This is a genomic window from Pedobacter sp. R-06 (assembly GCF_049913135.1).
Classification (GTDB): domain Bacteria; phylum Bacteroidota; class Bacteroidia; order Sphingobacteriales; family Sphingobacteriaceae; genus Pedobacter.
Genome location: NZ_CP183977.1, coordinates 4,671,189 through 4,901,874, shown reverse-complemented (window position 1 = coordinate 4,901,874; position 230,686 = coordinate 4,671,189). Strand labels below are relative to the sequence as shown.

Annotated in this window: 222 protein-coding genes and 3 tRNA genes (2 of these 225 only partly in view); 135 read left to right on the top strand and 90 right to left on the bottom strand. The window is 38.0% G+C overall.

Annotated elements, in window-relative coordinates; translation table 11 throughout:
- From ACN9MR_RS19760 to ACN9MR_RS19750, 3 genes are all read right to left on the bottom strand, one after another.
- On the bottom strand, positions 1 to 39 hold the 5' end (the start) of the coding sequence (locus tag ACN9MR_RS19760) for a cryptochrome/photolyase family protein (RefSeq protein WP_426326262.1). It extends 1,263 nt beyond the left edge of the window; the window shows 39 of its 1,302 coding nt (coding positions 1-39); it begins with the start codon at positions 37 to 39; its stop codon lies off the left edge, out of view.
- 165 nt (positions 40 to 204) lie between these two features.
- The gene (locus tag ACN9MR_RS19755; protein ID WP_426326261.1) at positions 205 to 1,107 is read right to left on the bottom strand and encodes a TIGR01777 family oxidoreductase; all 903 of its coding nucleotides are present in this window, start codon (positions 1,105 to 1,107) and stop codon (positions 205 to 207) included.
- 62 nt (positions 1,108 to 1,169) lie between these two features.
- Positions 1,170 to 2,780 carry a DUF4139 domain-containing protein gene (locus tag ACN9MR_RS19750; RefSeq protein WP_426326260.1) on the bottom strand — a complete coding sequence of 537 codons (1,611 nt, stop codon included), beginning with the start codon at positions 2,778 to 2,780 and terminating at the stop codon, positions 1,170 to 1,172.
- Positions 2,781 to 2,956: 176 nt separating this feature from the next.
- Here ACN9MR_RS19750 and ACN9MR_RS19745 point away from each other — a divergent pair, with 176 nt between their 5' ends.
- The 4 genes from ACN9MR_RS19745 (at position 2,957) to ACN9MR_RS19730 (ending at position 9,005) form a co-directional block, all read left to right on the top strand.
- Complete coding sequence (locus tag ACN9MR_RS19745; protein ID WP_426326259.1) at positions 2,957 to 4,231, top strand: DASH family cryptochrome; 1,275 nt, start codon at positions 2,957 to 2,959, stop codon at positions 4,229 to 4,231.
- A gap of 188 nt (positions 4,232 to 4,419) precedes the next feature.
- Positions 4,420 to 7,215, top strand: a complete 2,796-nt coding sequence (locus tag ACN9MR_RS19740) for a 2-oxoglutarate dehydrogenase E1 component (RefSeq protein WP_426326258.1) — start codon at positions 4,420 to 4,422, stop codon at positions 7,213 to 7,215.
- Between the two features lie 103 nt (positions 7,216 to 7,318).
- Positions 7,319 to 8,539, top strand: coding sequence for a 2-oxoglutarate dehydrogenase complex dihydrolipoyllysine-residue succinyltransferase (gene odhB / locus ACN9MR_RS19735; RefSeq protein ID WP_426326257.1), 1,221 nt, complete (start codon positions 7,319 to 7,321; stop codon positions 8,537 to 8,539).
- A 106-nt stretch (positions 8,540 to 8,645) separates the two neighbouring features.
- Positions 8,646 to 9,005 (top strand): DUF2809 domain-containing protein, encoded by a 360-nt coding sequence (locus tag ACN9MR_RS19730; protein WP_426326256.1) that lies wholly within the window; start codon positions 8,646 to 8,648, stop codon positions 9,003 to 9,005.
- Positions 9,006 to 9,018: 13 nt separating this feature from the next.
- Here ACN9MR_RS19730 and ACN9MR_RS19725 read toward each other — a convergent pair whose 3' ends face one another.
- From ACN9MR_RS19725 to ileS, 5 genes are all read right to left on the bottom strand, one after another.
- Positions 9,019 to 9,699 carry a 3-keto-disaccharide hydrolase gene (locus tag ACN9MR_RS19725; protein ID WP_426326255.1) on the bottom strand — a complete coding sequence of 227 codons (681 nt, stop codon included), beginning with the start codon at positions 9,697 to 9,699 and terminating at the stop codon, positions 9,019 to 9,021.
- A 196-nt stretch (positions 9,700 to 9,895) separates the two neighbouring features.
- Positions 9,896 to 10,414, bottom strand: coding sequence for a DUF4269 domain-containing protein (locus ACN9MR_RS19720; protein ID WP_426326254.1), 519 nt, complete (start codon positions 10,412 to 10,414; stop codon positions 9,896 to 9,898).
- Between the two features lie 409 nt (positions 10,415 to 10,823).
- The gene (locus ACN9MR_RS19715) at positions 10,824 to 11,426 is read right to left on the bottom strand and encodes a lipoprotein signal peptidase (RefSeq protein ID WP_426326253.1); all 603 of its coding nucleotides are present in this window, start codon (positions 11,424 to 11,426) and stop codon (positions 10,824 to 10,826) included.
- Positions 11,426 to 11,809, bottom strand: coding sequence for a TraR/DksA family transcriptional regulator (locus ACN9MR_RS19710; protein WP_025144123.1), 384 nt, complete (start codon positions 11,807 to 11,809; stop codon positions 11,426 to 11,428). Before ACN9MR_RS19710 ends, ACN9MR_RS19715 begins: the two co-directional genes overlap by 1 nt.
- A gap of 30 nt (positions 11,810 to 11,839) precedes the next feature.
- Positions 11,840 to 15,241, bottom strand: a complete 3,402-nt coding sequence (gene ileS, locus ACN9MR_RS19705) for an isoleucine--tRNA ligase (RefSeq protein WP_426326252.1) — start codon at positions 15,239 to 15,241, stop codon at positions 11,840 to 11,842.
- Between the two features lie 84 nt (positions 15,242 to 15,325).
- Between ileS and ACN9MR_RS19700 the strand changes: the two genes are divergently transcribed.
- The 8 genes from ACN9MR_RS19700 to ACN9MR_RS19665 all read left to right on the top strand — a co-directional run bounded on the left by ACN9MR_RS19700 (position 15,326) and on the right by ACN9MR_RS19665 (position 22,316).
- Complete coding sequence (locus ACN9MR_RS19700; protein WP_131031924.1) at positions 15,326 to 15,514, top strand: hypothetical protein; 189 nt, start codon at positions 15,326 to 15,328, stop codon at positions 15,512 to 15,514.
- Entirely contained in the window at positions 15,511 to 15,783 is a 273-nt protein-coding gene (locus ACN9MR_RS19695; protein ID WP_426326251.1) for an isoleucyl-tRNA synthetase, read from the top strand. The genes ACN9MR_RS19700 and ACN9MR_RS19695 overlap by 4 nt, the downstream gene beginning before the upstream one ends.
- A gap of 388 nt (positions 15,784 to 16,171) precedes the next feature.
- Positions 16,172 to 16,837 (top strand): DUF6134 family protein, encoded by a 666-nt coding sequence (locus ACN9MR_RS19690; protein ID WP_426326250.1) that lies wholly within the window; start codon positions 16,172 to 16,174, stop codon positions 16,835 to 16,837.
- Position 16,838: 1 nt separating this feature from the next.
- Positions 16,839 to 17,843, top strand: a complete 1,005-nt coding sequence (locus ACN9MR_RS19685) for an SDR family NAD(P)-dependent oxidoreductase (protein WP_426326249.1) — start codon at positions 16,839 to 16,841, stop codon at positions 17,841 to 17,843.
- Between the two features lie 248 nt (positions 17,844 to 18,091).
- Positions 18,092 to 18,883: an SDR family NAD(P)-dependent oxidoreductase gene (locus tag ACN9MR_RS19680; protein WP_426326248.1), complete on the top strand. Its 792-nt coding sequence runs from the start codon at positions 18,092 to 18,094 to the stop codon at positions 18,881 to 18,883.
- A gap of 48 nt (positions 18,884 to 18,931) precedes the next feature.
- Positions 18,932 to 19,498, top strand: coding sequence for an RNA polymerase sigma-70 factor (locus ACN9MR_RS19675; RefSeq protein WP_426326247.1), 567 nt, complete (start codon positions 18,932 to 18,934; stop codon positions 19,496 to 19,498).
- A 4-nt stretch (positions 19,499 to 19,502) separates the two neighbouring features.
- Positions 19,503 to 20,453 carry a FecR family protein gene (locus tag ACN9MR_RS19670; protein ID WP_426326246.1) on the top strand — a complete coding sequence of 317 codons (951 nt, stop codon included), beginning with the start codon at positions 19,503 to 19,505 and terminating at the stop codon, positions 20,451 to 20,453.
- 6 nt (positions 20,454 to 20,459) lie between these two features.
- Positions 20,460 to 22,316: an STN and carboxypeptidase regulatory-like domain-containing protein gene (locus ACN9MR_RS19665; protein WP_426326245.1), complete on the top strand. Its 1,857-nt coding sequence runs from the start codon at positions 20,460 to 20,462 to the stop codon at positions 22,314 to 22,316.
- Between the two features lie 31 nt (positions 22,317 to 22,347).
- Here the strand turns inward: ACN9MR_RS19665 and ACN9MR_RS19660 are convergent, their stop codons facing one another.
- Both ACN9MR_RS19660 and ACN9MR_RS19655 read right to left on the bottom strand, forming a co-directional pair.
- On the bottom strand, positions 22,348 to 22,944 hold the full coding sequence (locus tag ACN9MR_RS19660; RefSeq protein WP_426326244.1) for a transposase: 597 nt from the start codon (positions 22,942 to 22,944) through the stop codon (positions 22,348 to 22,350).
- 92 nt (positions 22,945 to 23,036) lie between these two features.
- Complete coding sequence (locus ACN9MR_RS19655; protein ID WP_426326243.1) at positions 23,037 to 25,388, bottom strand: efflux RND transporter permease subunit; 2,352 nt, start codon at positions 25,386 to 25,388, stop codon at positions 23,037 to 23,039.
- A gap of 121 nt (positions 25,389 to 25,509) precedes the next feature.
- Between ACN9MR_RS19655 and recO the strand changes: the two genes are divergently transcribed.
- The 7 genes from recO (at position 25,510) to ACN9MR_RS19620 (ending at position 28,444) form a co-directional block, all read left to right on the top strand.
- A complete protein-coding gene (recO, locus tag ACN9MR_RS19650) occupies positions 25,510 to 26,235 on the top strand; it encodes a DNA repair protein RecO (protein ID WP_426326242.1) in 726 nt (241 codons plus the stop codon).
- Positions 26,236 to 26,330: 95 nt separating this feature from the next.
- Positions 26,331 to 26,408 (top strand) — tRNA-Val (locus ACN9MR_RS19645).
- A 149-nt stretch (positions 26,409 to 26,557) separates the two neighbouring features.
- Positions 26,558 to 26,632, top strand: a tRNA-Val gene (locus ACN9MR_RS19640).
- Between the two features lie 96 nt (positions 26,633 to 26,728).
- Positions 26,729 to 26,980, top strand: a complete 252-nt coding sequence (locus ACN9MR_RS19635; protein ID WP_426326241.1) for a GIY-YIG nuclease family protein — start codon at positions 26,729 to 26,731, stop codon at positions 26,978 to 26,980.
- Positions 26,981 to 27,127: 147 nt separating this feature from the next.
- Positions 27,128 to 27,379, top strand: a complete 252-nt coding sequence (locus ACN9MR_RS19630; RefSeq protein WP_426326241.1) for a GIY-YIG nuclease family protein — start codon at positions 27,128 to 27,130, stop codon at positions 27,377 to 27,379.
- Between the two features lie 166 nt (positions 27,380 to 27,545).
- Complete coding sequence (locus tag ACN9MR_RS19625; protein ID WP_426326240.1) at positions 27,546 to 27,797, top strand: GIY-YIG nuclease family protein; 252 nt, start codon at positions 27,546 to 27,548, stop codon at positions 27,795 to 27,797.
- 395 nt (positions 27,798 to 28,192) lie between these two features.
- A complete protein-coding gene (locus ACN9MR_RS19620) occupies positions 28,193 to 28,444 on the top strand; it encodes a GIY-YIG nuclease family protein (RefSeq protein WP_426326239.1) in 252 nt (83 codons plus the stop codon).
- A gap of 273 nt (positions 28,445 to 28,717) precedes the next feature.
- Here ACN9MR_RS19620 and ACN9MR_RS19615 read toward each other — a convergent pair whose 3' ends face one another.
- A complete protein-coding gene (locus ACN9MR_RS19615) occupies positions 28,718 to 29,137 on the bottom strand; it encodes a VOC family protein (protein ID WP_426326238.1) in 420 nt (139 codons plus the stop codon).
- A 223-nt stretch (positions 29,138 to 29,360) separates the two neighbouring features.
- Here ACN9MR_RS19615 and ACN9MR_RS19610 point away from each other — a divergent pair, with 223 nt between their 5' ends.
- From ACN9MR_RS19610 to ACN9MR_RS19600, 3 genes are all read left to right on the top strand, one after another.
- Complete coding sequence (locus ACN9MR_RS19610; protein ID WP_426326237.1) at positions 29,361 to 30,272, top strand: UbiA family prenyltransferase; 912 nt, start codon at positions 29,361 to 29,363, stop codon at positions 30,270 to 30,272.
- Between the two features lie 79 nt (positions 30,273 to 30,351).
- Positions 30,352 to 30,978: a class I SAM-dependent methyltransferase gene (locus ACN9MR_RS19605; RefSeq protein ID WP_426326236.1), complete on the top strand. Its 627-nt coding sequence runs from the start codon at positions 30,352 to 30,354 to the stop codon at positions 30,976 to 30,978.
- A 74-nt stretch (positions 30,979 to 31,052) separates the two neighbouring features.
- The gene (locus ACN9MR_RS19600; protein ID WP_426326235.1) at positions 31,053 to 31,949 is read left to right on the top strand and encodes an NAD(P)/FAD-dependent oxidoreductase; all 897 of its coding nucleotides are present in this window, start codon (positions 31,053 to 31,055) and stop codon (positions 31,947 to 31,949) included.
- A 15-nt stretch (positions 31,950 to 31,964) separates the two neighbouring features.
- Here ACN9MR_RS19600 and ACN9MR_RS19595 read toward each other — a convergent pair whose 3' ends face one another.
- Entirely contained in the window at positions 31,965 to 32,129 is a 165-nt protein-coding gene (locus ACN9MR_RS19595) for a hypothetical protein (RefSeq protein ID WP_426326234.1), read from the bottom strand.
- Between the two features lie 204 nt (positions 32,130 to 32,333).
- On the bottom strand, positions 32,334 to 33,785 hold the full coding sequence (locus tag ACN9MR_RS19590; protein WP_426326233.1) for an amino acid permease: 1,452 nt from the start codon (positions 33,783 to 33,785) through the stop codon (positions 32,334 to 32,336).
- Between the two features lie 615 nt (positions 33,786 to 34,400).
- On the opposite strand from ACN9MR_RS19590, the gene ACN9MR_RS19585 reads away from it, so the two are divergent.
- From ACN9MR_RS19585 to ACN9MR_RS19565, 5 genes are all read left to right on the top strand, one after another.
- A complete protein-coding gene (locus ACN9MR_RS19585; RefSeq protein ID WP_029275299.1) occupies positions 34,401 to 34,736 on the top strand; it encodes a PadR family transcriptional regulator in 336 nt (111 codons plus the stop codon).
- A gap of 14 nt (positions 34,737 to 34,750) precedes the next feature.
- Complete coding sequence (locus tag ACN9MR_RS19580) at positions 34,751 to 36,490, top strand: PspC domain-containing protein (RefSeq protein ID WP_426326232.1); 1,740 nt, start codon at positions 34,751 to 34,753, stop codon at positions 36,488 to 36,490.
- A 113-nt stretch (positions 36,491 to 36,603) separates the two neighbouring features.
- Complete coding sequence (locus ACN9MR_RS19575) at positions 36,604 to 39,057, top strand: TonB-dependent receptor domain-containing protein (protein ID WP_426326231.1); 2,454 nt, start codon at positions 36,604 to 36,606, stop codon at positions 39,055 to 39,057.
- 129 nt (positions 39,058 to 39,186) lie between these two features.
- Positions 39,187 to 41,634 carry a TonB-dependent receptor domain-containing protein gene (locus ACN9MR_RS19570; RefSeq protein ID WP_426326230.1) on the top strand — a complete coding sequence of 816 codons (2,448 nt, stop codon included), beginning with the start codon at positions 39,187 to 39,189 and terminating at the stop codon, positions 41,632 to 41,634.
- Between the two features lie 229 nt (positions 41,635 to 41,863).
- Positions 41,864 to 42,226 carry a hypothetical protein gene (locus tag ACN9MR_RS19565; RefSeq protein ID WP_426326229.1) on the top strand — a complete coding sequence of 121 codons (363 nt, stop codon included), beginning with the start codon at positions 41,864 to 41,866 and terminating at the stop codon, positions 42,224 to 42,226.
- Positions 42,227 to 42,402: 176 nt separating this feature from the next.
- Here ACN9MR_RS19565 and ACN9MR_RS19560 read toward each other — a convergent pair whose 3' ends face one another.
- From ACN9MR_RS19560 to ACN9MR_RS19520, 9 genes are all read right to left on the bottom strand, one after another.
- The gene (locus ACN9MR_RS19560) at positions 42,403 to 42,579 is read right to left on the bottom strand and encodes a DUF2625 family protein (protein ID WP_426330236.1); all 177 of its coding nucleotides are present in this window, start codon (positions 42,577 to 42,579) and stop codon (positions 42,403 to 42,405) included.
- A gap of 165 nt (positions 42,580 to 42,744) precedes the next feature.
- Complete coding sequence (locus tag ACN9MR_RS19555; protein ID WP_426326228.1) at positions 42,745 to 43,140, bottom strand: hypothetical protein; 396 nt, start codon at positions 43,138 to 43,140, stop codon at positions 42,745 to 42,747.
- Positions 43,141 to 43,151: 11 nt separating this feature from the next.
- On the bottom strand, positions 43,152 to 43,718 hold the full coding sequence (locus ACN9MR_RS19550; RefSeq protein ID WP_426326227.1) for a hypothetical protein: 567 nt from the start codon (positions 43,716 to 43,718) through the stop codon (positions 43,152 to 43,154).
- Positions 43,719 to 43,740: 22 nt separating this feature from the next.
- Positions 43,741 to 44,484 (bottom strand): DUF2625 domain-containing protein, encoded by a 744-nt coding sequence (locus tag ACN9MR_RS19545; protein ID WP_426326226.1) that lies wholly within the window; start codon positions 44,482 to 44,484, stop codon positions 43,741 to 43,743.
- Entirely contained in the window at positions 44,405 to 45,046 is a 642-nt protein-coding gene (locus ACN9MR_RS19540; protein WP_426326225.1) for a hypothetical protein, read from the bottom strand. The genes ACN9MR_RS19545 and ACN9MR_RS19540 overlap by 80 nt, the downstream gene beginning before the upstream one ends.
- Positions 45,047 to 45,058: 12 nt before the next feature.
- On the bottom strand, positions 45,059 to 45,445 hold the full coding sequence (locus ACN9MR_RS19535; RefSeq protein ID WP_426326224.1) for a hypothetical protein: 387 nt from the start codon (positions 45,443 to 45,445) through the stop codon (positions 45,059 to 45,061).
- Between the two features lie 76 nt (positions 45,446 to 45,521).
- Positions 45,522 to 46,496: a hypothetical protein gene (locus tag ACN9MR_RS19530; protein WP_426326223.1), complete on the bottom strand. Its 975-nt coding sequence runs from the start codon at positions 46,494 to 46,496 to the stop codon at positions 45,522 to 45,524.
- 80 nt (positions 46,497 to 46,576) lie between these two features.
- Positions 46,577 to 47,149: a hypothetical protein gene (locus ACN9MR_RS19525; protein ID WP_426326222.1), complete on the bottom strand. Its 573-nt coding sequence runs from the start codon at positions 47,147 to 47,149 to the stop codon at positions 46,577 to 46,579.
- A 46-nt stretch (positions 47,150 to 47,195) separates the two neighbouring features.
- Positions 47,196 to 47,969, bottom strand: a complete 774-nt coding sequence (locus ACN9MR_RS19520) for a hypothetical protein (protein WP_426326221.1) — start codon at positions 47,967 to 47,969, stop codon at positions 47,196 to 47,198.
- A gap of 506 nt (positions 47,970 to 48,475) precedes the next feature.
- Between ACN9MR_RS19520 and ACN9MR_RS19515 the strand changes: the two genes are divergently transcribed.
- Entirely contained in the window at positions 48,476 to 49,054 is a 579-nt protein-coding gene (locus ACN9MR_RS19515) for a dihydrofolate reductase family protein (protein ID WP_426326220.1), read from the top strand.
- 397 nt (positions 49,055 to 49,451) lie between these two features.
- Here ACN9MR_RS19515 and ACN9MR_RS19510 read toward each other — a convergent pair whose 3' ends face one another.
- From ACN9MR_RS19510 to ACN9MR_RS19485, 6 genes are all read right to left on the bottom strand, one after another.
- Positions 49,452 to 50,099: a DUF4279 domain-containing protein gene (locus tag ACN9MR_RS19510; RefSeq protein ID WP_426326219.1), complete on the bottom strand. Its 648-nt coding sequence runs from the start codon at positions 50,097 to 50,099 to the stop codon at positions 49,452 to 49,454.
- A 139-nt stretch (positions 50,100 to 50,238) separates the two neighbouring features.
- On the bottom strand, positions 50,239 to 51,318 hold the full coding sequence (locus tag ACN9MR_RS19505; protein ID WP_426326218.1) for an FISUMP domain-containing protein: 1,080 nt from the start codon (positions 51,316 to 51,318) through the stop codon (positions 50,239 to 50,241).
- Between the two features lie 322 nt (positions 51,319 to 51,640).
- Positions 51,641 to 52,684, bottom strand: a complete 1,044-nt coding sequence (locus tag ACN9MR_RS19500; RefSeq protein ID WP_426326217.1) for an SMI1/KNR4 family protein — start codon at positions 52,682 to 52,684, stop codon at positions 51,641 to 51,643.
- Positions 52,685 to 52,754: 70 nt separating this feature from the next.
- A complete protein-coding gene (locus ACN9MR_RS19495; RefSeq protein WP_426326216.1) occupies positions 52,755 to 53,303 on the bottom strand; it encodes a DUF2199 domain-containing protein in 549 nt (182 codons plus the stop codon).
- Between the two features lie 514 nt (positions 53,304 to 53,817).
- Positions 53,818 to 54,585 (bottom strand): DUF2310 family Zn-ribbon-containing protein, encoded by a 768-nt coding sequence (locus ACN9MR_RS19490; RefSeq protein WP_426326214.1) that lies wholly within the window; start codon positions 54,583 to 54,585, stop codon positions 53,818 to 53,820.
- Positions 54,586 to 54,649: 64 nt separating this feature from the next.
- A complete protein-coding gene (locus ACN9MR_RS19485) occupies positions 54,650 to 55,093 on the bottom strand; it encodes a DUF3805 domain-containing protein (RefSeq protein WP_426326212.1) in 444 nt (147 codons plus the stop codon).
- Between the two features lie 142 nt (positions 55,094 to 55,235).
- Between ACN9MR_RS19485 and ACN9MR_RS19480 the strand changes: the two genes are divergently transcribed.
- Positions 55,236 to 55,308 (top strand) — tRNA-Lys (locus ACN9MR_RS19480).
- Between the two features lie 53 nt (positions 55,309 to 55,361).
- Here the strand turns inward: ACN9MR_RS19480 and ACN9MR_RS19475 are convergent.
- From ACN9MR_RS19475 to ACN9MR_RS19465, 3 genes are all read right to left on the bottom strand, one after another.
- On the bottom strand, positions 55,362 to 55,823 hold the full coding sequence (locus ACN9MR_RS19475; protein ID WP_426326210.1) for a MarR family winged helix-turn-helix transcriptional regulator: 462 nt from the start codon (positions 55,821 to 55,823) through the stop codon (positions 55,362 to 55,364).
- 18 nt (positions 55,824 to 55,841) lie between these two features.
- On the bottom strand, positions 55,842 to 56,342 hold the full coding sequence (locus ACN9MR_RS19470; RefSeq protein WP_426326208.1) for a GNAT family N-acetyltransferase: 501 nt from the start codon (positions 56,340 to 56,342) through the stop codon (positions 55,842 to 55,844).
- 204 nt (positions 56,343 to 56,546) lie between these two features.
- A complete protein-coding gene (locus ACN9MR_RS19465; protein WP_426326206.1) occupies positions 56,547 to 56,738 on the bottom strand; it encodes a hypothetical protein in 192 nt (63 codons plus the stop codon).
- Positions 56,739 to 57,245: 507 nt separating this feature from the next.
- On the opposite strand from ACN9MR_RS19465, the gene ACN9MR_RS19460 reads away from it, so the two are divergent.
- The 11 genes from ACN9MR_RS19460 to ACN9MR_RS19410 all read left to right on the top strand — a co-directional run bounded on the left by ACN9MR_RS19460 (position 57,246) and on the right by ACN9MR_RS19410 (position 77,923).
- Positions 57,246 to 59,327 (top strand): FUSC family membrane protein, encoded by a 2,082-nt coding sequence (locus tag ACN9MR_RS19460; protein ID WP_426326204.1) that lies wholly within the window; start codon positions 57,246 to 57,248, stop codon positions 59,325 to 59,327.
- A 539-nt stretch (positions 59,328 to 59,866) separates the two neighbouring features.
- Positions 59,867 to 60,526, top strand: a complete 660-nt coding sequence (locus ACN9MR_RS19455; protein ID WP_426326202.1) for a GDSL-type esterase/lipase family protein — start codon at positions 59,867 to 59,869, stop codon at positions 60,524 to 60,526.
- Positions 60,527 to 61,328: 802 nt separating this feature from the next.
- A complete protein-coding gene (locus ACN9MR_RS19450) occupies positions 61,329 to 64,247 on the top strand; it encodes a ligand-binding sensor domain-containing protein (protein WP_426326200.1) in 2,919 nt (972 codons plus the stop codon).
- A gap of 259 nt (positions 64,248 to 64,506) precedes the next feature.
- The gene (locus tag ACN9MR_RS19445; RefSeq protein ID WP_426326198.1) at positions 64,507 to 67,650 is read left to right on the top strand and encodes a SusC/RagA family TonB-linked outer membrane protein; all 3,144 of its coding nucleotides are present in this window, start codon (positions 64,507 to 64,509) and stop codon (positions 67,648 to 67,650) included.
- Positions 67,651 to 67,661: 11 nt separating this feature from the next.
- Positions 67,662 to 69,188, top strand: a complete 1,527-nt coding sequence (locus ACN9MR_RS19440) for a RagB/SusD family nutrient uptake outer membrane protein (RefSeq protein WP_426326196.1) — start codon at positions 67,662 to 67,664, stop codon at positions 69,186 to 69,188.
- 89 nt (positions 69,189 to 69,277) lie between these two features.
- Entirely contained in the window at positions 69,278 to 70,681 is a 1,404-nt protein-coding gene (locus ACN9MR_RS19435; protein ID WP_426326194.1) for a glycoside hydrolase family 30 protein, read from the top strand.
- A gap of 24 nt (positions 70,682 to 70,705) precedes the next feature.
- Positions 70,706 to 72,457, top strand: coding sequence for a cellulase family glycosylhydrolase (locus ACN9MR_RS19430; protein WP_426326192.1), 1,752 nt, complete (start codon positions 70,706 to 70,708; stop codon positions 72,455 to 72,457).
- Between the two features lie 14 nt (positions 72,458 to 72,471).
- Positions 72,472 to 73,671, top strand: coding sequence for a cytochrome c3 family protein (locus ACN9MR_RS19425; protein ID WP_426326190.1), 1,200 nt, complete (start codon positions 72,472 to 72,474; stop codon positions 73,669 to 73,671).
- A 96-nt stretch (positions 73,672 to 73,767) separates the two neighbouring features.
- Complete coding sequence (locus ACN9MR_RS19420; RefSeq protein ID WP_426326188.1) at positions 73,768 to 76,092, top strand: TonB-dependent receptor; 2,325 nt, start codon at positions 73,768 to 73,770, stop codon at positions 76,090 to 76,092.
- A gap of 4 nt (positions 76,093 to 76,096) precedes the next feature.
- Positions 76,097 to 76,906: a DUF4249 domain-containing protein gene (locus ACN9MR_RS19415; protein WP_426326186.1), complete on the top strand. Its 810-nt coding sequence runs from the start codon at positions 76,097 to 76,099 to the stop codon at positions 76,904 to 76,906.
- Positions 76,907 to 76,966: 60 nt separating this feature from the next.
- The gene (locus ACN9MR_RS19410; protein ID WP_426326184.1) at positions 76,967 to 77,923 is read left to right on the top strand and encodes a 2-hydroxyacid dehydrogenase; all 957 of its coding nucleotides are present in this window, start codon (positions 76,967 to 76,969) and stop codon (positions 77,921 to 77,923) included.
- A 136-nt stretch (positions 77,924 to 78,059) separates the two neighbouring features.
- Here ACN9MR_RS19410 and ACN9MR_RS19405 read toward each other — a convergent pair whose 3' ends face one another.
- From ACN9MR_RS19405 to mutL, 6 genes are all read right to left on the bottom strand, one after another.
- Positions 78,060 to 80,786, bottom strand: coding sequence for a carboxypeptidase regulatory-like domain-containing protein (locus ACN9MR_RS19405; protein ID WP_426326182.1), 2,727 nt, complete (start codon positions 80,784 to 80,786; stop codon positions 78,060 to 78,062).
- A 354-nt stretch (positions 80,787 to 81,140) separates the two neighbouring features.
- Positions 81,141 to 81,773, bottom strand: a complete 633-nt coding sequence (locus ACN9MR_RS19400) for a nitroreductase family protein (RefSeq protein ID WP_426326180.1) — start codon at positions 81,771 to 81,773, stop codon at positions 81,141 to 81,143.
- Positions 81,774 to 82,342: 569 nt separating this feature from the next.
- Positions 82,343 to 83,455, bottom strand: a complete 1,113-nt coding sequence (locus tag ACN9MR_RS19395) for an endonuclease/exonuclease/phosphatase family protein (protein WP_426326178.1) — start codon at positions 83,453 to 83,455, stop codon at positions 82,343 to 82,345.
- Complete coding sequence (locus tag ACN9MR_RS19390; protein ID WP_426326176.1) at positions 83,455 to 84,309, bottom strand: rhomboid family intramembrane serine protease; 855 nt, start codon at positions 84,307 to 84,309, stop codon at positions 83,455 to 83,457. The genes ACN9MR_RS19395 and ACN9MR_RS19390 overlap by 1 nt, the downstream gene beginning before the upstream one ends.
- A complete protein-coding gene (locus ACN9MR_RS19385) occupies positions 84,302 to 85,021 on the bottom strand; it encodes a rhomboid family intramembrane serine protease (RefSeq protein WP_426326174.1) in 720 nt (239 codons plus the stop codon). The genes ACN9MR_RS19390 and ACN9MR_RS19385 overlap by 8 nt, the downstream gene beginning before the upstream one ends.
- Positions 85,022 to 85,203: 182 nt before the next feature.
- Positions 85,204 to 87,042 carry a DNA mismatch repair endonuclease MutL gene (gene mutL, locus ACN9MR_RS19380; RefSeq protein WP_426326172.1) on the bottom strand — a complete coding sequence of 613 codons (1,839 nt, stop codon included), beginning with the start codon at positions 87,040 to 87,042 and terminating at the stop codon, positions 85,204 to 85,206.
- Positions 87,043 to 87,533: 491 nt separating this feature from the next.
- Between mutL and ACN9MR_RS19375 the strand changes: the two genes are divergently transcribed.
- From ACN9MR_RS19375 to ACN9MR_RS19365, 3 genes are read left to right on the top strand one after another with little or no spacing between them, the layout of a single operon-like run.
- Positions 87,534 to 89,168, top strand: coding sequence for an amidohydrolase (locus ACN9MR_RS19375; protein WP_426326170.1), 1,635 nt, complete (start codon positions 87,534 to 87,536; stop codon positions 89,166 to 89,168).
- Positions 89,155 to 90,972, top strand: coding sequence for a serine hydrolase domain-containing protein (locus ACN9MR_RS19370; protein ID WP_426326168.1), 1,818 nt, complete (start codon positions 89,155 to 89,157; stop codon positions 90,970 to 90,972). Before ACN9MR_RS19375 ends, ACN9MR_RS19370 begins: the two co-directional genes overlap by 14 nt.
- A gap of 19 nt (positions 90,973 to 90,991) precedes the next feature.
- Positions 90,992 to 91,513, top strand: a complete 522-nt coding sequence (locus tag ACN9MR_RS19365; RefSeq protein ID WP_426326166.1) for a hypothetical protein — start codon at positions 90,992 to 90,994, stop codon at positions 91,511 to 91,513.
- Positions 91,514 to 91,570: 57 nt separating this feature from the next.
- Here the strand turns inward: ACN9MR_RS19365 and ACN9MR_RS19360 are convergent, their stop codons facing one another.
- A complete protein-coding gene (locus ACN9MR_RS19360; protein WP_426326164.1) occupies positions 91,571 to 92,413 on the bottom strand; it encodes a DUF6929 family protein in 843 nt (280 codons plus the stop codon).
- A gap of 108 nt (positions 92,414 to 92,521) precedes the next feature.
- Positions 92,522 to 93,484 (bottom strand): isopenicillin N synthase family dioxygenase, encoded by a 963-nt coding sequence (locus ACN9MR_RS19355; RefSeq protein ID WP_029279960.1) that lies wholly within the window; start codon positions 93,482 to 93,484, stop codon positions 92,522 to 92,524.
- A gap of 271 nt (positions 93,485 to 93,755) precedes the next feature.
- Here ACN9MR_RS19355 and msrA point away from each other — a divergent pair, with 271 nt between their 5' ends.
- Both msrA and ACN9MR_RS19345 read left to right on the top strand, forming a co-directional pair.
- Complete coding sequence (gene msrA, locus ACN9MR_RS19350) at positions 93,756 to 94,355, top strand: peptide-methionine (S)-S-oxide reductase MsrA (protein WP_426326162.1); 600 nt, start codon at positions 93,756 to 93,758, stop codon at positions 94,353 to 94,355.
- A gap of 195 nt (positions 94,356 to 94,550) precedes the next feature.
- Positions 94,551 to 94,901, top strand: a complete 351-nt coding sequence (locus ACN9MR_RS19345; RefSeq protein WP_426326160.1) for a VOC family protein — start codon at positions 94,551 to 94,553, stop codon at positions 94,899 to 94,901.
- A gap of 202 nt (positions 94,902 to 95,103) precedes the next feature.
- Here the strand turns inward: ACN9MR_RS19345 and ACN9MR_RS19340 are convergent, their stop codons facing one another.
- A complete protein-coding gene (locus tag ACN9MR_RS19340) occupies positions 95,104 to 96,405 on the bottom strand; it encodes a hypothetical protein (RefSeq protein WP_426326158.1) in 1,302 nt (433 codons plus the stop codon).
- 385 nt (positions 96,406 to 96,790) lie between these two features.
- On the opposite strand from ACN9MR_RS19340, the gene ACN9MR_RS19335 reads away from it, so the two are divergent.
- The gene (locus ACN9MR_RS19335; RefSeq protein ID WP_426326156.1) at positions 96,791 to 98,308 is read left to right on the top strand and encodes a malate:quinone oxidoreductase; all 1,518 of its coding nucleotides are present in this window, start codon (positions 96,791 to 96,793) and stop codon (positions 98,306 to 98,308) included.
- A 282-nt stretch (positions 98,309 to 98,590) separates the two neighbouring features.
- Here the strand turns inward: ACN9MR_RS19335 and ytxJ are convergent, their stop codons facing one another.
- The 3 genes from ytxJ to ribH all read right to left on the bottom strand — a co-directional run bounded on the left by ytxJ (position 98,591) and on the right by ribH (position 99,740).
- Complete coding sequence (gene ytxJ / locus ACN9MR_RS19330) at positions 98,591 to 98,923, bottom strand: bacillithiol system redox-active protein YtxJ (RefSeq protein ID WP_230149473.1); 333 nt, start codon at positions 98,921 to 98,923, stop codon at positions 98,591 to 98,593.
- Between the two features lie 89 nt (positions 98,924 to 99,012).
- Positions 99,013 to 99,141 carry a hypothetical protein gene (locus ACN9MR_RS19325; protein WP_256449930.1) on the bottom strand — a complete coding sequence of 43 codons (129 nt, stop codon included), beginning with the start codon at positions 99,139 to 99,141 and terminating at the stop codon, positions 99,013 to 99,015.
- Between the two features lie 107 nt (positions 99,142 to 99,248).
- On the bottom strand, positions 99,249 to 99,740 hold the full coding sequence (gene ribH, locus ACN9MR_RS19320) for a 6,7-dimethyl-8-ribityllumazine synthase (protein ID WP_426326153.1): 492 nt from the start codon (positions 99,738 to 99,740) through the stop codon (positions 99,249 to 99,251).
- Between the two features lie 164 nt (positions 99,741 to 99,904).
- Here ribH and ACN9MR_RS19315 point away from each other — a divergent pair, with 164 nt between their 5' ends.
- Complete coding sequence (locus ACN9MR_RS19315; RefSeq protein WP_426326151.1) at positions 99,905 to 106,297, top strand: alpha-2-macroglobulin family protein; 6,393 nt, start codon at positions 99,905 to 99,907, stop codon at positions 106,295 to 106,297.
- Between the two features lie 152 nt (positions 106,298 to 106,449).
- On the opposite strand, the gene ACN9MR_RS19310 is transcribed toward ACN9MR_RS19315, so the two are convergent.
- Together ACN9MR_RS19310 and ACN9MR_RS19305 are read right to left on the bottom strand one after the other, a co-directional pair.
- A complete protein-coding gene (locus ACN9MR_RS19310) occupies positions 106,450 to 107,181 on the bottom strand; it encodes a LytR/AlgR family response regulator transcription factor (RefSeq protein ID WP_426326149.1) in 732 nt (243 codons plus the stop codon).
- A 220-nt stretch (positions 107,182 to 107,401) separates the two neighbouring features.
- Positions 107,402 to 108,940 (bottom strand): sensor histidine kinase, encoded by a 1,539-nt coding sequence (locus ACN9MR_RS19305; RefSeq protein ID WP_426326147.1) that lies wholly within the window; start codon positions 108,938 to 108,940, stop codon positions 107,402 to 107,404.
- A 538-nt stretch (positions 108,941 to 109,478) separates the two neighbouring features.
- Between ACN9MR_RS19305 and ACN9MR_RS19300 the strand changes: the two genes are divergently transcribed.
- From ACN9MR_RS19300 to ACN9MR_RS19255, 10 genes are all read left to right on the top strand, one after another.
- Positions 109,479 to 109,826 (top strand): Spx/MgsR family RNA polymerase-binding regulatory protein, encoded by a 348-nt coding sequence (locus ACN9MR_RS19300; protein ID WP_426326145.1) that lies wholly within the window; start codon positions 109,479 to 109,481, stop codon positions 109,824 to 109,826.
- Positions 109,827 to 109,894: 68 nt separating this feature from the next.
- Positions 109,895 to 110,635 (top strand): carboxypeptidase-like regulatory domain-containing protein, encoded by a 741-nt coding sequence (locus ACN9MR_RS19295; protein WP_426326143.1) that lies wholly within the window; start codon positions 109,895 to 109,897, stop codon positions 110,633 to 110,635.
- A 259-nt stretch (positions 110,636 to 110,894) separates the two neighbouring features.
- Positions 110,895 to 112,880: a M1 family metallopeptidase gene (locus ACN9MR_RS19290; protein WP_426326141.1), complete on the top strand. Its 1,986-nt coding sequence runs from the start codon at positions 110,895 to 110,897 to the stop codon at positions 112,878 to 112,880.
- Between the two features lie 121 nt (positions 112,881 to 113,001).
- A complete protein-coding gene (locus tag ACN9MR_RS19285) occupies positions 113,002 to 113,409 on the top strand; it encodes a RidA family protein (protein WP_426326139.1) in 408 nt (135 codons plus the stop codon).
- 15 nt (positions 113,410 to 113,424) lie between these two features.
- The gene (locus tag ACN9MR_RS19280) at positions 113,425 to 114,033 is read left to right on the top strand and encodes a class I SAM-dependent methyltransferase (RefSeq protein ID WP_426326137.1); all 609 of its coding nucleotides are present in this window, start codon (positions 113,425 to 113,427) and stop codon (positions 114,031 to 114,033) included.
- A 23-nt stretch (positions 114,034 to 114,056) separates the two neighbouring features.
- Positions 114,057 to 114,278: a VF530 family DNA-binding protein gene (locus ACN9MR_RS19275; RefSeq protein WP_230144600.1), complete on the top strand. Its 222-nt coding sequence runs from the start codon at positions 114,057 to 114,059 to the stop codon at positions 114,276 to 114,278.
- Positions 114,279 to 114,447: 169 nt separating this feature from the next.
- Complete coding sequence (locus ACN9MR_RS19270) at positions 114,448 to 114,846, top strand: hypothetical protein (protein ID WP_426326135.1); 399 nt, start codon at positions 114,448 to 114,450, stop codon at positions 114,844 to 114,846.
- Between the two features lie 78 nt (positions 114,847 to 114,924).
- Positions 114,925 to 115,095: a hypothetical protein gene (locus tag ACN9MR_RS19265; RefSeq protein ID WP_426326133.1), complete on the top strand. Its 171-nt coding sequence runs from the start codon at positions 114,925 to 114,927 to the stop codon at positions 115,093 to 115,095.
- 246 nt (positions 115,096 to 115,341) lie between these two features.
- Positions 115,342 to 118,158, top strand: coding sequence for an outer membrane beta-barrel protein (locus ACN9MR_RS19260; RefSeq protein WP_426326131.1), 2,817 nt, complete (start codon positions 115,342 to 115,344; stop codon positions 118,156 to 118,158).
- A gap of 142 nt (positions 118,159 to 118,300) precedes the next feature.
- Positions 118,301 to 118,759: a hypothetical protein gene (locus tag ACN9MR_RS19255; RefSeq protein WP_426326129.1), complete on the top strand. Its 459-nt coding sequence runs from the start codon at positions 118,301 to 118,303 to the stop codon at positions 118,757 to 118,759.
- A gap of 22 nt (positions 118,760 to 118,781) precedes the next feature.
- Here the strand turns inward: ACN9MR_RS19255 and ACN9MR_RS19250 are convergent, their stop codons facing one another.
- Positions 118,782 to 119,336: a rhodanese-like domain-containing protein gene (locus ACN9MR_RS19250; protein ID WP_426326127.1), complete on the bottom strand. Its 555-nt coding sequence runs from the start codon at positions 119,334 to 119,336 to the stop codon at positions 118,782 to 118,784.
- A 143-nt stretch (positions 119,337 to 119,479) separates the two neighbouring features.
- Between ACN9MR_RS19250 and ACN9MR_RS19245 the strand changes: the two genes are divergently transcribed.
- The 8 genes from ACN9MR_RS19245 to ACN9MR_RS19210 all read left to right on the top strand — a co-directional run bounded on the left by ACN9MR_RS19245 (position 119,480) and on the right by ACN9MR_RS19210 (position 124,806).
- Complete coding sequence (locus tag ACN9MR_RS19245) at positions 119,480 to 119,791, top strand: type II toxin-antitoxin system HigB family toxin (protein ID WP_307526102.1); 312 nt, start codon at positions 119,480 to 119,482, stop codon at positions 119,789 to 119,791.
- Complete coding sequence (locus ACN9MR_RS19240; RefSeq protein WP_426326125.1) at positions 119,775 to 120,134, top strand: helix-turn-helix domain-containing protein; 360 nt, start codon at positions 119,775 to 119,777, stop codon at positions 120,132 to 120,134. The genes ACN9MR_RS19245 and ACN9MR_RS19240 overlap by 17 nt, the downstream gene beginning before the upstream one ends.
- A 340-nt stretch (positions 120,135 to 120,474) precedes the next feature.
- Entirely contained in the window at positions 120,475 to 120,888 is a 414-nt protein-coding gene (rpsL, locus tag ACN9MR_RS19235; protein WP_029278631.1) for a 30S ribosomal protein S12, read from the top strand.
- A 17-nt stretch (positions 120,889 to 120,905) separates the two neighbouring features.
- The gene (gene rpsG, locus ACN9MR_RS19230) at positions 120,906 to 121,373 is read left to right on the top strand and encodes a 30S ribosomal protein S7 (protein ID WP_029278632.1); all 468 of its coding nucleotides are present in this window, start codon (positions 120,906 to 120,908) and stop codon (positions 121,371 to 121,373) included.
- Positions 121,374 to 121,502: 129 nt separating this feature from the next.
- Positions 121,503 to 123,617, top strand: a complete 2,115-nt coding sequence (gene fusA / locus ACN9MR_RS19225; RefSeq protein ID WP_426326122.1) for an elongation factor G — start codon at positions 121,503 to 121,505, stop codon at positions 123,615 to 123,617.
- Positions 123,618 to 123,753: 136 nt separating this feature from the next.
- The gene (rpsJ, locus tag ACN9MR_RS19220; RefSeq protein ID WP_008244591.1) at positions 123,754 to 124,059 is read left to right on the top strand and encodes a 30S ribosomal protein S10; all 306 of its coding nucleotides are present in this window, start codon (positions 123,754 to 123,756) and stop codon (positions 124,057 to 124,059) included.
- Between the two features lie 51 nt (positions 124,060 to 124,110).
- Complete coding sequence (locus ACN9MR_RS19215) at positions 124,111 to 124,404, top strand: hypothetical protein (protein ID WP_426326119.1); 294 nt, start codon at positions 124,111 to 124,113, stop codon at positions 124,402 to 124,404.
- A gap of 126 nt (positions 124,405 to 124,530) precedes the next feature.
- Entirely contained in the window at positions 124,531 to 124,806 is a 276-nt protein-coding gene (locus tag ACN9MR_RS19210) for a hypothetical protein (RefSeq protein ID WP_426326117.1), read from the top strand.
- 271 nt (positions 124,807 to 125,077) lie between these two features.
- On the opposite strand, the gene ACN9MR_RS19205 is transcribed toward ACN9MR_RS19210, so the two are convergent.
- Both ACN9MR_RS19205 and ACN9MR_RS19200 read right to left on the bottom strand, forming a co-directional pair.
- On the bottom strand, positions 125,078 to 125,272 hold the full coding sequence (locus ACN9MR_RS19205; protein ID WP_426326115.1) for a YtxH domain-containing protein: 195 nt from the start codon (positions 125,270 to 125,272) through the stop codon (positions 125,078 to 125,080).
- Positions 125,273 to 125,282: 10 nt separating this feature from the next.
- Complete coding sequence (locus ACN9MR_RS19200) at positions 125,283 to 125,645, bottom strand: hypothetical protein (RefSeq protein ID WP_426326113.1); 363 nt, start codon at positions 125,643 to 125,645, stop codon at positions 125,283 to 125,285.
- A gap of 143 nt (positions 125,646 to 125,788) precedes the next feature.
- Here ACN9MR_RS19200 and ACN9MR_RS19195 point away from each other — a divergent pair, with 143 nt between their 5' ends.
- The 4 genes from ACN9MR_RS19195 (at position 125,789) to ACN9MR_RS19180 (ending at position 131,143) form a co-directional block, all read left to right on the top strand.
- The gene (locus ACN9MR_RS19195) at positions 125,789 to 127,132 is read left to right on the top strand and encodes a deoxyguanosinetriphosphate triphosphohydrolase (protein ID WP_426326111.1); all 1,344 of its coding nucleotides are present in this window, start codon (positions 125,789 to 125,791) and stop codon (positions 127,130 to 127,132) included.
- Positions 127,133 to 127,411: 279 nt separating this feature from the next.
- Positions 127,412 to 129,742, top strand: a complete 2,331-nt coding sequence (locus tag ACN9MR_RS19190) for a hypothetical protein (protein WP_426326109.1) — start codon at positions 127,412 to 127,414, stop codon at positions 129,740 to 129,742.
- Positions 129,743 to 129,747: 5 nt separating this feature from the next.
- Entirely contained in the window at positions 129,748 to 130,251 is a 504-nt protein-coding gene (locus ACN9MR_RS19185) for a gliding motility-associated C-terminal domain-containing protein (RefSeq protein ID WP_426326107.1), read from the top strand.
- Entirely contained in the window at positions 130,142 to 131,143 is a 1,002-nt protein-coding gene (locus tag ACN9MR_RS19180; protein WP_426326105.1) for a PorP/SprF family type IX secretion system membrane protein, read from the top strand. The genes ACN9MR_RS19185 and ACN9MR_RS19180 overlap by 110 nt, the downstream gene beginning before the upstream one ends.
- Before the next feature lie 708 nt (positions 131,144 to 131,851).
- Here ACN9MR_RS19180 and ACN9MR_RS19175 read toward each other — a convergent pair.
- Complete coding sequence (locus ACN9MR_RS19175; protein ID WP_426326103.1) at positions 131,852 to 132,463, bottom strand: hypothetical protein; 612 nt, start codon at positions 132,461 to 132,463, stop codon at positions 131,852 to 131,854.
- Positions 132,464 to 132,635: 172 nt separating this feature from the next.
- On the opposite strand from ACN9MR_RS19175, the gene ACN9MR_RS19170 reads away from it, so the two are divergent.
- From ACN9MR_RS19170 to ACN9MR_RS19005, 34 genes are all read left to right on the top strand, one after another.
- Positions 132,636 to 133,892, top strand: coding sequence for a prephenate dehydrogenase/arogenate dehydrogenase family protein (locus tag ACN9MR_RS19170; RefSeq protein ID WP_426326101.1), 1,257 nt, complete (start codon positions 132,636 to 132,638; stop codon positions 133,890 to 133,892).
- Between the two features lie 9 nt (positions 133,893 to 133,901).
- Positions 133,902 to 134,495: a hypothetical protein gene (locus ACN9MR_RS19165; protein WP_426326099.1), complete on the top strand. Its 594-nt coding sequence runs from the start codon at positions 133,902 to 133,904 to the stop codon at positions 134,493 to 134,495.
- Between the two features lie 193 nt (positions 134,496 to 134,688).
- Positions 134,689 to 135,522: a sulfite exporter TauE/SafE family protein gene (locus tag ACN9MR_RS19160; protein WP_184463975.1), complete on the top strand. Its 834-nt coding sequence runs from the start codon at positions 134,689 to 134,691 to the stop codon at positions 135,520 to 135,522.
- Positions 135,522 to 135,917, top strand: a complete 396-nt coding sequence (locus ACN9MR_RS19155; RefSeq protein ID WP_426326096.1) for a DUF1634 domain-containing protein — start codon at positions 135,522 to 135,524, stop codon at positions 135,915 to 135,917. The genes ACN9MR_RS19160 and ACN9MR_RS19155 overlap by 1 nt, the downstream gene beginning before the upstream one ends.
- 172 nt (positions 135,918 to 136,089) lie before the next feature.
- Positions 136,090 to 136,707, top strand: coding sequence for a 50S ribosomal protein L3 (gene rplC / locus ACN9MR_RS19150; protein ID WP_057932251.1), 618 nt, complete (start codon positions 136,090 to 136,092; stop codon positions 136,705 to 136,707).
- A 4-nt stretch (positions 136,708 to 136,711) separates the two neighbouring features.
- The gene (rplD, locus tag ACN9MR_RS19145) at positions 136,712 to 137,341 is read left to right on the top strand and encodes a 50S ribosomal protein L4 (protein ID WP_426326094.1); all 630 of its coding nucleotides are present in this window, start codon (positions 136,712 to 136,714) and stop codon (positions 137,339 to 137,341) included.
- 1 nt (position 137,342) lies between these two features.
- Positions 137,343 to 137,633 carry a 50S ribosomal protein L23 gene (gene rplW, locus ACN9MR_RS19140; protein ID WP_029278648.1) on the top strand — a complete coding sequence of 97 codons (291 nt, stop codon included), beginning with the start codon at positions 137,343 to 137,345 and terminating at the stop codon, positions 137,631 to 137,633.
- Positions 137,634 to 137,653: 20 nt separating this feature from the next.
- On the top strand, positions 137,654 to 138,478 hold the full coding sequence (gene rplB, locus ACN9MR_RS19135; protein WP_057932151.1) for a 50S ribosomal protein L2: 825 nt from the start codon (positions 137,654 to 137,656) through the stop codon (positions 138,476 to 138,478).
- On the top strand, positions 138,478 to 138,744 hold the full coding sequence (gene rpsS, locus ACN9MR_RS19130) for a 30S ribosomal protein S19 (RefSeq protein WP_010599906.1): 267 nt from the start codon (positions 138,478 to 138,480) through the stop codon (positions 138,742 to 138,744). Before rplB ends, rpsS begins: the two co-directional genes overlap by 1 nt.
- 7 nt (positions 138,745 to 138,751) lie before the next feature.
- On the top strand, positions 138,752 to 139,114 hold the full coding sequence (gene rplV / locus ACN9MR_RS19125) for a 50S ribosomal protein L22 (RefSeq protein ID WP_029278650.1): 363 nt from the start codon (positions 138,752 to 138,754) through the stop codon (positions 139,112 to 139,114).
- Between the two features lie 9 nt (positions 139,115 to 139,123).
- The gene (rpsC, locus tag ACN9MR_RS19120; protein ID WP_086547741.1) at positions 139,124 to 139,969 is read left to right on the top strand and encodes a 30S ribosomal protein S3; all 846 of its coding nucleotides are present in this window, start codon (positions 139,124 to 139,126) and stop codon (positions 139,967 to 139,969) included.
- A 40-nt stretch (positions 139,970 to 140,009) separates the two neighbouring features.
- Positions 140,010 to 140,432 carry a 50S ribosomal protein L16 gene (rplP, locus tag ACN9MR_RS19115; protein ID WP_010599903.1) on the top strand — a complete coding sequence of 141 codons (423 nt, stop codon included), beginning with the start codon at positions 140,010 to 140,012 and terminating at the stop codon, positions 140,430 to 140,432.
- 73 nt (positions 140,433 to 140,505) lie between these two features.
- Positions 140,506 to 140,718, top strand: a complete 213-nt coding sequence (gene rpmC, locus ACN9MR_RS19110) for a 50S ribosomal protein L29 (RefSeq protein WP_025145217.1) — start codon at positions 140,506 to 140,508, stop codon at positions 140,716 to 140,718.
- Positions 140,719 to 140,731: 13 nt separating this feature from the next.
- Positions 140,732 to 140,986, top strand: a complete 255-nt coding sequence (rpsQ, locus tag ACN9MR_RS19105; RefSeq protein ID WP_196100856.1) for a 30S ribosomal protein S17 — start codon at positions 140,732 to 140,734, stop codon at positions 140,984 to 140,986.
- A 1-nt stretch (position 140,987) separates the two neighbouring features.
- Entirely contained in the window at positions 140,988 to 141,356 is a 369-nt protein-coding gene (rplN, locus tag ACN9MR_RS19100; RefSeq protein WP_010599900.1) for a 50S ribosomal protein L14, read from the top strand.
- A 1-nt stretch (position 141,357) separates the two neighbouring features.
- On the top strand, positions 141,358 to 141,699 hold the full coding sequence (gene rplX / locus ACN9MR_RS19095) for a 50S ribosomal protein L24 (protein WP_167297002.1): 342 nt from the start codon (positions 141,358 to 141,360) through the stop codon (positions 141,697 to 141,699).
- Entirely contained in the window at positions 141,696 to 142,262 is a 567-nt protein-coding gene (gene rplE / locus ACN9MR_RS19090; RefSeq protein WP_086547740.1) for a 50S ribosomal protein L5, read from the top strand. Before rplX ends, rplE begins: the two co-directional genes overlap by 4 nt.
- Positions 142,262 to 142,531, top strand: a complete 270-nt coding sequence (gene rpsN, locus ACN9MR_RS19085; protein WP_025145214.1) for a 30S ribosomal protein S14 — start codon at positions 142,262 to 142,264, stop codon at positions 142,529 to 142,531. Before rplE ends, rpsN begins: the two co-directional genes overlap by 1 nt.
- A 177-nt stretch (positions 142,532 to 142,708) precedes the next feature.
- Positions 142,709 to 143,107 (top strand): 30S ribosomal protein S8, encoded by a 399-nt coding sequence (rpsH, locus tag ACN9MR_RS19080; RefSeq protein WP_010599896.1) that lies wholly within the window; start codon positions 142,709 to 142,711, stop codon positions 143,105 to 143,107.
- Positions 143,108 to 143,125: 18 nt separating this feature from the next.
- Positions 143,126 to 143,683, top strand: a complete 558-nt coding sequence (rplF, locus tag ACN9MR_RS19075) for a 50S ribosomal protein L6 (RefSeq protein ID WP_057932149.1) — start codon at positions 143,126 to 143,128, stop codon at positions 143,681 to 143,683.
- Between the two features lie 5 nt (positions 143,684 to 143,688).
- A complete protein-coding gene (gene rplR, locus ACN9MR_RS19070) occupies positions 143,689 to 144,042 on the top strand; it encodes a 50S ribosomal protein L18 (protein ID WP_029278655.1) in 354 nt (117 codons plus the stop codon).
- 17 nt (positions 144,043 to 144,059) lie between these two features.
- Positions 144,060 to 144,578 (top strand): 30S ribosomal protein S5, encoded by a 519-nt coding sequence (gene rpsE, locus ACN9MR_RS19065; protein WP_010599893.1) that lies wholly within the window; start codon positions 144,060 to 144,062, stop codon positions 144,576 to 144,578.
- Between the two features lie 4 nt (positions 144,579 to 144,582).
- The gene (gene rpmD / locus ACN9MR_RS19060; RefSeq protein WP_010599892.1) at positions 144,583 to 144,762 is read left to right on the top strand and encodes a 50S ribosomal protein L30; all 180 of its coding nucleotides are present in this window, start codon (positions 144,583 to 144,585) and stop codon (positions 144,760 to 144,762) included.
- A 105-nt stretch (positions 144,763 to 144,867) separates the two neighbouring features.
- Complete coding sequence (gene rplO, locus ACN9MR_RS19055) at positions 144,868 to 145,314, top strand: 50S ribosomal protein L15 (RefSeq protein WP_025145210.1); 447 nt, start codon at positions 144,868 to 144,870, stop codon at positions 145,312 to 145,314.
- 7 nt (positions 145,315 to 145,321) lie between these two features.
- A complete protein-coding gene (secY, locus tag ACN9MR_RS19050) occupies positions 145,322 to 146,662 on the top strand; it encodes a preprotein translocase subunit SecY (protein ID WP_029278656.1) in 1,341 nt (446 codons plus the stop codon).
- A gap of 8 nt (positions 146,663 to 146,670) precedes the next feature.
- A complete protein-coding gene (gene map / locus ACN9MR_RS19045; protein WP_426326084.1) occupies positions 146,671 to 147,456 on the top strand; it encodes a type I methionyl aminopeptidase in 786 nt (261 codons plus the stop codon).
- A 71-nt stretch (positions 147,457 to 147,527) separates the two neighbouring features.
- Complete coding sequence (gene infA, locus ACN9MR_RS19040; protein WP_010599888.1) at positions 147,528 to 147,746, top strand: translation initiation factor IF-1; 219 nt, start codon at positions 147,528 to 147,530, stop codon at positions 147,744 to 147,746.
- A gap of 1 nt (position 147,747) precedes the next feature.
- On the top strand, positions 147,748 to 147,864 hold the full coding sequence (gene rpmJ / locus ACN9MR_RS19035; RefSeq protein WP_010599887.1) for a 50S ribosomal protein L36: 117 nt from the start codon (positions 147,748 to 147,750) through the stop codon (positions 147,862 to 147,864).
- A 68-nt stretch (positions 147,865 to 147,932) separates the two neighbouring features.
- Positions 147,933 to 148,310: a 30S ribosomal protein S13 gene (gene rpsM, locus ACN9MR_RS19030; protein ID WP_010599886.1), complete on the top strand. Its 378-nt coding sequence runs from the start codon at positions 147,933 to 147,935 to the stop codon at positions 148,308 to 148,310.
- Between the two features lie 152 nt (positions 148,311 to 148,462).
- On the top strand, positions 148,463 to 148,852 hold the full coding sequence (gene rpsK, locus ACN9MR_RS19025; RefSeq protein WP_010599885.1) for a 30S ribosomal protein S11: 390 nt from the start codon (positions 148,463 to 148,465) through the stop codon (positions 148,850 to 148,852).
- Between the two features lie 61 nt (positions 148,853 to 148,913).
- On the top strand, positions 148,914 to 149,522 hold the full coding sequence (gene rpsD / locus ACN9MR_RS19020) for a 30S ribosomal protein S4 (RefSeq protein ID WP_029282720.1): 609 nt from the start codon (positions 148,914 to 148,916) through the stop codon (positions 149,520 to 149,522).
- Between the two features lie 85 nt (positions 149,523 to 149,607).
- Positions 149,608 to 150,600 (top strand): DNA-directed RNA polymerase subunit alpha, encoded by a 993-nt coding sequence (locus ACN9MR_RS19015; protein ID WP_025145205.1) that lies wholly within the window; start codon positions 149,608 to 149,610, stop codon positions 150,598 to 150,600.
- 111 nt (positions 150,601 to 150,711) lie between these two features.
- Entirely contained in the window at positions 150,712 to 151,236 is a 525-nt protein-coding gene (gene rplQ / locus ACN9MR_RS19010; RefSeq protein WP_029278659.1) for a 50S ribosomal protein L17, read from the top strand.
- A 318-nt stretch (positions 151,237 to 151,554) separates the two neighbouring features.
- Positions 151,555 to 154,524: a glycoside hydrolase domain-containing protein gene (locus ACN9MR_RS19005; protein ID WP_426326078.1), complete on the top strand. Its 2,970-nt coding sequence runs from the start codon at positions 151,555 to 151,557 to the stop codon at positions 154,522 to 154,524.
- Between the two features lie 182 nt (positions 154,525 to 154,706).
- On the opposite strand, the gene ACN9MR_RS19000 is transcribed toward ACN9MR_RS19005, so the two are convergent.
- Together ACN9MR_RS19000 and ACN9MR_RS18995 are read right to left on the bottom strand one after the other, a co-directional pair.
- Positions 154,707 to 155,339, bottom strand: a complete 633-nt coding sequence (locus tag ACN9MR_RS19000; RefSeq protein ID WP_426326076.1) for a gluconate 2-dehydrogenase subunit 3 family protein — start codon at positions 155,337 to 155,339, stop codon at positions 154,707 to 154,709.
- A gap of 11 nt (positions 155,340 to 155,350) precedes the next feature.
- The gene (locus ACN9MR_RS18995) at positions 155,351 to 157,087 is read right to left on the bottom strand and encodes a GMC family oxidoreductase (RefSeq protein WP_426326074.1); all 1,737 of its coding nucleotides are present in this window, start codon (positions 157,085 to 157,087) and stop codon (positions 155,351 to 155,353) included.
- 245 nt (positions 157,088 to 157,332) lie between these two features.
- Between ACN9MR_RS18995 and ACN9MR_RS18990 the strand changes: the two genes are divergently transcribed.
- Entirely contained in the window at positions 157,333 to 158,520 is a 1,188-nt protein-coding gene (locus tag ACN9MR_RS18990) for a class I SAM-dependent methyltransferase (RefSeq protein ID WP_426326072.1), read from the top strand.
- Between the two features lie 24 nt (positions 158,521 to 158,544).
- Positions 158,545 to 159,276 carry a hypothetical protein gene (locus tag ACN9MR_RS18985; RefSeq protein WP_426326070.1) on the top strand — a complete coding sequence of 244 codons (732 nt, stop codon included), beginning with the start codon at positions 158,545 to 158,547 and terminating at the stop codon, positions 159,274 to 159,276.
- Here the strand turns inward: ACN9MR_RS18985 and ACN9MR_RS18980 are convergent.
- Both ACN9MR_RS18980 and ACN9MR_RS18975 read right to left on the bottom strand, forming a co-directional pair.
- On the bottom strand, positions 159,273 to 159,848 hold the full coding sequence (locus ACN9MR_RS18980; protein ID WP_426326068.1) for a murein L,D-transpeptidase catalytic domain-containing protein: 576 nt from the start codon (positions 159,846 to 159,848) through the stop codon (positions 159,273 to 159,275). The two genes, ACN9MR_RS18985 and ACN9MR_RS18980, sit on opposite strands and share 4 nt — an antisense overlap.
- A gap of 65 nt (positions 159,849 to 159,913) precedes the next feature.
- A complete protein-coding gene (locus tag ACN9MR_RS18975; RefSeq protein WP_426326066.1) occupies positions 159,914 to 160,273 on the bottom strand; it encodes a DUF1304 domain-containing protein in 360 nt (119 codons plus the stop codon).
- 410 nt (positions 160,274 to 160,683) lie between these two features.
- On the opposite strand from ACN9MR_RS18975, the gene dnaK reads away from it, so the two are divergent.
- Positions 160,684 to 162,594 (top strand): molecular chaperone DnaK, encoded by a 1,911-nt coding sequence (dnaK, locus tag ACN9MR_RS18970; RefSeq protein ID WP_426326064.1) that lies wholly within the window; start codon positions 160,684 to 160,686, stop codon positions 162,592 to 162,594.
- A 387-nt stretch (positions 162,595 to 162,981) separates the two neighbouring features.
- Here dnaK and ACN9MR_RS18965 read toward each other — a convergent pair whose 3' ends face one another.
- The 10 genes from ACN9MR_RS18965 to ACN9MR_RS18920 form a co-directional block, all read right to left on the bottom strand.
- Positions 162,982 to 163,272, bottom strand: coding sequence for a hypothetical protein (locus ACN9MR_RS18965; RefSeq protein ID WP_426326062.1), 291 nt, complete (start codon positions 163,270 to 163,272; stop codon positions 162,982 to 162,984).
- A gap of 47 nt (positions 163,273 to 163,319) precedes the next feature.
- Positions 163,320 to 164,012: a TMEM175 family protein gene (locus ACN9MR_RS18960; protein WP_426326060.1), complete on the bottom strand. Its 693-nt coding sequence runs from the start codon at positions 164,010 to 164,012 to the stop codon at positions 163,320 to 163,322.
- Positions 164,013 to 164,017: 5 nt separating this feature from the next.
- Positions 164,018 to 165,094: a phosphotransferase enzyme family protein gene (locus ACN9MR_RS18955; RefSeq protein WP_426326058.1), complete on the bottom strand. Its 1,077-nt coding sequence runs from the start codon at positions 165,092 to 165,094 to the stop codon at positions 164,018 to 164,020.
- On the bottom strand, positions 165,085 to 165,984 hold the full coding sequence (locus tag ACN9MR_RS18950; protein WP_426326056.1) for a nucleotidyltransferase family protein: 900 nt from the start codon (positions 165,982 to 165,984) through the stop codon (positions 165,085 to 165,087). Before ACN9MR_RS18950 ends, ACN9MR_RS18955 begins: the two co-directional genes overlap by 10 nt.
- A gap of 125 nt (positions 165,985 to 166,109) precedes the next feature.
- Positions 166,110 to 166,772 (bottom strand): hypothetical protein, encoded by a 663-nt coding sequence (locus tag ACN9MR_RS18945; protein WP_426326054.1) that lies wholly within the window; start codon positions 166,770 to 166,772, stop codon positions 166,110 to 166,112.
- 11 nt (positions 166,773 to 166,783) lie between these two features.
- Positions 166,784 to 168,358 (bottom strand): helicase HerA-like domain-containing protein, encoded by a 1,575-nt coding sequence (locus ACN9MR_RS18940; protein ID WP_426326052.1) that lies wholly within the window; start codon positions 168,356 to 168,358, stop codon positions 166,784 to 166,786.
- A gap of 94 nt (positions 168,359 to 168,452) precedes the next feature.
- Positions 168,453 to 168,758, bottom strand: coding sequence for a chaperone modulator CbpM (locus ACN9MR_RS18935; protein ID WP_426326050.1), 306 nt, complete (start codon positions 168,756 to 168,758; stop codon positions 168,453 to 168,455).
- Between the two features lie 5 nt (positions 168,759 to 168,763).
- Positions 168,764 to 169,660, bottom strand: a complete 897-nt coding sequence (locus ACN9MR_RS18930) for a DnaJ C-terminal domain-containing protein (RefSeq protein WP_426326048.1) — start codon at positions 169,658 to 169,660, stop codon at positions 168,764 to 168,766.
- Between the two features lie 309 nt (positions 169,661 to 169,969).
- Positions 169,970 to 172,387: an alpha/beta hydrolase family protein gene (locus tag ACN9MR_RS18925; protein ID WP_426326046.1), complete on the bottom strand. Its 2,418-nt coding sequence runs from the start codon at positions 172,385 to 172,387 to the stop codon at positions 169,970 to 169,972.
- Positions 172,388 to 172,642: 255 nt separating this feature from the next.
- Positions 172,643 to 173,059, bottom strand: a complete 417-nt coding sequence (locus ACN9MR_RS18920) for a DUF1801 domain-containing protein (protein ID WP_426326044.1) — start codon at positions 173,057 to 173,059, stop codon at positions 172,643 to 172,645.
- Between the two features lie 274 nt (positions 173,060 to 173,333).
- On the opposite strand from ACN9MR_RS18920, the gene ACN9MR_RS18915 reads away from it, so the two are divergent.
- The 6 genes from ACN9MR_RS18915 (at position 173,334) to xth (ending at position 178,399) form a co-directional block, all read left to right on the top strand.
- Complete coding sequence (locus ACN9MR_RS18915) at positions 173,334 to 173,759, top strand: helix-turn-helix domain-containing protein (protein ID WP_426326042.1); 426 nt, start codon at positions 173,334 to 173,336, stop codon at positions 173,757 to 173,759.
- A gap of 692 nt (positions 173,760 to 174,451) precedes the next feature.
- On the top strand, positions 174,452 to 175,528 hold the full coding sequence (locus ACN9MR_RS18910; RefSeq protein WP_426326040.1) for a PAS domain-containing sensor histidine kinase: 1,077 nt from the start codon (positions 174,452 to 174,454) through the stop codon (positions 175,526 to 175,528).
- Between the two features lie 40 nt (positions 175,529 to 175,568).
- Complete coding sequence (locus ACN9MR_RS18905) at positions 175,569 to 176,219, top strand: response regulator (protein ID WP_426326038.1); 651 nt, start codon at positions 175,569 to 175,571, stop codon at positions 176,217 to 176,219.
- Between the two features lie 126 nt (positions 176,220 to 176,345).
- Positions 176,346 to 176,864 carry an RNA polymerase sigma factor gene (locus ACN9MR_RS18900; RefSeq protein WP_057932132.1) on the top strand — a complete coding sequence of 173 codons (519 nt, stop codon included), beginning with the start codon at positions 176,346 to 176,348 and terminating at the stop codon, positions 176,862 to 176,864.
- Between the two features lie 78 nt (positions 176,865 to 176,942).
- A complete protein-coding gene (locus ACN9MR_RS18895; RefSeq protein ID WP_426326035.1) occupies positions 176,943 to 177,311 on the top strand; it encodes a response regulator in 369 nt (122 codons plus the stop codon).
- A gap of 311 nt (positions 177,312 to 177,622) precedes the next feature.
- Positions 177,623 to 178,399 (top strand): exodeoxyribonuclease III, encoded by a 777-nt coding sequence (xth, locus tag ACN9MR_RS18890; RefSeq protein WP_426326033.1) that lies wholly within the window; start codon positions 177,623 to 177,625, stop codon positions 178,397 to 178,399.
- Positions 178,400 to 178,404: 5 nt separating this feature from the next.
- On the opposite strand, the gene ACN9MR_RS18885 is transcribed toward xth, so the two are convergent.
- The 7 genes from ACN9MR_RS18885 to ACN9MR_RS18855 all read right to left on the bottom strand — a co-directional run bounded on the left by ACN9MR_RS18885 (position 178,405) and on the right by ACN9MR_RS18855 (position 184,274).
- The gene (locus ACN9MR_RS18885; protein WP_426326031.1) at positions 178,405 to 178,812 is read right to left on the bottom strand and encodes a PAS domain-containing protein; all 408 of its coding nucleotides are present in this window, start codon (positions 178,810 to 178,812) and stop codon (positions 178,405 to 178,407) included.
- Positions 178,813 to 179,003: 191 nt separating this feature from the next.
- Positions 179,004 to 179,270, bottom strand: a complete 267-nt coding sequence (locus tag ACN9MR_RS18880) for a hypothetical protein (protein ID WP_029275483.1) — start codon at positions 179,268 to 179,270, stop codon at positions 179,004 to 179,006.
- Positions 179,270 to 180,385 (bottom strand): M42 family metallopeptidase, encoded by a 1,116-nt coding sequence (locus ACN9MR_RS18875; RefSeq protein WP_057932128.1) that lies wholly within the window; start codon positions 180,383 to 180,385, stop codon positions 179,270 to 179,272. Before ACN9MR_RS18875 ends, ACN9MR_RS18880 begins: the two co-directional genes overlap by 1 nt.
- 56 nt (positions 180,386 to 180,441) lie before the next feature.
- Positions 180,442 to 180,855: a GNAT family N-acetyltransferase gene (locus ACN9MR_RS18870; RefSeq protein ID WP_426326029.1), complete on the bottom strand. Its 414-nt coding sequence runs from the start codon at positions 180,853 to 180,855 to the stop codon at positions 180,442 to 180,444.
- A 2-nt stretch (positions 180,856 to 180,857) separates the two neighbouring features.
- Positions 180,858 to 181,451, bottom strand: coding sequence for a hypothetical protein (locus tag ACN9MR_RS18865; RefSeq protein WP_426326027.1), 594 nt, complete (start codon positions 181,449 to 181,451; stop codon positions 180,858 to 180,860).
- A 7-nt stretch (positions 181,452 to 181,458) separates the two neighbouring features.
- Entirely contained in the window at positions 181,459 to 182,643 is a 1,185-nt protein-coding gene (locus tag ACN9MR_RS18860) for an MFS transporter (RefSeq protein ID WP_426326025.1), read from the bottom strand.
- An 89-nt stretch (positions 182,644 to 182,732) separates the two neighbouring features.
- Positions 182,733 to 184,274, bottom strand: coding sequence for an acyl-CoA carboxylase subunit beta (locus tag ACN9MR_RS18855; RefSeq protein ID WP_426326023.1), 1,542 nt, complete (start codon positions 184,272 to 184,274; stop codon positions 182,733 to 182,735).
- A 740-nt stretch (positions 184,275 to 185,014) separates the two neighbouring features.
- Between ACN9MR_RS18855 and ACN9MR_RS18850 the strand changes: the two genes are divergently transcribed.
- From ACN9MR_RS18850 to can, 3 genes are all read left to right on the top strand, one after another.
- Positions 185,015 to 185,359, top strand: a complete 345-nt coding sequence (locus ACN9MR_RS18850) for a hypothetical protein (RefSeq protein WP_167296971.1) — start codon at positions 185,015 to 185,017, stop codon at positions 185,357 to 185,359.
- A 149-nt stretch (positions 185,360 to 185,508) separates the two neighbouring features.
- Positions 185,509 to 187,116: a SulP family inorganic anion transporter gene (locus ACN9MR_RS18845; protein WP_426326020.1), complete on the top strand. Its 1,608-nt coding sequence runs from the start codon at positions 185,509 to 185,511 to the stop codon at positions 187,114 to 187,116.
- A gap of 2 nt (positions 187,117 to 187,118) precedes the next feature.
- The gene (can, locus tag ACN9MR_RS18840; protein WP_426326018.1) at positions 187,119 to 187,775 is read left to right on the top strand and encodes a carbonate dehydratase; all 657 of its coding nucleotides are present in this window, start codon (positions 187,119 to 187,121) and stop codon (positions 187,773 to 187,775) included.
- 65 nt (positions 187,776 to 187,840) lie between these two features.
- Here the strand turns inward: can and ACN9MR_RS18835 are convergent, their stop codons facing one another.
- The 7 genes from ACN9MR_RS18835 to ACN9MR_RS18805 all read right to left on the bottom strand — a co-directional run bounded on the left by ACN9MR_RS18835 (position 187,841) and on the right by ACN9MR_RS18805 (position 195,317).
- Positions 187,841 to 188,101, bottom strand: coding sequence for a hypothetical protein (locus tag ACN9MR_RS18835; RefSeq protein WP_426326016.1), 261 nt, complete (start codon positions 188,099 to 188,101; stop codon positions 187,841 to 187,843).
- A gap of 106 nt (positions 188,102 to 188,207) precedes the next feature.
- The gene (locus tag ACN9MR_RS18830) at positions 188,208 to 189,716 is read right to left on the bottom strand and encodes a sulfatase family protein (RefSeq protein ID WP_426326014.1); all 1,509 of its coding nucleotides are present in this window, start codon (positions 189,714 to 189,716) and stop codon (positions 188,208 to 188,210) included.
- Between the two features lie 200 nt (positions 189,717 to 189,916).
- Positions 189,917 to 191,551, bottom strand: a complete 1,635-nt coding sequence (gene pruA, locus ACN9MR_RS18825) for an L-glutamate gamma-semialdehyde dehydrogenase (protein ID WP_426326012.1) — start codon at positions 191,549 to 191,551, stop codon at positions 189,917 to 189,919.
- Between the two features lie 231 nt (positions 191,552 to 191,782).
- Complete coding sequence (locus tag ACN9MR_RS18820) at positions 191,783 to 192,508, bottom strand: LytR/AlgR family response regulator transcription factor (protein WP_426326010.1); 726 nt, start codon at positions 192,506 to 192,508, stop codon at positions 191,783 to 191,785.
- Positions 192,508 to 193,632, bottom strand: a complete 1,125-nt coding sequence (locus tag ACN9MR_RS18815) for a sensor histidine kinase (protein WP_426326008.1) — start codon at positions 193,630 to 193,632, stop codon at positions 192,508 to 192,510. Before ACN9MR_RS18815 ends, ACN9MR_RS18820 begins: the two co-directional genes overlap by 1 nt.
- A gap of 2 nt (positions 193,633 to 193,634) precedes the next feature.
- Positions 193,635 to 195,056: a S41 family peptidase gene (locus ACN9MR_RS18810; RefSeq protein WP_426326006.1), complete on the bottom strand. Its 1,422-nt coding sequence runs from the start codon at positions 195,054 to 195,056 to the stop codon at positions 193,635 to 193,637.
- A gap of 78 nt (positions 195,057 to 195,134) precedes the next feature.
- Entirely contained in the window at positions 195,135 to 195,317 is a 183-nt protein-coding gene (locus ACN9MR_RS18805; RefSeq protein WP_426326004.1) for a hypothetical protein, read from the bottom strand.
- A gap of 678 nt (positions 195,318 to 195,995) precedes the next feature.
- Between ACN9MR_RS18805 and ACN9MR_RS18800 the strand changes: the two genes are divergently transcribed.
- From ACN9MR_RS18800 to ACN9MR_RS18770, 7 genes are all read left to right on the top strand, one after another.
- Complete coding sequence (locus ACN9MR_RS18800; RefSeq protein WP_426325985.1) at positions 195,996 to 196,166, top strand: class IIb bacteriocin, lactobin A/cerein 7B family; 171 nt, start codon at positions 195,996 to 195,998, stop codon at positions 196,164 to 196,166.
- A gap of 11 nt (positions 196,167 to 196,177) precedes the next feature.
- A complete protein-coding gene (locus ACN9MR_RS18795; protein ID WP_426325983.1) occupies positions 196,178 to 196,327 on the top strand; it encodes a hypothetical protein in 150 nt (49 codons plus the stop codon).
- A gap of 692 nt (positions 196,328 to 197,019) precedes the next feature.
- Complete coding sequence (locus ACN9MR_RS18790; protein ID WP_426325981.1) at positions 197,020 to 198,180, top strand: HlyD family secretion protein; 1,161 nt, start codon at positions 197,020 to 197,022, stop codon at positions 198,178 to 198,180.
- A 106-nt stretch (positions 198,181 to 198,286) separates the two neighbouring features.
- Positions 198,287 to 200,488 carry a peptidase domain-containing ABC transporter gene (locus ACN9MR_RS18785; RefSeq protein WP_426325979.1) on the top strand — a complete coding sequence of 734 codons (2,202 nt, stop codon included), beginning with the start codon at positions 198,287 to 198,289 and terminating at the stop codon, positions 200,486 to 200,488.
- Positions 200,489 to 200,949: 461 nt separating this feature from the next.
- Entirely contained in the window at positions 200,950 to 201,090 is a 141-nt protein-coding gene (locus ACN9MR_RS18780) for a hypothetical protein (protein WP_426325977.1), read from the top strand.
- A gap of 59 nt (positions 201,091 to 201,149) precedes the next feature.
- On the top strand, positions 201,150 to 201,332 hold the full coding sequence (locus ACN9MR_RS18775; protein ID WP_426325975.1) for a hypothetical protein: 183 nt from the start codon (positions 201,150 to 201,152) through the stop codon (positions 201,330 to 201,332).
- Between the two features lie 59 nt (positions 201,333 to 201,391).
- A complete protein-coding gene (locus ACN9MR_RS18770) occupies positions 201,392 to 202,483 on the top strand; it encodes a hypothetical protein (protein WP_426325973.1) in 1,092 nt (363 codons plus the stop codon).
- 40 nt (positions 202,484 to 202,523) lie between these two features.
- On the opposite strand, the gene ACN9MR_RS18765 is transcribed toward ACN9MR_RS18770, so the two are convergent.
- The 8 genes from ACN9MR_RS18765 to ACN9MR_RS18730 form a co-directional block, all read right to left on the bottom strand.
- On the bottom strand, positions 202,524 to 202,988 hold the full coding sequence (locus ACN9MR_RS18765) for a 4'-phosphopantetheinyl transferase family protein (RefSeq protein WP_426325971.1): 465 nt from the start codon (positions 202,986 to 202,988) through the stop codon (positions 202,524 to 202,526).
- Positions 202,978 to 203,238 carry an acyl carrier protein gene (locus ACN9MR_RS18760; protein ID WP_426325969.1) on the bottom strand — a complete coding sequence of 87 codons (261 nt, stop codon included), beginning with the start codon at positions 203,236 to 203,238 and terminating at the stop codon, positions 202,978 to 202,980. The genes ACN9MR_RS18765 and ACN9MR_RS18760 overlap by 11 nt, the downstream gene beginning before the upstream one ends.
- On the bottom strand, positions 203,231 to 204,508 hold the full coding sequence (locus ACN9MR_RS18755) for a beta-ketoacyl-[acyl-carrier-protein] synthase family protein (protein ID WP_426325967.1): 1,278 nt from the start codon (positions 204,506 to 204,508) through the stop codon (positions 203,231 to 203,233). The genes ACN9MR_RS18760 and ACN9MR_RS18755 overlap by 8 nt, the downstream gene beginning before the upstream one ends.
- On the bottom strand, positions 204,501 to 204,941 hold the full coding sequence (locus tag ACN9MR_RS18750) for a 3-hydroxyacyl-ACP dehydratase FabZ family protein (protein ID WP_426325965.1): 441 nt from the start codon (positions 204,939 to 204,941) through the stop codon (positions 204,501 to 204,503). The genes ACN9MR_RS18755 and ACN9MR_RS18750 overlap by 8 nt, the downstream gene beginning before the upstream one ends.
- Positions 204,942 to 204,966: 25 nt before the next feature.
- The gene (locus ACN9MR_RS18745) at positions 204,967 to 206,019 is read right to left on the bottom strand and encodes a type III polyketide synthase (RefSeq protein ID WP_426325963.1); all 1,053 of its coding nucleotides are present in this window, start codon (positions 206,017 to 206,019) and stop codon (positions 204,967 to 204,969) included.
- Positions 206,016 to 206,729 carry a methyltransferase domain-containing protein gene (locus ACN9MR_RS18740; RefSeq protein WP_426325961.1) on the bottom strand — a complete coding sequence of 238 codons (714 nt, stop codon included), beginning with the start codon at positions 206,727 to 206,729 and terminating at the stop codon, positions 206,016 to 206,018. Before ACN9MR_RS18740 ends, ACN9MR_RS18745 begins: the two co-directional genes overlap by 4 nt.
- The gene (locus tag ACN9MR_RS18735; RefSeq protein WP_426325959.1) at positions 206,730 to 207,860 is read right to left on the bottom strand and encodes an NAD(P)/FAD-dependent oxidoreductase; all 1,131 of its coding nucleotides are present in this window, start codon (positions 207,858 to 207,860) and stop codon (positions 206,730 to 206,732) included.
- Positions 207,861 to 208,399: 539 nt separating this feature from the next.
- Positions 208,400 to 209,539 carry a sterol desaturase family protein gene (locus tag ACN9MR_RS18730; RefSeq protein WP_426325957.1) on the bottom strand — a complete coding sequence of 380 codons (1,140 nt, stop codon included), beginning with the start codon at positions 209,537 to 209,539 and terminating at the stop codon, positions 208,400 to 208,402.
- 345 nt (positions 209,540 to 209,884) lie between these two features.
- Between ACN9MR_RS18730 and lpxK the strand changes: the two genes are divergently transcribed.
- From lpxK to ACN9MR_RS18715, 3 genes are read left to right on the top strand one after another with little or no spacing between them, the layout of a single operon-like run.
- Positions 209,885 to 210,946, top strand: a complete 1,062-nt coding sequence (gene lpxK / locus ACN9MR_RS18725; RefSeq protein ID WP_426325955.1) for a tetraacyldisaccharide 4'-kinase — start codon at positions 209,885 to 209,887, stop codon at positions 210,944 to 210,946.
- Positions 210,918 to 211,733 carry a purine-nucleoside phosphorylase gene (locus tag ACN9MR_RS18720; protein WP_426325953.1) on the top strand — a complete coding sequence of 272 codons (816 nt, stop codon included), beginning with the start codon at positions 210,918 to 210,920 and terminating at the stop codon, positions 211,731 to 211,733. The genes lpxK and ACN9MR_RS18720 overlap by 29 nt, the downstream gene beginning before the upstream one ends.
- A gap of 1 nt (position 211,734) precedes the next feature.
- On the top strand, positions 211,735 to 213,741 hold the full coding sequence (locus tag ACN9MR_RS18715; RefSeq protein ID WP_426325951.1) for a putative porin: 2,007 nt from the start codon (positions 211,735 to 211,737) through the stop codon (positions 213,739 to 213,741).
- A gap of 67 nt (positions 213,742 to 213,808) precedes the next feature.
- Here ACN9MR_RS18715 and ACN9MR_RS18710 read toward each other — a convergent pair whose 3' ends face one another.
- On the bottom strand, positions 213,809 to 214,549 hold the full coding sequence (locus tag ACN9MR_RS18710; RefSeq protein WP_426325949.1) for an outer membrane beta-barrel protein: 741 nt from the start codon (positions 214,547 to 214,549) through the stop codon (positions 213,809 to 213,811).
- Positions 214,550 to 214,834: 285 nt separating this feature from the next.
- Positions 214,835 to 216,016: an asparagine synthetase B gene (locus ACN9MR_RS18705; protein WP_426330235.1), complete on the bottom strand. Its 1,182-nt coding sequence runs from the start codon at positions 216,014 to 216,016 to the stop codon at positions 214,835 to 214,837.
- Between the two features lie 233 nt (positions 216,017 to 216,249).
- Between ACN9MR_RS18705 and ACN9MR_RS18700 the strand changes: the two genes are divergently transcribed.
- Together ACN9MR_RS18700 and ACN9MR_RS18695 are read left to right on the top strand one after the other, a co-directional pair.
- Positions 216,250 to 216,711: a peptidylprolyl isomerase gene (locus tag ACN9MR_RS18700; protein ID WP_086547682.1), complete on the top strand. Its 462-nt coding sequence runs from the start codon at positions 216,250 to 216,252 to the stop codon at positions 216,709 to 216,711.
- A 146-nt stretch (positions 216,712 to 216,857) separates the two neighbouring features.
- Entirely contained in the window at positions 216,858 to 217,400 is a 543-nt protein-coding gene (locus ACN9MR_RS18695) for a DUF5606 domain-containing protein (protein ID WP_057932097.1), read from the top strand.
- 60 nt (positions 217,401 to 217,460) lie between these two features.
- Here ACN9MR_RS18695 and ACN9MR_RS18690 read toward each other — a convergent pair whose 3' ends face one another.
- Together ACN9MR_RS18690 and rlmH are read right to left on the bottom strand one after the other, a co-directional pair.
- Positions 217,461 to 217,589 carry a hypothetical protein gene (locus ACN9MR_RS18690; RefSeq protein ID WP_256449212.1) on the bottom strand — a complete coding sequence of 43 codons (129 nt, stop codon included), beginning with the start codon at positions 217,587 to 217,589 and terminating at the stop codon, positions 217,461 to 217,463.
- 64 nt (positions 217,590 to 217,653) lie between these two features.
- On the bottom strand, positions 217,654 to 218,127 hold the full coding sequence (rlmH, locus tag ACN9MR_RS18685) for a 23S rRNA (pseudouridine(1915)-N(3))-methyltransferase RlmH (protein WP_426325946.1): 474 nt from the start codon (positions 218,125 to 218,127) through the stop codon (positions 217,654 to 217,656).
- A gap of 112 nt (positions 218,128 to 218,239) precedes the next feature.
- Here rlmH and ACN9MR_RS18680 point away from each other — a divergent pair, with 112 nt between their 5' ends.
- On the top strand, positions 218,240 to 220,054 hold the full coding sequence (locus ACN9MR_RS18680) for a MutS-related protein (RefSeq protein ID WP_426325944.1): 1,815 nt from the start codon (positions 218,240 to 218,242) through the stop codon (positions 220,052 to 220,054).
- A 176-nt stretch (positions 220,055 to 220,230) separates the two neighbouring features.
- Entirely contained in the window at positions 220,231 to 221,109 is an 879-nt protein-coding gene (locus ACN9MR_RS18675; protein WP_426325942.1) for a hypothetical protein, read from the top strand.
- 50 nt (positions 221,110 to 221,159) lie between these two features.
- On the opposite strand, the gene ACN9MR_RS18670 is transcribed toward ACN9MR_RS18675, so the two are convergent.
- Entirely contained in the window at positions 221,160 to 222,044 is an 885-nt protein-coding gene (locus ACN9MR_RS18670; RefSeq protein ID WP_426325939.1) for an AraC family transcriptional regulator, read from the bottom strand.
- 218 nt (positions 222,045 to 222,262) lie between these two features.
- On the opposite strand from ACN9MR_RS18670, the gene ACN9MR_RS18665 reads away from it, so the two are divergent.
- The 6 genes from ACN9MR_RS18665 to ACN9MR_RS18640 form a co-directional block, all read left to right on the top strand.
- Positions 222,263 to 225,001, top strand: coding sequence for a DUF1553 domain-containing protein (locus ACN9MR_RS18665; RefSeq protein WP_426325937.1), 2,739 nt, complete (start codon positions 222,263 to 222,265; stop codon positions 224,999 to 225,001).
- An 11-nt stretch (positions 225,002 to 225,012) separates the two neighbouring features.
- A complete protein-coding gene (locus ACN9MR_RS18660; RefSeq protein WP_426325935.1) occupies positions 225,013 to 226,524 on the top strand; it encodes a DUF1501 domain-containing protein in 1,512 nt (503 codons plus the stop codon).
- Between the two features lie 122 nt (positions 226,525 to 226,646).
- Positions 226,647 to 227,579 (top strand): sugar phosphate isomerase/epimerase family protein, encoded by a 933-nt coding sequence (locus ACN9MR_RS18655; RefSeq protein WP_426325933.1) that lies wholly within the window; start codon positions 226,647 to 226,649, stop codon positions 227,577 to 227,579.
- A 1-nt stretch (position 227,580) separates the two neighbouring features.
- Positions 227,581 to 228,975, top strand: coding sequence for a c-type cytochrome domain-containing protein (locus ACN9MR_RS18650; RefSeq protein WP_426325931.1), 1,395 nt, complete (start codon positions 227,581 to 227,583; stop codon positions 228,973 to 228,975).
- A gap of 108 nt (positions 228,976 to 229,083) precedes the next feature.
- Positions 229,084 to 230,421 (top strand): GH1 family beta-glucosidase, encoded by a 1,338-nt coding sequence (locus tag ACN9MR_RS18645; RefSeq protein WP_426325929.1) that lies wholly within the window; start codon positions 229,084 to 229,086, stop codon positions 230,419 to 230,421.
- 53 nt (positions 230,422 to 230,474) lie between these two features.
- Positions 230,475 to 230,686, top strand: partial view of a DUF2007 domain-containing protein gene (locus tag ACN9MR_RS18640; protein ID WP_426325927.1) — the 5' end (the start) only. It continues 223 nt past the right edge of the window; only the first 212 of its 435 coding nucleotides appear in the window; the start codon lies at positions 230,475 to 230,477; its stop codon lies off the right edge, out of view.

The window sequence follows — 230,686 nt, the reverse complement described above, 5'->3', positions numbered from 1 at the left end:
TAAATCGCGACGGAACCAAAAGATGGATATTGGAGTCATTTAGGTGAATTATTATTAATTAATTTTTACGTCATGCTGAACTTGTTTTACAAGTAGGTATAGCGTTTTCAATTGCCTTGTAGCTACTACATGGTCAGCATCTTTTAGTACAGGTATAATGATATACAAAGATCCTGAAATAAATTCAGGATGACGATATTTAACCTACTTATAAAGGTCTTTCAAAGCATCCTCCAAATGGGTGAATTTAAATTTAAATCCTGCATCCAGAATTTTTTGTGCCGAGGTATTGTTGCTCATTAAAACGGCTTCTACCCGTTCTCCCAATAATAGCGATAGTACTTTTTTAGAGACTTTAAATGGCCAAACAGGGCGGTGCAGCTGTTTGGCAATCGCTTTGGTTAATGCTTTATTGGTGACCGGAAAAGGCGCACAGGCATTATAACAATCCTCCATTTTAAGATTTTCGATGGCTTCGACGTACATTTCTACCATATCATCAATGTGCAGCCAGGGAGTCCATTGTTTGCCAGTGCCTAATGCTGCTCCGGCAAATAACTTTACAGGTTTATCGAGTTGTGGTAAGGCGCCGCCATGATTACTTAAAACGATTCCGGTGCGGAGTTTTACAATTCTGAGGCTTAGCTTTTTGCCTTGATCTACGGCATCTTCCCAAAGTTTACAGCATTCTGCTAAAAATCCGTAACCGTTCGGGCTTTCTTCTGTTAAAATTTCATCACCACAATCGCCATAAAAACCAACAGCCGAAGCAGAAATAAACGATTTTAGTCGGTTGTCGGGTTTCGATTTAATTGTTTTAAAGAGTAATTCTGTCGATTTTACACGGCTATCGATGATCTGTTTTTTGCGTTCATCGGTCCATTTTTTATCCGCCACGGGTTCTCCCGCTAAATGGATAATGGCATCTACATCATTCAAACAATCAGCATCAACAGTCCCTTTGTAAACATCCCACACAAAATTATTCGGATCGTTATCTCTCTTTCGCGAAAGTGTATTCACCTCATAACCCTTGCTTAGCAAATGTTTTTTTAGCTCAGTACCAACAAGTCCCGTAGCCCCGGTAATCAGAATCTTCTTTGCCATCTTTTTAAAACACTAAAGATACAAAAGGGTTTTTCTAAAGTCTAAAGTCTAAAGACTAAAGACTAAAGACCTGCAATAATTTTATTTTTAGGAGCTTTAACCGAGTAACTTAATTTGATAGTCCTGGTCTCGTTAGGGGCAATTTTTAATTGCCAGGAGAGCATTCCGTTTTCTTTATTTACCTCTGCGCCACTGTTCTCTAACAATTCGGTTTCGATGTCGCTCTCTGTCGATAGCGGATATTGGTCCTTAAGTGATAGGTCTATCGTTTCTTTTTTAGTGTTTCTAATTTTGATCAGATAAGTAAAAACTTGTTTTTTATTCGACCCAATAAATTTTGTGCTGCTAAAATCCTGTTGCTTCTCTTTTGTGATAATAATCTTTTTATCTTTTCCCATGCTTAAACTAAGGGTATCTAAAATGTTCGCTGGGTTGATATATGATTTTCCGGTATAGGTACCTTCGAAAATAATATTGGCATTTCCGGCCTGGAGATTCAATTTTTCCCAGTCGGTTACATCAGCCAGTAAATAAGCATCGGTACTTAGTTTTGGAGCAGCATAATATCTGTATTTGGCAGGTACTGCATATTCTTTAAATGCAACGGTGTGAGGCCTGTTGTCGCTGTTCACATCATAGGGGATATCAATATCAAATGTTACACCCAATTGGGTTTCGTTAACAGTCGTATAATCGTTTACGGTAGAAACTGCACCGGTAAAATTTTTCTTTTTTTCAGCGCCATAACCCACAACCACAACTTCACTTAGTTCGCTTTTGTCGGCAATTGGCGACGCCATTCCTCTGATCCGTAGTTGTTGTTGATAGGTGGATACAAACCATGGGTTTAAATTTGGTGCAGTAATGTTATAACTTGGGTTACCGATAGATAAAGAAAGTTTAACTTTTTTCCAATCGAGACCTGTGCTCTGTGTAATGGCTGCCTTGTACACTATGTCTAACGGATTTGAGGTGCTCATCGCTTTTATATCATAACTTGCCAGCCAATTTGCATTTGGTGTAACATATGAAACATTATAACTGGCATCTATATTTTCTTTGGCCATTAACTGTAAAACCAATTGCCCCAGCTGCTGGTTAGGATTGTTCCTTAATTCGGAGATCTGCTGTTGAAATGCGTTTAGTTTTTGGTTTTGTTTATCCTCAATCAATGTGAGTGCTGATATGGCATTCCTAACCGCTGCATTTTTTGTGCGGTAGTATTCTGCTAATTTGATCAGTTCTGCCACATTTGTTCCATTAGCTGTCCCGCCCGATTTTCTGTTCTCATCGAGTAATAGCAAAGTTTGCTCTTCAATGGTTTTTGCATTTTTTGTTTTAATTAATTCGTTGCTTACTATTTTAACACTATCGTTCAGTTTTTTAATTTCAGGATTGGCGGCATCGGTATTCAGAAAATCTTTATTAAATTGAACAGATAAAATGGTAACTCCCGGTGAAACACTAACCTGTATCGAATTTTCATTTACCCGTCCGGAAATATTGTTGACTACAATTTCTGATGTTCCTGATGGAAGGTTTATCTTTCCTTTATGCAAAAGTTGTGCTCCGTTGTTATAAACAGTTACACTTTCAAGTATAGCTTTACTTTTTAGCTGTTGCTGCGCAAATACGCTTATTGGAAATAACAGGCTGATGAGTATTCGTTTCATAGTTTTTTATTAAGGTGTGTTGAAGATCAATATTTGATTGAAAGATGTATTAATACTTCATTTTCCATAAAAGCGTTTTTTTTGTTACCTATTTGTAAAGAATTATTTAGGGGTTTGATGAAGAAGAAAAATAAGATAAATTTGTAAAAGCGTTCTTACACCCTTTTCGATAAAAGATGTCCAAAAAAATTTTAGTCTGGTTTAGAAATGATCTTCGATTGCATGACAATGAAATGCTGGTCGAGGCAATTGCTAAATCTGATTCGATTTTGCCTGTTTACATTCTCGATCGCCGTTCTTTTGGCGAAACAAAATACGGTACGTTAAAAACAGGTAATATTAGAGCACAGTTTATTTTAGAAAGTGTTTTAGGATTACGCAATTCTTTAAAACAGATTGGCGGTAACTTGCTTATCGCCGAAGGCAACCCCGAAGATATTATTCCTCAACTTGTTCAGGAATATGAGATTACCGAAGTTTACCATCACCGTGAAGTAGCACGCGAAGAAACGCATATTTCAACTTTGGTAGAAAATGCACTTTGGAAATTACGCATCAATCTTAAACATTTTATCGGCCATACCTTATACAATAAGGAAGACCTGCCTTTTCCCATTAAGGATATTCCCGATGCTTTTAACCAGTTTAAAAAGAAAATTGAACGCGATTCGATTATCAAACCTTGCTTTGCAGCACCCGACCGGATTAATGTAGCCGAAGTGATTGATTGGGGTACCTTACCATCATTAGAAGACCTTAATCTTTTGCCACAACAAAAAGACCAGCGTTCTGATTTTGAATTTGCTGGTGGCGAGGCCGAAGGTTTGGCCCATCTCCAAAAAGTGATTGTGGCTATGCAGCAGGCTGCAACAACCAAGAATTTAATTCTGGCTTCAAAACTATCGGCATGGCTGGCCATGGGCAGTTTATCACCACGAAAAGTATACTGGGAAATTAAAAAAATGGAAGGTGTACCCAATACCAAAGCCATGTTCAACCATATTTTATTAGGACTGCTTTGGAGAGATTATTTCCGCTTCATGTTTAAAAAATATGGCAATACTTTTTTTAGCCCGGATGGGTTTGGCAGCCAGGGGTTGATTGATATTGTGAATGAGCAGGATAATTTTAGTAAATGGAAGAATGCGCAAACAGGTTTTGCTGTGGTAGATGCGGTGATGACAGAGTTAAATCAGACTGGCTTCATCTCAAATATCGCCAGACAAACCGCTGCCTTATATCTGATCAATAACTTAGAAGTAAGCTGGGTTTTTGGCGCAGCATATTTTGAAGAAAAGCTGATTGATTATAACCCTGCAAGTAACTGGGGCAATTGGGCCAATGTAGCTGGTGTAGGAAACGATCAGAAATCAAAAAGTGTTTTCGATCTTGATAAAAATATCAAAAACCTCGATCCGAAAGGAAACTACTCCCTAACTTGGGCATCATAGTTGTAAGGGTTGAATGATTGCGTTTTGAATGATTGAATTTGAAGATTTCCCGATAAGTTAAAGTCATATTTTTGTGATTCTCTCACTCAATAATTTTCTCATTCAATAATTCTCATTTTAATCGAGATTTTTGCCGTTTATATAAGGTAAAATTCTAATTTTGTAGTGCTTATAGTAAATAGTTAATAATGGATAAATTATCTTATCTTAATGGCGCAAACGCCGAATATATAGAGTCTTTATATCAATCCTATCAACAAGATCCTGAGTCTGTTGAATTTGGTTGGCAGAAATTTTTCGAAGGTTTCGATTTTGGAAGAGGTTCGGAAGCTCCTGCAGTAACAGCAGAAACTCCTGAACAATTTTTAAAAGAGGTTAATGTTTTAAACCTGATTGATGGTTATCGTAGCCGCGGTCACTTATTTACGCACACCAATCCGGTTCGCGAAAGACGTAAACACTTACCAACATTAGACCTTGCAAATTTTGGCTTATCGGATGCCGATTTAGAAACCGTTTTCAACTCTGGTGTTGAGATTGGTATCGGTGCGGCGAAATTGAAAGACATTGTAGCCTTTTTAAAACAAACATACGCAGGTTCTATCGGAGCCGAATTTAAGTTTTTACGTACACCAGAAGTGTTGAACTGGATTCAACAAAAAATGGAAAGTGCACGTAATACCCCTAACTTCTCAATCGATGAGAAAAAACGCATTCTCCGGAAATTAAACGAAGCAGTAAGTTTCGAAAATTTCCTAGGCACAAAATTCTTGGGGCAAAAACGTTTCTCGTTAGAAGGCGCAGAGGCTTTAATCCCTGCTTTAGATTCGGTAATCGAAAAAGGTGCTGAATTAGGTATTGAAGAATTTGTAATTGGTATGGCGCACCGCGGTCGTTTAAACGTGCTGGCCAATATCATGCAAAAAACATATAAAGATATTTTTGCTGAGTTCGAAGGTAAAAGCTACAATCCAGATACACCATTTGGTGGCGACGTAAAATACCACTTAGGTTATTCTACGGATGTTGCTACCGTTTCGGGTAAAAGTGTTCACTTAAGTTTATGTCCTAACCCATCGCACTTAGAAACAGTTGATGGTGTGGTAGAAGGAATGAGCCGCTCGAAAATCGATTTCAAATATGGTGGCGATAATAGCCGCTTAGCACCAATTTTGATTCATGGTGATGCATCAGTTGCCGGACAGGGTATTGTTTACGAAGTAATTCAGATGGCAGGCCTTGAAGGTTATAAAACTGGTGGAACCATTCACCTGGTAATTAATAACCAGATTGGTTTTACCACCAATTATAAAGATGCACGTACCAGTACTTATTGTACCGATATTGCTAAAGTAACTTTATCTCCGGTTTTTCACGTAAATGGTGATGATCCTGAGGCTTTGGTTTATGCAATTAACCTGGCAATGGAATACCGTCAGAAATATAAAAACGATGTTTTTATTGATATCCTTTGCTACCGTCGTTTCGGCCACAACGAGTCTGACGAGCCTAAATTCACGCAACCATTATTATACAAAACAATCGAAAAACACCCTAATCCAAGGGAAATCTATATCGATCAGTTAACCAAAGAGGGTAAGTTAGAGGCTGGTTTGGCAAAAGAAATGGAAAAAGATTTCCGTGGTATTTTGCAGGAACGCTTAAACGAAGCTAAAGAATTTGTTGCAGGTAATGCCGAAGTTAAATTTGGTGGTGCATGGGCAGATTTGCGTATGGCTACACCTAAAGATTTCGAATCTTCTCCTGTTACTGCTGTTAAAAAATCTACTTTATTGGAAATTGGTAAGCGTATTACTGCTTTGCCGTCTAATAAAAAGTTTTTCAAAAAAATCGAAAAACTATTTGCTGAACGTGGCAAAATGGTTAACGAAACCAATGTTTTCGACTGGGCAATGGGCGAGCAGCTGGCTTATGGTACTTTGTTATCAGAAGGTAAACGTGTTCGTTTAAGCGGCCAGGATGTAGAAAGAGGCACATTCTCTCACCGTCATGCGGTATTAACCCTTGAGGATAGTGAGGAAGAATATGTACCGTTGGCAAACATTTCTGATCAACAGGCTGCTTTCGATATTTACAATTCACACTTATCAGAATACGGCGTTTTAGGTTTCGAGTATGGTTACGCCATGGCAAACCCGAATGCTTTAACCATTTGGGAAGCACAATTTGGCGATTTCTTTAACGGGGCACAAATTGTTGTCGATCAATATATTGCAAGTGCCGAAACCAAATGGCAACGCGAAAATGGTTTGGTAATGTTATTGCCTCACGGTTACGAAGGTCAGGGACCGGAGCACTCATCAGCACGTATTGAGCGTTTTATGGAGCTTTGTGCCGACTATAACATGCAGGTAACTAACTGTACTACTCCGGCAAACTTCTTCCACGTTTTACGCCGTCAGTTTAAGCGCGATTTCCGTAAACCTTTGGTGGTATTTACACCTAAGAGTTTATTGCGCCACCCTGCTTGTGTTTCTAAATTAGAAGAATTTACCGAAGGTGGTTTTAAAGAAGTAATAGACGATGTAAATGTTAAAGTTGCAGATGTAACACGTATTGTTTTCTGTAGCGGTAAAATTTACTACGAGTTAATGGAGAAACAACAGGCTGATAAATTGAAACATGTAGCCCTGGTTCGTGTAGAGCAGCTGTATCCAACTCCGGTTGATCAGATGGAAGCCATCCAGAAGAAATATAAAAATGCTAAAGAAGTTTTCTGGGTACAAGAAGAGCCAGAGAACATGGGCGCATGGCCATATTTGTTCCGTAGGTTGTACAAAACAGCTTTAAAAGGTATTGATGTAATTTCGAGAAGAGAAAGCAGCAGTACTGCAACAGGTTTTGCAAAACAACATGCTAATCAACAGGCTTATATTTTAGCAAAAGCGTTAGAGATTTCGGTAACGGATGATGTAAAGGATATCGCCAAAAAAGCAACAAAAAAATTAGTTCAGATAGATTAAATGAGGTTTAAGGCGTAAGGTTTGAGGTATAAGGTTAAGCAGCCTGAACATTTCAACTTTACAACATTGAACCTTTAACAATAGAAAACATAACATTACAAAAATGAGTTTAGAGATAAAAGTTCCACCTGTTGGTGAGTCGATAACCGAAGTTGTTTTATCACGTTGGATAAAAAACGATGGCGATGTTGTTGAAATGGATGAAGTTATTGCCGAATTAGAATCGGATAAAGCAACATTCGAATTAACCGCAGAACAAGCTGGAACTTTAAAAACCATAGCAGCCGAAGGCGATACTTTAGCCATTGGTGCAGTAGTTTGTAAAATTGAAGATGGTGGTGCAGCTGCTAGTCCTAAGTCAGAAGTCGAAAGTCCTAAGTCTGATGCACAAGCTCCAGTTGCAGTAGCTGAGTCTCCAAAGACTCAAGACTCTTACGCAACAGGAACTCCTTCTCCTGCGGCTGGTAAAATTCTGGCAGAGAAAGGAATCGAAGCCAGCGCTGTAAAAGGTACTGGTGTTGACGGCCGCATTACTAAAGATGATGCGGTTAAAGCTGAAGCTGGTAAAAAACCAGAGGCAGCAAAAACAAGTGCTCCTGTTGTAACTGCTGCTCCTGCAAGTAGCCGTAACGAGCGTCGTGAGAAAATGTCTCCACTACGTAGAACAGTTGCAAAACGTTTAGTTGCTGTTAAAAATGAAACCGCAATGTTGACTACTTTTAACGAGGTCAACATGAAGCCGATTATGGATTTACGCGGAAAATATAAAGATCAGTTTAAAGAAAAATTTGGCGTTGGTTTAGGCTTCATGAGCTTTTTCACTAAAGCCGTTACCGAAGCATTAAAAGATTTCCCTGCAGTTAATGGCCGTATTGAAGGCGAAGAATTGGTTTACAATGATTTTGCTGATATTTCGATTGCAGTTTCTGCACCAAAAGGTTTAGTGGTTCCGGTAATCCGTAATGCAGAAAGCATGACTTTAGCGCAGATTGAAAAATCAGTTTTAGAATTGGCTTTAAAAGCACGTGATAGCAAATTAACCATCGAAGAAATGACTGGTGGAACATTCACCATCACTAACGGTGGTGTATTTGGTTCAATGATGTCGACTCCGATTATCAATGCGCCACAATCGGCTATTTTAGGTATGCACAACATCGTTGAGCGTCCGGTAGCTGAAAAAGGTGAAGTGGTAATCCGTCCGATGATGTACGTTGCTTTATCTTACGATCACAGAATTATCGATGGACGTGAGTCGGTTGGTTTCCTGGTTCGTGTGAAACAATTGTTGGAAGATCCGGCTAGATTGTTATTAGGCATCTAACCTCTACATCCCCTAAAGGGGACTTAAATAGAAAGTCAAGATAAAGAAGTCAAGTTTTAATGGCCAATGTGCTATAAAAACTTGACTTCTCTTTTATACCCGAAAAATGAAATTAACGTTCAACTCAAAATTCCTCTTTATTTTCCTGGCGATATTCTTAACTGAAATCTTAATTGCAAAATATCTTAATGACGCATTTATCCGCCCTTTTGGCGGAGATGTATTGGTTGTTATCCTGGTTTACGCATTCTTTAGGATTTTCCTTAAAACCAATAATAGACAGTTAGCTTTAGGCATCTTAATTTTTTCCTTCGTAATTGAGTTCCTTCAAAAGGCAAATTATGTTACCTGGTTTGGTTGGGAAAACAACAAATTAATGAGCACTATATTGGGAACTTCTTTTAGTGTTTATGACCTGCTCGCTTATTTTGTAGGCTATCTGATCTGTTTATTGTTTAAGGATTGAGTTAAGCATTTTCTTATTTAGACAACGCTTTAATTGGTTTTAAATCCAATTGTTTAAATTCTACTTCACTACCTTCTGCTTGTAAAGCAATTTGCCCGCTACTTGCTGTGCAATTTGTACCATAGTTTACCAGTGTACCGTTTACCCAAACTTTAACTTCGTTATTCAAACATTGAATAATCATGGTATTCCATTCGCCAAGAGGTTTTTCACTGTCATCTGTTAGGTTTTTAATCCGGCGGAGTTTATTCCCATTTACACCCCAGTTTTCTTGAGGACCGCGTCTGGCAACCATGTCCGGTACTGTAATATCTTCTTCGATGCACCAAAAATCGCCAGCATCTTTATGTTGCATCTGCACTTCAAGCGATTTTGGAAACATACCATACAGTGCCCTTGGTGTTGATGTGTGAACTAAAACACCGCAATTACCTGGTTTACCTGCAAAGCGGTATTGTACTGTTAACTGGTAATTTTTATAAATTTTATCTGTTATTAAATGTCCACCTGGCGTACCTAAACTTACCAACATACCATTGCGTACAATAAATGGATTAATGGTATCAGGCTTTTTGTCCATTGCAGGTACATCTACATGCCAACCGTTTAGGTTTTTTCCATTAAAAAGGCTTTTTTGAGCAAATGCTGAACTGCTAATAATAACTAGTAGTAAAAAGGCATAGTAAAGTTTCATGATATATTTGGTTTTTGTATACCAAATATATTTTAAAAAATTGGAATACTGTAGTGATGGTTGTCATCCTGAATGAAATGAAGGATCTTTCTTAAAGGGGAACTATAGATCTCTCCTCCGAAGGAGTTCCTTTGGAACATTTCGCGGTGCTTCAGTCGAGATGACGACTTTTTCTATTAATGTCCTTCGCGTTGTTCTATGATTGCAATTTCAATAATTCTTGATAAGCATCTCCTTCAAGTTTTAATAATTTTGCGAAGGCAGGTTCAGTTTTATAACCTTGTTTTTTGAGATCAATGATGTCCTGCCTAAATTTTTTGCCCTTGGCTAAGAGTAATTTGTGTTCAATGAGCATGTGCCGATAAGCATTTTGTTGTGTGGTAGGCGTATTTTGGCCGAATATTTCTATTTCGAAACCATCGGTGATAAAATTCACTTTAATGGTGTCGAATTTAGGGCTTTCATGAGTGGTGAAGTCTTTTTCAGATCCAAACAACGCATTTAATTTGTCGATAAATTCATTTTTATCCGAAACTTCACAGATAATATCCAGATCGCTGTTTTCCATATCGATATTGATTGGAATGGTGCCCACAAGTATTGGACGGTAGGGGCTAAGCTTTTCTAAAACCCGATTAGCTGTTAACACCTGATAAGCCTTCTTCTGCCTTTCATTACCAAACTGTAAATAAGATATATCAAGGAAGTTGATCATTGTTTTGTTTTTATACTTAACGTGAAAGATCCTGAAATAAATTCAGGAAGACGAGCAGGCACTTTGATTTTTTTCTTTCTTGCAGCATTCAAAGTTACTAAACCCGATAGAATGAATGCCAATGCGTTTTGGTACTGCCCTGATTTTTTTGATGAAACGCAGTTAAACACGGGATTTCATTGGCAGTAAGGATAGCGGGAACAGACTTAAATGTTTGCTTCCGTACCTGCTTTCCAAAACCTTATTACTGTTGGCATTTGTGAGTCCTGTAATAAAGATTGCTTCGTCGGCTGAAAAGCCTCCTCGCAATGACGATTCTATAAAAAAGCCCACCTCAATTAAGAAATGGGCTTTGTATATTTCAAACGCTTAAGATGCTGAAACAAGTTCAGCATGATGATTCGGTTATTTAATCTTCTACAATTTCACTATTGATACTCACATCATCCTTTACATCTTCTTTAAAGTAGTTTTTCTGGAAGATGAGGATCAGTATCACACCAACTGAAATGGCAGCGTCAGCAAGGTTAAAAACAGGTCTGAAGAAAACAAACTCTTCGCCTCCCCAAATTGGTACCCAGCTGGGGAAGTGGCCTTCTGCAATCGGGAAGTAGAACATATCTACCACGCGCCCGTGAAACCAGCTTTCATAGCCATAAATCTTTCCGTAAAATACAGAATCAATAATGTTTCCTAGTGCACCAGAAAAAATCAATGCAACATTTAGAATTAAACCGCGGTGATATTTATGCTTAATGAGATAATGTAAGCCATAACCAATTCCTGCAACTGCTGCAATACGGAAAAGTGATAAGGCTAATTTGCCAAATTCACCACCAAACTCCATCCCAAAGGCCATCCCATTATTTTCGGTAAAATGGATGATAAACCATTTGCCAATAATATGGAACTCCTGACCGAGGTACATGTGCGTTTTAACCCAGGTTTTCACCAGCTGATCGGCCAGTAAAACTAAAAAGATAACAATTAAAGGTTTTGTATAGCCTTTCATTAACTCTGCTTTAATTTAGCTTCCATGCTTAAAGTTGCATGAGGAACAGCGCGTAAACGTTCTTTTTGGATTAATTTTCCGGTTTCGCGGCAAATACCATAAGTTTTGTTCTCGATACGTACCAATGCATTCTCAAGGTTGTCTATAAATTTTTTCTGACGTGCAGCCAATTGATTGATCTGCTCTTTTTCCATTGTTGCAGAACCGTCTTCTAATGTTTTGTAAGCACCTGAAGTATCTTCTGTTCCGTTTGCGTTTGGATTACTCAAAGAAGTGGTTAAAGAGTTTAATTCCTCTTTCGCCATGCGTAATTTATCTTGAATTAATTCTTTAAATTCTTGTAATTCACTGTCTGAGTAGCGTGTTTTGTTGCTGTTTTCCATGTCCTTTTTCTAATTTTCTAATATATGGATTTATATTTTAGTTACTGAAATGCTTAACTCAACATCGTCGATAACGATTTTGTTTGCATTATTTACAGTATCTGTTAATTCAAATTCATCGGCCAATATTTCCGCGCAAATGTAATCCTTGTTTTTGGCAACTGCGCTGGCTACCAAGTTATCATTTTGTAACGAAACTTTAATCCTATCGGTTACTTCAAAGTTTAATTCTTTTCGCAAGTTCTGGATACGGTTAACCAATTCGCGCGAAATACCTTCTTGTTTCAGTTCTTCTGAGATGGTAACATCCAAAGCAACAGTTAAACTGCCCAGGTTGGTTACCTGCCATCCCGGAATATCTTCCGCAAAAACTTCTACATCATCATTTAAATTGATGGTAAATTCTTCACCATTATTGCCAACCGCGATTATGAAGCCATCATTTTCTAAACGTTGGATATCATCCTGATTTGAATTTTCTAAAGCCTCTTTAACCAGGCTCATATCTTTTCCAACTTTTTTACCCAACGATTTAAAGTTTGGTTTCAGCTTTTTCTTAACAATACCATGTGTATCGGTAATGAATTCGATATGTTTTACATTCGTTTCAGAAAGGATATAATCGGCAACCTTTGATATTTTTTGTTCGAAATCGCCACTTAAAGATGGGATTAAGATTTTCTCAAGTGGTTGACGCACATTAATGCCCGATTTTTTACGCAGCGATAAAACCATCGATGAAATATCCTGGGCATAAACCATACGCTCATTCAAATCGGTATCAATCAAACTTTGATCAGCCTCTTTCCATAAGGTTAAGTGGACAGATTGTTCCGCATGGGCATCAGTTACAGTTAAGTTTCTGTATAACCAATCGGCAAAGAAAGGCGCAACCGGACTCATCAGCTGTGCCAAGGTTTCTAAACAGGTATATAATGTTTCGTAAGCTGCACGTTTATCATCGGTCATTTCGCCTTTCCAGAAACGGCGGCGACTTAACCTGATGTACCAGTTACTCAAATGTTCATCAACAAAAGCCTGGATTGCGCGGGTGGCTTTCGTTGGTTCGTAAGTGTTGTAACTTTCATCAACTTCGTTGATTAAGGTTTGCAATAACGATAAAATCCAACGGTCTAATTCCGTTCTGTCTTCAACTTTGCTCAGGTTGTTTTTATCAATCTCGAATTTATCGATATTGGCATACAGGGCAAAGAAAGCATAGGTATTGTAAAGCGTACCGAAGAATTTACGGCGTACTTCAGCAATTCCATCAATGTCGAATTTTAGGTTATCCCAAGGGTTTGCATTAGAAATCATGTACCAACGCGTCGCATCAGCACCATACTCGTTAATGGTTTGGAAGGGATCAGCAGCATTGCCTAAACGTTTAGACATTTTTTGTCCATTTTTGTCTAGTACCAGTCCATTCGAAACTACATTTTTGTACGCTACTTTATCAAAAACTAATGTAGAGATAGCATGTAAAGTATAAAACCAGCCACGGGTTTGGTCTACGCCTTCGGCAATAAAATCTGCAGGGAAATCTTCATTTCCATCAATTGTTTCTTTATTCTCAAAAGGGTAGTGCCACTGTGCATAAGGCATAGCACCAGAGTCAAACCAAACATCAATTAAGTCACTTTCGCGGCTCATTGGTTTGCCTGATGGAGATACCAAAATAATCTTATCGACCACATTTTTATGTAAGTCTATCAAATCATAGTTCTCTTCAGACATGTTTCCGATTTTGAATCCCTTAAAAGGATTTTCTTTTTGGAACCCAGCTGTAATAGATTTTTCAATGGCATTATAAAGTTCTTCAACAGAACCAATTAACACTTCTTCTTTTTTATCTTCAGTTCTCCAGATTGGCAAAGGAATTCCCCAATATCTCGAACGTGATAAATTCCAATCGTTAGCATTTTTTAGCCAGTTTCCAAACCGCCCCTCGCCAGTCGATTTTGGTTTCCAGTTAATGGTTTCATTAAGGTCGAACATCCTGTCTTTAACATCCGTAACTTTAATAAACCATGAATCTAGGGGATAATATAAAAGTGGCTCATCAGTTCTCCAGCTGTGTGGGTAACTGTGAACATATTTTTCCACCTTAAAAGCTTTGTTTTCTTCTTTTAATAAAATAGCAATTTCTACATCAACCGATTTTTCAGGTGCTTCGCCAGCATTGTAATATTCGTTCTTTACATATTTGCCAGCAAAAGGGCCAACATGTTGGGTAAATTTACCCTGTAAATCTACTAATGGAACGGGGGTATCATTCTCGTCTAATACCAACATTGGTGGTACTTCCGGAATGGCTTCTTTAGCTACTTTAGCATCATCTGCGCCAAAAGTAGGGGCGGTATGAACAATACCGGTACCATCTTCAGTAGTTACGAAATCTCCGGAAATTACTCTAAATGCATTTTCAGGATTTTGGTATGGCAGTGCGTAAGTTAATAATTGTTCATATCTAATTCCAACCAATTCACTTCCTTTGCATTCGGCAAGTATTTGATAGGGGATTTTTTTATCGCCAGCTTTAAAATTTGTAAAATCTTCAACTTCATTGCTTTCAAAGAAAATTTTACTAAACTGCTTGCCAACCAGGTTTTTTGCCAAAATTACATTTGTTGGCAAAAATGTATATTGGTTGAACGTTTTGATTAAAACGTAGTCGATTTTTGGTCCAACCGTTAAAGCAGTGTTTGATGGTAAAGTCCATGGAGTAGTAGTCCAGGCCATCAGGTAAATATCTCCAAATGCTTGTAAAAACGGAGGTAACGTACTCGCTATCGCCTTAAATTGAGCAACAATCGTTGTGTCTGTAACATCCCGGTAAGCGCCAGGCTGATTTACCTCGTGCGAACTCAATCCTGTCCCGGCTTTTGGAGAGTAAGGTTGGATGGTATAACCTTTATAGATTAATCCTTTATCGTAAATCTGCTTCAAAAGCCACCACACCGATTCCATGTATTTCGACTTATAGGTAATGTATGGATCATCCATATCTACCCAATAGCCCATTTTTTCAGTCAGGTCGTTCCACACATCAGTGTAGCGCATTACTGTTTTTTTACAAGCTTCGTTATAGTCTTCAATAGAAATAGTTTTACCAATATCCTCTTTGGTAATCCCTAATTCCTTTTCAGTTCCAAGCTCAACAGGTAAACCATGGGTATCCCAGCCAGCTTTTCTTTTAACCTGATAACCTTTAATTGTTTTATAGCGGCAAAAAATATCCTTAATTGCACGCGCCATTACATGGTGAATCCCCGGCATGCCATTGGCAGACGGTGGTCCTTCGTAAAAAGTAAACGGATTAGATTTAGGACGGGAAGAAATACTTTTTTCAAAGATATTTTCCTTTTTCCAAAAATCCAGTATTTCTTGCCCTATTTTGGCAAGTTCCAATTGTTTAAATTCGCTATACATCAATCAAGTACCTCAAAAAATTAAAGGTTGCAAAGTTAACAGAATTGACTGAATTTTGGTAGTTTTGATGTAAATACTTTTAATGTGAAATTATTTAATATCGGGCTTACATTGATGATTGTTGCCGTAATTGCCTTGCCAATTGTTGCGGTAATAAACCCTTCAGACCGGGATTTTGTACTTTATGCTTTTTATTTCTGCGGCTTGCTCGAACTAATTGGGCTTATTTTTGTTTTAATCCATATTGTAACACTTAAAAGAAAGAATCCATGATTAAGCTCTTAAAATTGCAGAAAGCCGTTTTCATCCTCATAGCTGGCTTACTTTCTTTTATCGCCTATAAAATTTTGGATGCAAATGGGGTAAAAGGAAGTATCTATTTACAGATGCTGGCTGGCGTGCTGGTTATTATTGGGGCACTATGGCTGTTATATCCCATTTTATTTGCCAAAAAGGATAATGATGGTAATGCCGAAATCATTACCGATCCAACGGTCGAAGTTCCGGTAGATGAAGAAGATAAAAAGCCTGCATCCGAATAAATCTGCTTAAATCGTCTTAATCAGCGAGATTATTTCTCCATGAGCTGACAGTGTTCCCTAATGTTTTATATGGTTTTAAAAAGGTTTTGGAAAGCAAGGCCTGTATTCCATTTTAATGTCGGTCCTGCTGTACGCTTGTCCCGATGAAACCTGTGAAACAAGCAAGCACACAATAAAACAATAAGAAAAAGTGCTTAAATCGGGATCGCTGCCATCAGGTTTAGGGAACTTGGGTCTGAGTAAGAAATTTAGAATTCATATGCTTAGCCTTGGGTTTAAACCCAAGGCCAGAAATTACGTATGAACCATCTTAAATAAAAAAATAAATCTTCGTAGGGGTAAATCTGTTGTGAGTTGTATTAGCTCTAAATTAACAAATAGAGATAAAATGATTCCTGCATTAATTATTTGGCTCTGCAAGAAATATCTTGCTCCAAAAACCTACAAAACATACTCCTCCAAAAGCCCAATCAATCCAAAAAGTGTTGCTTCGGTACTCTTTTTAATCTGTTCATTTTCATCGGCTTTTGCACAGCAGAGTAAATTTAATATCAAGCGCAATGGCGAAGTAATCGGCCAGATGTATTTCCAGCAGAAAGACGATGGCGATAATGTTTATCTAAAAATAACTTCGAAAGTACAAACCCGTTTCGTTTTCAAAATTGATGTGGAAACAGAAGATGTAGCGCATTTTAAAAATGGCAAGCTCCTTAACTCAAATGTAAATCGGGTAGTAAACGGCAATGCAAAAGAGGCTAAGAAAACAAGTTGGGTAAATAATGTTTATCAACTTAAAACAGGCAATAAAACCAGTACAATAAATCAGCCCATTAGTTATAATATGATGCTCTTGTATACCAAGGAGCCTGTTAATATCCCTGAAATTTACTCTGATAACTTTCAGTGTTTTATTCCCATTCAGAAAAACGGGGCACATCAGTACCGGATCAATCTTCCCGATGGGAATTATAACGATTACCATTTCGAAAACGGAATATGTAAACTGGTAGTTGTAAATCACTCCTTGTACACCATTAGAATGGAAAGGGTTTAATATGGAAACAGTTGCAAATAAATACCTGAGGGTTTTGGTTACGGGGGCATCAGGCTTTATCGGCCGGAAGTTAAGCTTTACCCTTGCAGAAATGGGCTACGATGTAGTGGCACTTTGCAGGAATGTTAACCATCCCTTTCTTATTCAGCACCGAAATATCCAGTTTGTAAAAGGCGATGTTTTGGATCCTGAAAGTTTAGAAAACGCAATGAAAGATTGTTATCAGGTTTACCATACAGCAGCTATGGCCAAAATGTGGTGCCGGAATGAGCAAGATTTTTATGATGTGAATGTAATCGGGACTAGAAATGTGCTCAGCTGTGCATTAAAATTGGGTGTAGAAAAAGTTGTACATACCTCAACTTGCGGGGTGTGGGGACCAACATTAAATCTGCCGGTTTCAGAAAACGATCCAAGGGCAGTCGGCTTCCCGATTAACTATGAACGCACAAAATACCTCGCTGAATTAGAGGTGAAAGAATTTGTAAAAAAGGGATTGGAAGTGGTAATTGTAAACCCATCAAGGGTATATGGCGATGGACCGATTACGGATAGTAATACGGTGAGTAAAATGGCTACAGGTTATATAAAAGGTACATGGCATTTTATTCCGGGCGATGGAAAAGCAATTGCCAACTATGCTTTTGTAGATGATGTAGTGGATGGACATATTGCAGCCATGCAGAATGGCAGGAATGGCGAACGGTATATTCTGGGTGGTGTTGATGTTTCTTTTAACGGATTTTTCGGCACTTTAAGGCAGATCACAGGTAAAAATAGAAGCTTGTATAAAATCCCGGTAGGTATTATTAAAGCTTACAGTCTACTTGAATCTTTAAAATCGAAGCTTTTTAACCTCACCCCATTTTTTCTGCCAGAGTTTGCTGACAGGTTAAAATGTAATCAGCAATATTCGAGCAATAAAGCCATTGCCGAACTAAATTATCGGATAACGCCTTTTGCAATAGGCTTAAGTAAAACCATTAATCACTTTCAAAGCAATTAGGTCATTAGCTAAGATTATCGCCCTTGTTACAAATGAGGTTAACTAAAGATGTGCCAGAATATAAAATTTTCATCCTGAGCTTGTTGAAGGACTAGCTTACTTAAATGTCTCGTTAATCATTTCGACAAGCTCAATGTGACAAAATCTGATGGAATTTAGTGTTATACAGCTTCTATGTAATTAAAAATTAGATAAATCGACATTATCATGGGCCACGTTACGAAGGAGGATGATATAAACAATATAAAATGAAACAATTAACAGTATTGATTACAGGCGCAAGCGAGGGCCTGGGCAAATCTTTCGCTATCGAATCGGCCAAACGCGGTTTAGGTTTGGTATTGGTTTCGTTACCTCACAGTGGACTGGAACACTTAGCAAATTACCTGCGCGTAAACTTTAACAGTAAGGTATTCTGTATCGAAATAGATTTGACCAACAATACCTCCGCAAGCGAAATTTTTCAAAAATTAAAGGCGAATAAGATCGAGGTGAATGTTTTGATCAATAATGCTGGTTTAGGGAACTGGAGTTGGTTTGAAGATAAAAATGTCGATTTTTACAGAACACAGATCGACCTCAACATTACCAATACGGTTTTGCTTACGCGGTTATTTTTAAACCATATCGATAAAAGCGAGGCAAGCTATATTTTAAATGTTGGCAGTTTGGGCGGACATTTTATCGTTCCGAAAAAACAGGTTTATGGCGCAACCAAATCTTTTATCGGTTATTTTACCCGTTGTTTGCAGCTCGAATTGAGCGGTACAAATGTGCATATTAGTTTACTCAGTCCTGGTGGCATTAATACGAAACCCGAACTGTTGGTGATGAACAATGAATTAAAGGGTTTTGCAAAAGCGACGATTTTAGAGGCCGATTACGTTGCCAAAACAGCAATGGATGGTATGCTGAAAGGGAAAAAAGAAATTATACCGGGTTTTGCAAACCGCTTTTTGGTGGTGTTGGATAAAATTATACCGGGCTTTTTAAAAGAAATTATAATTAGGCGTAAATTGAAATCAATTTTAACAACATAGATTAAACTAAAACCTGTAAGGTTTTAAAAACCTTGCACGTTTAGCTTTATGGAAAGTAACGACACCAATCTTATCGGATTAATTAAAAGCGGTAATAAACAGGCTTTCGACGAAGTGTTTTTAAAGCATTTCAAAAGCCTGCATGCCTATGCTTTTACCATAATTAAAGAAAAAGATGATGCCGAAGAAATTGTTCAGAATGTGTTTGTGCGCATCTGGACGAAAAGAGAGCAACTTAAAACGGATGGGTTTTTAAAATCATTTCTTTATCGTTCGGTGCATAACGAAAGTCTAAATTATTTGAAACATCAAAAAGTGAGATCGAATTTTAACGTTCATTATGCCGATGCTGTGAAAAACGATACTGGAAACTTAAATACAGAAATCATGGCAACAGAACTGGAAAAGAATATCCATTCGGCAATAAATGAGCTGCCCGAAAAATGCAGAAATGTATTTCAGTTGAGCAGGTTCGACCAGATGAAATATCAGGAAATTGCCGATGCACTAAATATTTCTATCAAAACGGTAGAAAACCAGATGGGGAAGGCCTTAAAGATTTTGCGCCTTAAGGTAGTAGATTTTCTGATCCTCATTTTTATTTTATTGAAATAAGCTTATGGATAAAAACTATACACATATTAACGACGATTTACTTGCAAAATACTTGCTTGGGGAAGCCACTGCGCCTGAAAGTGAGCAGGTTGAAGCGTGGGCAAAATCAAACCCCAATCACCTCAAACAATTAGAAGATTTTAGAACGATATTGGAGAAAAGTAAACTGCAGATTGATCCCCAGATTGATGAGCATCAGGCTTTAGGTCGGTTAAATGCCCGTTTAGAAACCGAAAAAAAAACGATCAACTATACATTCATTTTACGATGGGTGGCTGTGGTATTTATATTCTTTAGTGCCGGCTTATTTTTCTACAATAATTTAATCGGAAATAAAATAAATGTAAATAGTGGCGAAAATACTTTAACGCAGGCATTGCCTGATGGTTCCACTGCAATCCTGAATAAACAATCTGAACTCTCTTTTGTAGGTGGATTTTTTAATAAAACCCGCAATGTTAAACTAAAGGGCGAAGCTTTTTTTAAAGTCAGCGCTAATAAGTCGAAACCGTTTATCATTAGTGTTAATGATGTTCAGGTAACTGTTGTAGGCACCGCATTTAATGTGAAAAGCAATGGGGCAGCTGTTGTGGTAATTGTAGAAAGTGGAATCGTTAAGGTAAACAACCGAAATGATAGTGTGCGTTTAACCGCAGGAGAGAAAGTAGAAGTAAGTCAAAATCAGCAGCATTTATCTAAAGGAGAAAATCAGGGTAAATTATATAATTACTATTATTCGAATGAATTGCTTTGTGATGGAACGCCGCTTATCGAATTAGTTGCCGTACTTAATCAAAAATTTAAATCCAATATTGTTATTGAAAATCCTGCATTAAAGATGCTTCCAATTAGCACAACTTTTAAAAATGAATCGCTTAAAGAAATCCTGACAGTAATAGCTGAAACTTTTAAAATACGGGTTGAATATGGGCAGGACAAGATTAAACTTAAATAAGAACCAATGCGTACGCTCAAAATTACTGTTCTTTTTCTCTTTATTTTCTGTTGCTTGGTGCGGGCTCAATCGAATTTGTCCAGAAATATTTCTCTCAATATCGAACGACAAAAATTGAGTGCTGTATTGGCGATGATAGAAGAGAAAGGTGGCTTCAGGTTTTCTTATAACAGCAATATATTGCCGGTTGACAGTTTGATCAGTATCCACGAAAACAACTTAAATATTGCCGAAACGCTGGATAAAATATTAAATCATAGGTTTGAATACCGCCAATCGGGTAATTTTGTGATAATCAGGTATGCACCGCTCGAGCTGGTTTTGTTAGTTAACGAATCGCTTGGTAACCCCGAACTTTATACCATTACAGGCCAGGTTGTAGATAAACAGACCAATAAACCAATCCAGGATGCCAGTATTTACGAACGAAACCTGTTGGTTTCCGAAATATCGGATGGGAACGGTTATTTTTCGATGCGGTTAAAAAACATTACACAACCTATATCGCTAACGGTAAGTAAAGAAAATTATAAGTCTACCGTTACCCATTTTCTGGCTGAAGTGAACATTACCAATAGAAAAGAAAATCCAGAAGAAAGGTTCATCAGTGGAAATTTGGGCGATGTAGAAAATACCTGGCTCGGTAATGCTTTGGTTACCGCACAACAAAAAATACAGTCGATCAATATCGGCGGTTTTATTTCAAAGGCTCCCTTTCAATTTTCGCTTATCCCGGGTTTAAACTCTCATGGTTCGTTGAGCGGACAGGTGGTGAACAAGTTTTCGCTTAATGTTATAGGGGCTTATAGCGCAGGAGTAGATGGGGGTGAAATTGGTTTTGTTTTTAATATTAACAAAAGTAATGTACAGTATTTTCAGTTTGGAGGAGCATTTAATTTAGTTGGTGGAAACGTTAAGGGCGTTCAAGTTGCAGGTTTATTTAACGATGTAAAGGGCGGTGCCGAAGCGCTACAAGTTGCAACTGGATTTAACCGTATTGGCAAAAACTTTAGTGGGGTTCAAGTTGGTGGCATTGGCAACTCGATTAAAAATAATTTTAATGGTGCACAGTTTTCTGTTGGTATTAATGTAATAGGCGATACTTTAAAAGGCATTCAGGTTGGCGCTTTTAACCTGGTTAACAAAGAAACAAAAGGTGTACAAATAGGAGTGGGCGGGAACATTGTAAACGGTAGAACCAGTGGAATACAAATAGGTGGCATTGCCAACATCGCTAAAGAAAGTAGTGGGATAAATCTGGCCGTGCTTACCAATTTTACCTCACTAACTGCTAGTGGATTGCAAATTGGCGCAATTAATTATGCCAAAAACTTAAAAGGCGCCCAAGTTGGGATATTAAATGTTTCAAATGAAAATGATGGCTATTCAATCGGGCTCATCAATGTTGCTTTAAAAGGTTATCATAAATTTAGTTTCAGCACCAATGAAAGCACTAATTTTAATGTAGCTTATAAAGGTGGCAGCAAACATTTATACAATATGTTAATGTTTGGCACGAACAAAAAATCAGCTGAAAAAATATATACCGGCGGTCTGGGTTTTGGTAAGGAAATGAAATTGTTTAAAAGCATTTCTTTAAACCCTGAAATAAGTTCTCAATATGTATATCAAGGCACTTGGGATTACCTCAATCTGTTGAATAAATTTGAGCTGCCGATAAACATCCGGTTAAATAAATGGCTGGCCATACAAGGCGGCCCATCGGTTAATATTTATTACACTAAACAAAACACCAGGATCGGTGAATTTGGTTTATTGCAGGAAAAACATCAAGATTTCTCTTTTAACAATTCGAGGTATACCGGTTGGTTGGGGTGGAATGTAGGGTTGGTTGTTTTGTAGATACTAAAAGACCTATAAGGTTTTTAAAACCTTATAGGTCTAAATCTATGAACCCCTCTTTTTGATGAAAGGCTATAAACTCTTCAATTCCCCCGAACCAATCAAAAACAGCATTTCGTTCAAGTTTTGAATTTTTATTGATCGAAATTATTGAGTTGTAAGAAGAATAATCCCAATCCGATGCTGATTTGCAAAAGCCATGATGCACTGGGTTTTGGTGTATGTAATTAATTAACCTAGAGAAATAAAATTCATCCTTGATTTCTTTTCTTCGAGTGAAGTCTAAAAATAAAGCACCTTTTCTATTATGTTGTTTGTTGAATGCTTTGGCATAACTATTTAGAAAATTGCTGAGTTGTTGCATAATAAATTTATGGAAATCAAATTCATCATCATCATTTTTTGATAGCAGTCTGATTGCCTTTTCATCCCTCACCTGTATCAATACATGAAAATGATTAGGCATTAAACAATAACTAAATGTTTTAGCGATAGGGGATATGTATTTTTCATATCTGCTTAAGAAAAAAATAAAATTATCATGCTTTCTAAAAAGATTCTCATCTCCTACAGCGTGATTATAGATATGGTAAAAATTGTCGGGATGAAATTTGTCGAAATATTTCATGGCAATTTTTTTATAAATATAAGAATCCTATAATGTTTTTAAAACCTTATAGGATTTAAAATCTAAACTGCCAACTGAAAACTCTCAGCTGATTAATGATCAAACTCACCAATATTTTTCGCCGATTCCTCATCAGATACCAGTTTCCTTACTTTCTTTTTATCTAGCCATAATACCAGGGCTGGTAATAAAGTTAAATTGAAAATTAAAGCTACCAATAGGGTTATGGATAGGAGCAGGCCCAATACTACCGTTCCTCCGAAGGTAGATGCCGTAAAAATTCCAAAGCCGAAGAATAAAATTAAAGCGATATGCGTCATGCTCACGCCTGTTTCTGTAATGGTATCGGTAATCACTTTTGGTACGCTGAAATTGGTCAGGTTTAATTCCTGCTGATAACGGGTTAAGAAATAAATGGTCTGATCGGAAGCTAAACCAAAGGCGATGGTAAAAATTAATATGGTTGAAGGTTTTAAAGAAATTCCAAAATAACCCATAATCCCTGCGGTAATAATTAAAGGAACAATGTTTGGTAGTAAGGAGATAAACATAATGCCCAAACTTTTAAATTGTGCCAACCTTAAGAGAGAGATCAATACGATAGCGAGGGCAATACTTTCAACCAGATGCTTTAACATATAATCTGTCCCTTTAGAAAAGATAATGCTCGATCCCGTAAGTTCTACATCAAATTTAGATGGAGGCAAGATACTATCGATACGCGGTTTTAATTCGGCCATAATGGCGTCTAAACGTTTTGAGCCAACATCAGCCATTTGAAAACTGATCCTTGTACTTTGATTACCCTTGCTGATAAAGTTGGTTAACAAACTTGCATTTCCTTTACCGCCATTGGCGATGTAGGCTAAAATAAAATTCTTTTCCAGATTGTCGGGCAAACGGAAAAAAGTAGAATCGTTATTGTAAAATGCTTGAGTAGCATATTTTAGGCCCATATTTACCGAAATAGAACGCGAAAACTCCGGATAGGAAGAAATCATCTTTTCCAGTTTTTCCATTCTTTTCAGATTGGTTAAATTGAAAACCCCGTTCTTTTTCTTCGTATCTACACTTACTTCTAAGGGTAAAATACCTTCGAAATTTTTCTCAAAGAATTTTAAATCCGTTAAAATCTTCGAGTTTTTAGGCAGGTCATCAACTACATAACCATTAACATTGATTTTCATCACACCAATAAAGGCAATGATGGATATGATAATCGTTCCGATATAAATCAGCCCACTTTTGTGCTGCACCAGCGTATCGGTTTTAACTAATAATTTATGCAAAAATCCTTCTTCAATGTGGTTTTGTGCTTTAAGTTTCGGTGCTGGCAAATAACTGAAGATAATCGGGATTAGACATAAACACATTAACCAGGTAATCATTACGTTTATTGAGGCTACACTGCCAAATTGCATCAATAACTCACTTCCTGTAAAATACAATACACCAAATCCAATGGCTGCGGTAATGTTCGCAATTAGCGTGGTAATGGCAATTCTTTCTATGGTTACGCTTAAGGCACGTTGTTTATCGCCGTCTTTTCTAAGTTCATTCTGGTATTTATTCAACAATAAAATACTGTTTGGAATACCGATAATTACAATAAGCGGTGGAATCAGCCCTGTTAAAATAGTCAGTTCGAAACCAAATAGTACCAATGTGCCGATACTCCAGATCACACCCATCACAACTACTAAAATAGGGAAGAATACGGCATAAAATTTCTTGAAGAAAAACAATAAGATTAGCGCAGAAACTAAAATAGATAAGCCCAAAAACAATACGAATTCGTTACTTACCAATTTACTTACCGCGGTACGGATATAAGGTAAACCCGAAATATGCACCTGTATCTTTGTTGTGGTCTGGAAAGCTTTGGCTTTTGCTTCAATTTCTTTTAAAATAGGGTTACGTTCAGCAGTATTTAAGATTTTGGTATCAAAAGTGATGGCCATTAAGGTGGCATTCTGACGGTTGTAAACCAGGCCTTCGAAAAAAGGATTGCTATAAATGGTGTTTTTGATCGAATCCATCTCAGCGTCAGTTTTAACCAAACCACCAGGTAGCGGCTTTAAAACAAATTTTTGGTTTACAGTATCTTTTTCCAGTTGAAAAATTCTGCCTGATGATAAAACCTGTTTAATGCCTTTTAACTTCTGAATGTCGTTAGAAAGCTGGACCCATTGGTTGTAAACTTCTTTTTTAAAAATATCAGGCGATTGTATTCCCACTACCATAACACTTCCATCCTCGCCAAAGGTCTTTTTAAAAGCGTTGTATTTTAAAAATGCGCTATCGGTAACAGGCAGGATTTTACTTCCTGTGTAGGAGAGTTTTACATTTTTGGCCTGATAAGCCATGAAAATTGTGCCCAATAAAAAAAATACGATGATTGCGATACGGTTCTGAAGAATGAATCTCGATAGCTTAACCCACATGTGCAGCTTAGTTTAATAATAATATTAACGGCAAAACTAATCTTATTTGTAAAACGTGATTACTTTTTGCGCAATTAAATTTGCACAAATAACATACTTTTGAAAAAATTGTTTTAATCGGATGTTGCACAAAGTTAGGGGCATTGTTTTAAAGACCACCAATTACAGCGAAAGCAGTGTAGTAGTGCAGGTGCTTACCGATAAATTCGGCATGCAGTCTTATCTCATTAATGGTGTTAAAAAACCAAAAGCGAAGATTAAGATGAACATGCTGCAATCGCTCCATTTATTGGATATGGTGGTTTATCATAAAGCAAATACCAATATTCAAAGGGTATCTGAAGTTCGGCAAACACCTGTTTTTAAAAGCATCCCTTACGATATGATTAAAACCAGTATCGTTATTTTTTTAAATGAGGTGCTTTATAAAAGTATCAGGCAACAATCAGCCGATGAGAGTTTATTCGATTACATTTTTAATTCGATCGCCTGGTTTGATGAAATTGAAGAGATCAATCCCAATTTTCATTTGTCGTTTTTATTAAAACTTACCCGTTTTCTGGGTTTCTCGCCTAATGAGAAAAGGAGAAACGATCAGATTTATTTCGATCTGCAGGAGGGTGAGTTTACTTCCAGATTGCCAATCCACTCCAATTATCTCCTATTAGAAGATGCTATCGGGTTTATTTTACTTTTTAATACACCACTCGAAAAAATTTCTGAAATAAAAATGAGCAATACACAGCGACGATTTTTGTTAGATAAGATATTGGTTTTCTATACCTTACATACCGCGTCGTTCGGAGTGGTACAATCGCACAAAATCCTCGAAACTTTGTTAAGTTGAAAAAAAAGAAAAAAAGATTTGCAGAACAGTTTTATAGCGCTATATTTGCATTCCCAAACGGAGGATGGGACATTAAGTTTGACAAAATTATAAAAGGGAAATTAGCTCAGCTGGTTCAGAGCACCTCGTTTACACCGAGGGGGTCGGGGGTTCGAACCCCTCATTTCCCACCAAGCCTTTCAGTACAACTGGAAGGCTTTTTTATAAAACTTTGAAATACACCCAAATGGGAAATTAGCTCAGCTGGTTCAGAGCATCCCGACATTGTCAGTCGGGAGGGTCGGATCTAAAAGGCCGAGATAATTTTAAAACATTACCAACAGGGAAATTAGCTCAGCTGGTTCAGAGCACCTCGTTTACACCGAGGGGGTCGGGGGTTCGAACCCCTCATTTCCCACAACTAAAGGTCTTCAATATTATTGAAGACCTTTTTTAATTCACATTCCCATCCTAAAAACAGTTGACATCCCGAAATAAATGATAATTATTAAAGATGTTTTATACTTATATTCTTTTCTCCAAAATCCGCGATAAATATTACATCGGTTCTACTGTTAACCTAACGGAGCGGTTAAAGAAACACAATACGAATCATTCGGGGTTTACCGGGCATACCGGTGATTGGCATATTGTCTGGTTCGAGATTTTCGATAGCTTAAGAGATGCAAGAATTAAGGAAAACCAGATTAAAAAATGGAAAAGCAGGGTTATGATAGAAAAATTGATTGCATCAACTGGTTTATAGCACCTCCTTTATACCTAGGGTCGTCCCGATTCGGATCGGGATCATTTCCCACAACTAAAGGTCTTCAATATTATTGAAGACCTTTTTTAATTCACATTCCCATCCTAAAAACAGTTGACATCCCGAAATAAATGATAATTATTAAAGATGTTTTATACTTATATTCTTTTCTCCAAAATCCGCGATAAATATTACATCGGTTCTACTGTTAACCTAACGGAGCGGTTAAAGAAACACAATACGAATCATTCGGGGTTTACCGGGCATACCGGTGATTGGCATATTGTCTGGTTCGAGATTTTCGATAGCTTAAGAGATGCAAGAATTAAGGAAAACCAGATTAAAAAATGGAAAAGCAGGGTTATGATAGAAAAATTGATTGCATCAACTGGTTTATAGCACCTCCTTTATACCTAGGGTCGTCCCGATTCGGATCGGGATCATTTCCCACAACTAAAGGTCTTCGATAATATTGAAGACCTTTTTTTAATTCATATAGAAATCACTTTCCTATTAAGATTTCTAAAAGCAATAGACATCCCAAATAATTAAACAGTTGTTAAAGATGTTTTACACCTATATTCTATATTCCAAAACGCGCGATAAATATTATATCGGTTCTACTGTTAACCTAACGGAACGGCTAAAGAAGCACAATACAAATCATTCAGGTTTTACCGGGCATACCGGTGATTGGCATATTGTCTGGTTCGGGATTTTTGATAATTTAAGAGATGCAAGAATTAAGGAAAACCAGATTAAAAAATGGAAAAGCAGGGTTATGATAGAAAAATTGATTGCATCAACTGGTTTATAGCACCTCCTTTATACCTAGGGTCGTCCCGATTCGGATCGGGATCATTTCCCACCAAGCCTTTCAGTATAACTGGAAGGCTTTTTTATAAAACTTTGAAATACGCCCAAATGGGAAATTAGCTCAGCTGGTTCAGAGCATCCCGACATTATCAGTCGGGAGGGGCGGATCGAAAAGGCCAAGATAATTTTAAAACATTACCAACAGGGAAATTAGCTCAGCTGGTTCAGAGCACCTCCTTTATACCTAGGGTCGTCCCGATTCGGATCGGGATCATTTCCCACAACTAAAGGTCTTCGATAATATTGAAGACCTTTTTTTAATTCATATAGAAATCACTTTCCTATTAAAATTTCTAAAAGCAATAGACATCCCAAATAATTAAACAGTTGTTAAAGATGTTTTACACCTATATTCTATATTCCAAAACGCGCGATAAATATTATATCGGTTCTACTGTTAACCTAACGGAACGGCTAAAGAAGCACAATACAAATCATTCAGGTTTTACCGGGCATACTGGTGATTGGTTTATTGTCTGGTTCGGGATTTTTGATAATTTAAGAGATGCAAGAATTAAGGAAAACCAGATTAAAAAATGGAAAAGCAGGGTTATGATAGAAAAATTGATTGCATCTACTGATTTATAGCACCTCCTTTATATCTAGTGGGTCGTCCCGATTCGGATCGGGATCATTTCCCACAACTAAAGGTCTTCAATATTATTGAAGACCTTTTTTAATTCACCTAGAAATCACCATCCTGTTAAGATTTCTAAAAACAGTAAACATCTCGAAAGGCGTGATAATATCGATCTTCATGCTGTAAAGACCCTGAAATGAATTCAGGGTGACGCACGGATAGGTCTATATTATAAAGAGATCCTTCGTTGTACCTAGGATGACAAAGTGTAGCAAAGAATCCTACTTCGGCTCCCACAACTCAATCTTATTGCCTTCTCCATCCATAATATGGATAAATTTCCCATAATCGTAAGTTGCAATCTCATCGAGTATGGTTACGCCGTTTTCTTTGAGTTTCTCAACAAGACCTTCAAGATGTTGTACACGATAGTTAATCATGAAATCTTTTTTGGATGGCGAAAAATATTCATCCCCTTTTTTGAATGGACTCCATTGAAGTGATTCGATCTCATCAGGATTATTGAGGTTTCTGGTTTCGAAACTCGAGGTACCCCAGGCACTCATTTCAAATCCTAAATTTTTAGCATACCAGTCTTTTGTTTCCTGCGGATTATCGGAAAAAAAGAAAATGCCGCCAATTCCGGTCACCTTTGGAGTGTTGTCTGCAGGTGAAGTTGAGTTGTCTTTTTGTTCTTCCATATTATTTTTTTCTAGTTAGTTGGTTTTAAGTAATGTTATAGTCAATATCGTTATTGTTGGTCTTTCTTATTTGTTTCAAGATAACGGAAAATCACTTCTCCCCAAGTATATTTTTCTCCACAGAATCGGTTGATCTTAAGTTTAAATGGGATATAATTTATATTTTATTTATTTACCATATTCGATTATATATCCGAAATTGCCAGCTGAAAAATTACGGCAAATGTTCGGTAAAGTTATCAGGTTCATTTTCTTTGGAAACTACTTTGTAGGCATTTTAGCTGTTGCCCTAACGCTCGAAGCCACCTTCCAGTTAAGGCTGCCCCTTAATTCATTAAATTACTACCTGTTGCTGTTTCTGGCACCAACCATCTATTATACTTACGCTTACAATAAGGTTTCTACCAAACCATCTGTAACCAATCCGCGCAACCAGTGGTATTTCAAGCATAAAATATTTATCAACAGGAGTCAGGCTGTGCTTTTTATTATTTGTATGCTGTTGGCCATAAACCTGCTTTACCAAAACTTTCAGCATATTATGGGCCTGCCGATCAGTTATTGGGTAGCAATATTCATTATCATCATTGCAGGAGGATTATACTATGGTTTACTGCCCAGATCTTTCCTCAAATTTAATCTGCGCAATACAGGCTGGCTAAAAGCTTTTGTAATTGGTTTTGTGTGGGCCTGCTGTGCCAATGTGCTGCCGCTGATTATGCTTAAAATTGAAACCGGGGTTGGCTATCACGATTCTGTATTGTGGACCTGGCTATTTATTAAAAACTGGATGTTCTGCACCGTAAACGCAATCATTTTTGATATTAAAGATTACCCAACCGATGCCAATAAACATTTAAGAACATTTGTAGTACGTTATGGGCTGCGCAGGACAATTTTCAATATCCTGATTCCATTGTTGATTATAGGGTTAATTTCTTTAGGCATATTTGCCGGTTACAAAGGTTTTGGATGGCCCCAGGTTTTATTTAACGTGTTGCCATTCATTCTCACCATTTACGTGGCCTATTCCATGCACCGAAGAAAAAACATTCTCTATTATTTAATGGTAATTGATGGACTGATCTTATTTAAGGCGATATGCGGAATAATCGGAATGCAGTTTGTGCGATAGGGGTTAATTGTTTAAATCGGTTAACTGGTTAATCGGTGGTATGTCAATTAACCAATTTCAACAATTAAACAGTTAACCAATGAATAACAACTATGATAAAATAGCCGGTCATTACGATACTTTAAGTCGTTTGGTGTTTTTTAAATCGCAGGTGAATGCGCAGATCAATCAGCTTTCATATATTCAGGAGGGTAACAGTATATTAATTGTAGGCGGAGGAACCGGATGGATCTTAGAAGAACTCGCGAAGATTTATTCGGGTAGATTAAAGGTCGTTTATGTAGAAATATCTGCTAAAATGATTGCGCTTTCTCAAAAACGAAATTATAAAAATAACCACGTTGAATTCGTAAACATTGGTATTGAGGATTTTAAAACTGATGTAGTATTTGATGTAATTTTAACCCCTTTTCTGTTTGATAATTTTGCTGAGCAACGCGCTGCAAAGGTGTTTGGACAGTTAAATGAGTATTTAAAGAAAGATGGATTATGGCTCCTTGTCGATTTTTCGCTCAATAAAACCAATGGAAACTGGTGGAAGTGGTTGTTGCTCCGGTCGATGTATGGCTTTTTTAGATCATTGGGTATTGTAGAAGCGCATCAGCTTATCGATGTGAATCCTTACTTTTTCAAAGCCAATTATCTGGTTGTTGAAGAAAAGCTATATTATGGGAGCTTTATTAAGGCAACAATATTCCGAAAATAAAAATGACATTTATTTAATGCAATTGTGTTGCGTTTGTTAATTCCTTTCAGATCTTTGTATCAAAAGATTTAGATATGGATTTTGATGTAATTATAATAGGAGGAAGTTATGCTGGTTTATCTGCCGCATTAACTTTGGGTAGGGCGACCAGAAATGTTTTGGTAATCGACGCTGGTAAGCCATGCAACAGGCAAACCCCACATTCGCATAATTTTTTAACGCACGATGGCGATAAGCCTGCAGCTATTGCTAAAGCTGCCAAGGCAGAAGTGCTGAAATATCCAACAGTCAGGTTTTTGGAAGGGAATGCTGTTTCGGCCAAACGAATAGATGGAGGTTTTAATGTTGGCGTAGAAAACGGCGAAAATTTTACTGCACGGAAAATATTATTGGCCACAGGTTTAAAAGATGTGCTGCCTGATATTAAAGGTTTGGCTGAGTGCTGGGCTATTTCTGCTATACATTGTCCTTATTGCCATGGTTACGAGGTGAAGAATGAAAAAATAGGACTTTTAATGAATGGCGAGCATGCATTTGAGATGGCCAAAACCCTGAATCACTGGAATAAAGATCTAACGATTTTAACCAATGGTAAATCGCAGCTAAGCGCCGGGCAGATAGAAAGACTCAAATCCAAATCAATCAACATTATAGAAGATGAAATTGTTGAACTACTGCACAATAATGGTTATCTCGAAGATGTTCTTTTTAAAAATGGTAAAAAAATAGCCTTAAAGGCGATATACGTTAAATCGGATGTTGAACAACATTGCAATTTCAATGAGCAACTTGGTTATGAATTAACAGATTTAAAAACAATAAAGGTTGATGAACAGCAGCAAAGCACTGCCAAAAGCGTTTATGCCGCAGGAGATTGTGCAACCTTGTTCAGGGCGCTATCTATCATTACAGCTGCAGGAACAATGGCTGCAGTGGTGATGAATAAGGAAATGATTTCTGAAGATTTTTGATCAACCATCGGAAATTTAAAATAAGATTGCGCCAACAATTGTTGCAATAAATATTGCTGCTATTACGATTCTATCGGCAGTAATCCATTGCGCTCTTGTAAGTGGTGTAATAGTTTTTTTTTCGCTTTCTGCTTTGTGCCTGAAAAGCCTGAAAGCTGATGTGTCTAATTTAATAAGCATAGGAATGAATTTAATAGGGTTAATTTTCTTAAGACAAATCCCAAGCCAAAAGCCTAAAAAAATGTTCAATTGTTAATAACTTCTGCTTTTTTGTTATTCGACTGATATTTATTCTTTTTTTAATACAATTGGGTGATAAATAGCCGCTTAAGCTGTATAGAAAATCAAACAGCTTAAGCGTATTATGCATAGTAATGCGCTTAGCTATTGTTCTTCCTTGTTTTGCTGTGCTTTCAATTTACTATTCTTTTTACCGTACCAGAAGTAAATGGCTAAGCCAATAATTAACCACACTGCTAACCTCAGCCAGGTTTCCCAAGGTAGGAATACCATCATGGCAATACAGGTTAAAATGCCTAAAATAGGGATTAAGGGTACAAAAGGGACTTTAAATGGGCGTTTAGCTTCGGGATTTGTCTTTCTTAAGATCAAGATGCCAACACAAACCATCAAAAAGGCCAACAAGGTGCCAATGCTTGTCATTTCGCCGACCACATTCATGGGGACAAATGCCGCAAAAAGTCCAATAAATACACAAAGTATAATGTTCGATTTGTATGGCGTTTTAAATTTAGTATGTACATCAGAAAACATCTTTGGCAATAAGCCATCCTTACTAATGGAGTAGAACATTCGCGATTGCGCCATTAAATCAATTAAGATTACCGAAGTATAGCCTATCAAAATAGCCAGAATAATAGCCTGACTTAGCCATGCATAAGGTGTTTTTTCAATGGCAATGGCTACCGGGGCACCACTGTTGGCAAATTCTTTATAATTGGCCAGGCCAGTCATCACATGCCCGAACAAGCCAAAAAGAACCGTACAAACCACTAGTGATCCGATGATGCCGATTGGTAAATCTCTCGCTGGATTCTTTGTTTCCTGTGCCGAAGCGGCAACAGCATCGAAACCGATAAATACAAAAAAGACTAAGCCCGCTCCACGTAAAACACCACTCCAGCCAAACTGGCCAAATGTTCCGGTATTTTCGGGGATGTACGGATGGTAATTGGCGGGATCGATATATTGCCAGCCCAGGGCAATAAAAACCAATACCACACCAACTTTAAGAAATACAATAATTCCATTTACAATGGCTGATCCTTTGGTACCACGGATCAATATGGCTGTCATTAATACCACCACCAATGCTGCAGGGATATTAATAATGCCATTAACAGTAGAGCCATCGGCAAGTTTAGCTGTTTCGAAAGGAGATAATGTTAACTGAGGGGGGAGATAAATATGCAAGCTGGCCAAAAACTTGGTTAAATACTGCGACCAGCTAATGGCAACGGTAGCACAACCAACAGAATATTCCAATACCAGATCCCAGCCTATAATCCAGGCGAAGAGTTCGCCCATGGTAGCGTAAGAATAGGTATAGGCACTGCCTGCTACTGGAATCATGGATGCAAACTCAGCATAACATAAAGCTGCAAAACCACAGCCCAATGCCGCGATAACAAAAGATAGGGTAACTGCCGGGCCAGAATGATTGGCTGCGGCCAAACCTGTAATCGAAAATAAACCTGCACCAAGCGTTAAGCCTACGCCAATTAAAATAAGGTTAATGGGACCTAAGGTTCTTTTGAGTGTTCCTTCGCCGCTTTCGTTTGCTTCAGCAACAATGCTGGCAATAGATTTTTTCATGAAAATAAGTTAAAACGCTGCAAAATTATCAAAATATATTAAATCTATCGTATTTGTATGCTTAATTTCTGTAAACCTCAAAATTAGATATGTACCGTTTAACTTTAGAGGCCACAAAGCCTTTTTTGAAAATGTACGTGCTGTTTTTCATAGGTACTGTAGTCCCGCCATCGCTTGTAGTCCTCGTTACGCTTTGCTTCACTGTGGGCTACCCGCTCTGTCAGGTTTATTTACAATAGACTGTTCTGGCATTATCCCAAAACCATAAATAGTAGCACTACGCCGCTCCAGCTAAACCTGATAGAACCAAATAGCTCCCGATTTCAAGGCAGGCCAACTTACGAAGTTTAACAGGCACGGGCAGCGCAAACTTCGTAAGTTTAGCACAGGCCCAATCGGGACTATAGGTGATAGCAGGACTGCATAAACCGAAGCATTACAGGACCTTGCTTTTCTAAAAAGTATTGAAAATTTTCATCTTTTACAGAATTAATTCCAAAACACAAAATTTTATTTAAAATTATTAATCTGATAATCAGATATTTATGAATTTACTTTGATTTATTTTAGTACTATGTATTGCATGGTAGTATATAAAACATATATCTTTGTATTATGATAGCAGAAAATACGCAAACACAAATGCGGAAGGGAATTCTGGAGTACTGTGTTTTATCAATCATCTCACGGGGCGAAATATATGCTTCGGATATTATTGCCGAATTAAGGACGGCAAAGCTATTGGTGGTTGAGGGTACATTATATCCATTATTAACTAGGCTTAAAAACAACGGTTTGTTAAGCTACAACTGGGTAGAATCTACCTCAGGCCCACCGCGTAAATATTATACCTTAACCGAAGATGGCCGGGGTATTTTATCACAACTAGATCAAACCTGGCAGGAGCTGGCTTATGCTGTAGGTATTTCACAAAAAGGAGCCAATTCATAAATATTAAAAAGGAAATGGAAAAGACCATCATCATAAACATAGGGAACACGATTATTCATATTGAAGAAAGTGCTTACGAACTCTTAAAGGCCTACCTGAACGAAGTAAAACAATATTTTGCCAACCATGCAGATGACCTTGAAATTGTAACGGATATCGAAAACCGGATTGCCGAGCTGTTAACCGAGCAATTGGAAGAGCAGAAAAAACAAGTAGTAGATTCGGCGAATGTAAATTCGGTGATTGCGCAAATGGGCAAGGTGCAGGATTTTGATACGGTAGAGGAAGGCGAAGAAGCGCCGGTAATCAATAACAACTATCAATACCAGTACACGGAGAAAAAACTGTACCGCGATATGGACGACCGCGTAGTAGCAGGTGTTTGTGCGGGTATTGCACATTATGTAAATGCAGATCCCAAATGGATCAGGCTTGCAACATTGCTGATCAGTTTTGCCGGTGGATTCGGAATACTGGTATATGCCATACTCTGGATTATTATGCCGAAAGCAAAATCCCGGATCGAACGCATGGAGATGAAAGGTGAGCCTGCAAACCTTCAGGGTTTCCAAAAGAACCTTGATGAAGAATTACAAGCGGTTAAAGAACGTTTAGGCGAAGTAAACAAACATGCCCAACCGATATTTGCCCGTTTGGGGAATTTTATCGGAGAATTTTTCGAATGGCTGGGCCGCTTTATTTCGGGCACCGGAAAGGTGATTTTTAAGATCATTGCGGGTTTTATCGTTGTTTTTGGCGTACTCTTTTTAATTACTTTAATTATTGGTACGGCCGCTTTTCAGGGATTTTGGGATGCCAGTATTTACGAATATTTTCCCTTCTCTATTATTAATGAAGGCAATAGGGGAGCAATTTTATTTGGTGTATTTATTGTTTGCTTTGTACCTATTTTAGCCCTGGTGTTATTCTCGATCAGGGTAGCTTTTAACAAACAGGCCATTAACAAAACACTTTCTTTTGCCCTGTTAATTATCTGGCTGGCAGGTGTAGCCATAACAGGTTATCAGGCAGCTAAAATATCATCAGAATTTAAGCAACATGCAGAGTTAACACAACCAACCGACCTGAAAGCTTATCCGGTATATACCATCAATATCGATAAAAGTAAATATTTCAGTAAAGAAGATAGCGTGGCTTACCACATTGATGCGAATAATCGCCACCAGATTGTAGTTGATGATTTTGAAGACGGACCTTTTGTTTCACCGAACCATATCCGCATTGATATTAACAAAAGTGAAACCGGTGTCACCCGTTTAACACAAAAATACGAATCGCAGGGTAAAACTTTTCAAAGTGCCTTGCAAAATGCGCAGAACATTAGCTACAATTATATAGTGAAAGATTCTGAACTGATTTTTAGTCCGCGGTTTCAATTGAGAAAGGGGACCATTTGGAGAAACCAGGAAGTAAGGTTAAACCTTGAAATTCCGGTGGGTACAAAATTAATTTTAAAGCAGGATGCTTACCGCTATGTTAATAATTACTGGACCTGGGAATGTAACGACAGCGAAAATGATCATAACGATTCTAGCATATGGATTATGACGGATGATGGTTTGAAATGTGTTGCGAAATTAAAAGAAGAGGCGTTAAAAAAGGAAAAGTTAGAGCAGGAGCTACGTGATTTAGACCGTTTGCACCAAGATAAACCTAATGATACCCTTTACCAGGATTCCATATCAAACCGGATTAAGGAAGTTAAAGAAGAGTTGGGTATAGCGCCTGAATAATAGTTCCGTCATTTCGAGCGGAGTGCAGCGCAGCCGAGAAGTCTATTCGAGCAGATCTCTCCATTCCGTTTCACTTCAGTCGAGATGACGATCATACCTACAAGAAAAAGACCATGAAAACATTATTTACGCTAGTTGCATGCTTTATGGCATGTGGGGCTTCTTTTGCCCAAAAATTAAATAAACTGACAGGGAAAATTGTTGATGAAAAGACTGTTCCGGTGTCGTTTGCGATTGTTAGGGTGCTGCATTATCCTGATACGATCGTGGTTAAAAGCGTATCGACCAATATCGAAGGTGAGTTCGCAATCGATCAGTTGAAAAGCGGTGAATATATGTTGTCTATCTCTATAGTGGGTTTTAAAAGTAAAAAGACTGACCGTTTTTCGCTTAACGAAGACATGAAATTACCTGTCATCACGATCGAAAGTTTAAGCAAACAATTAAAAGAAGTGAGTGTTCAGGGCAAGAAACCTTTTATTGAACATCAGATCGATAAAATGGTACTGAATGTAGAGAACAGCATTATTGCAACAGGCGGTACGGCACTCGAAATTTTAGAGAAAGCACCAGGCGTACAGTTAGACAGGCAAAATGACCAGATTTTATTGAACAATAAATCGGGTGTAATGGTGATGATTGATGGGAAAAACAACTTTTTATCGAGTGCCGATTTAACGGTTTATTTAAATGGTTTAAGCAGTAGCCAGATTGCTACCATCGAAATTATTACTAACCCATCGGCTAAGTATGATGCTGCCGGTAACGCGGGCATCATCAACATCAAACTAAAAAAGAATAAGGCATTTGGTACCAACGGAAATGTTTCGTCAACCTATCGCAATGCAATAAGGGCTAACTTACCCACCAATATTTACGGATCGGAACTTAACTTCAACTTAAATCACCGTGTAGAAAAGTGGAATTTTTTCACCAATGCAAATGCTTCAAAAAATAATAATTTTTCGAATCTATTTTTAGAGCGGAGTACCAATGCCAATGGTTTACAGAGCAACTTTAACCAGAATTTTCAGAAAATATATACAGGATCGCGGTTGGCCGCAAAACTAGGTGCAGATTATTACGCAGGTGAAAAAACAACCCTTGGTATTATGCTCGATGGCAGTACAAGTACACGTAAATTGGATAATTTCTCTCAAACGTTTATAAACGAAATTAAGGATGGGGTTACCGGCAATAATTCGTTAATCCAATATTCTGATGCGAATACCCCAAACAAAAATTATAGTGTAAATTTTAACATCAGACATGATTTTAAAAAGGAGGGCGCAAGTTTAAACTTTGATGCCGATTATTCTGGCTTTGATTATTCGGGACTGGAAAATTTTAACACCAATTTTTACGATGATAAAGGTGCTGTTTATAATAATACAGTGATTAAAAATAATAGTAAAACAGTTATCGATATTTATGCCGCAAAAACGGATTTTACCTGGCCGATATCAAAAACTACAAAGATAGAAACCGGTCTGAAAACGGCTTATGTTAAAACCAATAACGATTTTCTGTCATCAGCATTGATCAATAATGAATGGCAGAATATTGTAGGACAAAGCAATAACTTTATTTACAAAGAAAACGTAAACGCAGCTTATGCAAATTTATCGAAAGATTGGGGTAGGTGGCAAGTTCAGGCTGGTTTACGGGCAGAGTACACCCAATCTACCGGAACATCGGTAACCAATAATACATCGGTAAAGCAACATTATTTATCATTATTTCCAACGGTTTTTATTAACCAGAAAATTTCTGAAAGTAGTAATCTACGTTACACCTATGGCAGGCGGATAGACCGGCCAAATTACCAGCAGTTAAATCCGTTTAATTTTTATATGGATCCTTATACCATAGCACAGGGAAACCCATATTTAAAACCCCAGTTTACCAATAATTTTGAAGTGAGTTACAATTATAAAAGCGGATTATTTTTTTCATTGAGTTATGCTAAAACAAAAGATTTAATTTTAGATAGTAAAACCGCACAAAACGATAGCACCAGAATAGTTACTGTAGGGCAAGGGAATATTGGCAGTGGAGAATACTACTCTGCCGGCTTATCGGTTCCGGTAAACATTGCCAAATGGTGGAATCTGCAAAACAATTTTAGGGTTTCTTATAATAAATTTAATGACGATAATTTAGAAGGCGCACCCTTTGCTTTAAGTAAAGTATTCTACAATTTTAATACCGTAAATTCGATTATTTTGGGCGATAACTGGGCACTAGAAACCAATTTCTGGTTAAACTCACCAAGGGTTAGAGGCTTAGAACGGACTACTATTTATCAGTATGCTTTAAATATAGGTGTACAGAAAAGTTTCCTGAACAAAGCTTTAAAACTTAAGTTAAATGTTGATGATATTTTTCAGACCAACTACTGGAAAGGAACACTCGATTATCAAAATGTGAATTTAAGGGTGCAGAATAATTACATAAGCAGAAGAGTATCTTTCAATATCAGTTATAGTTTTGGTAACCAAAATCTAAAATCAAACCAGGACCGGAAAACCGCAGCAGATGATATTAAGGGAAGAGCTGGGGGATAGTTTTTTAGTCTAAAACATCAGTCTAGAGTCCAGGGGCTAAGCTTGGCGACCAAAGTTCCGGAAAGACTGTGCCTCGCAATAACAGATTTGTCTCAGCATTAAAAATAAAACGCCTAAAAAGAAGAAACCATGAAAACATTATTTACGCTAGTTGCATGCTTAATAGCATGTGGGGCTTCTTTTGCCCAAAAATTAAATAAACTTACAGGGAAAATTGTTGATGAAAAGACTGTTCCGGTGTCGTTTGCGATTGTTAGGGTGCTGCATTATCCTGATACGACCGTGGTTAAAAGCGTATCGACCAATATCGAAGGAGCGTTTGCAATCGATCAGTTGAAAAGCGGTGAATATGTATTGTCGATCTCTATAGTTGGTTTTAAAAGTAAAAAGACCAGTCACTTTTCGCTTAACGAAGACATGAAATTACCTGCCATTACGATAGAAAGTTTAAGCAAACAATTAAAAGAAGTAAGCGTTCAGGGCAGAAAACCATTTATTGAACACCAGATTGATAAAACGGTATTGAATGTAGAGAATAGCATCACTGCAACCGGTAGCACCGCTTTAGAGGTTTTAGAAAAAGCCCCGGGTGTGCAGATCGACCGCCAGAATGATCAGATTAAACTAAACAATAAAAACGGTGTAACGGTAATGATCGATGGAAAATCGAACTTCCTTTCTGGTGCGGATATTACCACTTTGTTGAGCAATATGAGCAGCGATCAGATTGCTACGATCGAACTGATCACCAATCCATCTGCTAAATATGATGCTGCCGGAAATGCCGGGATTATCAACATTAAACTTAAACGCAATAAAGCTTATGGCACCAATGGTACAGTTTCCATTAATACGGGGCAGGGCATTATGCCCGATTCGCCCAGCGATTTATTCCGTGCGGGGGTAAACCTAAACTTAAATCACAGACAGGGCAAATGGAACATTTTTGGAAATGGTGCCGTGGCACGTAAGGCTCAGTTTAACAATACGTTTTTAACCCGTAGCACTTTGTCGGAGGGATTGGCCAGTTCGCTAACGCAAAATTTCGACCGTAAAAATAAAGGTGTCGGTTTTCAGGGAAAATTAGGTGCAGATTATTATGCTTCTGAGAAAACAGTTTTCGGGGTGATGTTAGATGCCAATACGGTAAATACCAAACTGACGAATTTTAGTAATACCAATATCAATGCGGTGCAAAATGGGGCTTCTAATCTTAGTTATATTTTACAGGATGCCAACTCGAGCTCTCCTGTGGGTAATTTAACAGCCAACTTCAATATCAAACATGATTTTGATAAAAAGGGGAAAAGTATCACTTTCGATATGGATTACTCGGGTTTCAGCAATAAAAAAGATGAAAATTTTCTGGCCAATTATTTAAACAGCAGCGGTAGCCCGACCAACCAAACTACTTTACGGAATAATACAGATGCAGAGATTAATGTGTATGCCGCCAGAACGGATTTTACCTTACCGATTTCGAAAACCATGAAATTGGAAACAGGTTTAAAAAGCAGTTATGTAGTAACCAATAATGATTTTATTTCTGAGCAGCTGGTATCGGGTGTATGGCAAAATGATCTGGGTAAATCGAACAATTTTGTGTACAAAGAAAATATCAATGCCATTTATGGCAGTTTCTCTAAAGAATGGAAAGTATGGCAGATTCAGCTGGGCTTAAGGGCAGAGCACACGCATTCTAATGGTACTTCTGTAACCGACCGGAAAGAAGTAGTCCGGAACTACCTATCGGTTTTTCCAACGGTTTTTGTTAATCAGAAAATCAGTGAAAACCACAACATCCGTTACTCTTACGGCAGAAGGGTAGACCGTCCGAATTACCAGCAATTGAATCCTTTTGTGTTCTATATGGACCCCTTGGCGGTCGATCAGGGAAATCCTTATCTGAAACCTCAGTTTACCGATAATTATCAGATCAGCTACAGTTATAAACAGGCTTCTTTATCCCTGAGTTATTCGAATACACGGGATATGATTACGCAGATCAGTAAACAGGACGATGCCACACGTGTAATTAGTGTAATCCGTCAGAATTTAGGCCGCTTCCAGAATTACTCCGCAGATTTATATATTCCCGTCAAAGTTGCCAAATGGTGGAATATTCAAAATAATGTTAGTGTTTATTATAGCAAATTTAATGACGGGAATATTGAAGGTGCTGCATATAGTGCGGGTAAGGCTGCGGTAAATATTTTTACTTCCAATTCCTTTACCCTGTCTCAAAATTTTAGTATCGAAATTAGTGCATGGCTGAACTCCCCGCGGGTTTCGGGCGTAGAGCAAACCACCATTTATCAGGGTGCTTTAAACGCCGGAATCCAGAAAACTTTAATGGATAAAAAACTTAAATTACGTTTAAACATGGATGATATTTTACTTACCAACCATTGGGAAGGAAAACTGGTTTATCAGAACATTAACATGAACGTAGTGAACCATTACACCAGCCGAAGGGCAAACTTCAGCATCAGTTATAGCTTCGGAAACCAGAATGTAAAATCGGCGCGGTCCAGGAATACCGCTACCGATGATATTAAGGGAAGAGCAGGGGGGTAGGCTGGAGTCTTCAGTCGTGAGTCCGGAGTCTAAGTTTGGAGTTTCGAATTTGGAGTCGGAGGTCCGGGGTTGGAGGTCGACAGTCTGGGTGAAAAAACAGTCCATCTCCCTTTGAAGGGGGCAGGAGATGAAATTTGGGTTTGGAGTCGGAAAGCCCGGCGCGAATCCAGTCCCCCTTTGAAGGGGGCAGGGGGATGAAAAAACAGTTAATCAATTAACCAATAAAAACATGAAAAATATCATATACAGTATCGCGATTTTAGTTACCACTTTAGGTTATGGATGCCATAATAGTGGGGGTAGTTTGTCGGTAAGCACAATGGATAACAATACCGACTTTAAATTTGAAGCAAAATACGCCGAAGATAAAACGGGTAAACTGGAAAAATACCTGGATAGTGCCTTGAACAATGAACTTCCATTAGATCAGAATATCGATCTGTTTGTGAACCTAAATGGCAGCGATAAGTTTAACCTTAAAGCCAAAAAAGGCTGGTTAGTGATCGACTTTGATAAACGGAACAGCTCATTGGCAGGTTATATGAAAGTGAAAAAACTTACCGAAGGCATTAAGCAAAAGTTAATGGAATAATCGTGTTTTAACCGCAAAGATCACAGAGAGAAGGCGCAGAGGGCGCAAAGTCATGCGGCCTTCGACTATGTGTTCTGACTGACAATTGATAAGGGAATATCTGCGTATATCTGTGTAATTTGCGGGCGACCCTTTTCGTAATTGTTTCCCGCAGATTTAAGGTGATGGGCGCAGAATCAAAAGTTTTCTTTATTAAGTCCTAGCTGTTTACATGTACCTATATTTAAGTTGTACTGTTCTTCAACCGGCACCGCTTTTCGAGAACTCTTGTTGATATTACTGCCTTCTTTTGACCAAAGGGTTGGATGAAAACTAAAGACTTTATCCGCATCTAGTTTTGAAACCTTCCCCATCAAGCAGTTCAAAATCAAGTTTTTCGGTTTCTATTGAAATATTCTTATCGCTAATATCTAAATCTGCACAAGTATTTGATCCAATAACGATCCGAAAGATTTGATGAAAGTATCGATATATTGTGTGCTTCTATAAAATTTTTTATTTGCAAGTTGCTCATCATACTATTTCGGTTCATTAAAATTCAATAGTTTCATTCCCAGTCCGCTAAACTTTATGTATATACTTACTGATGAGTTAATGAAGCTTAAAATATATACATCTGATTTGTCGTCTCTTTCTAATTGTACCTCATCAGGGTCAAATTCGAATGTCCTATTATCTTCGTTCATGAAATCGATCTGATAGTTAGTTACATGCGTTAAAATTAATTCGTAAAAATGCTCGTTTACTTCATGTTCTTTTTCTGTTGGTTTTAATAACATTACTTTTAATTCAACCTTACTCTCCATCCCTTCCTCTTTAATGGATGTATCGATTGTAGCATAATATTGAATTGTTTCAATTGAAACCAGATTTAACAAAAATGTAGGGTTTAAAATTGATTCAATTTCTGCCATTGTTTCGATGTTTATGGTGATTGTTTTATTTTATTTAGATTAATATCAAAATACCTTGCAAATTGTGTGTCAGGAATACCGTTTTCATTAAAATAAAGAATAACCTTGTTTCCAACAATAGTGAGTGTATCAGGTATCATCTTGTTGCTGAAATGTTTATCAAGAAAAATGATCCTGTTGCCAGCTATCTTATAATTGCCTTTAAATGTTTCACCACTGGCTATATTCGAAGAGACCATTTCGAATTTATGGTCTGCTCTTAAAGTTAAATAAATTGCAGATTGGTCGTCCATTAGTTTTGCTTCAAGTATTTTTTCGCTTTTAAAAAAATCGGAACTGGCAATCCCAGAAATAACGATTATTGTTATGACAGCTATACCGACCCATACACCCAACTTATTCTTGCTGGTAACAGACAAAATGAAATAAGATAGAAAAGCGATAATGAAAAAACCCAATACGGGTATGGCGAAAAACCAAAGTTTTTCCCATAACCAATCGAAAAGGAAATATGAGGACAAAAAAAGAGGGCCAAAAATAAATATTAATAAAGGATGATCTCTTTTTTCGTTTTTCATTTTAGGTTCTTCACGGAGTGGTTTATTTATCAAGCCCTAGCTGTTTACGTGTATCTATATTTGAATTGTACTGTTCTTCAATTGATATCACCTTCTTTGTGTTTTTGTTTATGTTTTTGCCTTCTTTTGACCAAAGGGTTGGATGAAAACTAAAGACTTTATCTCCATCTAGTTTTGAAACCTCATCTCTCCAGTTTGTCCACCTTTTGCCTTTGTAAAATTTGTTTAAATCGTTGTTGAAACAAAACTGTAAGAAATCCGAATAGGTAAGATCAAGTGGCTCGTAAGTTAAATTATCTGGAGAAAAATAGTATATTTTTCCCAGGTCTTTACCGAGACCACCACCATTTAAAAGGTAAAAACCGCCAATTGCATCATCTGCAACTAGTAAGAAGGGCGATGCTTCCCCAAATTTCTCTATTGATTTTCCTTTGTTCCAATCAGGTAGTGTACGGTTTAGTTTTGGATTGCCCGAACCAAGAATTCTGATCCAGCCATCATCAACCAAAATTCCACCAGTCATATAAATTACCGATCCCATTGGCGAACGTGTGGTTACCTGTGTTTTAAACAAGGCATCTTTTGCTTTTGAACTATCAGCTGTTAAAATTTCGACTTTGTTTTTTGCAGATTCAATCCAATCTTTTACAATAGGCCAGCCTGGATTGGTGGTATTAATGAGTTCGTTAACTGGTCGCATTTTGGTCTGTGCTGTAGCGGCTAAAGTAGTTAGGGCAACTATGGCAATTAGTAAGTGTTTGATCATAATTTATATTTAAACCTCTTTTAGTCATTTCTTTCAACCAAACAGCTATCCAATAAATACCCATTTGTCCTCTGTTATCCATGGTTCCTCTGGGTAACTGTTTTTTTGGATAAGCTAAAACGGTAGTATCAACTTCTTTAACAAATTTTGTTAGTGCACTAAGGTTATTTTTCGAAAAAGGAAGTATAGCGAAATCCCAACTCGAATAATAGGATAACATCCATTTAAATTCTTCATCGATTTTATTGCTTAGGAGATATTCGTTTAAAATTGTATACGATTCCAAAATGATTGAATTGTCTAGATCTTGAACACCAGTGTAATAACTTGGTTCAATTATACCGTACCAATTCAAAAACAAGAGGCGTTTCAGGATTTCAAGTTTTGTTTCCTCGTTTTCTGTATTGAAAAATAGATCAAAATAGTTGTTGTGAATGTTTCTATACTGATCGTAGATACCATGCACTTGCTCTTCCATTTGATCTATAGTTCCTTTTAAAGAATCTGTATAGTTGTATAGCTCCAATTCTTGAATGGACAGGCTATCGATTGTTATCTCCATGATTTTGGCTATTTAACTATCGGTATTTTTCAAAACATGCTGCAAATAACTTTGGAAATTGCTGTACCCATTTTTTTCAGGATGTTCAAGGTCTAGCATTTGTTCATTTCCCATATCAAATATTTGCCAGTTGTAGATTTTAGCAATTCTTATTAACTCAAAAAGTGCGGCTTCACCATAAAGACTAAATACTTTATTGCTTACATGTTCGGTATCAACAAAATAATCTATAGCGTATCCTTCACCTTTTATTTCCCTATGATTTTCGCTAGCAGTAATGTTGGTAAAATGCTTTTCTAGAATTATGTTAAAATCTATTGCTACAAGTAACTCTTCGTCTACTTCTTCAACAGCATTTATTTTTTGCTTGGAGCTAAATATTACAATGTCCCAACTCATAGTGAATATTAGTGAAAAATGTTAAGGTCTGTATTAAGTTCATGATTTTTATTTATCATTTCGTGTATTCCAATTTTTATTGCCCAATAATTTCAATACAATCTCCGTTCGTTATTGCCAATTGTTTTGTCTGCTGGTTAAAAGCCACTTGCGGAAGCTCTTTAAGGTGATGAATGATTGATGAATTTTGTAATCCGCTTGGCAAACTCTCTTCTTGATCTACTATTTCGCCTGTTACCAGATTTATAATTTTCGGAAAACCATATATATCCCAGGCATACTGATCATTAATGGCAAAAAGATTTCCAAATTCAATATTCATTCTAACTGGTTTAGAAATTTGGTTTAAGGTGATATCCCAAATGGCAATGTGTTTTGGCGGTAGATTTTCTATTAGTTCATCATTAATTGCTTCCTCATCAGAAGAACCCAATAGTATTTTGTGATCATCAATAAAACTTGCACTAGCGATTTCTACGGCAACGTTTGGATAAATTTCAGACTCATCAAGCAGCTTGGGATTACGAATACATTCTTGAATGTCGAATACCTTAATTGCATCCCAGGGATGCCAGAGCCAGCCTTTACTCATCAAATATCTGCCATTGGGGCTTATTTCGAGCCGGGAATGAAAAAAATCACCAGGATTTCGCCCCTCATTATTGGTAATGATTTGTCCGGTTTCAACCTCTTCAAAATCAAGCCTGCAATATTCGGATGGACAATGAATTAAAAACGTTTTACCGTTAAAGGTTACGAAAGCCGCAGGGTATTCATAAACATCTGCGTAATAAGAAGAACGATTTATTTCTCTTAAAAGCGCTCCGTTTTTAAGTAAGCGTCCCTTTGTACCAAGTTTTTGAAAAATAAATGCATATTGTCCGTCGGCAGATGTAATGGCACTATCGCCAAAATCAAAACTATTTTCGCCCAATTGATCTGTTTTTCCATCAAGCGTATACTGCTTGCCCGCAGAAGCCCAGTCTATAATTGTACTGTTAAGCCAACAGATAGTTTTTAAATAATTAGTTGGTATAGTTTGTCGTTTCATTATGACCTTTGTTCATGTGCTGGGTAATGTGTAAATATACCAAACTCCTTATCTCTCAAATTGATTTGAATTAACCAAAGTTATTTCAGCTTAATTATCCCATTCTCCTTTAGCATCGTATTCTTTTCGCTCCAGCTGTATGTCCGCTTAAATTTTAGTTGCTTAATGTTCAGGGTATCGGTTAAGACAAGGTTTTTGGCCGAAGATTTAAACAGATCGTATTGAAGCGGTGGCTCTGCCCACTCTAATGTATATTGATAGGCATCTATAATTTTGTTGTTCTGGTCTGTTTTGATAATCAGGATGTCGTGAAAATCTTTGATTGTTGCTGCTTCACCTCCATTGTAGGCTTTGCCCTTAAAGGTTGCCAGAAACTGATAATAATTAAATGCTCCGCTAATAGGTTCGAAAACAGGCATCAGATTTTTGACGTTGATGGTGTCTTTAATATGCCCATCAATAGCATCCAATTTCGAATAATTAAAATCGCCATTTTTTGCCTGCTTTTTAAGTACATAAACCGGAGTCGCTGTTAATCCTGTTGCAGTTTCTACCTTGGTATTTTCGAAAATTACCTGTACCGGTTTAGATTGACTGTAGGATAACACTGCAGTAAGATTAAAAATGATGAGGAGCTTTAGAAATGATTTCAATTCTGTTTAATTGTTATAATCTACACTAAATACAGCTTGTTTAATTTTAGAATTGAACCGGTAATTCGAAATCAACAGTTTTTACGCCATTTTCAATTTCCCGTCCCTTTAGGCTCATGTAAGTTTTTCCATTTTTTTTAAGCCTGCCGATTGTGAGTTTGTATTGCCTCATCTTTAAATTGCTGAGATCTTTCATCGCATTAATATCTAAGTCTCTTGGTTCTTCTAAAATCCAGCTATAACCCATCCACTTGCTTTTTAGCGCATTTTTATCGCTTGTTATATTTAGCTTATCGGCAAAAGGAATTTTGATCTGCCCAAATGATACCATATTATTTTTAAGGTCAATAGTCAACGAGTCTAGTTTTGAAAGCTTGTTCTGAGATTTAAAAGAAATTATATCATTTTTGATTTGAACAGCGATGTTTTCGGTACCTGTTGAAACCATTTCTATATTGTCCATAAAACCCAGGAGTTCCGTATATTCTTCTTTTGTTAAACCCAATTTAACATGATAAGGCATTTTTTCACCAGGGGGTACGGCTTTCATATAATCTACAAACCATTCATAATTTTGTGTTATTGAGGATTGAAGCTTTTTTGTCAACTCCATTTGTCTTGGGTTTTGCTGCACGCCATCTATGATATCTGCCTGAACTGTTCCTATTGGCAACAGACTGATAAGATCTTTTTTTATATCACCTGTTAGTTTTTGATCGGAAATGCTTGTTTGTGCTTGCATGCAACCGCTAAAAAACACCATAAATAAGATGAGGTAAGATGTGTGGTGTTTATAAGGGTTCGGTTTAAAAGTGAGCATAATGGTTGATTTAGATGTCACAAGATAGGAATTTAGTAGATTTTTTAGGCAATCATATAATATATAAGAACATGCAAATTATAACAATCGCTATTCAACCTCTCCCAAAAGCTACAAGCCCTCCTTCATAAACCCGACAGCAGCGAAATCCTTTTTGTTGCCTTTTCAATAGATTCAGGATAACAGTAACAAAAAGATTGTAGGGTATGGCGGGGCTGCGTTGGCCGAAAAGCACAGGACCCTTCATTTCCAAATCCTTTACCATTTCCAGTTGGCCTTTTCAGTTAAACCATTAACTATATAAAAAATATAAGGCCATATCTGTTAGGACACCCTAGTAATGATCATGTAAGCGGTGAAATGAATGATATAATATAGACACGCTAATAACCATTTCACGTCCAATACAAATAGTCATAAAAACGCCTTTATATTGTCATGATTACCCCTCATGCGCATTAACCTTCCGTTGTAACTTTATCATCATTAAATAAATAGAAAATAACATGAGAAAGATCAAAATAATGGAACACATCTCGCTTGATGGCGTCATGCAGCACGAAAACAGCGAAGATTTTACAAATGGCGGGTGGACAACACCTTACCGGAGTGCGGAAGGCCTAGCCGCAGTACTGGAAGCTCAGGGTACTCACATCGACCTGCTGCTTGGCCGCAAAACCTACGATAGCTGGACCCAGTACTGGCCAAAGGCAGGCGATAACCCGATGGCGAACAGTTTGAATAATGGCAAAAAATACGTGGCTACCCACAGACCAGAAAGCCTTGAGTGGGGCCCGGTTGAAGATTTAGGTACTGACATCGTAACGCGTATCCGTGAGCTCAAATCAACAGATGGCCCTGACCTGATTGTGTACGGAAGTTCAACGGTGGTTGCTGTGCTATTGGAACAGGGACTGGTTGACGAGGTTGTACTGATGGTGTATCCGGTGTTGCTGGGCAAAGGCAAACGTTTCTTCTCGGATACTGCCGATGCCCGCGTACTGGCTTTTGTAAGCACAAACACTACGCCTACCGGAGTGCAGGTGAACACTTATCGGTATGTTGGAGAACTGGGTAAGGGTTAGTTTAGAGCTGGAGGTAAGGGGTCGAAGGTCCGAAGTCTGCATTTCTGAAGAGAAAACCAGAAGAAGATCGGTTTGGAGTTGAAAGGTTTTTTGGAGCGCAAGGGCTGTAATCCTTAGGTTGGCTTCGGTCCTGCTGTCCGTTTCACTGCCATCAGGGTTATTTAACGATGGCCGTACCTCGAAAACACGGGAAATGACGGGCAATCTTTTGATCGGCTGGTCAGAAGTCGGAGGTTCGGGTCTAAATGTGCATTGACTCGTCATTGCGAACCGAAGGCTGGGGATTGTGAGGTCAATCTATTTTGTGAATTAGTCAGAGGCTTGAAGTTTCGACTAGTAACCAGGTAGGTAATTCAGCACAACACCTTAACAGAACCAGATTAAGGCCAATCGTTTTCTACCTGAAACTATTGCCGCCAACATAGAGATCGAAATCGATGGAAAGCCCAAGGTTGTGCATTCTGGCAATGCTTTCCCTTTTCATACTCGGACCACCAATCATTCCATTGCCATTATGGATATCCATGGCCACCTGAATGTAACCATCGGCTTTTTCTACGAGTTCGTTAATTCCTTTCTTGTCCGTTTCCAGATAGGTTAATAATTTATCGAGCTTATCTTCAAACTCATCGGGCTCGCTATTGGGCATTATTTTCAGTGCGCTAAATTTATGCGCCGACCTGCCGTTTTTCTTTAAATCGCCCTTGTTCCAGCTTTCGTAAACCGATAAGCTGCACATGGCTTTAAGCTCCGTTTCTGAGAGATTTTCGGAAGTGGCAAAAAAATAAACCCGATGATAAGGTTCAGTACCGATATTGATCATTTTGCCTGAATCACCATCAATATACACTGCAAAATAAAACCGTTCATCAATCACCGGTAAGTAAGCTATAATGAACTTGTCACGGTCGCGGTCGATCCGCGTGATCTGTAATTTATTATTGATGTAGATTGGCGCATGGATTTCAAGATATTGTTCTGTTACCCCAAACGTTTTTTCCTGAAATTCCTTTTCAATTAGCGTGATGACTTGTTCGTCTGTCATTTATTGGTTTTTATGCTAAAAATAAGGTTTGTTTGTTATTCCCTTAAACAAATCAACCGGAAATCTTGATTATTTCCGGTTGATTAAGTCATTTCAAACCTTTAGGCTCCTAAAGAGGAGCATTATAGGATACAGGCAATTAATCTTTCACTAATCTCACCGCGGCGCCTGTAGTTTTACTATAATCGGTTACACGCGGTTCGCTGTATTTGTTAAAGTCAAGGTAGTAGGCAAAGCTGTCGCCGCTTGATTTGGTCGTGCTCGACCACCAGTAGCTTAGCCATACCCCGTACTTGAAAGACTGGCCGCCGCCATATTCATCACCACCTGCACTGCCATTGGTCAATAAATTGAGACCCGATGAGTTATCGCCATTGCCATGCGCAAATTTGTACGAATCTTTTACGTCCCAGCCGGTAGTACCACGCATTTTTTTACCGGCTACCTTTTCCCCGCCTAAAGCCGCAATAAGCGTTAAAAATTCATTGCTGCTCGGCACATGCCAGCCAGCAGGCGCTAAGCCACGGCGATCGGTAACCGCATAAAAGTTGTACAGCTTTCCGTATTTCTTTTCATTGCTGCTATCGAAATTAAGGTAACAATAAGCTGGAATCTTTTCCCTGCTTACTTTTTCCCATTCTTTTTGGTTGGCTGCGTAATAAATCTGCTCGCCGTTTCTATAGGTGCTCACGTTTAAATTGGTGCTTGTCCACACCTGGTTGCCAATTTTTACCGGACCTGTAATTTCCGGCGAGGCATTGTATATTTCTTTTAGTGGCGCCGCTTGTGCAGCATTACAGCTCCAAACAAAGTTGGTAGGTTGTATACCGCCGCTTCTTTTTAAACATTCTTTGGTAGCTATTGCATCGGCCTCTTCTTTGGTTTTTGCTATGCCCCAGCCAAATGCAGTACCCACATTGCCGTTTATGGTGCGGTAGGCTGCACAGCCGGTACCCGAATAGGTTAACACAATGCTACAAGAGCCGCCACGTTTGTTGCATTCGTCAACCGCTCTCTTCTCCGCTTCTGCCAGGTTTGGCTGATCGAACGAAAAACCATAATAAAAACCATTAGATCGGTCTACAGCTAAAGCGCCGTATTTGGTTTTAACAGGAGCAGCCGTTTTGGTTGCTGATTTTTTTACCTGCGCCATCACACCAGGTGCCGTTACCAATAGCACAAGCACTGATGCCATTGGGAGGAGTTTGTTTATTTTCATGTCTTAATTGTTTGTTTATTGCAAGCCAATTTCCCAATCATGTCACTTAACATCAATACCTTTTATTGGGTATATTTTATGAGTTTTGGCAGAAGTTAGGAGACGGAGGCCTGAAGTTTGGGTTTCTCAAAGCATAGAGGATCAGAGAACCTTTTGGAGCGCAAGGGCTGTAATCCTTAAGTCAGAAGACAGGTGTTCGGAGTTGGAAGTCTGGGCTTATAAAAATGAATCCATTCGTCATGGCGAACGTAAGGGCAGGATGGCGCGGTGGCGTAAAGCAATCTGTTTGATGATTTCAGCCGCCTTATATCCACTTAATGGGTTAATCACGGTTTTTATTTAACCTATCCCAAAAGCTGTTGTTGTCTAATTTGCTAAAAAGACCTTCAGTAAGGTATATATCCAGAAATTTTAGAATTGAAGTGGTCTGTACAGTCATTTCCTGAGATCCATGATCGTCGTTTATAACTTCATATTGACCTCCTTCCTGGAGTTGGATTAACCATTGGTCGCTGTTGATCATATATTCAGCAAAATGGAAAATATTGTTTGCTAATTCGCTTTTATAATCAACCGCCTCATGTACTGGAATTACCCTGAATAACCAATCATCGGTGTTAAATCCGTTGCAAAATGTATAGAATTCAATAAGGTCTGGTGGAAGGGGATAACTAAGCTTTAGCTCGAGCTCTGTAAGGTCTTCACCGCTACAGGGAGCGTTAAAGGTAATGCCCAGTTCGTTCACTTCATCTTTCTTACTTTCAAAAAGTTGTTTGTACTTATTCATGCTTGTATCGATGCCAGGTTTTGTGCTCAAATTATTCCCATCGTAATCAAATTTATAAACTCTGTTCTCAAAGTCTTTGGCCATAATAAAATGTTTAGTAAGTTCAAAAGACTGTTCATCAGCAGTCGTTACAAAGATATCAGCACCGCCTTGTTGCCAAAGTATTTTACCGTCCCTGTCAAGTCGTGAAATTTCGAGCTCACCATGAATAATATATGTGTCCTGATATTTATAAATTTCAAAGCAGGTAGCTCCGTCGGCTTGCGTACGCCATAATAAGGCCAGATCAGGAATTGATAAACAAAAAATGGTGTCAGAACAACAGATTAAGAGTCTGTCATCTTCTATTATTGTTGAGGTTTCGTGAATTGATGTTCCTCCACCAATAGCTCCTATAGCCGCACTTTTGATTAATGTGCCGTTCTTAAAAACTTTTATGCCATAAATTGATGTGGAACGATATTTAGATTCTTCAAAATAAACAAAATCATAATGGTTAACATTATCAACCGAATCCTCTTTAAATGCTTCATCATCGAAAATGTTAATGTGATATTTATTGGTTGTGTGGTTTATCATGTGATTTTATCAAATCTTAGATTCGGATGTACGAGATTACGAGGCTGTAGCGTAAATTCAATTTTGTCTATTATGCATGGTGTTGCGCGCTCATTATTTGGTCAACAATTTCTACAGCTTTCTTATAGGTAATGCCATTTTCCTGATCAAATGTCAAACGATGTCCTTCTTCAATCAGTTTAATTTCGGGGATTAAACCAACTTGTTGCTCTACAGCGATTGTTTTTATGTTTAACGTATCCCCATAAGTTGGAACAATTGTTTGTAGCCATCCAAAGTATGGTTCTTGAGTAATTCTATCTGGGACATTCCATAATTCCATTCTTTTATTGAAGTTGTCAGGGCTTATTGATGACCACACATTAAATATTAAATTTTCACTATAATCAAGTACTGGGATTGTTATACGACCGCGATGAAAGAATTGTTGTTTATCAACCACACACCAACTTTCGTTAATTTCGATTCGTTCTGCGATTTCATTTGGTGGAACAGAGAAATAATAATCTGGGTAGTCTGAACCAAAACATAAAGGCAATTCATGATATACCTGGCCACAGCAAGAACAGGTATAGGTATGTTTGTTTTTTGGTTTGTTGAAAAACGAGAATAGTTTCAAAATGGGTACTTGTTAATAGCCACAAGGTAAAGATTTAAGTATAAAATAAAAAGTACGGCATTTTATTGATTTTATGAAAGCACAAGTCCGGCTTTGCCTAGGCTAGTGCGCTAAGACTTGCGCTAGATGGGGTAAAGGCGAAGCGAAATAAAGGTAAAATCGTTATCTCCGATTGAGGGTTGAGACGGGGTTGGTTCGGAGTTGGTTCGGACTTCTGACAGCGTTGTTACAATTGTAGCCGAACAAAGCCCGAAGTAAATCTGTAGATATTACATCCTAATTGTTAACCTCTTTAGCTTCGGAAGTGTTCGTATACAAGGCAGCGTGACGAACGGCTTGTGTATATACCGCATCTAACCCGTTAAGATTTTTAGTGAGATTAATGTATCAAAAGCATAAGCCTTACTGGCGCAGGCCTTAGCGTGCAGGGGTTTGGGGTGATGGCTTGTGCATTTACCGTACACAACTCGTTAAGCCATTAATGAGATTCGCGTATCAATTTATTAAAAGCATTTTAAACGTTTGGCGATATTGTTGATATTATTTTACACTCGTCACATTTAAAATCATACTGATTGTTTAGTTGTGTTTTTAAATTCCATTTCTTATTGCAACCCGGACAAGGCCTTGTCAGCTGATCTCCTTTATATTTCTTGTAATTATGTAAATAATAAAAAGTTGGGATTGAAGTCAGTTCTTCGATTTTTCTGCAAATTTCAAGTCCTTGCCTGGATAGTTGGGATTTAATTTCTTGCATCTGATTTAGTGCCCAACGTTCTCCAACTTCACAATTCATTTGTAAACTATCGCAGGAAATATAATTCGTTTCCCAGCGTAAAATTGGCATATAGCCGTGATCGTAATAAATTGGTAATCTATAAAGTGGTACTGATTGGTTACAAGCCCCACAAGTTAATGGAGATTCAATGGTGATATAATTTGTAATCAGAATATAGAAGTGAGGCTTTTTACATTTGCAGGGAGATTTGTAACTGTCATACGACTTGCCGATAGTTTTATAGCTCAGCCTGGAGTTACACAGATCTTCAATTTTTTTTGTTTGTCTATTTACATAGAAGTTATTGAATTTCTTGTCAAGAGAATTTTTCTCAAGCGTGAAAGGCAAACAAACTATTTTGTCGTTTTTAATATACTGTGATTCTATTCTTCCTTGTGTCTGTCCATTTCCACGATAAAAAGACATTAGTATACCAAATTCATCAATGAGCTCATCTTTATCCAATTTTGTCTTTATATCAATTGATATTTCTTGAATGTACATGCTGTCTTTGTCTTGATGCTAATAAGTTGGCAAATTGGTAAATAAATAAAGTCAATCAATTGTTCTAAATGATTTTGATACTGGCGATCATATTTTGAACAGACGTTAGTTCCCTTGTATTAATCGGCATTGCCTCCTGCCCCTTATCAATTGAGAATGTGCAGATAAATATATCATTTTGCTTTCCTGTTATCCAATAATAAATAATTTGGTGATCTCCCTCTTGTTGAAATTCTTTCTTGTAATGCGCGCAGTTGTATTCACCTAAGATAATTTTCTGTGCACCTGTATTTTCCAAAACCTCAGTAGTAATATATTCACTAGCTTTATCCACATTTGAATCAGTTACATTTGGCCATTGGAAGGCTGTAATCCTAAAATTACCGGTCCAAGATTCCTCTGCCTCATTCCAGAAAGCATCCGTAGAATCATCCGCATCATCGTATGCTGTCCAACCATTAGTTAATGTGAAACTAAACCAACCACCCCTAGAAATATAATTACTCATAGTGTTGTTTATCCTATTTTGTTAAAAGCCAAATTAAGTAAAAGGCGCAACATAACTGTAGCTTCAGTATGATCTTATTGGTATAAATAACTTTGGTTAAATCTTTCTAATGTCCCCATCAAATCCTATATTTAATCTACCAGACTTCTTAGCTCAGTTGGTAGAGCAACAGACTCTTAATCTGTGGGTCCAGGGTTCGAACCCCTGAGGGGTCACTTGTGGCGACAAATCTAAAAGAGATGGGTTTGTCTCATTGTTTACACTGAAATTAAGATTGCTTTCTAACGTCTTCTGTAGACGAGTTGGTCAGTATCTTTTTGATCTCCTGCATGCATGCGGTTAATTGCTTTTGATTGCCTTCTGGTATAACCGAAATCATATCACTAATTTGTTGATTAGATGCGGCATCGAGTTCGTTATAAACTTTTTTGCCTGAGGGTGAGAGTGAAATGAATATCACTCTTCCATCAGTTTCAGAAGCCTTCCGGGTGATTAGCCCGTACTTTTCAAGGTGCCTCATAACCTTGCTTAACTGCCCTTTATCAATTCCAAGCTCAGATACGATCTGTGTTGCGGTAATTTTTTCGTGAGCATGTATTTCATAAAGTACCCGTGCCTCAGTAAGAGAATATTTGCTATTGAGCAAATGATTATTTAAAAGGCCCAGCAATTTTGTGTAGTACCGGTTAAAACTTCTGATTTCGTCTACAATTTTTAGTTTATCTCCCATAATAAATTGATTTGGCAATTAATTGAATAAAAGATCGTAGCGGAATTCTGTAAGAGGCTTATCAAAGCTATTGGATGTTTTTTCTTCAGTTAATTGAAATCCATACTTTGTATATAAAGATACAGCAGTAAGTTGTTCTTCGGTAGTCCATAAAAAAGCATGTTTTATTTCCTTTTCCTTCATGAAAGCAATGAACTGTTGCATCAGATGTTTGCCTAGGCCCAGTCCACGATATTCGGGAAGGAAAATAAAGTATCGGAACTGTAATGCTTCGTTGCGGCGATGCGCAATAAGGCAACCCACTATCTTATCGTTGTGCTCGCATATCCAGATCCTATCTTTTTCCTGGTCGTATTCCTTAGCAAAATCTTTCAGGCCGTCGAGCACATATCCTTCAAAACTAAGGCCGTAACCACATTCTTTGGCATATAAGTGCCCATGGATATAGGCGATATATCCTAAGTCTCCCGGATGCAGTGTTGTTCTGATCCTGATGTCTGCAAATGAAATTGGTGTCATAATTTATATTTTATGTGTTATATAGTTGATAAGATCAACTATTGCAAAATAACTAAATATAGTTGAAATTGTCAACTATATTCTCGTTTTTTAAAATAGAAGATATTCTTTGTTTTTCTTTTTCATCGCTATTATCAAATACGTTCGGGCATAAAAAAGCGCCCATACTTTTCAGTATGAGCGCGAGTTGTTTGTTTATTTTCTTTAATTTTTTGCGTCAGCAGGGGCATTGGTGGTCGAATCTGCTATGGAATCAGTACTGGCACTGTCAATCACTTTGTTTGTGTCCGTGTATTTATACGTACTATCCGCATTTTCCTGATCAGCTTTTTTACCACTACATGCTGACAATGCTAAACCTAAAGCGGTTACTAAGATTATTATTTTCGTTTTCATATCAAATTGTTATAGGTGTACTTATATAATTCTTTTTAAAAGGCAATTGTTTTGGGAATTGTTTAATTAGTCGGGAGTCGGGTGACCGAGGTCAGAAGTTTGGGTGCATTTTTTTTAACCACAAAGGTCACGAAGAAAAGAAGGCGCGGAGGACACGAAGTAGTATCAGGGCGAATAAGTTAGTCTGAAAGCGTACGTCATTGCGAACTGAAGGGGTGGACCGTTGCGATGGCGTGAAGCAATCTTTTGGTCGGGAGTCGGGTGACCGAGGTCGGAAGTCTGGGGTCATTTTTCAAAACTAAAATCTTTATCATCCTCTTCTCTCCGTAGTGTTCAGCGCAGCGTCACTACGGAGTAATACATAACATAAGTTATAAACATGCAATTACTCTGCTAAAGCCCAAAGAACAGATCGGTATCTGGTTTTATGTGGTATTTGCTATGCATGCATTATAAATCTGTTATCTTTGCAGCTTTTATCAATTATTAGCATTCGTTAACATATACATGGGCAAAAACAGCATCGGCTCTACCATTTCGTATTTCTTTTTAGGTGAATACTTTTCTGATGCCCTACGCACCACCATTACCGTGGTATTGCCCATTATGTTGTTCTTTTACCTGGGCAATCCTGAAGCAGCAAAAGGAATAGGGGTTGGTGCTTTATTGATCAGCCTGACCGATCTGCCCGATAACCGACTGAACAAACTCAAAACTGCGCTGTCGAGCATTATCGTCTTTTTTGCCACTACACTGGTGGTTTCATCGGTTTTAGATCATATTTACCTCACTGCGGTGGTTGTTGTAATTGCCGCTTTCAGCTTTTCGATGTTTGCCGTATATGGGCAGAAACTCTCACTGATCGGCACCATGGCGCTGATTGTATGTACCTTTGTAATGGGGCTTCACCCTGAACGACCGCTATATTTTAGCAGTTATATTTTGCTTGGTGGCGTTTGGTATTATATCATCAGTTTAATCCAGATTTTAATCCGCCCTTACCGCTCGCTTCACCATGCCATTTTCGAATGCCTGATGAGCAGTGCGGTATTTTTGAATGCCAAAGCGAAGAATTACGATGTGGGTATTCCGCTCGATCTGCAACAAAAAGAAGCCATAAAACTGCACATTAAAGTAAATCAGAAACACGAGTTGATCCGCAATCTGCTGCTTACTGATAAATACGCCATGAACCCCGATAACCCTAAAGGTCAGTTGTTATTGGAACGCGCGCGGTTACTAATCGATTTGTATGAACAGTTGAATGCCGTACATTACGATTATGCTCTGGTTCGAAAAACTTTGGCAACCGGCCCGAGCCTGAAACTGATTGCCAGCTTAATTGAATTGCTGGCCAAAGAGCTCGAGCAACTGGGCAGGCATGTTCGGTCGGCAAAGGCTTATAAAGGAGAAGTGGCCAACAATATCGAATATTACCAGAAACGCTTGATGCTGTTGCAGGAAATGGAGCGTTTAAACGAAACCCAGCGTAAAATTGTATTGAAAGTGGTTTCGAACATGAACGATATTGTTCGCATTATCGAAATGATCAGGGGCAACGAGCGCAGGCCTGAGAAACACTTACAAGAATTGAGCGGATCTATTTCTTATCCCTTGTTTGTTACCGGCGATCGATTTTCGATCAGGGAACACCTTACCTTAAAATCGCCTATCTTCAGGTTTTCGCTGCGTTTGGCCATCTGTTTTCTGTTTGGTTTTTTACTCATGTGGCAGTTGGAGCCGAGCAAATACAGTTACTGGCTTTTTCTCACCCTGGTAATTGTGGCGCGGCCCAAATTTTCAATTACCTGGAAACGCAACTTGCAGCGTTTAAAAGGAAGCTTGGGTGGGGTGGTTATCGGATTGATCATCATCTATTTTGTAAAGAGCCCGGCAGTGCTGCTTTCTTTTTCAGTTATTTTTCTATTGGGTTTTTATGCCTTTAACCGTTTAAATTATACGATAAGTGTGTTGTGTATTACCCCTGCGGTAATTTTAACATTGGGCAGTTACCAGGGGCATTTCGATCATATTGTACACGACAGGATTATATTTACGGTGCTGGGCTGTGTAATTGCCATTTTTGCCACTTATCTTTTCCCCATTTGGGACAGCCGCCAGTTGAAGGAGAAAATAAGCAAAGCAACAAAAGACAGTTTGCACTATTTGCAGGTGGCGATAGAAAGGAAGGAAAACCTGGACGAGAATATTTCGCGTATGGCCAGGAAAAATGCCAACCTGAGTTTATCTGCATTAAGTGAAGCGATTGAATCGGCCAGCCAGGAGCCCATGCGCAAACATATCGATTTTAATGGTTTGTATGGCGTACAATCGACCATTTACCAGATCAATGCGATTATTACTTCTATATACCTTTCGCTTAACCATAAACCCGAACGGGCCGACCCGTTGTTGCTTAGCCAGATTGTAAGCAACCTTAGTCATGAAGATGTGCTGAAAATTGATGTTGTATCTGAGGTAAATATAATAGATATTGATCATGATGACCATTCTACCAGGCAAAAACTGGCGCATATTGCGGCTTTATCATTCGATTTCAGGAGGTTTAGTGCTGGTTTTCGGGACTGATAGGTAGTTTTAAGCTAAGTTTTTTGGAAATGAAAGGACAGTGGGTCTTGGCGGATTGTAGTCCTGCTTTCCATTACAAGTCCGCTCCCGATGAAAAAATCGGGATTGCGGGCTTTCCATTACAATCAGGTTTAGTTACAAAGTTCAGTGCTGGTTTTCGGGGTTAATTTAATTGTTTGTTAGTCTGAGCGGAGTCGAAGACCGTATCAAATGTTAATTTTCAAAATGTATTTGTAAGTAAAAGATCCTTCGCTGCGCTCAGGATGACAGATTCCTATAGAAAAATCGTCATCTCGACCGGAGCAACGCGAAGTGGAGAGATCTTTGAACCGAGTTATTAAAATCTAGTTTAAAAGATTTCTCGACTGCACTGCGTTTCGCTCGAAATGACGATGCTACGAGACAGACTTAGCCACTAACTCCGTGTTTAACCCGCGCCCCTGTGGCAATCACCTCGTAAACCAGCGGTAATAAATTTGTTTGATTTACTCACCGGCAATTGTATATTGCTATATTGTGCCCGTTTTAAACATTCTTTTATGAAAAAATCATCCTTTGTTCTGCTTTGTCTCTCTTTTTTAGTCTTAACTGCTTTTGCCCAAAAGAAACCTAATTTTTGGGATGATGTGCAAACCATTAAAAAGTACGATCAAATGTACAAACCACCCGTTCATCCGGTGTTGTTTGTAGGAAGTTCATCCATCAGGAAATGGGACGACTGTACACGGATTTTCGCTAAATACAATGCCTTAAACCGCGGTATCGGTGGTGCTGTAATTAATGATATTACATATTATTTAAACGATGTTGTTTTTCCTTACCAACCAAAACAGATTGTACTGTATGTGGGGGAGAATGATTTGCCAAACGAAACGGTTACACCTGATACTGTTTTAAACCGTACCATGCGTTTATTCAATGCCATTAGGGCAAAGTTGCCAACTGTGCCTATTGTTTATATTTCTATTAAACCAAGTCCGAGCAGGGATAAATTTAAAGAAAAGGCAATAGCTTCGAATGCATTGATCGCGAAATTTTTAGCCGGAGAGGCCAACACGAAATTCGTTAATATATATCCTTTGATGTTAACCAAAGATGGAAAGCTTAGGCCGGAACTTTTTGTGGATGATATGTTGCACATGAATGCTGCGGGTTATGCCATCTGGCGCAAAGCGGTTGAACCGTATTTAATGAAATAATCATTTTTTACCAACTAAGAGCTTCTGATCAAGATATTTTCTCTAATTATTTTACCATATAAGACATATAAGAACACATAAGCTCAAATGCCCTTAAATTTCTTATATGGTAGAAAAAATTTAGGATGCTCTCCTTAAAATACAACAACCCCCTCTTTTTTTACAACCTAAACATAAGCATTTCAATTATGCTTTAATTTATTGTACAGTCTCCGGTAAAAATAGCCCCGATTGAACGGAAAGCCCATAGCGCAGCGAGGACTTGAAGTGAAAGCGGGACCGACCCCAACCTAAGCACCAGAGGTATTGCGCTCCAAAAAGGTCAAATTTTTTTTAATACCTCAGCAATTTAACCCTCCTTAGAAGTTGCTGCTACCGGGTTAATATCAATTTTACCATATAAGACATATAAGAACACATAAGCTCAAATGCCCTTAAATTTCTTATATGGCAGAAAAAATTTAGGATGCTCTCCTTAAAATACAACAACCCCCTCTTTTTTTACAACCTAAACATAAGCATTTCATTATGCTTTAATTTATTGTACAGTCTCCGGTAAAATAGCCCCGATTGAACGGAAAGCCCATAGCGCAGCAAGGACTTGAAGCGAAAGCGGGACCGACCCCAACCTAAGCATTACAGGCAAGCCGCTCCAAAAAAATAAGCACTACTTCTTTTTTTTCTTACCTTAGCACACCTCAGAAATAACACCTATCTGGTTTAATATTGGAGGAAAGTTGTATGCAAGGTTAACCGGAATTAAAATTATATATTTATTATTGCGTTAACCGCCCCTAACCTTATGAAGAGACTTCTACTGGCTATATTATTCTTTTTTACTACTTATTTTGCCCAGGCCCAGGTGCTATTGGGTATTCCGCAAGTGGTAAATTACAATAATGAGCAGTATAATGGCGGTATTCAGAATTGGGATGTAGAGCAGGATAAAAATGGCACCCTCTATTTTGGCAATAATGAGGGACTGCTTACTTTTAACGGCCGCTATTGGAACCTGTTCAGGTTGCCTAACTTTACCTCGGTACGTTCGGTAGGGATTGATTCTAAAAACCGAATTTATGTGGGCGGGCAAGATGAGTTTGGTTATTTCTACCCTAATGCACAAGGTGTTTTAAAATACACGTCGCTACTAAACCTGCTGCCCGAAAACATGCGGAAACTGGCCGATATATGGGGCGTTGCAATTGTGCGCGATGAAGTGTTTTTTAGGTCGATACATGCTATTCTGCATTATAAAGATGGGGTGATTAAAAGTTATAAAACCAATACTACCTGGCTGTTTATGGGCACGGCAAAGGGGAAAGTTTTTTCACAATCATCTGATTCGGGCCTGATGATTTACGACCACGAAATGTGGAAGCCTTTTTGCGTGGACAGCGTTTTAAACCGCTCAGGCATTACTGCAGTATTACCTTATGGCGGCGATACCTTATTGGTTTCGATGTTAAAAAAAGGCTTCTTTCTCGTCGTCAACCACCAGCTAAAACCTTTAAAAACCAGTTTGGACCAGGTTTTTTTAAACGAACGGGTTTATTTTACCACTCAAATCAGTCCGAATTTATATGCTGTAGCTACCACTTCGGGTGGGGTGTACATTATGACTAAACAGGGTAACCTGGTACAGAAATACAACTATAAAGAAGGCTTACAAAATAACAATGTAAGGGGTATACTGCTGGATAAGGATAAGAATATGTGGCTGGCCCTTGATGATGGAATTGCCTATGTGGCCATAAACAGTGCAGTTAAAAGTATTTCTCCCGATCGTAATAAGCAGATTACCAGTTACGCTTTTCTTAAATATGGCGGATCGATCTACATTGGCACTTCTTATGGCTTGTACCGTACCAAAATTAATACGGCTTTACCCGATTTAAGCTATTCGATAGCAAATTTTGAAGAGGTAAAAAACACCAAGGGGCAGGTATGGGGGCTTGATGAAATTAACAACCAGTTGCTCATGGCACACGAAGACGGAACCCTGCTGGTGAAGGATAATGTTGCCACCCCGCTGTACAGCTCAATTGGTACCTGGATGTACCAAAGCATGGATAATGTTTACCCAAGCAAAGAGGTAATTGCAGGCACTTATGCCGGACTACAGGAAATAAATTACGATGGAAGCCGCTTTATTAACGGCGGCAAAATTGCCGGGATTAATGAAACCCTACGCTTTATTGTGGCCGATAACAATAATCCCGATCTGATCTGGGCTTCGCATCCTTATCATGGTGTATATAAGATAGAACTAAAACCGGATCATAAAAGTATCCTGCATACCACGTTATGCTCTGATCGGGATGGCTTACCTACCAAGCTCTATAATTACGTATTCCACCTTAAAAATAGGGTGGTAATTGCTACTATAAGCGGGATTTTTGAATACAATGCGGTCAGTAAAAAGTTTATCCGGTTTAAATTGTTGGGATCGGCACTCAATGGTGTTCCGATCCAGTACCTTAAAGAAGATAACGATGGTAATATCTGGTTTATAACCAATAAAAAAGTAGGCGTAATCGATTTCCACAGACCGCAGGGCAAAAATGCTTTCAGTATTTTATACCTGCCGGAGCTAAATGGTAAGGTGGTTGGTGGTTTCGAATCGATATATACGCCCGATAGCAAAAACATATTTATAGGTGCAAATAAAGGGGCTTACCATATCAATTACCAGAAATACATTCAGAATATAACCCGGCCAAATGTAGTGCTAGGCATGGTTAAATTAATGGGTAATAAAGACAGTGTGGTTTTTGGAGGCTATTTTGTAAATAAAGGCGCCATTGTGCCGAAGCAAGATTTGCAAGAAATACCTGAATATGTATACAGCTTAAATTCTATTCATTTCGAATATGCTTCTACGCTTTTTGAGCACGATAAAAATATTAAATTCAGCTACCAGCTTATTGGCTTTGATAGCGAATGGTCGGCATGGAGCACAAAAAGTGAAAAAGACTATACCAATTTACCTGCCGGAAAATATACGTTTAATGTAAAGGCCAGTACCGGTATCAGTAACGAATCGGATGTGGTAAGCTATACTTTTGTAGTACTGCCCGCCTGGTACAATACCATTTGGATGCGGATTTTTTACCTTATTTTAATTGTATTGGCTTTAAGGCTGGTTATCAGGTGGCAAAAAAAGAAACATATAAAAGAGCAGGAGCGAATGAGTTACCTGCACCAGCTGGAACTGGATCGGAACGAAAAAGAAATTGTAAGACTGCAAAATGAAAAGCTTGAAGCTGATGTAAATTATAAAAACAAAGAGCTTTCTACCATGACCATGCACCTGGTTCAGCGTGGTAAAGTTTTGGCAAAAATTAAAGAAGTTATATCGGCAGTAATTAAAAACCATGACATTAACGAAAGCTCGCCAAGTTTCAGGCACCTGATCAGGCTGATTAAAGATGTAGAAAAGAAAGACCAGGAACTGGATCATATGAGCGTACACTTTAATCATGTAAACACCGAATTTTTTAATAAGCTTAAAGACCTCTACCCTGATTTAAGTCAGAACGATTTAAAGTTTTGTGCCTATTTATCGATGAATCTTTCGTCAAAAGAAATGGCACAGTTGATGAATGTAACCATTAAAGCTATCGAAGTGGGCCGATATCGCTTAAGAAAGAAACTTCAGCTTAAGCCTGAGACTAATTTATACGAATTTCTGATCAACATTGCCCGCCAAAAAACATCATAAACCGATGTTTTTGTTACAATAACAACATTTTTAGTTAAAACAACTTAAGTGCTTGCAAATCAGTATTACTGTGTATTTCCTGTAGGGCTTATGTAGGCCTAAAAATCTTCTTTTTCGGTTAATTGAGGGCTCTTGTATGGTTTGTGTAGTAGCGCAAAATTGTTCAATTGTATTGCACGGCTATAGATTTGATTTATGAAACGGGCTGCCAAAAGCCCCGGTCATTAACTAACCAAATATTAACTTAAAACTAATTTCTATGAGAGGAAGATTTACATTCGTATTCTTCATGTACTGTCTCCTGGCATTTCCGCTGGCCTTATTGGCACAAGACATACCGGTTACAGGAAAAGTAACAGAACAAAATGGTGCCCCTTTACCTGGCGTAACAGTTAAGCTTGATGGAACTACCAAAGCTGCATCTACTGATGCCAATGGTGTTTTTAGTATCCAGGCACCTGTTGGCGGCAAATTGACCATCAGTTTAATAGGCATGGCAACGCAAACGGTAACTGTTCCGGCAGGCGGCCGCATTAATGTTTCGCTTGCAGCCGATTCGAAAGATTTAACGGAAGTGGTTGTAGTGGGTTATGGTACACAGAAAAAAGCCCTGGTAACCGGGTCAATCTCGAGCGTAAAGGCAAAAGATCTGGAATCGATGCCTATTAACAGGGTAGAGCAAGCCTTACAGGGGAGAACATCTGGTTTAACTATTGCCAGTGGCAATGGACAGCCGGGATCTGCTTCAACAGTGAGAGTGAGGGGCTTTACCTCTTTTGCATCTTCAGGTAATAACGATCCGCTTTGGGTTGTTGATGGTGTAATTGTAGATAATGGTGGCATTGGTTATTTAAATCAATCAGACATCGAATCTATTGAGGTTTTAAAAGACGCAGCTTCGCAGGCAATTTATGGTGCCCGGGCGGCAAACGGGGTAATTATTATCTCGACCAAAAAGGGTAAAGAAGGAAGGTTATCCATAAATTACAATGGATTTTACGGTACACAGGCGCCGGCTAAAAAGCTAAAACTGCTAAACGCAAGTGAATATGCAACGATCAGAAATGAAGCATATTCAAATAGTTATAATGCAGCAACTGACGGCCCTTTAACACTTCCGTATTCAAATCCATCATCTTATGGAGAAGGCACTGATTGGCAATCGGTTGTTTTTAATAACGATGCCCGCAGGCAAACCCACGAGTTTAGCGTTTCTGGCGGAACCAATAAATCTACCTTTTATACTTCTTTTGGTTATATAGATCAGGAAGGTATTGTAGCCACGCCGATTTCTAATTTCAATCGTGCTAACATTCGTATTAATTCTACATTTAAGCCTGCCAAGTGGATAAGCTTTGGCGAGAATTTAGGCTATAGCCATTCGGTTAACAGTTCTTTAGGTAATACCAATAGTGAGTTCGGTGGCCCTTTAAGTTCGGCAATCCATTTAGATCCAATTACCCCGGTTATTCAAACCGATCCAACAGCTATAGGGAAATCTCCTTATACCATTGCGAATATTATAAGAGATCCGGCCACAGGATTTCCTTATGGTATTTCTGGCCCTGTTGGTCAGGAAATGAGTAATCCGCTGGCTTATATTCAAACCAGATTGGGTAACTATGGTTGGGATCACAACATCGTTGGTAATGCTTTCTTGGAAATTGAGCCCATTCAGAATTTAAAATTCAGATCATCGCTGGGAACGAAACTTGCTTTTTATGGTTCGGAATCTTATACCCCGTTATTCTGGTTAAGTCCTTCAAACACCAATACTAAGGCGAATTTCTATCGCGAGATGAATATGACATTAAATTATAACTGGGAAAATACCGTCAGCTATTCAAAAAGCTTTGGTAAACATCATGCATATGCGATTTTCGGTCAAGGTTATTATATGGACAACAATAACCGTGGCTTAAACGTAAGGTTTAACAATATCATTGCACAGAATTTTTATCAGAGTAATTTAAATTATAAACCGGCAACTGCCGATATCCAAGGTGATGGTAGTGATGCTACCTTGCATGTTGTTAACTCATTATTTACCCGTGTAACTTATGATTATGATGAAAAATATCTATTTACAGGTATTATTCGCCGTGATGGTTCTTCACGCTTTGGTACAAACAACCGGTTTGGTTACTTCCCTTCAGCCTCAATAGGTTGGGTGCCTACAAAAGAGGCTTTCTGGAAAGAAAACAACATCGTTAATTTTTTAAAATTACGGGGTAGTTACGGAATTACAGGAAACGATGCAATCGGCGATTTCAGCTACGTATCATTGGTAAACAGCGGACGTAATTATACTTTTGGTACTACAGATGTAAGCACTATCGGATGGAGCCCGGCCGCCTTATCAAATCCGGATTTGAAATGGGAAGAAACCCACCAAACAGATATTGGTTTAGATGCTACATTGTTCAATGATTTTACACTTAGTGCCTCTTACTTCAAAAAGAAAACTATCGGTGTGTTGCAAACACCTTCTATTCCACTTTATTTAGGTGCCGCTGGTGGTGCCGCAGAAAATGTTGGTGATATGCAGAACACCGGTATAGAATTCGAATTAGGTTACAGAAAAAAAATCGGTGAGCTTAATTTAGGTATTAATGCCAATATCTCAACTTTAAAAAATAAGGTAACCAAGTTATTGCCCGGAAGAGAGTTTATAGAGGATAACGCACAAAGTTTTCAGGGCATGGGTAACTTCACCCGTACCGCAATCGGGCGATCATTCAATGAGTTTTATGGGTATGATGCGGTTGGTATTTTCCAGTCGCAGGCAGAAATTAATGCCTACACAGGACCAGGTGGCACAGTGCTGCAACCTGCTGCAAAACCCGGAGATATTAAATTTGCCAACTTAGATGGAAATGAAACTATAAATGGTAGTGACCGTACTTATTTAGGTAGTCCGCTTCCAAAATATACATACGGTATTACCATTAATTTGGCATATAAAAACTTTGATTTTGTTGCCTTCGGAAACGGTGTAGGTGGAAATATGATCTTCCAGGGATTAAGACGTTTAGATGTAACCTATGGAAACTGGCAAAAATCTATTCTTGATAGGTGGACACCAACAAACCCATCAACTACTGTTCCGCGTGTTGCAGATAAAGATCTTAACGGAAACTATACCAAGTTCTCTAAAAATTATTTGGAAAAAGGAGATTATTTCCGTTTAAAAACCCTTCAGGTAGGTTATAACCTTCCAGGTAATGTGATTAAAAAAATTGGCGCACAAAAAGTTCGGGTATATCTGATGAGTGAAAACCTTTGGACCATTACAAAGTATACCGGTTACGACCCCGAAATCGGTGGAACCGTATTGGGTATAGATCGGGGAATTTATCCGCAAGCCCGTTCGTTTATGGTAGGTTTAAATGTTGGATTCTAAAAAAAATTAAAATGAAAAAGAATATTTTAGCTATTGCAGTACTTTTAACCGCTTCTCAACTAATCGTTTCTTGTCAAAAACAACTGGACGTAAATCCGCGTGAACGTATTTTAGAGACAAGTTATTATCAAAGCCAGCAGCAAGCTTTTACTGGTTTGGTAGCTGTTTATGATCAATTGGGTAATCAGTCTAGTGGCTACCTCACAAAACTTAATTTATTTAGCTCTGCATCAGATGATCATTTCGCCGGTGCCGATTCTCCATCAGATTTAGGAGATATGCAAGCAATGAATAATTATACGGTAAACTCATTATCGGGTGGCCCAAGTTATTTGTGGAGTAAAGGCTTTACCGGCGTTTACCGCGCAAATGTTTTATTGAAAAAAATAGAAGGCATTACGATGGATGCTTCAACCAAGGCAAGGTATATTGCTGAAGCTAAAGCATTACGTGCGATATTTTATTTTGATTTGGTGCGTATCTTCAAAAATATACCACTAATCTTGGCACCAGTAGAGCCTTCTGGTATGTTCGATGTTACACAGGTTGCCCCTGCCGATGTTTATAAACAAATAGAAACAGACTTAACAGAATCATTATCTGCTCTTCCTGTAACTATCCCTACTGCTGATGCAGGGCGTTTGAATCAAGGGGCAGTTCATGCAGTTTTAGGCAAGGTTTACTTATGGCAAGAAAAATGGGCTCCGGCAGCTGTAGAATTTGCATTGGTTAATGGTACCGCACCAGGCGCGAGTACTTATGGATATAAGCTATTACCAAACTTTGCCGATCTGTGGAATTGGAAAAACAAATTCAACTCAGAATCTATTTTAGAACTCAGCTACAATACTACCTCAAATATGGGCTGGGGTAATGTAGGAAGCCGCGAAGGTAATGTTATGGGTATTTTAGTAGGGCCGCGTAACTATGTGCCTGTAATTGCTGCACAAGCACCAGACTATGTTTCGGGTTGGAGTGTTATGCCGATAACCAAAGAGTTATTCGATTTAATTCACTACGACCCGCGTAACAAACCTACGGTTGCCAATTTAGATAGTTTGGAGAAAGCTGGTATTGTAACCTACAAACATGCCAATGATAATACCGGATATTTTGTTGAGAAATATGCTGGAAGAGTTTCTACCAAAGCTGCTGTTGGCCAGTTAGAATTAAACTTTGGTCAGAATATGTACGAAATACGTTTGGCAGATACATACTTAATGGAAGCCGAAGCATTATTGAAAAGTGGCGCTGCAGTTGGTGCAGGTACCCGGGCATACATTTTCTTCAATGCAGTAAGGGCCCGTGTAGGTTTAAATCCTGTTGCGGTAACCATGGATAACATCATGAAAGAAAGACGTTTGGAACTGGTAGCCGAAGGACAAAGGTGGTTTGATTTGGTTAGGTGGAAACTGGCCCCAACCAAACTGGCTTATAAAGGATTTCAGGCAAATAAAAACGAGACCCTGCCCATCCCACAGGCTGAGTTAAACAACACCAAAATTCTTCAGAGTAAAGAGTGGGGCGGTACAAAATAAGTTGCCATCTAAATAACCTTAAAGTTTAATTGTTAACAGGGAGAGAGCGAGTTCTTTCTTCCTGTTTTTTAATCCGATCATCATTGTCTATGCTACTTACTAAACGGCTCCTTTTTATGGCCTGTGTTTTTACCTGTTCATCACTTTCCGCTGTTGCCCAAAACCAGGCAGATGTTTGGCTTACCAAGGCAGACCGATCTGTTTTATTTGCTAAGCAAGCGGCCAAAATAAGTTTTAATGTAGCTAAAAACAACCTGCCAACCATTACTGTAAACGACAAAGAAACTTATCAAACAATTGATGGCTTCGGTTATGCCTTAACCGGTGGAAGTGCGCAGCATATTGTTAAAATGTCGGCACCAGCCAGGGCGGCTTTATTGAAAGAGTTATTTGCTACTGATGGAAACAACATCGGGGTAAGCTATATCAGGTTAAGCATTGGTGCTTCTGATTTAAATGAAAAAGTATTTTCTTATAACGACCTTCCCGAAGGACAAACCGATTTAACACAGGCTAAATTTGATTTAGGCCAGGATAAAATGGATGTGATTCCGGTAATGAAGGAAATCCTCGCGATAAACCCAAAGTTAAAGATTATGGGCTCGCCATGGTCTCCTCCCTTATGGATGAAAACTACTTATGATGCCCGGGGAGGCATGTTAAAGCCTGAGTTTTATGACGCTTACGCTAAATATTTTGTCCGTTATGTGCAGGAAATGCAAAAAGAAGGTATCCCGATTGATGCGATTACCGTTCAGAACGAACCTTTACACCCCGGCAATAATCCCAGTTTGCTGATGGTTGCACCAGATCAGGCGCTTTTTGTAAAGAAATTTCTCGGTCCTGCTTTTGCTAAAGCCAATATTAAAACCAAAATTATTGTGTACGATCATAATGCCGATCGCCCGGATTACCCGATTAGCATTTTGGATGATCCGGAAGCCAAAAAATATATAGATGGATCGGCCTTTCACCTGTACGGAGGAAAGATTGAAGCCTTAACTGATGTGCACAATGCCCATCCTGATAAGAACATTTACTTCTCTGAGCAAATGGTAGTAGAACAGCCAGATGCTGCGGATATTAAAATTGTTAATCCGGTTAGTCGTTTGATTATCGGTGCTACCAGAAACTGGAGCAAAAATGTATTGGAGTGGAATCTGGCAGCCGATCCCGAGAATAAACCTTATACTGATAGGGGCGGTTGCTCCATGTGCCAGGGTGCCGTAACCATTGATAAAGATGCCTATAGCAGAAACCTGGCTTATTATTCCATTGCCCATGCTTCTAAGTTTGTGCGGCCGGGCGCTGTTCGGGTGGCTACAAACGATTTAATCGATCTGCCAAATGTTGCCTTTAAAACGCCCGGTGGTAAACACGTTTTAATCGTAGCCAATAGCGGCAAAAATGCCACTACGTTTAATATTAGCTTTAATGGCAAAACACTTGTAGCAACACTCGATAAAGGATCTGTAGCCACTTATATCTGGTAATTATCTAAATCTAACCTTTAATTTATGTCTTTTACAAAATCAATCTTATATATTTTTCTGCTAAGCATTGTTTCGTTTACAGGGTTTAGTCAAGGATTTTTAAAGGCCGATGGCAAAAAAATAGTCAATGCAAAAGGCGAGAATGTTTTGCTCCGCGGTTTTGGTTTAGGGGGCTGGATGTTGCAAGAGGGCTACATGCTCAAAATCAACAAAGAGGCACAACAGTACCGCATCCGCGAGCGCATAGAGGAACTGATGGGCCCAAAACAGACCCAGGAGTTTTATGATGCCTGGCTGGCCAACCACATGCGCAAAATAGATGTCGATTCGATGAAACGCTGGGGTTTTAATTCCATCCGTTTACCCATGCACTACAATTTATACACCCTTCCGGCAGATAAAGAGCCTGTTGCAGGCAAAAATACCTGGCTGGAGAAAGGTTTTACCCTAACCGATAGCTTACTAGCCTGGTGTAAGGTCAATAAAATGTACCTGATTTTAGATTTGCACGCTGCACCCGGCGGACAAGGAAACGATTTAAACATCGCCGACCGCGATCCATCGAAACCTTATTTGTGGGATAGTGAGGCCAATCAGGAAAAAACGATAGCACTTTGGAAAAAACTGGCCGAGCGCTATAAAGATGAACCTTATATTGGCGCATACGATATTTTGAACGAACCCAATTATGGTTTCTCAAACCCTGATGAAGATAAAAACGGAACAAAGGAAAAAGTAAATGCACCTTTAAGAAAATTAATGGTCGAGATTACCAAAGCCATCCGTGAGGTTGATCAAAAACATATCATTATTATCGAAGGCAATGGTTGGGGCAATAATTACAATGGCATTTTTCCATTATGGGATAAAAACATGGTTTTGAGTTATCATAAATACTGGAATTATAACGATCAGGCTTCAATAGCACATATTATTAAAGCCAGAGATGAGCAGAATGTTCCGGTTTGGCTTGGCGAAACAGGAGAAAATTCGAATGTCTGGTTTACGGATGCCATCCATCTTTTAGAAAAAAATAATATTGGCTGGTCTTGGTGGCCATTGAAAAAGATAGGGGAAAATAATCCGATGGAAATTAAATCGAACCCTAATTACGACGCGCTGGTAAAGTACCTCAATAACGGTGGAAACAAACCTAAAGACAGCAATGTATACAGCGGTTTAATGGAGCTGGCTATTTATTCGAGATTAGAAAATACCATCATTCACAGCGATGTGATCGATGCCATGATCCGTCAGCCCTTTAGTAACGAAACCAAGCCGTTTAAGCCCAATTTAATTAAAGATAAAAGCATTGTGTATGCTGTAGATTACGATTTAGGTAAAAACGGCAAAGCTTATTTTGATACCGATACAGCCGATTACCATACTTCAACAGGAAAACGATCAAGCGGAAACCGCGGTCGGATTTACAGGAACGATGGTGTGGATATTGTTAAAGATTCTACCCAGTACGAAAAGTATTATGTAAACCATATCGAAAAGGGGGAGTGGCTGCAGTACACCGTAAATATTTCGCAAAAAGGGACTTACATTTTAAAAATAAATGCTGCGGCAGATAACGCCGGAGGTAGGATTACCATTATAATCGATGGCAAGGTGGTAGCTAAGGATATTGTGGTGCCTAATACCGGAGACAATAAGAAGTTTACAACATTTGAGGTTAAAAAGCTTGCTTTAAAAGCAGGTAGACAAAAGATTAAAGTTTTAACAGCTGTTGGCGGTTATAATTTTGGTTATATTCAATTCGTAAAATAAAACAAAATATCATTTTGAAAGGCGTAAAACGTATCCTGCTTATTTTGGGAGCAATTGCCATTGCGGTTGTTGTTCTTTCGAGATGCATGAATGTGGCCGACCGATTGCCTGAAGATGCGAGAGGCGAGGCCTATGCCGGAGCGGCTACCTGCGCGAAATGCCATAAAGATTTATCGCAGTCTTATGCACATAGTCCGCATGGTTTAACCTCTAAGCCTGTTGTAGATGCTGCTTTGTTAAAAATTTTCGCCCCTGATTCGAATAGTTTCCAATATGATGCAAACCAAAAAGTAATAGTAGAAAAGAGAGACAGCGGTATATTTCAGGTCGCTTATCAGCATGGAAAAGCTGTGCGTGCGCAAAAGTTTGATATGCAGTTCGGTTCAGGCGAAAAAGCCTTTACTTATACCTATTGGCAAGGAAAGAAAATGTACGAACTGCCTTTATCTTACTTTGCTGCTATTAAGAATTGGGCCATCAGCCCTGGTTTTCCAAAAGAAAGCTTTTATTATGATCGGGCGATAACGAGCCGTTGTTTAGAGTGCCACGCTTCTTATGTAGATATTAAAATCACACAAAAATCTACTTTTTCAAAAGATGAGGAAATGGAAAAAGGCTCCGTTATTTATGGGATAGATTGCGAACGTTGCCATGGGCCAGCTAAAAAACATGTTGTTTTTCATATGGAGAACCCCGAAGAAAAGACTGCAAAATTTATCACATTGTATAAAACACTTAGCCGTAAACAAAAGATGGATGTTTGCGCTGTTTGTCATTCGGGCAATACGCTGGTAGCACAGCAATCTGTATTCGGTTTCCAGCCTGGCGATGATCTGGATGCTTATTATTCGCAGGATTTTACAGGTTTTGGTGGTGGTAATATTGATGTACACGGTAACCAAAGCGCCATGTTACAGGGCAGTAATTGCTATCGGAAAAATGAAACCATGACCTGCCAATCGTGCCACAATACACACGAAAATATTAAAGGAAACTTAAGCCTTTATTCGCAACGCTGTATCAATTGCCACAAAAGTACCAAGCATAGCAAAGCCACTTTAGCAAAAGGGTTGCTGAGTACCAATTGTATCGACTGCCATATGCCTAAAGAATCTTCAAAGCTGATTACCTTTCAACAGGCGGGAAAAGATCATTTAAGTCCATACCGGTTACGTTCACACCATATTGCCATTTATCCCGTTATTAATAAGTAAAACCTAAACTTGTATTAAGAAATTCCCCACTATCCATTAATAGGGCTTGGATTTCGTACATTTGGTTTCCACCTTAAAAATTAGATAGTAGCCAATATGCTCGTAAAACACTACTTAGCTTTATTCTTCCTCCTTTTTTTCTCAACCACTATTTTTGCTCAAAAGAAATTTACACTTAGCGGCACCATCCGTGATGGCGGCACAGGTGAAACTTTAATCGGCGCTACAGTAAGGATTACTGGAGCGTCAACCGCGGCAACTTTAACCAATAACTATGGCTATTTTGCCTTGAGCCAACCTGAGGGAACTTATACCGTTTCTGTGAGTTATACAGGTTATGCGGCTGTTGTTAAAACCATCAATTTAACAAAAGATACCAAGTTAAATGAGGAATTAAAAAGTGCAACTGAGCTGGCAGAAGTAACGGTAAGTGCTAATAACCGTAAAAACGAAAACGTTAAAAGTGCACAGATGGGCCTGGAGCGGATCGATATGAAATCGCTCAATTCCATTCCGGTGCTGCTTGGCGAAAAAGATATCTTAAAAACCATCCAGCTGTTACCAGGTGTAAAATCGGGTGGTGAAGGGAACACAGGTTTCTATGTTCGCGGTGGTGCCGCCGACCAGAATTTAATCATTTTAGATGAAGCCGTAGTGTACAACTCTTCGCACTTGCTGGGCTTTTTCTCTACATTTAATGCCGATGCGATTAAGGATGTAAGTTTGTACAAAGGTGGCATGCCTGCACAATACGGGGGCAGGTTATCGTCGGTTTTAGATGTTAAAATGGACGATGGGAACAATAAAGAATTTAAATTTCAGGGTGGGATCGGACTGATTGCCTCACGTATAAAAGCAGAAGGGCCGATTGTAAAAGACAGGGGTTCGTTTATGGTGAGTTTCCGCAGAACGTATATCGATCTGTTTTTAAGGTCTTCGCCCGATTCGACTGTAAATGGGAGTACGTTAAATTTTTATGATATTAATGCAAAGGCAAATTATAAGATCAACGATAAGAACACCATTTATATTTCCGGCTATTTTGGTAAGGATAATATCGGGGTTAAAGATCTGTTCGAAAACAATTGGGGCAATGTAACCACCACCATCCGTTTAAACCATATTTTTAGCGATCGTTTGTTTTCGAATACCTCATTAATTTACAACAACTACAATTATACCGTTCGCTTATTAAATGATGCGACCAATTTTAAAGCAACCTCACTGGTTCGGGATTTTAACTTTAAAGAAGATTTTCAGTATTTCAGTAACAAGCATATACTTCGCTTTGGTATCAATGCCACACAGCACCGTATTTCGCCGATTGATATTGATAGTGATGAAGCATCGCAGGTAAATTCGCTTACACAGGAAAGGCGTTATGGTATCGAATCAGCAGCTTACATTTCTGACGAATGGGCCGTAAACGAACATTTAAACTTTTTATATGGTGTACGTTTGGCTGCTTTTTCTTTAATGGGCCCTGGTAATTTTAGCACCTATGATGCCGATGGAAACATCCTGTCGACAGAAAATGTAGCCAAGGGAAAATTCCATAAAAACTACTTTAACCTGGAGCCACGTTTTTCGGTGAGCTATCTGTTTAACGAAGAAAATTCGATTAAGGCGTCTTATAACCGGAATACCCAGAACGTCCATATTTTAACCAACGCTACTTCCAGCTCACCGACCGATCAGTATGTGTTGAGCAGTACCAATATAAAACCCGAAATTGCCGATCAGGTGGCTTTGGGGTATTTCAAAAACATTCAGGATAACAATTATGAACTCTCGGGAGAGATTTATTATAAGTGGCTTCAGAATCAGATCGACTATAAAAATGCGGCAGAACTGTTGGCCAACTCAAATGTAGAATCAGAACTTTTATATGGAATAGGCAGGGCTTATGGAATGGAACTATTTTTTAAAAAGAAATTTGGCAAGCTGAACGGTTGGGTAGGATATACCTTATCGCGCACCGAACGTAAGTTTACCGAACTCAATAATGGTAAATATTTTCCCGCAAGGCAAGATCGCACGCATGATATTTCGTTAGTGGGCATTTACAACATGACCAAGCGGTGGACATTCTCTTCGAGCTTTATTTACAGCACTGGAAATGCCGTAACCTATCCGGCAGGGAAATACAGTGTTGGCGGACAAATGGCTTACTATTATACGCAAAGAAATGCAGGCCGAATGCCTTATAATATGCGATGGGATGTAAGTGCGACTTTAGAGGGGAAACCCGGTAAGAAATACCAATCGAGCTGGAATTTTGGAATCTATAATTTATTGGCCCGAAAAAATCCGTATGCCATTGAATTTATTACCGATCCTGATCATCCAGGCAAAACTGCTGCCCAGCAAACTTCGCTGTTCGGTCTTATCCCATCAATTACCTGGAACTTTAAATTTTAAAAGCATGAAAAAACTGTTTATATACTTTTCGCTGTTCACTCTCTGTTTTACAGGTTGCAAGAAAATTATTCAAATTGATACTGAAAATGCTGATCCGCAGCTAGTAATTGAAGGTAGAATCAATGATCAACTGATTGATCAGGAGATTAAGATCAGCAAAACCATTGGTTATACCGAAGCGAATGTTTTTCCGAAAATTTCGGGTGCAAGTGTAACTGTAACCGATAATAAGGGGAATACTTATGTTTTTAAAGAAGGTACAACTCCAGGAACCTATATCAATAAAATGAAAGGCGTGCCCGGTGTTACCTATAATTTAAATGTTATTGCCGAAGGGCAAACTTACACCGCCAGCTCAAAAATGCCCAATGTGGTTAAAATGGATTCGATAGGAGTGATTAAAAACTTTTTCTTTGGGAGAGAGCGTAAAACCGCTGCCGTATTCTTTAAGGATCCAGCCAACGAAACCAATTTTTATCATTTTAACCTGTATGTAAATGATATTTTATCGGAACGTTTCTATGTAAATAACGATCGTTTAACAAATGGAAACGACTTAAGGATCCAGTTATTTTTTAAACCACCTACTAACGACCACGACAGTGATGAGTTGAATTCGAACGATAAGATTAAAATAGAAATGGAGTGTATCGATTCTAATGTTTTCGATTATTGGTATGCTTTAAGTCAGCAATCGAACCGGGGGCCAAACCAGGGTACAACTCCGGCCAACCCCACTTCTAATATTTCTAATCAGGCACTCGGCTATTTTAGTGCCAATACTTACCAGGTGCTATCAGCAACTGTGAAATAAAATCTTTTTGGTCATTCGAATTGATTAAAAACAGCTTAGAATTTTTACTGTTAAATAAACATGAAAGTATTTATAAGTGGCAACATTGCTTCAGTTGGCATAAAAGAACTGGAAGAAAACAATATTTCGATTACCCAGTGGAAAGAAAACCGACAGATTACAGCCGAAGAACTGATTGAGGCCTGCCAGGATCAGGATGCCTTGATCAGTGTTGGTCCGAATAAAATTAATGCCCAATTTTTAAAGGCCTGCAGCCATTTAAAGGTGATTGCTTTACACGCTGTAGGGTACGATCAGGTTGATGTGGCTGCGGCTAAAAGCTTAAATATCCCCATCGGGAACACGCCTGGTGTTTTGAGCGGGGCAACTGCTGATACAGCTTTTTTACTGATGCTTGCTGTTTCGAGAAAGGCCTTCTTCGCGCACAAAAAAATCATTAAAGGCAAATGGAAAAACTATGAGCCAACCCCCGAACTGGGTATTGAAGTAAATGGCAAAACCCTCGGCATTTTTGGCTTAGGGAAAATTGGATTGGAGATGGCAAAAAAATGTATTGGCGCCTATCAAATGCCAGTAATTTACCATAACCGATCACGGAACGAGGAAGCTGAAAAAGAAATCGGAGCCAAATATGTTTCATTCGAAGAACTTTTGGCACAAAGTGATGTGCTCTCCATCCACACAGCGCTAACGCCCGAAACGAAGGATAAATTTACGCTTGATGTTTTTAAACAGATGAAACCCAATTCAATTTTTATTAACACGGCCAGAGGTGGTATTCATAATGAAAAAGATTTGATCCGGGCGCTGGAAGAAAAGATCATTTGGGGAGCAGGCTTAGATGTAACCAATCCTGAGCCAATGGATAGAGATAATCCTTTGCTATCGATGGAAAGTGTTGCAGTTTTACCACATATTGGTTCGGCTACGGAAGAAACCAGGGCGGCCATGGCCCAGATTATTGTTAAGAATGTTCTGGCTGGATTGAAAGGAGAGAAGCTGCCGTTTGAGGTATGAAGAAGGATTAAACTTTTATGATTAGTTAATGTTCATAGTCTGATGGCTATGATCCCTTAACTATACAGATCTAAAATGGTTGATAGTCTGTTAGCTATTGGCTATGGACTATCAACCATGGACTGTCTACATTAATTTATTTTACGCTGTACTTAAACACCGATCTTCCTAAATTTCCGTTGGCATCTATACCTTCGATAATTACTTTATACTGGCCTTTACCATCTGCGTTGTAATATTCGAAAGAAGCATTACCCGTAGCATCGGTTACCACTTTAGGGTTCCAGTAGATGGTTGTTCTTAAATCGTTGCGGTTCATGCTTGCAGGAACATCATATTTTGGAGAATAGAACTGTTTTTCTTTGTTGTAACCCTGTGGTGAGAAGGTAAGTTCGTAGTATTTGGGTAGCATATCCAGCAACTGCGCTTTAGATATTTTAGTGCCTTTTGGTGCTTTCTTCTGGTTGAATACGATCACCCCGTTTACATTATTTGCACGATTAACCAAGCCTAAATCATCTCTTAAAAATACCTCAACCGATTCGATCTGGTTGGCATCTAATGTATTGATCTGGTTTACATCCACGTTCATTCCATTGATAAAGATACCCATCGGGATTTTTTTGCCCTGATTATAATCTCTGCTCACATAGAAATTGTTATCTGCAAATGTAACACCAGCCAACATGCCCTGTAAACAGTTAATCAATAAGCCACAACCTTTTAACCGGTCTCCACTAACTTCATGGTCGGCCATTTGGCTTAGTCCGCTCAGTGCGGGATAGTCCTTATGACTTACTTTTGGAACAACCGCGGCTTTAATGTTTACATCTTTTAAGGTATGTAAATAAGCGTATTGTCTTTTGCTGTTATCTAAGTAATTGGTTAAAGCACTGTCTATATTTAAAACTTCTTCAGCAGCACTAAAGTTTCTGGTTAATGTAGGTACCGGTGCACCATTTAGGCTTAAGGTCATGTTTTTATAGTTTACATTATACTTAGCGGTAATAGTCACTTTAGAGGAGTCGTTAAACACCAGGTTTTGGAATTTAAAATTCCCAACAGGATCTGTGGTACTTTCTAAATTAAAGCGTTTATCAGGTATGGTTAATAACAAAGCTCCTTTTCTAACCGGTATGCCATTGTTCTGTCTTAAAATACCCGAAATTTCGATGCCTTGCTCTGGTAAGAAATCAATTTTAGGTAATTTATTGGCAATAATATCAGTGTATTTAAAACTGCGGTAGCCCTGGGTAAGTAACAATACATCTAAATCTGCGTTTTTCTTCTCATCGGGTGCATTAAAGTAATAATTTGCTTTTTCGATATAACCCTTAACATCGCTGCTTAATAACAGGCCTGTTAAAATCGTGCTGGTTGCATCCTCGTTTGATGGAACCTTCGATTCATCTACAACAGCTACCGAGAAGCTGCCTTCTACAGGGGCGCCATCTTTTTTAGCTGCCACGTTTATTTTAACTTTTTTCTTGATTCCGTAAGTAGTTGCAGCACTGGTTAAAGTTACGGCCATGGTATTTTTATGCTGAACAAAAACCAATCGCTCGCTTAACGGTTTACCGTATTCATTAAATAAGGTAAATTGTGCAATTCCATTCGGGAATTTAGATTTAAGTACGGTGGTATTATACGTTTTGTTCGATAATGCTGTTTGCGCACCATAGCAGATAACACCTTTACTCTGCGCAATTAAATAAAGCTTTTTGCCCTGGTTTTGCTCAAAGAAAGCATCATTTGCTGCAATTTTTATGGCTATATTATCTGGGCTGCTGTTATCTATATTTACAGTAACACCATTTGCTGCAACTGCAGGCAAATTATAATTTTGAGTAGTACCATCAGCATAAGTAACTGTTGCTTTGTAGGTTTTTCCAGCTTCAGCCAATAAGTTGAAACTGCCCATCCCTAAATGCTGAGCGGCAAAAGCAGCAACAGTTTTGCCATCGCTATCGGTTACTGTACCTTTTGAGTTAATGCCCAAACCATCACTTTTAATGGCTTTAAAGGCGACCTTGTTGGTTAAGCCGGCAATTAAACTTCCACCTTCAGGGAAGAATTGAAAATCTTTGCTTAAAATAGCATTTTTAAGTTGAAAGCTACTGCTCGCCACATCTTTATCGGTTGTATTAATGCTGGTAATCAGTTCGCCTTTTTGTAATTGATATTCTGCCTTTTGTGCATTGCTCATGGCTATTGTTAAAAAACCATTGGCATCTGTTGTGCCCCTTCCTTTGGCAATAACTGTATAACTCGTAACCACTTGCCAGCTTACATTTTTATTGGCGTAAGGTTTATTATTGGCATCTTTAAATTGTACGCGTGCATCAATTTTCTCCAACTTATCGGTAGAGGTATTTTTATAAGTGATATGGGTTTTTACTTCTTTATCAATGGCTTCTCCTACATAAAAAGTCTTGTTAAAATAAGCCGGATCTTCACTGTTTAGCATCCATAAAGTATACGCCCTGATGTGGTAGTTACCTTGTTTGTAATTAACCTGATCTAAGGGGAAACTGCCGTAAGCAAAACCGCCTGTAATGGGTAGTTTTAAGGTTTGGATAAGCGAATCTTTCTGATTGATCACATCTACATAAATGATCTTACTAATTGCAGATAAGAAATTCTGGTTTTCGGTAACATAAGCTTTAAACCAAACCGTATCGGCAACAGCATAATAAGGTTTATCGAAATGAAGATAAATTTTTTCTGCAGGATAATCGCTCAGCACCTTATTTGTTTTGTTAATGATGCTGTTTATGCTAATGGTATCGGTTTGAGCCGATGAAGAAAAACTTAGTGCTGATAGAAGTGACAGTATTATAAACGATAATCTAAAAATCTTCATGGATTGGATATTAAATGCTAAGCCCGTAAATATATCCAATTATAAATAGAGCACATAAAATGTGATGATGTTTAACATTTTTTTACAAAAGATTTAAGTTCATTGGTCATTAGTTCACTGATTAATTCCCGTATACCGTCCTCCTGAACTTGTTTCAGGATCTAATATGTGGATACTTTTTAAGGTTAACTGATTAATCATTTAAATCGGTTAATTGTCTGCAAATCCCAGGCTGGTTCGATGGACGTTGGTTCATTCTGTGCGATACATTGGGAGGCGTCATCGCAATATGTTCTAAAACAAAACAGGCCGCTAAAATAGCGGCCTGTTTTAAATTATGATGTTGTTTGCCTGTTATTTAAATTCGATCAAAAATTCTTCTTTAGGTGAACGTACCTTTTTAAGGTTTACCAACCAATCGCCGGCTTCATCCCTGTGCCCTAGTGGCAATAGCGTAACACTTTTTAAACCTTTTTTATCTAAACCTAAAAGTTCATCTAAAGCCGGACCATTAAAGCCTTCCATCGGAGTAGCATCTACTTTTAGCAAAGCTGCTTCTGCAATAGCGATACCGAAACCGATATAAGCCTGACGGGCTGCATGGTTAAAGTTTTCTTCAGCAGTTCTGGATAAGATCATGCCTTTTAATTGCGCTTTGTAAGCATCGGTTCCACTTTCAGGTAAACCACGCTCCGCATTCATTCTGCTAAAAACAGCATCAATACCTTCTTCTGTATAGTTTTCGTTGGCTGCGAAAATTAATAGGTGAGAAGAATCGATAACCTGCGATTGGTTATAAGCAATCGGTGCGATTTTCTCTTTTAACTCCTGGTTGGTTACCACAATTACTTTAAATGGCTGTAAGCCAGAAGATGTTGGTGCCAGGTGCGCTGCAGCAATAATTTTATCAACTTTTTCTTGTTCAACAGGTTGACCGTTCATTTTCTTAACGGCATAACGCCAGTTTAGGGCATCTATTAAGCTCATATTTCTGAAGATTTTTTTTAAATTTTATGAAGCAAATATGGATATAAGGAACAAGCCTATTGTTGATGTATGGTAAGAAAAATTTTTGTTCGCTATCGGTTGGCTTCCAGCAACGGTAAAGAGCGATTTTCCATAGCCGTTGACTTCAGTCAACGGAAAAATGTGAAAAAGACTTATGCTATCGGTTGGTGTCTCACCGGCCGAAATGGAACTATTTCTTGAATCAGAAAATGAGTGGCTGGTGGTTCTTGGCAGCTACAGCCCCGCTTTCGCTTATAATCCTCGCTGCGCTCCGGGCTATTTCGCTCTATCGGGTTTAGGAACAAGGGTTTGTGCATCTTGCAACCCCACAAATGAAATACTGTTTGAGCCACCTAGCCCCGGTTGAAGTGTTACCCTGCAGCAACGAGGCACGAGGAAACGAAGCGTAAAAGCGCAAAACGGGAAGAAACTTATTGTTTTGTACAGGCCTTGCGCTCCAGATGAAAATTTTTTGCTTGGTCTCGGTTGGCTAAAGCCAACGGTAAAGCTGGATTTTACTTAGCCGTTGACTTCAGTCAACGGTAATATTAAGGCACAAACCTCAAATCGCTGCGTACGGGGAAGTGATCGGATAATTTGGCCTGGGTAATTTTGTAGTTTAGTACCTCTAAATCTTTAGAAGTGGCGATATAATCGATCTGAAAATTGGGGAACTTGCCATTATAGGTTTTGCCAAAGCCATTGCCCTTTTTAATAAAACTATTGTTTAATCCGGCGGTGATCTGGGTAACCACATAAGAAGCCGGGGTATCGTTAAAATCGCCGGCAATAAGGTAAGGCGTTTTACAGGTTGCCATTTCCTTTTTCATAATATCTACCTGACCGCTACGTTTCAAGAAAGCACTTTTTAACATCCTTAAAATACGTTTCGATGGTTGCAGTTCGGTATTCATTTCCTTTACCTTATCCAGGTATTCGTAATCCTGTTTTTCGAAAGAGATAGATTGAAAGTGTACGTTGTAAACCCGTAAGGTTTTTCCTTTGATGTTGAGGTCGGTATAAATACTCATGTTACCGGGGAAACCTTCAACAAAAGGAATTTTACCAGAATCTTTAATGGGGAATTTAGAAAATATAGCTAAACCCGTGGCCTCGTAATCGTTTTTATTTGTGGGTACGAAGTAATAATATTTTGTGTTTAACAGTACTTTTAGGCTATCAACCGTATCAAAAGCACCTTTGTAACGGGTAAAAAATTCCTGGAAACAGATGATATCAGGATTTTGATCTTTTACCACCTGAAGCATTTTTTCCTTTACCGATTCGGTATTGTCTTCGCCATACAGTTTAAAACTGTGCACGTTGTAAGTCATCATCCTGATGCTATTGTCTGCTTTTTCAGTGCCACCTTCATCGCCACCAATGGCAAAGGTTGCTTTTAAAGTTTTAGCACCTAGTGCGATAACCAGAACGGTAGCGATTGCAAAAATCCATTTTTTGCTTAAAAACCACCAGACCAAGAAGATAATATTAACGAATAAGACAAAGGGATAGGCAAGACCGAAAAAAGCAATAATGGCATGTTTTCTTGGATCCATATTTCCGGCAAGAACCCCTAATAGCAGAGCAATTGCCAATACAACGGCAATGGGCAAAAGGAGTTTATCCACTAAACTATATTTCTTCTTTTTTGTGGCCATTAATCTTTACTTGCCTTAAATAGTTTTTCTTTTTCTACTGCTGTTAATTTATCGTATCCTGAGGTTGATATTTTATCTAAAATGGCATCTATCTCCTGTTGAGAAACGCCGCCTTTAAATTCGGGTTTTTTAACAGGTTTTTCATTCCGGACTACCTTTAGTTTTGGTTTGCGTTCGAACAGCTTACTCCAATCCCTTCCGCTCTGCAAACTTTTAATAAAGGTAAAGCCCAATAAGGCGCCACCAATATGCGCTAAACTTCCGCCTGCGTTTACTGAGCCTATGGCAATAAAATCGAGTACAAAGTAAATAATGGCAATCCATTTAATTTTAACCTCGCCAAAGAAAAGCAGCATGATGCTATAATTCGGTACCAGTGTTGCGGCAGCGAAAATAATGGCCATTACTGCTGCAGATGCACCCACAATGGTTACACCAGCTAAGCCACTGGCGTAAAGCGGAAATATATTTAATGCAGCAACGGCAAATATGCCTCCAAATAGTCCGCCGGCTATGTATACAAAATGAAACTGACGGCTTTTTAGAAAGTTCATGAATATGTTGCCGAACCAGAATAAGCCAAGCATATTGAATAGGATATGAAGAATCCCATCATGAATAAACATATAGGTAAACAGGGTATAAAAGCGCTCGGGCAGTTTAGAAATATTTGCTGGCAGCGCTAAATAATCGCTTACGAATATATCAATAATATCACCTTGGCCGCTTAGTTTGCTTAATACCCCAATAACAGCGATAACCAAAAACAGCATCACATTAATCCCGATGTAAAAGAACAATGGATTGCCAGATTGAAAAACCTTGTATTTTAAATCTTTGAAAGTGTTATTCATAAAGCGTATAAAATGTATCGTTTTTGTCTTTCCATATTTTAACGAGTATAAAGCCGATCAGGGCTCCCCCAAGGTGTGCATAATGGGCAATAGAATCGCCTTCAAACTGGGCAACACCCAAAGATAACTCTACTAAAATATAAATTGGTATAATGTATTTTGCTTTTACCGGAACAGGAATAAACATGATCAGTAATTCGGCATTTGGATAAAGCATGCCGAAAGCAACCAATAAGCCAAAAATAGCACCAGAAGCACCAACCATACCACCAAAATATATCCCAAATAGTGTTTTAACCTTAGCAGGTGAAGCATCTGTTGCATTATATAAATCGCTCAAGCTTAATTTGTTTCCGGCTGTAAAAGTTCCTAAGATCTGATGAACCTCGTAAGCTTGTACAGCCCATTGTAAAAACAAAGCACCTAGGCCGGTTACAAAATAAAATATTAAGAATTTTTTAGCTCCCCAACGCGATTCTAATATACTTCCAAAAGAATACAAGGCAAACATGTTAAAAAAGATATGTGCTATTCCGCCATGCATAAACATGTAGCTAATTGGCTGCCATAACGCAAACTTAGGAGAATCAAAATAATATACAGCTAACCGATCATCAAGGTGAAGATTTGTAAGCAGGTAAGTAGCCGCGAAAAATAAGATGTTAATAATCAGCAGGTTTTTTACTACTGGTGGAATATATATGTTATTCATTTAATTTTAAAAATCGGTTATTGTTTAAACTGGTTAATCGACGCTAAACGCCTAACTCCAAACGCTGAACCTGGTTAATTGTTTAAACTGGTAATCGGTTAACTGTTTCATATTGCTCTTTAGCTTCAAGTTTTATTATGCCATTTAATCTTCTGACTTCCGACTCCGGACCTCCGACTTTCCTAACCTTTCTCAAACTTCTTATCCAGCTCTGCCAAAGTAATGGTTTGGATAATAGGTTTGCCACTCACGCTAAAGTTAGGTGTTTTACAGGCAAAAAGCTCATCAATCAGGGTATTCATTTCCTCCTGACCAAGACTTGTTCCGGCTTTAATGGCACTATTTTTTGCTAAACTTCTGGCCAGGCTATCGCGTTTGCTTAATTTTAGTTCCTGCTGCGAGTTTTTAAAACCTTCGATCAACTGTTCAAATAATTGCGTTTCGTTAATATTGCTGCTGCCTAAGTCAACGGGAACGCCTTCTACTACCAACGTATTTTTTCCAAATTCGCGTACATCGAAGCCCAAACTTTTTATATCATCCAATAAACTTTTTGCCAGTTCGAAATCGTTGGCGTTAAGTGTAATGGTTTGCGGAAATAAACTCTGCTGCGATGCACCTTTGCGGTCATCCAGATGTACGAGAAAACGTTCGTAAAGGATCCGCTCATGTGCCATTTGTTGATCGATCACCATCAATCCCGACTTAATCTGCGAAACAATGTAACGGTTGTGCAATTGCATGTACTGCTTTTGCTTGGTTTCTAAAACAGTCTCATCAGCATAAATAGAAGTTTGTTCTACAATTGGCTGTTCTGTTATTTCGTAAAGCGACCCCCAGTTTTTAGCACTTGGTTTGGCTTCATAATTTCTTGGCGATGAAGCATAACCCGATGTAGAACTACTATCGCTTGCAAACGGATTAAAATCAGGATTGAAATTAATGCTCGGTGGAACAATATCTTCAACCGCTTTATGGGTAATCATATTGCTGAAACCTGTTTCCTGATCAAAATCTAAAGTCGGCGAAATGTTATAACGGCCAATTGAACGTTTTACCGCCGATTTCATGATGGCATAAATGGATTTTTCATCCAGATATTTAATCTCTGTTTTGGTGGGGTGAACGTTTACATCAATTTTTGATGGATCGATCTCTATAAACAGTAAATACAGCGGATAACTGTCATCCGGTAATAAATCTTCGAAAGCTGAGCTTACCGCGTGGTTTAAATACGGATCTTTAATGAAGCGGTTATTCACGAAAAAGAACTGTTCGCCCCTGGTTTTCTTTGCAAAAGCAGGTTTACCGATATACCCTTTTAGGTTAATAATGGTCGTTTCTTCTTCAACGGGAACCAGACGTTCGTTATAGTTGTTGCCAAAAAGGTGGACGATACGTTGTTTTAAATTGCCTTTTGGTAAGTTAAAAATCTCGGTGCCATCGTGGTGCAGGCTAAAAAAAACACCAGGATGTGCCAATGCTACCCGTTGAAATTCGTCCAGGATATGGCGCATTTCAACCGGATTACTTTTAAGGAAATTCCTTCTGGCAGGTGTATTGAAAAATAAGTTTTTAATCGAAATCTGTGTTCCGGGCGAGGTAGCAACAGGTTCCTGATTGGTTACCTGTGCACCTTCGATGGAGATACAGGTGCCGATTTCATCTTCATGCCTGCGGGTTTTCATTTCTACCTGCGAGATTGCCGCAATAGAAGCCATGGCCTCGCCACGGAAACCCATGGTACGGATGGCGAATAAATCTTCGGCTTTCTTTACCTTCGAAGTGGCATGGCGTTCGAAACACATTCTGGCATCGGTAACGCTCATCCCACAGCCGTTATCTATAATCTGAATCAATGCCTTTCCGGCATCTTTTACTACCAGTTGAATTTTATCTGCGCCGGCATCTATCGAATTTTCGAGCAATTCTTTTACCGCAGAAGCAGGTCGTTGAACAACTTCTCCGGCAGCAATTTGATTGGCAACAGCATCAGGCAATAAGTGAATAATATCAGTCATGTATTAAGGCAAAGTGAATTCGCTAAATTATGCAAAATAAGCTTAAAGAACCCGATTTGTTTAAAACTCAACATGTAAATGACTGTTGGTAAATAGGATTAATTGCTTCTATTGGTTTTATTTACACCAGTTGTCATCCTGAGCGGAGTCGAAGGATATGGCTGGAAAGAATTAATTCTTTAGGCTTAAATTTTTTGTTTTTTTTGAAAAGCAGGTTCCTGTGCCAATCGGTTCGGGTAGTCCCGCTGTCCGCTGTATCTTTTTGGCTGCCCTTCGACTCCGCTCAGGGCGGCCGCCAAAAAGTATACTGCTCCCATCGGGTTTATTTTACAGCGGCATGGCGTAAAAATCTGTGTTTTTCTGTGTAAATCTGCGGGCAAAAAACAATTGCTATAAAGGCTTAGCAGGATGCTGAGACCAAGCACTGTAAATCATTTCTGTAAAACCGAATTTACAAAGCCAAATGCTTTCAATTTTCTATCTTTATCGATATGAAATCTATCTTATACAGTCTCTTTTTTTCGCTGCTGTTCACTTCATGCACTAAAAAGGAAAAAGTTGATGTAATTGTTTACAACGCAAAAGTTTACACCGTTAACAGCAAATTTGATACGGTTGAGGCTTTCGCAGTAAAAAACGGCAAAATTTTGGCACTTGGTAAAAGCGATGATATTCAAGCCAAATATGCCGGTAAAGAAGAAATCAATGCCCAGGGCAAGGCGGTTTATCCAGGTTTTATCGATGCCCATGCCCATTTTTATGGCTATGGGCAGAGTTTGCAAACAGCCGATCTACGGGAAACAAAATCATGGGATGAAGTACTTGCCCGCTTAACCAACTTTGCTAAAACACACCCCGATGGTTGGCTTATTGGTAATGGCTGGGACCAAAATGATTGGGCAGATAAATCGTTTCCAACAAACGAAAAACTGACAGCGCTTTTTCCTGATCGTCCGGTATTCCTGAATCGGATTGATGGTCACGCCGCAATTGCCAACCAAAAAGCATTGGATGATGCAGGCATTAAAGGCGAGCAAAAACTGGTAGGGGGCGATATGCTGAGTCAAAACGGAAAACTAACCGGAGTTTTAATCGACAATGCTGTAGCCCTGGTGGAACGTAAAATTCCTTCTCCGGATGCCAAACTCGCCGAAAAAATATTTACGGATGCTCAAAAAAACTGTTTTGCAGCAGGTTTAACCACTATTGACGATTGTGGTTTAAGTTATTTGGCTGTTGATTTTATTGAAAAACTGCAGAAAGAGAAAAAACTTAAAATGAGGCTATACGTCATGCTTTCTGACGAGCCTGATAATTATAAATATTTATTTAATCGTGGCCCGATTAAAACTGACCGTTTAAATGTGAGGTCATTTAAAGTTTATGCCGATGGCGCTTTAGGATCACGTGGAGCTTGCCTAATCCATCCTTACAGCGATATGCCCAATAAAACCGGTTTTCTGCTGAGCGATCAAAAACATTTTGAAGAAGTGGCCAAAAAAATAGCAGCCAACCATTTTCAGATGTGTACCCATGCCATTGGCGATTCGGCCAACCGCGTAATCCTGAATATTTACAATAAAATTTTAAAAGGTAAAAACGATCAGCGCTGGCGTATTGAACATGCACAGGTCGTTAACGCTAAAGATTTTGACCTGTTCGGCAAAGCCAGTATTGTCCCTTCCGTTCAACCTACGCATGCTACTTCCGATATGTATTGGGCCGGTCAGCGTTTAGGTGCCGAAAGATTAAAAAGTGCTTATGCCTACAAACAATTGTTAAAACAAAATGGTTGGATTCCATTAGGTACCGATTTCCCGGTTGAAAACATTAATCCATTATTAACGTTTTATGCAGCAACAGTGAGAGAAGATGCAAAAGGTTTCCCGAAAGGAGGTTTCCAAATGGAAAATGCTTTAACACCCGAAGAAGCTTTACGTGGAATGACCATCTGGGCAGCAAAAGCCAATTTTGAGGAAGAGGAGAAAGGAAGTTTGGAAAAAGGCAAGTTAGCCGATTTTGTCATCCTCGATCACGACATTTTGAAATCAACACCACAAAACATATTAAAAACCAAAGTTTTAAAAACCTACCTGAACGGAGAAAAAGTATATGAAGCGAAATAGATTGTATATCCTGGCAGTAGCATTTTGCTGCAATGTTTTATGTTTAATGGCCTGCGCACAGGAACATACAGCAAATGAGAAAAAACTTTCCATTGCCAATGCCATTTCCCGTACAACGGTATTGTTGAATAACCAAGATGCTATTGTTCCTTTAAAATCGCTCGATAAAAAGAATATTGCTTCGGTGAGCCTGAGCTTTGCCTACAGTACCGTTTTCGATAGTTTGGCGAATAAATATGATAAAATCACCTCATTTTCTGCCGATTCGTACAAAGACAGCGTAAACCTCAACGATTTAGAAGATGACCTTAAATATTTTAATACTGTTTTAATTGCCATTGATGATCAGAATGTAAACAAAGCCAAATACATTAACTTTATTAATAGCATCAGTAAAAATAAACAGGTTATTATTTCCTTTTTCGGCAATGGGCCAGGTTTAAAATCATTCGATCTGTTAAAATCGCCAATTGTGTGGACTGCCCAAAACAATGCAGATGCGGCTGCTATTGTGCCACAATATATTTTTGGTGGCATTGCTGCTTCGAATAAATTAACAACAGCATATTCTGCCCGTTATACCATGGGGTCTGGCTTTACTACAACTGCCATCCGTTTAAAATATACCGTACCCGAAGATGCGGGCTTAAATTCGAACAACTTAAAAGAAATTGATGCCATTGCCGCTGAAGCGATTGCACAGAAAGCAACGCCAGGATTAGTGGTTTTGGTGGCTAAAGATGGCAAGGTAATCTTTAACAAAGCATATGGCACACATACTTATGATACCAATGTGCCTGATAAAGTAACAGATATTTTCGATCTGGCCTCTGTAACCAAGGTAACGGCAACCACACCGGCCGTAATGCGTTTGTTTGAAGAAGGAAAGTTGAAATTAGATACCAATATCGGTGCTTATATCCCAAAGGCGCGTACTACGCCGATGAACAACATCCAGGTTCGCGAAGTGATGTTGCACCAGGCAGGTTTTATTCCCTATATCCCTTTTCATGATTATGTGAAAACCGGCGATTACAGCAGGGATTCTTCAGCAGCTTATCCGACCAAAGTGGCCGATAACTATTATATCAAAAAAGGCTTTTTTAAGGATTTTATGTGGCCTAAAATGCTCAATTCGCCAATTAAAACACGCGGCAAATATGTGTACAGCGATATCAGTATGTATGTAATGAAAGATATTGTGGAGCATATTAGCGAAGAGCCTTTAAATCAATATACCTACGAAAACTTTTACAAACCATTAGGCATGCAAACAGCGGGTTTCTTGCCGCGTAACCGATTTAAACCAGAACAGATTATCCCAACAGAAATGGATACCTACTTCAGGAAGACTTTGTTAGTGGGCTATGTGCACGATCAGGGCGCGGCTTTGGCGGGTGGAGTTTCTGGGCATGCGGGTTTATTTGCCAGTGCCAACGATCTGGCCATTATTTATCAGATGCTTTTAAACCGCGGAACTTATGGTGGGGTAGAATATTTCAAGAATTCGACAGTAGATATGTTTACCTCGAAGCAATCGAATGTTAGTCGTAGGGGTTTGGGTTTCGATCGTTGGGATCCGGATACGACTAAACATTATCCCTCGGAGCTTGCTTCTCCACAAACCTATGGCCATACCGGTTATACCGGAACTTGTGTTTGGGTAGATCCATCCCGTGGTTTGGTATATGTATTTTTATCTAACCGTGTTAATCCTACTGTTACCGATAAGTTATCGAACTTAAAAATTAGAGGTAGGATAGAAGATGTGGTAAACAAAGCCATCGACGAATCGAAGAAATAAACCTGTAAAATATCTAAATATGAAACGAATCAAAACTTTAGCGCTGTTCTTGCTTTTTATAGGAGGGATAAGCGTTGCAAACGCACAACAGATTAAAGATGGAGAAACCATAAATGTTGATGGAATTGCAGTAACCTATTCTGTTGTTAACAAAGAAAAATTAACCATAAAAGATCAAAATTTCGACCGATACAAAGTGCTGGCTTCGGTAAAAAACAATACCGGTAAATCTTTTAATATCCGTTTGGCCAGTTCACTCGATCTATCGGGAATAAACAGCTCAAAAATTGTAGAGTTAGATTGTATTAATGCTACAGGAGCCAGGCTAACCTCAAAAAAGGTTCAGGTTGCAATGAAAAGCCATTTGATAAATGTTACCTATCCCACAAAAGATAAGGATGGAAAAGCAATCACCGCTGTTTTACCGGTCACCGCGGGCTATTATTTCGATCAGGGACAAGTAATAGAAAATGATGCTATTTTTATTGTGCCAGCAGGTGAAACACCACAGGTTACCGTAAGGAGCTTGTTGAAAAATTAAAATTAGGAGTTGTCAACTTTCTGGCAAGCTGGCTATTAAAGTTGACAACTCTTCTCTCTAAAAGTTGATTACCAACTTATAAATTACCGTTTTAAGTTCTTCGCTATCACGGTCTTCACACAATAGAAAAGTTGTGCTTTGCTCACTTTGGTTCATTAAGGTAATGCCCTCGAACTTGTGCTTGCCTGAAATTTTATGACTAAAAGTTAGTTTTAAGGTCTGCAGGTTAATACTGCCGATAAAACTGCCCAGAATTTCGCCATCTGCATAAGTCGATTTGGTATCTTCTGCGGTAGCAATGAAAAATATTTCACTTTTTACCAATGCAGCATCGGTAAAAGAGGATTCAACATGATCAATATTTGGAAGCTTGAAAAGTTTAAACTCGGCTTGCTTAGTTTTAGCTAAGTCTGCTCCACGGATGGTGAATATGCCGTTTTTTGCATCGATCCCATTGCCACGGTTAAAAAGTAGCCACTCATTACCTGTAAAGATTGCACCTTCCAGGTTAAAGTTCTGATCATCTGTTTTGGAGATAGATTTAAGTAGGGAATAAGTTTCGGTCAGGTCTTTTTGAAAGACTTTTTGCGTTTTCGGGTCGAATTCGATCATCAGGTTTCTTTTGGGCGTGGAGCCAGAACCTAAAATGTATAATTTATCACCATGCTGACAAAGGATTTCGAAATCGGGTTTTAAGGGCTTAGGTATATTTTCTAACTGATTAAATGTTTGAGCAGATAAAATCTGAATTTTGCGTAGCTTTTTGGTTTTGATATTGTATTCATTCAAATAGCCACTGTTATCGCCAATGATATATAGTAAATCTTCATGAAGGAATAGGCCGGAAGCAGCGCCAATGCCATCAATCTCGGCGAAAACTTCTAAAGTTGTTGAATGCATTTTTGAAAATAACAAAAAAGCACCGGTTTTGGCCGATGCTTAATATTTTTTCGAATAAGATTGCTAGCTCCCGATGAGGAATCGAGTTTCGGCAATGACGATCTTTTTTTATTTTTTCAATCCAATTTCTCTTAATCTCTCATCCAGATATTCTCCGGCAGTCATATCGCTATAAGCTTTAGGGTGTTCAGCATCAATGGTTGATGGCAAGCTTGTTAAATCCATGTCGCTGCGGGGGTGTAAGAAAAAAGGAACAGAGAAGCGTGATGTTTTCATCAGTTCACGGGGAGGGTTTACCACCCTGTGTGTAGTCGATTTTAATTTATTGTTGGTTAAACGCTGTAACATATCGCCAACGTTTACAACGATATCAGTATGATGTGCTTTAATTGGCAACCACTCATTGCTGCGGGTTAACACTTCAAGGCCATCTGCACTGGCACCAATTAATAAGGTAATCAAATTGATGTCTTCATGCGCACCTGCACGAACTGCATCATCAGGAATGGTTTCAGGATTTTCGATCGGGAAGTAGTGGATACCCCTCAAAATAGAATTTCCGTTATGAACATGTTTATCGAAATAATTGATCGGCAATTCCAGGTAAGTAGCAATGGCACGTAATAAATGTGTCCCGTTTTCTTCCAGCTTTTTATAAATTTCGCCGGTTACTTTATTAAATTCTGGCAATTCTTCTAAAACTTCATTATCAGGGTATTCATTTTTAACCGGATCACCATCAGTTACTTCCTGGCCAATCTGCCAGAATTCTTTCAGATCTGGAGTTTTGGCACCCTTTGCTGTTTCTTTGCCTGCACTGGTGTAACCACGTTGACCAGCTAATTCTGGTTTCTCGTATTTCCTTTTGGTTTCAACGGGAAGCGAAAAGGCAGCTTTAATATTTTCATAAAGCTTGTCAATTAATTCCTGGCTTAAACCATGGTTGGTAATGGTAACAAAACCCGAATCGTTAAAAGCCCTGCCCAATTCATCAGAAAACTTTTTACGGTCTTCTGCAGAACCATTGATGTAAGAGCCTAAATCTAAACAAGGAATATACGGTGTAGACATAATTTTATATTTAATGTTTTACGAATTTAAAAAAGAATTGTTAATAAGTGCGTTTCGGTTGTGTATTAAGTGTTTAATAAATTAATATACAGTTTTTTAAGTTATTAACAAAATCAGTAAAATGATGTGATAGCCGATTGTCACACTAAATCCATTATAATTTAAACGCAAACTAGGCTTTGTTTAATTTCGTATAATTAACTGGAAAATAACTTAGTTATACTGTAAGGTAAATTGGTTATTTGCGACTAATAAAATAAACACACACACAATGAAAAAAATAATTTTAATTCTTTTATCGGTATTGGCCTTAAATCAGGCAAATGCACAAGGGAAAAAGACAGAGAAAGCTACATTTGGAATGGGCTGTTTTTGGTGTACCGAAGCCATTTTTCAACGTTTAAAAGGCGTAGTTTCAGTGAAGTCTGGTTATGAAGGGGGTAGTTTAAGCAATCCAACTTATGAGGAGGTATGTACCGGTGCTACCGGGCATGCCGAGGTTTTAGAGATTACCTATAACCCGATGGTGATTTCTTATGATGATTTATTGGAAGTTTTTTGGAAAAGCCACGATCCTACAACATTAAACCGTCAGGGCGCCGATAGCGGCACGCAATACCGTTCAGTTGTTTTTTATCACACGGCTGAGCAAAAAGTTTTGGCAGAAAAGTATAAGGCAGAGCTGAATAAAACCAATGCTTATGGCAAAAAGGTGGTAACAGCAATTGAAGCAGCTAAGCCATTTTATATTGCAGAAAATTACCACCAGAATTATTTCAATAAAAACGGAAGTGAACCCTATTGCAGATTGGTAATTCAGCCCAAAATAGAGAAACTGGAAAAAATATTTAAAGCGAAGCTTAAAAACTGATAAGCTTGGTTGGCTGAGGTTGTATCATAAATATATATGTCATCCTGTCCAAAGAACTCCTACGGAGCGCTTGTCGAAAGACATGTTTAAATACTCTTAAAGGTGTTTCGACAGGCTCAACATGACAGCATCTGAGCTGAAATCGCCTTTATGATACAACCTCTTTTCCTATCTTAGGATTTTAAACTTCTATCTATGGTAAAAAGAATAGTACTCAATATTGATACCCAAAAAATTGCTGATGCTGCCAGTTTTTATAAAGATATTTTGGGGCTTGATCTGCTAATGGATCACGGTTGGATTGCAACTTATGGTGTGGCAGGGCATAAAATGGATGTACAGATCAGTTTTGCCTCAGAAGGTGGATCGGGTACTCCTACACCAGATCTATCCATAGAAGTTGAACATGTTAATGAAATGTTGGAAAAGGTTAAGGCAGCCGGATTTCCCATCGAATACGGTCCGGCTGATGAACCATGGGGGGTTAGACGGTTTTACACCAGAGATCCTTTTGGTAAACTGATTAATATTTTAAGTCATTATTGAGGGCTAGTTTATTGTGCATAGAGATCAACATGAATAGTCTCGGTTGTCGTCATTTCGAGCGGACCCGATAGCTGTCGGGTGCAACGTAGTCGAGAACCACGAAGTGCTTAGCGAAGCTAAATCTAACCTATAGATCTCTCTCCCGAAAGTTCGGGACTAAGCTTCATCCGATAGCTATCGGATCGGGATGACGAATCGTCCTTTAGTTCAAAAACCCTTTCGCTTTTTCGAGTAGTTCGCTACCTTTTTTGCCAATTTCTTTTTTACCCTTTTCAATGGTTGAGGGCTGCGTGTATTCACTCACCGAATTAGAGAGCGCCTTAAACTTGCCTATGCCGGCAAATACTTCTTCGATATAAGGAACGCCCTGCTGTTTCATCAGTTTTTCCCAATCTATTTTCGAGAGCACAGCTACCATATATTTGGTGGCAATTTTACCGATAAATGCTTTATCGTACACATTGGTTAAAGCCTTGTCTGAGTCGCGGTCTTTTACATAAACCATAGTTTGTTGTAGTGCTTCGCGTTCGCTGTTAGAAAATAATGGGCTTTTGCTCAGCTTTTCCAATGCTGGAAGTGATTTCTCGGGCCGCTCTTTCTTTAAATTCAAATAGGCGGTTATTCCCCAAACCAGTTCGTTTTGAATGCCGAGTTTGTTCATGTCGTTTAAGAAAGCCTCAAAATCTTCAAGCGATCTTTCCTCATCAATTTTTCGCTCCATTCTCATTCGGTCGAAACCTCTAAAAAGATAGTTCATGCTATGGAAAGCCAAATGCGTCTGCTCATCGTTTAAACGGCTCCAGCCAAAAAATGATTTGGTGTAGGGGAGTGGGATTTTCTCGTTTTTATCCAACCATTTAATGTTTCTTGAAAGGCCATCTTCAGATAAATAGAACAGGTTGTTGCTGAAAAACAAGAAACCGCGCACAAATTCTAAAAGTGTTTTAATTTCGCAATCATCAAGCAGTTCTGGTTGAGTTTTAGCACATTCATATAACGCAAAAGGTTGCCCCAGATCTCTGGTGGCCAGTACAGCCATGCTTAAAATGGCATGTTCTATATTTTGATAGTAGGCCTTGTTTGTATCTTTAAAAAATGGTTGCGGCGTTTTCACGCTCGTTTTCATCGCAATAAAACCAGCGGTAAGCAGTGGAAAAACGTCCTCATCGGTTTCTTTTACAAATTGTTTAACCGATCGATATTCTTTATACACCATTAGGGCATCGATTACAGAAATATTTTCGTTGTTGTGCGCGTTTACTTTGTTCAGGGTTCTGACAACACTTTGCGCCTGTTTGCTGAATTTCTGATACTCGGGTTGGGTGGTATCTTGAACGGCAGTAGAACGGACAGCTATTTTAGCAAATTTATAAAAAGTGATTTTATCATAATTGATGTTTTCTGCCAGTTTCTTTTTATCAAGTTCGAGTAAAAGCTGATCGGTTTTTTCGCCAGAACAGGCAGCTAAAAATAGGAAAACGCAAAATAAAATTAAATTCTTCATGAGGCATGTTTTAAACAAATAGATGTATAAAACTAACATTTTGGGAAAGAAAAAAAATGAAAACGCAGATTCTTCTAAATATAGCCTTTCAGTACATTTCCTAATTATCGAAATTTAAATTTTTCCGAGTGTTTACAAGTAAAATGATAAATTTTTAAAAGAAATAGATGGTGCGGTTAGCAAATTAACAATGGGTTGCTGTTGTTAGTTTAATGTTCTGTTTACTTTGTTATTGACCTAACTATTTTTTGGATTAAAATTTGATTGGAACTTGTTAAAAAAGAGAGGGGTATTTCTAATTTTTTGGCAATTTTTTCAGATTTAATGCCCTAAAATTCGTAGGATGTTTAAAATCATTCTAAATTTGTAACTCCTTTAAGCTAAGATGACAAAAAAGAAAAAGACAGTTGGTAAAACTGACGCTGATGTAATTTTAATAGGGGCTGGCATCATGAGTGCAACCCTGGGTGTTTTGTTAAAACAATTAGAGCCCAATTTAAGCATAGAAATTTACGAACGTTTAGATATTGCGGCGGCAGAAAGTTCTGATGCCTGGAATAATGCCGGAACGGGACACTCTGCTTTTTGCGAATTAAACTATACCCCCGAAAAGAAGGATGGTACGGTTGAAATAAAAAAAGCGGTACAGATTGCAGAACATTTTGAAGTTTCCAAGCAGTTTTGGTCATACCTGGTTACCAAGGGTTTGGTTTCTGATCCTTGCAATTTTATCCGCAACATACCTCACATGAGTTTTGTTTGGGGAAAAAAGAATGTAGAATACCTTAAAAAACGCTACGATGCATTAACCCAATGTGACCTGTTTAGCGACATGCAATATACCGAGGATACTGAGCTTGTAAAAAATTGGGCGCCCCTAATTATGGATGGCCGTAAAAAAGGCGAGAAAGTTGCAGCAACAAAAATGGATCTGGGAACTGATGTTAATTTCGGAACCTTAACCCGTGATATGTTTAACAACTTAAAGGAACAAAGTAATGTTAATCTGCATTTCAATCACGAAATCCGCGACCTGAAAAAGAATAAAGATGGCAACTGGATTGTAAAAGTTAAAGATTTAGAAACCGGCGATAAACGTAAACGTGTAGCTAAATTTGTATTTATCGGTGCCGGTGGTGGTTCTTTGCCGTTACTGGAAAAATCAGATATTCCTGAAGGAAAAGGTTTTGGCGGTTTCCCTGTAAGCGGGCAATGGCTGAAATGTACCAATGAAGAAATTATTAAAAAACACCATGCAAAGGTATACGGTAAGGCTGCGGTTGGTGCACCACCAATGTCGGTTCCACATCTGGATACCAGAATGATTAATGGCAAACAGGCACTGTTGTTTGGACCGTATGCTGGTTTTTCTACCAAATTTCTTAAAAATGGTTCATTCCTGGATTTACCAAAATCAATTAAATTTAATAACATCCGTCCGATGCTCTCTGCCGGATTACATAACCTCGATTTAACAAAATATTTGATTGAGCAGGTTAGGCAATCGCCAGAAGACAGATTGGAAGCGCTGAAAGAATATTTACCAACTGCCGAACTTAAAGATTGGGAATTGGAATATGCAGGGCAGCGTGTTCAGGTAATTAAAAAGGATGAAAAACAAGGTGGTATTTTAGAATTTGGTACCGAGGTGGTAAGTGCTGCTGATGGTTCTATTGCGGCTTTGTTGGGCGCCTCTCCTGGGGCCTCAACGGCAGTTTCTATTATGCTGGATCTGTTAAGCCGTTGTTTTGCTGAAGATCTGGCCACAGAAGAATGGCAGGCGAAAATCAGAGAAATGATCCCGACTTATGGAAAATCACTTGCGCAAGATGCGGATCTTTGTAAAGAAACCAGAAACAGGACCTCAAAAGTGCTAAAAATTGAAAATGCTGTAATAGCTTAATTGAAACAGCAATAAATCTTTTAAGGGGTTCCGATGCAAAATCGGAACCTTTTTTGTTGGGGGGGATTTTCCCGGCCTGTGTCTTCACAGGCCATATCTTAATAAACCTGACGGGAACGGCAGCCCCCGATTGAAAAAATCGGGACTACAGTGTACAGCAGGACTACAGTAACCGATAGCAGACCGGACATTGCTTTTCAAAAAAAATGAGGCACATTCTTACCAAGCAAAAGAGGGTATCCAATTGCTCGAATACCCTCTTTTGTGAGAATCTTTTTATAGTTAAGCTGCAATTACTTCTGCAACTTCATCGGCAGAAATGTCGCTATGTGATGCTTCCAATACGCAATCGCCATCTTTAATCAATAAAATCTGTGGAGATTGGTGCGCTACCTGAAAGATTTCGGCAATCTGGTTGGAAATATCACGGTAGCTGATTAAATCTAAAAAGTAAAGTTTTGTATCTGCGGGAATGATGTCCCAATCAAATTCGAAATTCTTTTTAGCCATTAAACTAATTGAGCAACGTGTGCTGTGCTTAAAAATAAGGCTAAAACCGCTTGCATTCTTGATCTCGTCAAGCTGTTCTATTGAAGTTAAGTTAACCCAAGTCATAATATTATACGTATTATTTTACAGGATAACAATTACAGTTAAATAAAGTTCTGTAAATGACCTGAATATGAAGATTGTGAATAAAGCGGTTAATTTCTTCTGCGTTTTCCTTCAGGATAAGATCCATAAGCAGGACAAAGCTTAGAAGAACAGGATTCTAAAATGGTAATGGTGCAAAACACCGCCAATAATAAAATGGCTACTTTTTTCATCTGCATAAGTTGGTTTCAATGGTAATGAAGCTATCATGAACTAGACATGATGGTTTCATTGGATCTGATAGTTTTTAAACTTCTAAGTTACAAATAATTATTAAAATGCAAGTTTAAATTTGGGCAGAAAAATCAGCCATTTTAATCGCTGTAATTGCAGCCTCGTCGCCTTTATTGCCATGTTTGCCACCGGCACGATCTTGTGCCTGCTCTAAGTTATTGGTAGTTAAAACACCAAAAATAACTGGTTTACTGTATTTAATGCCAACATTGGTTATACCCTGTGCTACCGCATCGCAGATAAAATCGAAATGTTTGGTATCACCCTGAATCACGCATCCTAAACAGATTACAGCATCTATATCGCTTCTTTTGCTCAATAGAATTTCTGCGCCACCTGTTAATTCGAAACTTCCCGGTACAGGTAAAGAAATTATATTTTCTTCAGCAACACCATTAGCTAGCAAGGTTTTTAATGCACCATTGTACAAAGCACCGGTAATTTCGGCATTCCATTCGGCTACAATAATTCCGAATTTATATTTTGCTCCACTAGGAACGGTGGTATGAGAGAAATCGGATAGATTTTTTAATTGTGTTGACATGGGGCAAAGATAATGTTATGCTTCGAATGTTAAAAACGTTAATGTTTGTTACTTGTAACATTTAGTTCGGTTATAGTTAGATTAGTATAATAATCAGATAAAATTTTAACCGCTTATGGAATTTTTACGTTCTGCCCATCTATATTAAAACGCAAAGCCATCTTATGAATATTTCATTACGTATCTCCGCTTTATTTCTTTTTACCTTTTTGTTTTCCTTCAATGTTTATGCTCAGCATAAATATACGCTGGCAGATTTTTATCGGGTTGACTCTCTTGCTAACCAAGCCCAACCCAAGGATGCGCTGGCTTTGATCGAAAAAATAAATCAAGCGGCAAAGAAAGAGCACAATGCGCCATTGCTGATCAAATCGGTCATCTACCGGATGATGTTTCAAAGCTACCTGGAAGAGAATGCTTTTGATAAAATTTTGGTTGACCTGCGTACAGACATCAGCAATGCCAAACAACCCGAAAAAAGCATTTTACAGTCGCTTTTAGCCGAAACGTACTGGAATTATCTGCAACAAAATAGGTGGCAAATTGGATCGCGTACACAAGTACAGGGCGATATTGGCAATGACATTAAAACCTGGAGCATTAAAAAATTAAATGAGGAAACGATAAAATACTACCTGTTATCGCTGAAGGAAGCTGAAATTTTACAACACACTAAAGTTGATATTTTGGATGCTGTTTTGGCGGGTGATAAAAATAACCGGAATTACAGGCCCACGCTGTATGATCTGCTTGCACACCGGGCCATCGATGTTTTTAGCAACACACAGATTAACCTTACACAATATGATGACGACTCTATTGATATGAACGATGCCGCTTGGTTTGGCAACAGACAGGATTTTTTGGCGATAGAACTCACAAATGATAGTACACTCTTTAAGCCCCAAGCTTTGCAGTTGTTTAAAAACCTGATCAGATTTCATCAAAACGGCAATAACTTTTCGGCATTGGCCGATGTTGATTTAAAACGCTTAAAATTTATACAACAAAATTTTAGTGGCGACAATCAGGAATTGTTCAATAATGCTTTGAGTAATCTGGCTGAACAAAGCACTCAAACCGAAGTTTATGCCGATATCTTATATGAACAGGCCTTTATGCATAAAAATGTGCAATTACCTGTTGATACCAACAAACATAATCTTTTAACAGCCGTTGCTTTAGCCAAAAAAGCTGTTGAGGCCTATCCTAAAAGTATTGGTGCGCAAAATGCAGAAAATTTAATCAGGCAGATTAAAAGCAGCGAATTATCGATTAAAATAAAAGGATATATCCAGCCGGATAAACCTGCACAGTTGCATTTATCATATAAGAATACGGATACAGTACATATCAGGCTGTTTAAAGCACCCGAACCTCAAAATGATTACGAACAGTTTAAAAACAAAGATGACTTTTTAGCTTTTTTTAATCAGAATAAGGTAATCAAAAAATGGTCTGTCATTGTACCAAAAACCAGCGATTATCAAAGCCATACCTTAATTGATAAAATAGAGGGTTTACCCTTTGGTAATTATACCCTGATTGCCCAAACTGTTAATCAAGAACAAAAAGATACAGTTTATAGCAATATTAATTTTAGGGTCACTGCAATGGCTGTAATCAACAGGCGCAATATTGAAAAACATGAATATTTTGTCAGCCAGCTTAGCAACGGCGCACCTTTAAAAAATGTTAAAATCCAGCAACGGCGATATGATTATAATAAGCGTAAATATATTGATGGAGATTTAATTACCACTAATGAAAATGGTTATGCAACTACAAATGAAACCAACGCGAATATGTCTTTTGCGGTGGCTACTTTGGGGAAAGACGAATTGAAATTAAATATTAATAACTATAACAGCTATCGGGATGACGACGATAAAGAACGTGTAATTCTTTTTACTGACAGACCTATTTATAGGCCAGGGCAAACCATTTACTATAAGGGTATATGCTTGCAATTTAAAGACGGTAAAAATAAAATAGAAGTAAATAAAGCACTTGAGGTTTTTTTTAATGATGCCAACGGTAAGGAAGTTACTACGACCAATGTAACGAGCAATGATTTTGGCACTTTTCAAGGATCTTTTAGTATCCCCATGGGGAAATTAAATGGTCAGATGGAAATTGAAACCGATTATGGCAGCATTAATGTACAGGTAGAAGAATATAAACGCCCCACCTTTGAAGTGCTTTTTGATAAGCCTAATCAGCGCTACAAACTGAACGACAGTATTAAAGTACAAGGTAAAGCCAGTTCATTTTCAGGATACTCCGTAAATAATGCAAAGGTAAATTATAAGGTTTTCCGCAGGGCAATGTACGATTACCGACTAACATACACGCAGCGTAGTGCTATTTATGGTTCAAATATATATAGCGAAAGAAAACAGATTGCCATTGGCAAAACCAATACCAAACCAGGTGGTAAATTCGATATTACCTTTTTTGCAAAGGCCACAAATACCAAACAGAATTATAGCTACGAAATTGAAACTGAGGTAACAGACCTAAATGGCGAAACACGAGCGAAAACCACAGCTATAAATGTGGGGCAAAAAGACATCAATCTTAATGTCAGTACCGAACAGGTTATTTATGTAAGCAACAAAACGGATAGTATCCCATTTTGGGTAACCAATTTAAACAACGAACCTATTAAAGCGAATGTTAAGGCAGAATGGTGTTTGTTGCAAGCGCCATCCAGGTTAATGAACAAGAGCCCGTTTTATGCCGAAAATTATGCATTAAGTAAAGAGGAGTTTATTAAGCGTTTTCCTGATGAGGATTATAACAATGAACTCGAAGTAGCCAAATGGCCAATAAAATCGGTAGAATTAAAACAAAGCCCGACTGCTAAAAATGGTCGGGGGAGTTTAACCTTTAATCAAAAAAATCTAAAACCAGGTTATTATAAAATCAATTTATTAGCCGTAAGTGAACAGAACGATACCATTAAAGTAGATAAGTATTTAATTATTTATAATGAAGCGCCTGCAACGATACAATCTAATATTGAATGGGTTGCTCCTGAAGTGAGCGTAATTAAACCGACTGAAAGTGCTGTTTTTCGATTGGCAGGCTTAGCCGATAACAGCAGGGCTTATTATGAAGTTTATTATCGTGATAGTATAGCTGAAAAGGTATGGCTTAATCTATCGCCGAAGCAAAGTTTTGTTAAAATTAAACCGAAAGATAATTATGAGGATGGTTTTGCCGTACAGTTTACCATGGTGCACCAAGGTATGGTTTACAGTTCTATGCAACAGGTTAAAATTATAGATCCGAAAAAAGAATTAGATATCAGGTTTTTAACCTTTAGGAATAAACTTCAGCCTGGTGAAAAAGAAAGCTGGAAATTACAGATCAGTAATAAAAATGGCGAAAAGCAGATGGCCGAAATGGTGGCTACGCTATACGACGCAAGTTTGGACGACTTGAAAAGAATGGATTGGAACACGCAGTTCCCAACAGGCTTTAACTATTATTTTTATACTTGGAACTTCAATGTAAATGATGTTGCTAACGCGGGTTATTTATGGTTTTTAAGGTCTGAAAATAATTATGGCGTAATTACACGTGGTTACGAAAACCTTAATTTATTCGGTTACAATTATTACGGCGGTTACAATAATGGTTACCGTAATTATATGAGTAATTTACAAAGGCCTAAAAGAAAGGGTTTATCTCCCGAAGCTGTTAAAAAACTGGCTGAATTGGAAAAAGGTAAATTAACCTATGGCGTGATATTCGATGAGCATGGCGACGTATTGCCCGGTGTACAGGTGAAATCTGGTAAGACAGTAACAGCCACTAATGTTTTTGGTATTTATACTATTGATGCTAAAGCAGGAGAAACATTGAGTTTTGCTTTTATAGGTTTTAAAAACAATTCTATAAAAGTAGGCGCTAAAAAACGGATTGATGTTACCCTAAAAGAAGATGGGAATGCTTTAAATGAAGTAGTAGTTGTGGGCTATGGGGCGCAGAAAAAGCAGAATATGACTGGTTCGGTCGTTCAAATTAGAGGGATGTCAACTTTGCAAGGGAAGTCTGCAGGATTAAGTGTTGAAGCCCCAACAGTTGAAAAATTAGAAGGAAAAGCAGTCGCAGTAGACGATACTGGGACATATGATTTCATAAGCATTAACAGTTACGACCCTAAAACAGGTTTAGAAATCGTAAATGGCAAGCCTGTCATCAAAAAAACTAACATTGCACCACGCACCAATTTTAACGAGCTCGCATTCTTTTATCCACAATTGTTAACCGATGCTAAAGGTGAAATCAATATCGAGTTTACCATTCCGCAAAGTTTAACACGTTATAAAATGATAGGTTTTGCACACACCAAAGATTTAAAAACGGCATCGATCACCAACGAATTGGTTACCCAGAAACAATTGGCCATTGCCATTAATGCCCCACGTTTTTTCCGCGAAGGCGATACCATTTTATTAAGCGCCAAACTAAATAACCTGGCGGGCAAAAAACTCATCGGCAATGCCAGTTTAGCACTTATAGATGCCTTAACAGCTAAACCGATCCGGATTTTTGGAACAAACGAAAAGACCGAAAAAACTTTTGAAGTTGATGATGCAGGCAATACGGTTTTAAAATGGACATTAATTATTCCATCTGGTATTAGTGCCATTACCTACAAAGTTTTGGCCCAAAGTGGCAAGTTTAGCGATGGTGAAGAAAATACCATTCCGGTTTTGGCAAATGCCATGTTGGTTACCGAAAGTATGCCCATAAACGTGCGTGGTAATGCCAGTAAAACTTTCGATTTTGAGAAGCTGGAGAAATCAGGCGCTTCAAAAACCTTACGTAACCAGAGCTTAACTTTTGAGTTTACCTCAAATCCCATCTGGTATGCTGTGCAGGCTTTGCCTTATTTAATGGAATATCCATATGAGTGCGCTGAACAAACTTTTAGCCGGTTTTATGCCAATAGCTTTGCAACAGGTATCATTAATTCCTCGCCAAAAATTAAAACCGTTTTCGAACAATGGCAAAATACAAATAATGGCGAAGCCCTCTTATCTAACCTGGAGAAAAACCAGGAGCTCAAATCAATTTTGTTAGAAGAAACACCTTGGGTACGTAATGCCGATAACGAAAACGAGCGTAAAAAACGGTTGGCCATACTTTTCGATTTAAATAGAATGACCTACGAGTTGAAAAACAATTTTGAAAAGTTAGAGAAAATGCAGTTTAACAATGGTGCCTTTCCCTGGTTTAATGGCATGCAAGAAGATCGGTACATTACACAGCACATTGTTTTAGGAATGGGCCAATTAAAAAAACTAAAACTGATTGACGAAAAGGCTTATCCTAATTTTAATGTAATGCTTAACAAAGCCATTGTTTATTTAGATGCACAGCTGGTTAAAGATTACAAGGATGAAGTGAAAGGAAAACGTTTTGCCTATTTGCCCTTGCACTACCTGTTCGCCAGAAGTTATACCAATCAAAAAAATAACAGTGCAGATTTTTTAAAGGCCAAAGATTTCTATCTGAAAAAGTTAACAGCGGGCTGGAAAGCATTTGATACTTACCAGTTGGCACAAACCGCCTTGGTTTTAAATAGAAACGGTAATGAAGCAGAAGCCAAAAAAATCATTACGCTGTTAAATCAAACGGCTCAGCAAAATGATGAACTCGGTATGTACTGGGCTACAAATAAAACTGGCTGGTGGTGGTACCAAAGCCCGATAGAAACACAGGCTTTATTAATAGAGGCTTTCGACGAAGTGACTAACGATACCAAATCGGTGGAGGAAATGAAAATCTGGTTGCTCAAAAACAAACAGACCAACGATTGGAAAACGACTAAAGCTACTACGGCGGCTTGTTATGCATTGCTAATGAAGGGGACCAACCTTCTGACCGAGCGCAATGAACCTGAAATAACTATTGGCGGTCAAAAAATAGCAGATCTGCAACAGCCAAATGCCGTAAAGGAAGCCGGAATGGGTTATCAAAAATTAACTATTGCAGCGGCTAATGTAAAACCAGAAATGGGAAAAGTACAGGTTAAAAACAACAACCAAACCGTAGCCTGGGGCGCAATGTACTGGCAATATTTTGAGCAACTGGATAAAATTACGCCGGCCAACACAGGTGTTAAAATCAACAAGCAACTGTTTGTCCAAAAGGCTAGCGCAAAAGGCGATGTTTTGACTCCGCTTACGGCAACCAATATTTTGGCTCCTGGCGATTTATTGAAAGTGCGTATCGAAATTTATTGCGATCGGGATATGGAATATATTCATTTGAAAGATATGCGTTCATCGGGTTTTGAACCTGTAAATGTAATATCTAGTTATAAATATCAGGATGGTTTAGGTTATTATGAGAGTACAAAAGATGCTTCAACCAATTTCTTCATCAGTTATATGCCTAAAGGAACCTATGTATTTGAATACCCATTACGGGTTACGCATGCCGGAAACTTTTCAAATGGAATTACCTCTTTGCAAAGTATGTACGCACCTGAGTTTACCACGCACTCAGCAGGGATAAGGGTAAATGTAAAACCTTAAGATGTTGGTCGTCACCCTGACCAGGAGTGAAGCGGAAAGCTACGGAATAAACCGAGCCTTAAGCGAGCTCACCGAAGGTAATTTATTTCAGGGTCTGACTCACGAAGTACAAACCTCGCAGGTTTTTAAAAAACTGTGAGGTTTAAACTGCATTAAGTAAGTTTAATATTGGTATAGGTTGCCCCGATAGGGATAATTTTTTCTCCAATCCAAATCTGGCTGCGGTCAAATTTGGATATTTTATTTTTAGCTACAATAAAAGCCCGGTGGCAGCGGATAAAATCTGCTTTTGGCAACAGTTCAGCCAAATCGTTAATGGTGATCCTCGAGCTTAAAAGTTTGTTTTTAAGTTGGATCTGCGTATAGTTACCCGAGGCTTCTACATAAAGAATTTCGTCCAACTCCACTTTAATCTGCTCGTAACCGTCCTTTACGAAAATATATTCTGTTTTTGTTCCCTGCTTCTGGTTGCGCAGGTTAAAGAGTTCCTGGGCTTTATTGCAAGCCTTTAAGAAACGTGAAAGTGAAAAAGGTTTTAGCAGATAATCGACGGCATCGAGTTCAAAACTCTGCACAGCATGCTCGGTGTAGGCTGTTGTAAAAATAACCATTGGTGGCTTACTTAAACTCTTTAAAAAATCAATACCACTGATATCCGGCATTTTGATATCCAGAAAAATTAAATCAACCTTGTTGTGCTGAAGGTAACTGATGGCCGCAAAGGCATCTGTAAACGTTTGTTGCAGTGTTACAAATGGAACTTTTGAGGCGTGAGATTTTATGATCTCTAATGCAATTGGTTCATCATCTATAGCAATGGCAATCATTTTGTATGCTCTTTTCTTTACGTTTTTTTCTTTTTGTGGTGCTGACAAAGGAAGCATTTCCAAGGTAACATGCAATCGTCATCTCGACTGAAGTGAAACGAAATGGAGAGATCTGCTGATATAGATTTAGCTTCGCTGAGCACTTCGTGGTTCTCGGCTTCGTTGCACTGCGCTCAAAATGACGACATCTCGAGATCAATAATAGGGATTTTTACAAACAAATTTCTGGTTAGGCCAATTTTTGTTTATCAATTGTTCTCTTGGGGAACTTATCGCCTTAATCCAATTGCAAAGTTAAATGAACAAAAAACTCATTGGCACTTTCGCGGATAATCAATTCGTGTTTTCCGTAATAAAGTAATGATAAACGTTGTTTAACATTTTCTAGTCCGATGCCACTTTTTAATTTTTCGGGGTCATTATCCGCCTTGATGTAAATGCTGTTGCTCACGTCAAAATATAAGGTGCTTTCTTTTGTCTGCAACGTAATTTTAATATACGAAGGTTGTTGCAAGCTAATCCCATGTTTAAATGCATTTTCAATAAATGGGATCAGCAGCATCGGCGTAATCTGCAGGTTATTTAACTGCTCTTCGATATGCGTGTCGATCCTGATATCGGCAGAGCGAGAGGTACGGAGCTTTTGTAAATCAATATAATTGTTCAGGTATTCTACTTCGCGGGTTAACGAAATTTTATCCTGGGTATTTTCATGGAGCATAAAACGCATCATATCGCCCAGTTTCTGGATTCCTTCGCCCGTTCTTTCTGCATTTTCCTGCAAAGCTGTTCCGAATAAGGTGTTTAATGCATTGAACAAGAAGTGCGGATTGATCTGGGATTTTAAGAAATTAAGGTTAGCATCCGATTTGCCCAACTCCGTTTTGAGCATCTGGATTTCGCTCTGTTTTTCAAATTTATGTTTGTAAATATACCATGCAGATGGCGTAGTGACGCAGATTAAGCATATTGCGTTTAACATTAAGGTAATCGGCACAACAGCACCATTGCGCATAAAAGGGATAAGGACGATCAACAGCAGGAGTGAGAGGATAATGGTTAAACCTACATTTCCCCAAAAATACCGGCCAAAACCTTTAAAATCCTTTCTGAGGTTTGGAATAACGTAATAAATAGAGCAAAAAGCCAGAAAGATATTTACCGGGGGTACAATTACCCAAACGATCAATATTTCGTAATCTATTCTTACCGAAAGTACGGCTGCAAAAATCATGAGTGAAATCAGCCAGATTTTGGTGCTTAAAAAGAGTTCTGGAACGATGTTGTTATGGTAATTTTTTAATACCGGAATTCTTTTTAGTAATTCTAAGCCCCGCTCATTAAAATAGGCATATGCATTAAAGAGTAGGTATAAAAAGAAAATATAAGTAAAAGCTTCGCCAAAAAAGATCCCGTAAGCGTTATCTATGTTGTCATATTCAACCAACCGGTAGGCTTGAGAATAGGTATTGTAAACCATCCAGGCAACCACAGAGAACGCTGTGACCAAAACCGTAAGAATAAGATTAAGTGTTATGTTATTCTTATTTGCAAGTTGGGGCATGAGGCAAAAATTGAACAATAAAAAGCTGATATACAGACTGGTGACCTTAAATAACTCTGGAATAAAGAAGTTTGCCATTACACTATAATCAATACCGCTTTCTTCAAAACGATAAGAATTGCCCGAGTTATAGATTGTGGATGAGCAGATACCAATTAAGGACAGCACATATAGTGTTGTAGAAATCCAAAACTCAAGCTGGTTGATGCCTTTGGTTTTTATTGTAGATGGGTTACCTGATAGAATTACCATTTGTTTTAGTTTATGCCACAATCTTACGAAGACAATTTACATCTATATTTAAAATGTGATGGATGAGCTAAAAAATGTGATGAATGAATAGGATTTTTAGGATTGTTTGATTTTAAGATCATGTTTCGAGTTAGTTGTGCAGTCAGATGTTACCATCTGACTGTTGTTGGATCCAGAAAATTGATTAACAATTGAGCTTTGTGTCGGATAGAAATATTCGACGCCACGGGAAAGATTATTTGATTTTAAGATCGAGTTTCTTTATGGTTACTATTAGAGGTTATATCATAAATATAGATTTGTCATCCTGTCCAAATGACTTTTATGGAAAACCTGTCGAGGACCCGTTTAAATATTCTTTAAGGTGTTTCGACAGGCTCAACATGACAGTATCTAAGTTGAAATCGCCTTTTTGATACACTCTCCACATCAAATACCATTATGAAAATAAGGATCTTCAAAATATTAAGTATAAAGCTAAACAGTTTATTAACTTTGCTTTTGCATTTAATCACTCGTTCAAAATTCAATAATTTATATGACCGTTTACGGAATTCCAAATTGCAATACAGTTAAAAAATCGCTCGATTGGTTAAAAACACATCAGGTTGATTTTGAATTTCATGATTTCAAGAAAAAAGGTATTACAACTGAAAAATTAAATGAATGGTGTAATACCTTCGGTTGGGAAACGGTATTAAACCGCAAAGGTTTAACCTGGAAAAAACTCACTAAAGAAGAGCAGGCTAAAATTGATAACCAAGATTTGGCAATAGCTTATTTAAAAGAAAATACCAGTGCAATAAAACGTCCGATTATTGAGCAGAACAACAAAGCGATATTAATTGGATTTGATGATGACAATTATTTAAAAACACTAGCCTAATTCAATTGTTCTAATGTTAAAGTTTGTTAAATGCAGCTTTTAAATGTCGAACTAAGTTACTTTTGAGTATGTACAAACTGATCATTTTTCTATTGCTTGCCTTGCCAATTGGCGTTTTTGCTCAAACGGTAACTACAGGTACGGTTTTCGATTACTCGAAAAAAACGCTTTCTCTTCCTGGTGTTAGTATCAGAAATCTGAACAGTAAAAAATCAACCAGTACAAATAAAGAAGGTAAGTATACCATTGGTGCCAATATTGGCGATCTTTTAGAGTTTTCTGCCGTTGGCTATCACACTGATACGCTGTACTTAACCAACCTGTTAAATAGAACAATTTATCTCCCTGTTAAATCGAACAGTTTAAAAGATGTAGATATTACTGCAGTGCGGATGAATAGTCAGGTTACGGATGCGAAAGATCCATTGGCTGAAAAATATACACTATTGAGTACGGGTGGAAACCTAAACCGTAAGCGTATGACCGATAAGGTTGGTGGCTTAAACCTAAACCTTGGTTATGGTAAATATAGAAGACAACAACGAAAAGAGGCCGATTTAGAGGAAAGGGAAATGTATCTTGAAGAAATTGATGAGAATTTTACCGCAAAAGCCATTACCGAGATGACCAAGCTAGAGGGTGAGGAACTTAAAAACTTTATGATTATTTACCGTCCTTCGGTAGAGGCCGTAAAAGCAGAAAGACCATACCGTTATGCTTATTATATTTCCCGGGCCTTTGTAGCGTGGAAAAAATTAACCCCACAAGAAAGAAAACTTCAGGATCTACCCAAATTAAAAGCGAATTAATAAAGACTCATCACCCTGTCCCGAAACTTCGGGATCAGGGTCTATTTTACAGGAAAGATGCTGACATAAATTCAGTATGATGGCTAGCGTTTAGGAAAGGAAATTAAAATTGATAGATACGGGTAAATATTAATCGAATTAAAGTTTAAAAAGCCTTTTTAACTGCATTATAACCAACATTGGTAACATTATAACCACATATAAATCTATATGTGGTTATTTTTTATATTTACCGCCTGATTACAACCTTATTATTATCATGAAATTGACTAAACTAATAACTTTTTGTTTAGTTTGTTGTGTTTTTGCCTTTTCTGCATCTGCTCAACAAGCTACAACCCCGGCGCCAGCTACCAATTATAACCCTGCTGAGGCCTTTGGACCATTATTTTACACACAAAACGGTAATGAATTCCGCTCTGCAATTGGGGCACCCGGGCCAAAATATTGGCAAAACCGCGTTGATTACAACATTACAGCTAGTCTCGATGAAACAAAAAACACGGTTACTGGTACCGTTACCATTACTTACAAAAATAATAGTCCTGATAAATTGCCCTATTTATGGCTGCAATTAGACCAGAATACTTTTAAAGAAACTTCACGTGGCTATGCCATTACGCCGGCGCGTAGCCGTTATGGTGCGCAAGGTGAAAAATTTGATGGTGGTTATAAAATTCAGAACATCAGTGTATCGCAAAAAGCTGCTGCTGTAAAATTTACTTCTTTGGTAGAAGATACGCGCATGCAGATCCGTTTAGACCAGCCAATGGCGGCCAATGGCGATATGGTAACAATTAAAATGGATTATTCGTTTGTTGTACCAAAAGAGGGATCGGACAGAACAGGACATTTAACTACAAAAAATGGTGAAATTTTCGCCATTGCACAGTGGTTTCCACGGATGTGTGTGTATGATGATGTGTTAGGATGGAATACTTTGCCTTACTGGGGCGGCGGAGAGTTTTATTGCGAATATGGCGATATCAATTTTGCCATTACTGCGCCAGCAAGCCATATCGTAATGGGCTCTGGCGAATTGTTAAACCCAGCTGAAGTTTTTACGCCAGAACAATTAAAAAGGTGGAATGCCGCTAAACTTAGCGATGCTACCGTTCACATTCGTACAGAAGAGGAGGTAACAGATCCGAAATCCCGTCCGGCGAAAGATAAATTAACCTGGAAATTTAAAATCTTAAATGCACGCGATGCAGCCTGGGCTTCGTCAAAATCTTTTGTGTTGGATGCAGCAAGAATCAATTTGCCAAGTGGTAAAAAATCTCTGGCCGTTTCTGCACAACCTGTAGAAAGCAACGGTGTTGATGCATATGGCCGTGGTGTAGAATATGTAAAATCTACCATCGAGCACTATTCAACCAAATGGTTCGAATATCCATATCCAATGGCAGTTAATGTAGCAACGAATGTAGGTGGTATGGAATATCCTGGTATTGTTTTTTGTGGTTGGAAAGCTAAAAAAGCAGGTGCATGGGGCGTAATCGATCACGAATTCGGTCATACGTGGTTCCCTATGATTGTAGGCTCTAACGAACGTAAATATGGTTGGATGGATGAAGGCTTCAATACCTTTATCAACGGTATTTCTAAAAGTAGTTTTAATAAAGGCGAGTATGCTGCTCAGCCAACCGATATGAATAAAGTTGGTAAAAGCACCATCGGAAATCCGGTTTATGAAAACATGATGTTAATGCCTGATGGTATGGCAGAACGTAATATAGGTGTTAATTTATATTTTAAACCAGGATGGGGCTTAGATATCTTGAGAAACCAGATTTTAGGTGAAGACCGTTTTGACTATGCTTTCCGCCAATACATTAAAAACTGGGCATTTAAACATCCAACCCCATTCGATTTCTTTCGTTCGATGGAGAATGGTGCGGGCGAAGATTTAGCCTGGTTCTGGAGAAGCTGGTGGTTAAACAACTGGAAAATGGATCAGGGTATTGCTGGTGTTGAGGCCGTTAAGCAAGACGATAAATTGGTGGGCTACGCGATTAAAGTTGTAAACCTGGAGAAAATGCCAATGCCAATTATCCTGCAGGTTAAAACCAAAAGCGGCAAAACAGATATCGTAAAAATTCCGGTTGATGTTTGGATGAAAAGCGCAACTTGGTTGGTACGTTATCCAACAACTGAAGAGATTGAGTCAGTTACTTTAGATCCTAACAAGGTATTACCCGATTCGAATACGGATAATAATACCTGGACAGCTACAGGTAACTAATTTAGCCCGAATAATTAATTATAGCCTCCTGGTTTTAAAAGATCAGGAGGTTTTTTTATTGCAAACAACCGACGGTTTACTAATTCTTATCGAATAATTTAGCAGACATAATTTACAGCAAATGGAAAAACCTACTTTAGAAATTACCAACCCCGCAGGCATATACGATCCCCGTCCGCATGGATATTCTCACATTGCTTCAGTTTCAGCCAATTCCTCACTTGTATTTGTTGCAGGCCAGGGTGGTAGCAGAACCGATGGAGTACTGAATGATGATTTCAGGACGCAGGTAAGTATTGTCTTCGAGAATATCGCTTTAGCCTTAAAAAGCAAAAAATTAACTATGGCCAATATTGCAAAACTGACAACATTGGTGGTTGATTATGATGAAGCGAAACACGAAATCCTGATCGAAGAATCGAACAAAATATGGCCTGATCAGAAATTTCCGGTAAACACGCTTATTCCGGTACAAAGATTGGCCTTAAGTGGAATGCTAATTGAAATTGATGCCACAGCCATCGGATAATTTAAAGACTTTATAATGGAAAAAGGGGAACGCAAAAATGCTTATAAGGCTTACAATAAGATGGGTAAGTGGTTTGCCGAAAACCGCTATGCGGGTTTAGAGGAGAAAACCTATTTGGATGATTTACTTAAGCGGTTGCCTCCAAATGCAAGTATTTTAGATTTGGGCTGCGGCAGTGGAAAACCTATATTGGAATATCTGATCAGCCAAAATGTAAATGTTCTCGGAATCGATGCCAGTGAGCAGATGTTAGAATTGGCCAAACTAAATTTTCCAGATACACGGTTTGTGCTGAAAGATATGCGTAAACTTGATTTAGGTGAAAAATTCGATGCAATAATTGCCTGGCATAGTTTATTTCATCTTCCTGCTGATGATCAGCCCGGTATGTTCAGTATTTTTAGGCGCCACCTTAAACCAAATGGTGTTTTGTTGTTTACCTCTGGAACCGATAGAGGAGAGGTTTGGGGAATGAACGGCGGTGAAAACTTGTTTCATGCTTCTTTAGATACAGAGGAATATCGATCGTTGCTTGAATCCAATCATTTTGATGTGCTTGGCCATATAATAAATGACCCTGATTGTGGCGGCGCAAATGTTTGGATGGCACAATATAAACCCTGATAATTTTGCCTTAACTTTGCCGCATGGCCGAACAGCAAAAAAACAATCCCTTACACGGTATTACCCTAGAAAAAATTGTAACCGATCTTCAGCTACACTACGGCTGGGAAAAACTGGGATCACTGATCAGGATTGATTGTTTTAATAATAATCAAACTATAAAATCGAGCTTAAAATTTTTAAGAAGAATGCCCTGGGCCCGTAAAAAGGTAGAAGAATTATATCTTGATACGTTTCATAAATGAGATCTAATGATTGAATGAGTGAATTTTGAATGAGTGGATGTGCTAGTGATCAAATCCAACAGTCCGTCAATAAGTCATTCAATCATCCTGTCATTCTCTTATTAAATAATTATCTCACCTTGCAACCTTTCCTTTAAAACGCTCGTCATCTAGATCTAAACCCTATCAAATGAAAAATATTTTCTATTGCTTTTTGCTGATGCTTGTGTTAAGCAGTTGCGCCCTTGCAAACATTACAACGGTTTATTCTAATTCACGAGGTAAAATAGATATCCCAAAAAAAGAAAGTTATAGTGTAGTGTACGAAGCCAGATTTGAAGATGGTTTAACAGCCGATGTGGCTTACACCAATGAAAGTGGAAAACAGACGGAATTAAAAGAAGTTAATGGTAACTGGGAAAAAACCGTTACTTTAAAATCGGGTACACACGTTCAGCTTAAAACTTTTGCAACTGCTAAATCTAAATCAAGAGGTGAGTATAAAATCCTCGTAGACGGGAAAGTGGTTTCTGAGTATGTGCTGAGCGGAAAAAAACTAAACTATACTTTCAATTTCGAATTGCCTTAATTCATAGAATCTTCATCTTGAATTTCGAGATTTAATAAACAAAATAACAAGGTTTATTCATCATTAATCAATTTGAAAATGAAAGCAATTAAAGTTTTAGTAATCGCACTAGTAGCAGCTTTTACCATTAATACCGTAAGCGCTCAAACCACAACTCCGGCGAAAGCAGGTACCGAAAAATCACAGACTAAAAAAGGTCATAAAAAACACCATCATAACAAGCACACAAAAAAAGTAGCTAAAGCTTAAAAAGGGAAAGTCTTTCAGGTAAAATTGAAAGGCTTTTTTGTTTCCATCATCATATTGAACATGGTTCAATATCTGTTATGCTATGGAGTTTCCATCTAAGTTCCAAACTTCTTCCATTTTTATAGCTTTTCTAAGCTTCGAAAAAAAAATATTTTTTTTGTCACACTTTTCAGTTTTTGGTGTCTTATAGTTGAACCCTTAAAAAAGGGTTAACTAAACAAACCAACAAAAAAGACAATTTTAGCTATGAAAACCTATTTATGGATGTTGCTGTGCGTATTATCTACGAAAGTCTTCGCACAGCAAGCGGGCAATATAAATGGAAAAATTATTGATGGGAAAACAAACCAGCCCATTGAATATGTGGGCATTATTTTATCGGGTAAAACTGATTCGACCAAAAAAGTGGGTGTTGTAACCAACAAAGCCGGAGAATTTTCTTTTAATGCGGTTGCCAATGGCGATTATAAAATCAGGATTTCGGCGTTGGGATATAATTCCATCACCAAAAATATCAATTTGAACGGAAAGGCTGTTAACCTTGGTACTTTAAAATTGGAAGAAGATGCTATTGCCCTAAAGGATGTAGCGGTAAGCGGCCGCTACGCTACAGCCACAGTAAAAAAAGATACCATAGAATTTAATGCCGATGCTTATAAAACCAGGCCAAATGCCGCGGTAGAAGATTTATTGAAGAAGCTTCCAGGTGTAACCGTTGATAAAGATGGAAGTATTTTGGTGCAGGGACAAAAAGTTACGCGCTTAACTGTCGACGGTAAGGATTTCTTTGGTACTGACCCTAAAACGGCAACAAAAAACCTCCCTGCAGATGCGATCGCCAAAGTACAGTTGATTGATAGCAAAACACTGGAAGCAAAAGCCACTGGCATTGACGACGGTCAGCGCGAAAAAGTATTGAACCTCACTATTAAAGAAGATAAGAAAAAGGGATGGTTCGGTAACGCCAATCTTGCGGGGGGAACAACCGATAAATATGGAAGTTATTTAAGTGCCAACCACTTTAATAAAAACCTGCAGTTTGCTGTTCTGGGCATGAGCAACAATACCAATGATGCCAGTTTCGGTTACGACGACCTCAGCAGTTTTAGTGGAGGCAACATTGGTAATATTTTCGCACCACCAGCAGGGGGAAGTTTCTCAATCAATAACAATAATGGTAAAACCACCATTGGCGGGAGTGGGGTTTTTGATAACAATGCCATTGGACTCTACACCACACATAGCGGAGGCGTAAACTACAGTAATTCATGGGGCAAAAATAATAAGTTGGCTATTAGCGGAAGTTATTTCACTTATTTTTCTTCTGGCTTAGGTAATAAATTATCCAATATTCAGGACTTAAGCTCTGGCGATATTTTACGTACATTGGATAATACCGACCGCAATAGCAACAATCAGGCACACCGCTTTAATTTTAAGGCAGAATATCATCCCGATTCGTTAACAGATATGGTGTTCCGGCCAAATGTGATCCTCAATAGTACCACCAACATCAACAACCGTACGTTCAATGCTAATTTTGATGCTACAGGAAAAGCAAATGATGGAAGCCAGTATTACAATCAGCATAATTTCACCCCATCCTTATTTGGCGAGTTTACCGTGCTGAGGAGATTAGCCAATAAAAAAGGCTCGGTTTCGCTCCGGTTAAATGGCACACAGAATACCTTTAATTCTGACTGGTTAAATCAATCGCTGCTTCATCAATATGTGAGTGGTGATACTACTGTTACCAATATCAATCAGCAGGCGAATCAGGAAAATGCTTCAAAAACTTATACCATCAATGGGAATTATGCCAGGCAGTTAAATCAGAAGTGGAGTGCCAACCTTGCTTACGGTTATACAAGAAGCATTGTTGATGCACAACAGATTACCTTTGATTATAATCCGACTACCGATCGCTACGAAACCATTGTGCCATCCTTAACCAATACTTTCGATAATCATAACAGCCAACAAGTTGCTGGTTTGGGTTTTATCTACACCGGAAAGGATTGGACCTATAATTTTGGTTTAAATGCACAGGAAAGTTTATTAAATGCTAACGTATTTAATAATGTAGGTGCCAATATTGGCAATATTGAAAAATCGTATTACAACTTATTGCCGCGCTTAACGGTCAATTTTAAAAATAAAGCCAATCAAACCATAGCAATCAATTACCGGGCAAGCGTTAATATGCCTTCAGTTACCGATCTGCAGCCTGTACAGAACAATACCAATCCATTGTATCAAAGAATCGGAAACCCTGATCTCGAAGCGCGGAAAAACCATCGCCTATCGGTGAACTTTAATACCTTTAGTCCAGATAATAACCACTATTGGAATGGATATTTCCTCTATAACCTATCTTTTGATGATACCGGAAATGATATTACCTATAACAATGGTATTCAAACAGTGAAGCCGATCAACGTAAATGGTAATTATTACCTGCGGGCAGGCACATTTTTCGGAATGCCATCGAAACTTAAAGGACTAAGGATGAACTATGGAATGAACTTTTTTACAGAACATCGGACAAACTTTATAAGTAGTGCTAAAAACATCACCAACAGGTTCGAAATCGGTCCGAATATAAACTGGAGCTATGATATTGATGATAAATTTAACGCAGGTATTTATGCTTATGTTGCCTATACCAAAGTTAATAATACGGCAGAATCGGCGATCGACAATAAATATTTTACGCTAAATAACACTTTAAATCTGAGTTACGAGTTCATTAAAGATTTACGGATAGAAGCTGATCTGGATCACATTGGCTCTGCTGGCCGCGCTGATGGGTTTAATAACAATTACTTTTTGCTTAATGCGGGCATAAACAAATATTTAATGAAACGCAGGGTAACCATGAGCTTAAAGGGCTTTGATATTTTAAACCAGAATACCAGCATTGATAGAATTGTAAACAGCAGCCGGATTGAAGATGTAAGGTATAACAACATCACCCGGTATTTTTATTTATCACTAAATTACAAGTTAACCAAAGTGGGCGCAAACAACCAACGGAGCAACCCACGTAATACCGTTAATTAGGTGCCTAATATATCTATCCTATTATACAGCCCATCTATACCTGGCGTTGAAATAGTTGTTTGTTGCGGAGATTAGTTTATCTCTATGTAGTACGATATTTGTATCTTCGGGATAGAATAGGCTTGTTTGTAAACCTTAATATATGAAAAGAACTTTACCACTCATTTTTGCAATTTTAATAACCCTGTTTTTTTCGACGTGCAAAAAAGGCGATATTAAAACCTTAAACAGCATTGGTTATGGATCGTCGTTTGGGATGTGTGTAGGCTATTGTTCCAATAATTTACTCATTAGCGATCTGAAACTTACTTTTTCTAAATCAAAAAACGGGCAAACAGCTGATACCAAAACCTGTAGCAAAACAATTTCCGAAGCTGATATAAACGCAATCAAAAAGGAATTGAACATGGAGAAGATTTCGGCCCTGCCGGAAGTAATTGGCTGTCCTGATTGTGCTGATGGAGGTGCAGAGTGGATTGCCATCAATGCAGATGGAAAACAGTACAAAATTACTTACGAGTATGGTAAAGCGCCAAAGGAACTAGAAGCTGCGGTTGCACGGTTAAAGGTACTTAGAGATAGCTTTAAGGATTGTAATTAAACTGCTTTCAGGCGCTTAGATCCTATCTTCTAGCACTGGTTCCTTCGAAGGCTATTCGTTTATCCATTGTGCTGATCAATTCAGAAAGTTCGTAAACATTTCTATACCCGTAGCCATATAGATTAATATAAGTGGGGATATTTAAGGCCAATGAAATAGGCGCTATTTTTTTATTTACTAAAGCAGGTACAACTACTTTGCTGGCAAAATTTGCCTGGTCATCTATAAAATTATTATTGCAATAGATTAATATTTTAGTATCCGCATTTGGTATAATCCTTAACAGGTTTTGTTGTGTGAAATCGGAAAAATTTAAATGAATGGCACCTTTAACATGTTTTCGTTTAAATAGACTATCAGAACGTGTATCTAAAATAATGGTGCCTTTCTCTTGAGCCATTTTTAAAAATGTTGGTAAATCTACGAGCCTACCTTTACGATGGGCTTTAACCTTGGGTATGAGCTTCTCGTAAGCATCAAAGTCTACATTGGCCTTTTTTTTAATAGTTGAAGAGGTTTGTGCATTACATAGGTATGCGATACTGCAGAATATAATGGTGATGATTTTTGTTTTCATTTATAATGGTGTGAAAAAACAGTTATGTATTTAACCCATTACTAACAGACATAACTTCTGTGGTAGTGTCTAATTAGTCTCATGAAATGATGAGGTAATGAAATAAATTTGTTTTTGTTACCATTTTGGTAATATATTTGTGCATGCGGATTATTGCTAAAAAGACACTTGTTGAATATTACAAGAAGCACAGCACCGCCAAGGCTAGTTTAGAAGCTTGGTATGGTGAGGTTGTTGAACAAGATTGGAATATGCCTGCAGACGTAATTAAGTTGTATGCAACTGCAGATGTAATAACAGGTAAACGGTTCGTATTTAACATTAAGGGTAACGATTATAGGTTGATTGCCGATATAGAATTTAAATTAAAAATTGTTTTTATAGTTTGGATTGGCACACATGCTAATTATGATAAAATTAATGTGGAGGAGGTAAAATATGTTAAAAGTAATTAAAACCGAGAATGAGTATGAGTTGGCTTTAGAAAGGGCCTACTTGTTGATGCAAAAGGATCTTGATTTGGATACCGAGCAAGCTGATGAATTGGATTTGTTAACATTATTAATAGAACATTACGAAGAAAGTCATTATCCAATTGCACCTCCATCACCAATTGAAGCCATCAAATTTAGGTTAGAACAGTTGGGTAAAGCGCCAAGTGAGCTATCTAAAATTTTAGGTGCCCGCAGTCGCCAATCTGAAATATTGAGCGGTAAGCGCAAACTCAGTTTAAGTATGATTAGGAAATTACATGAGATTTTGAATATTCCGGCAAGTAGTTTGATTCGTGCTTATTAAGCTATTTATTATTTGAAAGGCTCCAACTAAGCCAAGATTGCTATAACTGCTTTCCAAAAAGTATTTGAACAGCTAAATTAGATGTTGAAACAAGTTCAGCATGACGATCGCGCCAGGGTATTTAGAGTGAGAACCGTTGACTGAAAACTCAAAACTGAAAACGGAACTGCAACTCCTTAATCTTCAACTGAAAACTGATAATTGCCAACTCAAAACTTTTTACGCTAACCCCTTGATTTTTAAAAAGAATTGTTCTACTTTTGCAGTCCGTTTTATGGGCTATCTGCAAGGATGCCGGGGGAGCGGTAAATTTTTTAATAAAAAAACATAAAAAAGCACAATGCCAACCATTCAACAATTAGTTAGAAAAGGTAGAGTAGCACTGGAGTTCAAGAGTAAGTCTCCAGCGTTGGACAGCTGTCCACAGCGAAGAGGTGTATGTACACGTGTGTACACCACTACCCCTAAAAAACCAAACTCAGCAATGCGTAAAGTAGCCCGTGTTCGTTTAACGAACGGTAAAGAGGTGAATGCTTACATTCCTGGGGAGGGTCACAACTTACAGGAGCACTCAATCGTATTGATCCGTGGTGGTCGTGTTAAAGATTTACCAGGTGTACGTTACCACATCATCCGTGGTGCATTAGATACATCAGGTGTAGCTGGTCGTAACCAACGTCGTTCTAAATATGGTACTAAACGTCCTAAACCAGGACAGGTAGTTGCGGCACCAACAAAAGGTAAAAAGAAATAATCGGGAGGAAATAAGAAATGAGAAAGTCAAAACCAAAAAAGAGAATTATTCTTCCTGATCCAAAATTTAATGATGTTCAGGTAACTCGTTTTGTAAACAATATGATGTACGATGGAAAAAAATCTATCGCTTATTCAATTTTTTACGATGCTGTTGAAATTGCTGAGAAAAAAGCAGGTGAAAACGGTTTAGAGATCTTTAAACGTGCTTTAACTAACATTATGCCAGCTGTAGAGGTTAAATCTCGTCGTGTTGGTGGTGCTAACTTCCAGGTTCCAACTGAGGTTAGACCAGAGCGTAAAACAGCTTTAGGTATGAAATGGTTAATTTTATACGCTCGTAAACGTGGCGAAAAAACCATGAAAGAGAAATTAGCTGGTGAAATCGTAGCTGCTGCTAAAGGTGAAGGTGCTGCTGTTAAGAAGAAAGAAGATACGCACAAAATGGCTGAGGCTAACAAAGCGTTCTCTCACTTCAGATTCTAGTTTAGGATTAACAGATTAGTAAGATTACACAGATTTAATTAGAAGATTATACTGATTAGATAAATTACACCGATTTGTTTTAACATAATCGGTGTAATCATTTAAAATCAGATAAATCAAAAACATAACATGGCAAGAGATTTAAAATTTACAAGAAATATTGGAATCGCGGCTCACATTGATGCGGGTAAAACTACAACAACTGAGCGTATTCTTTATTATGCTGGTGTAAGTCATAAAATTGGTGAAGTGCACGAAGGTGCTGCAACAATGGACTGGATGGCACAAGAGCAAGAGCGTGGTATCACGATCACTTCTGCTGCAACTACGGTTGAGTGGAAATACAGAGGTCAGGCTTACCACATGAACATTATCGATACACCAGGACACGTGGATTTTACCGTAGAGGTAAACCGTTCATTGCGTGTATTAGATGGTTTAGTGTTCTTGTTTTCTGCAGTTGATGGTGTTGAGCCTCAATCAGAAACCAACTGGCGTTTGGCTAACAACTATAATGTTGCCCGTATCGGTTTCGTTAACAAAATGGACCGTTCTGGAGCTGACTTCTTAAAAGTTGTTAAACAAGTTAAAGATATGTTAGGTAGTAATGCAGTTCCATTACAATTACCTATCGGTTCTGAAGATAACTTTAAAGGTGTGGTTGATTTGATCAACAACCGTGGTATCGTTTGGAATGAGCATGATAAAGGTATGACCTTTACTGAAGTGCCAATCCCAGAAGATATGTTAGATGAGGTTGCTGAGTGGAGAGAGAAATTACTAGAATCAGTTGCTGATTATGATGAGTCTTTGATGGAGAAATTCTTTGAAGATCCAAACTCAATCACTGAGCGTGAAATTTTAGATGCTTTACGTGCAGCTGTTTTAGATGCTAAAATCGTTCCTATGGTTTGTGGTTCATCTTTCAAAAACAAAGGTGTTCAAACCATGTTGGATTACGTGATGGAATTATTGCCTTCACCTCTTGATTCAGAAGGTGTAACAGGTACTAACCCAGATACAGGTGCTGAAGTTTTATTAAAACCAAGTATCAATGAGCCATTTGCAGCTTTAGCATTTAAAATTGCAACTGACCCATTCGTAGGCCGTTTATGTTTTATCCGTGTTTACTCGGGTAACTTAGAAGCTGGTTCTTACGTGTATAACACACGTTCAGAAAGTAAAGAGCGTATTTCCCGTATCTTCCAAATGCATGCTAACAAGCAAAACCCTGTGCCTAATGTGGCTGCTGGTGATATTGCTGCGGTAGTAGGATTTAAAGATATCAAAACTGGTGATACACTTTGTGATGAGAAAAACCCAATCGTTCTTGAGTCTATGAACTTCCCTGAGCCAGTTATCGGTTTAGCTATTGAGCCTAAAACTCAAGCTGATGTTGATAAATTAGGTATGGGCTTAGCTAAATTAGCTGAAGAAGATCCGACATTCAGAGTTCAAACTGATCAGGAAACTGGTCAAACTGTTATCTCTGGTATGGGTGAGTTACACTTAGATATTTTAATTGACCGTTTAAAACGCGAATTTAAAGTAGAGGTTAACCAAGGTGCGCCACAAGTTGCATACAAAGAGGCTATTTTTGGTACTACTCAACACCGTGAAACTTATAAAAAACAATCTGGTGGTCGTGGTAAATTTGCCGATATCCAAGTTGTTATTTCACCAATTGATGCTGATTTCGAAAAAGGTGGTTTACAGTTCGTAAACGAAATTACAGGTGGTTCAATTCCACGTGAGTTTATCCCTTCAGTAGAAAAAGGATTTGCTGCTGCAATGGCTAATGGTGTATTAGCTGGTTATCCGCTTCCTGATATGAAAGTACGTTTGATTGATGGTTCATTCCACGCAGTCGATTCAGATGCTTTATCATTCGAGCTTGCTGCCCGTATGGCATATCGTGAGGCTTTACCTAAATGTAAACCTACTTTGATGGAGCCAATCATGAAAATCGAAATCTTAACCCCTGAAGAAAACATGGGTGATGTTATCGGTGATATGAACCGTCGTCGTGGTCAGTTATTAGGTATGGATACCCGTAATGGATCTCAAGTAATTAAAGCTACTGTGCCGCTTTCTGAAATGTTTGGTTATGTAACACAGTTACGTACAATCACTTCAGGCCGTGCAACTTCTACAATGGAATTTGACCACTATGAGGCTGCACCTAAAAACGTACAGGATGAAGTAGTTGCTAAATCTAAAGGAAGAGTAAAATCTGAAGACTAATTAAGGTATAAGGTAAAAGGCGTAAGGCAAAAGGTTTTAAACCCTAAGCCTTACACCTTAAACCCTCCACCTTGTTAAAGATAAATCCGGTTTCTGTTGTTAATAGCTCTAACAGGAAACCATAATTAAAAATAAGATGAGCCAAAGAATCAGAATTAAATTAAAATCTTACGATTACAACTTAGTAGATAAATCTGCTGAGAAAATCGTAAAAACTGTTAAACCTACGGGTGCAGTTGTAAGTGGACCAATTCCACTTCCTACAGAGAAAAAAATCTTTACTGTTTTGCGTTCTCCACACGTAAACAAAAAAGCTAGAGAGCAGTTCCAATTATGCGCCTACAAACGTTTATTGGATATTTATAGCTCTAACTCTAAAACAGTTGATGCTTTAATGAAACTTGAATTACCTAGTGGTGTTGAAGTTGAAATCAAAGTTTAATTGATTTTAAAAGAACAGAAAAGGCCTCGATGCAAATCGAGGCCTTTTTTTATGCATCTAAATTCTAAAACAAAAGCAACGTTAGCTGGTTGTACTGGTATGGCTAAGGAAAATAAAACGCACGAAGGATTACCAGTTGAAGGACAGGATTTTGCGGATCCTAAAGAAAAACTGAAAGAAACTACCTCTTCACATGGTGAAATGGCTAATCAAAAAGATGGTGATTTTTCTGAACTGGAAGAAAGTAGAATGGAAAACCCACCAAAGCATCGTGATGAAAATGGATCATCTAAAGATGATTTGGATAGTAGCACAGAGATAGATCAAAGTAAAGGCGTACAATAGCTGCAAATTGGTGGTGGGCTTAGGTTAAAAAGGCAAAAGGCTGCGATTTATATATCAATGCCCGATTAAACTTTTTTATTGTACCAATTGTTGTTAAATAAGAAGTATCTACAAAAAATAATGGCTATGGAAATGAATGAAAATAAAAATGTCGATCCTAATTCGGAGATTAACCGCAATGAGGAGGATATTGAATGGGATAATGGAGAGGCTACCTATGGGCATAAGCGTGCCGATTTTAAGCGTAAAGATCAGCCAGATGAGTCGCATTTATTGAAAACAGAAAATGATCCTACGCATGCCGTAAATGAAAATTTAAATAATTCGAATTTAAGTCAGGGTGAAGACATTGGAAACAGAAACAAGAATAACGAGAAAGGTTTGAGTGGGAAAGATTTATGATCTAGTTATAAAGAGACTATCCATATAGAATAATCCCTTTATAAGGTCTATGCATTTTCCGGTAGATGGAAATTAATTAGGATTCCACAACTGAAATGCGTTAATCAAGAACAAATGCCCTTAAATCGTTAGTCTCTGATTTTTAGTTAATCTTTGTCGCGAATCCTACAGCGCTGCAAATTTCAAGAACTTATCGTCAATTTACAAGACGTTCGGCATTAATATATTGATATATGTCAATTCAGTGTGTATTTCTGTACTTGATTAATTGTCAGTATAAATCACTTGTTTGCCGATAATCCTGTCTTATTTTTTCGGAATAATTCTTAATCTTATCTACGTATTCCGGTGCTTTTTCTTTAAAGTCATCAATCAACGATTTTCCATCAGTTATCCGCTTTTTTGTGGCATACTTAAAACCATATACGGCTGCTGCGCCTAAAATGGCATATTTTAATAGTCCCATAATTATCTGTTTATATTCCTGTATTTAAGGCATGGTTTTCATCAGCTTCATTAATGCTGGTATTCGTTTTAAAATCGTCAGATGAACTTCCGGTATGGCTTGCAGCACTCTTTATGGTTGGGTTTCTATCCGAACTGTTGTAAGCGTCGTCGCTAAGAGAATCTTTACCTTGCGTGCCAGAATTGTCCAGCCCGTCTTTGGCTAAAGGATTTCCCTTAATCAATTCGCTCGGTTCTTTGCCATAACTGGTTACTACATCGGTGTTGTTACCCTCTTCGTAAGCTTTTTGTACACCAGATTTTTCTGATTGCTCATCACCTGATCCTACATAACCTTCAATATGCTCTTCCTTGTTATATATGTTCGTTTTCATAGTATTGTCTATTTACACTAAACAGATGAGGTTAGAAATAGTTTGAAGCACAATTTTAATGGTAAAATTTACCTAAATTTTTATGCTTAACCATTTTCATGTTTTGTTTAACTTGCGCCAAATTTTAAATGTTAACGGGATAAATGGAGTGGAAATATTTACTTTCGAATAAGCGATACGGACAAGAACAATATGGTGCCAGCACAGATCGGGCACGGTCTGATTTTCAGCGTGATTATGACCGGTTGATTTTTTCGTCTCCTTTTAGAAGATTGCAGAATAAAACCCAGGTTTTCCCATTGCCAGGAAGTGTTTTTGTACATAACCGTTTAACGCATAGTTTGGAGGTTGCCAGTGTGGCCCGCTCTATGGCAAATATTTTTTTAAAAAGTGTGGAAGAGCAACAACCGCAACTGATTAAAGATGTTCCTTTAATTAATGAAGTAGGTAATATAGTGGCTGCCGCTGCACTAGCGCATGATCTGGGAAACCCGGCCTTTGGGCACTCAGGCGAAGCAGCTATTTCACGATATTTTACAGATGGGGATGGGAAAGTTTATCAGAAAGAAATGAACGAATCGCAGTGGCACGATTTAATTAATTTTGAAGGTAATGCAAATGCCATCCGGATTCTTACCCATCCGTTAAAGGGAAAAGGCAACGATGCTTATGCGTTAACCTATTCTACTTTGGCTTCGATTGCTAAATATCCTTGCGCCTCAATTGCGGGGAAACAAAAGGGCGTGCTGCACCGTAAGAAATACGGTTTCTTTCAATCAGAAGAAGAAACTTTTAAAAAGATCGCGGCCGAACTCAATTTGGAGAAAGAAGAAGGCGAATACCTCATTTACAAGCGCCATCCCCTGGTTTATCTGGTGGAGGCTGCCGATGATATCTGTTACAGCATCATTGATCTGGAAGATGCACACCGCTTAAAGATACTTTCCTACGAGGAGGTAAAAAGTTATCTGTTACCTTTTGCCAATTCTAGCACCATCGAAGATCGTTTAAAAAATGATTATGAAGACGACGATGCAAAAATCGGTCTGTTAAGGGCAAAAGCAATTAACACGTTAACCAACCAATGTGCAGGTATATTTTTTAGGGAACAAGAAAAATTATTGAACGGTGAGCTTAATCAAAGTTTAACCGATTTATTGCCTGAGCCCTATATTTCAGCCTGGAAAGCTGTAGAGAAAATTTCCGTTGAGCGTATCTACAATTTCTCATCGGTAATACAAAAAGAAGTGGCTGGCTACAAAATTATGGCTGGTTTATTGGAAGAATTTGTTCCTGCATTGATCCACAACAATACACACTATTACAAAAAACTGGTTAAACTTATTCCTAAACAATATCATACCGATTTAACTGATATTTATTCTATCATACAAAGCGTATTGGATTTCGTTTCGGGTATGACTGATTTGTACGCTGTTGATTTATATCGTAATATTAAGGGAATATCCTTCCCTTCTGAAACCTAAAAATAAATTCTGGCTTTTACTTTTTAGAGGCAGTTAATTGCTAATTGACCCTATTTTTCTTTTGATTTGAGGGCTTAAATCAGCCTTAAATTGGGTGTTTGTGTAAAATTATGAAATTTAATTTTATTTAAGTTGTTGATCTGTAGTTCTTTAAAATCGTTTTAGTATTTGTAATTGGCTTTTCGTGTAAAGCGAATGCAGTAGCTTGTACTAATTGTTAGATTTGATCGTTAGGCTCTCTTATTTTTACGCCTGACGCTTTAGATCTCATCCCGATTCATGAAAAAACTTTTACTAATTGCTTTGGTAAGTATGGGCTTCACCTTAGCTGTTAAAGCGCAAGCCCCACAACAATTTAACTATCAAGGGGCTGCAAGAAATGCTAATGGTACTGCGTTGGCCAATAAAAATATAGCCTTGCGGATTAGTATTTTAGATGGATCTTCAACCGGAACAGTTCAATATTCGGAAGTAAGGAATGTAACAACCAATGCTTTAGGTTTATATGCATTGGCAATTGGCGCTGCAGGTGCAAGCTCGGTTAACGGTACAATAGGTGGGGTAACCTGGGCAAGTGGATTAAAGTTTGTTAAGGTCGAAATAGATCCTGATAACGGTACAAATTTTAGTTTGGCTGGTACTGCACAATTATTAAGTGTTCCATATGCACTTTATGCAGCCAATGGGCCAACCGGAGCCAAAGGCGATCCGGGGGTAGCTGGTCCTGCTGGTGCACAAGGTATTGCAGGTCCGCAAGGCCCAGTGGGTGCAACTGGTGCTCAGGGGCCAATTGGCTTAACTGGTGCTGCCGGTGCACAAGGAGCAGTGGGTGCAACAGGACCACAAGGAGCAAAAGGAGATATAGGGGCAACTGGCGCTACTGGATTACAAGGTTTGCAGGGCATACCCGGCATAAAAGGTGATAAGGGAGATAAAGGTGATGTAGGGCCGGTTGGTCCTTCAACAGGAGTAGCTGGAGGCGATTTAACGGGTAATTATCCAAATCCTACATTGGCTAATCTTCAGGGAAAGACATTAAATGCCACTTCGCCAGCCAATAATCAGGTGCTCCTATTCGATGGGGCTGCATGGAAGCCAGTAACATTGGATGTGAGTCAACTGTCTGGTGCTAAGGCATTAACCTCAGTTGATCTGAGCATTAGTGCCAATGGCGCTACGGCTTTATTGAAAGATGTGGTAATTGATATCAAAGCAGGGGCGGTTAGCACGCTTAAACTGGCAGATGGGGCAGTAACAACGGCAAAATTAGCCGATGCTGCAGTAACCTCTGTAAAAATTGGAAGCAAAGAAGTTAAGAATATTAATATAAACGATGCTGCTGTTAATACACTACAGCTGGCCGATGGCTCGGTAAGCACTCCAAAACTGGCTGATGCCGCGGTAACCTCTGTAAAAATCGGGAACAAGGAAGTTAAGAATATTAATATCGACGATTTGGCGGTAAATACGCTTCAACTGGCCGATGGATCGGTAACTACACCAAAACTGGCTGATGCTTCGGTTACAGTGGCTAAATTAACTACTGATGGGGTGAGTGATGCAAACAAAGTGTATATCACCAATGCAACAACCGGTAAACCCGAATTAATCAGCAGGACATTATTTGCAAATGCCAATGCCTGGGCATTAAAAGGGAATACGGGTAGTACCGATCAAAATAATAATTTCCTGGGCAATACAGATGACGTAGCCATTAACTTTTTGGTTAACGGTTTAAAATCTGGTCGTTTAGGCAACTCATCCGAAAACAATATTTCTTACGGTTATAAAACGCTTACTGCTAATGTTTCTGGCTTTTACAACAGTGCATTTGGTCGCGAAGCATTATCTGTTAACATTTCAGGTTACGAAAACAGTGCTTTTGGTTACCTCGTATTACAGCGGAGTTTTAGTGCTATTAACAACAGCGGCTTTGGCTCTCAAGCCTTAGCCATTAATACGGTAGGCTCTAATAACACTGCAATTGGTACACATACCCTAATGGCCAATAGAACCGGTATATCAAACACGGCTATCGGAAGTTTGGCACTTGAAGCCAGTAATGGCGACAATAATACAGCAATTGGTTATGCCGCCGGTTCGAAAAACAATGGGGCAGGGAATGTTTTTATCGGAAGCAATGCCGCCGCTAATAGCACAAACGCAAATAATACCCTGGTGGTTGCTAACTCCAGTACCTTATACCCTTTAATTGCTGGCGATTTTGCAGCGAATGGTGGTGCATTAACCATTAATGGAACTGCCGCTGCATCTTCTGTAGCTTATGCCCCAGCAAATGCCAGTACTTTAAATATTAATGGTTCTGTTGCAGCAAGTGTTTTAACCTATACGGCTACAGGCGCATTAACGCTCGATGCCAGCCATTACACGGTACGGATAAAAAATGCTGGTACTGCGATAAATGTTAATCTTCCAGCAGCCTCGAGCTGTAAAGGAAGGATTTATGTCATCGTGAAGGTTTTATCATCTGGTGATGTTACGTTAAACAATCCTGTTTTGTTGAATGATGATTCTAATGTAACCACCATTACTGGAGCAAAAACTTTCACCATTCAAAGCGATGGTTCGGCATGGATTTCTTTAAACTAAACACGATGAGAAAAATATCCTATTTGTTTGTTCTCTTGCTGTTGATGTTTTTCGGGACAAACGTAAACGCACAAAGTTCGCCTTATGTGGTTAATTCGGCCAGTGGCAGCGGTAAAATTAATAATCAATTATATGATTTCAGTATTGGAGAAATGGCCGTGGTGCAAACTTTTCAATCTACCAATACCACCTTGACCCAAGGGTTTTTGCAGCCTTTTCTGATTATACAGACCACAGCCGATGTAGCCATTGTAAATAATATCCTTACCCCAAACGGAGACGGGAAAAATGATTTTTTTGTAGTTAAGGGCTTAGAAAAGTATCCGAACAACAAATTATCCATTTTTGATAGAGGAGGAAGGTTGATTTATACTACCCTGGCTTACCAAAATAACTGGGATGGCTATTTTAACGGAAAGCCGCTTACAGAAGATACTTATTATTATATGCTCGATTTGGGGGCAGATGGTTCAATTAAAGGTTTTATATCAATCTTATATAAAAAATAACGGCGTGAGAAAAATGAAATGTTATATGGCGGGGCTGTTGTTTTTGTTTGTTACACCAGTATTTGCTCAACTTAACCCCATGGGAAGCATCTACTATCAGAACCAGTTTTTGGCCAACCCGGCAATGGCTGGTTTAGAAACCGGACTAAATTTAAATGCGGCATTTAAAACACAGTGGACGGGGATAGACGGAGCACCAAAGATCCAGTACTTAACTGGCGACTATGGTTTAGCGGATACTAAAGTAGGCCTGGGATTCCTTTTTTATAATGAAGGTGCAGGGGCCATTAACCGTACAAGGGCAACCGTAACCTATGCCTATCATTTGCCTTTAAACGGCGGGAGTAACTTTTTGGATTTTGGTTTGTCGGCTGGCTTAATGAATGAATGGATTGACTTTGGTAAAGCCAAAGGTGATTTAGACGATGATGTGCTCAATAGCTTTAACGATCGCAGGTTGTATTTGGATGGCGATTTTGGAGTAGCTTATCGTACTGATAAATTAACATTGCAGGGCGCTTTGCCTAATCTTAAACGATTTTTTAAAAGAGATGTATTGCGAAACGTAGCAGACCGATCTATCTATTTTATCGCAGCGGGTTATAAATTCACAACTGATAAAGTAATTAACAGCATTGAACCGAAATTGGTGTATAGAGGGGTGCAGAATTATGATGGTATTTTTGATGCAGGCGTAAACCTTCAGTTTTTAGAGAATAAATTGATGCTGAACGGTATATATCATAGCACCAACAGCTTTACCGCGGGTTTTGGCGCAAACTACAAAAACCAGTTTTCGGTTTTGTTCCAGTACACCACCAATACTTCAAAAATGCAAAGTTATAGCAATGGCGAATTTGAAGTAGGTTTGAAATACAGTATTAAGAATTAAACGTGTTATCGTCATTTCGACTGAAGTGTAACGGAATGGAGGAACCTATTGTTAAGTGTACCTTTGTTTTTTAACCGTTATTTTTTGAAAGCAGTTCCAGTAGCTTTTAGCGAAGAGCAGTCGCGCTCCTGCTTCTGCCAATTAAAGGAATTGGCATCTTTGTTAGGCCGGATTTAAGCAGAAAGAGGATACGGTGCTGTGGCCTGGCTGGTTGGAAATGTATAGTGCCGCAAATATCTTATTAGTAAGCAATTGCAAAATAACTTAATGCTAGCCTGCCGAAGGACGTTCCGTGTTTTAGGCATCAGTTGGTTTCCATAAACCACAAACCCATATTCCCTAAACCCGACAGTAGCGGACACTGAACGCAGTGAGGTAAAGCGAATGGCGGGACTAGCGGAACCGATGCACGACTAGCCCTGCTTTTCTCATCATAAAAAGAGTTTTGTCATCCTAATGGTTAATTTATTTCATAAAAATCAATATAGATGACAGGGGATTTTTTGGAGGAATATACTACGAGAATCGTCATTGCGAGAAGGCTTTTTCAGCCGATAGCCTGTCCCGATCTCGGGAAAGCGATCTTACAACGATCGCTAATAGCGTGCGCTTTAAGATTGCTTCGTTCCTCACAATGACGACCTTTTTATGGAAGTCTGTCAATGGTAGCCTCCCCGATAAATCAGGGCAGTTACTCGAGGGGTTAAGTTATCTTCCCCGGCCATCATCCCATTTATTACGTTCGTCCTGCAGCTCACGCGCAAGTTTCATTTCTTTATCCTTTGCTTTTACTTTGTGTGCCTGAAATTCATCGGCCACCTCCTGGTAAAGTTCCGTTCTATATTTTGCTTCGTGCCTTAATTTACCTGATTGGAAAATTACAAAGGCCAAACCTACTCCGAGTACAATAATAATGGTCCAAACAATGGTATTATAGGTGCCTTTATTGAAGGATATGCCTAAAAATTTAATTTCATTAACAGCAGCATTGGCATTGGCCAAGGAACTTTCTTTTCCATTTACTTCGCCTTTTAAGCTCGAAATGTTATCAGCCTGTGCTTTAATTTCCTGACGGGCTTCCAGCAGCTGCTTGCGTTCTTTTCTTAGCGTATCACTAACACTTTTCCATAAGGACGATAACCGTGATGGATTGATCAGCCTTGCGCCGTTGAAGCTTTTAGATTTCTTTAACATGAACTGATACTGGCCATTTAATGATGGATCGGTATTTTTTGTAGTGTCAGGTAAAGTTTGCCCAAAGGCAACGTTTAAAAATAGCATAGCGCCTAAAAACAATAGGGTGTGTTTAATTTTCTGCATAGTTTAAATATAGGTGTTAGAATGTAAAACTACATTTTTATCTATTTTTCCGGTTAATAAAATTTTTTTAAGGTTTTGGCAAATCGATAAAATTGTTCTGGTTTAACATTCTAAATAACAATTTTATCTAAGTTTTATTATAAATTTATTTGCGATAGGTTACATTTGTTTCATGCAAATAGGAATTATTGGTTTGGGCGATATGGGCAAATTGTATGCGCTATCGTTTGTAAACGCTGGTTATAAGGTATGTGGGGCAGATATGCCCTTACGTTTTACAGATTTAAAAAATGAACTGGAATCCAAAGGAATCGAGGTTTTAATCGATGGCCATGAGGTTGCCCGTAAATCAGACTTTATTATCTATTGCGTTGAAGCCGAAAAAATTGATGAGGTGGTGGCTACTTTTGCCCGCTCAACAAAATATGGCGCCATAGTTGCCGGACAAACCTCGGTTAAACATCCTGAAATTGCTGCTTTCGAAAAACATCTTCCGGAAGATACCCAGATTGTAACCTGCCATTCTTTGCATGGTCCGGCATTTAGCCCGGAGGGGCAGACACTTGTGGTGGTACGTCACCGTGCTACCGACGCTGTTTATGCCAAAGCTTTAGAAATTTATAAATCTTTAAAATCGAACATCATTGAAATGGACGATTACAGAGAACACGACCGCATTGTAGCCGATACGCAGGCGGTAACGCACATGGGCTTCGAAAGCATGGGCTCCGCATGGAAAAATGCTGGTTTCTTTCCCTGGGATAATCCGGCATATGCAGGTGGAATAGATAATGTGAAAATTTTGACCACACTGAGGATTTTTAGCTATAAATCGCACATTTATGCCGGCTTGGCCATATTAAACCCATATGCGCAAAAACAAGTAAAATATTATGCACAGGCCGAATCTGAATTGTTTAAATTGATGATCTGTGAAAATGAAGCAGCGTTCAGGGAAAAGATTTATGCGGCCCGCGATTTCGTTTTCCATGAAAGCCGTGCGCTTTTACTATTGGATGATAACATCATGAAAGAATTCAGCTTATCAGACGCGAGCCATAAACAGAAACCAAATTCGCATTTAAGTTTGCTGAGTATGGTATATGCCTGGTATAAAATGGGTGTAAACCCTTACGATAACCTGATCTGCCAAACGCCGCCTTTTAAATTGAGGTTGGGCATTGCCGAATATCTTTTCAAGAACGAAGAAATGTTAGAGGAGTCCATTAATACTGCTTTATATGATAAATCTATCCGGGGCGACGATCTGGAATTCCACACTGCCGTGCACGAGTGGGCATCGATTATTGGTTATGGAGATTTAAAAGGTTATAAAGAACATTTCGAAGCTGCCAAATCATTCTTCGCGAACCGTTTAAATGATGGAAGAGATTTAAGTGCGGAGATGATTAAGCGACTAGGTAAGTAACGATTAGGGATGAAGACCATTTTGAATAAACCAGAACTGGTTTCGCTGTTGCAACAACAATTAATAGAGATAGAAATACTTTGTGGGGAGTACGATAAAGGAACTGATGCTACTACTCCGTCAATTGCCGAAAAAATCGTGGTGATTTTCCATAACTCCGATCATGCAAAAGCGTTGGTGAGCCAGCTTAAATTAAGTCATCTCGATATGTATTGCAGTTCGGAGATTTATAATTCCAAAAGCCTCACTAATTTTATCGGATTATTGAAACTGGCGCATCATACTGGAACGGGGTGGGGGTATGCTGCCAGGTTAGACCGTTCTGCTTTAAACGCAGTAACACAAGAAAACTGGTGGAACAATAAAAAAATAATCGTCGATTCGGACGGGATTGCTTTTACAAGAGCTAAAATAATTAAATCATTAGCTAATACCGAGCCCTTGGTGCTAAATACTTCGGGCTGGACGGTTAAAGATGCTGAAGGCAACAAATCGGCCATTAACCCAATTCCTGAAACCGTTCGGCAAATTGCTTTCGAACTACTTGAAAGTTTTCGGGATGTTGATTTGAATAAGGAAAGTAAACTTCATTACAAGTCATAGTTAATGATTGAATTTTGAATAATCTAATGGACAGGTGCTATATTTACACATTCATAATTCACCCATTCAAAATTACGATGCTGTAAACTTCCATTTTCCGCCTCCGATCTTACATCATCGATATAACATATAGACTTTATTTTATTCCCTTAATTCTTCGTTTACCCAAAAAGAGTGCATTATATTTGCCCGCATGTCGGTATTGCTGTTTACCATTATCATTTTATTAGGTGCTTTTTTAGCCGGATTATTGGGTTCACTAACGGGCTTGGGTGGGGGAGTAATTATTATTCCATTGCTCACTTTAGCTTTAGGGGTTGATATCCATTATGCTATAGGTGCATCCATTGTTTCTGTTATTGCAACCTCTTCGGGTTCTGCAGCGGCTTATGTAAAAGAAGGGATTACCAATATCCGGATTGGAATGTTTTTAGAAATCGCGACCACAATAGGTGCGGTGTGCGGTGCAATTGTAGCTGTTTATCTTAATGCCAACTATATTGCTATTCTATTTGGCTGTATCCTGATTTTTTCGGCCATCATGACACTAAAGAAAAAGGTAGATCATACTACTTTGGATAACACCGATAAATGGGCCAATTTTTTTAAACTCAATGGATCTTATCCGGATAAAGGTATAGATCATCCATATGCGGTAAAACATGTTCCGGGAGGTTTTTTAATGATGCTTTTTGCCGGAACATTATCGGGCTTGCTGGGTATTGGGAGTGGGGCATTAAAAGTAATCGCGATGGATAATATTATGCGTTTGCCCTTTAAGGTATCAACAACAACCAGTAATTTTATGATGGGTGTTACTGCTGCTGCAAGTGCAGTGGTTTACTTACATCGCGGCCAGATCGATCCGGGCATTGCCATGCCCGTTTGTGTTGGGGTGCTAACAGGCGCAACTATTGGCTCAAAAATTTTATTACGGGCCAAAACCGATAAGCTCAAAATGATATTTGCCGTAGTTGTTGTATTCTTGGCATTGCAGATGATTTATAAAGGAATAAGCGGATTATAATGAGCACAATAGGAAAAGAAAACTTAAACGATAAGGATATTCAGGTAATTTTAGGCACGCTTCTGCGCGCAGGTGTAATTATTTCGATGAGCATTGTATTAATAGGTGGCGCCATTTTCCTGATCCATAATAGTTGGGCCATTACCGACTATAAAGTTTTTAAACCTGAGCTGAGCAAGTTTTCTTCTATACTGGCTATATTTAAAGGAGTATCTACTTTTCAGGGAGATGCAATTGTGCAGTTTGGTATCCTGATGTTGATTTTTACGCCGATTGCCCGCATTGTTTTCGCTATTTTCAGCTTTTTAATTGAGCGCGATTACCTATATGTACTCATTGGATTTATTATTTTAGCGATCATAACCATCAGTTTAAATGGTGGTTTGGCGCATTAACATCTCTTTTTTAGTTAAATCCCATCATATCAGCAATTTATTTGAAAAAATATTTGGCTAACTATTTGAAAATTAATAATTCTTGTCTATCTTTGCCGTCCCTTTCGGGGGATGTACAACCACCTTGAACGAAGCCCTACTGCTTCGATGGGTGTTAAAAAGAAAAGATAAAATGTCAGGAATTATTGGAAAAAAAGTAGGAATGACCAGTATCTTTGATGCCGAAGGAAGAAACATTCCTTGTACGGTAATCGAGGCTGGGCCTTGTGTAGTTACACAAGTAAAGACCGAAGAAAAAGACGGGTATTCATCAATCCAACTGGGTTATGATGAGAAAAAAGAGAAAAACACAACTCAACCGTTAAAAGGCCATTTCGCGAAAGCAAACACAACTCCGAAACGCAAGCTGGTAGAATTCGATTCGTTTACAACTTCACTTAATTTAGGTGATGTGGTAACCGTTGACGCATTCGCAGAAGGCGATTTTGTTGATGTTGTAGGTACCTCAAAAGGTAAAGGTTTTCAAGGTGTTGTAAAACGCCACGGATTTGCCGGTGTTGGTATGCAGACTCACGGTCAGCATAACCGTTTACGTGCCCCAGGTTCATTGGGAGCATCATCATTTCCTTCACGTGTATTCAAAGGAATGCGCATGGCAGGAAGAACAGGTGGCGACAGGGTAAAAATTCAGAACTTACAGGTTTTGAAAGTTTATGCTGAGCAAAACTTATTAGTAGTTAGTGGTTCCATTCCAGGAGCTAAAGGTTCTTACGTAATCTTAGACAAGTAATCAGATGGAAGTTAAAGTATTAAACATTTCAGGTAAAGAAACAGGTGCCAAGGTGCAACTTCCTGAATCGGTATTTGGTATCGAGCCTAACGACCACGCGATTTATTTAGATGTAAAACAGTATTTGGCTAACCAACGTCAAGGTACTCACAAGTCTAAACAACGTAATGAGATTGCTGGTTCAACTCGCAAACTATACAAACAAAAAGGTACAGGTGGTGCCCGTGCTGGTAGCATTAAATCTCCGTTATTTAACGGTGGTGGTCGTGTTTTCGGTCCTCAGCCACGTGATTATAGCTTTAAATTGAACAAGAAGTTAAAATCATTAGCACGTAAATCTGCTTTGGCTTATAAAGCAAAAGACAACAACGTGGTAGTTTTAGAAGATTTCAACTTCGATACAGCTAAAACTAAAAACTATACAAGTTTATTGGCTGCGTTAAACGTAGGTACTCAAAAAACTTTATTGGTTTTACCTGCGCAAAATAATAATATCTATTTATCAAGCAGAAACATTCAGAAAACTAAAGTAATCTCGGCAGCAGATTTAAATACTTATGATGTATTAAACGCTGGTATACTTGTGTTAACTGCTGATTCTGTTAAAACTTTGGAGGAGGCGTTTGCCAAATAATATGGAAATTTTAAAAAAACCAATATTAACCGAAAAAGCTTCAGCTTTAACTGAGAAATCTAACCGTTTCACATTTAGCGTTAACCACAAGGCTAACAAAATCCAGATTAAACAAGCAATTGAGAAATTGTACGGTGTAACCATCGTTGCAGTTAACACTATGGTTGTTGATGGAAAAGCTAAATCTCGTTACACTAAAGCAGGTTTTGTATCTGGCCGTAGCCCGAAATACAAAAAAGCAATCGTAACGTTAAAAGACGGCGAAACAATAGATTATTACGCAACCCTTTAATTTAATAATTCATTATAACTATGGGCTTAAGAAAATTTAAACCAGTTACTCCAGGTACCCGCTTCAGAGTTGGTGCTAGTTTTACGGAGATTACAGCAACCAAGCCCGAAAAATCATTGGTTGTATCATCAAAAAAGTCTGGTGGACGTAACAACACAGGAAAAATGACTATGCGCTACATGGGCGGTGGTCACAAAAAATCATATCGTTTAATCGACTTCAAACGCGATAAATTCGATATTCCTGCAACAGTAGCTACTGTTGAATACGATCCAAACCGTACTGCCCGCATCGCATTATTACACTATGCAGATGGCGAGAAGCGTTATATCATCGCTCCTGAAGGATTGCAAGTTGGTTCGGTATTATTATCGGGCGACAAAGCAGCACCAGAAGTAGGTAACACTTTAAAATTATCGAACATTCCATTAGGTTCTATCGTACACAACGTAGAGATCCACCCTGGAAAAGGAGCACAATTAGCTCGTAGTGCAGGTGCTTATGCACAATTAGCTGCCCGCGATGGTAAATATGCTACTTTAAAAATGCCTTCAGGCGAAACCCGTTTAATCTTGACTACTTGTCTTGCTACTATCGGTGCTGTATCTAACTCAGATCACGCAAACGAAGTATTAGGTAAAGCTGGTCGTAAACGTTGGTTGGGCCGTCGTCCGAGAACTAGACCGGTAGCGATGAACCCTGTCGATCACCCAATGGGTGGTGGTGAAGGTAGATCATCAGGTGGTCACCCACGTTCAAGAAATGGTGTTTTAGCTAAAGGCTTCAAAACCAGAGAACTTAAAAAATATTCTAATCGTTACATCATAGAGAGAAGGAAGAAATAATGGCTCGTTCGATAAAAAAAGGACCTTATATTGACCATAACGTAGAGAAAAAAGTAAACTCTATGAATGATTCAGGCAAAAAGTCTGTAATCAAAACTTGGTCTCGCAGATCAATGATATCACCAGATTTCGTGAATCATACATTTGCTGTACACAACGGAAATAAATTTATCCCTGTGTACGTAACAGAAAACATGGTTGGTCACAAGTTGGGAGAATTTGCTCCAACCAGAACATTCAGAGGACACGCTGAAAAGAAAAAATAATTAGACAATGGAAGCAATAGCAAAATTAAACAATTGTCCAACCTCACCGCGTAAGATGCGTTTGGTTGTAGATCTTATCAGAGGTGAACGTGTAGAAAAAGCATTAAGCATTTTAAAGTTTACCAATAAAGAAGCAGCAATAAGAGTTGAGAAATTATTATTATCTGCTATCAAAAACTGGGAATCTAAAAATGAAGGTGCCCGCCCTGAAGAAAACCAACTTTTTGTAAAAACAGTTATGGTTGATGGTGGCCGTCAGTTAAAACGCTTACGTCCAGCTCCTCAAGGCCGTGGATATAGAATTCGTAAACGTTCTAACCACGTAACGCTGATTGTAGATAGTAAAAGTACAGAAACAACTCAAAACTAATTTTAGGAAATGGGACAAAAAGCAAATCCAATAGGTAACAGGTTAGGTATCATCAAAGGATGGGATTCTAACTGGTTCGGTGGCAACAACTACTCCGATAAATTAGTTGAAGATGAGAAAATAAGAAAATACCTTTCTGCCCGTATCGCTAAAGGCGGTGTTGCAAAAGTAGTAATCGAGCGTACGTTAAAACGTATCACGGTAACTATCCACACAGCTCGTCCAGGTATCGTAATCGGTAAAGCAGGTGCTGAGGTTGATAAAATTAAAGAAGAGTTAAAGAAATTAACTAAAAAGGAAATTCAAATTAACATCTTCGAAATTAAACGCCCAGAACTTGATGCACAATTAGTTGCAGAAGGTGTTGCAAAGCAATTAGAAGCAAGGATCTCATTCCGTAGAGCAATGAAATCTTCTATCGCATCAACCATGCGTATGGGTGCTGAAGGTATCAAAATCATGACTTCTGGTCGTTTAGGTGGTGCTGAGATGGCACGTACTGAGCAGTACAAAGAAGGAAGAGTGCCTTTGCATACATTCCGTGCTGATATCGACTACGCTTTAGCTGAAGCCTTAACTACTTATGGTAAAATAGGTGTTAAAGTTTGGATCTGTAAAGGTGAGGTTTATGGAAAACGTGATTTGTCTCCAAACATTGGTGCAGCAAACAACGGTCCAAAAGGCCAATCAGATAAACCAGCTTTCGGTGGAAGAGATAACCGTGGTGGTGGAAGAGATAACCGTGGCGGTGGTAACGACAGACGTGGTGGAAACCAAGGCGGTGGTCGTGGTCCAGGCCAGGGTGGTGCAAACAGAGGTGGTGGCGCAGGTGCTAACAGAGGTCCTCGTAAATAATTGATTTATTAACATCGTTTAACGATTAGAACAAAATAAAATGTTACAGCCAAAAAGAACGAAGTTCAGGAAGATGCAAAAAGGCAGAATGAAGGGTTTAGCTTCTCGTGGAGCTGAGTTAGCATTCGGATCTTTCGGTATCAAATCTCTAGAAGCTACTTGGATCACAAGTCGTCAGATAGAGGCTGCCCGTATTGCCGTAACTCGTTTCATGAAACGTGAAGGCCAAGTATGGATCAGGATCTTCCCGGACAAACCGGTAACTAAAAAACCTGCTGAGGTACGTATGGGTAAAGGTAAAGGTGCTCCTGAGTATTGGGTAGCAGTTGTAAGACCAGGACGCGTAATTTTCGAAGCTGAAGGTGTGCCTTTAGAAGTTGCTAAAGAAGCATTGCGTTTAGCAGCTCAGAAATTACCGATCCAAACCAAATTCGTAGTACGTAGAGATTACGTAGAAGCATAGTAAAGTGTTGAGGTGAATGTTGTAAATACTTGTTTATTATAACCGCTACACTCAACGTAAAAGAAAAAGAAAAATGAAAAATTCAGAAATCACAGGGCTTTCAAAAGAAGAATTAGTAGCTAAGATTGCGGAAGAAAAAGAGAACTTATCAAAATTGAAGTTCGCTCACACTATTTCAGCTATCGAAAATCCTTCACGCATTGCAAAAGTAAGGAAAGACATAGCCCGTTTAAACACTGAGTTGACTAAAGTGAAAAACACTGAGTCAGCTACTGAAACTAAATAATTTGAGAGTCGACATGGAAAGACAATTAAGAAAAACAAGAACCGGGTTAGTGGTAAGCAACAAGATGGATAAATCTGTTGTAGTGAGCGTGGAGCGTAAAGTAAAACACCCGATTTATGGTAAGTTCGTAAAGAAAACTGCCAAATTTATGGCTCACGACGAGAAAAACGAATGCGGTATCGGTGATACAGTATTGATTATGGAAACTCGTCCTTTGAGTAAAAACAAGAACTGGAGATTGGTACAAATTTTAGAAAGAGCTAAATAAGATGGTACAACAGGAATCGAGATTAAACGTTGCTGATAACAGCGGCGCAAAAGAAGTATTAGTAATTCGCGTGCTAGGTGGAACCGGCAAACGTTATGCTTCAATTGGTGATAAAGTAGTTGTTACCGTAAAAAGCGCGTTACCTTCTGGTAACATTAAAAAAGGTACAGTTTCTAAAGCAGTTGTTGTAAGAACTAAAAAAGAAATCCGTCGTAAAGATGGTTCTTATATCCGTTTTGACGATAATGCTGCTGTATTATTGAACGCACAGGATGAGCCAAGAGGTACACGTATCTTTGGCCCGGTTGCGAGAGAACTACGTGAAAAACAATTCATGAAAATTGTATCATTAGCACCGGAGGTATTATAAAATGGGAAACAAAGTAAATACACCATCAAAACTTAAAATCCGCACAGGAGATTTAGTTAAAGTCATTGCTGGCGATTCAAAAGGTCAACAAGGAAAAGTACTTTCAGTACTTACAGATAAAAACAGAGCCATTGTGGAAGGCATTAACTTAGTATCTAAACATACTAAACCAAATGCTGCTAATCCAAACGGTGGTATTATTAAAAAAGAAGCTGCTCTTCACATTTCTAACTTGATGTTGGTTGATCCAAAATCTGGTAAAGCTACCCGCGTAGGTCGTAAACTTAACGCAGATGGTAAATTAGTTAGAGTTGCTAAAATTTCAGGAGAGGAGATTAAATAATGGCTACACCTAGATTAAAAAGCAAATACAAAGAAGAAGTTGTAAATGCACTAAAAGAAAAATTTCAGTACAAAACTGTAATGCAGGTTCCTAAATTGGAAAAAATCTGTATCAATCAGGGTGTTGGTCGTTTTTCTGTTACTGATAAGAAAATTATGGATACCACTATCGTTGAGTTGACTACCATTACTGGTCAGCAAGCGGTTCCGGCTAATTCAAAGAAAGATATCTCTAACTTTAAATTACGTAAAGGTATGCCAGTAGGTGTACGTGTTACATTACGCGATAACAACATGTACGAGTTCTTAGATCGTTTGATCTCTGTAGCTTTGCCTCGTATCCGCGATTTCAAAGGTATTAACGATAAAGGATTTGATGGAAAAGGTAACTATACATTAGGTGTTACCGAGCAAATCATATTTCCTGAGATTAATATCGATAAAATCAATAAAATTTTAGGTATGGATATAACTTTCGTAACTTCGGCAAAATCTGACGTTGAGGCGCTTGAGTTATTGAAACAATTCGGATTACCATTTAAAAATCAAAAAACAGCAGAATAATGGCAAAAGAAGGTGTAAAAGCACGCGAAGTTAAGCGCCAAAAATTGGTAGCTAGATACGCTGAAAAACGTGCAGTATTAAAAGCTGCAGGAGATTTCGAGGGTTTAGATAAATTACCTAAAAACTCATCTCCAGTACGTTTACACAACCGTTGTAAATTAACTGGTCGCCCTCGTGGATATATGCGTACCTTTGGTATTTCAAGGGTAACGTTCCGCCAGATGGCACTAGACGGTAAAATACCAGGTGTTAAAAAAGCATCTTGGTAATATAAAAAGTACTAGTACTGAGTATCAAGTATAGAGTAGCAAGTATCAGGACCATATCGGACTTGATACTTGTATCTTATTACTTGATACTTATGTCTATACTAAAAAAGAATTTTAACCGGTAGCAGGTCCCACAGCTGGGTAGCAGAAGGAAACCACTATCAAAAACAATAAAAAATGAATACAGATCCAATAGCAGATTATTTAACAAGAGTAAGGAATGCCATTAAGGCCAACCACCGTGTTGTAGAAATTCCTGCATCAAACCTTAAAAAAGAAATTACTAAAGTTCTTTTTGACAAAGGTTACATCGCGAACTACAAGTTTGAAGATACTACAGTTCAAGGCACCATTAAAATCGCTTTGAAATACAATCCGATTACTAAAGTTCCTGCTATTCGTACATTAGTGCGAGTAAGTAAACCAGGTTTGAGAAACTATGCTGGTGTTGAAAATATGCCAAGAGTATTAAACGGTTTAGGTATCGCAATCTTATCTACTTCTAAAGGTGTAATGACCGATAAAGAAGCAGCCAAATTAAACATTGGTGGTGAGGTATTGTGTCACGTTTATTAATATTAGGAGAACAGCACAATGTCAAGAATAGGAAAAGCCCCAATTACAATCCCTGCAGGTGTTACAATTACCGTATCAAAAGATAACGTAGTAACTGTAAAAGGTCCTAAAGGTGAATTAACACAAGCAGTAGATTCAGATATCACTGTAAGTCAGGAAGACGGAATTTTAACAGTTCAACGTCCTTCAGAACAAAAGAAACACAAAGCATTACACGGTTTATATCGCTCATTGCTTAACAACATGGTTGTTGGTGTTACAGAAGGTTATAAATTAACTCAAGAATTAGTAGGTGTTGGTTACCGTGCTACAAACCAAGGTAACACACTAGATCTGGTTTTAGGTTATTCTCACCACTATGTATTCCAATTGCCAGAAGAGATTAAAGTAACTACATCTTCAGAAAAAGGTCAAACGCCTAAAATCATTTTAGAAAGTATTGACAAACAATTGATCGGTCAGGTAGCAGCGAAAATCCGTTCGTTACGTGCACCAGAGCCATATAAAGGTAAAGGTATCAAGTTTGTAGGTGAAGTGTTAAGAAGAAAAGCAGGTAAATCAGCATCTAAAAAATAGTAATCATGGCAGGTAAAAAATTATCAAGAAGAGATCGTATTAAAAAAGGGATCAGAAAAAGACTTACCGGTTCGGAAGAACGTCCAAGGTTATCTGTATATAGAAGCAATAAAGGGATTTATGCGCAGGTAATTAACGATGTAACCGGTAAAACAATAGCATCAGCATCATCATTATCGAAAGATTTTACTGGTACTGGAAACAAAAGCGATCAGTCGGTAGCAGTAGGCAAATTAGTTGCCGAAAAAGCAATCGCTGCAGGTGTTAAAGAAGTTGTTTTCGATAGAAATGGCTATTTATACCACGGTCGTGTAAAATCGTTGGCAGAGGGTGCCCGCGAAGCTGGTTTAGTATTTTAATCTGAAGAAAAAGTAAGATGTCAACTATTAATATAAAAAGAGTAAAAACCACCGATATCGAATTAAAGGATCGTTTGGTTAGTATACAACGCGTTGCCAAAGTAACCAAAGGTGGCCGTACTTTCAGCTTCTCAGCAATTGTTGTTGTAGGTGATGAAAACGGTGTTGTTGGTTTCGGTTTAGGTAAAGCGAAAGAGGTAACTGAAGCAATCGCTAAAGGTGTGGATGATGCTAAAAAGAACTTGGTAAAAGTTCCAATTTTAAACGGTACTGTTCCTCACGAGCAAATCGGTAAATTCTCAGGTGGTTTTGTTTTAATCAAACCAGCTGCAGTAGGTACCGGAGTAATTGCTGGTGGTGCGATGCGTGCTGTATTAGAAAGTGCTGGCGTGCATAACGTATTGGCAAAATCTAAAGGATCATCTAACCCACACAACGTGGTAAAAGCAACTGTTGATGCATTAACTAAAATGCGTGATGCTTATACAGTAGCTCAAACTCGTGGTATAGATTTAAACAAAGTATTTAACGGATAATATCATGGCTAAGATCAAAATAACACAAGTAAAAAGCGTTATCGACAGAAGCGAGCGCCAAAAAAGAACCGTTCAGGCTTTGGGTTTATCTAAAATGAACCAAAGTGTTGAGGTTGAAGCTACTCCACAAATTATCGGTATGGTTCGCAAAGTGAACCATTTGGTAGCAATCGAAGCAATCTAGTAAAAGTTTTAAAGGTAGTATTGGGGAAAAGCCGGTACTACCTTTATATATGTTTAATCGTTGTACCTGTTTAGTGAAAGCGAAGGGCAACACAAATTCAAAAAAATGAATTTAAGTAATTTAAAACCTGCAGTAGGTTCTACAAAAAACAGCAAAAGAATTGGTCGTGGTACAGGTTCTGGTCGTGGCGGTACTTCAACTCGTGGTCACAAAGGTGCGGGTTCTCGTTCAGGTCACAAAACCAAAATCGGTTTCGAAGGTGGTCAAATGCCTTTACAACGCCGTGTGCCTAAAGTTGGTTTCAAACCAATCAACCGTACAGAATATGTTGGTGTAAACTTAGATGTTTTACAAGCCTTAGCTGAAAAACACAGCTTAACAACTATCGATTTCGCTGCGTTACAAGCACATGGTTTAGCTTCTAAAAACGACTTAGTTAAAATTTTAGGTCGTGGTGAAGTTAAAGCAAAGCTAGAAATTACAGCACATGCGTTCTCTGCAACCGCACAAAAAGCTATTGAAGCTGCAGGTGGTTCTATTGTAAAATTGTAATTATTAAATGAAGAAGCTATTTACTACTTTAAGTAATATCTGGAAAATTCAGGAATTAAAAGAGCGTATATTGTTTACGCTCTTAATTCTTTTGGTATACCGTTTCGTATCTCACGTGGTTTTACCAGGTGTAGATCCAACTGCTTTAGGCAATAACGAAAAATCAGGAATCTTAGGCTTACTAGATATGTTTGCCGGAGGTTCTTTCTCTCGTGTGTCTATTTTAGCGTTGGGGGTAATGCCTTATATCTCTGCATCCATTGTGGTGCAACTATTGGGTATTGCTGTTCCTTCTTTCCAAAAAATGCAGAAAGAGGGCGAAAGTGGTAGAAAGAAAATGAACCAGATTACCCGTTACCTTACGGTAGCGATCACAATCGTTCAATCTGTTGGTTACGTTAAAACGCAAGTTCCAGCAGAAGCTATTTTATTGCCAAATACTTTATTCTTAGTGTTATCTACGTTTGTATTAACAGCAGGTACATTATTTGTAATGTGGTTAGGTGAAAAAATTACTGATAAAGGTATTGGTAACGGTACATCACTAATCATTATGGTTGGTATTATTGCCCGTTTACCAGTTGCAATTTCTCAAGAATTTAGTGCACGTGTGGGTTCATCTAGTGAAGGTGGAGGTCCGGTTGCATTGGTTTTAGAGATCGTTGCATTATTTGCTGTGGTAATGTTTACCATTTTAATTGTTCAAGGTGTACGTAAAGTACCTGTACAATACGCAAAGAAAATTGTTGGTAACCGCCAGTTTGGTGGTGTTCGTCAGTACATTCCTTTAAAGGTAAATGCTGCTGGTGTTATGCCGATCATTTTTGCTCAAGCGTTGATGTTTATTCCAGGTGCTTTAATGCAGTTTGTTCCTTCATTACAAGGTTCTTGGTTAATCCAGTTCAGCAACACAACTTCGTTGGCTTATAGCTTAACGTTCGCATTTTTAATTATCGCATTTACTTTCTTCTATACTGCAATTACAGTTAATCCAACTCAAATGAGTGATGATATGAAGAAAAATGGTGGTTTTATCCCAGGTGTTAAACCAGGTTTTGCAACATCGACTTTTATTGATGATGTAATTTCTAAAATCACTTTTCCAGGTGCAGTATTTTTAGCGATCATTGCTATTTTACCTTCGTTAGCTGTTAAATTCGGTATTAAACAAGAGTTTGCACACTTCTTCGGTGGTACTTCTTTATTGATTTTAGTTGGTGTTGTATTGGATACTTTACAGCAGATCGAAAGTTATTTATTGATGCGCCATTATGATGGTTTGATGAAAACGGGTAGAGTTACTGGCAGAACAGGTGTTCCTGCTGCAAGTAGCAACGCAGCGTTGTAGTGTAACGGATGTCTAAAATTTATTACAAATCTCTTGAAGAGATCGAGTTAATAAGAGAAAGTTCCATGCTTGTTTCTAAAACTTTAGCCGAAGTGGCCAAGGTGATAAAAGCAGGCATGACTACCATTCAATTAGATAAACTAGCCTACGAGTTTATAAGTGACCACGGAGCGATTCCGGCATTTTTAAACTACAATGGTTTCCCTAATTCTTTATGTATTTCGCCAAATGAGCAGGTAGTTCATGGTTTTCCAAGCGAATACGTAATCCAGGAGGGCGACTTAATTTCAGTTGATTGTGGGGTAATTAAAAACGATTATTTTGGCGATTCGGCCTACACTTTCTCTATCGGGGAAATTGATGCCGAAAAACAGAAATTAATTGATGTTACTAAACGTTGCCTGGAATTGGGTATAGAAAAAGCCGTTGTTGGTATGCGTATCGGTGATATCGGTTTCGCTGTTCAGCAGTATGCAGAAGCTAATGGATTTGGTGTAGTAAGAGAGCTTGTTGGGCATGGTGTTGGTGTAAAACTTCACGAGAAACCAGAAGTTCCGAATTATGGGAAACGTGGTGCAGGACCAAAACTTGAAGAAGGAATGGTAATTGCAATAGAACCCATGATCAATGCAGGCGTAGCCGGTGTTAAATTCCATAACGATGGATGGACGGTAACCAGTAAAGACAATAAACCATCGGCACATTTTGAACACACAGTAGCTATAAAAAGGGGCAAAGCAGATGTTTTATCAACGTTTTCTATAATAGAAGAAGTTTTACAACAAAAAAAATAAATAATTAAAATTTTTTATTTAATTTTGCAACCCTGTTTAGAAGCAGCTAATTAAGTAACAATCAATAAAATATGGCTAAACAAGCCTCAATTGAACAAGACGGAGTAATAAGAGAAGCATTATCCAATGCGATGTTCCGGGTAGAACTAGAGAACGGGCATGAGATTATTGCGCACATTTCAGGAAAGATGAGGATGCACTACATCAAGATTCTTCCTGGTGACAAAGTAAAATTAGAGATGTCGCCGTATGATTTAACAAAAGGTCGCATCACTTATAGATATAAATAAAATGAAAGTTAGATCATCAATTAAAAAACGTAGCGCTGATTGTAAGATTATTCGCCGTAAAGGTAAACTTTACGTAATCAACAAGAAAAATCCTAAATACAAGCAACGTCAAGGGTAATTAAGAATATTGTAATGAACCGCACAACGGTGGCCCGCCGTTCGGAATTACTTAAAACATAAATAAATATGGCAAGGATTTCAGGTATTGATTTACCAAGAAACAAAAGAGGTGAGATCGGTTTAACCTATATCTACGGAATTGGTAGAACAACTGCTCAACGTATTTTAACTACGGCAGGTATCGATTTAAACAAAAAAGTACAAGACTGGTCTGATGATGAGTTATCAGCAATCCGTACAATGATTAACGATGAGATTAAAGTAGAAGGTGCTTTACGCTCTGAGGTTCAGTTAAACATCAAACGTTTAATGGATATTGGTTGTTACCGTGGTTTACGTCACAGAAAAGGTTTACCTTCTCGTGGTCAGCGTACTAAAAACAACTCACGTACTCGTAAGGGTAAGAGAAAAACAGTTGCTAACAAGAAAAAAGCTACTAAGTAATAGATAGATATGAGGTATGAGATTTTAGATGTGAGCACCATGTCTTTAAAATCTGCTCAAATCTGGAATAAAAGATAAAAAGTAGGATACTGAGTATCGGGGTAGAGAAAGTCTCATATCTCAAGTCTCATATCTAAAATCTAAAAGATAAAATGGCTAAGAGTAAAAAAGTAACAAAAAAACGTATCGTTGTAATTGAGCCTGTTGGTCAGGCGCATATCAATGCTACCTTCAACAACATTATCGTTACCTTAACAAACAACAACGGACAGACTATTTCATGGTCTTCTGCTGGTAAAATGGGCTTTAAAGGTTCAAAAAAGAACACACCATATGCAGCTGGTCAAGCAGCTTCAGATTGTGGTAAAGTTGCGTTTGATCTAGGTTTACGTAAAGTTGAAGTATTTGTAAAAGGTCCGGGTTCAGGTCGTGAGTCTGCAATCAGAACTTTGCAAGTAGCAGGTATCGAAGTAACATCTATTAAAGATATTACTCCACTTCCTCACAACGGATGTCGTCCTCCTAAAAAGAGAAGAGTTTAATTAATTTTAAAGCTAAGAATCTCAGGTTACAGGCCTGACGATACTTTAAAACAGAAAAAAAATGGCAAGATATACAGGCCCAAAATCAAAAATCGCCCGTAAATTCAGAGAACCAATCTTCGGTCCTGATAAGGTGTTAGACAGAAAAAATTATCCTCCTGGGCAACATGGCTCATCAAAAAGAAGAGGAAAACAATCTGAATATGCTATCCAGTTAATGGAGAAACAAAAAGTAAAATATACTTATGGTGTATTAGAAAAACAATTCAGTAACTTGTTTAAAAAAGCATCTTCTCGTGCTGGTATTACCGGTGATAACTTACTTCAGTTATTAGAAGCACGTTTAGATAACACAGTTTACCGTTTAGGTATTTCAACAACCCGTTCTGGTGCACGCCAGTTAGTTAGCCATAAACACGTTACCGTGAATGGTGAAGTTGTAAATATCCCTTCATATCAGTTAAAAGCTGGTGATGTGGTTGCTGTTCGTGAAAAATCTAAATCTTTAGAATCAATTAGTAACTCAGTTGCAGGTAGAACGATTAATAAGTTTGCTTGGTTAGAGTGGAACGCCAGCGAATTAACTGGTAAATTCTTAACCTACCCTCAACGTGATGAGATTCCTGAAAACATCAAGGAAAACTTAATCATCGAGTTGTACTCAAAGTAATAAATGAGCTAGTTAATTACCTTACAAGGGTAATTAACTTTTTTCATGTTACTATATATTCAATAACGAATTTAAAAAATTATAAATGGCAATTTTAGCATTTCAGAAACCAGACAAAGTGATCATGCAGAAATCAACTGATTTCGATGGCACATTTGAATTTCGTCCTTTAGAGCCCGGTTTCGGTGTAACAATTGGTAATGCCTTAAGAAGAATATTACTTTCTTCATTAGAAGGTTATGCTATTACTACTATTCGTTTTTCAGGCGTATCTCACGAATTTTCTACCATGAAAGGTGTTGTAGAAGATTTAACTGATATTATCTTAAACTTAAAACAAGTTCGTTTTAAGAAAACAGGTGATTCAGGTGATTCTGAAAAAGTTTTCATCATCGTTAATGGTCAAGATCAGTTTAAAGCTGGTGATATCACTAAATTCTCTAACAACTTTACAGTTTTAAACCCTGAGCATGTAATTTGCAACATGGATAAATCTGTTACTTTGGAAGTGGAATTAACCATCAATAAAGGACGTGGTTATGTACCTGCTGAAGAAAATAAAGTTGCTGATGCTGTTGTAGGTGTAATCGCAATCGATTCGATTTATACTCCAATGAAAAATGTAAAATACACGATCGAAAACTTTCGTGTTGAGCAAAAAACGGATTATGAAAAATTGGTTTTAGATATCTCTACTGACGGTTCAATTCATCCAGAAGAAGCATTAAAAGAAGCGGCTAAGATCCTTATCCAACACTTTATGTTATTCTCTGATGAGAATTTAGTATTAGAATCTCAAGCTAAAGAAGAAACTAAAGAAGTTGATGAGGAAATTTTACATATGCGTAAAATCCTTAAAACTGAATTGGTAGACATGGATCTTTCAGTTAGAGCATTAAACTGCTTAAAAGCTGCTGATATCCGTACTTTAGCTGATTTAGTTTCTTACGATGTTGCTGATATGTTAAAATTCAGAAACTTCGGTAAAAAATCTTTAACAGAGATCCAGGAATTAGTAAAATCAAAAGGTTTATCATTTGGTATGAACCTGTCTAAATTTAAATTAGACGAAGAATAAAACGCATGGCGCCATGCGCTTAGCGCAAAGCGTTGAACAAATTATTATTTCACAGTGTATAATTCCCTCAGCTTAATTGCAACGAGACGGTATACACTCAATTAAAAAACAATGAGACACGGTAAAAAAGTAAACCACTTAGGTAGAACCGCAAGCCACAGAAAGGCGATGTTAGCTAACATGGCTTCATCACTTATTTTGCACAAAAGAATTACAACAACTTTAGCTAAAGCTAAAGCTTTACGTACTTATGTTGAGCCAATTATCACTAAATCAAAAAATGATACTACTCACTCACGTCGTACAGTATTTGCTTATTTACAAGATAAAGAGGTGGTAACAATCTTATTCCGCGAAATTGCTGAGAAAGTTGCAAACCGTCCAGGTGGTTACACTCGTATCATTAAATTAAACAACCGTTTAGGTGATAACGCTGAAATGGCTTTAATTGAATTGGTAGACTACAATACAGTTTACGGTAAAGATGCAGAGGTTAAAGAAGAGAAGAAAACAACTCGTCGTGGTAGAAGTAAAGCTACTGCTGCACCTAAAGCTGCAGAAGCGAAAGCTGAAGTGGCCGAAGAAGTTGCTCCTGCTGAAGAAGCTCCTGCTACTGAAGAACCAAAAGGAGAATAATTTTATTCACCTTAGATCAAAAAAGTCCTGTTCGAAAGAGCAGGACTTTTTTTGTGGCTTTTCTTTCTCTCTTTTTTGTGCCGTCAGATGTTACCGTCTTACGTTTTGTTAAAAATAAATTAGAACTTACTTCTTCTGTGTGTCAGATGGTAACATCTGACACCACTAGAATCAATGGCATATATTCCATTAGTCAACTGGCTGCCTACTATTAAACCATTGACTAATGAACCAAATAGGCAAACGTTTGTCTCATTTTTTCATTACATAGCTTTATTTCAGCTAGGTATCTATAAATTAGCCAAAAACAAATTTGAAATGAAATTTAGGCTTTTTCTATTACTCTGTCTTTTCGGACAGCTATCTCTTAATGCGCAAACACTAAAATACACCAATGGTAATAATGCATGGAATCCTGATTCGTTAGGTAACCATAGAGTTGTTGTGCAGTTTGCTGGCACAGGCAAAATTGCACATGCTAAAATCGATTGGCGCCGGAGGGATGAACATCCAGAATTAAAAGGAATCATTGTACAAGATGCCAATGGTAAAACTGTTTCTGTTGTTGGCACAGATAAGCTGACAAGAGAAAGTGCTGATGTTTATTTCGAAGCAAGTGGAATAGGGAAATATTACGTGTATTACCTCGCTTATAAAAATGAGGGAAGAAGTAATTATCCGAAAGGAGTTTATTTGAAGCACAAACAGGCTGACCAGGCATGGTTAACGGCGGCAAAACAGGTTAAAGTGAATGCTTCTGTTGTAGAGATCCAGTCAATCGATGCTTTCAACTCTTTTTATCCAATGGAAGTAATTGCCACGGACAAAGAAACAGACGGAATAAAGGCTAAATATGCTTCAGAAGCTTTCATTGTTTTTCCGGAGGACAGAATGTTTCCAATCAAAATGCAAAATGATTTACCTTATCGTTGGGTACAAAAAGGTGCTGCAAATACTTTTACAGGCTCGGCTGCTAAAGGAGAAAACTATGCTTTTCAATTGGGCGTATTTGCTTTGAAGGATCTGAAAAATGTAGTGGTTAACTTCGGAGATTTAAAAAACGCAGCTGGAAAGGTAATTTCTTCGAAATATATCAACTGCCTAAATACCAATGGAACAAGTTATGATAACAAGCCTTTGGTTGAAACCGTAAATGTAGCCTCTGGAAAAATTCAGCCGCTGTGGATTACGGTTAACATCCCTAAAAATACAGCTGCAGGTATTTATGCTGGAAAATTTACGGTCAAAGCCAATGGAAAATCTAAGGTTATTGATGCCAGAATTACTGTAGGTAAAGAAGTTTTAGCCGATGCCGGTGTGGGAACTCCAGATAAACAGACCCGCTTAACCTGGTTAAATTCTACTTTAGCACAATCGAATACAGTTGTCGCTCCTTACACACCGCTAACTGTTGAGGGCAATGTAATCTCCCTTTTAGGTAGAAAGTTCGAAATTAATACAGATGGTTTTCCTAAGCAGATTCAAACATTCTTTAATGCCGAGATGACGGCTTATAGCGAAAAACCTAATAATATCCTGGCAGAACCTATTCACTTTCACTTCTTTAATACCCCGAAAACGCAGGAGAAATTTGTTCCAAGTAATTTCCAGGTTACGAGTAAAGAAGCTGGAACCGTAAAATGGAAAGCAACCAATACCTCAGAAAACCTGAAAATGGATTTGGAAGGTGCTTTAGAGTTTGATGGCTATGTACATTATGTAGTTAAGGTAACTGCCTTAAAGGATGTTGAATTTAGTAATGTCGATTTTCATATCCCATTTGATAAAGGCTCTACAAAGTATTTGATGGGCCTGGGCGAAAAAGGTGGTGTTAGACCAGATACCGTAAAATGGAAATGGGATGTGGCGAATAAAAACCAGGATGCCGTTTGGATCGGAAATGTAAATGCGGGCCTGTATTACAACTTAAGAGACGAGAACTATGTTCGCCCGCTTAATACTAATTTCTATCTTCAAAAGCCCTTATTATTGCCTAAATCGTGGGGTAATGGAGATAAGGGTGGTATCCAGATTAATGTTAAAGGAAGTTCCATGCTTGCCGACAACTTTACCGGCGCAAGAAGCATGAAAAAAGGCGATGTATTATACTACAATTTTAATTTACTGATTACGCCTTTCCATTTACTTAACACCGATTTTCAATGGGATAACCGTTTCTATCATAAGTATGGTGATTTAGATACGATCAAAGCTAAAGGTGCAACGGTAGTGAACATTCACCATGCCACGCCAATTAACCCTTGGATCAACTATCCGTTTATCGAATGGAAAAAGATGAAAGATTATATCAGTAATGCACACTCGAAAGGTTTAAAAGTTAAAATTTACAATACCGTGCGCGAGCTTTCTAACCATGCATACGAGTGGCCAGCTTTGAGAAGTTTAGGTACTGAAGTATATTCTCCGGGTAAAGGTGGAGGCTTTAGCTGGTTACAGGAACATTTAGATTCTAATTATATTGCTGCCTGGTTTGTTCCTGAAATAAAAGATGCGGCCGTAATTAACAGCGGAATGAACCGTTGGCACAACTATTACGTAGAAGGAATGAACTGGTTGGTAAACAATGTTGGGATTGACGGCGTATACTTGGATGATGTAGCTTTCGATCGCGTAACCATGAAGCGTATAAAACGTGTATTGACACAGGATAACCACCCCGGTATAATCGACCTGCACTCTGCCAATCAGTACAACAAAAGTGATGGCTTTAATAATAGTGCTATTTTATATCTGGAACATTTTCCTTATTTGAACCGCTTATGGTTTGGCGAATATTTTGATTACCAGAAAAACAATCCCGATTTCTTTTTAACAGAAGTAAGCGGAATTCCTTTTGGATTAATGGGAGAGATGTTACAGGATGATGGAAATCCCTGGCGTGGTATGATTTACGGCATGACAAGTCGCTTGGGCTGGTCTGACAAAAGTGACCCAAAACCATTATGGAAAGCCTGGGACAATTTCGGCATAAAAGGATCTGAGATGATCGGTTACTGGAGCGAGAACTGTCCGGTTAAAACCGATAATGCAAAAGTGCTGGCAACTGTTTACAAACAAAAAGGTAAAACAATGATTGCATTGGCAAGCTGGGCAGAGGGAGATGTAAAGGTTAACTTAACCATCGACTGGGCCAAACTGGGTTTAGAAGCCGGTAAAGTAAAAATAACAGCTCCTGCAATTGATAAGTTTCAAACTTCTGGAAGTTATCCTGATGGAAAATCGGTTCCTCTTGAAAAAGGAAAGGGTTTAATATTGATAGTGGAGTAATTAGATAATGCCGTCACCCTGAACTTGTTTCAGGAGCTTTGTGGCAGAAGCCACGTACCGATGATGCAAATAATATTATATCGTCATTTCGAGCGGAGTGCAGCACAGTCGAGAAATCTATTATAGATCTCTCCCGAAAGTTCGGGACTGCGCTCCAGTCGAGATGACGATTTTTTTTAAAGCTATATCTTCACATTCTCCATTCCGTACTGTTTCAGCACATCTGCAGGAACACCGGCCCACTGGTTTGGTGCATTACCTACATAACCAATATCTTTTACGCCAATTTCTGTAGTGTAAAATCCTGACGCAGTTAAGTTTCTCATTCTATTGAAAAAAGTTACGCCCGCCTGCATTTCTGGTCTGGCTTTTTTAGGGTACGCAATTTCATCTACAATAGAAATCTGTTGCTCTGCTGATGCTTCAACAAATGATTTTTGAAATTTATTAAAGCTATACACATCCAGCCATTTAAGGCCACCGCGCATGGGTACTTTATGTTCAGGGATGTCTTTAACAATAAACTCGATAAACTCTGGCACTTTAGCATCAGATGCACTGCCTGATACATCATCTTTAGGAATAATAATGTCGGCAAGAACTGTAATGGTAGCCATTTCATGTTTAGTGAAAAAGGTTTCAGCTTTTAATTTCTTATCACGGTCTATTTCCCACTGTTCTCTTCCGGCTTCTTTTGCAGTTTCTTCTGGTGCGGCTACTTCGGTTTTTGTTTCAGGCTGTTTACAGGCCTCTAACAGTACCGCAGTACTAACAGCTGTTAAACCTAGTGCTTTTATGGAATCACGTCTATTCATATGGTAATTCTTTAAATATTTTGTTTTTTCTTCTGAGCTAAAATATATTCCGCGGTACGCATCGATAGTGCCAGGATGGTCCAGGTGGCATTTTTATCTCCTTGTTGAACAAATGGACCCGCATCAACCACAAAAAGGTTTTTACAGTCGTGTGCCTGGCAGTATTTATTCAATGCCGATTTTTTAGGATCGTCGCCCATGCGGATGGTTCCAACTTCGTGGATAATTTTTCCTGGGTTAAGCAAACCGTAATTGGTATCTGCTCCCTGAATTTCGGAGGTAACCACCGCACCCATTTCTTTCATAATCGAAAGAAAGGTTTCCTGCATGTGCTTAGCCTGTAGAATTTCATCTTTCGCCCATTTATAGTTAAATCTTAAAACAGGAATACCATATTTATCTACCGTGTTGGGATCAATTTCACAGTAGTTATCTTCTCTGGCGATGGCTGTTCCGCGACCAGCCATTCCGACGCCAGTTCCATAGAAACGGCGATAATCATCCTTTAATGATTTTCCATAACCTCCGGCTTCTTTCATTTTGCCATCTCTGCCGGGAACCATTCCGTTCATTTGGGCTACACCGCCTCCAAAGCCATATGCAGGCATGCCCATTCCACCCCAATATTCGATATGATAACCACGCGGAAAGTTTAGTTTACGGTTATCTAACCACCAGGGCGAATAGATATGTACACTGCCCAAACCATCTTCATTGTAACGTTTTCTGTCCATTAACTGAGGAAGAAAGCCCGAAACACTTGCTCCAGTAGAATCATGCAGGTATTTTCCAACCACACCACTGCTATTGGCCAGGCCATTTGGGTGAGAAGTTGATTTTGAATTCAATAATATACGGGCCGATTCGCAGGCACTGGCACCTAAAATAACCAATTTGCCGTTTACCTGATATTCTTGCAGGTCTTTCCGGTTTACATAAGAAACGCCCTTTGCCGTACCGTCTTTATCGGTAATTACTTCCCGCACCATGGCATCGGTAATCACAGTCAGGTTTCCTGTTTTTATAGCAGGGTTTACCAAACATGATGACGATGAAAAATCGCCATAAACTTTACAGCTTCTTCCACATTGGCCGCAATAGAAGCAAGGTGCACGGTCGCTATTATTGGGTAAGGCCTCGGTAAGGACTGACCCACGGCCGGTAATTACTTTTACACCAGCCTTTTCTGCGCCTTTTTTGATAAAAAGTTCGTTTAACCTTGGTTTTGGCGGTTTCATAAAGATACCGTCTGGCTCATTTTCTAAACCCTCTGCCGTTCCATAAATACCAATCATACGGTCAACTTTATCGTAGAAGGGTTTTACGTCGGCATAGGTAATAGGCCAGGCATCTGTTAAGCCGTCTTTAGGTTTAAAATCGTCCGGACCCATCCGCAAAGAAATTCGTCCCCAGTGATTGGTACGGCCACCGAGCATCCGCGAACGGAACCATTCGAATTCACTTTTGTTTTTCTGGGTATAAGGCTCGCCTTCTAATTCCCATCCTCCATACGAAGCATCAAAATCTCCAAATGGGCGTGTTGTACTGGCGCCACGACGGGGAGATTCCCAAGGCCATTTTAATTGATGTGAATCTAATCGCGGATCGAAATTTTGACCAGCTTCGAGCATTAAAACCTTTTGACCTGCATGTGCCAGAACATATGCAGCCATTCCACCACCAGCACCTGAGCCAACAACAATGGCATCATAAACGGTAGGCGATTTTTTTATCTGAAAGTCACTCATGAATTGTGGTTAGCTATTTTTATATACTCTAATCTAAAGCTTAATTTTTTGAAATAAAAGTGTAAGGCTATTTTGGAATCAATATAGATAATATTGCTCATGCGTATTTCTAAATCGTATTACGTCAGCGTTAGATTAGCCGTTTTTAATCAAATAACCCTTAAGATCGTCGCTCTATTGTTACATTATCATGGATATGTTCTGCTCCGGATAAACTTGATTATCTTTGTCGTTAAAATTTATCAATGCCAGTGTCAGAATATATAGAGCAATTTACTTCAGCTTTAAAAGGAAGTTTGGATTCAGCAACTTTTGTAAAGGTATCTTTAGGGAACTACAAAGGTAAAGAAGAAGCATTAAAGCAAATTCTTATCCGTAAAGTTGTGATTAAACGTGAAGATAAACTGGCCTTTACTTATCGCTACAAAACCCGCGATGTGGTGAAGAACTATGCAGTTGATGAAGCAATGGATCTGATTTCTGATTATCTGGAAAAAGGTTTTAAAATCGGTACTTTGTTTACTACCGAAAAGGATCTGATTTTGGAGGAGCTGAACAATGGTAAGATTGTTTTTAGAGAAAGCAAGGCATCAAGTGCAGCAACTCCATCTGCCAGCCACGACAAAGAGAAAATAAGGTTGATTAAACCTGCTTCAAAATCGTATCTAACAGCGTTGAAAATCACCGATGCAGAAGGGAAGGTATTCAAAAATGCGCAGGATAAATTCCGCCAGATTAATCATTATATCGAAATTTTAAGTTCTTTGATTAAAGAATTGCCTGAAGGTAGCATTAAAAAGGTAGCCGATATGGGTTCAGGCAAGGGGTATTTAACTTTTGCGTTATACGATTACCTGCATTCGGTTTTAAAATTGGAAACTGAAGTTGTTGGCGTAGAGTATCGCCAGGATATGGTTGATTTGTGTAATCAGGTTGCTGGTAAATCTGCTTTCGATAAGTTGAATTTTGTTCAGGGAACGATTGAGGATTATAAGGCTGAGGATGTGAATCTCTTAATTGCGTTACATGCCTGCGATACCGCTACCGATGATGCTATTTTTAAGGGAATTAAAGCTAATGCCGAACTAATTGTTGTTGCACCTTGTTGCCACAAACAAATCCGCAGGGAAATTGAGCAGCATAAAATAAAGAATGATGTTTCTTTTTTAACAAAATATGGCATCTTTTTAGAACGCCAGGCCGAAATGGTTACCGATGGCATACGTGCCTTAATTTTGGAATATTTCGGATATAAAACTAAAGTATTCGAATTTATTTCAGATGCGCATACGCCTAAGAATGTGCTTGTGATTGGGGTAAAGGGCAAAGGGCTTAGCGCAGAGCGGCAAGCGGAAATTTTACAGAAAATTAAAGCCAGTAAAGAATATTTTGGAATTGGTTACCATCACTTAGAAAGATTGTTGGAGTTGTAGATTTATTGAAAAATTAAATATCCTATGAAATTACGCTTTATCCTCATCCTGTTACCTTTTTTCATTTCTTGTAAACCTGACAAACAATTAGGGGATGGAATTTTTGATCTAAATGATTTCTCTTTTAGCATAAATGCAGCACATCTATATGAAAAACCGTTAAAAGGGCAAATCACCGACAATTATTTTTCGCAGGTTGATACTAGTTTTAATATAGCAAAGGGAGACGATCATAAAAGTGTTGTAGGCATTCATTATATCATGAATATTAATAAAGAGATAGATACCATAGGAAAACTTAAAAATGTCTATTTTTTTAAAGTTGAATCGGTAACCGATGCAAAACAAAATCTGATGATGGTTTCTGCTGAGGGAAACGCTGATTTTAGGCAACAATTGAGCCTCATTAAACAATTAATAGTAGAATATGGAAAGCCAAAAGTTATCCAACATATTAGTGGTTTTACAACATTTACCTGGAGATTATCGGACAGAATTATTCAAATAAATGCTGAAATGATTCCTGATTATGAAAATGATAAGAATGCAAAAGAAGGTTTTTTAAATCCCAATGGAGGCTTTCTCAAAACTGATCATTATGAAAAGGATCATGTTGCAAAGATTTTTGCATATATTTTTAATCTTGATCATGAAGAACTCTTGGGGAAATATGCAGGACAGTGGCAAATTTCAAATGATTATAGTACACCTCATTTAAATGATGCCAACAAAACGGTTGTTTCTCCATTTAATTAAACATAAATCCAAAGCAATACAGGTTTTTTCTTGGTTTTGAGTAGCGCATCTATTTTTCTCATGGTACCATCTGATAAAACAGGGCAACCGGCGCTTTGTCCGAAGAGGGTTTGAGGATAAATTTCCTGAGTTGGAACTGGCGTGTAAGAATGTAAAACCACAATCCGTTTAAAAGCATTGCTGTTTGTTTCTTCTAACCCATACATTTTATAGTGTACATGGATTCCCCAGTTGCTGTATGCGCGACCTTTAACTTTGTATTTGCCCAATGAGGTGCAATAACTTCCTTCTTTATTGCTGAAAACAGGTTTGGTTGGCGTGCTTCCGCCGCCAACGCCATGTGCGCACAATCCTTCGACGGTGATCTTTTTCTGTTTAAAATCGTAAACAAAAATCCTGTTTTTGCCCGAGTGGATACTCATATCAACCATAATGGCGATGGAAGTATCCATTTTGTTTTTCTGGCAGAAAGCCAAGGCTTCATTAATTCTATTTGCACTTATGTTGTTATTTACAGCAGGTTTAAACCCGAAAAATGTAAATAAAATGAGGAGAGCGGATAACTTTAGCATATAGAATTAATGGTAAAAATAATTCACTTTTTTGATCGGTGAGCTACTAACCAATAGGATCAGGTTTACAGATGCAAAAGAATCAGCGCTACTAATGCGGGGATTGATTGTACATAAAGAATTTTTTTACTGGCTGTTGCTGCACCATAAATCCCGGCGATAATCACACAGGTTAAAAAGAATATGGCCACGTAAAACCTCCAGTGGTGATCGCTTATACATAACGACCAGATTAAACCCGCTGCTAAAAAGCCATTATATAATCCCTGGTTTGCGGCTAACGTTTTTGTTGGTACAAATAAATCTTTAGGAATGGTTTTAAATACTTTCGGTGCCTTGGTGGTCCAGGCGAACATTTCTAACCAAAGGATATAGATGTGGATGAAAGCTACTAAGCCGATTACGATTTGTGCTGCTAATTGCATTTTATACGGGATTACACAGATTTAAATGATTGCATTGATTGTAATTTAAAGATATAAAACTTTGAGGGCATTTAGATGATCACTCATTATTTCTGTTTTTATCACCGAAGCGAAGAAAAACGCTGTTCAATAAACCCGATAATAGCGGACACGAGTGAAACGAAGTAAAGCGGTTAGCGGGGCTGCTGCCTCCGAAGAACTGCTGGCTTTCATTTTCAAATCATTTTAAGGAATTTGCTCTTTGTTTTAGTCTTTAAGCTTATTTCTGTCATGCTGTCAGTAAACTATAACCTCTTTTTTTACATTTTATCAGTCTTTTACCCATATTATCTGCCAAAACCCAATTGGCACAAGCATTGTTTAATAGGAGTAGAAATTATAATACTTTAAAAAGAGAAAATACAAATACAATGGGAAAAATTATTGGAATAGACTTAGGAACAACAAACTCTTGCGTGAGCGTAATGGAGGGCAACGAGCCTGTAGTTATCGCAAACAGTGAGGGTAAACGTACTACACCGTCTATTGTTGCTTTTGCAGAAAACGGTGAGCGTAAGGTTGGCGAGCCTGCTAAACGTCAGGCTATAACCAACCCAACAAAAACGATATATTCGATTAAACGCTTTATGGGTAACAGCTACGACGAAAGTGCGAAAGAAGCTGGACGTGTACCATATAAAGTAGTTAAAGGTGATAACAATACACCACGTGTTGAAATCGACGACAGAAAATATACTCCACAAGAGATTTCTGCAATGATTTTACAGAAAATGAAAAAAACTGCCGAAGATTTCTTGGGTCAGGAAGTAACTGAAGCGGTAATTACTGTGCCAGCTTATTTTAATGATGCACAACGTCAGGCTACTAAAGAAGCCGGCGAAATTGCAGGTTTAACTGTAAAACGTATCATTAACGAGCCAACTGCAGCTGCTTTAGCTTATGGTTTGGATAAAGCACACAAAGACATGAAAATTGTTGTTTTTGACTGTGGTGGTGGTACTCATGACGTTTCTGTTTTAGAATTAGGTGATGGTGTTTTCGAAGTAAAATCTACTGATGGTGATACTCACTTAGGTGGTGATGACTTTGACCATATTATTATCGATTGGTTAACAGATGAGTTTAAATCAGAAAACAACATGGACCTTTCTAAGGATCCGATGGCTTTACAACGTTTAAAAGAAGCTGCTGAAAAAGCTAAAATTGAATTATCGAGCACAACTTCTACTGAAATTAACTTACCATATATTACTGCTGATGCCAGTGGCCCTAAACACTTGGTGCGTACATTATCTCGCGCTAAATTTGAGCAATTGGCTGATAGTTTGATTAAACGTACTATCGATCCTTGTAAATCTGCTTTGAAAAATGCTGGTTTAAGCACAAGCGATATCGACGAAATTATCTTGGTAGGTGGTTCTACCCGTATCCCTGCTATTCAGGAAGCGGTTAAAGCTTTCTTCGGTAAAGAGCCAAGTAAAGGTGTTAACCCTGATGAGGTTGTAGCAATCGGTGCTGCTATTCAAGGTGGTGTGTTAACTGGTGATGTTAAGGATGTATTGTTATTAGACGTTACGCCTTTATCATTAGGTATCGAAACTATGGGTGGTGTAATGACTAAATTAATTGAGTCTAACACAACTATCCCAACTAAAAAATCGGAAACTTTCTCAACTGCAGCTGATAACCAGCCTTCGGTAGAGATCCACATTTTACAGGGTGAGCGTCCAATGGCTGCTCAAAACCGTACAATTGGCCGTTTCATTTTAGATGGTATTCCACCAGCACCTCGCGGCGTGCCTCAGGTAGAAGTTGCTTTCGATATTGATGCCAATGGTATCTTACATGTTAGTGCTAAAGATAAAGCTACCGGTAAAGAGCAAAAAATCCGTATCGAAGCATCTTCAGGTTTAACTGACGCTGAGATCAAAAAAATGAAAGAAGAAGCTGAAGCCAATGCTGCAGATGATGCAAAAGCAAAAGAAGAAGCTGATAAAATCAATGGTGCTGATGCTTTAATTTTCTCTACCGAGAAACAATTGAAAGAGTTTGGTGATAAATTATCTGCTGATAAAAAAGCACCAATCGAAGCTGGTTTAGAGAAATTAAAAGCTGCGCATTTATCACGTAACTTTGCAGATATCGATGCAGCACAAGCTGAATTGCAAGCTGCATGGAACGTAGCATCAGAAGAAATGTACAAAGCTGGTGAGCAACCTCAAGGTGGCGAACAACCACAAGCTGATGGTCAGCCTCAAGGTGGTGGCGATAACGTTACTGATGTTGATTTTGAAGAAGTAAAAGAAGACGATAAGAAATAGTCTTGAGTCTGATTCCTGAGGCGAGAGTCTTGGGAGCATATAAAAAGCGTTTCTGATTAAGTTCAGGGACGCTTTTTTTGTGCAAAATCGTCATTGCGAGAAGGCTTTTTCAGCCGACGAAGCAATCTTCCTAAGATGAGTTTAAATCGCGATTGTATTGCTTTGTGTTTCGCGATGAAGATAAAATTAATATTTTGAAAATTAACGCTCAGTGCTTTTCGGCCGGTACAGCCCCGCCATTCGCTTAGCCCTCATAATCCTGATGTAAAATCGGGATGGGGCTGCCGCTACTGTCGGGTTTAGAAAGAAGCTTAGTGCTTTTCGGAAGGGTTGAATAGCGATAAGGGCAACTTATTTGTTCTTTAATGCCAAATATTGGAATATTGTTTAATTTCTTTTACTAAACGCAAAAACGACCCTTTCCATTATAAAACCGTAGAATAAACAATTTATTCCTAGTCCGGGAAAGAAGAAATGTCCATCCATAAAGCTAAATAATAAGCTGTGCGTAGGAAAACGAAAGATGTAAAATAGTTTGGCTAATGCCTGTATTAGAATACTATTGCCATCTGTACCTTCATCAACAGCTCCTGCGGCAATAAGCGTTATAAAAGTGAATATACAAAAAATGAGTGTTGAAGAAATGAAAATCAATGTTTTAAAACTATTTCCTTTCATTATATTGGTTAGCCCTTAGCTGTGTAAATATTACAACTCAAATTAAATCACTTTCTATGCCCTGCTTTGGGTTTTTCATGATATTCCAGGTCGTTTACTCTGCCAAAAAAACTATTCAGTAAAGCAATTGCCGGCCAAATTAACATTGGTGTAAATCTGCTTAGTATATTCATATTATGCTCTTTAGGTAAAATTAAGTCGATAAAGATGCCCAATAAAAATATTGCGGGCACGATTAGTGTCCGCCATCGGGCTAACTGCCGGGTTTTTAAATCGTCAAATCCATCGGAAATACGACCTTTATGCTTAATAATGTAAGTCAACATTCTATAATTGAGAAAGCCAGTTAACGCTACATTTAAGGAATAAAACCAAAAAGGGAGGCTGTAGGTAGTGTTGTCACTATAATAAGCTGAACTAAATGGCATAAGGATAATCGAAAATAGAAAGAAGAAATTCAGCCAGATTAATTTATCATCGTAATTTTTAATAAAAGAAAACATGCGGTGATGAGCGCGCCAGTAAATCGCAACAACAAAAAAGCTGATAACAAATCCAATAAATTTGGGGATTAAATTTAACAACTGGTCGACCATTTCAGTAAAGCCCATATTTTTGTGGATTTCTGGGGCCTTAATTTCTATAATTAAGAGCGTAATGGCGATTGCAAAAACAGCATCAGTAAAAAGAATCATTCGTTCAATCTGAAATTCTTTCTTTGATTCAACATGGTCTGACATAAAATCTAAATTAAATTCTGTTCAATAATATCCTGTAACTCTTTTTCGTTTGCAGCAAGTTCATGTAATAATTTAAACTGATTCTTGGTCCGGTCTAAATTTTGTGTGGGGTAACTGATAGGATAGTACTTATTACCGCTTAAAAAATCAGTTAAGAAGCGAAGGGCCTGCATATAAATGATGTATTTGCCTGAGAATAAGATGAGCTCTTTTTCTGTTTCTGTCAGAATACTCTTCATTTCGGATAAATAACCTTTTATCGTGGCCTCAAAGTAAGGTAAGCGTATCTTAATCTTATCTAAATCGGTTTCATTTTCAGAGAAGGCACAAAGGTAAGTGCGCATCATATCGCCCAAGTCGGAAATGAATTTACCAGGCATAATGGTATCTAAATCGATTACGCAGATACCTTCATAAGTTTCATTATCCAATAAAACATTGCTTATTTTGGTATCGTGGTGCATTACACGATCAGGGAAATCGGTTCTGTGCGAGTATGAGGTATAATAATCTAAAATATATTTATATGCTAAAGCATCTTCAATTTGTGCTTTTGCCTCATTTTTTAGCGTTTCTTCTGCCTGGCTTAATCCCAAAGTAAACTGTTCGTACCTTAAACCTAAATTGTGGAAACCTGGGATAGTGGGCTGAAGTGTTTTTGCATCAAAATCATCTAATAACCTGCTTAGTTTGCCAAATTGTTTAGCAGCCTGATATGCTTGCTTAGGGTCGGCTAATACATCTAGCGAGATGGTATTAGGCACGAAGGGAAGCATCCGCCAATATTCATGGTGAATGTGTGCCATTTCTTCACTATTTGTAGTAGAAACGGGCTTAATAAAAAGATATTCAGGGTAAGTGAAGGTAAGGTAATCGGCAATGGACCGCAGGTTGTTGGCAATGGCCTGGGGCGATTTAAAAACCGAAGTATTTATATTTTGAAGAATGTATTTCTTCTTTTCGGATAGGGGCGAAAGCAAATAAGTACGGTTAATCAAACCCGTACCTATTTGTGTAATTATTGTATTTTCTTTAGCGTATCCGTAGGCTTTTAAAACTTCGGAATCTAAATTTAGTTCCATAGTTTTTCTGGATATGTTCCGTTTTTAACCAATTGGTCAATACTATCCTGAACATACGGTTTATCTTCTTTATACGTTACGCCAAACCATTTGTTTGATGTAGGTACTACTTTGAAGGTTGCAATATTACTTTTTACTAAGTTCTCACCAATTAATGGAATAAAAAATTCTGCTTTAGGCTTATCTTTGTTCGCTTCAGCAAATTCTTTGAACAATTCTTCAGTAATTTTGAAAACTGCTGGTGTAAATCCCCAGAAATTCATTGAAACAGGCGTTTCATACGCTAAAGGAAATTCCTCGCCATTTTCTTCGTAAAAAATATTGCCATCTTTAGGATAAACCTTTGTACGTTCTACAATTTCTTTTAAGTTACCAGATTCATCTACCTGGCAAACGCCACGGGAAACGGCTCCAAACTCCGACAACGTTTTACCAATTTCGTAGCCAATAATAGAATAATTGCTATCTGTTACTTCGGTGGTTAAGAAATCGACCATTTTTTTAAAGGCATCGTAACCATAGTAATCATCAGCATTAATTACGCAGAATGGTTCTTTAATTACGTTTCTGCCTGAAAGGATTGCATGTGCGGTACCCCAGGGTTTCTCCCTGTATATTTCTTCTTCTATGCCAAATTGTTTTAAATCGAAGTTTTGGAAAACATATTCTGTTTCAATTCTGCCAGCAAGTTTAGGTTCGAAAATGGCTTTGAATTCATTTACAAACTCTTCTTTGATAATAAATACAACTTTGCCAAAGCCAGCGTTAATTGCATCATATATTGAATAATCGATAATGGTTTCGCCATTGGGGCCAAAACCATCGATTTGTTTCATACTTCCATAACGGCTTGCCATACCTGCAGCCAATATTAATAGGGTAGGTTTCATCTATTGTTATTTTATTTTGAGAATTTTATATGATTAAAATAAATTAGTTTAATCATACTGTATTCATAATGCGAAAATAGTAATGCTATTTAAATTTTAATTATAAATAACCAGGTGTTTTATTTTTATGTTTTAGTTAGGTATTCAAATAACCTTTTTAAATCACTGTCTTGTTTGAAATCAATCTTTTCTTTTTTAAGGTAATCTGTTAGTTCTTTTTCTTTATTCGGAAGTAGTTCAATCAACGATTTTTTATTTATGTTTATTTTAGATAAATTCCCATTCTGTAAAACATAATAAGTGCTATAGTTCTTAAAAGATTTGGTTACTGTAGCAGATCCATATCCTGTACTTTCTGTAATCTTTTTATAAACCCTTTTGAAGAGAGATATTTTTCCAGAGGCAATTATCTGAAAAAATGAGGATTGATTCAGTCCGTCGATTACTGGAAGCCCATTGATAAATTTATAACTGTTAGATAAGCCAGAGTCGGTGATCTCGAATGTTGAAACTGGCTCAGCAAAATACATCATATTTCCGCCCTCTCCCTGAAATATGAGCTTATCATTCATTATATCATACTTTAATGGCATATCGACATAATTTTTGCCAGATTTTGTTGTTACTTTTCCTTTCGACCAAAAATCTAGAAAGTATGGAGTGCCAATAACATTCTCATATTTGATTTCTTTTAATAGAGTACCTTGCACGTCTCCGTAAGGCTGAATAGCATATTGAGCATGGACTATAATGGAACAAAGTGAGAGTACAATAATTAGATATTTCATCGTCTTATAATTTAAAACCCAAATAAACCACCACCGGTTTTTGAGCGTGTTTTCTTTCCTGTAAGCATGCCAAAAATACCGCGAACAATTTCTTTACCAATTTGGCGTGTTATTGTTGCGCCCATGACCTGTTCAACGAGGCTCTTTTCGCCCGGTTTAGGCTTGCTTTCTTGTTCGGCCTGTTTTTGAGCTTCAGCTTCCTGTTTTTCTTGTTCTGCTGCTGCAGTTTGCTCATTAATGCGTTTGGTTAAAATATCATAAGCGCTTTCAGGATCGATAGGATCTTTATATTTAGTATACTTCGAGCTGGCATGAACAAGCTGATCGAAATCAGCAGCGGTAAGTGGGCCCATTATAGCTCTGGGCGGGGTAAGCATGGTAGCAGATACCTCTGTAGGTATGCCTTTTTCATTTAATACCGTAACCAAAGCCTGACCTGTTCCCAGCGAGGTTAATATTTTATCGATTTCGTAGAAATCTGATTTTGGATACGTATTAACTGTTTTTTTCAAAGCATCTACATCATTAGGTGTAAATGCCCTTAATGCATGTTGTACGCGGTTACCCAATTGCCCTAAAACACTTTCAGGTACATCAGTAGGTGCCTGGGTACAGAAGAAAACACCAATTCCTTTTGAACGGATTAACCTGATAATGGTTTCAATCTGCTCTAAAAATGCTTTCGAAGAATTTTTGAACAATAAATGTGCTTCATCAAAAAAGAAAATCAGTTTTGGTTTGTCTAAATCGCCAACTTCGGGCATGGTATTAAATAACTCCGCCAGTAAGCTTAACAAAAAGGTAGAATACAGTACTGGTTGATTTTGAACATCTGCAATATTTAACAAACTTATGGTTCCTTTGCCATCAACACGCTCGAAAAGATCTTCAATGTCAAAAGATTTTTCGCCAAACATACCCGCTAATCCTTGCTGCTCTATAGCGACAATCTTTCTTAATATAGTACCAGAAGTAGCAGTAGAAATGGTGCCATAACTGCTTTTTATTTCGGCGGCTCCGGCACCTTCTGATAGATAAGAAACCAGTTTCTTTAAATCATTTAAGTCGATAATCGGCATTTTGTTATCATCGGCATATTTGAATATTACCGCCATAACACCTGCCTGAGTATCATTTAAATCCAATACTTTCGATAAAAGCGTTGGCCCGAACTCTAATACCGTTGCCCGCATCTGAGCACCCATTTTACCCGAAAGGGAGTAAATTTCGATGGGAAAGCCAGATGGAGAGAAAGGTTTGTTGAGCTGTTGTGCTCTTTCCTCTATTTTTGGATTGACGGAACCGGGCTGGTTTAAGCCTGATAAATCGCCTTTAACATCTAACATAAAAACAGGAACACTGGCATCTGACAGTTGTTCTGCCAATAATTGCAGGGTGCGCGTTTTACCAGTTCCGGTTGCTCCAGCAATTAAACCATGTCTATTCATCATTTTTAACGACAGATTAACCTCAGCCTCGCTGTAAACCTGACCGTCTAAAATTCCGGCGCCTAAATAAATGTACGACCCCGTAGGGGCATAGGATGATTTTATTTTTTCAATGAATTTTGAAGAAAGATCGCTCATTTTTTTTAATTAGATTGCCAATTTAAGAAAGATATCTTAAAAAGATTATGTTTTTGTTCCCACTTTTAATGCAAAACACTGCACAAACGGTTGTTTAATGGTGTTGGTTAAGTTGCTTATAATAATTTAGTTCGTTTTGAAGTGCGGTTATTTCTTCCTGCATATTTTGCAATTGATTAAGCAGATGCGAAACAGCATGAATGCCTTCTAAGTTGATCTCCAGATCGTTTGCTAAACGAAGATACTGTTCCAATTTGGTCAATTCATCAACTGGCAAAAAGAGCGATTGCTTTTTAACCGTGGTGTGGATCAGACCAAAATCTTCAAGCGATTGGATAAAGTTTATTTCTACGTGGTGGTAAGCACAGATATCTTCTACAGGTATTAGATTGGTTCCCATAATGGTTAGAATTTGGAAAGTTTTTCGAATAGTTCTTTTTGTTCGGCATTTAGATTGGTAGGTAACTTTACCTGCCATTTGATATATAAATCACCAAACTGATTTTCTTTTTTATAAAGTGGAAATCCTTTTCCTTTTAAACGTAAAGTAGCGTCGGGCTGTGTTCCCTCTGGCACTTTAAGCTTGACCTTGCCGTTTAAGGTTTCTACAATTTTTTCACCCCCTAAAATGGCGGTATACAGGTCAATTTCTTCCTGGAAGTAGATGTCATTTCCTTTTCGTTTAAATTTAGGATGATCTGTAATGTTAAATTTGATGTATAGGTCTCCCGGGGGACCATTGTTAACACCTGCTGCACCGTAACCTGGTAGTTTAATTTTTTGCCCATTTTCTACACCCGCCGGAATGGTAATGCGTACTTGTTTGCCGTTTACGGTTAAGGTTTGCTTGTGCGTTGTATAAGCATCGAGTAGATTAAGTTGTAAATCGGCATTGTAATCCTGGCCTTTAAAAGGGGAATTTCTACTGCTTCTGCCTCCGCCGCCGCCAAACATCGACGAAAAGAAATCAGAAAAATCTTCGCCTCCAAAACCTCCAGAATAGCTATTGCCGCCATATCCTCCACCTTGCGATTGGTATTGCCTTTGCTGCTGTTCCTGGGCATCTAACTGATCGGCATGTTGCCAATCTTTACCATACTTGTCATATTTCTTCCGCTTTTCCGGATCACTTAAAACCTCGTTTGCCTCATTTATTTGTTGAAATTTTTTATTGGCTTCCTCATTGTTGGGATTAAGGTCGGGGTGGTGTTTTCTGGCTAATTTTCTATAAGCTTTTTTAATATCCTCAGTTGTTGCATCTTTCTTTAAATCGAGAATTTTATAATAGTCTATGTAGTCCATAATGGCTTTAACAAATAAGTAAAAGTAATGTTCAATTTTATTATATAAATGTAGGTTTTATAATGGTGTATTTCAATGGAATTGTCTTAACCACTTAGTTGGATAGTTTGTTTATAGTTTGAGGTACTTCGCCATTAAGGAATTAAGAACATTAAGGTTTTTGGAAGTGCAGTCAGCTGTTGCCAGCTGACTTTAAAGTGCAATTGGTTGATTGCCAGATAGAAATATCTGGCACCACGAGAAAGAAACCTCGTTAAACAAAAAAGTGCCTCATATAGAGGCACTTTAATCGATAAAGGTAGAGAGAGATTATTTTTTATTTTTTACGTATTTTTCTAACCATTGGTCTTGCTCCCAAAGCATGTGAAGCAAGTTTTCTTTGCCGCGGTAGCCGTGCGCTTCATAAGGTAAAAACACAAAACGGGTAGTACCGCCAGCACCTTTAATCGCATTGAACAAACGTTCGCTATTAATCGGGAATGTGCCCGGGTTATCGTCAGAGTCACCGTGGATTAACAATATAGGCGTTTTAATTTTATCTGCATAACTGAATGGGCTCATTTCGTAATACAACTGAGGTGCCTGCCAATAGGTACGCTCTTCGTTTTGAAAACCAAAGGGTGTAAGTGTACGGTTATAGGCTCCGCTACGGGCAATGCCTGCTGCAAAAAGATTAGTATGAGCCAATAAGTTTGCTGTCATAAATGCACCATAACTATGTCCTCCAACAGCCATACGTTTTTTATCGCCAACGCCTAAATCGGCAAGTTTATTAATGGCAGCTTCGGCATTAAGTTGTAATTGATCTACAAAGGTATCGTTAGGTTTTTTACCATCTTTGGCAACAATTGGCATTTCTGCATTATCTAACACTGCATAACCTCGGGTTACCCAGAAAATAGGAGAGCCCCAGCTAATTGTAGTAAATTTATCTTTCGATCCACGGATCTGTGCGGCATCTGCTGCAGAGTTAAACTCGCGAGGGTAAGCCCAAATTAATGAGGGTAATGGCCCATCTTTATCCTTATTGTAACCTTTAGGTAAATATAGGTCGCCTGTTAAATCTACACCATCTGCACGTTTGTAAGAAATTTTCTGTTTGCTAATCCCTTCTAAAGACGCGTACGGATTAGTAAAATTAGTAATTGGTTGATCGGCGATGCGAAGCATCAGGTTTTTAATAAAATAATTGGGTACTAATTTCTGACTCTCTTTACGGGTAAGCAAAACCAGTTTATCAGGATTAATTACATCGCTTACATACTCGAAGGTTCCTTCGGCACTGCGCCAGATAATCTCATTCTTTTTAGTGGTTAAGTCGAATTTGGCTAAGAAAGGCAAATCTCCCTTTTCAGATGAACCTACTATATTGTTCATTAACAGTTTAGTGCCATTGTCAACCGTTTTAATTACCTGTCGGCCATATTTGTTTTTGGTAGTAACTGGCGAACCTGGGTTGCCATAAGCATCTGTTTGGTTACGGCTGTACAATTCTTCTACTTCGCCTGTTGTAGGGTTATAACGGCTCACTTTATTGGTTTGTTTGCTACGTAATCCTTCCATAATTAAAGCAAGGCTGGCATCGCCCCATTGTACGCCACGGTAACGGGTCTGTGTTTTAAATAATTCTTTTTCTGTGCCGGTAAAAGGTGCGCTTAGCGCATAAACTGCATCATGAAAGGGAACATCTTTTTTAATTAAACCACTATCCAATGGCTTGCTCCAAACCAGTGTAGCAGGTTCATCATCCCTCCAGTCGAAACCACGCGGTACATTTTGCGTATTATCATAACCAGAAGGTGTACCCTCTGATGAAGGTAGTTCAGCAATAACTTTAATGGCTTTACCGGTTAAATCAGTAATGGTTATTGTTGATGGAAAACCGTATGCCGTAACCAGGTAAGAAAAAGGTTTGCGTATGGTTTCGATCATCATGTAATTTTTATCGGGTGATAAACTCGTTGAACCATAAATAGCTGGTTTACCAATGGCTGTTTCTATACCTGCTGTATTTTTTACCAATTGCGAGGTTGCGAAAAACTCGAACAATTGTTCGTCAAAAGGTGATTTAATTAAATCCTGATAAGTGGCGCTTGGTGCAGCTTTACCTAAGTTTTGCTGAATAGTTGGCCCTTTTGGCATCAATGGCTTTTTGGGTGCAGCACTTGCAGGTTTAGTTACAGTACGGTAAATAATGGTATTATCATTTAACCAGGTAAGGCCACTACCTAAAACCACATTTAAAAAAGCCTTGTTGGTTTTGACTGCTTTTTTTGTAGCCAGATCAATAATATAAAGATCTACTCCCTTTTGAGTGGTGTGGGTAAAGGCAATTTTATTTTCTGATGGGTTCCAGCTAATGTTGCTGGCGTATAATGGAGTTGGCAATCCTGAAACCTGAAACGTTTGGTTGGATTTGATGTTTTTTAAGCTAAAGTTGTTGATGTAGGTTTGTCTGCTGGGTGAATAATTATTTGGGTTTAACCTTAAGCCTGCAATTCTGTATTCGGGCAAGGCCAGCTCTTCGACCGAAGGGTAGGAGTTACGCTCGCTAAACAAGATCCATTCTGCTTTACCATCAATACTTACGCCAGGTGTTGGTTTGGCAAGTAATAAATCGGCAATTTCTTTAGGGGGTGTTTGGTAGCTTACTGCGTCTTGTGCAGCCGAATTAAGCGAAACACAAGTGCCCGCTATCAATAAATAGAGGTGTAGTTTTTTAATCATTTCCAGTTAGTTTGTTCGAAATAAGGAATAATCAAATATTGTAAAATTTAACTTATTATCGCGTAACTTCTTATTTACATCATGGAATGGGTATTTTCTTCTGTCATTCTGATCCAATAGCTATCGGATACAATGAAGAATCTTTTAATAAATGTAATCATTGAGTTTATATCTCATGTTAATCTGTGCAGTTGTGGCAAATGAAAGATGCTTGTATTAAATGATAGCCTCCGCTCCATCATACATTTTCCATTTCTAAGGATATAAGTTACTTATGTGTGCTACAGCGTTGATAATCATTTCTTTTAAAACTTCGATATGGATATCGCTCATTTTTTTTACGTAGATGCAGGCTTTTGATGTTTTATGTTTACCGAGTTTGGAAAGCAATTCTTCCCGATCTTTAAATTGTGAAGATAGATATAAGACTATGGCATCTTTTCTTGGTGAAAAACCAGCTAATGGTGCATCGCCTTCCCGGCCGCTTTCATATTTGTAATGGTAACTTCCAAAACCAACAATGGCATTCCCCCACATTTTAGCTTTAAAACCTGTAGTTAAACTTAGAATATCCGACAGGTTAAAACAATCAGCTCTTTTATTTTCGTCGGGAATGGTATTTAAAAAGTCTGGAACGCTTAAATCGTTTTCTGTAGTTTTATTCTGTGCCATATCTTTTTTATGATGAATATAAGGGTTTGGTCAAATAATTTCAATTTCTGTTGTGATTGTATTTAAAGTAATACATTATTTTTTGAAAAAATGTAGGTTGAAAACTACTCATTTTGGGCGTATTTCACAGTAATTCGCTAATGCAGTTTGACATATGTCAAAAAATCAACACCTTTTGTACAACCTTTTACACTTATTCTTACATTTGAATTGTCAATCGTCCCCGATAGCTGATTTAATTATTTTTTTCATTTTTTAAAAATTAATTATCTCAATGACAACAAAAGAACTAAAACAAGGAGAAATTCTTGAACGCTTGGTGCGCAGAGATCGCATGGGCATCAGTGAGCTTTCAAGGAAACTTAATGTAAGCCGCAGAACAATCTACAACTGGTTTGGTCAAGACAGAATTGGGCATGAAGTAATTTGGCAGGTAGGCAGATTATTAGGTCAGGATCTTTCTTCGGCATTCCCAGAAGCTTTTCCCAAGTACAACCCCGAATCCATCAATCAAACGGCAGATCCTGGTAAACAAATCGGTTCGGATAATAATTCTGTGTATTTCTGGATGAATAAATATATTCATCTCTTGGAAAAATACAACGACCTGTTAATTACAGAAGAGCAGCAAGAGTCAGAGCCAATTAATAAGGAATTCCCACTTAGAAATAAAAGACCTGATACATTTTTATATCAATAAAACTAAGGTTTTTAACTAATGGAATAAGCTAAGTCATCCCGTTAATTTTTCTTTTTATTTACACCTTAACTCTGGTCGCTTCATTTTCCTGTTTTCACCATTGTAATATTTTTACGTATCGGCATCAAGAGCTTTTTAAATTTCTATTTGGATAACAGGAATTATAGAAGCATCGTAAAGCTGGCCTTTTAGCATAAAAGATATGAAAGTGTTTGGTGCAAATGGATACATGCAGGCTATTAATGATAAAAATAATGTTAAAATGCTGGCAGTAATGATTATAAAATTTTAACGGCGGCGAAAAAGTCAGCTCAAACGGGCAAAAAGGCAATTTAAATAACCACTACATAATAAAAATAGCCACCTGTGTGATGGCTATTGATAAGAAGAAGGGTATCTTCTCTATGGTGTGCCTGCCCTCCGCGGATCTCCCGCTCACAGGACTTTTTTATCTTTCTTTTATGCTTAACAATTTAGGCAATAGTTGGTTTTGATCCGCAAAATAATTTTGCACATCGTGTGGAAAATGTTAATATCTCTAAAAATGGATCAATGATAATCTACATGTGCCCATATGAAGTAGATATACGCATTTTTGAAGTAAAACTTTTTAGCCTGTGTGATGTTTGTGATGTGGTTGCTGCCGATGATCTAATTACATCATTTACTGGCAAATTATCAAACATTAAATCATGGTCGAATTAAATAAAGAGCTTTTTTGTAACCTGGGCGATCGCTCTGCTGATGGGTATTTTATTTTCGATTACACGGCGCAAAATTTTTCATACCTCAATAAATCGATAAGTAAAATTTGGGAACTGGGCATTGATGAAATTATGGCTAAGTCACAGTTACTTTTTGAACGGGTACATGCTGAAGATTTGGAGCATGTAATGGCTTGTTACAAAGAATGCCTTGAAGATGGTACGGAGAAAAAATATGAATTCCGTTTACTATTTGTCGATAGAGAAAAGTATGTTCGGGTAACTGTGTTTGCTGTTACCGATGGGGAAGTAAAGCGTTTAGTAGGTACAGTAGAAGATACCACAATAATGCGCCATAATAAAATCCATATTGAACAAATAAACGCCCGAAAAAATATCACCTTGGAAGTATTGGCACACGATTTAAAAGAACCGCTTGCCATGATGAAATTAACTGCCTCATCTATGAAAAAAGGTGTTGCCCAAACAGGCGATGAGCAGATGATAAACTCATTAGCTTTTATTCTGGATATGTGTGAGCGTAACCTGCTTTTGGTACGGAGTATGATTAACCGGGAGTTTTTAAAATCATCGATAATAGAAATTGGCAAGGAGCGTGCCGATTTGGTTTGGGAACTTAGAGATGTGGTTCGTTTTTACAAACGATCGAAGCTAGGCAAAATGAAGAATATTAAATTCACAAGTTCTGCCGAACAGATTTATCTGCACCTGGATAGTATGAAATTTATGCAGGTAATCAATAATCTAATTTCAAATTCAATAAAATTTACTGCCGATCACGGCAATATTACTTTACATGCTGAGGAATATGAAAATACTGTTTTAATTACTGTAGCCGATAATGGGGTTGGAATTCCAGATGAGTTGCAGGCAGGGCTTTTTGATCATTTGCCCGAAACCTTAAGACCAGGTTTGAAAGGCGAGGAATCCGGAGGATTTGGTATGGGCATAATCAAAGCAATTGTTGAGTTGCACCAGGGAAAAATCTGGTTTAAAAGCAAAATTGGTATCGGAACTACCTTCTATATTGAGCTGCCTAAGTAGCCTTTTTTAATTTTAAAACAGTGTAAGTTATATTTGAGTTATGATTAACATTATTCTTGCGGATGATCACCATATTATCCGAACCTCACTTAAAGCACTTATAGAAAAACACGAAGGCATCAAGGTTGTTGCAGAAGTATCAGAAGGTTTAGCGGTTTTGGAACTTTTGGAAAAGGGAATAAAAGCTGATATCATTTTATCAGATATTGTAATGCCTGGACTCGATGGAATAGCTTTAGCCAGCACCATTAAGGAGCGTGGATACGACATAAAAGTTGTTGTTTTGTCTATTTTAGATGATGAAAAGTACGCGTCAAATGCCTTTACATCAGGCGCTTTTGCTTACCTGTCGAAAGATATCGAAGAAGATGAATTACTGTTTTGCCTAAAGCATGTAATGAAGGGAAAACGGTACCTTTCCTCTAATTTATGCATCTCCATTTTAGAGCGTTTTAATACCCAGTTAAATATGCTTTCGCAAAAAACGAATACTGAAATCAACTTTTCTGAACGCGAAATTAATGTATTAAAACTCATTGCAGATGGGTTAACCAATCAGGAAATAGCAGACAAATTGTACTTAAGCAGGCGGACAGTTGAGAGTCAGAGAGAAGCTTTAATAAGTAAAACCGGCACAAAAAACTCTGCTTCTCTGGTTCGTTTTGCTATGCGAAATGGTTATGTAGCCTAGTCTTTTTTGATCGTTTTAGGGCAATTTTTTAGTGTTTTAAATAAACCGTAAAAAATCGGGTATTTCTACAAATAACATTGCATGATGCTATTTGTTGAATATCTACAATCAGCCCTAAAACGAATCATGGAAACATTAAATTTCAATTGTGACATATACCAATACAGACAACCACTTTTTGATCGCGCATTAGCGTATACGCGTGATGAAGACGATGCAGCTGATTTAGTTCAAGACACCTTTATGAAGGCGTTTAGGTTTTCGGCTAAGTTTGAAATGGGAAGTAACGTGCGCGCATGGCTTTTTACAATTCTAAAAAATACCTTTCTTAATCATTACTATAAGGTAAAACGGAAAAATGAAATGATCCAGCAGGAAGAGGATTTAACTTCCATCCAATTGGTTCCAAGTGCATCATTTAATGGTGGTGCAGCCAAGTTTATGATGGAGGACATTCAAAAATCATTAAATGCCTTGCCAGAAGATTGCCGTTTTTGTTTTTGCCGTTATTTTGAAGGTTATAAATATCATGAAATTGCTGCTGAGCTCGATATCCCGTTAGGCACTGTAAAAACAAAAATACATGTAGCAAGAGGGCTTCTTAAAAAGATGCTTAAAAATTATAAATCTGGTTTGGCTGCCTAGTGTTCTAATCATTTATTCGGTAAATTCAGGTATAAATACGTCATGTGAGCTAATTAACTTAAACTAGATTTGTTGCATATGAGCAACCTGTTAGTTAAGAAGATCTTCATAGTTGATGATGATGAAAACATCCATGACATTGTAAATTTAATTTTTGAGGAAGATCATTACCTTATTAAAAGCGTTTTAAGTGCGGATAATTTGGACGAAGCAATCGCTGATTTTCTTCCAGATATTATTTTATTGGATATCCGTATTGGTAAACATGATGGTCGGGATATTTGCAATAAATTAAAAAAAAATGATAAAACTGCACATTTGCCCATTGTATTGCTTTCGGCTGCGAACATCGATAATTTAGGCTGCTCACCAACTGCCATCATTGAAAAACCTTTTGATATTATGGATCTTCAACATAAAGTGAAAACATTGTTGGATAAAAACTAAAAATTATTTGAGCATAAAAAAGGGATAGACTAACAGCCTACCCCTATATCTAAACTCAAACATGCGCTCAAACATGAATGAATCTCCAAAATTAAACATTTTAGTTTATTATTAGTTTTAAAAAGCAGTGTAAATAGTTAAAGATTACATGTTATAAATATGTTTTACTATTTTTAGTTACGATGTGGAATACTTAGTTTCATTTTTGAGTTTTATTGCTGAGATTTATAAAATGAAATTATCATGATTTCAAAAACCATACTCCAGATCAATCATGATTGATTCATTACCATTAAAACATATTGATACTGATGAAAATAGCAACTTATAATGTAAACGGAATAAATGGGCGCTTACCTGTTCTGTTAAGGTGGTTAGAAGAAACCCAACCTGATGTAGTTTGTTTACAGGAATTAAAAGCACCACAGGAAAAATTTCCGGAACAGGCTATTAAAGATGCTGGTTATAATGCCATTTGGCATGGTCAAAAAAGCTGGAATGGCGTTGCTATACTGGCTCGAAATCTGGAAATAAAAGAGCTAAAACGAAATTTGGATGGCGATCCTGAAGATTTGCACAGCCGATACATCGAAGCGATGGTGAATAATGTTATAATTGGTTGTCTTTACCTTCCGAACGGAAATCCAGCGCCAGGACCAAAATTCGAATATAAGTTGCGATGGTTTGAACGTTTTACAGCACATGCGGCAAAACTGTTAGAATATAATTTACCAGTAGTTTTATGTGGCGATTATAACGTAATACCTACGGAACTGGATGCTTATAAGCCAGAACGTTGGGTTGAAGATGCTTTATTCCGCCCTGAAACCCGGTTGGCATTTCAAAATTTAATGGCGCAAGGCTGGACAGATGCGATCAGAAAATTATACCCTACCGAAACGATATATACCTTTTGGGATTATTTCAGGAATGCATATGGTAGAGATGCGGGATTAAGAATTGATCATTTTTTACTAAGTCCTCAAGTTAGTGATCGCTTAAAATCTGCAGGAGTAGATAAACAAGTGAGGGGCTGGGAAAAAACAAGCGATCATGGTCCGGTATGGATTGAACTAAACGAGGCTTAATATGATTACGGCTTATTTTTTAAATCGGTTACATCTAAAATTGTTCCTATTAATTTTAAGCTTTCACCGTCCTGCTGCGATAGTATTCCATCGGCTTTAATCCATCTAATTTCTCCGTCAGGCCGGCAAATTCTATGTATCGAGTGATAACTGTTTTTTTCTCTCGAAACCGTGAGTTCAATTTCATCCTGAACGTGGTCAAGGTCTTCCGGGAGGATTAAGCCTAAAACTTTTTCATAACTTAAAACCTTATCTGGTGGGCAACCCAGGTTTTTCTTAAATGACCGGGTTGAACGGAGTATACCCGTTGTTATACTTAATTCCCAAAAACCAAGACCTAAGTGGTCGAACACCACATCCCAATGATCATCACAAATAATGGATAGATCAATATTTTTCTTATTTGTACTCATAAATAAAGGATAAACTATTTGAGGAAATTACATAAACAATGTAAAAATATTTTGAGTATTAATAAAAATAAACGTAGTGCTCAGCAGTTTAAATAAAATGGAGAGCAAAAAAAGGTAGGATGGTTTAGCATAGTTGCCCGAGCAGGCAAAAAATAAGTCAAGCTTTAAAACTTGACTTATTTGGGAATTAATTAATGCTGATTGGTGTTTTTTGATTTTTCTATCAGTTCTTTTTGATCGCTCAAATCTTTGTAGTAGAAATAACCACCAAATCCTAAGATAAGGATGATATTACTTATTTTGAAACTATGATCAAGCCAGTAACTAAATGCTGGCACATTACCGCTAAAGCTTTGTTTAATGTTTGGCCAGGAGTTAAGAATGAAAATAATAACAATCATTAGCAAAACCTTTAGCAAGGTGCTGATGATGATTTTTTGGTGATTTACTTTTTCCATTATTTAAACTCTCTGAAATCCTGACCGTCGGTAATGTTCAACAAGCTTTCATAAATCAAGCTGATTACATTATCAACATCCTCTTTGTGTACCATTTCTACGGTAGTATGCATATAGCGTAACGGCAGCGAAATTAATGCTGATGGTACGCCGCCATTCGAATAGGCAAAAGCATCGGTATCGGTTCCGGTAGAACGCGAAGATGCCTGACGCTGGAAAGGAATATGGTTTTTCTCAGCGGTTTTAATTAATAATTTATTTAAATTGGTTTGAACAGCTGGCGCATACGAAACCACCGGGCCTTTACCGGCTGATAAATCGCCTTGAATATTTTTGTTAATCATTGGCGTAGTGGTATCGTGTGTTACATCGGTAATAATCGCCACATTTGGTTTAATGCGCTGGGCAATCATCTCGGCACCGCGTAAACCGATTTCTTCCTGTACAGAGTTTACAATATATAAGCCGAAAGGAAGTTTCTTCTTGTTCTCTTTTAATAAACGTGCTACTTCGGCAATCATAAAGCCGCCCACACGGTTATCTAAAGCACGGCCAACATAATAGCGGTCGTTCAAAACCATAAATTCATCTTCGTAGGTAATTACACAGCCTACGTGGATGCCTAATTTTTCTACTTCTTCTTTTGTAGTACAACCACAGTCTAAAAAGATATTTTTTAATTCCGGTGCCTGTTCCTTTTCGCCATGTCGGGTATGGATTGCCGGCCAACCGAATACCGCTTTAACCAATCCCTTTTCAGTATGAATATTTACACGTTTTGATGGCGCAATCTGATGATCTGAACCACCATTGCGGATTACATATATTAAACCATCTGCGGTGATGTAATTTACATACCAGGAAATTTCATCTGCATGTGCTTCTATAACTACTTTAAAAGCAGCTTTAGGGTTAATAACACCTACAGCGGTACCATAGTTATCGATAAAATGTTCGTCGATATATGGTTTTAAATAATTTAACCAAAGTTTTTGCCCTTCCCATTCGTAGCCGGTAGGCGCAGGATTATTGATGTATTCTTCAAGAAACTGTAGCGATTTTTTAGTTACCACAGCAACATGTTTTTTCTTTTCGTCGTCTTTTTTCTTAGCCATTTTAATAGATATGAGATTTGAGTAATTAGATTTGAGACATCATACTCATTTTTAACTTAACTTGATAATTCTTTTTCCATTACCACGAAATCGTAACCATCTTTAAAAAAGGTTTTATCTGTTTCGTGGAAGCCAAATTTAAAATAAAATTCCTTAGCATTTACACGTGCGTTGCACCATAGTTTTGTCGCTTTTTGAATTTTACAAAAATCAAGGATATAGGTCATTAGTTGTGAGCCATAACCTGCTTTTTGAGTATCTGGCAGAATGGCAAGTTTACGGAACTGATAAATATCCCCATCATGAAATAGAGAAACTACTCCTGTTAATTTATGATCGAGGTATAATCCAAAATGGATGCCATCAAAATCATCGGGAAGTTTTACACTATCAAAAGGTAATTCTGGATACATGGCCTCATGCCTGATCCGCCAGGTTAGAGAAGGGAATATTTGCTCAATTTGAACCATAGTTATAATAAAAAGCTAAATCCGATTTTTCCACCAATTCCGTAATAGGTATCGGTTTTGTTAATTGCAGCAAGAGGACCTAAAGCCAATTCGAAGTTAACTTTTCTGCCAAGAGTGGTTTGAAATCCCCATTGCGGCATAATATTGATCTGGTAACCATATACGGTATCGCTTTGTGTGGGGATAATGGCTAATACATCAAGGCCTACATAACCAGCACTGTTATTTAAGGTTCTTTTACCTTTTTTAATCCTTCTGTTAAAATTGTAATAATGCCTAAATCCGGCGTTGAGGGCAGGATAAACTTTAAAATCTGTTTCTGTATTAAAGCTAAAATTATAATTGTCATCAATTGTAATCTCGGTTTGATAAATAAAAACGCCTTGGGCCCCTGCACCAAAATAAACTGAAGTTGTTTTACCCACTTTTTGCTCTCTTTCGTAACCAAGTCCCAATAAGGTCAACCTGATCTTATTTAATGATTTTACTTCGGTTGGCTGTTCTACTTTTGTACTGTCTTGAGCTTTTGCTTTGCCAAAAATGGACAGGCAAATAAGTAAGGCTGAAAATGTTTTGATTGCGTTTTTAGATTTCATGAAATTTTTATTGATTAGTTATTTGTTTTTTTCTTCCGTAGAACTGATAAATTAAAATATTAAGGATAATTATACCCGTCATTCCATAACAGAATAATGCCCATCCGCCTTGGTCCCACAGCCACAAACCCAAGGCTGAACCACAGCTGGCACCGATAAAACTAACCGACATAAAAATGGTGTTCAATCTGTTTCGTGCCTCTGGTATTAAAGTATAAATCCGGGTCTGGTTGGTTACATGTATGGCTTGCTGACCGATATCTATAAGCACAATGCCGATTACAAACAGGTATAAATGGCTGCCAGTAAAATAAAACAAGGCGATACTAACGATTTGTAATATAAAACCAATCATTAAGTTTTTGCGTGGATTGTTGCCATCGCTTAACTTTCCAACTAATGGTGCCGCCAATGCGCCCGCTGCTCCGGCAATTCCAAATAACCCAATCTGTAGTGTTTGGAAATTAAAGGGTGGGTTAGCCAGAAACAATACCATTGTCGTCCAAAATGCGCTAATAATGGCGAAAGCCAGGAAGTTAATAATCGAAGTCTCCCTTAATGCAGGTTGGGTTTTAATATAACTGAACATCGAACGCATGAGTTCTTTGTAGGAGCCTTTAAAAGCAGGATAACTTTGTGGAAAACGTTTGGCCATTAAGAGAATAAGCAGTCCACAAATTCCGGCAGCGATATAATAAACGGCTCTCCAGCCTAACCAAAAGCCAATGCTTCCACTTACGGCCCTCGAGGCCAAAATACCAACCAGTAAACCGCTCATAATCATACCGATATTGGCTCCCCGGTTTTCATCGGTACTTAAATTAGCTGCTAAGGGTAAAATCAGTTGGGGTACAACAGAACAGCCTCCGATCAAGACAGAAGCAACTTCTAATACAAAGAAGGTATGCGAAACAGCAGCGATCAACAGCGCCAGAATGGCCAGGCTGGTAATCACAAGAATCTGTTTTTTACGCTCAAACATATCGCCCAGCGGTACTAAAAGAAAAAGACCCAGGGCATAGCCAATCTGCGTGAGGTAGGTGATTTTTCCCGCATCAGGTTCGGTAAGATTAAAATCTTTTGCAATTAAAATAACCAAAGGTTGGCAGTAGTAAATATTTGCAACAATCAGGCCTGTGCAAAAAGCCATGAGGAGAATATCGGCGCGTGATAATTTCTGAGTAATCTGCATTTAGTCTTAAGTCGAAAACTTTCAGTCATGTGTCTTAATGGTATGGATTGATACAACCTAACTATGGACGAATGACTAGGGATTATTTTTTACAAAGGTATATTTCCATGTTTCTTTCTTGGATTATTCACCACCTTATTTTCCAACATCTTAAAGGCTTTTATCAACTTTGTACGGGTTTGGGCTGGTTCAATCACTTCATCAACAAAGCCGCGTTCGGCCGCGCGATACGGGTTGGCAAAGATATCTGAATATAATTTTTCTTTCTCCAGCCACTTTTCTTCAGGGTTTTCTGCTGAAGTAATTTCTTTTTTAAAAATAATTTCTGCGGCTCCTTTAGCTCCCATTACAGCAATTTCTGCACTAGGCCAGGCATAGTTCATATCTGCACCAATATGTTTGCTGTTCATCACATCATAAGCGCCACCATAAGCTTTTCTGGTAATTACAGTAATGCGCGGTACAGTAGCCTCGCTAAAAGCGTACAATAATTTTGCTCCATTGGTGATAATGCCATTCCACTCTTGATCTGTACCCGGTAAAAATCCGGGAACGTCTTCAAATACCAATAATGGAATGTTAAAGCAATCGCAAAAGCGGACAAAACGTGCTGCTTTGGTAGAAGAATTACTATCTAAAACACCAGCTAAATAAGCGGGCTGATTGGCTACAATACCAATACTTCTTCCCGCAAGACGGGCAAAGCCTACCACAATATTTTCAGCATAAGCTGCATGCACCTCTAAAAAGCTGTCAGTATCGGCCACGGCAGAAATCACTTCACGTATATCATATGGCTGTGAAGCATTTTCTGGCATAAATGTGTTTAATTCTGGTCGGCTTTCATCAGCTGTTTCGTAAGGTAAATGATCGGCTATTTCCTCACAATTTTGCGGCATATAGCTCAGTAGTTTCTTTACATGGTTAATCGCCTCAATTTCATTGGCACAGGCAAAATGGGTAACGCCCGATTTTGTAGCATGCGTGCTGGCGCCTCCTAATTCTTCTGAAGTTACTTCTTCGTGTGTGACCGTTTTAACCACATTTGGGCCCGTAACAAACATATAAGAAGTATTTTCTACCATTAAAATAAAATCGGTAATGGCTGGCGAATAAACAGCTCCACCTGCACATGGCCCCATAATGGCCGATAATTGCGGAATTACGCCCGAAGCCTGTACGTTTTTATAAAAGATGTCGGCATAGCCGCCCAAAGAAACAACCCCTTCCTGAATGCGGGCACCGCCACTATCATTTAAACCGATCAGTGGTGCACCATTTTTCATGGCCATATCCATAAGCTTGCAAATTTTCTCTGCATGGGTTTCGGAGAGTGAACCGCCAAACACGGTGAAATCCTGAGAGAATACATAAGTTAGCCTGCCGTTAATTGTTCCATAACCCGTTACCACACCATCGCCAAGATATTTTTCGCGTTCCATGCCAAAGTCGGTGCTTCGGTGGGTAACCATCATACCAATTTCTTCGAAGCTCCCTTCATCCATTAAAAAATGAATGCGCTCTCGGGCTGTAAGTTTACCTTTTTTATGCTGACCATCAATTCGGGCCTGACCACCGCCAAGGTTTGCCTGGTTGATTTTATCTTTGAGTAATGCTATTTTTTTGTCCATTGCAATGCTATGAGATTTTAAAATTAAAAATTACTAACGGTAATGCAAGGTAAACGAGGTGTTATTTTATCCCAGCCCAACACGCGATGTTGAGTAAAGCAGATGACGGGCTAGAGTCGCAATCATCATGCTGAATTTATTTCAGGGCCTAATGGGCAGAAAGATGCTGAAATAAATTCAGGGTGACGATAAAATGCAAAAATGTCTAAAGATTATACAGGTTAGATCCTGTTTTTTGGGGCGAGTTCCGATGAAGGATCGGAAGCTCTTCCCGATAATCAGGTTTATTTAAATTAGGCTGGTGCTTTGAAAACAAACCGCCGTTAAATAAACCCGACAGTAGCAAACACGGAGTGCAACGAAGTAAAGCGAATGGCGGGACTACAGCACCTATGAAATAAGCCCTTTCATTTCCTAAACGAAAAAACATTTTATAATTATTGGAAATGAGCGGTTCTGAGCTTTTGGCAGGTTAGGTCCCGCTTTTTGGTGCGAGTTCCGATGAAGGATCGGAAGCTCTTCCCGACAATCAGGTTTATTTAACTGAGTTCGGCGCAGAAAATCCAAACCTTTATAGCAGGAACCAAGTGTTTCCAAAACCTTTGAAGGGTAAGCTTTTTATGTCGAATGCAATCGCCTATCTGTTATATTACATTTTTTTTACAGCTTAAAGCATTGAAAAACCAATAATCCGTTTATTTTTGTAACCGTTAGTATTAAAACAAGATTAGAATTAATAGATGTTTTTAAGGAAATACAAGTATTTAATCGTTGCCTCATTCATGTTCATCTTCATGGCGAAGATGGGTATATCTGGTGCACCGGTGTTTTGTACGAGTATTGACAAGGAAATCATGAACGCTGTAATCATGCAAATTGAGTTAGAGCATGAAGGCGGGAAGGATACCGCCAAAGACACTGCAAAATTTACCGATTTCAAACTTGTTGAACTTAATCATCCTATTTTTTCTTACGAGTTCTCTTCAAGTCATTTCTTTCTGAAGAGCAGTTTCATCGAACATTTCAAAAGATATGTAGATCCATATCATCCTACGGTGCCAACGCCGCCGCCTAACTTTATCTAGTCTTTTTATTGGGGTAACCTTACTATGTGTAATCAGTAATTTGAGCGGGCATGTCGTGTTTAAATATTTATACGATATGCTGTTCCTTGATCGCTTTTAAGATTCCCCCGCGATTTATTCGTTAAAATTTACTAGATAATTATATCGTTATGCAAAAGTTTAACCCGGCCTTTTCAGGTTCGGACGTGAAGAAATATATTCTTAAAAAGAATTTAAAGAAAGATTTACCTGCAAGTATTGTAGTGTTTTTAGTGGCTTTGCCATTATGTTTAGGTATTGCACTAGCCTCAGGTGCACCGTTATTTGCTGGTTTAATCACTGGTATTATTGGAGGGGTAGTGGTTGCCTCTTTCAGTGGATCGCAATTGAGCGTTAGTGGCCCTGCAGCGGGTTTAACCGTTATTGTTTTGGGTGCCATAACATCTTTGGGGAGTTACCAAACTTTTTTACTTGCAGTTGTATTGGCAGGGGTATTCCAAATGATTTTAGGCCTGGTTAAAGCCGGAACTATTGGTAATTACTTCCCTTCGAGTGTAATTGAGGGGATGCTTGCAGCAATCGGACTGATTTTGATTTTAAAGCAGTTGCCACATGCATTGGGCGTTGATACCGATTTTAGTGGCGACGAAGGATTCTTTCAGCAAGATCACGAAAATACTTTTTCTGCGATTACAGCAGCGGTAAGCCATTTTAGTTTGGCTGCAGTGGTTATCAGTTTATTATCGATAGCTATTCTGATTGTTTGGCCTAAATTTCCAAAATTAGCGGTTGTACCTGCACCATTATTGGTGGTAACACTAGGGGTTATTGGAACTATACTTTTTGCCGGTACCGATCATCCACTACGTGCCGATCAGATGGTGAAAATTCCGGTGGTAAGTGGTTTTGGCGAATTTTTAGGCCTGTTTACCATGCCCGATTTCTCTCAGCTGGCTAATAAAAATGTTTATATAACAGCTGCAACTATTGCTGTTGTTGCAAGTTTAGAAACGTTACTAAGCATAGAGGCTGTTGATAAAATAGATCCAATTAAACGTGTAACGCCAACCAATAGAGAATTAATCGCCCAAGGTTTAGGCAACATCACCAGTGGTATGGTTGGGGGTTTACCTATGACATCGGTAATTGTTCGTAGTTCGGCAAATGTTAATGCTGGTGCCAGGACCAAAATGTCGGCTATTTTTCATGGTTGTTGGTTATTACTTTCACTTTTGTTTATTCCAGGGGTAATTAACATGATTCCGTTGTCATGTTTAGCCGCAATCCTTCTGGTAACAGGATATAAACTAACCCGTATTAGTTTATTTAAACACATGTACTATAAAGGATGGGACCAGTTTGTGCCATTTGTAGTTACGGTACTTGCAGTTTTATTTACCGATCTGCTAAAAGGTGTGGCTGTTGGTATGTTGGTTTCTATTTTTTATTTACTCCGGACCAATATGCGTAACCCGTTTTTTTACAGGATTACAAATGAAGGCGACAAAAAGCACATCAGGATTAAACTGGCAGAAGAGGTTTCCTTTCTGAACAAAGCAGCAATACAAGTAGTTTTAACGAATATTCCAAAAGAAACAGATGTAATTATTGATGGTTCGAATGCCAGGTATATCGATCCTGATGTATTGGAAACGATTTATAATTACAAACATAATGCTTATACAAAGGGTATTATCGTAAAATTGGAGAATATCCAAAAACATTATACAGTACCAAAATTAAATATTAAAGTAGAAGAAGATATTAATAAGTTATAAATATGTGCGCAAAAACAATAGATACGAAAGATATAACATACGATAGCCTGTTACAAGGCAATAAGGACTGGGTTAAAGATACAATCGACAGCGATCCTGCCTTTTTTGATAAACTGTCTGAAGGTCAGAGTCCACCGGTGTTGTGGATTGGTTGTTCTGATAGCCGTGTGCCTGCAAACCAGATCACTAACACCAGACCAGGCGATATTTTTGTACATAGAAACATCGCCAATGTGGTAGTGCATACCGATATGAATTTACTTTCAGTGCTGGATTATTCTATTAATGTATTAAAGGTAAAACACGTTATTGTTTGTGGCCATTATGGCTGCGGTGGCGTGAAAGCTGCATTAGGCAATAAACAGGTTGGAATTATTGATAACTGGTTGAGAAATATCCGTGATGTATACCGTACGCACGAACGTGAAATGGCTACAATCAAAGACCCTGATCAGCGTTTTGACCGCTTAGTTGAATTAAATGCCATTGAAGGCGCTGCAAATGTAACCAACACATCAATTGTACAAAGCGCCTGGGCCAATGGCCAGGAGTTAGCGGTACATGCCTGGGTTTACAGCTTAAAAACAGGAATCATTAAAGACCTGAAAGTAACCTGTACTTGTCTTGATGATGTTGCCCCTGCGTTTAAAGTAGGATAAAAGCACTATAATAAGTGTTATTTTTTAGTTGTTAGGAAAAGCTCCCGATTTTACATCGGGGGCTTTTATTTTTTTGTGGTATTGGGCATATTTCCTGCTTCTCCCTTATTACCTTTTTCGGCATCTGTTCTTGCTTCTTCAGAACCAAAATCGCCCATTCCGAAATCTCTACCCAGGTTACCCGCTTCAGTTTCAACACTATTTTTCTTTTCGTTATCGTTGCTCCGGTGGCGTGGTACCTGCTGATCGGGCATATTGGTTTTATCAGCGCCGTTATCAGCATTTTTATTGCCTAGATTTTTGTTGTTATCTTTTGTGTTTTCCATGATCTTCTTAAGCTGTTTATATAAAACAGCATAAAAGAAGATTAGTTTTATATCTTTAGACTGGCGTTGTATAAAATCGGTTCGTCAGGGAGACCGACCGATCTGTTTATTTATTTTTCGCTTCTTCGGTACCTAATAAATTTTCCAATTCTTTTACCTTTTCCGGATATTTTAGTGCAAGGTTGTTCTTTTCTCCCAGATCATCATTTAAGTTATACAATTGCGCTGTAGGCAGGTTTCCACTATCGGTATGGGTAAGTTTATAAAAAGCTTCTCCCTTTGATGGCCTGATATATTTCCAGTTATCTTTAACAATTGCCAGTTGATTACTCTGTTCGATAAAGAAATCACGGCCTTTTTGGTCTTTTCCGGTAAAAGCATCCCACACATTTTTACTATCAATTGCGTTTTTACTTTGTAGATTGAAAAAACTGGCAAATGAGGCTAAGAAATCAATCTGTGAAACTAAGGCTCCAGAAATACCAGGTTTGATTTTTGCCGGCCATGAAATAATAAAAGGTTCGCGTGTACCACCTTCTAAAATGCTGTATTTTCCTCCGCGTAAACTACCTGCAGGTGTATGGCCGTTTAATTTTTCGAAACCTTGATCTTCGTAGCCATCCATAATTACAGGACCGTTGTCGCTACTGAAAATAATCATCGTATTTTTATCAAGGCCCAGGTATTTTAGTTGTTTTGTTATTTCGCCGACCGCCCAATCGAGTTGTAAAATTACATCGCCACGATTACCCAATTCACTTTTCCCTTTAAACATGGTGGCAGACAGACGTGGTACATGCGGTTCAGTTAATGCATAATACAGGAAAAAAGGTTCCTGTTTATGATCTTCAATGAAATTTTTCGCTTTCGATAAAAAGGTAAACGGAATTTCCTCATCAGTCCAGCGGGCAAGTTTGCCTCCCTGCATATAACCAATACGACCAATACCGTTTACAATGGTTTGGTTATGCCCATGATTAGCTTCAGCGGGCATTTTTAATAGTTCTGGATGGTCCTTCCCTGTTGGGTCGGTACCGATTGGATTTTTATAATCAACTGTAATCGGATCTTTAGGGTCTAAACCTACCACCAGTTGATTTTCCATGAAAACAGTTGGTACCCTATCGGCTGTAGCCGGGAAAATAAAGGAATAATCAAAACTTACTTCTTTTGGCCCTGGCTTTACTTCTTTGTTCCAGTCTTTTTCTACTGCATTGCCCAAGCCCAAATGCCATTTGCCAACAAGACCTGTTTTATACCCTGCTTGCTGAAAAATTGATGGTAGGGAACTATTATCTGTTGGGACAATTAATGCGGCATCGCCAGGCAAAACACCTGTTCCTTTTTTACGCCATGCATATCTTCCCGTCATTAAGGAATAACGCGAAGGCGTACAGGTAGATGCCGTAGCGTGACCATTGGTAAACCGCAGTCCTTGCTTTGCCAGTGCATCAATATTTGGGGTGTTGATTTTTGTTGCGCCGTAACAGCTGAGGTCGCCATAACCCAAATCATCCGCATAGATGATAATTACGTTCGGTTTCTTTTGTGCTGTGGCATAAAAGTTAAAGCCGGTGAGGCCAATAAGGAGGGATAATAAAAATTTGTGGTTCATGGTTAGAAAAGGTGTTGATGTTCTTAAAAAATTAATACAATCGTCCTCGTTTATAACGAGGATGCATGAGCGCCACATTTTTAATGTGGTTTATAAGTTAAGCGATACAATCGCTTTTCTCCATAATCCTCGTAGCAAACGAGGACTATATATGCATAAAAAAGGCCAAACAATGATGTCTGGCCTTATATTTTGTGCTATTAATCTTCTGCTAAGAATGGGTAACGGTAATCAGTTGGCGATTCGAAAACCTCTTTAATGGTACGTGGAGAAACCCAACGCAATAAATTGATCATTGAGCCAGCTTTATCATTTGTACCAGAGCCTCTTGCGCCGCCAAATGGCTGTTGACCTACAACAGCACCTGTACACTTATCGTTAATGTAAAAGTTACCGGCCGAATTGCGTAACGCATGACTTGCTTTTTCAATTGCATATCTATCTTGTGCAATTAAAGCACCAGTTAAGGCATAAGGCGAGGTAGTATCGATTACTTCTAAAATCTGGTCGAAATTTTTATCTGCGTAAACATAAACAGTTAAAACAGGGCCGAATAACTCTTCGCACATGGTTGTATATTTCGGGTCATCAACCACTAAAATAGTTGGTTCGATGAAATAACCTTTACGCTTATCGTAGTTACCACCGGCGATAATTTCTACACCTTTATCTTTTTTAGCCTGATCAATATATTTTGCTAATTTATCAAAAGAACGCTCATCGATAACGGCATTAATAAAGTTGCCAAAATCTTCTGTTCCGCCCATTTTAAAGCTAGCAAGATCAGTTAACATCTGCTCTTTAATTTCTGGCCAAAGGCTTTCTGCAATATAAACGCGACTAGCCGCTGAACACTTTTGTCCCTGGTATTCGAAAGCACCACGAACAATTGCCGTACTTGCTGCTTTTGTTTGTGCAGATGGGTGAACCAGGATAAAATCTTTACCGCCGGTTTCGCCAACAATACGTGGGTACGATTTGTATTTGTGGATGTTTGTTCCAATTGTTTTCCAGATTTCCTGAAAAACTTTTGTTGAGCCTGTAAAGTGGATACCTGCAAAATCTGGGTGGTTAAAAATCACTTCACCAGTTTCAGGTCCATCAGCATATACCAAGTTAATTACGCCATCAGGCACACCTGCTTCACGGAAAATTTCCATTAAAAGGTTAGCAGCGTAAACTTGTGTATCAGCAGGTTTCCAAACCACAACATTACCCATCATAGCTGCTGATGCTGGTAAATTAGCAGCAATTGCAGTAAAGTTGAAAGGAGTAAGGGCGAAAACAAAGCCTTCCAATGGGCGTTGTTCAACACGGTTCCAGCTTCCACGAGGAGAAACAGGAGGTTGTTGTTTGTAAATATCTACCATGTAGCTTACGTTAAAACGTAAGAAATCGATAAGCTCACATGCTGCATCAATTTCAGCCTGATAGGCATTTTTGCTTTGGCCTAGCATGGTTGCAGCATTTAATTTATAACGGTATTTACCTGCAATTAGGTCGGCAGCTTTTAAGAAAATTGCAGCACGGTGTTCCCAAGCCAGGTTTTCCCAATCTTTTTTTGCCGCTAGAGCAGCATCAATAGCTTGTGTAATATGAATTTTGTCGCCAATGCTAAATTGAGCTAAAATATGTTGGTGATCGTGTGGTGGAACAACTTTCCCCTTTTTCTGGGTATGAACTTGTTTGCCGCCAATATACATCGGGATGTCTTGTTGGTATGAGCGGGCCTCTGCAAGTGCTTCTTTTAAAAGTGCACGTTCTTTACTGCCTGGGCCATAATTTAATATAGGTTCGTTTACCGGAGTGGGTACGTTAAAAAATCCTTTAAGCATATTTTATTTTTTATGATTTGGACAAAGATAATGCTTTTTGGGGTAGGCAATTCTATTATTCTGTAAAGAAAATAGAGCAAACGTTTGACTGGAATAGTCAGAGATAGAAGTCTGGAGACCGAAGCCAACGAACAGGTAATTTTAAAGAAGTTGTGGTTAAAATGTGGGCGTTTTAGATAGGAAAAGTTGACAACCTTACTAATAGGGTGGCAAGAAAGTTGTCAATGCTGACTACAAAAGCAGCTTTTGCTTCATCATGTCTAAAAAATCTTTACGGTAAGTTTCTCCTATCAATATTTCTGCAGAAATTCCTTTTAAAATAATCCTGTTTCCATCTATAGAGGTGATTTTATTAAGCGCCACTATAAAGGATTTCTGCACACGGACAAATTGTGCTTTGGGCAATCTTTCCTCTACATCTTTCATGGTTAGGAGCGCAAGCGTTCTAATTCCATTATGATGGAAAGCAATATAATTTTTCATGCCTTCAACAAAATCAATTTCACCGATATTGATTTTAAGCATTTTACCTTTAGCCTCTGTTTTAACCATGAAATAATCATTATCCTGCTGGTTCAAGGGGGTATGAACTTTTTTAGTATTAATAATCTTTTGTGCTTTATTTATGGCTTGTAAAAAACGGGGCAAGGGGATGGGTTTAACTAAATAATCAACTACGTCGAGATCAAAACCGGCAGTGGCAAACTCTTTATAGGCAGTAGTAAGTATCACCTGTGTGTCTTTGTTGTTCATTGTTTGGATGAAATCAATTCCCGATATCTCTGGCATGTGAATATCCAAAAAAATAAGATCTACCGGGTTGCTACTTAAAAAGCTAAGTGCATCAATCGGATTGGTAAATGTTGCGGTGATCTGTATTGCAGCGACAGATTTCAGGTAATGTTGTATTACTTCAATGGCATGGTCTTCGTCATCAACAATAATGCAGTTAATCATTAGGCGTATGGTTGAGGTTTAATTTGCGGTAACTTGAAATGCTCTAAAAAGCCTAAATTATCAGATGAGCTTGGTTTTTCCTGATGATCGGTCGCTTTATTATAAGGTAAAACTAACTCGATACTATAATCAAGCTCGGTTTCGTTAATATTTAAAGCAAATTCCTTATTGTAATGATTGGCAAGGCGTTTTTTTATGTTTTCCATACCTATACCACTCGAAAGTTCTTTTGGCCCATTTTTCTTTTTGTTCCAAGTGCTTAAACGGATATCATGATCAATTTCGTTAATGCTTAAGGCTATTTTAACAGGATGCAACTTATCTGTACAATTGCCATGTTTTAAGATATTCTCTACAATGGTAATTAGAATTAACGGAATCAGTTTTACATTATTAGTATTTCCACTGACACTAAAATCGATCTGTAACTTGTTATTGAAACGAAGCTGATTAATTTTAATTACATTTTTAATGTGCTCAATTTCTTCATCTATTAAGGTCATGCGGTCATCTTTATCCATTTCTAGGGAATAGCGCATGATTTTACTGAGGGTCATGATCCCATCGGCAAGTTCTTGAGATAAGGGCAACGATTTTGCAAAAAAGAAATTAAGGGTGTTGTTTAAAAAGTGAGGATTAATCTGTGCACGGAGAAAAGCATATTCTGCTTCATGTTTTTCTTTTTCGATTAGGCGTAGTTTTTTTTGATGTTTAATTCCTTCATTAGCAAAATAGTAACCGAAGCCTAGGATAGAATATCTAATAAAAACCCATAATACTGAAGCACCAAAATGAATAAAATTAAATGGTGGTGGAGTAGGGCCAACTGCACTTATAAGCGGCCTTATATGGTGACTTGTAATATACCAATTTCCAAAAGAGAACATAAAGACTAAGATTATCCCTAATATTAGCGGCAAGGGTTTTAGTGGGTTGCCATATTTATAACAAACTAATATACATAGATAAACGGTGCAAATATTGGGAAATTGAGTGAAAAATACATCAGCAATACTGAAAAAATAGTTAGCTGGATCTTGCGCGTACTCTAAAATATTGCCTAATAACATGTATGCCACCCAAAACAGGATATGATAAATAATTATCTTGTATTTATTCTTCATAACTACTCGTTTTTATAATTTCTTACGAAATTTATCCAATCCCGTTCACTTTCAGGTATGCTAATATTTGGTGCTATTCCGATATTATCTAGTGGGCGCTTTACAGCGTGCAATGATTTTGCTACTGGATAAATAAGCGTAAAAATAGAACAAGGTGTGTGCGTAATAGCAATTTCCCCATAGTCAACCATACCAGCGGTATTTTGACCAAATAGAGTAACTTTTTTACTCTGTTCTGCTCTTAAAATGAAATACTCTCCACTACTTGCTGTGTTTCCGTTAATTAGAATTGAAATACGCTCCGGATTTTTCAACGTTTTTGATAGTTTTATAGTTTCTGGTTTGTACAAATAATAGAGTTCTCCCAAATGTGCTCTTAACTTTTTGTTATTTTCTTGTATTTTTTTCTTTGTAGCTGTACTTGATAATGAATAATCCTTTTCATAACAATCACGAATGTTATCTTCAGTGGCTAGTACAATTCCACCATCAATATGGATAGGGTTCGTATATAAATATGGAATAAGCTTTTCGAAACAACTCGTAGTTCCTCCAGGGTTATCTCTTACGTCGACAATTAAGTGTTTGGTATGTGCTAAATTATTTTTATTACTATCAATGAGGCTATCTATACTGCGTTTATATTTAATATCAAATGAAGCAAGTGTAAGTAAAGAAGTTTGCTCATCCAAGACTTTAAAGCTCGAAATTAACTCTGGGACAATAATTTTAGCAGGAGAAACCGCTTTCGTTTTTTTCTCCCCTCTTTTCCATTTTCCAAAAAAGCCAAAATCTAATTGGTTTTTTTGTGTAATTAAGCTGGGATAGTTAATCGAATGGTCGCCTCCGCTAAAATAAATGGTTTTATACTGATTGTCGACTTTACTAATTTTAAATTTTATTTGTTGCGGCATCCACCTTGCACTGTCTGCTTTTAATACAAAACCAATAAATTCGACGTTTTTTTGGGTATGGTCTTTAACAATTCCAATTTCATACATGCCATAGTTCCAAATTCCTTCTATACTATCTAGTATTGTGTTATTTTGTTGCAGATAGGATTTAAATGTGGTTTCTGTCCAGGTTGTTTTCTCTTCATTGGCAAAAAATATCCTCACGGAATCAGGAGAAAGTTTGCTAAAATCCATCCCGAAATCAATGTGTTTATCTTTGAAAAAACTAAGCCATTCCCTCATTAAACTTAAGCATTTGTAAGAATTAGAGGTAGAAGCAATAAGCTGTAAACTATCGGTAAACTTTTTAAATTGTAACTGATTTAAAGAGTTTACTTTATCAGGGTAACCAATATAATTTTTTTTGATTTTTTCCACTAAGAATCGAAAATTATCATCACAGTTACAATTCTGAGCTTTTAAAGCAAGTGTGAAAAAAAATAAACAAAGAAAACAAATGATATACTTCATTATTAAATAAGAAATGGATAATTAAAATGCGTGAACTGAAATATAATTTATTTTTTTAACAAGTATAATATAAAGATATTATTCGCTTACTGTATTAGCTATTGTTTTGTTAGGACAAGCTGGATCTCCTGAGAGACCACTTCCCCCCGTAGTTGTTTCTCCACCTCCATTAATCCTTCTCATTTGCTCTTTTGTCAAATTGGTCATGTTGTTTCGCTTAAAGACAAACAAAGTTTTTTTCTCTAATTTTTTGTTTTTCATAATTGTAATATTAGATGGCTAATTAAATGTGTTTAAAAGTGTTATTTCCGAATTCAATAGCCAAAAAATATACACCAAACGGTTGTTTACCTGTACCAAACCAATATATTGTATGGTTTAAGTTAGCGTTGCTATTTAGTTTTATACTTCTTTAAAAAATCAATCCAATCTGTAATGTTATCCTCTATTTTATCTGTGATGTTATTTCTACGTTTATCAAGAGTGCGTCTTTAGCGTGAAACGATTGTGCTACAGGATCGGAATAATGACTATAATTTTTATATTCTATTGGTAACCTGGCTAAAGTTATCACCACAATTGCAGTTTTGCGCTTGTAAATTATAAAATGGAAATAAGAGCAGTAAGTAGAAGATAATTTTTTTCATAGTTTTCAATTACAATTATAGTCGATATTTATACTTAAAGGATAAACTATTTTAAAATACATATTTGTATTATCTTATGTGTAGGTTAATGTAGCATCTTTTTAGACCGTTGTTTGATTCGAAATTGACTATTTCAGATTTATTATCTCTTTTTGTCCTTATAAAAAGCTTTTTAGTGTATCTTTTTTTTTGATTGAAATTTAATGTCCAATACTTGCTTCATGTTAGGCCAACATAGGCGGAATCTGAAAAGCCTTAATGAGTAAGAAACAAAAATTTAAATTAAGCGAAAATGAAAAACTTAAAATTAGAAAGCTTTGGCGTACAGGAACTGGATGCTAAAGAGATGGAAGAAATGAATGGAGGGATTTTACCTCTTCTTGCTGCAGCTGTAGGCATATGCGCTGGCGCATATGTTATTAGTTATGGAGCAGGAAAGGCATATTATTATTTAACCCATTAACGATTATTGATATGATGACTAAATTGAAACTTGAAGATTATTCTTTGAATGAATTGAATTCAAAAGAATTGAAAGAAACAAATGGAGGGTATATCATTTTTCTTATCATTGCGTACGGTCTTTATAATGGTTATAAAGATACGGAAGCGATGAATAAATAATAATTTAGACCAATAAATAAAAAGATGGCTTTCAATTCTCTAGTGCAGGTAATTTTTGTTATATATTTGTTAATTTACTTTTCATTTTATATAGTAAATTTTTTCACAAAAAATCAAGCGAAAATATTAGCAATACCCCTAATTATTTTGGGTTTAGTTGTATTAATTCAAGGATTGCTCAAGGCTATAAGTTATTTAAAAAATTAGATTTTACATATAAATGGCGGAGTTGTTATTTATTCTACAACTCTGTCATTATTAGTTCAAAATACTTTCTCTATTTTTATTTATATCCGATTGCATCAACTTTTCTAAGCCCCATGCTCGTGCGAACGGTCGATCAGTCCTAAACTAAAGTATTATTACCCTTTATAGCATCGATATACCTCCTTACTACTAGCAGGTTAATTTACCTTCACCAAACCAGTGCACTACAAGTCTTAGTTGTTAGGAAGTGGGTAAGCTAACTTGTGCTTTCATAGTATTTAGCGCGATAAATTTTTTAATAAAGAAATTGATGCATTAATTTAACGAAAGCCTAAGTGGGGCCTTTGCATATACCGTTGCGCTAAAACTTGCGCTAAACGGGGATCAAAAATAGTTTCATCCCTACAATCCCCCTTTTCGTGTATCTTTTTTGTGGCATAAATTAATAATTACAAACTTGGCCTTAACCAAGCCAATTGATGATTATGCCTTTAACAGAAGACGCAAATTTTGAAGATAACTCCATTATTTTTTTACACCACACCAAGGTACGTACGCAGATTATTTATTCTGCCACAATCATATTCATTCTTGTGGCTTTAGCCGCTTTACCTTTTATTTATACAACAGTAAGCGTTAAGGGCAATGGTTCTTTGCAGAGTAATATTGAAAGAACAGAACTGCTGGCCCCAGTGGCTGGAAAAATTACGCTGATTAATTTAACCGATAACAAAAAGATAAAAAAAGGACAACTCCTTTTAAATATAGACCCCACTATACCTGAAACACAAAATGTGATTTTGAATAATCGCTCAAGTGAATTAAAATATTTATTAAATGATGCGCTCCTCCTCTTAAAAATGGTCGATTTAAGCAATGCAGGGCAACCTGCATTGCAAACCGGCCTGTATGCCGCGAGTTGGCAACAATACGCTGAGCAGATTCAAAACGCTTTAAATGCCCGCGAACAGGCCTATAAGATTTATAAAAGGTATGAAACACTATATAGCAAGAAGGTTGTTACCGAAGCAGAGTATGAGCAATATAAGTTTAATTACGATCAGGCACTTTCTGATTTTAATCTGGTGGCTAAAAAATACAAAACACAGTGGCAAACAGAATCTAATCAATATAGAAAAGAATTAAAAGATCTCGATGGCCAGAAAATCCAGCTCACCGAACAGGAGAAATTATATCATTTAAACGCAGGGGTATCCGGAACGGTGCAAAACCTATCTGGTCTACAGTTGGGTTCTTTCATTACTGCCAATCAGAAAATTGGTGAGATATCACCCGATAGTGCTTTGCTGGCCATCTGTTATATTAAACCTGCTGATATCGGTTTAATTAAAACTGGCCAGACCGTCAGGTTTCAGATTGATGCTTTTAATTATAACCAATGGGGCTTGCTTGCTGGTGTAGTAGCCGATATTTCTGACGATATTATATTGATTAACCAAAGCCCTTATTTTAAAGTGAAGTGCAAATTAGACAAGGATTATTTAAGGTTAAAAAACGGGTATAAGGGGCAGGTAAAAAAGGGGATGACCTTTAGTGCACACTTTACTATTGCAGAACGAAACTTATATCAATTGCTTTATGATAAAGTTGACGATTGGTTAAACCCGTTAAAAGGTGTAGTGTAAAAGGTTTAGGGTGGCAGCTTAAAGGCCAAACCCAAAAACGCTCAAATCACCAATCTCAGTTCTCCAATATCACATCTCCAGTCTCAAATCTAATATCTCACTTCTAATGTCTACCCTAATAAAACAACGTGATATTACCGATTGTGGTGCTGCTTGTTTGGCATCTATAGCTGCATTTTATAAACTGAAAATGCCTGTTGCACGCATCCGCCAATTGGCCAGCACCGATCAAAAAGGAACTAATGTTTTAGGTTTGATAGAAGCGGCAAATAAACTGGGGTTTGAAGCAAAAGGCGTAAAGGGCAGTTTAGATAGTCTTTCTAAAATTCCATTGCCCGCTATTGCGCATGTGGTGGTAAAGAAACAATTGCAGCATTATGTAGTTATTTATGGCGTAACCGATAAATACATTGAAGTAATGGACCCGGGTGATGGGAAAAAACACCGCAAAACTATTGACGAATTTGCAAGCGAATGGACAGGCGTACTGGTGCTGTTGTTACCTGATGAGGGTTTTAAGCAAGGCAATGAAAAGGTCGATACCAGAAGCCGTTTTTGGAACCTGATTAAACCGCATAAAAGTATTGTAACGCAAGCACTTTTTGGTGCTTTGGTTTATACCATACTTGGACTATCTACCTCAGTTTTTGTTCAAAAAATAACCGACCATGTTTTGGTAGAAGGTAATCGGAACCTGCTTAATTTAATGAGCTTAATGATGGTGGCCATTTTAGCGCTGCAATTATTTATTGGAACGGCTAAAACTATTTTTACCATCCGTACGGGGCAGCAGATAGATGCCCGGTTGATATTGGGCTACTATAAACACCTCTTAAAACTACCTCAACAGTTTTTCGATACTATGCGGGTTGGCGAAATTATCTCAAGGGTAAACGATGCCGTTAAAATAAGAGCTTTTATCAACGATGTTTCCATTAATCTGGTTGTAAACGGTTTTATTGTTGTATTCTCTTTTATTTTAATGTTCAGTTACTATTGGAAACTGGCCTTGATGATGTTGGCTGTTATTCCATTGTATTTACTGATTTATTTCATCAGCAATAAACTAAACAAGAAAATGCAGAGGAAGTTGATGGAGGAGTCGGCTGAGTTGGAATCGCAATTGGTTGAGGGCTTAAATAATGTAGCCACAATTAAAAGATTTGGCCTTGAAAGGTTTACCAACGAAAAAACAGAAACTCATTTTATTGGTCTGCTCAGAACAATTTATAAATCAGGATTAAATTCAGTTTTTTCCGGAACATCTACCGAGGTTATTGCCCGTATGCTCACTATTATTTTGCTTTGGGTGGGTGCAGGTTATGTTTTAGATGGCGAAATTACTCCTGGGGAATTATTTTCTTTCTATACCCTCATTGGTTATTTTACTGGCCCGGCTACTTCCTTGATTGGCGCAAATAAATCTATCCAGGATGCCATGATCGCCTCTGATCGTTTGTTCGAAATTATGGACCTGGAGATTGAACAAAATTCGTCGAGTATTTTCCTTACGAAAGAATTGATGGGCGATATCAGGTTCGAACATGTAGCTTTCAGGTATGGCAGTCGTGTTAATGTGTTTGATGATTTATGCCTAAAAATTAAGGTTGGAAGTTTTACCGCAATTGTAGGAGAGAGTGGATCTGGAAAGTCTACCTTAATGTCATTACTTCAAAATATTTATCCCATACAATCAGGCAATATTTTTATCGGTAATCATGCACTTAAGTATTTGAACAATGCCTCTTTAAGAAATTTACTAAGCGTTGTGCCACAAAAAATTGACCTTTTTGCAGGAAATGTAATTGAAAACATTGCCATTGGCGATTATGAACCTAATATGCAACAGATTATTAGTATTTGTACACAACTGGGGATTATCGATTTTATTGAAGCTTTGCCAGAAGGTTTTCAGACTTACTTAGGTGAAAATGGAGCCTCTTTATCAGGCGGACAAAAGCAAAGGATTGCAATAGCAAGGGCACTGTACCGTAATCCTGAAATTTTAATTCTAGATGAAGCCACTTCCTCTTTAGATTCAGCCTCGGAGCAGTATGTGCAGCGTACAATAGATATGTTGAGGATGCAAAAGAAAACAATCATCATCATTGCGCATCGGTTACCTACGATTAGAAAAGCCGATCAGATTATTGTATTAGATAAAGGAAAGGTTGTAGAAGAGGGGAGTCATACTGAAATGATGATGGCAAATGGCCATTACGCCAATTTATGGAAACAGCAATTTGGTGATGATGACCTACCAAGTTTGATAACACCCACATTAGAGTTTGTAAGAGAAAGCATTTAATCCTCATTAGTTTGACTATGAAACTATTATAATATATCGATCGCATTAAGATTATCCATAAACTGATAAAAGAAAGCCGTACGGGTGCTCCTGAAAATTTAGCAAGAAGGTTACCAATTTCAACCTCAAGATTATACGTGGTGTTAGATGAATTGAAACTAATGGGTGCCCCAATAGAATACTCCCGACAGTTACAAACATATTATTATACCCAGGCATTCGAAGTAAATATCAGGGCCGATTTTAGGGTTTTAAAGCCTCAGGAGTTAATGAATATAAATGCTGGGTTTTTTTATCAGCAAAATTATCCACTCCTTTTTTTGTAGAGTGGGCAAAAGTAATTTAGTGCTGTTGCAACAAAAACAAAAAGGCGTATACCGAAAAGCCTTTAACGAGTAAGAAAATTAAATAAAATCTAAATTATGAAAAAATTAAATCTTGAGCATTTAAATGTTTAGGAGATGAGCCTCTCAAAGATATATCTTATTGAAGGAGGCAGCTGGATTGGCAGGGTGTGGAATTCGATAAAAGAATTTGTTTTGGATGTAGTGCACGACATTGTTACCGATGTGGTAGGTGCAGATCCCACCTCAAACCTTTAAATAACTAAATAAACCCAATGGCCTAAATGACATACCTAAAACCAATTAAAAATTACAATATGAAAAATCTAAAAAAATATGAGGTTGAAGAATTATCTCTAACAGAAATGAAATCAATTGTTGGCGGAAGCTGGTTTAGCAGAGCCTTCGAAGCAGTTGGTAATGCTTTGGATGATGCTTATTATTGGTTACAGGATAATATTGGCCTTACCTTAGGCTCAGACGGAGCACACGGAAAATAATTAAGCGAAAGGAGCAGGTATTTGCCCTGCTCTTTTTATTTCCTCTTACAAACCATCATATGTTTAACTTTATATGTAACGTTAAAAATGTTTTTTTAGCGACTTTGTTTTTTATATTCTCTGGCAATGTTAATGCGCAATCATTTTATCTCATAGGGCATGTTTTTGATGGTAAAGAACCTTTAACAGGTGCTTCAATAATAATTTCTGGCAAACATGTTGGTAATAGTGATGCATCTGGTTATTTTGAAGCCGGTGCAAAATTGGGTGATACATTGAAGGTAAGCTTTCCTTTTTACGAAGCTTCCACTTTTGTTTTAACTGATTCACTTCAAAAAAATATAGTTTTAATCCCAAAGACATTTCAATTAGATGATGTTCAAATAAGTTTTAATAAACGAAAAATAATTGATTCAATATTGAATGTATCTTTTCTTCAATTAAATCCAAATGCTTTTAACGCGAAGGTTTTTTTGAGGCAGTCTGTCGTTCGGAATAACGAAAAAGTTATCCTGTTAAACGAAGGATTGTTAAACCTGAATTGTCCTGATTTAAAAGATCTTATTGTAGCTGGTAGCAGTAAAAAAGTAAAATTAAATATTGATTACGCTTGTAATCCGATTAACTCAAATAGCCGCCCGAAGGTAACTTACGGGAGTAATCCTCAAATTAAATTACGTTTGGGATTGTTACCAAATCATTTCTATGAGCTGGTAAAGTTGAATATTACAGAAGAAAGTATTAAATCTGATAGTGTCAATACCATTATTAATGTTAAAGGAAATCTTTCTGCAAATGAAAAGTTTGTGGTTTCTTACCTATGGATTTTGGATAAAAAAACTAATTCATTGAAACAAGCTCGGTATTACGAGCAATATGTAAATAAAAAGCATTTTTTATTTTATGATTATGCTTATCTAAATAATGAACTCATTTCTGGATCTATAAGTGCAAAGCAAGTAATTGGCAGAAATTCCTATTCAACAAATGATGAAATATTTGTTTTCCATCAAATGGGTGCAGATATAGATAAATGGAATTTTGATGTTAATAAGTGTGGATTAGAAAGATACCTCGAACAAACCGGGAATTGTAATGAATTGAGCGAATTTAAAATTAAGCATGAAATACCAGTTCATAGGTTCTTTTAGTTTATCAGATCTGTTCTTGAACCTTTAAACATAAGTTTAATTAATACACCAAAGCCAAATATTGCCCATGGTGACTCACGCAACCTGGTTTAGTGCTTTTATAATCACTTGGATGATTTGGTGATTCGTAAATGGTTACTTTAATTTTTCCTAGCTTACTATAAACAGGAGCAGCAATGGTATGAATATATTGTAGCTGTATATCGCTTTTAGTAAAATAAGTATCATTATCTATACTTACTGTGCCTTTTATTTGATCGGTATTTGGATGGATAGTGCAATTTAAACTTTTAGGCGCGAAATTTCGGATTCCGGTTTTACGGTTGTAAATTTTATAAGCCGATTCTTTCATACTCCATAACAGCCATACCATTTCATCAGGCCTTTTTGCTGACGAAATCAGTAACTGTTCTTCGGTGGTGAAAATTTTATCGAGATAATTTTTACGTCGCCAGTTACTTTGGATTTTAGCCAGATCGAGATCAACGATATCGTTACCCAGCATGCGCTTCCAGTTTTCGAGCTATAATTTCGGTAGTGGCTTTTACGTTGAGCATTTTAGCCATCGAATCGTTGTCTATTTCGATGTTGAATTTCTCTTCGATATCCAAAACAATATCAACCAGGTTGGCCGAATTTATTTTTAAATCATTTATAAAATCGGTGTTTTCGTCAATATGGGCTAAGGCTGATACCTCATCGCTGTAAGGTTCAACAATTGTTTTTAAGGCTTCAATGATCTCTTCTTTATTCATGGGTATATTTTTTAAAAATAATGCAGGCATTAATATCGCCAAAACCGAAACTGGCTTTAGCTAAGATATTAAATGGTTGATGAATTAAGGTTTGCGGAATGTATTTTGCATCAATTAAAGCGGTAATCTCGGGGCTTAAGTCTTCGCAATTAATATTGGGGAAAATAAATCCTTCTGAAAGCTGAAGCATCGAGGCCACGCATTCTATACTCCCTGATGCTGCAATACAATGGCCAATCATGCCTTTCAAAGAATTAATGTATGGGAAATCATCATCAGGTAATTGTAGCGCTGTTTTCCAGTTTTCTATTTCCAGGGCGTCTTTAGTTGTTGCGGTAAGATGGCCATTAATTACATCGATTTCCTTGGCTTCAATACCCGCATTTCTTAATGCTGTTTGGATACATCGCTGTACAGCGGTAGGATTTGGTGCAGTCATCGTACCTAAGCCCCGCTGACCGCCAGAATTGATATGGCCTCCGATTACTTCGCCATATATTTTGGCTTGTCTAGCCACAGCGCTTTCAAGCGATTCTAATACCAGAGCACCCGCACCACTTCCAGGAACGAAGCCACTTGCCGTTGCACTCATAGGGCGGCTACCTTTTTCCGGGTCATCATTATGTTTAAAGGTGCAAACTTTCATGGCATCAAAACCGCCCCAGATGTAAGGGCCGCTATCGCTTGTACTTCCTGCTAACATTCTTGTAGCCTGACCCGTTTTAATCCTTTCGTAAGCCAGCAATATGCTTTCTGCTCCCGTTGCGCAGGCAGATGAATTGGTACTTACCTGATTACCTAAGCCGAGCTTACCACTGATAAATGCACTTACACCACTGGCCATGGTTTGTATCACAACAGAACTTCCCAGTTTTTTGATTTCAAGCGCATCTATTTTATTAATTGCCCATCTAAATTTATCTATACCAGAAGTGCCCGCTCCGAAAATGGTACCGCTATCCCAGTCGGGCTCTTCATTATTTTCGATAGTTAAGCCTGCATCTTTCCATGCATCCAAACCAGCAATAATACCATATATAATTCCTGTACTGTTTAGGTTTCGTAATTCAAGCGGTGTAAAATATTGGCTGATCCGCTCTTCGCTAAGTACTGGTTTGCCTGCTATCTGGCAAGAGAAGTTTAAGGCTTCCAAATCGGGCTGATGGCGGATGCCGGAAAGTCCTTTTTTTATCGCATCTGAAAACTCATCAATGGTAGTGCCATTGGGTGCGCATACACCTAGCCCGGTAATTACGACTCTATTATCCATTTCCTTTTGAGATTAACATGCCCGAAATTTTGCCTTTGCAAACCATTTCGCCTGATGCATTTTCCATTTTTACTTTGCAACTCAGTTTATTAAACCTAAAATATACTTTCTCACTCGTTACTGTAACCTGCTCACCAGGGTAAACCGGTTTTAAAAAGTCAATTGCGTTCGATGTCATCGCGATGGATATATTTTGATCAATATCTTTTAACAAGTAAATGCCTAAACAGACCAATCCAATCTGCGCCATGGTTTCGGTGAGGATCACTGCCGGGGTAACAGGGTGGTTTTTAAAGTGACCTTCGTAAAAGGGTAGGTCTTTAGCATAAGTATAAGTGCCTTTCGCTCCATTTTCATCAATGTGCAATAACTCATCAACAAAAAGAAAAGATTTACCGTAGGGTAGTTGATCTATTATTTCTTGCGTGTTCATGGTTGAAGGAGTGAATGATTGAATTTTACCATTGCAAAAGTATGCGCTGTGCCGAAAACCCCGGGCCAAAGCTTAACATTAACCCTTTTTCTCCGGGCATTGGCTTTTTATCCATAATCCGTTCCAAAACATAGAGCACTGTTGCACTGCTCATGTTTCCGTAAAGCCTTAAAACTTCTTTCGTTTCGTCTATATTTTTGCCTAGCTGGTCAAATAATTCTGCAACAATCTGGATAATCTTTTTTCCGCCCGGATGGAAGATTAAATGGTCTATATCGTTAATCCCGAATCCGTTTTTGGCTAGAAAAGGGTGAATAATATCCGGAAAATGACTGGCGATGGTTTCAGGAACTGCCACATCCAGTACCATTTGCAATCCGGTATCGGTAAGTTTAAATCCCATCATCTCTTCAGCATCATAAAAATGGTACATTTCTTCGGCTAAAATCTCTGGCCCGCTATCTTCTTCATTCGAACTTAACAGTACACAGGCGGCACCATCGCCAAATATTGCTGCGCTTACAATGTTGGCCATCGAAAAATCGTTTAATTGAAAGGTTGCCGTTGGTGACTCTACCGCAACAACTGCTGCACGTTTGCCTGGATTGGCTTTCAGGAAATTCTTAGCGTAAATTATGCCTGATACACCAGCGGCACAGCCCATTTCAGTTACAGGTAGACGAACAATGTCTTGACGTAGTTTGAGCAGATTGATCAGGTAAGCATCTAAAGAGGGGATCATGATACCCGTGCAGCTCACAGTAATGATGTAGTCCAAATCCTGCGCTTGCCATTTGGCTTTTTCGAGTGCAGTTTCCAAACATTTGGCACCGAGTTTTATCCCTTCTCTGATATAAATGTTGTTTCGCTCCTCAAAACTTAAATCGCTAAAAACCTCTTCGGGCGACATGATCGAGTATCTTTTATCTACTGCGGCGTTTTCAAAAATCTTTTTTACCTTTCGGATAAAACGATCATCCTGATCTTTTAGCCAAATATCTAGAAATGGTAAAATCTCGGCGGTTGACCTCCAAAATTCGGGCAAGGCTTTACTTACTGCTTTTACGGTTACGCTCATATTGTTTTAATTATCCATTGGTAGCGGAAAGCCCATTTCCATTTTATTGAACTCGATTTTAGCTTTAATTGTTTGGTGTATTTAAGCAAATCTGCTCTTTTAAACCCACGCAGAATTGATACTAAACCATCTTCTCTGGACATATCGTTTAAACGGAAAACATAACACAAAGCTTTAAACAGATAATATGCCACTGCACTTCTTTGCAGGTCGTTTATTACAATACCCATGGCTGCCGATTCTTTAAAATTCTTAAGCAGATCGATAATTTCTTCATCTTTAAAATGATGTAGGGTTAAAGTACAAAGCATAATGTCGCAAGGTTCTGGTTTACTTAAATCATCAAAAATATCGCTACATGCATACGTTATATTCTGGTAGTTTGCAGATAAACTTTGCGCATGATTTATGGTGAACCTATTGGCATCTATCCCTTTTAAAATAAAATGTAAACCTTGTTTATTTGCATAATCTGCCAAAGTGCGTAACATATCCCCATTTCCACAACCAATATCAGTAATACGAATAACCTCGTCTTTTGGTTTGCTGTTGATTAAGCTTTTAATCCCATCGAGTGTAACTTTATTACCACCAAGGAGCTGATTAATGCTGGCTATTTTATCCAGCGCATCGCGTAATATCTCACCTTCCATAGCGAAATTATCCATAATCTCGGGGGCTGTGCTTCTATATGTGGTATCTATTGGCATTTATGATGAAATCGTGATCGGTTTACCATGTGTCTGTTTAATTATTTTATGGAGAAGAAAGGGCATTTTAGTCAATGCATTCATCGCCAAACTTTCGAATTTATGGTTCCTTAACAAAGAAGATAATACGCGGCCCATTTTTAAACGGTTTTTAAATTCCTTGTTCCAGTGTAAAGTATAACTTTCTTCCAGTGCTACACGTGAAATAATTTTTCCCTCCCTTCTTTGATGCAAGAGTTCTGAAACAATTTTGGCACTGTGAATGGCCATGGCCATACCATTTCCACAAAGTGGATGAATTAATCCGGCAGTGTCGCCAATCATTAAAACATGATTATACACAGGCTCTTTAGTTTCGAAAGAAATCTGACTAATGGTTAAAGGTATATCGAATAAACTGCTTGCACTTTCGAAAATAGCCTTTAAATGCCTGTTTTTATAAAGTACGTTTTCCTGGAAGGCAAGCAGGTTTTTGTGTTTTTTGAAACGCTCATAGTTAGCCAGATAACAGATATTCAACCGATCATTTTCAACCTTCGAAACGCCACAATAGCCACCTTCGAAATTATGCAGGCTTACCTGGTTATTCGGAAAATCGGCTTTGTAATGTGCTTTAACTGCCAGATAGGGCGATCGTTTATTGATGAAACTCCTGTTTAGCTTAATATCAATTGACGATCTTTTTCCATAAGCGCCAATAATGTAAGTTGCAACAAAAGCATTTTTAGCCGTTACCACTGTAAACTGGTTATTGGCAAAGTTTATTTCTACCACGCGATCATGAATCACGTTTACATTTCTCCTGATCAGTTCCGTGTACAGGTAATAATCGATGGTGTATCTGCTTAAACCAAAGCCACCGAGGGGTAATTTAGTTTGTATGCTTTTGCCAGAAAGGGAAGTGAAAAGCAGGTTACTGATTAATGTGGGGGCAAGATTTTCAATATCCAGACCGAGCCATTCAAAATAGGGGAGCACCTCATTTGAAATATATTCGCCACACACTTTATGATGGGGATAGGTATCTTTTTCGATCAATGTAACATTTAAACCCACCTTATTCAGGTGAAGCGCCGCTGTTAAACCTGCCAATCCACCACCAATAATTAAAATTTCTGTTTTGGCCTGCATATAATAAGATGGAACCCCAATATAACATTTAAAACTCGGGTTTGTTCCATTTTAGCTTCTTTAACCACAGAGATTATGGAGAGAAAAACACAGAGGGCACCGACTTGGGTGTGCAATGTGCTAACTTGCTGTCAGATGGTAACATCTGACAGTTTCATTTTTTCGTTTGCGCTCGTTTCCCAATAAGTACAAGAATAGCCTTACGATTTTATCTTCTATATAGTTTCAAAAACCTATAATAGTAGCACCACTGTTACTGACTAAACGGGATTGCAGCGGTATACTTTTGTTTTTCTTCAAAACAAAAGATTTAACGGAAAGCCCGACTAACATTAATCATGCTTGCTGGCATTGCTTTCCTAATAATCCTGATGAAATATTATCCCCGCCTGCCTTGATTTCAATGTGCTGTCAGAGGTTACCATCTAACAGTAGTTTTTCGTTTGTGCTCGTTTCCAAACGAGTGCAGAAATAGCTATACGATTCCATCGTTTAAAACGACGAAGTATTCAACGCTCGTTAGAAACGAGCGTTAGCATCTATCTATCGCTTCTTTCTTCCATATTCAAATCAGTATCAAAAGGGCTTTTTGTAAAGGGATAAATGGATTGTTTAACAAAACCTTTTGGATACGAAGCTTCGTGTACACCCGTTCCGGCGGGCCATTCTTTGCCGGGTAAATAATAGGTGCCAAACATCATATCAATAAAGGGAAATATTGAGGCGAAGTTATGTCCATAATATTTAGGGTCTTCGCAATGGTGCCAATGGTGATATTGCAGTGTAGTAAAAATGTATTTTAATGGACCAAAATTAATCCTGGTGTTGGCATGGATGAGTACCGCATGTATCGCAATAAATATAATGTACACATTGAAAACGGTAGATGAAAAGCCCAAAACATAAAGTGGGATAAAGGTCATTGCCCTGGTGAAAAATATATCAATAAAATGGGTACGGCTTCCGGCCAGCCAATCCATATTTTGTGTAGAATGATGTATGGAATGGAAACGCCATAAGGCTACCCGGGTATGAAAAAAACGATGTGCCCAGTATTGGAACAAATCGGTACTGAAAAAAGCCAAAAAAAGGGCGGCTATAAATGGGAGACCCTGTACCCAGTTGTGCAATTTATCTAAACCCATCCAGCCAAAAAATAATACGGCAGGTTTTTGGGTTACAATGCCAAAAAATTGAATAAATAGGTGACTGATTACAAAATAGGTTAAATCGGTACGCCATTCTTCGTGGAATTTAGTTTGATCATTATTTTTTGGAAAAAACAACTCCAATGGAACAAAAATAGCAACCATTAAAAGAAGATCTAAAATCATCCAGTCAAGGCCAAAATGCCAGCTCGATTTGGCTACATCCCTACCTTCTACACTCAAAGCACCCAATATTACGGCTAAAGCACCAAGTGCAAAGCCTGGCCAGGCCCATTTTAGTTTTTTACTGAGGATCAAACTTAACAGTGAAAAGAAGAATGCTGCAATAACGCCTCCAAGCATTAGGGCTTCCATACTGTTTTTTGTGTAAATTTCGCGGAATTCGGGTGTGGTTAACTTCTCTGGATAATGAAAACAGAGAATGCCTAATAAGGCCAATATGGCTAAAAAAATAGAAATATATCCACTAATCTGGCCTTGGCCCACTACTAATCTTTTGTTCGGAGACATTAAAATATGTTTTGGTAGAGAACAATGATAATAAAAAACTTAAATAGTAGTTGAATAAATTTATTAGTTCATTGGTTTATTGGTTATTGGTTCGTTTGTCATTAGTTCATTCGCCAACGGTTTATTGATTCACTATCATTGGTTATTATTTTTTAAAGCCATTGTTCGTTTATTGGTTAACTAGCTCCAAACGCCAGGTGCTTATCTCCAGATTGGTTAATTGATACTGTACCCCAGAAAAATCATTTTCCTGCAAACCATTTCATTGATTAAGAGTTGCTTTATAGGGTATCGGCTTAGCCATGCCTTTCTTTTTTAAATAATCAGTATTTTTGAAACCACGATATGCTATTGAACTGTCTACGCCTTTTACTGCTTCCTTTTTCGATCATTTATGGAATGGCTATTCTTCTCCGTAAAAAACTTTATGATTGGGGCTTGATGCGATCTGTAAAGTTCGATTTACCGGTAATCTGTGTAGGCAATTTAGCTGTTGGCGGATCGGGCAAAACGCCAACAACAGAATATTTAGTGAAGTTGCTGGTCGATTATAAAATAGCCATCCTTAGCAGGGGATATGGACGGAAAACAAAAGGTTTTATTATTGCTGATCATGCTGCAACTGCCGAAATGATAGGGGATGAACCTTTACAGTACCATCAAAAATTTGCAGCTGTTACCGTTGCCGTTTGTGAAGACCGTGTGCACGGGATTCAGCAATTAAAAGAGCATCATGATTTAATTATTCTTGATGATGCCTTTCAGCACCGCGCGGTAAGGGCGGGTTTTAATATTTTGCTTTTCGAGTTTAGAAAGTTGGGTACTTTACAATTTTTATTGCCAGCCGGAAATTTAAGAGATGTTTTCTCCTCGCGTAAAAGAGCAGATGTATTGTTGGTTACTAAATCGCCAGTTCCCCTGTTACATGTTGCCCAACAGGCTGCCATAAATGAACTGCAACCAAATGCAGATCAACCTGTATTACATTCTTATCTCCAGTACGGCGATCTTATCCATTTATACCGTAACGAAAGCCGCGCACTGGAGTCGATTAAAGATTTCGAAATTTTCCTTCTCACCGGAATTGCAAATCCTGCTCCGTTAATAGAAGAGCTTGAAAAATATACTAAAACCGTTAAACACGAAGAATTTCGGGATCATTATGCTTTTAAAAATGATGATATTGAGAAGCTTAAATCGGTTTTTATGGCCAGTACTAAAAAAGATAAAATCATTATCACAACAGAAAAGGATAGCAAACGTTTAAGAGCTACCGGATTTGAAGATTTACTGGTAGATTTACCTGTATATTATTTACCCATAGAGGTTGAATTATTTGAAGAAGATAAGATTACCTTTGACGAACTCATTTTAAACTATGTTAAGAGCAATAGAAGAAACCGTTGAATATATTAAACGTAAAACAGAGAACTTTAAGCCAGAAATAGGTATTATTTTAGGTACTGGCTTGGGTGGCTTGGTAAAAGAAATCGAAGTTGAGCATCAATTGATGTATTCTAATATTCCCAATTTTCCAATTTCTACTTTAGAATTTCATAGTGGGAAACTGATCTTTGGAACATTGAACGGAAAGAAAATTATTGCCATGCAAGGGCGCCTGCATTATTACGAAGGTTACAGCATGCAACAGATTACCTTCCCCGTTAGGGTAATGAAAGGTTTGGGTATAGCAAACTTAATTGTATCCAATGCTGCGGGCTCGTTAAATCCTGAGTTTAAAAAGGGTGATTTAATGATTATCGACGATCATATTAATCTGCAGCCAGATAATCCATTACGTGGTTTAATTGAAAGTGAATTAGGCCCCCGCTTCCCAGATATGAGCCAGCCCTATAAACGCGATATCATAGCCAAAGCGTTGCAAATAGCTAAAGATGTTGATATTAAATGTCATAAAGGGGTATATGTTGCCGTTTCTGGTCCGAATTTAGAAACTAAAGCCGAGTATAAATACCTGCGTTTAATTGGCGCTGATGCTGTTGGTATGAGTACCGTGCCTGAGGTTATTGTGGCCAATCACGCTGGTTTGCCTGTTTTTGCCATTTCCGTATTAACGGATGAGGGTTTCCCCGAAGATCTGCAGCCTTTTAATTTAGAAGAAATTTTAGCAGCAGCAGCCAAAGCCGAGCCTAAAATGACAGAGATTTTAACCCGCTTAATTTCTGAACTATAAGATGCATAAAGTCGTTAAAATCTGTTTTTTTTTCTTACTGCTGTTAGGCATTAACAAAGCCTTTGCACAAGATTTAAAAACAAGTGTTGGTACCAACAAAGAATTGGATTCTGTTCGGAAGAAACTAGATTCGGGAAAGGATTCTGTCGTTTTTACCGCAAAATATATCAGGTTTACCAAACTGTCGTTAACTAAAGACAGTATTGTACTGCTGCCTTTAGATACTTCAACTACGAATATCCAGAATTACAGCCCGCTATTACAGCCCCTGCACCCAACCGTAAACAATGGCAACATGGGCTTGGCAGCCAGACCTTTATTGTACGAACCTAGCAAAAGAATTGGCTTTGATGTAGGGTTCCATTCACTCGATTATTATGCTTTAACGCCCGAAGATATTATTTACTATCAGGCCAGAACCCCTTTTACCAGCTTGTATTTTGTTAGTGCCGGACAAAAAGAGCAACTTTTTAGAGCTATCCACACACAGAATATTAAAAAAAACTGGAATGTTGGGGTTAACTTTAACCGTGGTGACTCCAGGGGCTTTTACGCCAGACAACGTGGCGATAATTTGAATGTTGCCGTATTCTCATGGTACCAATCGCCAAGCAAACGTTATAATATGTGGGCGTCTGCAATTTTTAATACCATGCGGGCCTACGAGAATGGCTCTACGGTAGCTACAGGTTTATTCGATCCTGATTATACTAAAATTGCAAGAGAGGCAGAACCGGTAAATTTATCAGACTCAAGAAATTTGTACCGTAAAAACACCGTTTTCTTAAAGCAAACTTATTATGTAGGCAGGATAGATACCTCTGCAAATGTGAATAATGCTGTTTTACCAACCAACAAGGTTTCGTATACATTTGAGTATAATAACGACAGTTTCGATTTTTACAAAAATGGAACGGATGTTAATCATGTACTGCCTCCCGGAATTGCGAGCACAATATTTACGAATGATTCGACCCACGTAAAACACATTAAAAATGAATTTATTTATAGTTTCTTTTTGAGGCCGAAAAATAGTTCGGTTATTAAAAATGAACTGAAGGTTGATGCAGGCGTAAGGCACGATTATTACAAACATGAATATTTTGGCATAAAACAAGATGCAACCAATTACGAGCGCAGTAGGTTTTCTTATCAAAACATTACCATTTTAGGTGCAGCGGGCTATCGGTTCTCTAATAATATCGACTTCAATTTAGACCTACAGCAAATTTTGCAGGGTGAAAATGCAGGCGATTATTTATATGAAGCAAAAAGTAAAATTCTCTTAGGTAAAACCATAGGAAGGATCGAGTTGGGTGCTTATGTACAAAACCAATCGCCAGCGGCTATTTTTAATTACTATCACGGCAACCATTACCAATGGACAAACACTGATTTCAAGAACACTAAAATTGCCAATTTATCATTTAACTATATTAATGATAAGTATGGTTTTACTGCCGGAGCCAAATATTTCTTAACCAGTAACTATGTTTATTTTGCCGCCGATCATACTAATGGTACAAATGCTATTTTACCAAAACAAGCTACTGCTGATATTAGCTTAATCAGGTTGGATGTATCAAAGAAATCGAGGTTTGGTAAGTTTGTGATGGAAAATTATATCGCTTATCAAAAAACAGATAAAAATGCAGTGTTAAGAACACCAGAACTCTATACTTATAACAGTATTTATTTCGATAATACCTTTTTCAAGGTATTAAAAGCCAATGTGGGCTTTGATGTGAGGTACAATACTGAATATGCAAACTATCTATATTCACCTGCAACGGCACAGTTTTATATTGATGAGCGTAATCCCACAAACCTGGCGTCAAAACCAGTAATTGATGTCTTTTTTAAAGCAAATTTAAAAAGGGCTAATATTTTTGTTAAATATGATTTTGTAAATCAGGGCTTATTCCAGCCGGGTTATTATACCGTAAACAAATACCCAATGCAAGATGCCCTATTAAAATTTGGCGTGAGCTGGAACTTTTACGACTAAATAATCGCACATAAAAAAACCTCCCGGATTATTAAATCGGGAGGCTTTTGCTTTTAAGGCCTTTCGCTTAGAACGAATAACCAACTGAGAAACCTAATACACGGTTAGTTAATTTATTAGAATTGGCCTGTCTGTCTTTAGGTGTTAAATCTGTTAAACCTAAGCCATAGTTGGCGCCTACTAAAAATCCTGAATTTGTACGGTAAGCTAAACCAAAGTTTGCACCAAATTCTGTGCTGTTATAGTTTTTATCACTTGCACTACCAAATGATAAGTCTCTATCATTTGAAGTCGTAACGGTAGCACTGGTATTATTGGTATTGTTCACCGTTGTAACAATGTTTTCTCCTTTGTCTTTACCAGAGATGTTAAAACCAATATATGGACCAGCACTGATCTGAACTGCACCGGCATCACCAGTAGGAATTCTGAATACTGCATTTACAGGTACCTCAATAGCCATTAAATTGGTTTTAATAGATGATGTAGTGGTAATGGTATTGTTTCCTGCAGTTGCTGTGTTTACGGATTCAAATTTATTACCCTTGTTCTGTAATGATATGCCTGGTTGAATGAAGAAATTATTTCCTACACCAAAATCACCAAATGCGGTTACATTAAAGCCAACATTGTTTTTTGCATTATCATTAAAAGCATTGGCTCCGGCATCATCGCCCCCTGCATGAAACTTTGAAAGGTTAACACCCGCTTTTATCCCAAAACGCGAAGTTTCACCAGTCATTTTTGTTTGTGCAAATGCACCTGTTGCTAATAATAAAACTGAAGCGCTTAATAATAACTTTTTCATAATATTTTTCTTTTAGAAGAATCTTGTTTAAAAATTTCGGGCTTAAACCCGTTGTTAATTACAAGTCTCAATTCCAAAAGCTGTGCCAAAGTATCAGGTGTGTTACAAATGACTAGCTAATGCACTGGTTTTCAGTGTGTTTTTTGCGGCATTTATGTGTAGTTATGAAACAGATCAGAAATGGTATCAATAGCGATTTACTGTCTACATAATAGGAATATAGCGCAGAATTAACAATTTTTTAACCTGGAATGAAATAATGCCAAAAGCTAAATCTCTTAAAAATTATGTTTTTTGTGGTTTCTTTTTCGCAGCTGGAAAAAGCACATTATTGAGAATTAGGCGATACCCAGGTGAATTTGGGTGTAGATTTAGGTCTGTGGGTGGATCACCTACAGCATGCTGATAATCTTCCGGATCGTGCCCACCATAAAAAGTAAACTGACCTTTGCCAATTTCTCCATGTAAATACCTTACCTCTGCAGCACCTTTATTTTCACCCAAAACAGTTACACTTGTTTTAACTAAACTCTTTCTGAAAGCCGTGGTTTGCCCCATAAAGCCTTTAATCACCTTATCATGATCTTGGGTAAGCATGGTTGGAACAAGGTCCCATTTAGCCGAAAAATCGAATAAAGTAAAGTAATCGTTGGTTTGGTTCAGTGTGCGGGTTTGCGTAGCGTCGATATCCGAAAATTCATAGTTCATTGGGTTGTTATCTAACTTGAAATTCTGGAAAGCCAGGGTTTTATTAAAATCCAGTTTACTTTGTGCATTTGGATCTGCAGCATCGCCATCAAACATTTGGGCGCAAATATCTACCCCATCAGCAGCAAGGGCAATGTCGAAACTGTCAGTGCCCGAGCACATTGCAAACAAAAAGCCTCCGCCAGCACAGTATTCTTTAATGTGTTTGGCAACGGCTAATTTCATTTCAGAAACCTTTTTATAACCCATGCGCTTAGCTAAGGCTTCCTGGTTTTTAACATCTTCCTGATACCAGGTTGCATACCTGAAATTAGCCCAGAAACGGCCATACTGCCCGGTAAAATCTTCGTGGTGCAAGTGTAGCCAATCGTATTTACTCAATTTATCCTGTAAAATATCATCATCATAAATTACATCGTATGGGATTTCGGCATAGGTTAAAACAAGAGTAACGGCATCATCCCATGGTAATTTGCTTTTTGGAGAGTAAACCGCAATTTTTGGAGTTTTCTCCAGCTTAACCATCTCCATGTTCACGGCTGGATCACTGATTTCGTTTAAAAGATTGGTTACCTTTCCATCGGCCATTACTTCGTAAGATACGCCACGGATTTTAAGTTCATCTTCAACTGTTTTATTGTATTTTATTAAAAAGCTTCCGCCACGATAGTTTAAGAGCCAATCAACCTCCAGTTGTTTGCTGATTGTCCAATAAGCAATACCATATGCTTTAAGATGATTCTTTTGGTCTTCATCCATGTAAATCAACAAAGAAGAAGCCCTTAGCCCCAGGGAGCAAAGCAGGCAAATGAGCAGGATATAATATTTCTTTATCAAATCGGTATGCTTAAAACACTAAAATACCGCATTTAAACTGTATAGAAAAATTTAATGATGTTATAAGTTATACAATTTTGTTATTTTTGCCCTCTACTAAAAAAATACGATTGTTTTTTAGGTGAATAAAATTTAAAATTAGTACCGATATTGATATGAGTAAAGCAATAATAAAAACAGAAAAAGGCGATATGACCGTAGAATTCTATGAAAATGATGCGCCGAAAGCCGTTGCAAACTTTAAAAAATTAGCTAAAGAAGGCTTTTATGATGGTGTAACTTTTCACCGTGTAATTCCAAACTTTATGGTTCAGGGTGGATGCCCAAATTCAAAAGACCCGGCTAAAGCACATTTAGCAGGTACCGGTGGCCCAGGTTATAAAATTGATTGCGAACTGGATGGAGAAAATCAATATCATGATCGTGGTGTTTTATCTATGGCACATGCTGGCCGCAATACTGGTGGTTCACAGTTTTTTATCTGCCACAGCAGAACAAATACCGCTCACTTAGACCGTAACCATACTTGTTTTGGTAAAGTGGTTGAGAATGTAGACCTTGTAGATGATATCCGTCAAGGTGATAAGATTTTAAACATTGAAGTTTTAGAAGATTAGTACGCCATGCGTTTGGCGATAAGCGTTTAGAGCGCTACTACCAATTGCTCAATATTGAGGTTTTAAAACATTAGAAAACGCGATGCGTTTGGTGGCAGCGTGTTATAACGCTAAACGCCAAACACTAACCGCTAAACACACATAATATGAATTTAAGAGGAATTGTTGCCGTATCTGGCAGACCAGGGTTATTTAAGCTGGTTGGACAAAATAAAGTAGGTTACATTTTAGAGGGCTTAGATGCTCAAAAAACTAAAGTTGTAGCCAACATCACCAACACAAAATTAGCTTCGTTAGAAGATATTACCGTGTATGGCGAAGATGAGGAAATTAAATTGGCAGATATTTTTGCTAAAATTTCAGCAAAAGGATCTACTCCTGATTTGAAAGGCGATTTACGCGCCTACTTTCTTGAAGTAGCTCCAGGTCACGATCAGGAAAAAGTTTATGCTTCTGATATGAAGAAGATTATCACTTGGTATAACTTATTAAAAGATCTGCCATTGTTTACTGAAGAAACTCCAGAAACACCAGGTACACCAGCAGAGGTTAAGTTATCAGAAGAAAAAGCAGCTTCAGATAAAAAACAAAAAGCTACAGGATCTAAAGCATCAGCAAGTGCTAAAGCAACCACCAAAACTTCAGCTCCTGCTAAAAAAGCAAGTATGACGAGTAAAAAAGGCGTTTAAGCTTTATTTACCGAAATGATAGCGAACACCAGGCAATTTGTCTGGTGTTTTTTTGTGAGTTTAATCGAAGAAATAATAAAGCAAAGCTATAATCACCAGTGATGCAATAATGCTGATCCATAGGTATTTATTGTTGCCATTCTGATTGCTTTTATATCTGTACTCCCGTTTATATTTATCTAGTAACATCGTTTCTTTTATTTAATGATGATTTTTATTCGCCTTTTCCATATCTCAATCACATTGTCTATCTCTAAGCATGATGATAAGGTTCGCCTTTTAAAATGCTAAATCCCCGGTAAAGCTGCTCTACAAAAAACAATCTGATCATTTGATGAGAAAAAGTCATATCAGATAGCGAAATTAACCCGTTTGTCCTTTTATAAATGGTTTCATCAAATCCATAAGGGCCGCCAATAATAAAAATTAAATGCTGTACACTACCAACCATCTGTTTATTTAAATAATTGGAAAACGCTACGGATGAATATTTTTTTCCTTTTTCATCTAACAAAATAACAACATCGCCATTGTTAATTTGTTTATGTAATAACTCCGCTTCTTTTACCTTTTGCTGGGATTCGCTAAGGTTTTTAACATTCTTTACATCTGGTAAAGCCACAAAACTAAAGTTAATATAGTGTTTTAAACGGTTGATGTATTTATCAATTCCTTCAATTAGATATTTATCTTCTGTTTTGCCAATGGCGATCAGTGTAATCTTCATTTAATATTTTGCCTATCTTTAGAATCTCGAGATTCAAACTTAGATAAATTGTAACAAAAAAGACAATCTATCGATCTTATACCTTCGAAAATATATACACCGAAGCGATATCATGTTAAAACTACAAGCAGAAATAATAGCCGATTACGACCAAAAAATTAAGCAGGTTACTGCTGATATAGCACAGATAAAAAAAATAATTGATCAACTTTCCCTCGTCAGGATTGGTCTGTTCCTGGCTGAAATTTTATTTTTTGTTCTACTGTTGCAGTCTGCAGATGATGGTTTACGTACATTAATTCAACTTGGATTATTGGCGCCCATAATCGCCTTTGCCTTTGTTGTCCGGAGGCAAAGTAAGTTAGATCTCGAAATCGATTATAAAAAACAACTTTTATGGGTTTATCAGAATGAGTGGAATGTTCTAACAGGAATGGCGAATGGTTATGATCATGGTAAAGCATTCGAATCTGAGCTACATCCCTACACTGCTGATCTTGATATTTTCGGAAGCGCATCTTTATTTGCACTGATCAACCGTTGTAGTACCAAAAGTGGAAATAACCTTTTGGCTAAAAATTTCTCAGAAAAACATACCAGGGATAAGATATTACTCCGCCAGGAAGCGATAAAAGAAATAACAGATAAAATAGCAGAAACTCATAGTTTCAGGGCTAACCTGCATGGTTACGATCCCGATAAAATAGAGCAGATTAAAATACAGCTTAAACACCAACTGGGTGCACAATTAGAGTTTGTAAAGAGCAATTTTTTGAGGTTTTATGTAAAACTGGTGCCTTATATTTCTGTTGGTTTAATTTTGGCAGCGCTTCTTATTAGCACTGCTTTTTGGAAAATATTGGCACTTTTATTTGTAATCCACACGGGGTGGAATGTTTTATTGGGCTCAAAAATTAGCAAGGTTTTTTACACCTTTGGTGGAAGTTCGAATCTGTTAAACGGTTATGCAAGTGCTATTTTATGGACAGAGAATCAAAGCTGGAAAAGTTCGTATACTTTAAGTTTATTAGATTCAAAAATCCCTGTAAGCAAAGAAATTAGGGGATTATCTAAAATTATCCAGAATTTTGATGCCAGGCTAAATATCCTGGTTGGCGGCATATTGAATGCACTTTTACTTTGGGATTTAAAGTGCTGCATCAGTTTAGATACTTGGTATAAATCTTCATCAAAAGATGTGATTTCGGCCCTTGACCACTTAGGCGATTTTGAAGAGCTGATTTCATTGGCCACAACAGCGTATAACCAGCCAGATTGGGTTTTTCCGGTGATTACAGATCAGTTTGCATTAGCCACCACTCATATTGGTCATCCGCTTATTAACGAGCAAGTTCGGGTGAATAACGATTTTCATTTAGAAGCAGCACCAACTGTAGATATTGTAACGGGCTCTAACATGGCCGGCAAAAGCACTTTTCTACGTACTTTGGGTATTAATATGATATTGGCTTATACTGGTGCACCGGTTTGTGCCAAAACCATGCAATTGTCGGTTTTTTCGATCAATACTTATATGCGGATTAAAGATTCGCTGAACGAAAGTACCTCTACTTTTAAGGCAGAGCTCAACCGCCTGAAAATGATTTTAGATAATGTAGTCGAAGACAAAGATACTTTTGTATTGATTGACGAAATGCTGCGTGGTACAAACAGTCGCGATAAATATTTAGGCTCGAAGGTTTTTATACAAAAGCTGATTACCGAAAAAACTCCTGCACTTTTTGCTACACACGATTTACAACTGGCAGATCTGATTATCGATCATCCCGAAACCGTGCGTAATTTCCATTTCGATATACAGATCACCGAGGGCGAAATGAAATTTGATTATTTATTAAAACACGGACCATGTAAGACTTTTAATGCAGCTATTTTGTTGAAGGAAATTGGCTTAACCTTGGATTAATCTTGGTGGTGTGGTGTTGGATATTGCTATTTTCGTGGTGTCGGATGTTACCATCTGACACTGATGCTAAGTTTAAGGCTTTAAACCGCATGTATTTACTGCCAATTAGATGGTAACATCTGACTGCAAGGTAACATTAACAAAATGCTAAAAACTTTTCTAAATTACAATTTCTCATGAAACAGGCCCTCATTTATATCTTAAAAGTAACATTAACTACCCTATTGCTTAGTCTTCCGGTAACCTTTGGAATTATGATGGCATACATTAAGATATTGCCAATTATTACTTCAAATTATAGCGCTAATGTTTATTTGGATCTCAAAGACGCCGCCGTATTTATCGCTTTAACTTTCTGTGCACTTTTATTTAATATGCGTAAAATTAATGGCATAGCACAATCAGTTTATAATAAAAAGAGGATTGTAAATAATGCGCTTATGGTTTCAATGGCATTTTTTATGCTTTACTTATTGGTATTTGGAAAGTTAATGTCTCTCAGTGTTGATGAATTTGTCGTTACTTATGGACCTTCGTTTTTGACCATGTTTATTTGTTTAAAGGTTTTCCCGCTTCGGAAAGAAGAAGAAAGTGTATGTACTGATTCCAAAAGCATTATTGTTGAACCTTTTGGACGATTAACCTACAACAGAAAAGATAAAAACTGGTTTGGGGTAGTGCCAAATCTTCATCCTTATCATAATATTGAATTATCAATTGGTACAGAAAACCAAGATCAGCAAATAGATGATAAAGTTGAACTTGTTAAAAAACTAGCCTCTGATTATGAAGCTATAATTGCCAAGTTGCAATATTTAATTTTTAAAAGATTCGAGAATACCAACTTTGAAAAATCATTGGATGAGATAAAAGAGATGTATTGTTTAGTTAGCGTGGATCTAAAATCCGATAGTAAAACGTGGTGGCTGGTTATGGAGCCAGATTTTAAGGTGGCATCAATATATAATCACTATCAACGTTTCACCATGATGGATCGGGAAATTATTTGGGCAAATTTTGATATTGATCATTATATTTCTGAAAGAATGGTTTGAAATATTAAATCCTCTTAGATAATTACGTTTGACTGCAGTCCCAAAATGTCTTAATTAAACCTATTATCGCGATATTGTTTCGGCGAAATGCCCATGATACCTGAAAAGAGCCGGCTAAAATAATAAGGATCGTTAATGCCGATTTTTTGTGCAATTTCGTTAATCCGCAGGTTGGTGAATAGCAAATACTGTGTTGTTTTCTGAATTTTGAGCTGGTTAAAATAATCGATAGGTGAGGTTCCGGTTTTCTTTTTAAAAATGGCCGATAAATAGGAAGGTGAAAGGTAAACAGCCAGTGCCATTTCCTTTAAACTAAGCATCTTTTCAATATTTTTCCGCATAAAATCTATAACCTCTTCAACTTTATCAGGCTCCATAATTTTATCGTTAACCAGGTGTTTATCGGTATAAACAACTTCAGCAATGTATTGGTGGAAACATAAATTGGCATAAATTATATTTTCTCTACTAAAACCTCTTTCTAATCGGTTGTAAATTGTATCGAACAATATGTTCCGTTCTTCACTAAAACCCGCATAAGCCTTATAATTCTGTAGCGAAGCAACCAACTGATCAGCACCGGTCCCTGAAAAATGGAACCAATAAATAGTCCATGGTAACGTTGGGTCAGCTTGGTAAGTATGTGCTGTTTCTTTCGGGATAATAATGAAATTACCTGCTTCAATATGATAGTTAGTACCCTGAAATTCTACGTTTCCCTTTCCTTCTACACAATAAATTAAAATGTGCTGTTCCGAACCATTATTCCTTTTTATATAGTGATTCAATGCCTTACGGTAATAACCAATGTCGGTAATAAATAAATTGTTTATGATTTCATTTTTAGTGCACTGTTTTATTAGTACATTCCTAGGAATTATTAAGGCTTTTTGAAAATCAAAACTATTTTTTTGTCCTACTTGGCGTTTCTCCATTGTTAATTCTTAATAAAAAGTAAGATAATCCATTTTTTGAGCAAGTTAATACATTTTTGTGTTTTATTTTTTTCTTGATCTTTGATTTAAAGGAAGCGAAATCTTAGCGATTTAGTCTAATTTTCGCCTCTGTAGTAATTTTGATAATGTTTAGCTTAATTTAACTTTGTATACAAATTACGAGCTTTAAAAATTAGCTTAAATTTATTCTAACCAAAATGTTATTGAAAAAGAAAATATTATTTGCATCAGGCTTCATGCTGGTTGCGATTATCTTAATAGCCTTTTCACTTTTTTCGTCGGAGAAACGGATCGATTTTAATTCGCAGGTTAAGCCCATTTTAAATAAAAAGTGTATTTCTTGCCATGGCGGCGTTAAGCAGCAGGGCGGCTTTAGTGTATTGTTTCGGGAAGAAGCTTTGGCTAAAACCAAAAGTGGCAAACCGGCAATTATTCCAGGTAATCCGGAGGATAGTGAATTTATTAAACGTTTAAAATCTAACGATCCTGAAGAAAGGATGCCATATAAGCACCCGGCTTTAAATGATGATGAGATCGATATCCTTAGTAGCTGGATAAAACAAGGTGCAAAATGGGGCAACCATTGGGCTTATGTTAGTGTAAAACCGACCGAACTACCAGATGTGGATAATAGCTGGATACGCAACGATCTGGATAAATTTATTTTTGCAAAACTAGAAGAAAATAAACTGGAGCCCTCTAAAACTGCTGATAAGGCAACCTTATTGAGGAGAGTAAGTTTAGATTTAATCGGTACTTATCCTTCAGACAAACTGGCCAAATTTTATTTGAATAGCAAAGATGAGCAGGCAGCCTACAATGTGCTAGTTGATAGTTTATTGGCTTCGCCTAAATTTGGCGAACGCTGGGCGTCTATGTGGCTGGACATAGCGCGTTATGCTGATACTAAAGGCTATGAGAGTGATCCTAACCGAAACATCTGGAGCTATCGCGATTGGGTGATTAAAGCGTTTAACAGTGATATGCCATACGATCGATTTATTACTGATCAGATTGCCGGAGATTTATTTCCAAATCCGACAGATGCCCAATATATTGCTACGGCTTTCAGCAGAAATACCCCAACCAACGATGAGGGTGGGACCAATAATGAAGAATTTAGAACCGCCGCGGTTTTAGATCGTGTAAATGCCACTTGGGAAGGGTTAATGAGCACAACTTTTTCTTGCGTACAATGCCATAGCCACCCATACGATCCCTTTAAACATGATGAGTACTATAAATTCATGTCGTATTTTAACAATACGAGGGATGAAGACGTTTCTGCAGAATACCCATTACTTAAAGATTTTAATGATAGCCTTAAAAACGAGCTCAATTATTTAAACAGCTGGGTTAAAGCTGTTGCGGGTAAAGAAAGAGCTGCTGAAATTGATTTATTCTTAAAAACGGGTCAGCCGGCAATAAACTCTACAACAGCCGATGAATTAGTGAATTCAGTAATCGGTAATAATAACATTGCATTGTATTTTAAAAATAGCTCTACAGCAAGATTAAAATCAGTCGACCTTAACCATGTTGATCAGTTGATTTTGCGCTATAACTGCAGTAAACCTGATGGTACAATGAGTTTACATTTAGGCTCACCAAACGGCCCTGTCGTAAAATCGTGGAAACTGGCCCAAACTAAAGGTTATGAAAATGTAGAAATAGATTTTGCAAAGCAAATTGGGGTAAAGGATGTGTATTTAAAGTATACCAATCCTTCGGTAAAAAATCCTGACGAATTTATGGTGTACTTCGACTGGTTTTATTTTACCAAACAGTTTCCCGGAAAAGGCAAACCTGAGTATTTGGCCAATAAAAAAAGATTTACTGATTTAATGAATGCAAAGGTGCCGACTACACCGATTATGGTCGAAAATCCATTGAGCATGCAACGCAAAAACTATGTGTTTGAGCGTGGTGCGTGGACTTCGAAAGGCAAAGAGGTTAAAGTTGGTGTGCCTAATTCTTTGGCTTTTGCCATGCCTAAAAATGCACCTAATAATAGGATGGGCTTGGCCATGTGGCTTACCGATAAAAGAAACCCTCTTGTGTCGAGAACAATGGTAAACAGGCTATGGGAGCAATTATACGGAACCGGTTTGGTAGAAACTTTAGAAGATATGGGAACCCAGGGAATGGCTCCTACGCACCAGGAACTTTTAGATTTTATGGCTTATCAGTTTATGTACAAATACAACTGGAGCGTTAAAAAAATGTTGAAAGAACTGGTGATGATGGCTACTTATAGGCAAGACAGTAAGGTAACCGAAGAACTGAAAGAAAAAGATCTGTTTAATAAGTTTTACGCCAGGGGTTCGCGGATCAGGTTAAGTGCCGAGCAAGTAAGAGATCAAAGTCTTGCTGTTTGTGGGGTATTAAGTAATAAAATGTACGGACCACCGGTAATGCCTTGGCAGCCTGAAGGAATTTGGTTCTCGCCTTATAGTGGTGCTAAGTGGGTACTAAGTAGTGGAGAAGAACAATACCGCAGGGGAATATATACCTATTGGAAAAGAACAGCTCCGTATCCATCAGCTATCGCCTTTGATGGTGCATCGAGGGTGGTTTGTAGTCCGCGCCGTATCCGAACCAATACCCCTTTACAAGCCCTGGTAACCTTAAATGATAGTGTTTATATCGATTTGGCAAGAAAACTGGCGGTGCGTATGGAAAAAGTAGGAGGAAGCACCAGTAAATCTAAAATTGCCAAGGGCTATGAATTGATTTTATATAAAACAATCCCTCAAAATAGATTAAAAGTATTCGAAGACCTTTATGCCAAGGCTTTTAGCGAGTTTAGAAAAAATTCGGCAAGTGTATCGGCATTTATGGGCGATAAACAAAAGAAATTTAAGCCAGAAGAAGCGGCAATGGTACTCGTGGCCAATGCAATGCTTAACCTGGATGAAGTGGTTACCAAAAATTGATTTGACCGGTTATGACAAGAGACGAATTAAACGCACATAGGTTAATTAAAGAAGCACATGAAGCAAATGCACGCCTGCACTCTCGACGCCATTTTTTAAAAGAAAGTGCGATGGGTTTGGGTGCTTTGGCAATGGGTTCGCTATTGGGTAGCTGTGGTAATCTTTTTTCGAGTCCACAAACAAAGATCGCTTACGATCCCGCACATCCGTTATTGCCAAAATCGCCACCACATGTGGGTAAGGCACGAAGTGTAATTTATTTGCACATGGCGGGTGCTCCATCTCAATTAGAATTGTTTGATTTTAAACCAGAGCTAATGAAAATGGACGGCCAGGATTGCCCTCCATCATTACTTGCCGGGAAAAAATTTGCTTTTATAACCGGGGTGCCTAAAATGTTGGGCCCACAGGCTAATTTTGCCAAATATGGCCAATCAGGCGCCTTAGTGAGTGATAATCTGCCACACTTTTCTACCATGGTAGATGAGGTAAGCTTTTTGAAAGCTGTAAAAACAGATCAATTTAACCATGCTCCGGCTCAGCTGTTGGTACATACAGGTTCACCGCGATTGGGCAGACCAAGTATGGGAAGCTGGGTAACCTACGGTTTGGGATCAGAAAACCAGAATTTACCGGGATATGTAGTGCTTACCAGTGGCGGTAGTTTCCCTGATGCTGGAAAAAGTGTTTGGGGAAGTGGCTTCTTACCCTCTGTTTATCAAGGTGTACAATGTAGAAGTGAAGGAGACCCCGTACTGTTTATAAAAGACCCGGATGGAATGAACCGGGATTTGAGAAAAGCATCTATCGAAGCCATTAATAAAGCCAACGAGCAACAATATCAAGAGTATAACGATCCTGAAATTTTATCGCGGATAGCACAGTATGAAATGGCTTACCGCATGCAGATATCGGCACCAGAGGTGATGAATATCAACGATGAACCAGCCTACATCCACGAAATGTATGGTACACAACCGGGTAAAGCATGTTTTGCCAATAATGTGTTGCTTGCCCGTAAACTGGTAGAAAAAGGGGTGCGTTATGTGCAGTTATTCGATTGGGGGTGGGATGCGCATGGCGATAATCCAAACAACTCACTTAACATCGGACTGAAGAATAAATGCCGAACCATTGACAGGCCAATTACTGCTTTATTGCTCGATTTAAAACAACGCGGTTTATTAGAAGAAACCCTGGTCGTTTGGGGCGGTGAATTCGGACGTACGCCAATGATGGAAAACAGAAATGGCATTCAAAATCCATTTAAAGGTAGAGATCACCATACAGAAGCATTTACCATATGGATGGCCGGTGGAGGTGTGAAAAAAGGATTTACACACGGCGAAACAGATGAAATTGGTTACAGTGCAGTAAGTGGAAAAGTTGATGCCTTCGATATTCAGGCCACTATTTTAAATCAGTTGGGCTTCGATCATGAACAATTTACCTATCCTTTCCAGGGAAGACCATTTAGGTTAACTGATGTGGCAGGTAAGGTGATCTCAGAGATTGTTGCTTAAGTCAGGAGTCGGAAGTCCGGAGTCCGGAGTCGATTAACCGATTAACCCGATGACCAATTTTCAATAGACAGTTACCAATAAACTAATGACCAATCTACAATGAACTAATAACCAGTGAACCAATGAACCAAACCAGAAGAAAATTCTTACAAAATACAGCTGTTGTAACGGCAGCATCAATTTTAGCCCCCATCCAAAACATGAGCGCCAGCGAACTTAAAAATATAAAAGCAATAGCTGGCTATGAATTATTATTTATGCAAACCGACTGGGGTTTTGGCGGCACAAGAGATGAGTTTTGCGCAGCAGCCAAAAAAGAAGGGTATGATGGCATTGAAGTATGGTGGCCAGGCGAGGATAAAGCAATAAAAGAACTTTTTGATGCGGTTAAGAAACATAAACTGGAAATAGGATTTTTATGTGCCGGATCGCAGTCGAACATAACTGAACACTTCGCTTCTTTCAAAAAAAGTTTAGATGCCATTTGTGCCAATACTTATCAAAAACCAGTTTACATTAACTGCCATTCGGGAAGAGATTATTTCACTTACGAAGAAAATAAGCAGATTATCGATTACGTGACGGCCAAAAGCAAATCGTCTGGCATACCGGTTTATCACGAAACGCATCGTAGCCGTATGATGTTTGCTGCACATGTTGCCAGAAATTTTGCGGAAAAAAATCCAGAATTAAGATTTACTTTAGATATTTCGCATTGGTGCAATGTGCACGAGAGTTTATTGTCTGATCAGAAACAGACCATCGATTTTATTTTAGAAAAAGCAGAACATATCCACTCGCGGGTTGGGCACCCCGAAGGACCACAGGTAAACGATCCGCGGGCACCAGAATGGGCAAAAGTGGTAGAAGCACACCTGGCCTGGTGGGATAAAATTATAGCACGCAAAAAGAAAAACGGCGAGCGCATGACTATTCTTACCGAATTTGGCCCCGCTGATTATATGCCTACCTTGCCATATACACGCCAACCTGTTGCCGATCAATGGGCAATAAATGTTTACATGATGAATTTATTAAGAAAGAGATATCAATAAGATGTTAGAATTTTTTGGCCGCTTTCACCCGGTTTTTGTCCACCTTCCTATAGGGATTTTGTTACTTGGCTGTATTTGTATTCTCCTATCATTTGCTGCAAAGTTTATCAACCTAAAGCCAGCCATTCCTATTATGCTGCTCTTGGGTGCGCTAAGTGCTGTCGTATCCTGCATTACTGGTTATTTATTGGCCAATGGTGGCGATTATGACGTTAAACTCGTGAGCAATCACCAATGGATGGGGATCAGTGTTGCTGTTTTATCTTTTATATTGTGGATTATTTATCAAAAGGTTAAATCAAATGCCATATTAGGTACAATAGCTGCGGTTCTCATCGCGCTTATTTCAATTACAGGTCACTTAGGAGGTTCTTTAACCCATGGTTCTGATTATTTAACCGCGCCGTTAAAATCGGGCAGTACAAAAGGCGGTGCAGCAATTCCACCAATTCCCAATGTTCAGGAGGCTTTTGTTTACCAAAATGCTATTCAGCCACTCTTTCAAAATAGGTGTTATAGTTGCCATGGCAGCGAAAAACAAAAAGGCAAGCTAAGGTTAGACCAGGAAGAATATATTTTAAAAGGTGGAGAAGATGGACACACCATTGTAAAGGGTAAAGCCAATGATAGTGAGCTGATGAAGCGGATTTTATTGCCGTTGAATGATGAAGACCATATGGCGCCTAAAGAAAAACCTCAACTCACCAACAATGAGATCGCCTTGTTAAAATGGTGGATTGATAATGGCGCCGATTTTAAAAAGAAATTTAAAGATCTTCCCCAGCCAGAAAATATAAAAACTGTTTTAGCCAGTCTGCAAAAAGGCGAAAGTGGGGCTGAACAAATCAAAGCCAGTGATATTCCAACTGAAGAGGTTTCGGCAGTTGATAATAAAGTATTGAAAAAGTTTACCGATGCAGGGATTGCGGTATTTCCGGTTGCCCAGAATACCAATTACCTTTCGGCCAATTTCATCAATGCACAATCGATGGGTAAAGATGTTTTGGATCTGATAAAATCAATCGAAAAACAGCTCCTTTGGCTTAAGTTGGAAAATAATAAAGTAAACGATCAAACCTTAACTGCAATAAAGGATTGTAAAAACTTAACCAGGTTAAGCCTAAATAATACCCAGATCACAGATGCAGGTTTAGTATTGCTGAAAGATTTAGAACAGCTGCAGTCGTTGAGTTTGGTCGGAACAAAAATTACTGTAAAAGGGATTAATCAATTAAAGAAACTGAAAAATTTAAAATTTCTGTATGTGTATCATACTGGTATAGCTAAAGCAGATTTAGCCAGCATAAAAAAACTATTGCCTACAGTAAGTTTAGATACTGGAAATTACACGGTACCAGTTATAGCACAGGATACTACTGTAGTCAAAGCGCCATAATTTCGAAGAATCATTCGACGGCAGCGGAGAAATCTTTATTTTAAAAATTTATTGCTTAATGATTTATTAATATTAAACTCGCAACTTATGCCAATTAATTGATAACGAATGATTAATGCAAGTGATTTTGACCAAAATTTTTTGTGGGGTGTAGCTACTGCTGCGGCTCAAATAGAAGGTACAGCCACCCAATATGGCAAAGGCCCTTCCATTTGGGATACCTTTACAGCAAAAAATGGAAAAATAAAAAAGAACCATAAATTAGATCCTGCTTGCGATTTTTATCACCGATATACTGAAGATATAGCTTTAGTTAAACTGCTGGGCTTTAAAGTGTTTAGGTTTTCTATTGCCTGGTCTCGGATTTTGCCAGCAGGTAGGGGAGAAATTAACCAGGAAGGCATCCGTTTTTATCACAATCTTATTGATGAATGTTTAACCCATGGAATAACACCTTACATAACGCTTTACCATTGGGATTTACCACAGGCTTTAGAAGATGAGGGCGGTTGGACAAGTTTTAGCATCAATGCTGCTTTTAACGCTTTTGTGAGCATCTGCGCCTTAGAGTATGGCGATAAGGTGAAAAACTGGATTGTGTTAAATGAGCCTTTCGGTTATACTTCTTTGGGGTATATGTTAGGCGTTCATGCCCCAGGGAAAACAGGGTTAGGTAATTTCTTTTCAGCCGTCTTGCATACTGCACTGGCCCAGGCAGATGGGGGCAAGATTTTACGCGCAGAAATTAGCAAGGCTAATATCGGAACTACTTTCTCTTGCTCGGAAGTAATTCCAAGTACCCAGAGTGATAGTGATATCCTTGCTGCAAAACGGGTTGATTGCCTAATGAACCGTCTTTTTGTAGAACCTACACAGGGTATGGGTTTTCCTACCGCCAATTGGGATGTGTTAGAGAAATTTCAGATCGAATATGGTACCTGGCGGCTTCACGAACGGATGAAGTTTGATTTTGACTTTATCGGTCTTCAAAATTATTTTCCTTTGGTGGTTAAGTATAATGCATTTATCCCGGTTGTTCAGGCTTGGGAAGTAAAAGCCAAAAGCAGGAAAAGGCCTCATACCGCAATGGGCTGGGAGGTAAATGCTGATAGTTTTTATAATATTGTGAAACAGTTTGCTGCTTACCCATATGTCAAAAATATCCTGATTACGGAAAATGGTGCTGCTTATCATGATAAGTTGATCAACGGTAGGGTAGAAGACCCTGAACGGATCGAATATTTTAAACTTTATTTAAATGCTCTGTTAAAACTCAAAAAGGAAGGCATAAACGTAACCGGTTATATGGCCTGGACATTAATGGATAATTTTGAATGGGCTGAAGGATTTACGGCCCGTTTTGGATTGATTTATAATGATTTTAAAACACAGGAACGCACCATTAAAGATTCGGGCTATTGGTGGCAAAACTTCCTGAAAAGTTAGTTTATATGTCGCTTTTTCTCCTTCAATGTTAAACAAATTCTTAAGTTTGGTTGATGAATGATAGAACAGTAGTTTACAGTACCTATTACAATCCGATGGAAGCCAATATCATTAAAGCTAAATTGGAAGATAGTGGGTTTGCCTGTTTTCTGGCCGATGAAAATGTTGCAACCTTAAATCCACTTTACAATCAGGCCATTGGCGGTGTAAAACTCATTGTTTTTGAAAGAGATGTAACGGCCATTAATGCTTTACTGGTTGAAGA

Coding starts and splice junctions, on each gene's coding strand:
- ACN9MR_RS19755 (WP_426326261.1), bottom strand. CDS start 1,107: ATGGCAAAGAAGATTCTGATTACCGGGGCTACGGGACTTGTTGGTACT.
- ACN9MR_RS19750 (WP_426326260.1), bottom strand. CDS start 2,780: ATGAAACGAATACTCATCAGCCTGTTATTTCCAATAAGCGTATTTGCG.
- ACN9MR_RS19745 (WP_426326259.1), top strand. CDS start 2,957: ATGTCCAAAAAAATTTTAGTCTGGTTTAGAAATGATCTTCGATTGCAT.
- ACN9MR_RS19740 (WP_426326258.1), top strand. CDS start 4,420: ATGGATAAATTATCTTATCTTAATGGCGCAAACGCCGAATATATAGAG.
- odhB (WP_426326257.1), top strand. CDS start 7,319: ATGAGTTTAGAGATAAAAGTTCCACCTGTTGGTGAGTCGATAACCGAA.
- ACN9MR_RS19730 (WP_426326256.1), top strand. CDS start 8,646: ATGAAATTAACGTTCAACTCAAAATTCCTCTTTATTTTCCTGGCGATA.
- ACN9MR_RS19725 (WP_426326255.1), bottom strand. CDS start 9,699: ATGAAACTTTACTATGCCTTTTTACTACTAGTTATTATTAGCAGTTCA.
- ACN9MR_RS19720 (WP_426326254.1), bottom strand. CDS start 10,414: ATGATCAACTTCCTTGATATATCTTATTTACAGTTTGGTAATGAAAGG.
- ACN9MR_RS19715 (WP_426326253.1), bottom strand. CDS start 11,426: ATGAAAGGCTATACAAAACCTTTAATTGTTATCTTTTTAGTTTTACTG.
- ACN9MR_RS19710 (WP_025144123.1), bottom strand. CDS start 11,809: ATGGAAAACAGCAACAAAACACGCTACTCAGACAGTGAATTACAAGAA.
- ileS (WP_426326252.1), bottom strand. CDS start 15,241: ATGTATAGCGAATTTAAACAATTGGAACTTGCCAAAATAGGGCAAGAA.
- ACN9MR_RS19695 (WP_426326251.1), top strand. CDS start 15,511: ATGATTAAGCTCTTAAAATTGCAGAAAGCCGTTTTCATCCTCATAGCT.
- ACN9MR_RS19690 (WP_426326250.1), top strand. CDS start 16,172: ATGATTCCTGCATTAATTATTTGGCTCTGCAAGAAATATCTTGCTCCA.
- ACN9MR_RS19685 (WP_426326249.1), top strand. CDS start 16,839: ATGGAAACAGTTGCAAATAAATACCTGAGGGTTTTGGTTACGGGGGCA.
- ACN9MR_RS19680 (WP_426326248.1), top strand. CDS start 18,092: ATGAAACAATTAACAGTATTGATTACAGGCGCAAGCGAGGGCCTGGGC.
- ACN9MR_RS19675 (WP_426326247.1), top strand. CDS start 18,932: ATGGAAAGTAACGACACCAATCTTATCGGATTAATTAAAAGCGGTAAT.
- ACN9MR_RS19670 (WP_426326246.1), top strand. CDS start 19,503: ATGGATAAAAACTATACACATATTAACGACGATTTACTTGCAAAATAC.
- ACN9MR_RS19665 (WP_426326245.1), top strand. CDS start 20,460: ATGCGTACGCTCAAAATTACTGTTCTTTTTCTCTTTATTTTCTGTTGC.
- ACN9MR_RS19660 (WP_426326244.1), bottom strand. CDS start 22,944: ATGAAATATTTCGACAAATTTCATCCCGACAATTTTTACCATATCTAT.
- ACN9MR_RS19655 (WP_426326243.1), bottom strand. CDS start 25,388: ATGTGGGTTAAGCTATCGAGATTCATTCTTCAGAACCGTATCGCAATC.
- recO (WP_426326242.1), top strand. CDS start 25,510: ATGTTGCACAAAGTTAGGGGCATTGTTTTAAAGACCACCAATTACAGC.
- ACN9MR_RS19635 (WP_426326241.1), top strand. CDS start 26,729: ATGTTTTATACTTATATTCTTTTCTCCAAAATCCGCGATAAATATTAC.
- ACN9MR_RS19630 (WP_426326241.1), top strand. CDS start 27,128: ATGTTTTATACTTATATTCTTTTCTCCAAAATCCGCGATAAATATTAC.
- ACN9MR_RS19625 (WP_426326240.1), top strand. CDS start 27,546: ATGTTTTACACCTATATTCTATATTCCAAAACGCGCGATAAATATTAT.
- ACN9MR_RS19620 (WP_426326239.1), top strand. CDS start 28,193: ATGTTTTACACCTATATTCTATATTCCAAAACGCGCGATAAATATTAT.
- ACN9MR_RS19615 (WP_426326238.1), bottom strand. CDS start 29,137: ATGGAAGAACAAAAAGACAACTCAACTTCACCTGCAGACAACACTCCA.
- ACN9MR_RS19610 (WP_426326237.1), top strand. CDS start 29,361: ATGTTCGGTAAAGTTATCAGGTTCATTTTCTTTGGAAACTACTTTGTA.
- ACN9MR_RS19605 (WP_426326236.1), top strand. CDS start 30,352: ATGAATAACAACTATGATAAAATAGCCGGTCATTACGATACTTTAAGT.
- ACN9MR_RS19600 (WP_426326235.1), top strand. CDS start 31,053: ATGGATTTTGATGTAATTATAATAGGAGGAAGTTATGCTGGTTTATCT.
- ACN9MR_RS19595 (WP_426326234.1), bottom strand. CDS start 32,129: ATGCTTATTAAATTAGACACATCAGCTTTCAGGCTTTTCAGGCACAAA.
- ACN9MR_RS19590 (WP_426326233.1), bottom strand. CDS start 33,785: ATGAAAAAATCTATTGCCAGCATTGTTGCTGAAGCAAACGAAAGCGGC.
- ACN9MR_RS19585 (WP_029275299.1), top strand. CDS start 34,401: ATGATAGCAGAAAATACGCAAACACAAATGCGGAAGGGAATTCTGGAG.
- ACN9MR_RS19580 (WP_426326232.1), top strand. CDS start 34,751: ATGGAAAAGACCATCATCATAAACATAGGGAACACGATTATTCATATT.
- ACN9MR_RS19575 (WP_426326231.1), top strand. CDS start 36,604: ATGAAAACATTATTTACGCTAGTTGCATGCTTTATGGCATGTGGGGCT.
- ACN9MR_RS19570 (WP_426326230.1), top strand. CDS start 39,187: ATGAAAACATTATTTACGCTAGTTGCATGCTTAATAGCATGTGGGGCT.
- ACN9MR_RS19565 (WP_426326229.1), top strand. CDS start 41,864: ATGAAAAATATCATATACAGTATCGCGATTTTAGTTACCACTTTAGGT.
- ACN9MR_RS19560 (WP_426330236.1), bottom strand. CDS start 42,579: ATGGGGAAGGTTTCAAAACTAGATGCGGATAAAGTCTTTAGTTTTCAT.
- ACN9MR_RS19555 (WP_426326228.1), bottom strand. CDS start 43,140: ATGGCAGAAATTGAATCAATTTTAAACCCTACATTTTTGTTAAATCTG.
- ACN9MR_RS19550 (WP_426326227.1), bottom strand. CDS start 43,718: ATGAAAAACGAAAAAAGAGATCATCCTTTATTAATATTTATTTTTGGC.
- ACN9MR_RS19545 (WP_426326226.1), bottom strand. CDS start 44,484: ATGATCAAACACTTACTAATTGCCATAGTTGCCCTAACTACTTTAGCC.
- ACN9MR_RS19540 (WP_426326225.1), bottom strand. CDS start 45,046: ATGGAGATAACAATCGATAGCCTGTCCATTCAAGAATTGGAGCTATAC.
- ACN9MR_RS19535 (WP_426326224.1), bottom strand. CDS start 45,445: ATGAGTTGGGACATTGTAATATTTAGCTCCAAGCAAAAAATAAATGCT.
- ACN9MR_RS19530 (WP_426326223.1), bottom strand. CDS start 46,496: ATGAAACGACAAACTATACCAACTAATTATTTAAAAACTATCTGTTGG.
- ACN9MR_RS19520 (WP_426326221.1), bottom strand. CDS start 47,969: ATGCTCACTTTTAAACCGAACCCTTATAAACACCACACATCTTACCTC.
- ACN9MR_RS19515 (WP_426326220.1), top strand. CDS start 48,476: ATGAGAAAGATCAAAATAATGGAACACATCTCGCTTGATGGCGTCATG.
- ACN9MR_RS19510 (WP_426326219.1), bottom strand. CDS start 50,099: ATGACAGACGAACAAGTCATCACGCTAATTGAAAAGGAATTTCAGGAA.
- ACN9MR_RS19505 (WP_426326218.1), bottom strand. CDS start 51,318: ATGAAAATAAACAAACTCCTCCCAATGGCATCAGTGCTTGTGCTATTG.
- ACN9MR_RS19500 (WP_426326217.1), bottom strand. CDS start 52,684: ATGATAAACCACACAACCAATAAATATCACATTAACATTTTCGATGAT.
- ACN9MR_RS19490 (WP_426326214.1), bottom strand. CDS start 54,585: ATGTACATTCAAGAAATATCAATTGATATAAAGACAAAATTGGATAAA.
- ACN9MR_RS19485 (WP_426326212.1), bottom strand. CDS start 55,093: ATGAGTAATTATATTTCTAGGGGTGGTTGGTTTAGTTTCACATTAACT.
- ACN9MR_RS19475 (WP_426326210.1), bottom strand. CDS start 55,823: ATGGGAGATAAACTAAAAATTGTAGACGAAATCAGAAGTTTTAACCGG.
- ACN9MR_RS19470 (WP_426326208.1), bottom strand. CDS start 56,342: ATGACACCAATTTCATTTGCAGACATCAGGATCAGAACAACACTGCAT.
- ACN9MR_RS19465 (WP_426326206.1), bottom strand. CDS start 56,738: ATGAAAACGAAAATAATAATCTTAGTAACCGCTTTAGGTTTAGCATTG.
- ACN9MR_RS19460 (WP_426326204.1), top strand. CDS start 57,246: ATGGGCAAAAACAGCATCGGCTCTACCATTTCGTATTTCTTTTTAGGT.
- ACN9MR_RS19455 (WP_426326202.1), top strand. CDS start 59,867: ATGAAAAAATCATCCTTTGTTCTGCTTTGTCTCTCTTTTTTAGTCTTA.
- ACN9MR_RS19450 (WP_426326200.1), top strand. CDS start 61,329: ATGAAGAGACTTCTACTGGCTATATTATTCTTTTTTACTACTTATTTT.
- ACN9MR_RS19445 (WP_426326198.1), top strand. CDS start 64,507: ATGAGAGGAAGATTTACATTCGTATTCTTCATGTACTGTCTCCTGGCA.
- ACN9MR_RS19440 (WP_426326196.1), top strand. CDS start 67,662: ATGAAAAAGAATATTTTAGCTATTGCAGTACTTTTAACCGCTTCTCAA.
- ACN9MR_RS19435 (WP_426326194.1), top strand. CDS start 69,278: ATGCTACTTACTAAACGGCTCCTTTTTATGGCCTGTGTTTTTACCTGT.
- ACN9MR_RS19430 (WP_426326192.1), top strand. CDS start 70,706: ATGTCTTTTACAAAATCAATCTTATATATTTTTCTGCTAAGCATTGTT.
- ACN9MR_RS19420 (WP_426326188.1), top strand. CDS start 73,768: ATGCTCGTAAAACACTACTTAGCTTTATTCTTCCTCCTTTTTTTCTCA.
- ACN9MR_RS19415 (WP_426326186.1), top strand. CDS start 76,097: ATGAAAAAACTGTTTATATACTTTTCGCTGTTCACTCTCTGTTTTACA.
- ACN9MR_RS19410 (WP_426326184.1), top strand. CDS start 76,967: ATGAAAGTATTTATAAGTGGCAACATTGCTTCAGTTGGCATAAAAGAA.
- ACN9MR_RS19405 (WP_426326182.1), bottom strand. CDS start 80,786: ATGAAGATTTTTAGATTATCGTTTATAATACTGTCACTTCTATCAGCA.
- ACN9MR_RS19400 (WP_426326180.1), bottom strand. CDS start 81,773: ATGAGCTTAATAGATGCCCTAAACTGGCGTTATGCCGTTAAGAAAATG.
- ACN9MR_RS19395 (WP_426326178.1), bottom strand. CDS start 83,455: ATGGCCACAAAAAAGAAGAAATATAGTTTAGTGGATAAACTCCTTTTG.
- ACN9MR_RS19390 (WP_426326176.1), bottom strand. CDS start 84,309: ATGAATAACACTTTCAAAGATTTAAAATACAAGGTTTTTCAATCTGGC.
- ACN9MR_RS19385 (WP_426326174.1), bottom strand. CDS start 85,021: ATGAATAACATATATATTCCACCAGTAGTAAAAAACCTGCTGATTATT.
- mutL (WP_426326172.1), bottom strand. CDS start 87,042: ATGACTGATATTATTCACTTATTGCCTGATGCTGTTGCCAATCAAATT.
- ACN9MR_RS19375 (WP_426326170.1), top strand. CDS start 87,534: ATGAAATCTATCTTATACAGTCTCTTTTTTTCGCTGCTGTTCACTTCA.
- ACN9MR_RS19370 (WP_426326168.1), top strand. CDS start 89,155: ATGAAGCGAAATAGATTGTATATCCTGGCAGTAGCATTTTGCTGCAAT.
- ACN9MR_RS19365 (WP_426326166.1), top strand. CDS start 90,992: ATGAAACGAATCAAAACTTTAGCGCTGTTCTTGCTTTTTATAGGAGGG.
- ACN9MR_RS19360 (WP_426326164.1), bottom strand. CDS start 92,413: ATGCATTCAACAACTTTAGAAGTTTTCGCCGAGATTGATGGCATTGGC.
- ACN9MR_RS19355 (WP_029279960.1), bottom strand. CDS start 93,484: ATGTCTACACCGTATATTCCTTGTTTAGATTTAGGCTCTTACATCAAT.
- msrA (WP_426326162.1), top strand. CDS start 93,756: ATGAAAAAAATAATTTTAATTCTTTTATCGGTATTGGCCTTAAATCAG.
- ACN9MR_RS19345 (WP_426326160.1), top strand. CDS start 94,551: ATGGTAAAAAGAATAGTACTCAATATTGATACCCAAAAAATTGCTGAT.
- ACN9MR_RS19340 (WP_426326158.1), bottom strand. CDS start 96,405: ATGAAGAATTTAATTTTATTTTGCGTTTTCCTATTTTTAGCTGCCTGT.
- ACN9MR_RS19335 (WP_426326156.1), top strand. CDS start 96,791: ATGACAAAAAAGAAAAAGACAGTTGGTAAAACTGACGCTGATGTAATT.
- ytxJ (WP_230149473.1), bottom strand. CDS start 98,923: ATGACTTGGGTTAACTTAACTTCAATAGAACAGCTTGACGAGATCAAG.
- ACN9MR_RS19325 (WP_256449930.1), bottom strand. CDS start 99,141: ATGCAGATGAAAAAAGTAGCCATTTTATTATTGGCGGTGTTTTGCACC.
- ribH (WP_426326153.1), bottom strand. CDS start 99,740: ATGTCAACACAATTAAAAAATCTATCCGATTTCTCTCATACCACCGTT.
- ACN9MR_RS19315 (WP_426326151.1), top strand. CDS start 99,905: ATGAATATTTCATTACGTATCTCCGCTTTATTTCTTTTTACCTTTTTG.
- ACN9MR_RS19310 (WP_426326149.1), bottom strand. CDS start 107,181: ATGCTTCCTTTGTCAGCACCACAAAAAGAAAAAAACGTAAAGAAAAGA.
- ACN9MR_RS19305 (WP_426326147.1), bottom strand. CDS start 108,940: ATGGTAATTCTATCAGGTAACCCATCTACAATAAAAACCAAAGGCATC.
- ACN9MR_RS19300 (WP_426326145.1), top strand. CDS start 109,479: ATGACCGTTTACGGAATTCCAAATTGCAATACAGTTAAAAAATCGCTC.
- ACN9MR_RS19295 (WP_426326143.1), top strand. CDS start 109,895: ATGTACAAACTGATCATTTTTCTATTGCTTGCCTTGCCAATTGGCGTT.
- ACN9MR_RS19290 (WP_426326141.1), top strand. CDS start 110,895: ATGAAATTGACTAAACTAATAACTTTTTGTTTAGTTTGTTGTGTTTTT.
- ACN9MR_RS19285 (WP_426326139.1), top strand. CDS start 113,002: ATGGAAAAACCTACTTTAGAAATTACCAACCCCGCAGGCATATACGAT.
- ACN9MR_RS19280 (WP_426326137.1), top strand. CDS start 113,425: ATGGAAAAAGGGGAACGCAAAAATGCTTATAAGGCTTACAATAAGATG.
- ACN9MR_RS19275 (WP_230144600.1), top strand. CDS start 114,057: ATGGCCGAACAGCAAAAAAACAATCCCTTACACGGTATTACCCTAGAA.
- ACN9MR_RS19270 (WP_426326135.1), top strand. CDS start 114,448: ATGAAAAATATTTTCTATTGCTTTTTGCTGATGCTTGTGTTAAGCAGT.
- ACN9MR_RS19265 (WP_426326133.1), top strand. CDS start 114,925: ATGAAAGCAATTAAAGTTTTAGTAATCGCACTAGTAGCAGCTTTTACC.
- ACN9MR_RS19260 (WP_426326131.1), top strand. CDS start 115,342: ATGAAAACCTATTTATGGATGTTGCTGTGCGTATTATCTACGAAAGTC.
- ACN9MR_RS19255 (WP_426326129.1), top strand. CDS start 118,301: ATGAAAAGAACTTTACCACTCATTTTTGCAATTTTAATAACCCTGTTT.
- ACN9MR_RS19250 (WP_426326127.1), bottom strand. CDS start 119,336: ATGAAAACAAAAATCATCACCATTATATTCTGCAGTATCGCATACCTA.
- ACN9MR_RS19245 (WP_307526102.1), top strand. CDS start 119,480: ATGCGGATTATTGCTAAAAAGACACTTGTTGAATATTACAAGAAGCAC.
- ACN9MR_RS19240 (WP_426326125.1), top strand. CDS start 119,775: ATGTTAAAAGTAATTAAAACCGAGAATGAGTATGAGTTGGCTTTAGAA.
- rpsL (WP_029278631.1), top strand. CDS start 120,475: ATGCCAACCATTCAACAATTAGTTAGAAAAGGTAGAGTAGCACTGGAG.
- rpsG (WP_029278632.1), top strand. CDS start 120,906: ATGAGAAAGTCAAAACCAAAAAAGAGAATTATTCTTCCTGATCCAAAA.
- fusA (WP_426326122.1), top strand. CDS start 121,503: ATGGCAAGAGATTTAAAATTTACAAGAAATATTGGAATCGCGGCTCAC.
- rpsJ (WP_008244591.1), top strand. CDS start 123,754: ATGAGCCAAAGAATCAGAATTAAATTAAAATCTTACGATTACAACTTA.
- ACN9MR_RS19215 (WP_426326119.1), top strand. CDS start 124,111: ATGCATCTAAATTCTAAAACAAAAGCAACGTTAGCTGGTTGTACTGGT.
- ACN9MR_RS19210 (WP_426326117.1), top strand. CDS start 124,531: ATGGAAATGAATGAAAATAAAAATGTCGATCCTAATTCGGAGATTAAC.
- ACN9MR_RS19205 (WP_426326115.1), bottom strand. CDS start 125,272: ATGGGACTATTAAAATATGCCATTTTAGGCGCAGCAGCCGTATATGGT.
- ACN9MR_RS19200 (WP_426326113.1), bottom strand. CDS start 125,645: ATGAAAACGAACATATATAACAAGGAAGAGCATATTGAAGGTTATGTA.
- ACN9MR_RS19195 (WP_426326111.1), top strand. CDS start 125,789: ATGGAGTGGAAATATTTACTTTCGAATAAGCGATACGGACAAGAACAA.
- ACN9MR_RS19190 (WP_426326109.1), top strand. CDS start 127,412: ATGAAAAAACTTTTACTAATTGCTTTGGTAAGTATGGGCTTCACCTTA.
- ACN9MR_RS19185 (WP_426326107.1), top strand. CDS start 129,748: ATGAGAAAAATATCCTATTTGTTTGTTCTCTTGCTGTTGATGTTTTTC.
- ACN9MR_RS19180 (WP_426326105.1), top strand. CDS start 130,142: ATGGCTATTTTAACGGAAAGCCGCTTACAGAAGATACTTATTATTATA.
- ACN9MR_RS19175 (WP_426326103.1), bottom strand. CDS start 132,463: ATGCAGAAAATTAAACACACCCTATTGTTTTTAGGCGCTATGCTATTT.
- ACN9MR_RS19170 (WP_426326101.1), top strand. CDS start 132,636: ATGCAAATAGGAATTATTGGTTTGGGCGATATGGGCAAATTGTATGCG.
- ACN9MR_RS19165 (WP_426326099.1), top strand. CDS start 133,902: ATGAAGACCATTTTGAATAAACCAGAACTGGTTTCGCTGTTGCAACAA.
- ACN9MR_RS19160 (WP_184463975.1), top strand. CDS start 134,689: ATGTCGGTATTGCTGTTTACCATTATCATTTTATTAGGTGCTTTTTTA.
- ACN9MR_RS19155 (WP_426326096.1), top strand. CDS start 135,522: ATGAGCACAATAGGAAAAGAAAACTTAAACGATAAGGATATTCAGGTA.
- rplC (WP_057932251.1), top strand. CDS start 136,090: ATGTCAGGAATTATTGGAAAAAAAGTAGGAATGACCAGTATCTTTGAT.
- rplD (WP_426326094.1), top strand. CDS start 136,712: ATGGAAGTTAAAGTATTAAACATTTCAGGTAAAGAAACAGGTGCCAAG.
- rplW (WP_029278648.1), top strand. CDS start 137,343: ATGGAAATTTTAAAAAAACCAATATTAACCGAAAAAGCTTCAGCTTTA.
- rplB (WP_057932151.1), top strand. CDS start 137,654: ATGGGCTTAAGAAAATTTAAACCAGTTACTCCAGGTACCCGCTTCAGA.
- rpsS (WP_010599906.1), top strand. CDS start 138,478: ATGGCTCGTTCGATAAAAAAAGGACCTTATATTGACCATAACGTAGAG.
- rplV (WP_029278650.1), top strand. CDS start 138,752: ATGGAAGCAATAGCAAAATTAAACAATTGTCCAACCTCACCGCGTAAG.
- rpsC (WP_086547741.1), top strand. CDS start 139,124: ATGGGACAAAAAGCAAATCCAATAGGTAACAGGTTAGGTATCATCAAA.
- rplP (WP_010599903.1), top strand. CDS start 140,010: ATGTTACAGCCAAAAAGAACGAAGTTCAGGAAGATGCAAAAAGGCAGA.
- rpmC (WP_025145217.1), top strand. CDS start 140,506: ATGAAAAATTCAGAAATCACAGGGCTTTCAAAAGAAGAATTAGTAGCT.
- rpsQ (WP_196100856.1), top strand. CDS start 140,732: ATGGAAAGACAATTAAGAAAAACAAGAACCGGGTTAGTGGTAAGCAAC.
- rplN (WP_010599900.1), top strand. CDS start 140,988: ATGGTACAACAGGAATCGAGATTAAACGTTGCTGATAACAGCGGCGCA.
- rplX (WP_167297002.1), top strand. CDS start 141,358: ATGGGAAACAAAGTAAATACACCATCAAAACTTAAAATCCGCACAGGA.
- rpsN (WP_025145214.1), top strand. CDS start 142,262: ATGGCAAAAGAAGGTGTAAAAGCACGCGAAGTTAAGCGCCAAAAATTG.
- rpsH (WP_010599896.1), top strand. CDS start 142,709: ATGAATACAGATCCAATAGCAGATTATTTAACAAGAGTAAGGAATGCC.
- rplF (WP_057932149.1), top strand. CDS start 143,126: ATGTCAAGAATAGGAAAAGCCCCAATTACAATCCCTGCAGGTGTTACA.
- rplR (WP_029278655.1), top strand. CDS start 143,689: ATGGCAGGTAAAAAATTATCAAGAAGAGATCGTATTAAAAAAGGGATC.
- rpsE (WP_010599893.1), top strand. CDS start 144,060: ATGTCAACTATTAATATAAAAAGAGTAAAAACCACCGATATCGAATTA.
- rpmD (WP_010599892.1), top strand. CDS start 144,583: ATGGCTAAGATCAAAATAACACAAGTAAAAAGCGTTATCGACAGAAGC.
- rplO (WP_025145210.1), top strand. CDS start 144,868: ATGAATTTAAGTAATTTAAAACCTGCAGTAGGTTCTACAAAAAACAGC.
- secY (WP_029278656.1), top strand. CDS start 145,322: ATGAAGAAGCTATTTACTACTTTAAGTAATATCTGGAAAATTCAGGAA.
- map (WP_426326084.1), top strand. CDS start 146,671: ATGTCTAAAATTTATTACAAATCTCTTGAAGAGATCGAGTTAATAAGA.
- infA (WP_010599888.1), top strand. CDS start 147,528: ATGGCTAAACAAGCCTCAATTGAACAAGACGGAGTAATAAGAGAAGCA.
- rpmJ (WP_010599887.1), top strand. CDS start 147,748: ATGAAAGTTAGATCATCAATTAAAAAACGTAGCGCTGATTGTAAGATT.
- rpsM (WP_010599886.1), top strand. CDS start 147,933: ATGGCAAGGATTTCAGGTATTGATTTACCAAGAAACAAAAGAGGTGAG.
- rpsK (WP_010599885.1), top strand. CDS start 148,463: ATGGCTAAGAGTAAAAAAGTAACAAAAAAACGTATCGTTGTAATTGAG.
- rpsD (WP_029282720.1), top strand. CDS start 148,914: ATGGCAAGATATACAGGCCCAAAATCAAAAATCGCCCGTAAATTCAGA.
- ACN9MR_RS19015 (WP_025145205.1), top strand. CDS start 149,608: ATGGCAATTTTAGCATTTCAGAAACCAGACAAAGTGATCATGCAGAAA.
- rplQ (WP_029278659.1), top strand. CDS start 150,712: ATGAGACACGGTAAAAAAGTAAACCACTTAGGTAGAACCGCAAGCCAC.
- ACN9MR_RS19005 (WP_426326078.1), top strand. CDS start 151,555: ATGAAATTTAGGCTTTTTCTATTACTCTGTCTTTTCGGACAGCTATCT.
- ACN9MR_RS19000 (WP_426326076.1), bottom strand. CDS start 155,339: ATGAATAGACGTGATTCCATAAAAGCACTAGGTTTAACAGCTGTTAGT.
- ACN9MR_RS18995 (WP_426326074.1), bottom strand. CDS start 157,087: ATGAGTGACTTTCAGATAAAAAAATCGCCTACCGTTTATGATGCCATT.
- ACN9MR_RS18990 (WP_426326072.1), top strand. CDS start 157,333: ATGCCAGTGTCAGAATATATAGAGCAATTTACTTCAGCTTTAAAAGGA.
- ACN9MR_RS18985 (WP_426326070.1), top strand. CDS start 158,545: ATGAAATTACGCTTTATCCTCATCCTGTTACCTTTTTTCATTTCTTGT.
- ACN9MR_RS18980 (WP_426326068.1), bottom strand. CDS start 159,848: ATGCTAAAGTTATCCGCTCTCCTCATTTTATTTACATTTTTCGGGTTT.
- ACN9MR_RS18975 (WP_426326066.1), bottom strand. CDS start 160,273: ATGCAATTAGCAGCACAAATCGTAATCGGCTTAGTAGCTTTCATCCAC.
- dnaK (WP_426326064.1), top strand. CDS start 160,684: ATGGGAAAAATTATTGGAATAGACTTAGGAACAACAAACTCTTGCGTG.
- ACN9MR_RS18965 (WP_426326062.1), bottom strand. CDS start 163,272: ATGAAAGGAAATAGTTTTAAAACATTGATTTTCATTTCTTCAACACTC.
- ACN9MR_RS18960 (WP_426326060.1), bottom strand. CDS start 164,012: ATGTCAGACCATGTTGAATCAAAGAAAGAATTTCAGATTGAACGAATG.
- ACN9MR_RS18955 (WP_426326058.1), bottom strand. CDS start 165,094: ATGGAACTAAATTTAGATTCCGAAGTTTTAAAAGCCTACGGATACGCT.
- ACN9MR_RS18950 (WP_426326056.1), bottom strand. CDS start 165,984: ATGAAACCTACCCTATTAATATTGGCTGCAGGTATGGCAAGCCGTTAT.
- ACN9MR_RS18945 (WP_426326054.1), bottom strand. CDS start 166,772: ATGAAATATCTAATTATTGTACTCTCACTTTGTTCCATTATAGTCCAT.
- ACN9MR_RS18940 (WP_426326052.1), bottom strand. CDS start 168,358: ATGAGCGATCTTTCTTCAAAATTCATTGAAAAAATAAAATCATCCTAT.
- ACN9MR_RS18935 (WP_426326050.1), bottom strand. CDS start 168,758: ATGGGAACCAATCTAATACCTGTAGAAGATATCTGTGCTTACCACCAC.
- ACN9MR_RS18930 (WP_426326048.1), bottom strand. CDS start 169,660: ATGGACTACATAGACTATTATAAAATTCTCGATTTAAAGAAAGATGCA.
- ACN9MR_RS18925 (WP_426326046.1), bottom strand. CDS start 172,387: ATGATTAAAAAACTACACCTCTATTTATTGATAGCGGGCACTTGTGTT.
- ACN9MR_RS18920 (WP_426326044.1), bottom strand. CDS start 173,059: ATGGCACAGAATAAAACTACAGAAAACGATTTAAGCGTTCCAGACTTT.
- ACN9MR_RS18915 (WP_426326042.1), top strand. CDS start 173,334: ATGACAACAAAAGAACTAAAACAAGGAGAAATTCTTGAACGCTTGGTG.
- ACN9MR_RS18910 (WP_426326040.1), top strand. CDS start 174,452: ATGGTCGAATTAAATAAAGAGCTTTTTTGTAACCTGGGCGATCGCTCT.
- ACN9MR_RS18905 (WP_426326038.1), top strand. CDS start 175,569: ATGATTAACATTATTCTTGCGGATGATCACCATATTATCCGAACCTCA.
- ACN9MR_RS18900 (WP_057932132.1), top strand. CDS start 176,346: ATGGAAACATTAAATTTCAATTGTGACATATACCAATACAGACAACCA.
- ACN9MR_RS18895 (WP_426326035.1), top strand. CDS start 176,943: ATGAGCAACCTGTTAGTTAAGAAGATCTTCATAGTTGATGATGATGAA.
- xth (WP_426326033.1), top strand. CDS start 177,623: ATGAAAATAGCAACTTATAATGTAAACGGAATAAATGGGCGCTTACCT.
- ACN9MR_RS18885 (WP_426326031.1), bottom strand. CDS start 178,812: ATGAGTACAAATAAGAAAAATATTGATCTATCCATTATTTGTGATGAT.
- ACN9MR_RS18880 (WP_029275483.1), bottom strand. CDS start 179,270: ATGGAAAAAGTAAATCACCAAAAAATCATCATCAGCACCTTGCTAAAG.
- ACN9MR_RS18875 (WP_057932128.1), bottom strand. CDS start 180,385: ATGGCTAAGAAAAAAGACGACGAAAAGAAAAAACATGTTGCTGTGGTA.
- ACN9MR_RS18870 (WP_426326029.1), bottom strand. CDS start 180,855: ATGGTTCAAATTGAGCAAATATTCCCTTCTCTAACCTGGCGGATCAGG.
- ACN9MR_RS18865 (WP_426326027.1), bottom strand. CDS start 181,451: ATGAAATCTAAAAACGCAATCAAAACATTTTCAGCCTTACTTATTTGC.
- ACN9MR_RS18860 (WP_426326025.1), bottom strand. CDS start 182,643: ATGCAGATTACTCAGAAATTATCACGCGCCGATATTCTCCTCATGGCT.
- ACN9MR_RS18855 (WP_426326023.1), bottom strand. CDS start 184,274: ATGGACAAAAAAATAGCATTACTCAAAGATAAAATCAACCAGGCAAAC.
- ACN9MR_RS18850 (WP_167296971.1), top strand. CDS start 185,015: ATGTTTTTAAGGAAATACAAGTATTTAATCGTTGCCTCATTCATGTTC.
- ACN9MR_RS18845 (WP_426326020.1), top strand. CDS start 185,509: ATGCAAAAGTTTAACCCGGCCTTTTCAGGTTCGGACGTGAAGAAATAT.
- can (WP_426326018.1), top strand. CDS start 187,119: ATGTGCGCAAAAACAATAGATACGAAAGATATAACATACGATAGCCTG.
- ACN9MR_RS18835 (WP_426326016.1), bottom strand. CDS start 188,101: ATGGAAAACACAAAAGATAACAACAAAAATCTAGGCAATAAAAATGCT.
- ACN9MR_RS18830 (WP_426326014.1), bottom strand. CDS start 189,716: ATGAACCACAAATTTTTATTATCCCTCCTTATTGGCCTCACCGGCTTT.
- pruA (WP_426326012.1), bottom strand. CDS start 191,551: ATGCTTAAAGGATTTTTTAACGTACCCACTCCGGTAAACGAACCTATA.
- ACN9MR_RS18820 (WP_426326010.1), bottom strand. CDS start 192,508: ATGATTAACTGCATTATTGTTGATGACGAAGACCATGCCATTGAAGTA.
- ACN9MR_RS18815 (WP_426326008.1), bottom strand. CDS start 193,632: ATGAAGAATAAATACAAGATAATTATTTATCATATCCTGTTTTGGGTG.
- ACN9MR_RS18810 (WP_426326006.1), bottom strand. CDS start 195,056: ATGAAGTATATCATTTGTTTTCTTTGTTTATTTTTTTTCACACTTGCT.
- ACN9MR_RS18805 (WP_426326004.1), bottom strand. CDS start 195,317: ATGAAAAACAAAAAATTAGAGAAAAAAACTTTGTTTGTCTTTAAGCGA.
- ACN9MR_RS18800 (WP_426325985.1), top strand. CDS start 195,996: ATGAAAAACTTAAAATTAGAAAGCTTTGGCGTACAGGAACTGGATGCT.
- ACN9MR_RS18795 (WP_426325983.1), top strand. CDS start 196,178: ATGATGACTAAATTGAAACTTGAAGATTATTCTTTGAATGAATTGAAT.
- ACN9MR_RS18790 (WP_426325981.1), top strand. CDS start 197,020: ATGCCTTTAACAGAAGACGCAAATTTTGAAGATAACTCCATTATTTTT.
- ACN9MR_RS18785 (WP_426325979.1), top strand. CDS start 198,287: ATGTCTACCCTAATAAAACAACGTGATATTACCGATTGTGGTGCTGCT.
- ACN9MR_RS18780 (WP_426325977.1), top strand. CDS start 200,950: ATGAGCCTCTCAAAGATATATCTTATTGAAGGAGGCAGCTGGATTGGC.
- ACN9MR_RS18775 (WP_426325975.1), top strand. CDS start 201,150: ATGAAAAATCTAAAAAAATATGAGGTTGAAGAATTATCTCTAACAGAA.
- ACN9MR_RS18770 (WP_426325973.1), top strand. CDS start 201,392: ATGTTTAACTTTATATGTAACGTTAAAAATGTTTTTTTAGCGACTTTG.
- ACN9MR_RS18765 (WP_426325971.1), bottom strand. CDS start 202,988: ATGCTGGGTAACGATATCGTTGATCTCGATCTGGCTAAAATCCAAAGT.
- ACN9MR_RS18760 (WP_426325969.1), bottom strand. CDS start 203,238: ATGAATAAAGAAGAGATCATTGAAGCCTTAAAAACAATTGTTGAACCT.
- ACN9MR_RS18755 (WP_426325967.1), bottom strand. CDS start 204,508: ATGGATAATAGAGTCGTAATTACCGGGCTAGGTGTATGCGCACCCAAT.
- ACN9MR_RS18750 (WP_426325965.1), bottom strand. CDS start 204,941: ATGAACACGCAAGAAATAATAGATCAACTACCCTACGGTAAATCTTTT.
- ACN9MR_RS18745 (WP_426325963.1), bottom strand. CDS start 206,019: ATGAGCGTAACCGTAAAAGCAGTAAGTAAAGCCTTGCCCGAATTTTGG.
- ACN9MR_RS18740 (WP_426325961.1), bottom strand. CDS start 206,729: ATGCCAATAGATACCACATATAGAAGCACAGCCCCCGAGATTATGGAT.
- ACN9MR_RS18735 (WP_426325959.1), bottom strand. CDS start 207,860: ATGCAGGCCAAAACAGAAATTTTAATTATTGGTGGTGGATTGGCAGGT.
- ACN9MR_RS18730 (WP_426325957.1), bottom strand. CDS start 209,539: ATGTCTCCGAACAAAAGATTAGTAGTGGGCCAAGGCCAGATTAGTGGA.
- lpxK (WP_426325955.1), top strand. CDS start 209,885: ATGCTATTGAACTGTCTACGCCTTTTACTGCTTCCTTTTTCGATCATT.
- ACN9MR_RS18720 (WP_426325953.1), top strand. CDS start 210,918: ATGTTAAGAGCAATAGAAGAAACCGTTGAATATATTAAACGTAAAACA.
- ACN9MR_RS18715 (WP_426325951.1), top strand. CDS start 211,735: ATGCATAAAGTCGTTAAAATCTGTTTTTTTTTCTTACTGCTGTTAGGC.
- ACN9MR_RS18710 (WP_426325949.1), bottom strand. CDS start 214,549: ATGAAAAAGTTATTATTAAGCGCTTCAGTTTTATTATTAGCAACAGGT.
- ACN9MR_RS18705 (WP_426330235.1), bottom strand. CDS start 216,016: ATGGATGAAGACCAAAAGAATCATCTTAAAGCATATGGTATTGCTTAT.
- ACN9MR_RS18700 (WP_086547682.1), top strand. CDS start 216,250: ATGAGTAAAGCAATAATAAAAACAGAAAAAGGCGATATGACCGTAGAA.
- ACN9MR_RS18695 (WP_057932097.1), top strand. CDS start 216,858: ATGAATTTAAGAGGAATTGTTGCCGTATCTGGCAGACCAGGGTTATTT.
- ACN9MR_RS18690 (WP_256449212.1), bottom strand. CDS start 217,589: ATGTTACTAGATAAATATAAACGGGAGTACAGATATAAAAGCAATCAG.
- rlmH (WP_426325946.1), bottom strand. CDS start 218,127: ATGAAGATTACACTGATCGCCATTGGCAAAACAGAAGATAAATATCTA.
- ACN9MR_RS18680 (WP_426325944.1), top strand. CDS start 218,240: ATGTTAAAACTACAAGCAGAAATAATAGCCGATTACGACCAAAAAATT.
- ACN9MR_RS18675 (WP_426325942.1), top strand. CDS start 220,231: ATGAAACAGGCCCTCATTTATATCTTAAAAGTAACATTAACTACCCTA.
- ACN9MR_RS18670 (WP_426325939.1), bottom strand. CDS start 222,044: ATGGAGAAACGCCAAGTAGGACAAAAAAATAGTTTTGATTTTCAAAAA.
- ACN9MR_RS18665 (WP_426325937.1), top strand. CDS start 222,263: ATGTTATTGAAAAAGAAAATATTATTTGCATCAGGCTTCATGCTGGTT.
- ACN9MR_RS18660 (WP_426325935.1), top strand. CDS start 225,013: ATGACAAGAGACGAATTAAACGCACATAGGTTAATTAAAGAAGCACAT.
- ACN9MR_RS18655 (WP_426325933.1), top strand. CDS start 226,647: ATGAACCAAACCAGAAGAAAATTCTTACAAAATACAGCTGTTGTAACG.
- ACN9MR_RS18650 (WP_426325931.1), top strand. CDS start 227,581: ATGTTAGAATTTTTTGGCCGCTTTCACCCGGTTTTTGTCCACCTTCCT.
- ACN9MR_RS18645 (WP_426325929.1), top strand. CDS start 229,084: ATGATTAATGCAAGTGATTTTGACCAAAATTTTTTGTGGGGTGTAGCT.